General features: G+C 55.4%; 186 protein-coding genes, 6 tRNA genes, 6 rRNA genes, 1 pseudogene and 2 riboswitches (2 of these 201 running past the window's edge). Of the genes and pseudogenes, 67 read left to right on the top strand and 132 right to left on the bottom strand.

The window, feature by feature from the left end; genetic code table 11:
* Nucleotides 1-396 carry the start of a LacI family DNA-binding transcriptional regulator gene (locus FCN45_RS02025; RefSeq protein WP_101762324.1) on the bottom strand. Its footprint begins 633 nt before the window's first position, so 396 of the gene's 1029 nt are visible here — the first part of the coding sequence; the start codon lies at nucleotides 394-396; its stop codon lies beyond the left edge, outside the window.
* 318 nt (nucleotides 397-714) lie between these two features.
* Between FCN45_RS02025 and FCN45_RS02020 the strand changes: the two genes are divergently transcribed.
* The 4 genes from FCN45_RS02020 (at nucleotide 715) to FCN45_RS02005 (ending at nucleotide 4030) form a co-directional block, all read left to right on the top strand.
* A complete protein-coding gene (locus FCN45_RS02020; RefSeq protein ID WP_137385015.1) occupies nucleotides 715-1596 on the top strand; it encodes a sugar phosphate isomerase/epimerase family protein in 882 nt (293 codons plus the stop codon).
* 141 nt (nucleotides 1597-1737) lie between these two features.
* Nucleotides 1738-2757: a LacI family DNA-binding transcriptional regulator gene (locus tag FCN45_RS02015; protein WP_137385014.1), complete on the top strand. Its 1020-nt coding sequence runs from the start codon at nucleotides 1738-1740 to the stop codon at nucleotides 2755-2757.
* 101 nt (nucleotides 2758-2858) lie between these two features.
* On the top strand, nucleotides 2859-3740 hold the full coding sequence (gene yghU / locus FCN45_RS02010; protein ID WP_137385013.1) for a glutathione-dependent disulfide-bond oxidoreductase: 882 nt from the start codon (nucleotides 2859-2861) through the stop codon (nucleotides 3738-3740).
* Complete coding sequence (locus FCN45_RS02005; RefSeq protein ID WP_110868107.1) at nucleotides 3740-4030, top strand: DUF1330 domain-containing protein; 291 nt, start codon at nucleotides 3740-3742, stop codon at nucleotides 4028-4030. The genes yghU and FCN45_RS02005 overlap by 1 nt, the downstream gene beginning before the upstream one ends.
* 45 nt (nucleotides 4031-4075) lie before the next feature.
* Here FCN45_RS02005 and FCN45_RS02000 read toward each other — a convergent pair whose 3' ends face one another.
* On the bottom strand, nucleotides 4076-5527 hold the full coding sequence (locus FCN45_RS02000; RefSeq protein ID WP_137385012.1) for a methyl-accepting chemotaxis protein: 1452 nt from the start codon (nucleotides 5525-5527) through the stop codon (nucleotides 4076-4078).
* A gap of 233 nt (nucleotides 5528-5760) precedes the next feature.
* Here FCN45_RS02000 and FCN45_RS01995 point away from each other — a divergent pair, with 233 nt between their 5' ends.
* Nucleotides 5761-6696, top strand: a complete 936-nt coding sequence (locus tag FCN45_RS01995; protein WP_110868109.1) for a glycosyltransferase family 2 protein — start codon at nucleotides 5761-5763, stop codon at nucleotides 6694-6696.
* A gap of 44 nt (nucleotides 6697-6740) precedes the next feature.
* On the opposite strand, the gene FCN45_RS01990 is transcribed toward FCN45_RS01995, so the two are convergent.
* From FCN45_RS01990 to FCN45_RS01970, 5 genes are all read right to left on the bottom strand, one after another.
* The gene (locus tag FCN45_RS01990; protein ID WP_137385011.1) at nucleotides 6741-7988 is read right to left on the bottom strand and encodes an O-antigen ligase; all 1248 of its coding nucleotides are present in this window, start codon (nucleotides 7986-7988) and stop codon (nucleotides 6741-6743) included.
* Nucleotides 7989-8957, bottom strand: coding sequence for a glycosyltransferase family 8 protein (locus FCN45_RS01985; protein WP_137385010.1), 969 nt, complete (start codon nucleotides 8955-8957; stop codon nucleotides 7989-7991).
* Between the two features lie 197 nt (nucleotides 8958-9154).
* Entirely contained in the window at nucleotides 9155-10069 is a 915-nt protein-coding gene (locus tag FCN45_RS01980) for a substrate-binding domain-containing protein (RefSeq protein WP_137385009.1), read from the bottom strand.
* 85 nt (nucleotides 10070-10154) lie between these two features.
* Nucleotides 10155-10934 carry a TIM barrel protein gene (locus FCN45_RS01975; protein ID WP_137385008.1) on the bottom strand — a complete coding sequence of 260 codons (780 nt, stop codon included), beginning with the start codon at nucleotides 10932-10934 and terminating at the stop codon, nucleotides 10155-10157.
* Nucleotides 10934-11953 carry a Gfo/Idh/MocA family oxidoreductase gene (locus tag FCN45_RS01970; protein ID WP_137385007.1) on the bottom strand — a complete coding sequence of 340 codons (1020 nt, stop codon included), beginning with the start codon at nucleotides 11951-11953 and terminating at the stop codon, nucleotides 10934-10936. Before FCN45_RS01970 ends, FCN45_RS01975 begins: the two co-directional genes overlap by 1 nt.
* A 197-nt stretch (nucleotides 11954-12150) precedes the next feature.
* Here FCN45_RS01970 and FCN45_RS01965 point away from each other — a divergent pair, with 197 nt between their 5' ends.
* The gene (locus FCN45_RS01965) at nucleotides 12151-14106 is read left to right on the top strand and encodes a sigma-54-dependent Fis family transcriptional regulator (RefSeq protein ID WP_137385006.1); all 1956 of its coding nucleotides are present in this window, start codon (nucleotides 12151-12153) and stop codon (nucleotides 14104-14106) included.
* A 109-nt stretch (nucleotides 14107-14215) separates the two neighbouring features.
* Here the strand turns inward: FCN45_RS01965 and FCN45_RS01960 are convergent, their stop codons facing one another.
* The 3 genes from FCN45_RS01960 to FCN45_RS01950 are packed head-to-tail and all read right to left on the bottom strand — an operon-like array spanning nucleotide 14216 to nucleotide 17506.
* Nucleotides 14216-14899 (bottom strand): SDR family NAD(P)-dependent oxidoreductase, encoded by a 684-nt coding sequence (locus tag FCN45_RS01960; RefSeq protein WP_137385005.1) that lies wholly within the window; start codon nucleotides 14897-14899, stop codon nucleotides 14216-14218.
* Nucleotides 14896-16083, bottom strand: a complete 1188-nt coding sequence (locus FCN45_RS01955) for an exo-alpha-sialidase (protein WP_137385004.1) — start codon at nucleotides 16081-16083, stop codon at nucleotides 14896-14898. The genes FCN45_RS01960 and FCN45_RS01955 overlap by 4 nt, the downstream gene beginning before the upstream one ends.
* A 1-nt stretch (nucleotide 16084) precedes the next feature.
* Nucleotides 16085-17506 carry a sodium:solute symporter family protein gene (locus tag FCN45_RS01950; RefSeq protein WP_137385003.1) on the bottom strand — a complete coding sequence of 474 codons (1422 nt, stop codon included), beginning with the start codon at nucleotides 17504-17506 and terminating at the stop codon, nucleotides 16085-16087.
* A 269-nt stretch (nucleotides 17507-17775) separates the two neighbouring features.
* Here FCN45_RS01950 and FCN45_RS01945 point away from each other — a divergent pair.
* Nucleotides 17776-17991: pseudogene (locus tag FCN45_RS01945) on the top strand (isocitrate/isopropylmalate family dehydrogenase); the annotation flags it as partial.
* Between the two features lie 14 nt (nucleotides 17992-18005).
* Here the strand turns inward: FCN45_RS01945 and FCN45_RS01940 are convergent.
* The 4 genes from FCN45_RS01940 to FCN45_RS01925 form a co-directional block, all read right to left on the bottom strand.
* Nucleotides 18006-19334 (bottom strand): glycoside hydrolase family 28 protein, encoded by a 1329-nt coding sequence (locus tag FCN45_RS01940; protein ID WP_137385002.1) that lies wholly within the window; start codon nucleotides 19332-19334, stop codon nucleotides 18006-18008.
* A gap of 79 nt (nucleotides 19335-19413) precedes the next feature.
* Nucleotides 19414-20229 carry a carbohydrate ABC transporter permease gene (locus FCN45_RS01935; protein ID WP_101762341.1) on the bottom strand — a complete coding sequence of 272 codons (816 nt, stop codon included), beginning with the start codon at nucleotides 20227-20229 and terminating at the stop codon, nucleotides 19414-19416.
* Nucleotides 20229-21101, bottom strand: coding sequence for a carbohydrate ABC transporter permease (locus tag FCN45_RS01930; protein ID WP_101762375.1), 873 nt, complete (start codon nucleotides 21099-21101; stop codon nucleotides 20229-20231). Before FCN45_RS01930 ends, FCN45_RS01935 begins: the two co-directional genes overlap by 1 nt.
* 59 nt (nucleotides 21102-21160) lie before the next feature.
* Complete coding sequence (locus FCN45_RS01925) at nucleotides 21161-22504, bottom strand: ABC transporter substrate-binding protein (protein ID WP_008105576.1); 1344 nt, start codon at nucleotides 22502-22504, stop codon at nucleotides 21161-21163.
* A 528-nt stretch (nucleotides 22505-23032) separates the two neighbouring features.
* On the opposite strand from FCN45_RS01925, the gene FCN45_RS01920 reads away from it, so the two are divergent.
* Nucleotides 23033-23632 carry a GNAT family N-acetyltransferase gene (locus FCN45_RS01920; protein ID WP_137385001.1) on the top strand — a complete coding sequence of 200 codons (600 nt, stop codon included), beginning with the start codon at nucleotides 23033-23035 and terminating at the stop codon, nucleotides 23630-23632.
* Between the two features lie 13 nt (nucleotides 23633-23645).
* Nucleotides 23646-24737 carry an ABC transporter ATP-binding protein gene (locus FCN45_RS01915; RefSeq protein ID WP_137385000.1) on the top strand — a complete coding sequence of 364 codons (1092 nt, stop codon included), beginning with the start codon at nucleotides 23646-23648 and terminating at the stop codon, nucleotides 24735-24737.
* Between the two features lie 78 nt (nucleotides 24738-24815).
* On the opposite strand, the gene FCN45_RS01910 is transcribed toward FCN45_RS01915, so the two are convergent.
* Together FCN45_RS01910 and FCN45_RS01905 are read right to left on the bottom strand one after the other, a co-directional pair.
* Nucleotides 24816-25940, bottom strand: a complete 1125-nt coding sequence (locus tag FCN45_RS01910; RefSeq protein WP_137384999.1) for an ROK family transcriptional regulator — start codon at nucleotides 25938-25940, stop codon at nucleotides 24816-24818.
* An 18-nt stretch (nucleotides 25941-25958) separates the two neighbouring features.
* Nucleotides 25959-26837 carry a BadF/BadG/BcrA/BcrD ATPase family protein gene (locus tag FCN45_RS01905; RefSeq protein WP_210082028.1) on the bottom strand — a complete coding sequence of 293 codons (879 nt, stop codon included), beginning with the start codon at nucleotides 26835-26837 and terminating at the stop codon, nucleotides 25959-25961.
* A 267-nt stretch (nucleotides 26838-27104) separates the two neighbouring features.
* On the opposite strand from FCN45_RS01905, the gene FCN45_RS01900 reads away from it, so the two are divergent.
* Entirely contained in the window at nucleotides 27105-28265 is a 1161-nt protein-coding gene (locus FCN45_RS01900) for a Gfo/Idh/MocA family protein (RefSeq protein WP_137384998.1), read from the top strand.
* Between the two features lie 64 nt (nucleotides 28266-28329).
* Here the strand turns inward: FCN45_RS01900 and FCN45_RS01895 are convergent, their stop codons facing one another.
* The gene (locus FCN45_RS01895; RefSeq protein WP_137384997.1) at nucleotides 28330-29568 is read right to left on the bottom strand and encodes an MFS transporter; all 1239 of its coding nucleotides are present in this window, start codon (nucleotides 29566-29568) and stop codon (nucleotides 28330-28332) included.
* Nucleotides 29569-29987: 419 nt separating this feature from the next.
* On the opposite strand from FCN45_RS01895, the gene FCN45_RS01890 reads away from it, so the two are divergent.
* Both FCN45_RS01890 and FCN45_RS01885 read left to right on the top strand, forming a co-directional pair.
* Entirely contained in the window at nucleotides 29988-30587 is a 600-nt protein-coding gene (locus FCN45_RS01890; protein ID WP_137384996.1) for a hypothetical protein, read from the top strand.
* Nucleotides 30588-30871: 284 nt separating this feature from the next.
* Nucleotides 30872-33262: a glucose/quinate/shikimate family membrane-bound PQQ-dependent dehydrogenase gene (locus tag FCN45_RS01885; protein WP_137384995.1), complete on the top strand. Its 2391-nt coding sequence runs from the start codon at nucleotides 30872-30874 to the stop codon at nucleotides 33260-33262.
* 186 nt (nucleotides 33263-33448) lie between these two features.
* Here FCN45_RS01885 and FCN45_RS01880 read toward each other — a convergent pair whose 3' ends face one another.
* From FCN45_RS01880 to FCN45_RS01870, 3 genes are all read right to left on the bottom strand, one after another.
* Entirely contained in the window at nucleotides 33449-34660 is a 1212-nt protein-coding gene (locus tag FCN45_RS01880; RefSeq protein ID WP_137384994.1) for an MFS transporter, read from the bottom strand.
* 112 nt (nucleotides 34661-34772) lie between these two features.
* A complete protein-coding gene (locus FCN45_RS01875; RefSeq protein WP_137384993.1) occupies nucleotides 34773-35663 on the bottom strand; it encodes a LysR family transcriptional regulator in 891 nt (296 codons plus the stop codon).
* Between the two features lie 175 nt (nucleotides 35664-35838).
* A complete protein-coding gene (locus tag FCN45_RS01870; RefSeq protein WP_101762352.1) occupies nucleotides 35839-36207 on the bottom strand; it encodes a helix-turn-helix domain-containing protein in 369 nt (122 codons plus the stop codon).
* A gap of 165 nt (nucleotides 36208-36372) precedes the next feature.
* Between FCN45_RS01870 and FCN45_RS01865 the strand changes: the two genes are divergently transcribed.
* The 3 genes from FCN45_RS01865 (at nucleotide 36373) to FCN45_RS01855 (ending at nucleotide 39642) form a co-directional block, all read left to right on the top strand.
* On the top strand, nucleotides 36373-37032 hold the full coding sequence (locus FCN45_RS01865) for a response regulator transcription factor (protein ID WP_008105599.1): 660 nt from the start codon (nucleotides 36373-36375) through the stop codon (nucleotides 37030-37032).
* Nucleotides 37029-38387, top strand: coding sequence for a HAMP domain-containing sensor histidine kinase (locus FCN45_RS01860; protein WP_137384992.1), 1359 nt, complete (start codon nucleotides 37029-37031; stop codon nucleotides 38385-38387). The genes FCN45_RS01865 and FCN45_RS01860 overlap by 4 nt, the downstream gene beginning before the upstream one ends.
* Nucleotides 38388-38775: 388 nt before the next feature.
* Nucleotides 38776-39642, top strand: coding sequence for a nucleoside-specific channel-forming protein Tsx (locus tag FCN45_RS01855; RefSeq protein WP_101762354.1), 867 nt, complete (start codon nucleotides 38776-38778; stop codon nucleotides 39640-39642).
* A 124-nt stretch (nucleotides 39643-39766) separates the two neighbouring features.
* Here FCN45_RS01855 and yjdN read toward each other — a convergent pair whose 3' ends face one another.
* Together yjdN and FCN45_RS01845 are read right to left on the bottom strand one after the other, a co-directional pair.
* The gene (gene yjdN, locus FCN45_RS01850; protein ID WP_137384991.1) at nucleotides 39767-40198 is read right to left on the bottom strand and encodes a VOC family metalloprotein YjdN; all 432 of its coding nucleotides are present in this window, start codon (nucleotides 40196-40198) and stop codon (nucleotides 39767-39769) included.
* A gap of 78 nt (nucleotides 40199-40276) precedes the next feature.
* Nucleotides 40277-41179, bottom strand: coding sequence for a LysR family transcriptional regulator (locus FCN45_RS01845; protein ID WP_101762356.1), 903 nt, complete (start codon nucleotides 41177-41179; stop codon nucleotides 40277-40279).
* Between the two features lie 113 nt (nucleotides 41180-41292).
* Here FCN45_RS01845 and FCN45_RS01840 point away from each other — a divergent pair, with 113 nt between their 5' ends.
* The 4 genes from FCN45_RS01840 to FCN45_RS01825 all read left to right on the top strand — a co-directional run bounded on the left by FCN45_RS01840 (nucleotide 41293) and on the right by FCN45_RS01825 (nucleotide 47397).
* Nucleotides 41293-42606 carry an amidohydrolase gene (locus FCN45_RS01840; RefSeq protein WP_137384990.1) on the top strand — a complete coding sequence of 438 codons (1314 nt, stop codon included), beginning with the start codon at nucleotides 41293-41295 and terminating at the stop codon, nucleotides 42604-42606.
* A complete protein-coding gene (locus FCN45_RS01835; RefSeq protein ID WP_137384989.1) occupies nucleotides 42603-44048 on the top strand; it encodes a M20 family metallopeptidase in 1446 nt (481 codons plus the stop codon). Before FCN45_RS01840 ends, FCN45_RS01835 begins: the two co-directional genes overlap by 4 nt.
* A 210-nt stretch (nucleotides 44049-44258) precedes the next feature.
* A complete protein-coding gene (gene abgT, locus FCN45_RS01830) occupies nucleotides 44259-45779 on the top strand; it encodes a p-aminobenzoyl-glutamate transporter (protein WP_137384988.1) in 1521 nt (506 codons plus the stop codon).
* 190 nt (nucleotides 45780-45969) lie between these two features.
* On the top strand, nucleotides 45970-47397 hold the full coding sequence (locus FCN45_RS01825) for an MFS transporter (RefSeq protein WP_137384987.1): 1428 nt from the start codon (nucleotides 45970-45972) through the stop codon (nucleotides 47395-47397).
* Between the two features lie 273 nt (nucleotides 47398-47670).
* Here the strand turns inward: FCN45_RS01825 and FCN45_RS01820 are convergent, their stop codons facing one another.
* Genes FCN45_RS01820 through FCN45_RS01810 form a run of 3 tightly spaced genes read right to left on the bottom strand, consistent with a single transcriptional unit; the run spans nucleotide 47671 to nucleotide 51523 of the window.
* Nucleotides 47671-48990 (bottom strand): cytochrome c, encoded by a 1320-nt coding sequence (locus FCN45_RS01820; RefSeq protein WP_137384986.1) that lies wholly within the window; start codon nucleotides 48988-48990, stop codon nucleotides 47671-47673.
* 11 nt (nucleotides 48991-49001) lie between these two features.
* Nucleotides 49002-50786 carry a GMC family oxidoreductase gene (locus FCN45_RS01815; protein WP_101762364.1) on the bottom strand — a complete coding sequence of 595 codons (1785 nt, stop codon included), beginning with the start codon at nucleotides 50784-50786 and terminating at the stop codon, nucleotides 49002-49004.
* Between the two features lie 2 nt (nucleotides 50787-50788).
* Entirely contained in the window at nucleotides 50789-51523 is a 735-nt protein-coding gene (locus tag FCN45_RS01810; RefSeq protein WP_101762365.1) for a gluconate 2-dehydrogenase subunit 3 family protein, read from the bottom strand.
* 296 nt (nucleotides 51524-51819) lie between these two features.
* Here FCN45_RS01810 and sbmA point away from each other — a divergent pair, with 296 nt between their 5' ends.
* Nucleotides 51820-53055 (top strand): peptide antibiotic transporter SbmA, encoded by a 1236-nt coding sequence (sbmA, locus tag FCN45_RS01805; protein WP_137384985.1) that lies wholly within the window; start codon nucleotides 51820-51822, stop codon nucleotides 53053-53055.
* A 145-nt stretch (nucleotides 53056-53200) separates the two neighbouring features.
* On the opposite strand, the gene FCN45_RS01800 is transcribed toward sbmA, so the two are convergent.
* The 4 genes from FCN45_RS01800 to FCN45_RS01785 all read right to left on the bottom strand — a co-directional run bounded on the left by FCN45_RS01800 (nucleotide 53201) and on the right by FCN45_RS01785 (nucleotide 57896).
* Nucleotides 53201-54841 carry a dihydroxyacetone kinase subunit DhaK gene (locus FCN45_RS01800; protein ID WP_137384984.1) on the bottom strand — a complete coding sequence of 547 codons (1641 nt, stop codon included), beginning with the start codon at nucleotides 54839-54841 and terminating at the stop codon, nucleotides 53201-53203.
* A gap of 122 nt (nucleotides 54842-54963) precedes the next feature.
* Complete coding sequence (locus FCN45_RS01795) at nucleotides 54964-56016, bottom strand: YncE family protein (RefSeq protein WP_137384983.1); 1053 nt, start codon at nucleotides 56014-56016, stop codon at nucleotides 54964-54966.
* A gap of 214 nt (nucleotides 56017-56230) precedes the next feature.
* Nucleotides 56231-56440, bottom strand: a complete 210-nt coding sequence (locus FCN45_RS01790) for a DUF1471 domain-containing protein (protein WP_101763034.1) — start codon at nucleotides 56438-56440, stop codon at nucleotides 56231-56233.
* 268 nt (nucleotides 56441-56708) lie between these two features.
* Nucleotides 56709-57896, bottom strand: a complete 1188-nt coding sequence (locus FCN45_RS01785) for an MFS transporter (protein ID WP_101763035.1) — start codon at nucleotides 57894-57896, stop codon at nucleotides 56709-56711.
* 104 nt (nucleotides 57897-58000) lie between these two features.
* Between FCN45_RS01785 and FCN45_RS01780 the strand changes: the two genes are divergently transcribed.
* Nucleotides 58001-58951 (top strand): AraC family transcriptional regulator, encoded by a 951-nt coding sequence (locus FCN45_RS01780; protein WP_101763127.1) that lies wholly within the window; start codon nucleotides 58001-58003, stop codon nucleotides 58949-58951.
* Here the strand turns inward: FCN45_RS01780 and FCN45_RS01775 are convergent.
* The 6 genes from FCN45_RS01775 to gltP all read right to left on the bottom strand — a co-directional run bounded on the left by FCN45_RS01775 (nucleotide 58948) and on the right by gltP (nucleotide 71668).
* Nucleotides 58948-60492 carry a PAS domain-containing methyl-accepting chemotaxis protein gene (locus FCN45_RS01775; protein ID WP_137384982.1) on the bottom strand — a complete coding sequence of 515 codons (1545 nt, stop codon included), beginning with the start codon at nucleotides 60490-60492 and terminating at the stop codon, nucleotides 58948-58950. The two genes, FCN45_RS01780 and FCN45_RS01775, sit on opposite strands and share 4 nt — an antisense overlap.
* A 233-nt stretch (nucleotides 60493-60725) precedes the next feature.
* Nucleotides 60726-66797, bottom strand: a complete 6072-nt coding sequence (locus FCN45_RS01770; RefSeq protein ID WP_137384981.1) for an autotransporter outer membrane beta-barrel domain-containing protein — start codon at nucleotides 66795-66797, stop codon at nucleotides 60726-60728.
* A 490-nt stretch (nucleotides 66798-67287) separates the two neighbouring features.
* Nucleotides 67288-68718, bottom strand: a complete 1431-nt coding sequence (gene murP / locus FCN45_RS01765) for a PTS N-acetylmuramic acid transporter subunit IIBC (protein WP_137384980.1) — start codon at nucleotides 68716-68718, stop codon at nucleotides 67288-67290.
* On the bottom strand, nucleotides 68718-69629 hold the full coding sequence (gene murQ / locus FCN45_RS01760; RefSeq protein ID WP_137384979.1) for an N-acetylmuramic acid 6-phosphate etherase: 912 nt from the start codon (nucleotides 69627-69629) through the stop codon (nucleotides 68718-68720). Before murQ ends, murP begins: the two co-directional genes overlap by 1 nt.
* 140 nt (nucleotides 69630-69769) lie before the next feature.
* Nucleotides 69770-70081, bottom strand: coding sequence for a type II toxin-antitoxin system HicB family antitoxin (locus tag FCN45_RS01755; RefSeq protein WP_246862545.1), 312 nt, complete (start codon nucleotides 70079-70081; stop codon nucleotides 69770-69772).
* Nucleotides 70082-70366: 285 nt separating this feature from the next.
* Nucleotides 70367-71668 (bottom strand): glutamate/aspartate:proton symporter GltP, encoded by a 1302-nt coding sequence (gltP, locus tag FCN45_RS01750; RefSeq protein ID WP_007888562.1) that lies wholly within the window; start codon nucleotides 71666-71668, stop codon nucleotides 70367-70369.
* Between the two features lie 581 nt (nucleotides 71669-72249).
* Here gltP and acs point away from each other — a divergent pair.
* From acs to actP, 3 genes are all read left to right on the top strand, one after another.
* Nucleotides 72250-74205, top strand: coding sequence for an acetate--CoA ligase (gene acs, locus FCN45_RS01745; protein WP_137384978.1), 1956 nt, complete (start codon nucleotides 72250-72252; stop codon nucleotides 74203-74205).
* A 146-nt stretch (nucleotides 74206-74351) separates the two neighbouring features.
* Nucleotides 74352-74678 (top strand): DUF485 domain-containing protein, encoded by a 327-nt coding sequence (locus FCN45_RS01740; protein WP_008109989.1) that lies wholly within the window; start codon nucleotides 74352-74354, stop codon nucleotides 74676-74678.
* A complete protein-coding gene (gene actP / locus FCN45_RS01735) occupies nucleotides 74675-76327 on the top strand; it encodes a cation/acetate symporter ActP (protein ID WP_101763042.1) in 1653 nt (550 codons plus the stop codon). Before FCN45_RS01740 ends, actP begins: the two co-directional genes overlap by 4 nt.
* Before the next feature lie 172 nt (nucleotides 76328-76499).
* Here actP and FCN45_RS01730 read toward each other — a convergent pair whose 3' ends face one another.
* The 4 genes from FCN45_RS01730 to FCN45_RS01715 all read right to left on the bottom strand — a co-directional run bounded on the left by FCN45_RS01730 (nucleotide 76500) and on the right by FCN45_RS01715 (nucleotide 78923).
* Nucleotides 76500-77045: a YfaZ family outer membrane protein gene (locus FCN45_RS01730; RefSeq protein WP_008109987.1), complete on the bottom strand. Its 546-nt coding sequence runs from the start codon at nucleotides 77043-77045 to the stop codon at nucleotides 76500-76502.
* A gap of 140 nt (nucleotides 77046-77185) precedes the next feature.
* On the bottom strand, nucleotides 77186-77659 hold the full coding sequence (locus tag FCN45_RS01725) for a YfaZ family outer membrane protein (RefSeq protein WP_246862544.1): 474 nt from the start codon (nucleotides 77657-77659) through the stop codon (nucleotides 77186-77188).
* A 153-nt stretch (nucleotides 77660-77812) separates the two neighbouring features.
* Nucleotides 77813-78508, bottom strand: a complete 696-nt coding sequence (locus FCN45_RS01720; protein ID WP_101763044.1) for an LrgB family protein — start codon at nucleotides 78506-78508, stop codon at nucleotides 77813-77815.
* Nucleotides 78501-78923 carry a CidA/LrgA family protein gene (locus FCN45_RS01715; RefSeq protein ID WP_137384976.1) on the bottom strand — a complete coding sequence of 141 codons (423 nt, stop codon included), beginning with the start codon at nucleotides 78921-78923 and terminating at the stop codon, nucleotides 78501-78503. The genes FCN45_RS01720 and FCN45_RS01715 overlap by 8 nt, the downstream gene beginning before the upstream one ends.
* Before the next feature lie 104 nt (nucleotides 78924-79027).
* On the opposite strand from FCN45_RS01715, the gene FCN45_RS01710 reads away from it, so the two are divergent.
* On the top strand, nucleotides 79028-79930 hold the full coding sequence (locus FCN45_RS01710; protein ID WP_137384975.1) for a LysR family transcriptional regulator: 903 nt from the start codon (nucleotides 79028-79030) through the stop codon (nucleotides 79928-79930).
* A 71-nt stretch (nucleotides 79931-80001) separates the two neighbouring features.
* Here FCN45_RS01710 and FCN45_RS01705 read toward each other — a convergent pair whose 3' ends face one another.
* The 4 genes from FCN45_RS01705 to soxR form a co-directional block, all read right to left on the bottom strand.
* A complete protein-coding gene (locus FCN45_RS01705) occupies nucleotides 80002-81651 on the bottom strand; it encodes a Na+/H+ antiporter (protein ID WP_101763047.1) in 1650 nt (549 codons plus the stop codon).
* Between the two features lie 139 nt (nucleotides 81652-81790).
* Nucleotides 81791-83140: an NCS2 family permease gene (locus FCN45_RS01700; protein ID WP_101763048.1), complete on the bottom strand. Its 1350-nt coding sequence runs from the start codon at nucleotides 83138-83140 to the stop codon at nucleotides 81791-81793.
* Nucleotides 83141-83399: 259 nt separating this feature from the next.
* Nucleotides 83400-84065 carry a glutathione S-transferase family protein gene (locus FCN45_RS01695; protein ID WP_137384974.1) on the bottom strand — a complete coding sequence of 222 codons (666 nt, stop codon included), beginning with the start codon at nucleotides 84063-84065 and terminating at the stop codon, nucleotides 83400-83402.
* 43 nt (nucleotides 84066-84108) lie between these two features.
* Nucleotides 84109-84585, bottom strand: a complete 477-nt coding sequence (soxR, locus tag FCN45_RS01690; protein WP_101763050.1) for a redox-sensitive transcriptional activator SoxR — start codon at nucleotides 84583-84585, stop codon at nucleotides 84109-84111.
* A 98-nt stretch (nucleotides 84586-84683) separates the two neighbouring features.
* On the opposite strand from soxR, the gene soxS reads away from it, so the two are divergent.
* A complete protein-coding gene (gene soxS / locus FCN45_RS01685; RefSeq protein WP_137384973.1) occupies nucleotides 84684-85115 on the top strand; it encodes a superoxide response transcriptional regulator SoxS in 432 nt (143 codons plus the stop codon).
* A gap of 253 nt (nucleotides 85116-85368) precedes the next feature.
* A complete protein-coding gene (locus FCN45_RS01680) occupies nucleotides 85369-85650 on the top strand; it encodes a YjcB family protein (RefSeq protein ID WP_008109973.1) in 282 nt (93 codons plus the stop codon).
* A gap of 55 nt (nucleotides 85651-85705) precedes the next feature.
* Here the strand turns inward: FCN45_RS01680 and FCN45_RS01675 are convergent, their stop codons facing one another.
* Together FCN45_RS01675 and FCN45_RS01670 are read right to left on the bottom strand one after the other, a co-directional pair.
* On the bottom strand, nucleotides 85706-86656 hold the full coding sequence (locus FCN45_RS01675; protein WP_137384972.1) for an ATP-grasp fold amidoligase family protein: 951 nt from the start codon (nucleotides 86654-86656) through the stop codon (nucleotides 85706-85708).
* Nucleotides 86657-86664: 8 nt separating this feature from the next.
* Nucleotides 86665-87921, bottom strand: a complete 1257-nt coding sequence (locus FCN45_RS01670; protein ID WP_101763052.1) for a polysaccharide biosynthesis C-terminal domain-containing protein — start codon at nucleotides 87919-87921, stop codon at nucleotides 86665-86667.
* A 526-nt stretch (nucleotides 87922-88447) separates the two neighbouring features.
* Between FCN45_RS01670 and FCN45_RS01665 the strand changes: the two genes are divergently transcribed.
* On the top strand, nucleotides 88448-88843 hold the full coding sequence (locus FCN45_RS01665; RefSeq protein ID WP_008109970.1) for an IS3 family transposase: 396 nt from the start codon (nucleotides 88448-88450) through the stop codon (nucleotides 88841-88843).
* A 934-nt stretch (nucleotides 88844-89777) separates the two neighbouring features.
* On the opposite strand, the gene FCN45_RS01660 is transcribed toward FCN45_RS01665, so the two are convergent.
* The gene (locus FCN45_RS01660; protein ID WP_137384971.1) at nucleotides 89778-90731 is read right to left on the bottom strand and encodes a DMT family transporter; all 954 of its coding nucleotides are present in this window, start codon (nucleotides 90729-90731) and stop codon (nucleotides 89778-89780) included.
* 72 nt (nucleotides 90732-90803) lie between these two features.
* Nucleotides 90804-91634 carry an AraC family transcriptional regulator gene (locus FCN45_RS01655; protein ID WP_137384970.1) on the bottom strand — a complete coding sequence of 277 codons (831 nt, stop codon included), beginning with the start codon at nucleotides 91632-91634 and terminating at the stop codon, nucleotides 90804-90806.
* Between the two features lie 121 nt (nucleotides 91635-91755).
* Between FCN45_RS01655 and FCN45_RS01650 the strand changes: the two genes are divergently transcribed.
* Both FCN45_RS01650 and FCN45_RS23855 read left to right on the top strand, forming a co-directional pair.
* A complete protein-coding gene (locus tag FCN45_RS01650) occupies nucleotides 91756-92283 on the top strand; it encodes an isochorismatase family protein (RefSeq protein ID WP_137384969.1) in 528 nt (175 codons plus the stop codon).
* A 70-nt stretch (nucleotides 92284-92353) separates the two neighbouring features.
* Entirely contained in the window at nucleotides 92354-92620 is a 267-nt protein-coding gene (locus tag FCN45_RS23855; RefSeq protein WP_137384968.1) for an antitoxin Xre/MbcA/ParS toxin-binding domain-containing protein, read from the top strand.
* A gap of 385 nt (nucleotides 92621-93005) precedes the next feature.
* Here FCN45_RS23855 and ssb1 read toward each other — a convergent pair whose 3' ends face one another.
* Nucleotides 93006-93560 carry a single-stranded DNA-binding protein SSB1 gene (gene ssb1 / locus FCN45_RS01640; protein ID WP_061718369.1) on the bottom strand — a complete coding sequence of 185 codons (555 nt, stop codon included), beginning with the start codon at nucleotides 93558-93560 and terminating at the stop codon, nucleotides 93006-93008.
* A 222-nt stretch (nucleotides 93561-93782) separates the two neighbouring features.
* Here ssb1 and uvrA point away from each other — a divergent pair, with 222 nt between their 5' ends.
* Both uvrA and FCN45_RS01630 read left to right on the top strand, forming a co-directional pair.
* The gene (uvrA, locus tag FCN45_RS01635; protein WP_101763058.1) at nucleotides 93783-96611 is read left to right on the top strand and encodes an excinuclease ABC subunit UvrA; all 2829 of its coding nucleotides are present in this window, start codon (nucleotides 93783-93785) and stop codon (nucleotides 96609-96611) included.
* A 219-nt stretch (nucleotides 96612-96830) separates the two neighbouring features.
* Nucleotides 96831-97895: an NAD(P)-dependent alcohol dehydrogenase gene (locus tag FCN45_RS01630; RefSeq protein WP_137384967.1), complete on the top strand. Its 1065-nt coding sequence runs from the start codon at nucleotides 96831-96833 to the stop codon at nucleotides 97893-97895.
* Between the two features lie 6 nt (nucleotides 97896-97901).
* Here the strand turns inward: FCN45_RS01630 and FCN45_RS01625 are convergent, their stop codons facing one another.
* The 7 genes from FCN45_RS01625 to dnaB all read right to left on the bottom strand — a co-directional run bounded on the left by FCN45_RS01625 (nucleotide 97902) and on the right by dnaB (nucleotide 104618).
* A complete protein-coding gene (locus FCN45_RS01625) occupies nucleotides 97902-98252 on the bottom strand; it encodes an MmcQ/YjbR family DNA-binding protein (protein ID WP_101763060.1) in 351 nt (116 codons plus the stop codon).
* A gap of 3 nt (nucleotides 98253-98255) precedes the next feature.
* A complete protein-coding gene (locus FCN45_RS01620) occupies nucleotides 98256-98672 on the bottom strand; it encodes a secondary thiamine-phosphate synthase enzyme YjbQ (protein ID WP_061718371.1) in 417 nt (138 codons plus the stop codon).
* A 108-nt stretch (nucleotides 98673-98780) separates the two neighbouring features.
* The gene (locus tag FCN45_RS01615) at nucleotides 98781-100316 is read right to left on the bottom strand and encodes a catalase (RefSeq protein WP_137384966.1); all 1536 of its coding nucleotides are present in this window, start codon (nucleotides 100314-100316) and stop codon (nucleotides 98781-98783) included.
* Nucleotides 100317-100506: 190 nt separating this feature from the next.
* The gene (locus tag FCN45_RS01610) at nucleotides 100507-101700 is read right to left on the bottom strand and encodes an amino acid aminotransferase (RefSeq protein WP_137384965.1); all 1194 of its coding nucleotides are present in this window, start codon (nucleotides 101698-101700) and stop codon (nucleotides 100507-100509) included.
* Between the two features lie 48 nt (nucleotides 101701-101748).
* Nucleotides 101749-102363: a YitT family protein gene (locus tag FCN45_RS01605; protein ID WP_008109953.1), complete on the bottom strand. Its 615-nt coding sequence runs from the start codon at nucleotides 102361-102363 to the stop codon at nucleotides 101749-101751.
* Between the two features lie 228 nt (nucleotides 102364-102591).
* On the bottom strand, nucleotides 102592-103083 hold the full coding sequence (locus tag FCN45_RS01600) for an Lrp/AsnC family transcriptional regulator (RefSeq protein ID WP_097095220.1): 492 nt from the start codon (nucleotides 103081-103083) through the stop codon (nucleotides 102592-102594).
* Nucleotides 103084-103211: 128 nt separating this feature from the next.
* Entirely contained in the window at nucleotides 103212-104618 is a 1407-nt protein-coding gene (gene dnaB / locus FCN45_RS01595) for a replicative DNA helicase (RefSeq protein ID WP_101763062.1), read from the bottom strand.
* Between the two features lie 73 nt (nucleotides 104619-104691).
* Between dnaB and FCN45_RS01590 the strand changes: the two genes are divergently transcribed.
* The gene (locus FCN45_RS01590) at nucleotides 104692-105675 is read left to right on the top strand and encodes a quinone oxidoreductase (protein ID WP_137384964.1); all 984 of its coding nucleotides are present in this window, start codon (nucleotides 104692-104694) and stop codon (nucleotides 105673-105675) included.
* A 195-nt stretch (nucleotides 105676-105870) separates the two neighbouring features.
* On the opposite strand, the gene pspG is transcribed toward FCN45_RS01590, so the two are convergent.
* The 3 genes from pspG to traF all read right to left on the bottom strand — a co-directional run bounded on the left by pspG (nucleotide 105871) and on the right by traF (nucleotide 108717).
* Entirely contained in the window at nucleotides 105871-106104 is a 234-nt protein-coding gene (gene pspG / locus FCN45_RS01585; RefSeq protein WP_246862561.1) for an envelope stress response protein PspG, read from the bottom strand.
* Between the two features lie 267 nt (nucleotides 106105-106371).
* Entirely contained in the window at nucleotides 106372-107370 is a 999-nt protein-coding gene (gene dusA, locus FCN45_RS01580) for a tRNA dihydrouridine(20/20a) synthase DusA (RefSeq protein ID WP_137384962.1), read from the bottom strand.
* Between the two features lie 96 nt (nucleotides 107371-107466).
* On the bottom strand, nucleotides 107467-108717 hold the full coding sequence (traF, locus tag FCN45_RS01575; protein ID WP_137384961.1) for a conjugal transfer protein TraF: 1251 nt from the start codon (nucleotides 108715-108717) through the stop codon (nucleotides 107467-107469).
* Nucleotides 108718-109168: 451 nt separating this feature from the next.
* On the opposite strand from traF, the gene zur reads away from it, so the two are divergent.
* A complete protein-coding gene (zur, locus tag FCN45_RS01570; protein WP_101763067.1) occupies nucleotides 109169-109687 on the top strand; it encodes a zinc uptake transcriptional repressor Zur in 519 nt (172 codons plus the stop codon).
* A gap of 75 nt (nucleotides 109688-109762) precedes the next feature.
* Here the strand turns inward: zur and FCN45_RS01565 are convergent, their stop codons facing one another.
* From FCN45_RS01565 to FCN45_RS01550, 4 genes are all read right to left on the bottom strand, one after another.
* Nucleotides 109763-109975 carry a CsbD family protein gene (locus tag FCN45_RS01565; RefSeq protein WP_110868149.1) on the bottom strand — a complete coding sequence of 71 codons (213 nt, stop codon included), beginning with the start codon at nucleotides 109973-109975 and terminating at the stop codon, nucleotides 109763-109765.
* 164 nt (nucleotides 109976-110139) lie between these two features.
* Nucleotides 110140-111462, bottom strand: a complete 1323-nt coding sequence (gene dinF, locus FCN45_RS01560) for an MATE family efflux transporter DinF (RefSeq protein WP_137384960.1) — start codon at nucleotides 111460-111462, stop codon at nucleotides 110140-110142.
* Between the two features lie 136 nt (nucleotides 111463-111598).
* Nucleotides 111599-112213 carry a transcriptional repressor LexA gene (gene lexA, locus FCN45_RS01555; protein ID WP_008109941.1) on the bottom strand — a complete coding sequence of 205 codons (615 nt, stop codon included), beginning with the start codon at nucleotides 112211-112213 and terminating at the stop codon, nucleotides 111599-111601.
* Nucleotides 112214-112318: 105 nt separating this feature from the next.
* Nucleotides 112319-112687: a diacylglycerol kinase gene (locus FCN45_RS01550; RefSeq protein WP_101763070.1), complete on the bottom strand. Its 369-nt coding sequence runs from the start codon at nucleotides 112685-112687 to the stop codon at nucleotides 112319-112321.
* A 127-nt stretch (nucleotides 112688-112814) separates the two neighbouring features.
* Here FCN45_RS01550 and plsB point away from each other — a divergent pair, with 127 nt between their 5' ends.
* A complete protein-coding gene (gene plsB, locus FCN45_RS01545; protein WP_110868147.1) occupies nucleotides 112815-115238 on the top strand; it encodes a glycerol-3-phosphate 1-O-acyltransferase PlsB in 2424 nt (807 codons plus the stop codon).
* 48 nt (nucleotides 115239-115286) lie between these two features.
* On the opposite strand, the gene ubiA is transcribed toward plsB, so the two are convergent.
* From ubiA to FCN45_RS01525, 4 genes are all read right to left on the bottom strand, one after another.
* Nucleotides 115287-116171 (bottom strand): 4-hydroxybenzoate octaprenyltransferase, encoded by an 885-nt coding sequence (ubiA, locus tag FCN45_RS01540; protein WP_110868146.1) that lies wholly within the window; start codon nucleotides 116169-116171, stop codon nucleotides 115287-115289.
* Nucleotides 116172-116178: 7 nt separating this feature from the next.
* Nucleotides 116179-116697 carry a chorismate lyase gene (gene ubiC / locus FCN45_RS01535; protein WP_137384959.1) on the bottom strand — a complete coding sequence of 173 codons (519 nt, stop codon included), beginning with the start codon at nucleotides 116695-116697 and terminating at the stop codon, nucleotides 116179-116181.
* An 82-nt stretch (nucleotides 116698-116779) separates the two neighbouring features.
* A complete protein-coding gene (gene psiE / locus FCN45_RS01530) occupies nucleotides 116780-117190 on the bottom strand; it encodes a phosphate-starvation-inducible protein PsiE (RefSeq protein ID WP_061718383.1) in 411 nt (136 codons plus the stop codon).
* Between the two features lie 68 nt (nucleotides 117191-117258).
* Nucleotides 117259-117957, bottom strand: a complete 699-nt coding sequence (locus tag FCN45_RS01525) for a UTRA domain-containing protein (protein WP_101763074.1) — start codon at nucleotides 117955-117957, stop codon at nucleotides 117259-117261.
* A gap of 224 nt (nucleotides 117958-118181) precedes the next feature.
* Here FCN45_RS01525 and FCN45_RS01520 point away from each other — a divergent pair, with 224 nt between their 5' ends.
* The 6 genes from FCN45_RS01520 to FCN45_RS01495 all read left to right on the top strand — a co-directional run bounded on the left by FCN45_RS01520 (nucleotide 118182) and on the right by FCN45_RS01495 (nucleotide 124433).
* Nucleotides 118182-119243 carry an ABC transporter substrate-binding protein gene (locus FCN45_RS01520; RefSeq protein WP_137384958.1) on the top strand — a complete coding sequence of 354 codons (1062 nt, stop codon included), beginning with the start codon at nucleotides 118182-118184 and terminating at the stop codon, nucleotides 119241-119243.
* 10 nt (nucleotides 119244-119253) lie between these two features.
* Nucleotides 119254-120063 (top strand): alkaline phosphatase family protein, encoded by an 810-nt coding sequence (locus FCN45_RS01515; protein WP_101763076.1) that lies wholly within the window; start codon nucleotides 119254-119256, stop codon nucleotides 120061-120063.
* The gene (locus tag FCN45_RS01510) at nucleotides 120063-120908 is read left to right on the top strand and encodes an ABC transporter permease subunit (RefSeq protein ID WP_101763077.1); all 846 of its coding nucleotides are present in this window, start codon (nucleotides 120063-120065) and stop codon (nucleotides 120906-120908) included. The genes FCN45_RS01515 and FCN45_RS01510 overlap by 1 nt, the downstream gene beginning before the upstream one ends.
* 10 nt (nucleotides 120909-120918) lie before the next feature.
* Complete coding sequence (locus tag FCN45_RS01505; protein WP_101763078.1) at nucleotides 120919-121704, top strand: ABC transporter permease; 786 nt, start codon at nucleotides 120919-120921, stop codon at nucleotides 121702-121704.
* A 2-nt stretch (nucleotides 121705-121706) separates the two neighbouring features.
* Nucleotides 121707-122699, top strand: a complete 993-nt coding sequence (locus FCN45_RS01500; protein ID WP_101763079.1) for an ABC transporter ATP-binding protein — start codon at nucleotides 121707-121709, stop codon at nucleotides 122697-122699.
* Nucleotides 122700-122807: 108 nt separating this feature from the next.
* The gene (locus FCN45_RS01495) at nucleotides 122808-124433 is read left to right on the top strand and encodes a Na/Pi cotransporter family protein (protein ID WP_101763080.1); all 1626 of its coding nucleotides are present in this window, start codon (nucleotides 122808-122810) and stop codon (nucleotides 124431-124433) included.
* 84 nt (nucleotides 124434-124517) lie between these two features.
* On the opposite strand, the gene gntU is transcribed toward FCN45_RS01495, so the two are convergent.
* The 4 genes from gntU to FCN45_RS01475 form a co-directional block, all read right to left on the bottom strand.
* Entirely contained in the window at nucleotides 124518-125858 is a 1341-nt protein-coding gene (gene gntU, locus FCN45_RS01490; RefSeq protein WP_137384957.1) for a gluconate transporter, read from the bottom strand.
* A 2-nt stretch (nucleotides 125859-125860) separates the two neighbouring features.
* Complete coding sequence (gene gntK, locus FCN45_RS01485; protein WP_036621490.1) at nucleotides 125861-126397, bottom strand: gluconokinase; 537 nt, start codon at nucleotides 126395-126397, stop codon at nucleotides 125861-125863.
* 142 nt (nucleotides 126398-126539) lie between these two features.
* Complete coding sequence (gntR, locus tag FCN45_RS01480; protein ID WP_101763082.1) at nucleotides 126540-127535, bottom strand: gluconate operon transcriptional repressor GntR; 996 nt, start codon at nucleotides 127533-127535, stop codon at nucleotides 126540-126542.
* A 138-nt stretch (nucleotides 127536-127673) separates the two neighbouring features.
* Complete coding sequence (locus FCN45_RS01475; RefSeq protein WP_110868138.1) at nucleotides 127674-128369, bottom strand: pirin family protein; 696 nt, start codon at nucleotides 128367-128369, stop codon at nucleotides 127674-127676.
* Between the two features lie 217 nt (nucleotides 128370-128586).
* On the opposite strand from FCN45_RS01475, the gene FCN45_RS01470 reads away from it, so the two are divergent.
* Together FCN45_RS01470 and FCN45_RS01465 are read left to right on the top strand one after the other, a co-directional pair.
* The gene (locus tag FCN45_RS01470) at nucleotides 128587-130158 is read left to right on the top strand and encodes an AbgT family transporter (RefSeq protein ID WP_137384956.1); all 1572 of its coding nucleotides are present in this window, start codon (nucleotides 128587-128589) and stop codon (nucleotides 130156-130158) included.
* 227 nt (nucleotides 130159-130385) lie between these two features.
* Complete coding sequence (locus FCN45_RS01465; RefSeq protein WP_137384955.1) at nucleotides 130386-130877, top strand: GNAT family N-acetyltransferase; 492 nt, start codon at nucleotides 130386-130388, stop codon at nucleotides 130875-130877.
* A 68-nt stretch (nucleotides 130878-130945) separates the two neighbouring features.
* On the opposite strand, the gene ggt is transcribed toward FCN45_RS01465, so the two are convergent.
* Nucleotides 130946-132697: a gamma-glutamyltransferase gene (gene ggt / locus FCN45_RS01460; protein WP_137384954.1), complete on the bottom strand. Its 1752-nt coding sequence runs from the start codon at nucleotides 132695-132697 to the stop codon at nucleotides 130946-130948.
* 329 nt (nucleotides 132698-133026) lie between these two features.
* Here ggt and FCN45_RS01455 point away from each other — a divergent pair, with 329 nt between their 5' ends.
* Nucleotides 133027-133305 (top strand): DUF2756 domain-containing protein, encoded by a 279-nt coding sequence (locus FCN45_RS01455; protein ID WP_101763088.1) that lies wholly within the window; start codon nucleotides 133027-133029, stop codon nucleotides 133303-133305.
* Here FCN45_RS01455 and ugpQ read toward each other — a convergent pair.
* The 10 genes from ugpQ to FCN45_RS01405 all read right to left on the bottom strand — a co-directional run bounded on the left by ugpQ (nucleotide 133302) and on the right by FCN45_RS01405 (nucleotide 143403).
* Entirely contained in the window at nucleotides 133302-134045 is a 744-nt protein-coding gene (gene ugpQ, locus FCN45_RS01450; RefSeq protein ID WP_137384953.1) for a glycerophosphodiester phosphodiesterase, read from the bottom strand. The two genes, FCN45_RS01455 and ugpQ, sit on opposite strands and share 4 nt — an antisense overlap.
* On the bottom strand, nucleotides 134042-135115 hold the full coding sequence (locus FCN45_RS01445; RefSeq protein WP_137384952.1) for a sn-glycerol-3-phosphate import ATP-binding protein UgpC: 1074 nt from the start codon (nucleotides 135113-135115) through the stop codon (nucleotides 134042-134044). Before FCN45_RS01445 ends, ugpQ begins: the two co-directional genes overlap by 4 nt.
* Nucleotides 135116-135961: a sn-glycerol-3-phosphate ABC transporter permease UgpE gene (gene ugpE, locus FCN45_RS01440; protein ID WP_101763091.1), complete on the bottom strand. Its 846-nt coding sequence runs from the start codon at nucleotides 135959-135961 to the stop codon at nucleotides 135116-135118.
* Nucleotides 135958-136845 (bottom strand): sn-glycerol-3-phosphate ABC transporter permease UgpA, encoded by an 888-nt coding sequence (gene ugpA / locus FCN45_RS01435; RefSeq protein ID WP_101763092.1) that lies wholly within the window; start codon nucleotides 136843-136845, stop codon nucleotides 135958-135960. Before ugpA ends, ugpE begins: the two co-directional genes overlap by 4 nt.
* A gap of 63 nt (nucleotides 136846-136908) precedes the next feature.
* On the bottom strand, nucleotides 136909-138225 hold the full coding sequence (ugpB, locus tag FCN45_RS01430; protein WP_137384951.1) for a sn-glycerol-3-phosphate ABC transporter substrate-binding protein UgpB: 1317 nt from the start codon (nucleotides 138223-138225) through the stop codon (nucleotides 136909-136911).
* A 310-nt stretch (nucleotides 138226-138535) separates the two neighbouring features.
* Nucleotides 138536-139249 (bottom strand): high-affinity branched-chain amino acid ABC transporter ATP-binding protein LivF, encoded by a 714-nt coding sequence (livF, locus tag FCN45_RS01425; RefSeq protein WP_101763094.1) that lies wholly within the window; start codon nucleotides 139247-139249, stop codon nucleotides 138536-138538.
* A gap of 1 nt (nucleotide 139250) precedes the next feature.
* Complete coding sequence (gene livG / locus FCN45_RS01420) at nucleotides 139251-140018, bottom strand: high-affinity branched-chain amino acid ABC transporter ATP-binding protein LivG (protein WP_110868131.1); 768 nt, start codon at nucleotides 140016-140018, stop codon at nucleotides 139251-139253.
* A complete protein-coding gene (locus FCN45_RS01415) occupies nucleotides 140015-141286 on the bottom strand; it encodes a high-affinity branched-chain amino acid ABC transporter permease LivM (RefSeq protein WP_110868130.1) in 1272 nt (423 codons plus the stop codon). The genes livG and FCN45_RS01415 overlap by 4 nt, the downstream gene beginning before the upstream one ends.
* A complete protein-coding gene (livH, locus tag FCN45_RS01410; protein ID WP_101763097.1) occupies nucleotides 141283-142209 on the bottom strand; it encodes a high-affinity branched-chain amino acid ABC transporter permease LivH in 927 nt (308 codons plus the stop codon). The genes FCN45_RS01415 and livH overlap by 4 nt, the downstream gene beginning before the upstream one ends.
* A gap of 66 nt (nucleotides 142210-142275) precedes the next feature.
* Nucleotides 142276-143403 (bottom strand): branched-chain amino acid ABC transporter substrate-binding protein, encoded by a 1128-nt coding sequence (locus tag FCN45_RS01405; RefSeq protein WP_061718403.1) that lies wholly within the window; start codon nucleotides 143401-143403, stop codon nucleotides 142276-142278.
* A gap of 191 nt (nucleotides 143404-143594) precedes the next feature.
* On the opposite strand from FCN45_RS01405, the gene FCN45_RS23810 reads away from it, so the two are divergent.
* Together FCN45_RS23810 and panM are read left to right on the top strand one after the other, a co-directional pair.
* Complete coding sequence (locus FCN45_RS23810) at nucleotides 143595-143720, top strand: hypothetical protein (RefSeq protein ID WP_255527713.1); 126 nt, start codon at nucleotides 143595-143597, stop codon at nucleotides 143718-143720.
* 85 nt (nucleotides 143721-143805) lie between these two features.
* Nucleotides 143806-144192, top strand: a complete 387-nt coding sequence (gene panM / locus FCN45_RS01400) for an aspartate 1-decarboxylase autocleavage activator PanM (RefSeq protein WP_137384950.1) — start codon at nucleotides 143806-143808, stop codon at nucleotides 144190-144192.
* A gap of 95 nt (nucleotides 144193-144287) precedes the next feature.
* Here panM and rpoH read toward each other — a convergent pair whose 3' ends face one another.
* From rpoH to ftsY, 4 genes are all read right to left on the bottom strand, one after another.
* Nucleotides 144288-145145: an RNA polymerase sigma factor RpoH gene (gene rpoH, locus FCN45_RS01395; RefSeq protein WP_064737937.1), complete on the bottom strand. Its 858-nt coding sequence runs from the start codon at nucleotides 145143-145145 to the stop codon at nucleotides 144288-144290.
* A 239-nt stretch (nucleotides 145146-145384) separates the two neighbouring features.
* The gene (gene ftsX / locus FCN45_RS01390; protein ID WP_101763100.1) at nucleotides 145385-146368 is read right to left on the bottom strand and encodes a permease-like cell division protein FtsX; all 984 of its coding nucleotides are present in this window, start codon (nucleotides 146366-146368) and stop codon (nucleotides 145385-145387) included.
* Nucleotides 146358-147026, bottom strand: coding sequence for a cell division ATP-binding protein FtsE (ftsE, locus tag FCN45_RS01385; protein WP_008109888.1), 669 nt, complete (start codon nucleotides 147024-147026; stop codon nucleotides 146358-146360). Before ftsE ends, ftsX begins: the two co-directional genes overlap by 11 nt.
* Before the next feature lie 5 nt (nucleotides 147027-147031).
* Nucleotides 147032-148477: a signal recognition particle-docking protein FtsY gene (gene ftsY, locus FCN45_RS01380; RefSeq protein WP_137384949.1), complete on the bottom strand. Its 1446-nt coding sequence runs from the start codon at nucleotides 148475-148477 to the stop codon at nucleotides 147032-147034.
* A 232-nt stretch (nucleotides 148478-148709) separates the two neighbouring features.
* Between ftsY and rsmD the strand changes: the two genes are divergently transcribed.
* Complete coding sequence (gene rsmD, locus FCN45_RS01375) at nucleotides 148710-149306, top strand: 16S rRNA (guanine(966)-N(2))-methyltransferase (RefSeq protein ID WP_101763102.1); 597 nt, start codon at nucleotides 148710-148712, stop codon at nucleotides 149304-149306.
* Nucleotides 149296-149565, top strand: coding sequence for a DUF1145 family protein (locus tag FCN45_RS01370; RefSeq protein ID WP_008109883.1), 270 nt, complete (start codon nucleotides 149296-149298; stop codon nucleotides 149563-149565). The genes rsmD and FCN45_RS01370 overlap by 11 nt, the downstream gene beginning before the upstream one ends.
* 40 nt (nucleotides 149566-149605) lie before the next feature.
* Here FCN45_RS01370 and FCN45_RS01365 read toward each other — a convergent pair whose 3' ends face one another.
* Entirely contained in the window at nucleotides 149606-149962 is a 357-nt protein-coding gene (locus FCN45_RS01365; protein ID WP_101763103.1) for a DUF2500 domain-containing protein, read from the bottom strand.
* 164 nt (nucleotides 149963-150126) lie between these two features.
* On the opposite strand from FCN45_RS01365, the gene FCN45_RS01360 reads away from it, so the two are divergent.
* Both FCN45_RS01360 and FCN45_RS01355 read left to right on the top strand, forming a co-directional pair.
* On the top strand, nucleotides 150127-150756 hold the full coding sequence (locus tag FCN45_RS01360) for a lysoplasmalogenase (protein WP_101763104.1): 630 nt from the start codon (nucleotides 150127-150129) through the stop codon (nucleotides 150754-150756).
* A gap of 92 nt (nucleotides 150757-150848) precedes the next feature.
* On the top strand, nucleotides 150849-153125 hold the full coding sequence (locus tag FCN45_RS01355; protein WP_137384948.1) for a zinc/cadmium/mercury/lead-transporting ATPase: 2277 nt from the start codon (nucleotides 150849-150851) through the stop codon (nucleotides 153123-153125).
* On the opposite strand, the gene tusA is transcribed toward FCN45_RS01355, so the two are convergent.
* Nucleotides 153122-153367: a sulfurtransferase TusA gene (gene tusA / locus FCN45_RS01350; RefSeq protein ID WP_036649974.1), complete on the bottom strand. Its 246-nt coding sequence runs from the start codon at nucleotides 153365-153367 to the stop codon at nucleotides 153122-153124. The two genes, FCN45_RS01355 and tusA, sit on opposite strands and share 4 nt — an antisense overlap.
* 193 nt (nucleotides 153368-153560) lie before the next feature.
* On the opposite strand from tusA, the gene FCN45_RS01345 reads away from it, so the two are divergent.
* Both FCN45_RS01345 and FCN45_RS01340 read left to right on the top strand, forming a co-directional pair.
* Nucleotides 153561-154226: a 7-cyano-7-deazaguanine/7-aminomethyl-7-deazaguanine transporter gene (locus FCN45_RS01345; RefSeq protein ID WP_137384947.1), complete on the top strand. Its 666-nt coding sequence runs from the start codon at nucleotides 153561-153563 to the stop codon at nucleotides 154224-154226.
* A gap of 116 nt (nucleotides 154227-154342) precedes the next feature.
* The gene (locus FCN45_RS01340) at nucleotides 154343-154900 is read left to right on the top strand and encodes a DcrB family lipoprotein (protein WP_137384946.1); all 558 of its coding nucleotides are present in this window, start codon (nucleotides 154343-154345) and stop codon (nucleotides 154898-154900) included.
* Between the two features lie 187 nt (nucleotides 154901-155087).
* Here the strand turns inward: FCN45_RS01340 and glgP are convergent, their stop codons facing one another.
* From glgP to asd, 6 genes are all read right to left on the bottom strand, one after another.
* Nucleotides 155088-157535 carry a glycogen phosphorylase gene (gene glgP, locus FCN45_RS01335; protein ID WP_101763107.1) on the bottom strand — a complete coding sequence of 816 codons (2448 nt, stop codon included), beginning with the start codon at nucleotides 157533-157535 and terminating at the stop codon, nucleotides 155088-155090.
* Nucleotides 157536-157556: 21 nt separating this feature from the next.
* Nucleotides 157557-158990: a glycogen synthase GlgA gene (glgA, locus tag FCN45_RS01330; protein WP_101763108.1), complete on the bottom strand. Its 1434-nt coding sequence runs from the start codon at nucleotides 158988-158990 to the stop codon at nucleotides 157557-157559.
* A gap of 63 nt (nucleotides 158991-159053) precedes the next feature.
* The gene (glgC, locus tag FCN45_RS01325; RefSeq protein ID WP_101763109.1) at nucleotides 159054-160346 is read right to left on the bottom strand and encodes a glucose-1-phosphate adenylyltransferase; all 1293 of its coding nucleotides are present in this window, start codon (nucleotides 160344-160346) and stop codon (nucleotides 159054-159056) included.
* Between the two features lie 10 nt (nucleotides 160347-160356).
* A complete protein-coding gene (gene glgX, locus FCN45_RS01320; protein ID WP_137384945.1) occupies nucleotides 160357-162336 on the bottom strand; it encodes a glycogen debranching protein GlgX in 1980 nt (659 codons plus the stop codon).
* On the bottom strand, nucleotides 162336-164522 hold the full coding sequence (gene glgB / locus FCN45_RS01315) for a 1,4-alpha-glucan branching enzyme (RefSeq protein WP_101763111.1): 2187 nt from the start codon (nucleotides 164520-164522) through the stop codon (nucleotides 162336-162338). Before glgB ends, glgX begins: the two co-directional genes overlap by 1 nt.
* Nucleotides 164523-164877: 355 nt before the next feature.
* The gene (gene asd, locus FCN45_RS01310; RefSeq protein ID WP_137384944.1) at nucleotides 164878-165987 is read right to left on the bottom strand and encodes an aspartate-semialdehyde dehydrogenase; all 1110 of its coding nucleotides are present in this window, start codon (nucleotides 165985-165987) and stop codon (nucleotides 164878-164880) included.
* Nucleotides 165988-166182: 195 nt separating this feature from the next.
* Here asd and FCN45_RS01305 point away from each other — a divergent pair, with 195 nt between their 5' ends.
* Nucleotides 166183-166776: a YhgN family NAAT transporter gene (locus tag FCN45_RS01305; RefSeq protein WP_110868123.1), complete on the top strand. Its 594-nt coding sequence runs from the start codon at nucleotides 166183-166185 to the stop codon at nucleotides 166774-166776.
* An 87-nt stretch (nucleotides 166777-166863) separates the two neighbouring features.
* Here the strand turns inward: FCN45_RS01305 and panS are convergent, their stop codons facing one another.
* From panS to lysC, 3 genes are all read right to left on the bottom strand, one after another.
* Nucleotides 166864-167787: a ketopantoate/pantoate/pantothenate transporter PanS gene (gene panS, locus FCN45_RS01300; RefSeq protein WP_137384943.1), complete on the bottom strand. Its 924-nt coding sequence runs from the start codon at nucleotides 167785-167787 to the stop codon at nucleotides 166864-166866.
* A 174-nt stretch (nucleotides 167788-167961) separates the two neighbouring features.
* Entirely contained in the window at nucleotides 167962-168654 is a 693-nt protein-coding gene (aqpZ, locus tag FCN45_RS01295) for an aquaporin Z (RefSeq protein WP_137384942.1), read from the bottom strand.
* A gap of 264 nt (nucleotides 168655-168918) precedes the next feature.
* Nucleotides 168919-170274: a lysine-sensitive aspartokinase 3 gene (lysC, locus tag FCN45_RS01290; protein ID WP_110868121.1), complete on the bottom strand. Its 1356-nt coding sequence runs from the start codon at nucleotides 170272-170274 to the stop codon at nucleotides 168919-168921.
* Between the two features lie 112 nt (nucleotides 170275-170386).
* A riboswitch (Lysine riboswitch) is annotated at nucleotides 170387-170581 on the bottom strand.
* A 373-nt stretch (nucleotides 170582-170954) separates the two neighbouring features.
* On the opposite strand from lysC, the gene pgi reads away from it, so the two are divergent.
* The 5 genes from pgi (at nucleotide 170955) to FCN45_RS01265 (ending at nucleotide 176918) form a co-directional block, all read left to right on the top strand.
* Nucleotides 170955-172601 (top strand): glucose-6-phosphate isomerase, encoded by a 1647-nt coding sequence (gene pgi, locus FCN45_RS01285; RefSeq protein ID WP_137384941.1) that lies wholly within the window; start codon nucleotides 170955-170957, stop codon nucleotides 172599-172601.
* Nucleotides 172602-173124: 523 nt separating this feature from the next.
* On the top strand, nucleotides 173125-173373 hold the full coding sequence (yjbE, locus tag FCN45_RS01280) for an exopolysaccharide production protein YjbE (RefSeq protein ID WP_101763117.1): 249 nt from the start codon (nucleotides 173125-173127) through the stop codon (nucleotides 173371-173373).
* Nucleotides 173374-173446: 73 nt separating this feature from the next.
* Complete coding sequence (locus FCN45_RS01275; protein WP_137384940.1) at nucleotides 173447-174094, top strand: YjbF family lipoprotein; 648 nt, start codon at nucleotides 173447-173449, stop codon at nucleotides 174092-174094.
* Entirely contained in the window at nucleotides 174091-174828 is a 738-nt protein-coding gene (locus FCN45_RS01270) for a capsule biosynthesis GfcC family protein (protein WP_137384939.1), read from the top strand. The genes FCN45_RS01275 and FCN45_RS01270 overlap by 4 nt, the downstream gene beginning before the upstream one ends.
* On the top strand, nucleotides 174828-176918 hold the full coding sequence (locus tag FCN45_RS01265) for a YjbH domain-containing protein (RefSeq protein WP_101763120.1): 2091 nt from the start codon (nucleotides 174828-174830) through the stop codon (nucleotides 176916-176918). Before FCN45_RS01270 ends, FCN45_RS01265 begins: the two co-directional genes overlap by 1 nt.
* Before the next feature lie 97 nt (nucleotides 176919-177015).
* Here FCN45_RS01265 and metH read toward each other — a convergent pair whose 3' ends face one another.
* Complete coding sequence (metH, locus tag FCN45_RS01260; RefSeq protein ID WP_137384938.1) at nucleotides 177016-180699, bottom strand: methionine synthase; 3684 nt, start codon at nucleotides 180697-180699, stop codon at nucleotides 177016-177018.
* A 197-nt stretch (nucleotides 180700-180896) separates the two neighbouring features.
* Between metH and iclR the strand changes: the two genes are divergently transcribed.
* Nucleotides 180897-181730 (top strand): glyoxylate bypass operon transcriptional repressor IclR, encoded by an 834-nt coding sequence (gene iclR / locus FCN45_RS01255; protein ID WP_101763122.1) that lies wholly within the window; start codon nucleotides 180897-180899, stop codon nucleotides 181728-181730.
* Here iclR and aceK read toward each other — a convergent pair.
* The 8 genes from aceK to FCN45_RS01215 form a co-directional block, all read right to left on the bottom strand.
* A complete protein-coding gene (gene aceK / locus FCN45_RS01250; RefSeq protein WP_137384937.1) occupies nucleotides 181727-183460 on the bottom strand; it encodes a bifunctional isocitrate dehydrogenase kinase/phosphatase in 1734 nt (577 codons plus the stop codon). The genes iclR and aceK overlap by 4 nt on opposite strands.
* A gap of 57 nt (nucleotides 183461-183517) precedes the next feature.
* Nucleotides 183518-184819, bottom strand: a complete 1302-nt coding sequence (gene aceA / locus FCN45_RS01245) for an isocitrate lyase (RefSeq protein ID WP_101763124.1) — start codon at nucleotides 184817-184819, stop codon at nucleotides 183518-183520.
* 16 nt (nucleotides 184820-184835) lie between these two features.
* Nucleotides 184836-186434 (bottom strand): malate synthase A, encoded by a 1599-nt coding sequence (aceB, locus tag FCN45_RS01240; protein ID WP_101763125.1) that lies wholly within the window; start codon nucleotides 186432-186434, stop codon nucleotides 184836-184838.
* Between the two features lie 265 nt (nucleotides 186435-186699).
* The gene (gene metA, locus FCN45_RS01235; protein WP_101763126.1) at nucleotides 186700-187629 is read right to left on the bottom strand and encodes a homoserine O-succinyltransferase; all 930 of its coding nucleotides are present in this window, start codon (nucleotides 187627-187629) and stop codon (nucleotides 186700-186702) included.
* Nucleotides 187630-187924: 295 nt separating this feature from the next.
* Nucleotides 187925-188040: ribosomal RNA gene (gene rrf / locus FCN45_RS01230) — 5S ribosomal RNA — on the bottom strand.
* Nucleotides 188041-188267: 227 nt separating this feature from the next.
* Nucleotides 188268-191172: ribosomal RNA gene (locus tag FCN45_RS01225) — 23S ribosomal RNA — on the bottom strand.
* Nucleotides 191173-191387: 215 nt separating this feature from the next.
* Nucleotides 191388-191462: transfer RNA gene (locus tag FCN45_RS01220), tRNA-Glu, on the bottom strand.
* An 88-nt stretch (nucleotides 191463-191550) separates the two neighbouring features.
* Nucleotides 191551-193090: ribosomal RNA gene (locus tag FCN45_RS01215) — 16S ribosomal RNA — on the bottom strand.
* The 16S, 23S and 5S rRNA genes sit together here with 1 tRNA gene alongside, the layout of an rRNA operon.
* Before the next feature lie 630 nt (nucleotides 193091-193720).
* Here FCN45_RS01215 and purH point away from each other — a divergent pair.
* Together purH and purD are read left to right on the top strand one after the other, a co-directional pair.
* Complete coding sequence (gene purH, locus FCN45_RS01210) at nucleotides 193721-195310, top strand: bifunctional phosphoribosylaminoimidazolecarboxamide formyltransferase/IMP cyclohydrolase (protein WP_137384936.1); 1590 nt, start codon at nucleotides 193721-193723, stop codon at nucleotides 195308-195310.
* 18 nt (nucleotides 195311-195328) lie between these two features.
* Nucleotides 195329-196609, top strand: coding sequence for a phosphoribosylamine--glycine ligase (gene purD, locus FCN45_RS01205; protein ID WP_101763030.1), 1281 nt, complete (start codon nucleotides 195329-195331; stop codon nucleotides 196607-196609).
* Between the two features lie 44 nt (nucleotides 196610-196653).
* On the opposite strand, the gene FCN45_RS01200 is transcribed toward purD, so the two are convergent.
* The 6 genes from FCN45_RS01200 to nudC form a co-directional block, all read right to left on the bottom strand.
* Nucleotides 196654-197319, bottom strand: a complete 666-nt coding sequence (locus tag FCN45_RS01200; RefSeq protein ID WP_137384935.1) for a DUF1481 domain-containing protein — start codon at nucleotides 197317-197319, stop codon at nucleotides 196654-196656.
* Nucleotides 197320-197386: 67 nt separating this feature from the next.
* Entirely contained in the window at nucleotides 197387-197659 is a 273-nt protein-coding gene (gene hupA / locus FCN45_RS01195; protein ID WP_007886275.1) for a nucleoid-associated protein HU-alpha, read from the bottom strand.
* Between the two features lie 188 nt (nucleotides 197660-197847).
* Nucleotides 197848-198438 carry a YjaG family protein gene (locus tag FCN45_RS01190; protein ID WP_110868442.1) on the bottom strand — a complete coding sequence of 197 codons (591 nt, stop codon included), beginning with the start codon at nucleotides 198436-198438 and terminating at the stop codon, nucleotides 197848-197850.
* Between the two features lie 62 nt (nucleotides 198439-198500).
* Nucleotides 198501-199169 (bottom strand): deoxyribonuclease V, encoded by a 669-nt coding sequence (nfi, locus tag FCN45_RS01185; RefSeq protein WP_210421278.1) that lies wholly within the window; start codon nucleotides 199167-199169, stop codon nucleotides 198501-198503.
* A 2-nt stretch (nucleotides 199170-199171) separates the two neighbouring features.
* Nucleotides 199172-200239: a uroporphyrinogen decarboxylase gene (gene hemE, locus FCN45_RS01180; protein WP_137384933.1), complete on the bottom strand. Its 1068-nt coding sequence runs from the start codon at nucleotides 200237-200239 to the stop codon at nucleotides 199172-199174.
* 39 nt (nucleotides 200240-200278) lie between these two features.
* Complete coding sequence (gene nudC / locus FCN45_RS01175) at nucleotides 200279-201052, bottom strand: NAD(+) diphosphatase (protein ID WP_110868440.1); 774 nt, start codon at nucleotides 201050-201052, stop codon at nucleotides 200279-200281.
* Nucleotides 201053-201140: 88 nt separating this feature from the next.
* On the opposite strand from nudC, the gene rsd reads away from it, so the two are divergent.
* The 3 genes from rsd (at nucleotide 201141) to thiE (ending at nucleotide 204637) form a co-directional block, all read left to right on the top strand.
* Nucleotides 201141-201647, top strand: a complete 507-nt coding sequence (rsd, locus tag FCN45_RS01170) for a sigma D regulator (RefSeq protein WP_101763024.1) — start codon at nucleotides 201141-201143, stop codon at nucleotides 201645-201647.
* A 232-nt stretch (nucleotides 201648-201879) separates the two neighbouring features.
* A riboswitch (TPP riboswitch) is annotated at nucleotides 201880-201980 on the top strand.
* 90 nt (nucleotides 201981-202070) lie between these two features.
* Nucleotides 202071-203993 carry a phosphomethylpyrimidine synthase ThiC gene (thiC, locus tag FCN45_RS01165; RefSeq protein ID WP_137384932.1) on the top strand — a complete coding sequence of 641 codons (1923 nt, stop codon included), beginning with the start codon at nucleotides 202071-202073 and terminating at the stop codon, nucleotides 203991-203993.
* Nucleotides 203990-204637: a thiamine phosphate synthase gene (thiE, locus tag FCN45_RS01160; RefSeq protein ID WP_137384931.1), complete on the top strand. Its 648-nt coding sequence runs from the start codon at nucleotides 203990-203992 to the stop codon at nucleotides 204635-204637. Before thiC ends, thiE begins: the two co-directional genes overlap by 4 nt.
* 153 nt (nucleotides 204638-204790) lie before the next feature.
* On the opposite strand, the gene FCN45_RS01155 is transcribed toward thiE, so the two are convergent.
* Complete coding sequence (locus tag FCN45_RS01155; RefSeq protein WP_137384930.1) at nucleotides 204791-206245, bottom strand: PLP-dependent aminotransferase family protein; 1455 nt, start codon at nucleotides 206243-206245, stop codon at nucleotides 204791-204793.
* Between the two features lie 175 nt (nucleotides 206246-206420).
* On the opposite strand from FCN45_RS01155, the gene FCN45_RS01150 reads away from it, so the two are divergent.
* Entirely contained in the window at nucleotides 206421-206609 is a 189-nt protein-coding gene (locus FCN45_RS01150; protein ID WP_008108404.1) for a DUF1127 domain-containing protein, read from the top strand.
* A 65-nt stretch (nucleotides 206610-206674) separates the two neighbouring features.
* Here the strand turns inward: FCN45_RS01150 and rpoC are convergent, their stop codons facing one another.
* The 13 genes from rpoC to FCN45_RS01085 all read right to left on the bottom strand — a co-directional run bounded on the left by rpoC (nucleotide 206675) and on the right by FCN45_RS01085 (nucleotide 220864).
* On the bottom strand, nucleotides 206675-210898 hold the full coding sequence (gene rpoC, locus FCN45_RS01145) for a DNA-directed RNA polymerase subunit beta' (protein ID WP_101763019.1): 4224 nt from the start codon (nucleotides 210896-210898) through the stop codon (nucleotides 206675-206677).
* A 78-nt stretch (nucleotides 210899-210976) separates the two neighbouring features.
* Complete coding sequence (gene rpoB, locus FCN45_RS01140; RefSeq protein WP_008108400.1) at nucleotides 210977-215005, bottom strand: DNA-directed RNA polymerase subunit beta; 4029 nt, start codon at nucleotides 215003-215005, stop codon at nucleotides 210977-210979.
* A gap of 332 nt (nucleotides 215006-215337) precedes the next feature.
* Entirely contained in the window at nucleotides 215338-215700 is a 363-nt protein-coding gene (gene rplL / locus FCN45_RS01135; protein WP_101763017.1) for a 50S ribosomal protein L7/L12, read from the bottom strand.
* A gap of 66 nt (nucleotides 215701-215766) precedes the next feature.
* Nucleotides 215767-216264, bottom strand: coding sequence for a 50S ribosomal protein L10 (rplJ, locus tag FCN45_RS01130; RefSeq protein WP_007886294.1), 498 nt, complete (start codon nucleotides 216262-216264; stop codon nucleotides 215767-215769).
* A 349-nt stretch (nucleotides 216265-216613) separates the two neighbouring features.
* Entirely contained in the window at nucleotides 216614-217318 is a 705-nt protein-coding gene (gene rplA / locus FCN45_RS01125; protein WP_007886296.1) for a 50S ribosomal protein L1, read from the bottom strand.
* Nucleotides 217319-217321: 3 nt separating this feature from the next.
* Nucleotides 217322-217750 carry a 50S ribosomal protein L11 gene (gene rplK / locus FCN45_RS01120; RefSeq protein ID WP_007886298.1) on the bottom strand — a complete coding sequence of 143 codons (429 nt, stop codon included), beginning with the start codon at nucleotides 217748-217750 and terminating at the stop codon, nucleotides 217322-217324.
* Between the two features lie 148 nt (nucleotides 217751-217898).
* Nucleotides 217899-218444, bottom strand: a complete 546-nt coding sequence (nusG, locus tag FCN45_RS01115) for a transcription termination/antitermination protein NusG (protein ID WP_007886300.1) — start codon at nucleotides 218442-218444, stop codon at nucleotides 217899-217901.
* Between the two features lies 1 nt (nucleotide 218445).
* The gene (secE, locus tag FCN45_RS01110) at nucleotides 218446-218829 is read right to left on the bottom strand and encodes a preprotein translocase subunit SecE (protein WP_064741592.1); all 384 of its coding nucleotides are present in this window, start codon (nucleotides 218827-218829) and stop codon (nucleotides 218446-218448) included.
* A gap of 227 nt (nucleotides 218830-219056) precedes the next feature.
* Nucleotides 219057-220241, bottom strand: coding sequence for an elongation factor Tu (gene tuf / locus FCN45_RS01105; protein ID WP_110867595.1), 1185 nt, complete (start codon nucleotides 220239-220241; stop codon nucleotides 219057-219059).
* Nucleotides 220242-220348: 107 nt separating this feature from the next.
* Nucleotides 220349-220424: transfer RNA gene (locus FCN45_RS01100), tRNA-Thr, on the bottom strand.
* Between the two features lie 5 nt (nucleotides 220425-220429).
* A tRNA-Gly gene (locus tag FCN45_RS01095) sits at nucleotides 220430-220504 on the bottom strand.
* Nucleotides 220505-220696: 192 nt separating this feature from the next.
* Nucleotides 220697-220781, bottom strand: a tRNA-Tyr gene (locus FCN45_RS01090).
* Between the two features lie 7 nt (nucleotides 220782-220788).
* Nucleotides 220789-220864: transfer RNA gene (locus FCN45_RS01085), tRNA-Thr, on the bottom strand.
* 328 nt (nucleotides 220865-221192) lie between these two features.
* Between FCN45_RS01085 and FCN45_RS01075 the strand changes: the two genes are divergently transcribed.
* Nucleotides 221193-221750, top strand: a complete 558-nt coding sequence (locus FCN45_RS01075) for a GNAT family N-acetyltransferase (protein ID WP_137384929.1) — start codon at nucleotides 221193-221195, stop codon at nucleotides 221748-221750.
* A 202-nt stretch (nucleotides 221751-221952) separates the two neighbouring features.
* Nucleotides 221953-222903 (top strand): type I pantothenate kinase, encoded by a 951-nt coding sequence (coaA, locus tag FCN45_RS01070; protein WP_137384928.1) that lies wholly within the window; start codon nucleotides 221953-221955, stop codon nucleotides 222901-222903.
* Between the two features lie 60 nt (nucleotides 222904-222963).
* Here the strand turns inward: coaA and birA are convergent, their stop codons facing one another.
* From birA to hemG, 7 genes are all read right to left on the bottom strand, one after another.
* Nucleotides 222964-223926 (bottom strand): bifunctional biotin--[acetyl-CoA-carboxylase] ligase/biotin operon repressor BirA, encoded by a 963-nt coding sequence (gene birA, locus FCN45_RS01065; RefSeq protein WP_137384927.1) that lies wholly within the window; start codon nucleotides 223924-223926, stop codon nucleotides 222964-222966.
* Complete coding sequence (murB, locus tag FCN45_RS01060; RefSeq protein WP_137384926.1) at nucleotides 223923-224960, bottom strand: UDP-N-acetylmuramate dehydrogenase; 1038 nt, start codon at nucleotides 224958-224960, stop codon at nucleotides 223923-223925. The genes birA and murB overlap by 4 nt, the downstream gene beginning before the upstream one ends.
* A 148-nt stretch (nucleotides 224961-225108) precedes the next feature.
* Nucleotides 225109-225224, bottom strand: a 5S ribosomal RNA gene (gene rrf / locus FCN45_RS01055).
* A 106-nt stretch (nucleotides 225225-225330) separates the two neighbouring features.
* A 23S ribosomal RNA gene (locus FCN45_RS01050) occupies nucleotides 225331-228236 on the bottom strand.
* A gap of 215 nt (nucleotides 228237-228451) precedes the next feature.
* A tRNA-Glu gene (locus tag FCN45_RS01045) sits at nucleotides 228452-228527 on the bottom strand.
* An 88-nt stretch (nucleotides 228528-228615) separates the two neighbouring features.
* Nucleotides 228616-230155 (bottom strand): 16S ribosomal RNA (locus tag FCN45_RS01040).
* Between the two features lie 409 nt (nucleotides 230156-230564).
* Nucleotides 230565-230686 carry the 3' portion of a menaquinone-dependent protoporphyrinogen IX dehydrogenase gene (hemG, locus tag FCN45_RS01035; protein WP_137384925.1) on the bottom strand. Its footprint extends 415 nt past the window's final position, so the window shows 122 of its 537 coding nt (coding positions 416-537); the start codon falls outside the window, past its right edge; the stop codon is at nucleotides 230565-230567.

The following is a 230686-nucleotide window of genomic DNA, read 5'->3' as shown; positions in this document are numbered from 1 at the left end:
CGCGACTAAGCCAATCGCATCCACCTGCCCGGCCAGCGCATACAGCGAGGCCACCACCGCTTCCACATCATCAATGTCGTGCCAGGTAAAAAGCGGTTCGCTGCCTGCCGGATGAAACGGCTGCGTATGCTGGCGCAGCGCATCAGTGAGGGAATGATAGAACGAGTAGGATTTTGACAGCAGGATAAAGCCCATGCGCAGCGTCACGCTGGCGGCAGGCGCGGTGCCGCTCAGCAGCGGCACATTGCCGATGCGATAACCGAGGCGATTAGCGGCTTCCAGCACCTTCTGCTCCGTTGCAGCGCGCACCGGTGCACGACGATTTAACACGCGATCGACGGTCGCCACGCCAACCCCGGCGGCGGCGGCAATCGCGGTCATGGTGATTTTACTCATGCGCTACTTCCCTAAATGAAATGATAATAAATTATCAAAAATAATGCCTTAACCTGCGGTAAATCACCAATCATCCCGCACAGAAATCATCAGTAATTGGCTTAGAGTGATAGAGAATCTCTCATTATTTTGATCGCTCTCGCAAAAATGAAATAACTCATTTCATCTTAATACCATTCAGAATGAATGTTTGATATTCATGTGCGTATTCAAAGCGGTCCGGCTGATGGTTTCACATCAGAATACGTGATGAAGCGCGTAAAAAGATCAGTATGGTCATCATCAAAGTCCGCACCGCTTAACGCTCAGGAGAAAACAATGAAAATCGCTTTTGATGTGGATGTAATCAGGGATCTCGGCATCACGCGCATGGTGCATCAGGTGGCGGAATGGGGCTACAAGTACATCGAGCAGTCGCCGCACCCGCAGATCAACCCGTTTTATAAACATCCGAAAGCCAGCCGTGAAATCATGCGCGAATACAAAAACGCGCTGAATGCCACCGGGCTGGAGATCTCCTCGTTCATTACCGTATATCGCTGGTCTGGCCCGGATGAACTGCGTCGTCAGGCGGCGGTGAAGAACTGGAAACGCATAATCGAGATTGCCGTCGAAATGGGTGTGCAGGTGATCAACACCGAGCTGTCGGGCAATCCCAACGAGCCAGAAATTTGTGAAGAGATGTTCTATCGTTCGATGGAAGAGCTGCTGCCGATCATCGAACGTGAAGGCATCCGCGTCGAAATTCAGGCGCATCCGTGGGATTTCTGCGAGCAAAGCAACGAAACTGCAGACATTGTGAAGTCGTTCCGCAGCGAAAACGTGAAATACATCTACAGCGCACCGCACACCTTCTATTACGACAAAGGTGTGGGCGATGTGAAGAACATGCTGCATTACGCCGGCGACGATCTTTCACATATGCTGATCGCCGATACCATGAACCACACCAAGCACTGCCGTTATATCGTCAACCCGCCAGGCGTGGATGCCACCATCCACCAGCACGTGGCGGTCGGTGAAGGCGAAGTGAATTTTGATGCGCTGTTTGAAGCACTGCGCGAGATGAATTTTGCCAACCGCACCTTTAAGGTTGGCGGCGAGTCGATTATCTCGGCGGCGCTGTTCGGTTATCCGGAGAAGATGAAGTATCAGGCGGTGGAAACCCGCGAGCTGATTGAGCGTGAGCTGTTGGGATAGTTGAGTGCGCGCTGATGCCCTCACCCTAACTCTCTCCCACCTGGAGAGGGAACGGGATGGTGCGGCTTGCTCGATCGGTCCCTTCTCCCGCTGGCGGGAGAAGGTTAGGATGAGGGCCCGCTCTATTGGAATGCACGTAACATGAAAGCAGTGACGCTGGCCGAGCTGGCAAAACAACTGGGCGTCGGTGTCGCCACGGTTGACCGGGTACTCAACGATCGCGGTGGCGTATCGCCCGCCATGAGCAAAAAAATCCTGCAGGCAGCGCGTGACGCCGGTTTAAAACGCATTCTGCCCGAGGAGCATCGCCATCCGTGGCAGATCGAAGTGCTGCTCAGCGGCAACGCCTCCTTCTTCTTTCAGCAATTAGCGCAAGACTTTGCCAAACTCGCCGACCAGCTCGGTTATCGCCGCCTGCGTCTGCATCGCACGCTGATCCCGGAAAATGCACCGGAAAAACTCGCCGCACACATCACCGCCAGCAGTAAAAAGATGGATGCGCTGATCGTCTTCGCCCATCAAAACCCGCTGATCTACGATGCGCTCGCCGCCTGTAAAGCGCGCGGCGTGCCGGTGATCACGCTGGTCGCCGATCTGCCCGATGCCGCGCGGCTGTGCCACGTCGGTATCGATCAATACAAAGCCGGGCGCACCGCCGGTTTGATGCTCGGCAGCATGCTGTCGCAGCCGGGTGAAGTGGTGTTGATGAGCGGACGCGCGGATTACGCAGCCCACCGCCTGCGCATTGAGGGCTTTCAGGCGGTGCTGGCCGAACGCTTTCCGCAGCTGCGCCTGCGCGAGATTCTTGCCGGTCAGGATGAGCGCGAACGCATCAGCCGCCTGTTAGAAAAAACGCTGGCCGCCTCGCCGCCGATTGTCGGGCTGTATAACACCGGCATTGGCAACACGCAGGTGCACGAAGCGCTGGCGCGTCATCGTCTCGACGGTAAAGTGCTGTACGTCACGCACGAGTTGTACAGCACTACACGCCGACTGTTACAGGATCGCGTGCTGAACCTCACCCTCGATCAAAACACCCTGCGCCATGCTCAGCTCGCCTTAACGCTGATGCTGCGGCATCTGGAAGAGGGCGACATTCCCGACACCTATCAGCCTGGTAGAGTGGACTTTATGCTGTATACGCAAGAGAACTTTACATAATCGGACTTTGCGTCCCACCGCCAGCGCGGTTAAATCGCCTGTATCACGCGCTGCTACACTCAGTAGCAGCAAAAATACAATCACAACAAGGCGAAACCACTATGTCGGAACATCAGTATCAGCCCGCGAAAGTCTGGACCTGGGACCCGGAAGCCAAAGGTAACGGCGCGAAAACCAACCGTCCAACCGCCGGGCCGACGCATGACAAAACCTTGCCGGTCGGCAAACATCCGCTGCAGCTATACTCGCTCGGCACGCCAAACGGCCAGAAAATTACTATCCTGCTGGAAGAGTTACTGGCGGTGGGTGCCAAAGACGCCGAGTACGATGCCTGGCTGATCCGTATCGGCGATGGCGATCAGTTCTCCAGCGGTTTTGTCGATGTAAACCCGAACTCGAAAATCCCGGCGCTGAGCGACCATTCCGTCACGCCACCGCAGCGCGTATTTGAATCCGGCAATATCCTGCTCTATCTGGCCGAGAAGTTCGGTCACTTCCTGCCGACCTCGCTGGCAGGCCGCACCGAAACCCTGAACTGGCTGTTCTGGCTGCAAGGTTCTGCGCCGTATCTCGGCGGCGGCTTTGGTCACTTCTATCACTACGCGCCCGAGAAAATCGAATACGCCATCAACCGCTTCACGCTGGAAGCCAAGCGTCAGCTGGACGTGCTGGATCGCCAGCTGGCCGACCATCGCTTCCTCGCCGGTGACGAATACACCATCGCCGATATCGCCACCTGGCCGTGGTACGGCAATCTGGTGCTGAACAACCAATATGGCGGCAGCGAATTCCTTGATGTGCAGTCGTACAAAAATGTGGTGCGCTGGGCAAAAGAGATTGCCGAGCGTCCGGCGGTGATTCGCGGGCGTAAAGTGAATCGCGCCTTTGGTGCCGAGCCGCAGGATCAGCTGCTGGAGCGCCATGATGCCGCCGATTTCGATAACAACACTGAAGACAAACGCCAGGCGCGAGGAGAGAAATAATGGCTGCATATGTGGTGTTTATTAAGGACGAAACCTTAGACCAGGACGAGATGGCGACGTATGCCGAGAAAGCCGGACAGGCGCGCGGCGACCATCCCATCACCCCGCTGGCGTTTTATGGCGCCCTGGAAACGCTGGAAGGCCCGGAAGCGGAAGGCGTGGTGGTGCTCGAATTCCCGGATGCTGAGGCGGCGAAAGGCTGGTATTTCAGCCCGGCGTATCAGGAAGCCAAAGCGCATCGCCTGAAAGGCGCGAAATACCGCGTGCTGCTGGTTAATGGCGTAGAGTAATTAACGTAAGGTCGCCATTCATGGCGACCTTTGCAAAGGTCACGCTTACCCCAACTTAAATAACGAAATCGCCTGCTTCAGCGCATTGGCCTGCTGCTGTTGCTGCTGCGCCACTTGTAGCGTTTCGGCCACGTGCTGCACGTTATGATGTACGCTGTGATCAATGCTATTGATGCTCTGCTGAATCTGCTCAATGCTCAAATTCTGCTGCTCACTCATCGCCGACAGTTCTGTCACCAGCTGCGATAACCCGCTAATACTGCTGTGAATCTCGCGCATGGTTTGCGCCGCATGCTCCACCTGCACGGTGCCGTGTTCGGTGCTGGTGGAACTGGCATCCATCAATTGACGGATTTCGCGTGCCGCACTTTCGCTGCGCATCGCCAGATTACGCACTTCGCTGGCGACCACGGCAAAACCGCGTCCCTGATTACCGGCACGCGCCGCTTCCACCGAGGCGTTCAGCGACAGAATGTTGGTTTGAAACGCAATGCCGTCGATCAGCTCCAGGATGATCTTCACCCTTCTCGACTCTTCGCTGATTTTCTCCATCGAGCGAATCGCCGACTGGATATTCTCTTCACCACGCGTCGCCACCGCGCGGGTTTCACTCGCCAGCTCGCACGCGCTTTGCGCTTTGTCCCGGGTTAAGCTGGCAGCGATACTGATTTCGCTCATAGCGCTGGCCGCCACTTCCAGCGCTTGCGCCTGCTCGTCGGTACGCGTCGAGAGCGCGGCGTTGCGCTCCAGAATGCTGTCGGATTCCGCCAGCAGTTGACCGACGCCGTCGCTGACCTGATGCAAAGTGCCGTGTAGGGTCCCAAGCGTAGTACTGAAGGTGCGCGCGAACGGCGTTTCACTCTGCTGAGTATCGGCACGCAGCGTGAGATAACCGGCTTGCTGATTAATGTGTGCCGCCAGTTGCGCCACTTCGCTGGCCGAGCGCGCATCCGCTGCCATCTGGCGTGCAATCACCAGCAGCATCGCGGTTTGCACCACGACAAACAGCGCGTGGAAAAACACCATGTCCCAGCCGGGATGATGAAACACCACCACGCCAAACAGATCATTTTCCTGCAGAGAATTGAATAACATATGATGCGTGGCTGCCGCCGCAGCGCCCATCACTAACGGGCGCACATCTCGCCACGCCAGCAGCGCCGACATCAACACAAACACTGAGAAGTGGTACTCGGTTGCGCCACCGCCAACCTGAATAAGCAGCCCAGCCCAGCCGATTAACAGCGCGGATAAGACCAGCCGCGACGTGAGCGTACCGCGCAGCGCGGTGCCGAAAAACGTCGCCAGCAGCGCCAATACCAAACCCGCAATTAGCGCCACCAGCACGCTGTCATTAAACCAGCCAACGCCAAGTGCAATCGGCAACAGCGCCCAACTGAGGAACACCGCCAGGCTATCCGCGCGCTGTGCGATACGTTTGAGCGAAACCATCTCCACCGGCGAAGCCGCCGGGCCTGACAAGGGCGTTGCGATCATGACATTTTTCCACACCAGAAGTTGATCGTAGAGCCCCAAAATCGTGGGGCAAAGCGCACGGACTCAGTGGTAAAAAACATCGGCAAGGCGGGAGGAAAGTTTAGTTGTGCTGATTAACGACGCGCAGAGCTGTGAGTATGATTACCTAAACCATGCAACACAATTTCATTCCCTTCAGCGTAGAAAGCGATAGACTTGTTAGCAATGAATGCTCTCAGAACATTAACGGATAGATGCTAACTATGGATTCACCTTGCACTCTCAGCGTCCTGGTCACGGCTCACAATTGCGAAAAATACATTGTTGAGACGTTAAACAGCCTCAAAAAGGCCTGCTCTGGCGTTGAGGATGCGGTCGAGGTTGTGTTGGTGAATGACGCATCCACAGATAACACCAGCGCGTTGCTGCACAGCTTTGCCGCTTCATTCAGCCAGGTGAAAATCTTTGACGTGATGTTCCGTAACATCGGCAAAGTGAGAAATTTCGGCGTCAGCAAATGCAGCGGCCACTTTGTCACGATGCTGGATGGTGACGATCAGCTTTTGCCGAACTCTTTTGCTGACATAGTGCAGTTTTTGCAGGCGCAACAACCCGATATTCTGCTGGCGCCGCTGAATGAAATTTATGAAAAGAAGACCAAACTACAACAGTGGAAAGGTTTGCAGGTTAACGCCTTGTCGCAACATCAGGTGATTGAAAAATTCCTCATCCATCGTGATATTCAGGCGCATTTTATCGGTCAGTTTATTAAACGCTCGCTGTTGGAAGATAACCATTTCCCTGACTTCAGTTGCTACGAAGATGCGTATTTATTCCCCTCGATTCTGAAAGCCAGTCAGACGATATTTTTAGCGAAGCAGAGCCCGTATCTCTATTTCAAACGAGAAAAAAGTCTCTCCAGCGCGCTGGATGCCGATAAAATATCGATGCTGATCAAAGCCACGCAACAGATGGATAATGTGCTCGGTGAAAGCTACCGCAACCTGCTCGCTTGTCACTGGATCAATCTGGCGCATAAGTTTTATCCGCTGATTAACGATGAACATGAGAAACAGGTGGTGAAGCAGGCGATTGAAAACGTCTCTTTCGTTTCATTTTTGCTGGACAGTAAAGTCAGATTTAGTTTGAAGAAAAAATATCTGAGAATGAAATTGCGGAGAATGAACTGAAGCGTTGAGAAAATCGGTCGCCTTCAATGGCGACCTGACAAATATTAGATATGCGTTCGGGGCTTATGCTGCATCAGCGCATAGCTCATAATAATCGATGCCATCAGAATAAACACTGAACTGCTTTGAATCCATACGGTATCGGTCAAACCGAATATAAAAATGGAAACAGGAAGCAGCGCGACATCCCATGCCCGACGACGCATTGCCGCCACAATTAAACCCACATAAAAAAGAATCAGGGTGACAGCACCCGCGATACCTTGCAGCGAAAGCGTTTCTAAAAAATCATCGTGCAAGTGATACATCACATTTTTATAAGCCTCAGGATTAGCGCGTTCATAGGTTTTAATATAAACGCGCGCTTTATCCGTTCTGTCATCCGGACTTTGCCCCAGCAGCGACCAGGAAACGCTGTGATAGCCACTTTTCCAGATCGAGAAGCGCGCACCAATTGAGGTATCATTATTTTTCTGATAGCTGTCTATTTCGTTCTGGATGTTGTCCAACCGATGCATAATGGAGCTGGGCATGAAGAACAGCCCCCCCGCAATGCAAAGAACTAAAATCACCAGCGAATATTTTCCTGCCCAGCGATGAACCAGATAAAAACAGAGCAAGTATAAAACGGGCAGCACCAACACCGCCGCACGTGACTCAGTGAGGAACATCAGCAGCATATTCACCACAAAGATAGCGGTGAACAGCAGAATTTGATTAAGGCGGCGAACTATCACCTTATTCACAATAAACAGGGCAGTTAATGCTAACGCCGTCATCAGGTATGAAACGGTACCGGCTGAATCTGTGAGTAATTTGATGCGTTGCTGCGTCTGAGCATGTTCGTACCAGCCGGCGCCCAGCGTCAGCAGCAAGCCAAAAATTAACAAGCACACGCTAATGCGCAGGACTTTCGCTGACAAACAGTGACGCCACGCAATGAAAAAATAGCTGACAAAAGCGGAGATAATGAAAAGTTTACCGCCCTGAAAATAGTTATCCACTACATCGCTAAAATAGGCATCGGCATAAATACGCGACCATATTACCCTGACTATGCCCAATAATAGAATGGGAATAGCGACGATGAAAGCACTCTTATCGATAATGAATTTTCTTTTTATTCCCTGGGCCAGCAGAAAGAATAGCGTTAAATAACCCACCAGATAGAATGTTTTCTTAGGATATGCGGGGATAACTAACGAGGTCGCAAATGCCAGGGTTAACAGCAGAAAGCACAGCTGATAAATATTGCTTTCGGTTAACAGCGGCTTTAAACGTAAAGTCTGCACTCAAAAATACCTCATTTTAAAATACTTAATGCGCCAATAGAGTGCCGGCATCCATTGATGACTACGGAACAAAAATTTGTACATTCTCTTCGCTTGTTGCGCGTTTTTCGGTGTTTCAAAAGAGACGTCGGCTAATGGTGAAATCTGATAAAGATCGCGATAGTAATGGCCAACGTGCTGTTGATTCCACCGCTGCCAGGGTTTATCGGCACCCGCATAATGCAATAAGCAGGTATTTTTCGGCACATCCTGTGTATAACCGCTATCATCGTGTGAGAGCATATTGATGGTATTAAAGCGCGTTTCCGTAAATATCACACGATCCTCAAGCAACGTATTCAACGCATCCTGATCGAGATACTGGAATTGTTTTCCCTTTTCGCTAAGCAAATTAAAAGCGCGTTCACTGATCTGCTCGCGGTTCCACTTTTGAACATCAATCAGCATCATGCCGGCATTAAAATAGCGCTTTCCACGCAAGCCCACCTTTTCAGCCAACTGCGGTTGCAATGCCTGAATCTCGCCAACCACCAAGGCAATAACGTCAGCTGGCATGGCAATCTGCCATAATTCATCAAGAGGATTCAGACACACCATATCGGCATCGAGATAAAGCAATTTAGTGGCATGCGGCAAGATAAGCGGAGCGAGAAAACGATAATAGGTCGCGCGAGTGAACAACTCTGTGGTAGGGAACGCGCTAAACAAACTATCCTGAATAGGATGCAGCGTTAACCCATGTGGCGATCCAGCGAATATTTTTTCCAGACGCACAGTGTCAACTGCAGATATTTCCGAAGAGATAAGATGAAAGTGATAACGAACATCATTGGCATGCTTGATTATCGACATGATGGTAATCAGCGAGTGGCCAATGAATTTACCATCAACACCAAAAAAAATATGCCGGTCGCTGTGCGCGGGAAAAAGGTGCTGAGAATTTATGGTGTTGAGAATCTCTTTATCCATCCTGCACTTCTCTCCGGTCGAAAGCATGCGTTCTGTTAATGCATCATGCCTGAGCAATCATTAACCAGAGACAATTCTGGTTGCAGCCGGAGTTTATCAGTCAGAGTTAGGCAAATAAAGCGAAGTGGAAGAGGAATAAATCGGGTTTCCAGCGTAAAACTCTCCTGCGAGCAGGAGAGTTTTGGTAAATAAAAATGTTATTTCGCCGCGAACTGCGCATAGTTCTCAGGCGTGATGGTTTGATACGGAATCCAGTTGAACTCCTGCACTTTCTGCTTCTCCAGCAGCGCTTTAGTCACCTGCACCGCGCCGGTCGCCTGCCCTTTCGCGTCCTGGAAAATGGTCAGCGTCATTTTGCCGTTCTTCACGAACTGCTGACCATCCGGCGTGCCGTCGATACCGGCGACCAAAATCTTCTCATTTTTCGCCTGGTTGAGCGCCATGATGGCACCAATCGCCATTTCATCATTATTCGCCGCGATAGCGTCAATCGGGCGCTGATTCAGCAGCCAGCTCGATACCACATCCACCGCTTCGTTGCGCTGCCATTTGGCGCTCTGCTTTTCAATCACCTTCATATCTTTGTATTTGGCAATCACGGCTTCCACCGCGCGGGTGCGTTCACGCGCTTCTTCATTCGACAACGCGCCCATCAAAATCGCCACGTTGCCTTTGTAATTCATCTTCTTCGCTAGCGCTTCCATCTGCATTTCGCCGCCCAACGCCGAGTCTGAACCAACATACGCCATGTCGCTTGGCAGTTTCACTTCTGGCTTACGATTGACGAAGATCAGCGGAATGCCGGCATTTTTCGCCGCGGTAATCATGGGCAATACGCCTTGAGTGTCCACCGGATTGAGGATGATGGCATCGACGCCCTGATTAACAAAATCATCCACCTGCTGCACTTGCAGCGCGACATCGCCTTTGGCATCCACAAACTGGCTATTGAGCTGGTTAGCTTTCAGCTCTGCCTGCATCTGGGTGCGCAGAATCGAGACGAAGTTGAGATCGAAGTTCGCCAGCGCGACGCCGACGGTGAAGGTTTTAGCGCTCACGCTCAGGCTGAGCAGCAGCGCGCAGAGGCACAGCATCACATTTCTGATGTTCATGGGTTAGTCCTGTAGGGTTAAGATATTATTATTCATTTCATGAAGTTAACGCCGGGCAACAGGCGAATACCCGGCGGTGGAACCGTTAAAGCGTGAAGTGATCGCGAAACTGCTGCAGCGCGGCGCCACTTTCGCCGCTGGCCCAGCCTTCCAGCGCCACGGTGCCCTGATAGCCAACATCGTGTAGCGCACGGGCGATGGCGCGATAGTTAATCTCACCGGTGCCCGGCTGCTGACGCCCCGGCACATCGGCTACCTGAAATTCACCTATCGCCGAACCACAGCGACGAATCAGTTCGATCAAATTGCCTTCGCCAATCTGCGCGTGATACAGGTCGAGGTTCATCTTCAGCGCCGGGCTGTTAACCGCTTCCACCAGCGCCAGCGTGTCGGCCGCCAGCGCGAACGGCGTACCGGGATGATCAACCGGCAAGTTAAGGTTCTCCAGCGTGAAGACGCGTCCGGCGTGCTCGCCCAGCTGCGCCACTTTGCGCAGCGTATCAGCCGCTTTCAGCCACATCGCGCCGGTCACCACGTCAACCGGTTTGACCGGCAACCCTTTGTCATCCAGTCCGGTACCGTGCAGGTTCAACGCCGGACAGTTGAGCCGCTCGGCCACCGCCAGCGACGCTTCAGCACTTTGCAGCAGTTGCTGAATCTCATCATCATCGGTCAGGTTGCCGCTGAGGTAGCCGGTCATCGAGGTGAAACGCGCGCCGGTTGCCGCCAGTGCATCGATATCTTTGTTGGCCCAGCCCCAGATTTCGACGCCAAAGCCCAGTTCATGAATGCGTTTCACGCGCTCGACAAAAGGCAGTTCGAGAAACACCATTTCGGCACACACCGACAGCTGATAACTGGCCATTAGCGCGCTCCCAGTTTGATGGGTTGCTGCTGCTGCACCGAGTCGATACAGGCCAGCGCAATCTCCAGCGCGTTGCGCGCATCCTCACCGGTGGCGCGCGGCGTTTCGCCACTGCGAATGCAGCGGGCAAATTCCGCCATCTCCGCCACATAGGCTTCGCGCAGCAGGTCTGAATCCATGCGGGAGGTTGCAATCGCGATACCATCCTGGTGATAGCGCACGCAGTGATTGGCGTTGATGTGGCCCGCCTGCAACATACCTTTGCTACCGAACACTTCGCCGCGCACGTCGTAGCCATACACCGCCTGGAAGTTGGCTTCGGCGGTGGCAATCGCGCCGTTATCAAAGCGGATGGTAACCACCGATGTGTCGAGCAAGCCTTTGTCTTTGAAATCCGGACGCACCAGCGCATCGGCCAGCGCATAGACTTCCACCGGCTTCGCGCCAGGGTTAAAGTGCAGCAGCGTGTCGAAATCGTGGATCAGGGTTTCAAGGAAGATCGTCCACTGCGGGATGCGCGAAGGATCGTGCAGGCCCGGATCGCGCGTCAGCGATCGGCTCAGCTGCGTGGTGCCATTTTCACCCGCTTTCACCGCCGCGATCGCTGCAGCAAAGCCGGAATCAAAGCGGCGGTTAAAACCGACCTGCAACACCACGCCGGCCGCTTTCGCGGCAGCAATCGCGCGATCCGCCTCTTCCAGCGTTACCGCCATCGGCTTCTCACAGAACACATGTTTGCCCGCCTTCGCGGCAGCGATCACCCATTCGGCGTGCGTGCGCGCTGGTGCGGCAATCGCCACCGCCTCAATTTCGGGATCCTGCAGCAGCGCATGCAGATCGCTATAGGCTTTAGCGACGCCGAGCTTATTGGTCAGCGCGTCGGCCGCGCCCGGTTGCGGATCGGCCACCGCTGCGAGGATCGCACCCGGCACGCGCCAGGCCAGATTTTCCGCGTGGAAGCTGCCCATTCGACCGGCGCCAATCAGGCCGACGCGTACTGGCTTAAGATGAAATGTCATGACCTATTCCTTATTGTTTTGGATATGCTCATTCGAGCGCAGGGATGTGCAATCGGTAGTGCAAAGGCGATGCCAACTGCAATTCGCCGCTTTATGTGAGGCATGACACAGATATAGCTCACAATCTGGCAACAAAATTTACATGTCAACTTCACATGTCAATAAAATGGACATTCCATATTGGTCAGGAGTGTCACATGCGTGCCAGTGAGCGTTTGCCGTTTAAAGATGAAAGCGATCCGATCTTCAGCTTGCCGGACAGCGCGGAGGTGGGCGAATGGGATACGTTGTTGTGGCAGGGCTGGCACAGCTTCGAACGCGGTGAACAGCCCGGCTGGATGCGGCACAGCATTTTGCAGTCGTGGCGGCGATCGCAGCAGCGCGCGATCGATCCCGCCACCTTTGCCTATGTCTCGCCACCCGCTGCGGAACTGACGGCGATCCTTGAGCACAATGCCGAGTTGATCCTCGCGGCGCGCAGTATCATGGAAAACCTGCTGGCGTATAACCCGGATGGCCACATCAATCTGACCGATGCGCAAGGCGTGACGCTGCACTTCTGCGGCGCGGATCTGACGCCGGTCGGCAGCATCCTGCGCGAAGAAGTGCTCGGCACCAATTGCACCGCGCGCTGCCTGATTGAGCAGCGGCTGGTGTACGTGTTGAGCGGCGAAAACTGGAAGCTGGATCTGCGCAAACGCCATCGCCAATGTGCTGCCGCACCGGTACGCGATGCCGGCGGCCAGCTGCTTGGCGTGCTCACGCTGACCGCCACGCCTGACAACTTTAATGCGCATACGCTCGGCACGGTGCAGGCGGCAGCCGAAGCGGTTGGTCAGCAGCTGATGCTGCGCCGTTTGCTGGCCGAGCAGCAGTCGATCCTCGAAACCCTGAACGAAGGCGTAATCGTCTGCGATCGTCACGGCCGCATCAAAACGCTAAATCGCTATGCGCGCCAGATCTTTAGCGGCCTCGATCCCAGCGCCGGACCGATCGACGTGCTGCTGCAACCGCAAGGCGGATCGCTGCTCACCATGCCGTTCTGCAATGACCGCGAGCTGCAATTTATGCCGGATGGCGAGCATCCCCTTTCCTGCCTGATTTCGCTGATGCCCGCGCCAGACGGCGGCCGCGTGCTGTCGCTGCGCGAGAATAAACGTATCCGCGCCATTACGCGCCGCGTGATGGGCGTCGGCGCCAGCTACACCTTTGAGATGATTCGCGGGCACGCGCCGCGCGTGCTGCAAGCGATTCAGAAAGCGCGCGCCAGCAGCCGCAGCGACAGTACGGTGTTATTAACCGGCGAAAGCGGCACCGGTAAAGAGCTGTTCGCGCAGGCGATTCACAACGCCAGCCCGCGCCAGCAGGAGGCCTTTATCGCGCTGAACTGCGGCGCATTGCCACGTGATCTGGTGCAGAGCGAACTGTTTGGCTATGTCGACGGCGCTTTTACCGGATCGCGACGCGGCGGCTCGGCGGGCAAATTTGAGCTGGCCGATGGCGGCACCTTGTTCCTTGATGAGATTGGCGAGATGCCGCTCGAAGCGCAGACCAGCCTGCTGCGCGTGCTGCAGGAGGGCGAAGTGGTGCGAATCGGCGCGGCCCATCCCATCAAGGTCAACGTGCGCATCATCGCCGCTACCCACTGCAATCTGCTGGATGCGGTGGAAAAAGGCGCGTTCCGCCGCGACCTCTACTATCGCCTGAATGTGATTTCGCTGGAAATCCCGCCGCTGCGCGAGCGTCAGGAGGATATTCCCGGCCTGGTGAATACCTTTATTCAGGCGCTCTGCACCCGGCTGAAGCGCATCGCGCCGCAGCTCTCCGCTGAGGCGATGCGCTGTTTACAGGCGTGGCACTGGCCCGGCAACGTGCGTGAGCTGGAGAATCTGGTCGAGCGCATGGTGAATTTGTGTGAAGGGTTGGAGATTGAGCGCCACGATCTGCCGGAAGAGATGGTGCAGCGTAACGCGCCTGTCGCCAGCGAATTGACCTCGCTGCAGGAGAATGAGCGCCAGCATGTGATGCAGGTGGTGCGTGAGCAAAAAGGTAACCTGCGCCAGTCCGCGCAGCTGCTGGGGATTTCACGCACCGCGCTGTATAACAAGCTGCATCAGTGGCAGGTGGATGTGGCGGGATTGCGGCGCGGTTAGGTGCGACTTGTTGCCCTCACCCCAGCCCTCTCCCACTGGGAGAGGGAGTTAGTCGGTGCACTATTCAATTCTCTCTCCCTGTGGGAGAGGGTTAGGGTGAGGGAAAAAACTACAACGACGCCCCACCACAGATCACCAACTCCTGCCCGGTAATCGCATCGGCGGCAGGCGACAGCACAAACCCTGCCAGCGCCGCCACTTCCTGTGGCTTGATATAGCGCCCCATCGGCGGCAGCTTTGGGGGTGAACTGGCGCGGCCGGGCTGCAGCAGCATGGGCGTCTCCGTCGCCCCCGGCGCAATCACATTCACCGTGATGCCTTTGGGTGCCAGTTCCGCCGCCCAGCTGCGTGCCATGCCCACCATTGCCGCCTTGGTGCTCACGTACTGGCTGCGATTCGCCGCGCCGCGTGACGTGCGGCTGCCAACCAGCAAGATACGATTGCCCTGTGTCATCTGCGGCTGTAAGATATTTGCCATTATCTGCGCCACCTGCACGTGCAGGTACCACAAACGCGCGCTCTGCTCCTCATCCAGCTCACCGAGCGGCGCAGCCGCCATCATGCCTGCGGCATGCACCAGCGCATCCACCTTCGGCAGCGCCAGTAGCGCCTGCTTCAGCAGATTGGCATCCAACAGATCCACGCTGACCGAGGTGAACGCTGGATGATCGTTCTGCACCGACGTGCGGCTAAAACCGGTCACCTGCCAACCTTGTTGCAACAGATGATCGGCGATGGCGGCGCCTATGCCAGAGCTGACGCCAGTTACCAGCGCGTGTCGCTGCCTGCTCATCCTTTCACCCAGCTTTCATCGACGCGCACATATTTAATCGCCTGACGAAAATAGGTGTAAGCCACATGCAGCGCGCCATCGTCACTCTGTTTGATGCTCGGATAGGAGAACTCGCGGTTAAGCTTTTGCTGCGAATTATTGGTCATGCAGTAGCCGTCGCCCTCGTCGAGATTACGCTGCCATGGCCAGCTTTTGCCGCCATCGGCGGAAATCGCCAGCGTCATTGGCGCGCGGGGTGCGCCCCAAAACGCGCTGCGTCCGCTGTGCACCAACGGTTCGGCCGCCACCGCCACATCGCCGTCATCCTCTTCATCTTCAATTTCGTCATACAGCGATAAGCGGCGCTCGCTGGCATCTCTGGCGCTCATGGCATTAAACACCAGCGCCAGATGGCCGTTGTGCAATGTCGTGACCTGAATCGACGAGTTGTTGTTTGGCAAGTCAGTCGCCAGCGGCGCACTCCAGCTTTCGCCGCCATCGGTGGAACGACTTTGATAGATGAAATCGGCCCAGCGGCTGCGATACAGCGCCAGTAAGCTGCCATCCTGCAGCAACGTGATGTTCATATGCACGCAGCCCAGGCTGTCTGGCACCGCCACATCGCGCCAGCTTTGGCCTTTATCACTGGAGATTTTCACCGCGCTGATATCATCGTTACCCACCCATTTCACGCCGGGCTGCGTTCGGCAATAAAACACCGGCAGCAGCCAGTTACCGTTTGGCAGCACCACAATCGGCTGGCGAATAAAGGTGCCGGGCTGATCGAGCAAAGTGTCGATTGCCCCCCAGCTGCGGCCAAAATCGCGTGACTGACGATAGCGCACAATCGCTGTGTCCTGATTGCCGGATTTCTGCGCCGTCCACAGCAGCCAAAGCACCAGGTCGGGATCGAGGAACAGCACCGGATTCTGCTCGGATCGCGTGGGATCGTCAGAGAGTTTTTCCGCCTCGCTCCACTGTGTGCTGCCGCTTTTCAGCCGCGAGCACCACACAGAAATATCGGCGATCCCTTCCTGCGTGCCGCCAAACCACACACACAGCAAGTCGCCATTGGGTAGCGGCAGCAGATTCGCCGCATGGTTCTGCGGGCAGACCGAAGGCAGCATCGCCGTAAGCTGTTGCGCATCCTGCGCGTGCGAATGGAGGTTACCGCTGCGTTCAACGCTAAGGGTTAAATCACTCATTTCAGGCTCCACTGTTTTGCATTGAAGATTTCGGGGCTTTTTTCTCATGGGTTTGGCTTGAAGGGATCAGGCGGTCAATCACCATGATGACCGCAGGCGTGATCAACGCCACGTACATGTTGTTGATACCTAAAGGATCGCCGAGCAGATACCACACTGACGTCATGACACACGCACCAATCAGGCCTGCATTGGCGCCGCGCGTGCTTTTAAAGAACGGCAGGTAAAAGGCAATGATTGCCACCACTGAAATCGACAGCCGAATAGCGCGGGTGAAGAAGGAGAGCTTCAACACTTCCGGCACGAACAGCACGAAAATCAGCGGCAGGAAACCGATCAGCAGCGACAGCCAGCGCGTCATGCGGAACTCGCGCTCCGGCGTCGGATTGCGATAGGGCACATAGAAATCTTTTACCACCAGCGAGGCAATCGCCAGCGCTACGGTGCTGACGCTGACAAAGATCGACGCCACGAGTGAGGTGGTGACAATCCCCGCCAGCCAGGGACTCATGTCCTGCAGGAACACTGGCAGCGCATAGAGACTTTTAATATCGGGATGCAGGTATTTCGCCGCCACGCCAATCAGCGCGATAGCAATGGCAATCGGCATGCAGAAGAAGAACGCCACCCAGGTTGCACGTTTGGCGGACTCGGCACTTTTGGTCGAGGCAATCGCCTGAATCACAAACTGCGTACAGAAGATCGAGCCGATAGTTCCAATCATCCAGGCGAAAATAGTGCTGCCGCCAACGTTGCCGTCCCACGTCCAGTAGAAATGCGGCATCTCTTTGATCATTGGGCTGACGCCGCCGGTCATGTGCAGGGCCACGCCGAGAATGATCAGAATACCGATATATTTCAGTCCGCTGTGCAGCAGCGTGACCCAGGCGATGCCTTTCATGCCGCCGAACATAAAATAGAACGTACTGACGATCGCGGTGATCACCGCAGCAGTCGTGAGATCGAGGTTGAGCACCGTTGAGATCGCCGCCGCACCGCTAACGTAGTTACCGACGTTAACCAGCAACAGCGCATAGATCATAATCAGCGAGATGATGTTTTTGGTGGAGTTGCCATAACGTTCAGCGATCGCCGCAGAGATGGTGATTTTACCGGTGTTGTAGATGCGTTTTACCAGCAGAAAACCAAACAGCGGGAAACCGATGGCGGCACCAATCACCGACCATGAAGCGGCAAAGCCATCTTCGAAAGCTGCCTGAGCCGTACCGATGGTGGATTTTGCGCCGATGTATTCCGACATCAGCATCACGCCCACCACAAATGCCGGCATCACATTGGAGCCAGCCATAAAGTCGCCGCTGTTTTTACTGCGCAGACGCCAGGTGAGCCAGGTGGTGAACAGGATGTACGCAATGACAATCCCGACGATAATCACCATCCCTTCTGTAGAGAATTGTTTCATTTCAGCCTCATCGATAACGTAGGGTCGTGGAACGCGCTGGGCTTCACGCGTCCCGTTGATGAGGTGGCCGATGTTGTTATTCACCGTGTCTACGCACTTCGCCACCCCACTTATGCTTATGATTCATTTCGCTCAAATAAGAATGAATTTACGCATATTAGAGGCGTTTTATAGGCTAAACAGGGCTTAATTTGTTTGATGCTGCTCACAAAGCATCAAATATGATTACAAATAATCAAAATCAACGCATTAATTACAGCGCCTTTGAATCGGCACCCGACATCGCCGGTAAAGGGGTGACCAACCCGATTGGTCAGATTTGGAGTGGCGCGATGATGCTGGAGCACCTCGATTACGCCGAAGCGGGCGCAGCGGTGTTGGATGCCATCGAGCTTACGCTGGCGGCGGGCAACAGCCTGACGCGCGAGCTCGACGGCCGCCCGTCAACCGAGGAGCTGGGCGCGGCTATCGCTGCTGCGTTGTAACCTCCAGGCGTGCCCTAAAGAATCTGCACTGTTTCCGCATGCCAGCCGTGGGGCAACGGCTGCGGGCGCGTAATCACCACGTTATGCAACTGCAGATTCTCCACGCCGCGCGCAAACACGCCCGGCAAGCCATCCGGATAGGCGGCAACACCGTACGCTAAGCCCGATGCGCTATCCAGTTTGTACGCATTGTCCAACCCCATACCGGTCGGCGATTCGGGGTTACACGGCGGGCGCACATCGTAATGCCCTTGATCCGCACCTGCTGCTACCACTTGCCGCAGCTGCACATTCGCCAGCATCACATCACGGATCTGTCCCGGTTGTTCCGCATGCAGGTTAATTGCTCCTTCCATCACACCGCTGACGTTGCTGAATTGCAGTTGCTCAATGCTGCCCGGCGCTATCGCCGGATCGCGCGCGCGCACTGAAACAAACAGCGCATCGGCTTTACCCCAATGGCACGGCGGCGCGTGGCGGCAGGCCAGCGTGATATTGCTGAAGAGCAAACGGCGGAACTGGCCGCCATCGCGCGACAGCAAGCCAATCGCGCGGTTGGAATCAAAGAGGGTGCAGCCGGAGACGGTGACATCTTCCACGTCATCGAAGGTTTCGGTGCCAATTTTGAACGCGCAGCTGTAGGAGCGCAGCAGGCAGTTGCTGATCATGATTTGTCGCGCGGCACGTCGCAGATGCGCGGGTTTTTGGCTGGTTTTGATGCAGATGGCATCATCGGCCGCGCTCAGGTAGCTGTTGCTGACAAACACCGCTTCACAGCTGTCGATATCCAGCGCATCGGTGTTCGGCATGCTCATGCTGTTATCGATGGTGAGATGGTCGACATGTACATGGCGGCAACTCACCATATGTACCGTCCACATCGGCGCCTGGATGATGGTGAAATCTTGCAGCGTCACCTGCTCGCAATCCTCAAACACCACGATGCGCGGGCGCTGCGCACGCGGCAGGCGATAACCCTGCTCGTCCTTTTCCGCAGCAAACCACGCATCGCCGTTACCGTCGATCACCCCTTTGCCACTGATGCTGATATTACGCTGCCCGACGGCGTACAGCAGCACATGCTGCGACAGTTCAGCCTGGCTCTGCGCCAGCTGCTGCTGATAATCCTCAACGCGTGAGCTGGCGAGCAACGTGGCGCCCGCTTCGAGATGCAGATTAATGTTGGAACCCAGCGTCAGCGTGCCGAGATGATAGCGGCCAGGCGGCACGGATAAGGTGCCGCCGCCGCGCGTTGCCAGATGATTGAGTGCGCGCTGGAAGCAGTGTGTATCCAGCGTTTCGCCATCGGCGATGGGATAGAAATCAGCCAGTGAAACGTGCATGCGGTTCTCCTGAATAGCGGCGATGCGCTATTGCAGCACGCGCCGCATGACCAAAACCTTTTGCTGGTGGACAAGATGGTTATTTCACCGCGCCTTCGGTGACGCCGCTGATAAATTTGCGCTGGAACACCAGGAACACCGCTACCAGCGGCAGGATGACAATCATCGCGCCCGCCATTAGCACCGGAATATCGATGGTGTTTTTGTTCTGGAAAAACATCATGCCGATCGGCAAGGTGCGCAGCTCATCTTTATTCACCAGAATCAGCGGGATAAGGAACTCGTTCCACGTCCAGATAAACAGCAGCAGCGCCAGCGTGGACAGCGTTGGCCAAATCGCCGGCACCAGCAGGCCCCAGAGAATTTTGCGGCGTGATGCACCATCCATCACCGCCGCTTCCACCAGCTCGCGCGGCACCTGCTGCAACGCGGTGGCAATCATCAGCGTGGTAAACGGCAGCGACAAGGCAATTTGCGGCAGAATCAGCGCCAGATAGGTGTTGGTGAGGCCCATCCAGCGCAGCTCGTGATAGAGCGGAATAATAAAGGCTTCACTCGGTAGCACCATGCCAAGGCCCAGCAGCGCGGCAACCACCGTTTTGCCGGGGATCTTCAGCCAGGCAAAACCGAATCCCGCCAGAATGCCGAGCAGGATGCTGCAGATCACCACCGGAATCACCACCAGCACCGAGTTCATGAAGTAGACGTTGAAATGTCCCTGCTGCCACGCGGTGATGTAGTTTTTGAAATTGAGCGACGAGGGCAAGGTAAACACGCCCTGAAATAGCTCCATCTGGGTTTTGAACGAGGTCATCAGCGCCATTAAAAACGGCAGGATGGTCATCAACGCGACAATCCAGATCAGCGCGCGTGAGACAGTTGGCGTGCCGCGCATCAGTGACGCTCCCGTAGACATAGATGAATTAACCCGTTGATCATTAACACAATCAGCATACTGAACACCGCCACGGCGGAGGCATAGCCGAAGTAGTGCAGGTCAAAGCCCTGCTTATACATAAAGATGTTGGTCACCATAGTGGACGTGCCCGGCCCGCCTTGCGTCATCACGTAAACCAGATCGAAGGCTTTCAAGCTGGCGATCACCGTCAGCAGCAGCGCGATACGCAGTTCCGGACGCAGCGACGGCAGCGTAATGCGCATAAATTTCTGGCGGCGTGATGAACCATCGAGATCGGCCGCTTCCAGCAGCGACGGATCCATGCGTTGCAAGCCCGCCATAAACAGCACCAGGCAGAAACCGAAGAAGTACCAGGTGGCGACAAAGCCGACCGCGGGTAGCGCCCAGGTAAAATCGCCCAGCCACGACTTCGCCAGCTGCGGCAAACCCACGGCGCGCAGGAACTGATCGATAGGGCCAAACGCCGGGTTATACAGCCAGCGCCACACCACGCCGAGCACCGCCATCGGCATGATGTACGGCAGGAAGAAGAGGATACGCAGCACGCTGCGCTCTTTGTTATTGCGCGTCTCATACAGGAAGCTGCACAGCAGCAGTCCAACGCCAATCGGAAACAGCGTGTAGAACAGCATCAGCAAGGCATTATTGCCGAGCGCCACCCAGAACACCGGATCCTGGAACATGCGCAGATAGTTACCCATGCCGATGAAAATCGGCCACGAGGTGCCGTCCCATTCGGTGAAGCTGATCCCTAATGAGGCCAACAGCGGCATCAGCAGAAACACCGCATACACCAGCACCGCGGGCAGAAGATAGAGCGCATTGCGCCAGGCAGATTTATTCAGCATAACCGTACTCGCTTGCGGGCCTGTTCGCGGCCCGGCCACTTACGCCGGGCCGTACGTCATCAGTGCTTGAGGGTTTTCAGGTAACGTTGATAGTTGTTATCGAAGTTGATCACCATCTGGTCGGCGGTTTGACGTCCCGCCAGCAGCAGCTGCACATTCTGATTCAGCTCAGCGTTCATGGTTGGCGTGGCCCAGTCGAGATAATGGCCGAGACCATCGTTGTCATTTAGCGTCACCCACACCTGATACGCTTCTGCCAGCAGCGGGTTATCCGCCGGAATCTGCGCATTTTTGCTGGTGCCGGCCGGCAGGAAGCCCACTTTCAGCCAGCGGTTCGCCATCTCATCTGAGACGATGTAATCGATGAACTTCGCTGCTGCATCCTGCTGCGCTTTGTCTTTGGCGGTGCTGGTGATGGAGAACGCCAGATCGGTGCCACCCACCATCAGCGGATGCTGCACGCCCTCGCCCGCTGGCATCGCGGCGAAGTGCAGATCTTTGTTGTCTTTAAACTGGCCGAGATACCAGGTTCCGCTCACCAGGAACGCTGCCTGACCATTCTGGAACAGAGTCGCCGCATCGTCATGCCCAATGCCCTGGAAGCCGGGGAACAGATAGCCTTTGTCGTTCCAGCCCTTCATCAGGTTGGCGGCTTTCACCAGCTTGTCGTCTTTGAACGTGCCGCCCACGTCGTAAATCAGATCGTCGAGTTTTTTCCGGTCGCTGCTCTCAATCTGCGCTTCCCACAAGGTGCTGAGCAGCTGCTGGCCCATGTTGCCGTCGAGCAGGCCGAGCATCATCGGCGGTGTACCGGCGGCTTTAAGTTTCTCCATCGCCTGTTCGAGTTCCGGCAGGGTTTTAGGTACCGCGACACCGGCTTTATCCAGCAGCGCTTTGTTGTAGTACAAACCCACCATCTCGCCAAGGCTCGCCACGCCGTAGAGTTTGCCGCTGCCGAAATCTTGTTTATCTGACCAGCGGTTACGCTTCAGGATCGAATCCGGGAAGCGCGTGGTCCAGCCGTAAGTTTTGGCGTAATCATCCAGTGGCCACAGCAGCTTGTCTTTCACCAGCGAGCCCATATCGCCGCCGCCCTGATTCACTTGGGCGATTTGCGGGCCGTCACCGGCGGTCAGCGCCAGCTTAAGCGGAATGCGCGTGTCTTCGAAGGAGTGCACCGAACGCTGAATCACAATGCCCGGATTCTTTTGCTGGAACGCTTTTACCGCTTCATCCACCGCTTCGGTCTGCTGCGGATAGTTGTAAATGTCCCACTCATTCAGGGTAACGGCCTGCGCGGCTGCCATGGTCGCACCGAGCAGAATCCCGGCGGAGACCAGACGCGACACCGTGCGCAGTGAACTTTGCAAACGGGAAGGACGATTGGTTGAATCACACATCATGCTCGGTTTCTCCAACAGATGACTGGCATCCCTTCATCTCGACACCTGCGATTCCCGGCAGGTTGATTCAGCAGCGACAACGCACATAATTCATACTTACTTTATGCACAAAAGAAAGTCAAACATCGCCACTGCGGAATTTTTGCTCTGTGATACAGTGCAAAGAGTAAGAAGAAAAGCCGCCAGAACAGCAGAGGATGCTGCGATTCAGCGCGCAAACCGGACAGCGCTGCACAGTAAAGCCTGAGCATCAGTATAAATCACTCAGCCCGGCGAGCTGCTTTAACCTACTGATAGAGCATATGAAAATCCTATAGTTATCATCACGGCAATAGGTAAGCGAAAGGCAATGTGCTTTCAACCAGCGCTCACACCGGCGCTGCGCGTGAGTTTGTCAGCCGCCCAGTCATGCTTTGTTGTTATAGTTCGCATCAGCTTTGTGCGCCAGCGCAATTATTACACCTTGAAAACTAAGTCGGCTTTCTTTACCGTAAAATCTGTTCATCTCCTGACCACAGAGGCTCCACCATGACGGCTGAAGGTGTTATTCGTCGCGCCAGCGAGGCAGATTTTCCCGCCTTGTCGCGCATCTGCTTAGAGACCGCCAATGCCGGCACCGATGCCAGCGCGCTCTACTCCGATCCCGCGCTGCCCGGCCTGCGCTTTGTCATTCCCTACGCGCGCTTTGCGCCCGAATTTGCTTATGTGCTGGAACAGCACGGCGAGGTAGTCGGCTACGCGGTCGCCGCGCCCGATACGCGCGCCTTCGAAGCAAAGTTGAATACTGATTGGTGGCCACAGCTGCAACAGCTATATCGCGATTACGCGCCGCAGGCGCCGCTCGACAGCAAAGTGCTGGAAGCGATTCATCAGCCCGATGCGGCAGCGGATCAGCTGGTGACGCAATGGCCTGCGCATCTGCACATCAATCTGTTACCCGCCGCGCAGCAAGGTGGCTGGGGCCGCAAGCTGATTGAACAGCTGCTACACGATCTGCGTGCCGCGGGCGTGCCGGGCGTTTATCTCGGCGTCAGCCTGCAGAACGAGCAGGTGTGCGGCTTTTATCAGCGCCTTGGCTTCACGCCGATTGTGCGCAGCAACGCCATTTATATGGGCCAACTTCTCTGATTCGAGGCATCGCATGACCAGCCTGCATCTGCAAAACGTTAAAAAGTCCTACGAAAATGTAAACGTGATTCATGGCATCGATCTCACCATTAACAGCGGCGAATTCGTGGTGTTTGTCGGCCCTTCCGGCTGCGGGAAATCTACGCTGCTGCGCATGATTGCCGGGCTGGAGGAGATCACCGACGGTAAGTTGCTGATTGAAGGCGCCGATATGACCGATCAGCACGCCACCGAGCGCGGCATCGCCATGGTGTTTCAGTCCTATGCGCTCTACCCGAACATGACGGTGCGCGGCAATCTGGCCTATCCGCTGGAAGTAATGAAGCGCCCGAAAGCGGAAATTGAGCAGGCGATCAAACAGACTGCGGCGCGCCTGCATCTGACAGAATTTCTTGACCGCTTACCGCGCGCGCTGTCCGGCGGACAGCGGCAACGTGTGGCGATTGGCCGCGCGATAATCCGCCATCCGCGCATTTTTCTGTTTGATGAGCCGCTGTCGAACCTCGATGCCGAGCTGCGTTTGCAGATGCGCATTGAGATTGCTCGCCTGCACGCTTCGCTGGGCAACACCATGATCTACGTGACGCACGATCAGCTGGAGGCGATGACGCTGGCGGATCGCATTGTGGTGCTGCGTCAGGGCCGCATTGAGCAAGTCGGCGCGCCGATGGCGCTGTATCGCGATCCCGATAACCTATTTGTCGCCGGGTTTATTGGCTCGCCGAAGATGAATTTCCTCACTGCCGAAGTGGCCGCGATCGCGCCGGGCGCGGTGCAGTTACGCGTGCCGGCGCTGGGCATTAATCAGCTTACGTTGCCGATCGCCGCGTCGTGCCGCGAAGGGCAGAAAATCACGCTGGGCGTACGTCCAGAGCATTTCCAGCCAGTGAGCAGCAATGAGGATGCCCTGAGTTTTAGCGGCGAGTTGTCGTTTAGCGAGATGCTGGGACACACCAATTATCTCTATCTCGATATTGGCGAAGAGAAGCTGCTGGTGATTGAGGAGCGTAACGTGGCGGAACACGCGATTGGCGAGCGGCTGAGTTATCAGCTGCGTGCCGAGCACTGTTTATTGTTTGATGAGCAGGGTTTGCGACTCAGATAAGGTAAAAGCCGCATCTTTTCGTCGCGGCGCGATAAATCGCGCCGCGACGGAATGGGCGGGGATTTATCGCGTGATTCATTATTGCGGTGCGATCTCTTCATCGGCCTGTGCGGCCAACAAATCCAGCAGCTTATTCACCGCAAACCCGGCAGCGCCCTGCGCCCACATGCGGTTGGATTCCGTAAGGAACTGCAGCGGCGTCATGTGCGGCGTCAGCTTCAAACGGTAAGTCTGGAAACTCTGCGTAACGTGGTCGAGCAAAATGCGCGAAGCCATTTGCGGCTCCATCGCCAGATATACCACGTCCGGATCGTAAGCCACCGACAGATTCGCCAGCGACATCCCCAAATGCTGCCCGGCCTCGGCCAGCGCGCTCAGCACCTCCGGCGTTGGACGTGCATCGAGATCGCGCAGCGTATGCGGCACCTCTTCTTTGGTGGTGGCCACCACGCGCTGCAGAATCGCCTGCGACGACGCCACATCCTCCAGCAGACGCTCAGAACCATCGCCCAGCAGCGACACGCCAATCTCACCGGCTTTGCCGTGACGACCACGATAAAGCTGGCGATCGAGCAGAATCCCCGCGCCGATGCCTTTGCCGAACGTAGCTATCACCGCCGACTGCGCATGACCGAGCTGACCAAACACCAGCGCCGCCATCGCCAGCGCGTTGGCGTCATTTTCAATAAATACCGGCAGCGAGAAGCGCTCTTCCAGCAGACGGGCAATCGGCACGTTATCCCAGCCTAGCGCGCGTGACAGCACGCAAACGCCATTGCTGGCATCGACCAAACCCGACAGCGCCAGACCAATCGCCCCAACCTTTTTGCCCTCAACGCCACGCAAAAACTTCGCCAGCGCATCGCCGAGCTGTTTGGGCGTCATCGCGCCGGAAGGAATTTGCTGCTCGCCGATGATGTTGCCGCTGAGATCGGTCAGCACCATCAGGTTACGTTCGGCATTAAGCTGAATCCCCACCACGCTGGCGTGATCCGGATTGAGGCCGAGCAGCGTTTTGGGCCGCCCCATTGAGACGCGACGTAGCCCCAGCTCCTGCACGATGCCGCCGGTCAGCAGACGATTGGTGGCTTGCGACACCGTCGACATGCTCAGGCCGCTGCGCACTTTGAGATCGGATTGACTAATAGGCGCATTTTCGACAATCAGCCGCAGAATGCGCGCGGTTACGTTGGGAGCGCTCATGAGCCTCTTTATCTGAAGTTAAGCGGGAAGTGTCAGGCTGAACTGCATGGCCAGGCGAAGCGCACCGCTTAGGGCATCGCCCTGCGGCGGCACCAGCAGCGCGGCGATATCCGCCGGTAGCCACGCCTGAATGGGCGCGGCTAATCCGCCCATCAAAGCCAGCTTGCCGTGGCTGCGCGCCAGCAGCGGCTGCACCATCTGCACGATATCCGCGGCGGATTGCTGCACCAGCGCTGTGCCGTGCACATCGCCCTGCTGCGCGGCAGCGAACACCTCAGGCACCACGCGGCCCCAATCAGCGGGTGTCGCCTGTTTCGACCACATCAGCAGCTGTTCCGGGCTGTTTTGATAGCTTGCCATGATGCGCTGCGTTAACGCCGAGGCGGGCACAATCTCTTCGTGCGCCAGCAGCGCCAGCCGCAGCGCGCGTTGGCCGAGAATCGCACCCGAACCGGCATCTGACAGGGCAAAACCCCAGCCGCCGAGCAGCGTGAAGTGCGTGCCATCCCAGGCCGCGCCCTGGCTGCCGGTGCCAATAATAAACACTGCGCCTGGCGCACCGGCGTGCGCACCGGCACAGGCGATTTCGACATCGGTAAACAGATAGCGCGCCTGACAGCGTGGCTGCCAGCTGGCGAGACGGCTTTGCACCGAGGCAACGTTCGCGCCCGCCAAACCGGCGACGATCACCGTGCGGTCGCGCGCTTCAGCGGGTAAATTCGCCTGCGTGAACAGATCGTCAATGACCTGATCAATGGCCATGATGGCGGCATCAAACTGCGACCAGACGTTAGCGGGACCGCCTTTGGCTTCCGCCAGCAGGCGTCCGGCGCTGTCGGTCAGGCGTCCACGACAGTGCGTACCACCGCCATCAATACCCAGCATTAGTGATTGCACGCGCTTCCTCCTGCCAGCCCGAAACGGTATGACGCTTATAGATGTGCGAAAGATAGGGGAAAAAAACTTAAATCGCAATAATAAATAAATAGGCAATCCATATAGTTAATTAAAATAGATATAAATCATATAAATAACAATTTTTCACCAATTGAGATCAGCCACACGGATTGACATTAGTTTTTCTGTCGTAATAAGTTAACGGTCAGATTATCAGCAGCCTGACAGGTCGGGCGGCTCAAAGGCAACGGGCTTCAGGGGTACAACATGAAAGTGGGCATTATTGGTCTGGGCTTTCGGCTTTCCCATGTGGTGAAAGAGTTCAACAAAGCCGACACAGCGTTTTCCGTGGTGGGTTATGTCGATCCGGCTCCGGCGGGATTACCGAATCTGCACAGCTTTGGCATCGACGCGGGCACCGCGTTTGCTAGCGTGGATGCGCTGTTGCAACACGGCGGCTTTGATCTGCTGCTGGTGGGTTCGCCGAACTTTATGCACCTTGAACACATTCGTCAGGGCTTAGCGGCGGGCTACACGGTGTTCACCGAGAAGCCGGTGGTGATCAACGAAGAGCAGACCATGGCGATGGCGCAGCTGGTGCAGCAATATGGTCACGAGCGCATTCTGGTCGGTTTGGTGTTGCGCTACTCACCGCTCTATCGCGACCTGCTCACCGCGCGCGATGAAGATCGCCTCGGCGAAATCACCTCAATTGAAGCCACCGAACACATCAAGCCGTATCACGGTGCGTTCTTCCAGCGCGACTGGCGTCGTCTGGAGAAGTACGCCGGCCCGTATATTCTGGAAAAATGCTGCCACGATATCGATCTTTACCAGGGTTTGGTCGGCGAGCGTCCGGTTCGTGTTGCCAGCTTTGGCGGACGCAAAAACTTCACCCCGCAGCACGCGCCTAAAGGTGCGGTAACAGCGCAGTCAGAGGTGTATCACGTTAAACCGAGCGGCTGGTCGAGTACCGATGCGGTGTTTGACGGCGATGCCGATATCGTCGATTACCAAACCGCGCTGATTGAGTATGCCGGTGGCGCGACCCTCGCCTTCCACGCCAACCTAAATGTACCGGATGAGTTCCGCCGCTTCTGCGTGATGGGCACCGATGGCATGGCCGAAGGTGACTTCGTGCGTAACTACTTCCGCGTGCACAACGCGCGCACCGGTGCGCGCGAAGTGGATACCGAGTATGACGGCAATGCCTATGACGGCCATTACGGCGCAGATGCGCTGATGGCCGAAGAGATTGTGAAACACATTACACAGGGAACGCCGCTGAAGGTTTCAGTGGTGGACGCACTGGAAGCGGGCCTCACTGCGATCAAAATCGATGAAGCGCGAAAATCGAAAACCGTGGTGGATATGACGGAGAGTTGGAAAAAATTTGACGCCAACCTGGGGAAAGCAGCAACCGCGTAAGACACGCGCAATAAATTGCGCCGCTACAAACCGTAGCGGCGCGATTCATCGCGCGATGTTGAAGTTAGGTAACGGTTTCGTTTTCCAGCTTCTGCCGCTTACGCAGATGCGGGAAAATCGTCATCCACACGCCCACCACGATCAGCGTGCCGATGCCGCCAATCGCCGCCGCGGGCACCGCGCCCATCCATGCCGCCAGTAAACCTGACTCAAACTCGCCGAGCTGATTCGAAGTATTAATGAAGATGGCGTTGACCGCATTCACGCGGCCACGCATGTCATCCGGCGTATCGAGTTGCACCAGCGCGCCGCGAATCACCATACTGACCATATCGAAGCCGCCCAACGCCGCCAGCGCGATCACCGACAGCCACAGCTGCGTGGAGAGCGCGAACACCAGCGTCGCCACGCCAAAACCGGCCACCGAGCCGAACATGATCATGCCGACGTTCTTTTCCAGCTTGTGACGACTCAGCCACACGCCAACCAGCAGCGCACCGACCGACGGCGCGCCGCGCAGGATGCCCAAGCCCCACGGCCCGGTATGCAGGATATCTTGCGCGAAGATCGGCAGCAGCGCGGTGGCGCCGCCCAGCAGCACGGCAAACAGATCGAGTGAAATCACGCCGAGCACATCTTTGCGATCGCGGATAAAGCGCACGCCGGCAAACAGGTTCGGCAGATTCATCGGCAAGCGCGCCTGCGGCGGCCGCTCATAGCGCAGTCGACTCACCAGCACGATGGAGAACAGATAGAACAGCGCCGAGACGCCATACACCACTTGCGGACCGGCGACATAAAGAAAGCCACCGAGCGTTGGGCCGATAATCACCGCCGCCTGTCCGCCCACCGAACTGGCGGCCATGGCGCGCGCCAGAATCGGCGGCGGCACCAGCGCCGGCAGCATCGAGGTAATCGCTGGCCACTCAAGCGCCTTGGCGACGGAGATCAGAAACACCAATCCCCAAATCTCGATCTTGCCCGCCCAGTTCATCAGCGTGAGCGCAACCAGCCCCAGCAGCGCCAGCCACTCAATAAATTGTCCGAGCAATACGATACGACGACGGTCAAGCTGATCGGCCAGATGCCCGGCGGGCAGCGCCAGCAGTACAGAAGGCAGAAACTGCATCAGACCGATCATGCCGAGCGCCATCGCGCTGTGGGTCAACGCGTAGATTTGCCAGCTGACCGCGACCGAAAACATTTGAAAACCAAACGATGAACAGGTGCGCGCCAGCCAAAAGGCGACAAACGACCTGTGCCGCAGCAATGAATCCTCTGCTGCGGAGACTGGAGAACCCATAGTTTTATCCCATCCTAAACAATTACATCGGTTAGCGTCGTTGCACCAACCTGGTGAAAAGCCACGTTGCGGCTTCCGCTTTATTTTTTCAGGCCACAGAGTGCGGCATCTTACTGAGCCAGGCAATGGCTAGCCGTGCTGTTTAAAAACAGAAGCTTATCCAAAAATTAGCTAAGCATGGAGCTCTTAATATTAGCAGGCTGATGGTTATGAGATGAAAATATCCAAAAGTTTCCCAATATGGCAATAGCCGATTAATTCATCCTGCTCAGCGCCTAATATCTCTCTATCAGTGACAGTTAAAAAAAGGTGATCTTGATAAACAAAACGATCTATATTTACTGTGTTTAGATTTCATTATCCCGCCGTCCTTATAATAATTAAGACGCTCCAGTTAATTAATTTATTCACAGAGATAAATGGAAAACAGTTCTTATAATCCTTATGTTACTGAGCGCATCCATCGCTTCGACGGGGCGCTAGCTGGCGTGTGTTATTCAGCCCCCTTTATGCATTGCGAACAGGAAAACACAGCAATACTTAATGGACACAACATAATTTCGCTGCATAATCAGTTGCCGGATACACCCGAATTAATAATCATCCCGTTAACGGGAAATAACCTTGTGCGTTTTTTACAGGATCCGGAAATTTATTCCAGCCTGCAGGATGAGAATGTACAGCTGGCAATCAATTATGCCGATTTAGTTCAGCAAGATAGTGCTTTACGTAGGGCCGCAGAGCGTTTCTCATTTTGGCTCTATGATTTGGCACCGCCCGGCACCTGCTGGAAGAATATCGCTGCGTTTCCATTTAGCGGTATTGCGCTGACCGACGAGTTTTTTCACGATAATTATCTCAAGTTCAGCTTTCCTTTTCTGCTGGAATCCTGTCGTGAAAGAGAAGTGGAAGTAATATTACGCACGCCACAGTTAACGTTGCCCGCTGAGCACTATGCTCAACTTAATTTGAGCGGCTGGCAGGAACAACGCACCAGCAGCACGCTGTTTGAAGGGTAAACGTTTACACAATGTGTTGCTCTTAGGTGTTGTGGCCCGATCTAACCGGACATAACACCTTTATTCCCTCATAAAATGTCGCAGTACTTCCCTTCAACGAGTGCAAAGCACTAAAAATATCAAACCCTTTAACGTTTTTAAGATAAAATTTAACGCAAAGGGAACATCTCGCCGCATGGAAAGCGTCGTTCGAACCGTTTCGTTATTTCGTACTCTATGTCGGGAAGCAACCCAACGCGTTGTTTCCTTTTTAGTTTTTAATGGCAAAGAAAGAGGTCAATATTATGGGGAAAGCTTCCTCATCTTTTGGCGTAATCCGTTTTCTCACAGTGCTTTTTGCACTGCTGACGGGCGCGTTTATGCTGGTTGGTGGCGTTTGGTTAGCCGCCATTGGTGGTTCCTGGTACTACGTTATTGGCGGTGTGGTCATGTTGATCACCGCTATTCTGCTGTGGCGCCGTAGCGGCTCAGCATTACTGCTGTACGCATTGCTGCTGTTGGCAACGCTGGTGTGGGGCGTGTGGGAAGTCGGTTTCGACTTCTGGGCGCTGGCACCGCGTACCGATGTGCTGGTGATCTTCGGCATCTGGCTGATTCTGCCGTTTGTGTATCGCGGTCTGAATAATGCCGGCAAAGGCGCTCTGGCGCTGCTGACAGTGGCGCTGCTTGCCAGCGTGCTGGTGCTGGCGTGGGCGGTATTCCACGATCCGCAAGAGCTGAACGGTGAAATTCCAGCGGCAGCAGCCAATGCTCCGCAGGCACAGCCGCTGAGCAACATCGCTGATGCTGACTGGCCGGCGTATGCGCGTGACCAGCAAGGCACCCGCTTCTCCCCGCTGAAGCAGATCAACACCGGTAATGTGAAAGAGCTGCAGGTTGCCTGGCAGTTCCAGACCGGCGATTTGAAGACGCCAAACGATCCGGGCGAAATCACCGATGAAGTCACGCCAATCAAAATCCGTGACACCCTGTATCTCTGCTCACCGCACCAGATTCTGTTTGCGCTGGATGCCAAAACCGGTAAGCAGAAGTGGAAATTTGATCCGGGCCTGAAGCCGAATCCAACCTTCCAGCACGTGACCTGCCGTGGCGTTTCTTACCACGAAGTGCCTGCTGCGGCCGATGCGGCCAATACCCAACCTGCGCTGTGCTCACGCCGCATTTACCTGCCGGTGAATGATGGCCGCATGTTCGCGCTGGATGCGGAAACCGGTGAACGTTGTGCTGCCTTTGGCAACAACGGTGAACTGGATCTGCAGCACAAGCAGCCGGTATTGACGCCAGGCCAGTATGAGCCGACGTCGCCGCCGGTCATCACCGACACCACCATCGTGGTCGCGGGTGCGGTCACCGATAACTACTCTACCCGTGAGCCGTCAGGCGCCATCCGTGGCTTCGACGTTAACACCGGTAAACTGCTGTGGGTGTTCGATCCGGGTGCCAAAGATCCAAACGCGATTCCAGCGGATGAACACAGCTTCACCATGAATTCACCGAACTCATGGGCACCGGCGGTGTACGATCCGAAACTGGATATCGTTTACCTACCGATGGGTGTGTCAACGCCAGATATCTGGGGCGGCAACCGCACACCAGAGCAGGAACGTTATGCAAGCAGCGTACTGGCGCTGAACGCCACCACCGGTAAACTGGTGTGGTCGTATCAGACCGTGCATCACGACCTGTGGGATATGGACCTGCCGTCGCAGCCGACGCTGGCCGATATCACGACTAAAGATGGCAAAACCGTACCGGTGATTTATGCACCGGCGAAAACCGGTAACATCTTTGTCCTGGATCGTCGTACCGGTGAGCCGGTTGTCCCTGCGCCGGAAACTCCGATTCCACAGGGCGCCGCCAAAGGTGACCACGTTGCGCCTACTCAGCCGTACTCCGAACTGACCTTCCGTCCGAAACAGAATCTGACGGACAAGGACATGTGGGGCGCGACCCTGTACGACCAGCTGGTGTGCCGCGTGATCTTCAAGCGTCTGCGCTATGAAGGTCCGTTCACCCCGCCGTCTGAGCAAGGAACGCTGGTGTTCCCAGGCAACCTTGGCATGTTCGAATGGGGCGGTATCGCAGTTGACCCACATCGTCAGATTGCGATTGCTAACCCAATGGCGCTGCCGTTTGTGTCCAAGCTGGTTCCGCGCGGTCCGGGCAACCCGATCGAGCCACCGGCTGACGACAAAGGCGGTTCAGGCACCGAAACCGGTATCCAGCCACAGTACGGCGTACCGTACGGCGTGGAGCTGAATCCGTTCCTGTCACCGTTTGGTCTGCCATGTAAACAACCGGCGTGGGGCTATGTCTCCGCCGTTGATCTGAAGACCAACGAAACCGTGTGGAAAAAACGCATTGGTACGGTTCGCGATAGCGCGCCAGTGCCACTGCCGTTCAAAATGGGTATGCCAATGCTGGGCGGCCCAATCACCACCGCCGGTAACGTGTTCTTCATTGGTGCTACCGCAGATAACTACCTGCGTGCATTCGACACCAACACCGGTGAAATGCTGTGGCAGGCACGTCTGCCAGCAGGCGGCCAGGCAACGCCGATGACCTATGAAGTGGATGGCAAGCAGTACGTTGTTATCGCTGCCGGTGGTCACGGTTCGTTTGGCACCAAGCTGGGCGATTATGTGATTGCTTATGCACTGCCTGATGCGAAGTAAGTTTTCGCGTTGATGTGTTGATGTAATGAAAAGGCGGACTGCGAAGTCCGCCTTTTTTTATGCTCGATGTTTCGTTATTGCACACTTCGTAGCGGCGCGATTCATCGCGCATACCAATGGCGGCTCGACGCCCATCCAGGCATTGCGCAATAAATTGCGCCGCTACGGTATGTGCGGGTTTTAACTTTAACGCTTGCGCAGCACCCGGGCATTTAACAGCGCGCACAGCGCCATGATCACACAGGTCGCCAGAAACACCGGACGCATACCAAACGCGCCGCCAATAAAGCCGCCGAACAGCGGACCTGAAACCTGACCGACATACTGCGCCGAGGTTGAATAACCCAGCATCTTGCCCACCTGCGACTGCGGCACGCTGTGACGAATCAGCGCGGTGACGCACGGCATCAATCCACCCAGCGCCATACCCATCAGAAAACGCAGCACCACTAATTGCCACGCTTCGCGGATAAACGCCTGCGGGATCAGCAGCAGCGCGCAGACTATCAGCCCATACACCAGCACACGACCATGCCCGACGCGATCGGCCAGCCGTCCCAGACGCGGCGCGGAGATAATGCTACCGAGCGCGGCGGCCGCCATCACCAATCCGGCGGTGACCGTCACCGCATGATCGCCGTTAACAAACTGGCCGATATACAGCGTGATGATCGGCTCAATCGACATATTGGCGAAAATCAGCAGCATGCCCGACAGCCACATTAGCCTCACCACGGGCAAATTGAATGACTTCGCATCGTCAGCAATCTTCTGTGGGGTTTTCTTGCCAGAGGAGCGCGGCACCTCTTTTAGCAAAAAGGTCGTTGCGAGGAAGGCGAGAAAAATCACCGCGCCGGTCAGCCAGAAGGTGTGACGAATGCCAATCAGCGGCGGCAACACGCCGCCCAGCAGCGGCCCTACCACGTTGCCGGCCATAATGCCGGATGACAGCACGCCGAGCGCCCAGCCGGTTTGTTCTTTCGGCGTTTGCGCCGCCACCAGAATGGTCGATCCCGAGGCGTAGCCGCCGAGCAAACCCGCCAGCAAACGCAGCGCCACCAGCTGCCACGGTGCGGTGGCCATACCAATCAGCGACATGGCAATCGCCATGCCGAGGCTGGCGCGGATCAGCATCAGTTTGCGGCCATAGCGATCGGCCAGTTTGCCCCATAACGGCGCGGTCAGGGCGGCGCTGAGGAAGGTGGCGCCGTAGGCCGCACCCGACCAGCGCGCAATCGCCGCCGGTTCCTGCACGCCAAGTTGCTGCACGTAGAGCGGCAGAAACGGCAACAGCAGCGTCATCGCCACAATGGTGCTGAACGAACCCAGCACGCAGACACATAAATTTCGCTTCCAGTGTTGCTGTTCGGGCGCTAACGCGAGTGGAGGTTGCTGCATGGTGATATCCCTGTTTTTTGCTTTTTTAGCAGGCTAACAGTGACGCTGTGCAGAAAACAGAGTAGCGCGGATAATTGCCAGGCGGCGCAGCATTGTTGCCAGATAACAACAATTACGCTGTACCAAGGGTGTTGATTAACGCATCGCACAGCAAGGTGACCGGCGAAGAGGGTTGCGGCTGCTCTTTCAGCAACAGATAGCTGTGCAGGCGATCCATTTGCCAATCTGATAGCACCTGCTGGATTTCGCCGCGCGCTAAGGCATCTTGCGTCATATAAGCGGGCAGATAAGCGATGCCGGTGCCTGCCAGTGCGGCATTAAGCAGCGCCATGCTGTTGTTAGCGCGGAAACGGCTGTGCACATCCAGCGCCAGGCGCTGTTTATCACGGCGAAACGGCAGCGCGGCGGTGTGCGCGGGGCCGTGAAACAGCAGCAAGTCGTGACGCATCAGGCGGTCAGGATGATCAATGGGCGCATGCGCCGCCAGATAATCTGGCGTGGCGTACAAGCCCCAATCAATGCTGGCGAGTTCACGATAATTGGCTGCGTCGGGCGCACGCGCGCGGATCACAATCGCCACGTCGGCGCTGGGTTGCGGGTCATCGCTGGTGGTGAGGTCGAGATCGACGTTGATGTGAATATGGCGGCGAATAAAGTCATTCAGCGTCGGCACCACGCACTGACAGCCGTAGGTGATCGGCGCCTGCAAGCGCACGTTGCCTGCGGGCAGTTGATGTACCTGCTGCACAAAGGCGTCGGCGCGATGCATCTCTTCCAGCATGCGCACGCAGAACGGATAGTAAGCCTGGCCGAGCTCCGTCAGCACCACTTTGCGCGTGGTGCGCTGCAACAGCTTGATGCCGAGGCGCACTTCCAGCCGCGCCACTTCACGGCTGACGTGGGATTTGGAGACGCCTAAGGTGCGTGCGGCTTCGCTAAAGCTTTGCCGTTCCACGACGCGTGCAAACAGCATCATGGCGGAGAGATTGTCGCTGTTATCCATGTTCTCTGGTAGTTAAGAGAGTGAGAACAGCAGCTTAAAAGCAAAAGGCGTCATTAGTCCATCAGCGTACATTTCGTAGCGGCGCGATTCATCGCGCTTATCAATGATGGCAACGAGCCCATCCAGATATTGCGCAATAAATTGCGCCGCTACGAATGATGCGCATAGGCATACATCAACTCGCCATCGCCAATGGGAACAATAAACGATCCGGCTCAACGCGACGCTGGCGGCGCAGCTGGCCTGGCGTCACCATGAAGTAGTTTTTGAAGGTGCGAGTATAAGCCTGCTGCGTATCGAAGCCGTAACTCATCGCCACCTGCAAAATCGCCTCATCGCTGTTAATCAGCGTCAGCGCAGATTCGGTTAACCGGCGCTGGCGAATGTACTCGGCCAGTGAAAAGCCGGTGTGCTGACGGAACAGACGTTGCAGATGCCAGCGGGAGTATCCCGAGCGGCGTGCGACTTCATCCAGATGCAGATCGTGCCCTAAGTTATTCTCTATCCAGTCCAGCAAACTACGGATAAATTCGCGCTGATTCATGGGATTCTCCTGCGTTGGCAATATGTCCAGTGCCGCCACAATAGCGCGTTAAATTTATCCCTTAATTAGCAGAAAATTAGCGCAGAATTAGCAAGCGGGAAAATGGGTATAATTCTGGCCTAATTATCTGTCGCTACACTGCGTTCAGTTAAGTTGGAGGGCATCATGCGTGTGCTGCTGGTAGAAGATGACGAAATGATTGGCGCGAATCTGCAGCAAGCGCTGGAAGCGGCAGGTTGGTCGGTGGATTGGGTACGCGACGGCGTGTATGCCAGCAATGCCTGGGCCGAAGGCGGCTATACCTGCGTGTTACTGGATCTGGGCTTACCGCGTGAAGATGGCCTGCAGGTGCTGCGTCGTGCGCGCACGCGCGGTGACATGACGCCGGTGCTGGTGCTCACCGCCCGCGATACCGTGCAGCAACGTATTCAGGGATTGGACAGCGGCGCTGACGACTATTTGCTGAAACCCTTTGATCTGCAAGAAGTGCTGGCGCGTATGCGCGCCATTACCCGCCGTCGCCACGGTGCAGCAGATTCTCTGCTCGGCAGCGGTGATGTGCAAATTGACATCATGACGCGCGAAGTGCTGTACAAAGGCCAGCGCGAACAGCTCACCGCACGCGAATATGCCCTGCTCTACGCCTTGCTGGAGCGGCCGGGCGCCATTCTTTCGCGCGAACAGTTAGAAAACCGCATTTACGGCTGGGGCGAAGAGGTCAGCAGCAACGCGGTGGATGTGCTGATCCACGGAATGCGTCGCAAACTGGATAACGAAGTGATCCGCAACGTACGCGGACTTGGCTGGCGGGTACCGGCAATATGAAACCTTTCACCTTTATGCGCTCGCTGCGTAACAAGCTGCTCGCCACGCTGGTGATTCTGCATCTGGCGATGATTGGCGGCGTCACCTGGTATTTCTATCACTGCTACGGCGACATGATGGGCACCATGAAAGACGACCAGCTCGCCAAGATCGCCGATGCGTGGGCCAGCAGCCAACGTATGCCGGCCCTAATGCCGATGGTGATGCATGAAGAGAAACTGAAAAGCACCTATATCGTCCAGCTTTGGGACGAAAGCAATCATCTGCGCGCCAGCTCCTGGCCGGGCCTGCATGCGCCATTGCAGCTGAAAAAAGGCTGGACCGATTTGAAAGTCGGAGACTGTGGCGACGACTGCGAATGGCGTGTCTATACGCGACCCGGCGAGCTGGGCAGTGAAATTGGCAACATTCAGGTACTACACAATATCGGCTACATGAAAAGTATCATGGTCAAGCGAGCGCTCTCCGCCATCATTCCGCTGGTGCTGATGATGCCGCTCTCACTGATTGTGATATGGCTGGTGGTGCGTGCTATTACGCGCGATTTACGCGTGGCGTCGCGCCATATCGCAGCGCAGGAAACCCTGCATCCGCATAGCGTTTCACCTGATGGTTTACCGGATGAAGTGCTGCCGCTGGTGGCAGCTTACAACGCCTTGCTGGATAGACTGCGCGCGGCATGGTCATCGCAGCGCCAGTTCCTTGAAGATGCGGCGCATGAGCTGCGCACGCCGGTCACCGCCGTGACCTTGCAACTGGAGAATCTGCGGCAACATATTCAACCCGGTGAAGCCAGCCGCCAGTTTGACCAGCTGGAAGCGGGCGTGACGCGCACGCGCCATCTGGTGACGCAGCTGCTGAATATCTCGCGTCAGGAAGATCAATCGGTGGTCGCCACAGTGGAAAGCATCGAACTGGACGACCTGCTGAAAGAGAGCATTGAGCAGCTGATGGTGGTGGCGGATAAGCGCGGCATCGATATCGGCTTCAACGGCACCACACATTATCGCCTGCACGCCAGCCGCTCCGATCTGCGCAGCCTGTTCGATAACCTGATTGGCAATGCGATGCTGCATACGCCGGAAGGCAGTTTGGTCGATGTGCTGCTGCATCGCGTCGGCAATCACACCGTGGTGGATATCGTCGATAACGGTCCCGGCATGGCGGAATCCTTTATCGAGCGCGCCTTTGACCGCTTCACCCGTTCACCGGATGTGCAGGCGCAAGGCAGCGGACTGGGCTTATCGATTGTGCGCAGCGTAGCGCAAAAACATCAGATGCAGGTTGCGCTGTCGAACCGCCACGATCCGCAGGGCCAGATTGCCGGCCTGCAGGTGCGCGTGACATTACCATAAACTGCACCGTGCCGTAGCGGCGCAATGTATTGCGCAAAGTTGCTGTGGGCACGGTGCGACATCAAAACAACGCGATAAATCGCGCCGCGACATCCCTTTCCTATATCAAACACGTTCTCTGCTGTACGCGACACGTAAACGGTTGCGGGGTTCCGTTCGCTACACGGGTTTAATGTGATATTGATCACATTTTCAGTGAATAAAACTGCAACACTTTTTGACAAACGTGACCAAAATCTATTTTCTATGCCTCTGTTACAGGCACATTACGCAAGCTTGAAAATCTGGCGATGCAGACCGGATACGACAACTCACTGCCCATCCCCTGGGATCAATTTCAACCGATCGCGGCGACGGCCCGGCGATCAAAAGCATGTGGTTAACAATAATGAAATATAAAGCGTTGATAGCAGGGGCCTTATTGGCCAGCAGCTGGACTGGTGCGGCACAAGCGGCAGACAGCGATCCGCAGTACGTTTCTGACTGGTGGCATCAGAGCGTGAACGTGGTGGGCAGTTACCACACCCGTTTTGGACCCCAGTTCAACAACGACGTGTACCTGGAATATGAAGCCTTTGCCAAGAAGGATTGGTTCGATTTCTACGGTTACCTCGATCTGACCAACTTCTTCGGCGTGGGCAACAGCAACGCTAACGGCGTGTTCGACCACGGTTCGCCGATGTTCATGGAAATTGAGCCACGTTTCTCCATCGATAAGCTGACCGGCACCGATCTCTCTTTTGGTCCGTTTAAAGAGTGGTACTTCGCTAACAACTACATCTATGACATGGGTCGCAACAGCGATAACCGTCAGAACACCTGGTACATGGGTCTTGGCACCGACATCGATACGCACAGCGATATCGGCCTGTCGCTGAACGTTTACGCTAAATACCAGTGGGAAAACTACGGTGCGGCGAACGAAAACAGCTGGGATGGTTATCGCTTTAAGGTGAAATACTTTGTGCCGATTACCGATCTGTGGGGCGGCAAGCTGAGCTATATCGGCTTCACCAACTTCGACTGGGGTTCAGATCTGCGTGATAAGTCCGATCGTTCACGCACCAGCAACTCGATTGCGTCCAGCCACATTCTGTCGCTGAACTACGATCACTGGCATGTTTCTACTGTGGCGCGTTATTTCCACAACGGCGGCCAGTGGGCTGACGGCCAGGAGCTGAACTTCGGTAACGGTCCATTTGAAGTGAAATCAACCGGTTGGGGTTACTATTTGGTGGTGGGTTACAACTTCTAAGTTGTTGGTTTCCCTCACCCTAACCCTCTCCCACAAGTGGGAGAGGGAACAGATCGTGCCCCTACCAACTCCCTCTCCCGCTTGCGGGAGAGGGCTGGGGTGAGGGCCAGCGCGCACCCTCTACTCAAATCTGCGGCTTATACGCATTCACCATCCACGGCACGCCGAACTTATCGGTCAACATGCCAAAGCCATTAGCCCAAAACGTCGGTGCCCAGCTTTTCGTCACCTCACCGCCCGCTGACAACGCCTCAAACCAACGCTTGCCCTGCGCCTCATCCGGCGTGGATAAACTCACGGCAAAACCGCCATACGCCGCCTGCGGTGCGCCGTCACTCATCATCAATTCACCCTGCCCGATACGCAAATGGGCATGCATGATCTGCTCCGGCGAAAAGCTCACGCCCGAGATGCAGCCTTCATCCTCCACCGGCGTTTCATCCGGCATATCGCCATAGGTCATCTTGAACAGCAGCTCGCCGTCGGTGGCATCGAGGTAGAAGGCAATCGCCTCTTCGCAGCGACCGCTGTAAAACACATACGGGGTAACTTGCATGGTCTGTTCTCCATAAAGGGAATGTCCACTGCAAGTGTAGTGCGCATTATTTAATCGGTTGCGAGCCGGGCCGCACTCTTACCTTTGCTGACAGTAGCGCCGGAACAGCTGCGCCATGTAGGCACTCATCGGCGTCAATGCGGTGTCTTTGCGCTGGATAAGATAAAAAGTGGCTTTCGGTAAAGGTTCGTCGAGAACGAGGGAAATCAGCTGGCCGCCGTGCGTCGGGTCTTCAATCACATCGCGCGAAATAATGCTGACGAAATCGCTCTGCGCCACCAGGCTGGTGCAGGCCATAAAGGTCTCGCAGGTGACGACAATTTTCGGCGCCATGCCGCGCTCACCAAACAGATCGTGTAGCAGCCGATAATAGCTGCCTTGCGGTGTCGGCATGGTCCAGTCGCAGTGTTGCAGCTCGGCCAGCGTGCGAGCATGCGCCATCGGATGCCCTTTGCGCATCACCACCTGATAATCGCGCTCCATCAGCCGTTCAAAAACTAACTCCTGATCGAGATGATTTTTATCGTAGGTATTGATGGTGAAATCCAGCTCGCCCTGACGCAGTTCATGCACCATCGAAACCAGCTGACCTTCAACAATCCGCACCTTGACCAGCGGATATTCGCGATGAAACTGATTGATCACCTGTGGCATGACGGTGCGCGCAATACTGCCACCCACGCCGATATTAACGCGCCCGCCGGCCAATCCCAGCCGCTGCTGAATATCTTCCTGCGCCACCCGCAACTCTTCCAGCACCAAGCTGGCATGCTTGAAAAAGTTATCACCGATATCAGTCAGCGTAACGCCCTGCTGTCGCCGCTCGAACAGGCGCGCGCCCAGCGCCAGCTCCAGTTCCTGGATCGCTTTGGTCAGCGCAGGCTGTGAAAGCCCGGACAAGCGGCTGGCGGCGCGGATGCTGCCTTGACGCGCCACAGCAACAAAAGCGCGCAGCTGATGAAGTTTGAGGTTCGCAGACATAGTTTGGTGATAACCGTTGTTTATCAGTAGCAAGATATTCGCATCTTATGCGCGGCAAAACCAATGTGTAGATTCGGATGAATGCATAAAAAACCAACACAAAGGAAATGCCGATGAAAACCCTTTCTGACCTCGTCAACGCGCGCATCCCGCAGATGCAGGCCTGGCGACGCGATCTGCACCACTTTGCCGAATCGGGCTGGCTGGAGTTCCGCACCGCCACGTTGGTGGCTGAAGAGCTGCATCGTCTTGGTTATCAACTCAAGCTGGGCCGCGAGGTGATCGATGCCGACTCGCGCATGGGATTGCCCTCTGAGGAAGTGCTGGCGCAGCAGGAAGCGCGCGCGCTGGAACAAGGCGCGCTGCCGCAGTGGATTAAACACTTCTCCGGCGGATTTTGTGGCGTGGTCGCCACGCTGGAAACCGGTCGTCCCGGCCCGGTGATGGGTTTCCGCGTGGATATGGATGCGCTCGATCAGAACGAAAGCCGCGCCGCCGATCATCTGCCAACGCGCGAAGGCTTTGCCTCCTGCAATCCCGGCATGATGCACGCCTGCGGTCACGACGGCCACACCACCATTGGTCTGGCGCTGGCGGGCGTGTTGATGGAGATGAAAGATCGGCTCAGCGGCACCATTAAAATCATCTTCCAGCCCGCCGAAGAAGGCGTGCGCGGCGCCAAAGCCATGGTGGCGGCTGGCGTGGTGGATGATGTCGATCTGTTCACCGCCATTCATCTTGGTACCGGCGTGCCCGCCGGCGAAATCGTTTGTGGCAGCGACAGCTTCCTCGCCACCACCAAACTCGACGTCAGTTTCACCGGCGTCGGCGCGCACGCCGGCGGCAAACCGGAAGAGGGCCGTAACGCCCTGCTGGCGGCGGCGCAGGCCACGCTGGCGCTGCACAACCTGCCGCAGCACAGCGGCGGTGTGGCGCGCGTCAACGTCGGCGTATTGCAGGCCGGAACCGGACGCAACGTGGTGCCCGACTGCGCGCTGATGAAGGTGGAAACGCGCGGCGTCAGCAACCAGGTTAACGACGATATCTATCAGCAGGCGCTGCGCGTGATTGGCGGTGCGGCAGCGATGTACGGCGTGGAATATGAGGTCAAGCTGATGGGCGGCGCGCGCAGCTGCACGCCGAGCCCGCCGTGGGTGGCGTTCATCCACCAGCAGGCCGAGGCGCTGGGCATTTTCACCTCAGTGGTCGATACGAAACAGCAGGCGGCGGGCTCGGAAGATGCCACTTACATGCTGGAGCGCGTGCAGCAGCGCGGCGGCCAATCCTCCTACGTGATTTTCGGCTGCGATCTGGCGGCGGGCCATCACAACGCGAAGTTCGATTTTGACGAAGCGATCATGGCGACCGCGGTGCAAACGCTGGCGACGCTGGCCCTCAATCACGCACAGTTTGGAGGCCAGCGATGAGCCACAGCGAATTTATTGATCGCTACATCAACCAAAACCAGCCGCGTTTTACCGCCCTCAGCGATGCCATCTGGGACGTACCGGAAACCCGTTTTGAAGAGACAACGTCTTCCGCACTGCTGGCCGATGCGCTGGAACAGGAAGGTTTTCGCGTGGAGCGCGGCGTCGGCAACATCGACACCGCGTTTATTGCCAGCATTGGCAGCGGCAAACCGGTGATCGCCATTCTCGGCGAGTTCGATGCGCTGGCCGGTCTGAGCCAGCAATCGGGGTGCGCCACGCCGCAGCCGCTGGTAGAAAACGGCAACGGCCACGGCTGCGGACACAATCTGCTCGGCACCGCCGGTTTGGCCGCTGCTTTCGCCATCAAAGCCTGGTGGGCGCAACACGGCCAGCGCGGCACGCTGCGCTTTTACGGCTGTCCCGGCGAAGAAGGTGGCTCCGGCAAAACCTTTATGGTGCGCGAAGGCTTGTTCGACGATGTCGACGCGGCGGTGACCTGGCATCCCGAAGGTTTTAGCGGCATGTTCAACCTCAGCACGCTGGCCAATATTCAGGCCGCCTTCCGCTTTAAAGGCGTAGCGGCGCATGCGGCCAACTCACCGCATTTAGGGCGCAGCGCGCTGGATGCGGTGACGCTGATGAACACCGGCGCCAACTTTCTGCGCGAGCACATCGTGCAGGAAGCGCGTCTGCACTACGCGGTGACCAATGCCGGCGGCGTCTCACCCAATGTGGTGCAAGCCGATGCCGAAGTGCTGTACCTGATTCGCGCGCCGCAGCTCGATCAAGCGCAGGATATCTATCAGCGCGTCATCAACATCGCCAAAGGCGCGGCGCTGATGACCGACACGCAGATGACGGTGCGCTTCGATAAAGCCTGCTCCAATTACGTGCCGAATCGCGCGCTGGAAAGCGTGATGGAGCGCTATTTGCATCAGTTTGGTTTGCCTGACTACAGTGAAGCGGAACAGGCGTTTGCCGCCGAGATGCGGTCCACGCTAAGCAAAGACGATCTGCGTAACGCACATCTCAATGCGGCGCGCACCGGCGGTGAAGCGGGCGTTGCCTGGGCAGCGGCGCTGGGCGACAAGATTTTGATGGATGAAGTGGCGCCCTATGCGGTGACGCGCGAGATCCTTTACGGCTCAACCGACGTTGGCGATGTGAGTTGGGTGACGCCCACCGCGCAATGTTTTGCGCCCTGCTTCGCCTTCGGCACGCCGCTGCACACCTGGCAGCTGGTGGCGCAGGGCCGCACGTCCATTGCGCACAAAGGCATGTGTCTGGCCGCCAAAGTGATGGCCGCCACCGCGCTGACCTTGCTGCAGGATGACGCGGCGCTGGCGCGCTGCCGCGACGAGTTCCAGCGTGTACGCCGCGAGCAGCCTTACGCCTGCCCGATTCCAGCAGATGTCACACCGTCGAAGTTAACGTCCTAGGATTTACCTCTCGCGTTTATAAACGCGGGCAAAAAAAAATATAAAAACTAAAGCCCAAAATAATTCGAGCTGCAGGAAGGCGGCAAGTGCGGGCATTCCCAGGAGCTTACTCAAGTAAGTGACTGAGGTGCACGCACGCAGCCAACGCACCTGCAGCTCGAAGTATGAAGGGCTTGCAAACACAATAAGACGACTAACGAGGATCGATCTATGGAAGCCACCACGGAGAACCGCAGCCCTGGAAAGCTGTTTAGCTGGATTGAACGCGTCGGCAACAAAGTGCCGAACCCGTTTTTACTGTTTGTCTATTTGATTGTGGTGCTGATGGTGGCCACCGCCGTGCTCAGCAGCCTCGACGTGGCGGTGAAAAACCCGGCCAACGGCGAGCTGGTGCGGGTGAATAACCTGCTGAGCGTGGCAGGGATTCAATGGATCCTGCCCAATATCATCAAAAACTTCAGTGGCTTCACGCCGTTGGGATCGATTCTGGCGCTGGTGATTGGTGCTGGCCTGGCGGAAAAAGTCGGCCTGCTGCAGTCGCTGATGGTGAAGATGGCTTCGCGCGTGAGCCGTCGCTACGCCAGCTACATGGTGCTGTTTATCGCCTTCTTCAGCCACATTTCGTCCGATGCCGCGCTGGTAGTAATGCCGCCGCTCGGCGCGCTGATCTTCCTCGCGGTGGGACGTCATCCGGTGGCGGGATTGATGGCGGCGATCGCGGGCGTGGCGTCCGGTTTTACCGCCAATCTGCTGATTGTCACCACCGATGTGCTGCTGTCCGGCATCAGTAGCGAAGCCGCCAAAGCGGTGAGCGACACCGTACACGTTAGCGTGATCGACAACTGGTACTTTATGGCCAGCTCGGTGATTGTGCTGACCATCGCCGGTGCGCTGCTGACCGACAAGTTTGTCGAGCCGCGCCTGCCCGCGTGGAACGGCGGCAATAGCGATCGTCTGCCGCCGCTCACCGCACTGGAGAATCGCGGCCTGAAAGCCGCCGGCATCGCCGCGCTGGTGTTTATCGCGCTGATGGCGCTGCTGGTGGTGCCGGAACACGCGCCGCTGCGCAATCCGAAAACCGGCGGCATTATTCCCTCGCCGTTTATTCAGGGCATTGTGCCAATCATCATCCTGTTCTTCTTTGTGGTGGCGATTGCCTATGGCGCGGTAACCAGGCAGATTCGCCGCGCGGATGATATCCCGCAGCTACTGGTGGATCCGATGAAGAGCATGGCGGGCTTTATTGTGATGGTGTTTCCGCTGTCGCAGTTCGTGGCCTTCTTCAACTGGAGCAACATGGGCAAGTTCATGGCCATCGGCCTGACCGATGTGCTGGAGAGCGCGGGCATCAGCGGCGCACCGGCGTTTATGGGCTTGATGTTCCTGTCGGCGTTTCTGTGCATGTTTATCGCCAGCGGCTCGGCGATCTGGTCGATTCTGGCGCCGGTATTTGTGCCGATGTTTATGCTGCTTGGCTTCCATCCGGCGTTTGCCCAGATGATCTTCCGCATCGCCGATTCTGCGGTGTTGCCGCTGGCACCGATGTCACCGTTCCTGCCGCTGTTCCTCGGCTTCCTGCAGCGCTATCAAAAAGATGCGCAACTGGGCACCTATTACGTGCTGATCTTCCCCTATCCGCTGGTGTTCTTCACCACCTGGATTGTGCTGCTGCTGGCGTGGTACGCGCTGGGTTTACCGATCGGTCCCGGCGTCTACCCAAGCCTGCACTAAGCCTGCGCCACGGATGGCGATCACTTTTCTGTGAACTGCAACGTATGTTGCCAAAATGTCACCGTCCCGCCTCTCGGCAACTCTCAGCGAATTTATTATCCTGCTATTCCTTCGCTTGCTAACGGTTAATTATTTTTAAAACCCATCTCAGCCGTCAGCGGGTTCTGCAAACACCGAGGTATACATAATAATGACAACCATCACGTCGACAGGGATGGCGAACGATCACATGAGCGCGGATCGCCGCACCTTAGCCGGGCGCATTGATGCGCTGCCCTCGTCCGCCGGCCTGTGGCGCTTTATCACGCTGCTGGCGCTGGGCGGCTTCTTTGAGCTCTACGATCTGTTTGAAACCGGCTATATCAGCTCCGGCCTGGTGGCGGCGGGCGTGTTTCATACCGGTTCTGCGGGCGTGTTCGGCATCGCCGACCAGGCCGCATTTGCCTCGGCCACCTTCCTCGGTTTGTTTGTCGGCGCGAGTTTGCTTGCGCCCTACGCCGACCGTTTTGGTCGCCGCCTGACCTTTATGTGCGCGCTGGCGTGGTACGGCGCGTTTTCGCTGCTGATGGCGTTCCAGCAGAGCGCAGAGATGATTATCCTGTTCCGCTTCCTGGTCGGCATTGGCCTCGGCGTTGAGCTGGTGACCATCGATACCTATCTTTCCGAATGGGTGCCGGCGCATCTGCGCAGCCGCGCGTTCGCCTTCTCCTTCTTTATCCAGTTTCTGTCGGTGCCGACGGTGGCGCTGATGTCGTGGTGGCTGGTGCCGCAAACCATTCTCAGTCTTGAAGGCTGGCGCTGGGTGGTGATTGCCGGTGCGGTCTGCTCGCTGGTGATCTGGCTGATTCGAAAAAACCTGCCCGAATCGGCGCGTTGGCTGGCGCAACAAGGACGGCATCAGGAAGCGCATCAGGTGCTGAGTGCGATGGAAAAGCGCTGTGGTATCGCATCTCCCCTTCCCCCTGTTGTGGGGGAAGGCCGGGATGGGGGACAGTTCGCACCTGAGCAACCTAAGCAAGGGCGTTTCAGCGAGATTTGGGCACCGGCCTATCGCCAGCGCACGCTGATGCTGGTGGTGATGAACTTCTTTCAGGCGATTGGCTTTTTTGGCTTCGGCAACTGGCTGCCGGCGCTGCTGTCGGGCAAAGGCGCCACCGTCACGCACAGCCTGCTGTATGCGTTTTTCATTACGCTGGCCTACCCGCTCGGCTCGCTGATTTGCAGCCGCTACGCCGATAAGCTCGAGAATAAATGGCAGATCGTGTTTTCATCGCTGATGACGGTGGTGTTCGGCACGCTGTTTGCGTTTATGACCAATCCGCTGCTGATGATCATCTGTGGTTTCCTGATCACTTACAGCAATGCATGGCTAACCTTCAGCTATCACGCTTATCAGACCGAGATTTTCCCGACGCACATTCGCGCCCGCGCGGTGGGTTTCTGCTACTCGTTTAGCCGCCTGTCGACGGTGTTCAGCAGTATTTTGATTGGAATTATTTTGCAGTATGCCGGCAGTCAGGGCGTGATCGCCTTTATCGTGCTGAGCATGCTGATTGTGATGCTGTCGGTGGGGATTTACGGGCCGAAAACCCGTGGGATGGATTTGGAGAATATTTGAGGGTTGAGCGTGCTGGCTGTTCCGGATCGTGCTGGCTGCCCCAGATCGTGCTGGCTGTCCCCCGGATCGTGCTGGCTGTCCCCCGGATCGTGCTGGCTGTCCCCCATCCCGGCCTTCCCCCGCTAGCGGGGGAAGGAGACGCTGCCACATGCAGCTTCAGAACTACCATATAGCAGCATCTTCCTCCCCCATTAATGGGGGAGGACCGAGGAGGGGGACAGCGAGCACGTGATAGGGGACAGCGAGCACGGTATAGCGGACAGCGAGCAAAAACTACTGCCCTTCCAACACCTTAATATCCGCATTACCCTGCTTCGGCTGCACGGTTTCGTCTTTACGCAACTCGGCCACATCTTTCGCCGACACGCTCGACTTCACGCCATTGCCCCAGCTGCCACGGATAAAGTTCACCACATCCGCCACCTGCTGATCGTTCAGACGCCAGCCGAACGCCGGCATGGTGATCGCCGTCGGTGCGCCTTTCACGCCAGGCAAAGTGCCGCCGACCAATACGATGTGAATCAGCGAGGTCGGATCATCTGCCATCACCACCGGATTGCCGCGCAGCGCCGGATAAAAGCGCTGATAGCCACTGCCGTCGGTTTTGTGGCACGCCGCGCAGCTATCGACATAAGTCGATGCGCCCGGCTGGCTGTCGTCACCTTTCCACAACGCCTGAGACACCGCATCATCCTGCTTAAACACCGCCTGATTCGGATCTTTCGCGCCGAGGGATTTCAGATACTTAGCAATCGCGCTGATATCATCATCGCTCAGATACTGCAGGCTGTGCTGCACCACATCGGTCATGCCACCGAATACGGCGGTGTGATCGTTGCGGCCAAAGCGCAGGAACTGCCTGAGATCCTCTTCGCTCCAGCGGCCTAAGCCATCGCGGTTATCGCCACGCAGGTTGCTGGCGGTCCAGCCATCAATCGGCGCGCTACTGCCGGCAAGATAGTTGTTGCCTTCGCCGTTGTTGAGCGCTTTTTCCTGCATGGTGATGCTACGCGGCGTATGGCAAGCGCCACAGTGACCGAGACCTTCCACCAGATAGCGACCACGTGCCAGCTCCGGATCTTCCTGTGCCGCCGGCTGGAACGCTTTCACATCCGGCGCAAAGATGCCGCGCCAGATGGACAACGGCCAGCGCATCGATAGCGGCCACGGAATGTCGCTCTCTTTGTTGGCCTGCGCCACCGGCTGCACGCCATGCATGAAGTAGGCGTAGAGCGCCTTCATGTCGTCATCGCTGACCACCGCGTAAGACGGATACGGCATCGCCGGATAAAGCGTGTCGCCGTTTTTCGCTACGCCGTGACGCACCGCTTTCTGGAAATCGTCGTAGCTGTAGTCACCAATCCCGGTGGTTTTATCCGGCGTGATGTTGGTGGAGTAAATGGTGCCGATCGGCGTCGCCATCGGCAGTCCACCGGCAAACGGCTGGCCGCCCTGCGCGCTGTGACACGCCACGCAGTCGCCCGCGCGCGCCAGATACTCACCGCGCTTCACCAACGCGTCCGAACCTGCTTCGTCCGCCACTGCGGCGAACGTCATGGTGCCCAGAAACAGGGCTAAAATGCTTTTAATCATCGCCGTGTTCCTTATGCCTGTACCAGCGGGCCGGGGTTCTTCAGATACTGTTCACGAATCGCTTTGGCTGACCAATAGGTCAACGCGGCGACCATGCCCGTTGGGTTGTAGCCGAGTCCCTGCGGGAACGCCGACGCACCTGGCACAAACACGTTCGGCACATCCCAACTCTGCAGGTAACGGTTCACCGCGCTGGTTTTCGGATCTTCACCCATGATCGCGCCGCCGCTCATGTGCGTGGTTTGATACACGGTGGTGTCGAAGTGCGAGCCCGGCCCTTTCGCGCCGCCGATGATCATTTTCGGGTTCATCGCTTCGGTGATTTTGCGCATCTTACCGATCATGAACTGCGCCATCTTGATGTCGTTATCCTGCCAGTCAAAGGTCATACGCAGCAGCGGCTGGCCGTAGGCATCTTTGTAGTTCGGATCGAGATCGAGATAGTTGGCGCGATACGACTGGTGCGCGCCGTGCGCATCCATCGAGATGTGATGGTTATAGGTATCCGCGACCGCAGATTTCCACTGGCTGCCCCAGTTTGGCGTGCCTTTCGGCGTCGGCAAACCCGAGATCGGCTTGGTACCGGCCTGGTTCACCCAGAATGGCGAACCGCCCACGAAACCGTGCGGACCGTGATCGAAGTTGTCGGCGTTGAAATCATCCACCGCCACACCTGCGCCACCGGCACCGATAAACGGGTTGGTGGTGGTGTTTTTGTCGAACAGCGCTTTCAGCGTCGAGATGTTCTGATAGGCGAAGTTACGCCCCACCACACCTTCGTTGGAAATCGGGTTATACGGCTTGCCGATGCCGGAGAGCAGCATCAGATGCACGTTGTGGAACTGGAACGCCGACAGGATCACCAGATCCGCAGGCTGCACCACTTCGCGGCCCTGACCATCGAGATAGGTCACGCCGGTGGCGCGCTTTTTATCGTCGGTCAGATTGACGCGCAGCACGTAGGCGTTGTTGCGCAGCTCGAACTTCGGTTCCTGACGCAGCGCGGGCAGGATATTGACGTTCGGCGAGGCTTTGGAATACATGTAGCAGGCGTAACCGCTGCAGAAACCGCAGAAGTTGCACGGGCCCATCTGTGCGCCGTAGGTGTTGGTGTAGGGGCCTGAGGTGTTGGCCGACGGCATATCATAAGGGTGATAACCCACTGATTCCGCCGCTTGCGCGAACAGCTGCGCCGAGTAGGTGCGCTTCTGCGCCGGCAGCGGGAAGTCGCTGGAACGATCTGGCGCGTACGGGTTGCCGCCCTTCTCTTTGCCCAGCAGTTTGCCTTTGATTGACCAGGCGCTGCCCGAGGTGCCGAACACTTTCTCGGCCTGATCGAAGAAGGGTTCGAGCTCGTCATAGTTGACGCCGAAATCCTGGATCGTCATGCCTTCCGGGATGAAGTTTTTACCGTAACGCTGCTCGTAATGGCTGCGCAGGTTCAGTTCTACCGGGTCAACACGGAAATGCACGCCTGACCAGTGCAGACCCGCGCCGCCGGTGCCGGTGCCGGGCAGAAACGCTGCCAGCTGGCGATAAGGTACGGCGGTTTGCGAGGCATCGTGACGAATCGTTACGGTGCTTTTCGACAGATCCTGGAACAGCTTTTTGCGGATGTTATAGGTCAGTTCGTCAATCGACTGCGGATAGGATCCATCCGGATAGGTATCGCGATGCGGACCGCGCTCCAGCGCCACCACATTCAGGCCCGCTTCGGTCAGCTCTTTCGCCATGATGGCACCCGCCCAGCCGAAACCGACGACGACCGCATCCACTTTTTTCAATTCATTTGCCACGCTTACGTCCTCTCCCCGCGAATATCCACTGACGGGAACGGATAACGTTCGCCGCGTTCCACCCAATCCATAAAGTCAGCGCGCGCGCCTGGGAAGCCAATCAGCTTCCAGCCCACCATGCCTTGATTGCCACCGTGGATCGGATCGCTGAAATAGCCCTCGCGGGTGTTTTGCAGCAGGAAGGAGAAGAAGGTTTTCGCCGGCAGCTGCGGGAACTCGGCCGTGCCGCTTTCAAACGCGGTGAGCAGCGCATCCTGCTGTTCGCCCGTCAGCTCGGCAAACACTTTGCCATGCTGTTTTTTGCTCCAGCCATCGGCATCGGCGAGGCCGAGACGGTAGATCTGCTGCGGCACCAGCGGCAGCTGATAACCCAACTCTTTTGGCAGATCGGGATTGAACGGACCTTGCATGTACCAGTTGTTACCGGTGGCATACGGCGTGTTCATTTGACGATCGATAAATTCCGGCACGCCGGCTTCAAGTGCGCCAGGACCGCGTTCGTCGTTGGGGATCAGGCGCGCCACGGCCGCAGTGATAAAGGCAAACTCTTCGGCGGTGAACCAGGTGGGCTGGTAGCTCCGCGCCTGTTGTGGTGATGCGTTTTGTTCTGCTGCCCCAGCGGCCATCGGTGCCACCAGTGCGCCCATCGCCGTACTGCCCACCGCCATTGCCGGCGCCAGGGTGATGGTTCTCAGCAGAAAATCCCTGCGAGTGTGACCATTTTTTTGTTCTGACATGACATTGCCTCAGTACCACATATAATGCGGCATGAAAGTTAAGTAGTTGCGTTGTATTGTTTTTTTATTGATAGCTTAAGGGATACAGCAGCACTGTTACCGGTAACAGTGCAAATATTGTAACACCATTGCTGTGGATAATTTAGTTGCTAGAAACAAATTCGCACTAATTACTTAACAATTGCCGCTGTCGTTTTACATCGCAGCGGCGAAACTGACATCGTCTGATACAACCCACAACAGACAGATAGAGGTCTGAAGCGGTATAAAAGCGTACACACAACAGCGGAGTGCCTATGTTTAAGTCCTTTTTTCCGCGGCCAACGCTGTTTTTCAGCTCAGCTGCGATTTGGAGTTTAGTCGCGATTTTTGCCTGGTTTGGCTTTTTCAGTGATTTCCCCGCGCGCTGGCCTGCACTCCAGGCGGCGATGCACGAACCTTTGCCAACCAATGCCAGCCGTTTTATTCACATCAGCCAACTGTGGTTTTATGCCTATTACTGGATCGTTGCCGGCCTCTTTGCGCTGGCGTGGCGCGTGATTGATAACCATCCGTGGCAGCGCTGGTCGGTTTGGGGTTCAATTCTGATCATCTTTGTCACCTGGTTTGGCGTGCAGGTCGGCGTGGGCGTTAACGCCTGGTACGGCCCGTTCTACGACATGATTCAACAGGCGCTGACCAAAGCCGGTTCCGTCGCCATCCACCAGTTCTATGTGCAAGTGCTGGCGTTTCTCGGTATCGCGCTGATTGCGGTGGTGATTGGCGTGATGAACTCGTTCTTCGTCAGCCATTGGGTATTCCGCTGGCGTACCGCGATGAACAATTACTACATGCACAACTGGCAGCGTCTGCGTCTGGTTGAGGGGGCGGCACAGCGTGTACAGGAAGACACCATGCGCTTCGCTGGCACGTTACAGGATTGGGGCATCAACTTTATTCAGGCGATTATGACGCTGGTGGCGTTCCTGCCGGTGCTGGTCACGCTGTCGCACCATGTGAAAGAGGTGCCCATTCTTGGCAGCATTCCGTATGCATTGGTGATTGCCGCGCTGCTGTGGTCGCTGTTTGGTACCGCGCTGCTGGCGCTGGTGGGGATTAAACTGCCGGGGCTGGAGTTCCGCAATCAGCGGGTGGAAGCGGCCTACCGTAAAGAGCTGGTATATGGCGAAGACGACCCTGAACGCGCCTCACCGCCGACGGTGCAGGAGCTGTTTAGCCGCGTGCGTCAGAACTATTTCCGCCTCTATTTCCACTATTTGTACTTCAACATCACCCGCATTATGTATCTGCAGGTGGATAACGTGTTCGGCCTGTTTGTGCTGTTCCCGTCGATTGTGGCGGGTACCATTACGCTCGGTCTGCTGAACCAGATCACCAATGTGTTTGATCAGGTGCGCTCGTCGTTCCAGTATTTGATCACGTCGTGGTCAACGCTGATTACGCTGATGTCGATCTACAAACGTCTGCGCAGTTTCGAGCAGATTTTGCAGGATATTCCACACGAAGAGATGATGCGCGAAGCCGCGGAGTAAGGTGGTAGTGCGGTGCGGTCTGGTGCCCTCACCCCGGCCCTCTCCCACGGAGAGGGAGACGCTGCCAAATGTCAAATATGTGCTCGGTCAGTCCCCTCTCCCGCTTGCGGGAGAGGGTTAGGGTGAGGGGCCAGGCGCACTCTGTTTAACCCGCCAACACCGCAAACACCTTCTCAATCGCATACGCGCCCGGATCTTTCACGCCATCCAGACTCTGCTGGTTCAGATACGCGGAACGCCCCGCTTTGGCGCTCTGCATCTGCGCAGTGGCGTCGGCGCCTTTCTGCGCCGCTTCTGCCGCCGCAGCCAGCGACTCGCCCGCCACTAACGCTTCCAGCGCCGGTTGCAGCGCATCCACCAACGTACGATGACCCGGCTGCGCGCCGCCGTAATGTTTCATGCGCTCCAGCCCGTGCATCAAGGCCTGCGGCAGCGCGCTGCCCTCTTCCAGCTGCTGGCCGGCGCTGGTGAACAGAATTGACATCAACACGCCGCTCGATCCCCCCATCACCGTCGCCAGCTGTTCACCAATCAGCGCCAGCAAGGTTGGCAGCTCATCCAGCGGCAGCTGTTTTTCCTGCAGGCCGCGCTGAATTTTCTTCGCCCCGGCGGCAAAGGTTGAGCCGGTATCGCCATCGCCCACTTTGGCATCCAGCGCGTTCAGCTCGCTTTCCAGATCGATCAGCGTCTGCGTGACGCTGGCGACGATGCGTGCCACCTCCGCATTCTCAGAGGCATCAAAATCCAGCACGCTGCCGATTTTCTCTGCACGTTGCAGGCTGATCGGCGCAAAGTCATGCACCGGCACCCAACCCAGCACCTGAACCGGCGCGTTTAACGCTTCAAGGAACGGTTCCTCCAGCGCCAGCAGCGTCAGCGAAAAACCTTTCATATCCAGCGCGCTGACCAGCGTTGCCGGCCCCAGCAGATGCGTGATGCGTGCCGCCAGCGGCGACTGCAACACTTCACGCGTTAACAGCGCCAGCTCCAGCTGCGAGAAGCCACCGAGATTGTTGATCAGCAACAGCGCTTGCTTGCCGTCCGGCAGCGCCTGCGCCAGTTTATCGGTCATGATGCTGGTGATTTGGCGGCTGTCTTGCGTATCCAGCGTGATTACACCCGGCTCGCCGTGAATGCCCATGCCGAGCTCGCTGTGCCCGGGCTCGACGCGCTCATCACGTTTTTCGCCCGGCACATGACAAGTGGCGAAAGCCAAACCGATGGACGATGTGGCATCAATCGCGCGCTGCGCCAGCGCTTTGACCTCATCCAGCGATTGTCCCTGCTCCGCCGCAAAGCCAGCAACTTTGTGCACCAGCACAGTCCCGGCGATGCCGCGCGGCTGCGGGTTTTCCGGCAGCGCGATATCATCCTGCACCATCACCAGCTCAACTTTGTAGCCGAGGTTTTTGGCTTTCTCTGCCGCCAGACCGAAGTTAAGACGGTCGCCGGTATAGTTCTTCACAATCAGCAGGCAACCGGCATCGCCGGTGACGTTAACAATGGCGTTCAACACCGCATCGACGCTCGGCGAGGCAAAGATATCGCCGCACACCGCCGCCGTCAGCATGCCTTTGCCGACAAATCCGGCATGCGCCGGTTCATGGCCAGAACCGCCGCCCGAGATCAGCGCCACTTTGCTTTTATCCCAGTCCAAACGCACCACCACGCGAATCTCATCACCGAGATCGAGGCGACTGAGGTTGTGCCACGGCGTACTCAGCAAAACCCCTTCGATGGCTTCGTTAACCAGATCGTTTTTCTCATGCATAAAAAACTGGCTCATTGCATCCTCTCCATTGGTGTTGTCGTCCTACAAGGTAGCGTATGTGCGTAAAGAATAGGCGCAGCGAAGTGCGGAAATGCAAAGGGCGGCACAAGCCGCCCTTTAATTCAGACTATTACCGCTTATAAAGCGATGCGCAGCACGCTATCTGGATTTTTTGGTGGTTCTTTGCGTGAACCCGGCTGCTTGATGCTGACAAACAGGGTTTTGCCATCGGCGGAAACCGCCAGGCTGTTTGGCAGGCCCGGCGCTTTCACCGTGCGTTTTACCTGGTAACTGCTGGCGTCGATGATGCTGATTTCGCACGCTTTACGGTGCGTGACGTACAGCTCATCACGATCGGCATTAAACAATACCGCCAGCGATTCCGGCACATCGATCTTGTGGATCACCTGCTGGGTGCGGGTATCCAGCACCAGCACCTGCGGTTGTTTTGAGTCGCTGAGGAAGGCGCGATGGCCTTTGGTATCCAGCGAGATATTGAGGAAGAAGTGATCGTTGTCGCCATCGATTTTCTGACGCTTTTCAATCGCGTTCAGGCGCGTATTGATGGTCACCAGTTCGCCATCGGAGTTAGTGACGTACAGTTTTTGCGCCGCAGAATCGATCGCTAAACCGGTGCCCATTTTGCCGGTGTTCGGCACGGTGCTGATCAGTTGCAGGGTTTTGCCATCCACCACCCACACCACGCTCTGCTCACCGAGGCCAGTGATGTAAACGCGATTGGTCGCCGGATCAACCGCCAACTGGCGCGGCTGCAGCGGACGCACGGTTTCACTGCGCTGACGCCCATCCAGCACCAGCGTGTTGATCACCTTGCCGCTGGTGGCATCCACTGCAGTCAGTGCAGCATCGCGGGTATTACCGAAATAGAGAATGTTGGTTTTCTGGTTGATCGCCGCGCCAAAGGTCGGCAGATCGGTGTTGATGGTTTGCTTTACCGCCAGATCCTGCGGATCGAGACGATAAACGGTGCCGCCTTTTTTGTCGGTGGTGCTCTGCGCGGTCGCCAGGAACAGCGCATTATCGCTGTTGCTGAACGCCAACTCGTAAGCGCCTTTTGAGATCGCCTGGTTCAACGGCTGAGACTCCGCCGCCATCACCGCAGAGGTTGAGAACAGCGCTGTTGCCAGCAGCAGTGGACGCAGCGCCCACGATTTTTTATTCGCCTTCATAACTTCTCCATAGCAAAAACACCGCCTGATGGCAGTGAAGTGAAAGCCCGACATTACAACCAATGTTAAAAAGACAGCCCGAGGCGAGCCGACGAAGGGTGCTACTTTTTGAGAATAGTAATCATTTCGAAGGGAAAGTGACAGGATTTTATCGGCTTACCAACGCCGCCAGGGCGCCCGAAGGCACCCTGTCAGCACAGAACGTTAATGCAACTTATTTGGTCAGTTCAGCAGTCATGTGCACGCCGTTGTTAAAGTTGGCTTCGGTCACTTTATACGAAGCACCAGCTTCATGCGCCTGAGCAGCGATTTGCGCTTCTGCTCCATCCAGCGTTGAAGCGGTTGCAGTGATGCTTTGCGCAAAGGTAGCGAATGGCAGAACGGTCAGAGCAACAACAGCAGCAAAAGTTTTGATGGTTTTCATGGTCAATTCCTTAATGTACGTTTGATTGAGTAAGGCGTCATCGCCTTGTTGAGAGATATAATAGGCGCAGAATTGATCAGTAAAAAGCGGAGAGATTTGCCGTTGTCATTCGAATATTTTGAACATAAAAAGCACGTTTGGATTAACCTTTGTGCAAAGGGTTAAAAATCTGACATTTAATTAAAAGGCAGGATATATGGCTGTGATAGGCAGAGCGCACAACGCTGTCGCGGCGCGATTAATCGCGCCGCGACGGATGGCATAGGTGTTAACCGTGATGACGAACGCGGGTGAAGATGGTGATGGCCGCCAGCAGCATCAGCACGCCGCTGGCGAGGAACACGCCGCCGGCGCCTTGCAGATCAAACATCCAGCCGCCGGCTGCGGCACCGGCGGTGATCGCCAGTTGAATGGTGGCAACCAGCAAACCGCCGCCTGATTCCGCATCGTCCGGCACCGCGCGGGAGATCCACGTTGACCACCCGGTTGGCATCGAACCAAATGCCAGGCCCCACAGCGCCACGCCCGCCGCGACCAGCCACGACACCTCGCCGAAGCTCACCAGCAGCAGCGCGGTCACGCTCATCACCAGCGCCATCGCGGTTAACGTCAGCGATACGCTGCGCGTCACCAGATATCCCGCCAGCGAAGTGCCGAAGAAGTTCGCCACGCCAAACGCCAGCAGTACCAGCGACAGCTGATTGACGTTCAGCTGCGCGCTGCCTTCGAGGAACGGACGCAGATAAGTAAAGAAGGCGAAGTGGCCAGTAAACATCATGATCACCGCCAGCATGCCCCAGCGCATCACGCTTTTACGCAGCAGATCCAGCACGCCACCGCTGCGCGCTTTATTAATCGGCGGCATCGCGGGCAAGGTGAAGAACTGCCACAGCAGCGCCAGCACGCCTAATGCAGCGGTCAGAATGAAGATGTTACGCCAGCCAATAATGCCGCCCAGATAGCTGCCGAGCGGCGCAGCAATAATGGTCGCCAGCGAAATACCGCTAAACACGATGGACAGCGCGCGCGGCACCTGATCGCTCGGCACCAGACGCATGGTAATCGCGGTCGAGAGCGTCCAGAAGCCGCCAATCGCCACGCCCAGCAGCACGCGGGCCAGCAGAATCATCGGCAGATTCTCGGCAAAGGCCACCAATAGCGCCGAGGCAATCAGCAGCAGCGTAAAGGCCAGCATCACCACGCGACGATCGAGCTGGCGCGTCACGTTGCCAATCACCAGGCTGGTGAGCAGCGCCACCAGCGCAGTGACGGTCACGGTTTGTCCCGCCTGCCCTTCGCTGATACGCAGCGTGTCGGCGATCGGCGTCAGCAAGCTGACCGGCAGAAATTCTGCGGTAATCAGGCCGAACACGCCAAAGGCCATGGCAAACACCGCGCCCCAGGCCGGTTTATCCACGTCTAACGGTGTTTCGACTATTTCAGTATCCAGGCTCATCTGTGATCCCCATCACAAAATATTTAGCGTTAAGCATAGTGACTGATCACCAGACGATCTATGATGCAGAAACTTTGTTTTTTGATTATTCGTCTGGGATTGGTATGAGTCGCTATGAAGATCTGACCAGTGAACTGCTGATGGGCATGCGCCTGTACGGCGTCAAATACCAGCGTATCGCGCTGCACGCGCCTTTTGGCCTGCAATATGACGACGCGCCCGGTCGCGCGCAGCTGCATTTTGTTGGGCGCGGATCGTTACTGATTCGCTCGGCGTCAGGCGTGATCTATCCGCTGCAGGCCGGCGATGCGCTACTGATCCCGCACGGTAAACCGCACGCGCTGATCTCCAGCGAAGAGGCCGTTTGCGAACCCATTTCGACGTTTAATAGCCGCCCGATTTGCGCCAGCGTCTGTGCCATCGACGACAGCACCGAACTCTGCCCGGATAACAGCGATGTGATTCTGTTCAGCGCCTGCATGGCGTTTGAACTGGGCGGCATGCAGCCGCTGGTGCACACCATGCCAGACGTGATGCTGGTGAGTACGCTGCTGGCGCAGTACCCGGAAATTCAGCCGATTCTCGATGCGATGGAGCGCGAAACGCGGCAGCGCAAAGCCGGTTTCGCCGGGATTTTGTCGCGGCTGGCGGATGTGGTGGCGGCGCAAATTGTGCGGGGCTGGGTGGAGAACGGCTGTGGCAAAGGCAGCGGGCTGGTGCAGGCGCTGCGCGATCCGCGTCTCAGCCTGGCGATGGCGGCGATGCATCGCGCACCTGGCGAAAACTGGACGGTGGAACGGCTGGCGCGCGAATCCGGCAGTTCACGCTCGGTGTTTGCCGCGCGTTTCCAGACGGCAACCGGCATGACGCCGCTGCGCTATCTTACCGAGCTGCGCATGCGGTTGGCGGTGGAACGTATCGTGAACGAGGGTGAAGCGGTGGAAAGCGTCGCCTTCCACCTCGGTTACGGTTCGCTGGCGGCGTTTAGCCGCGCCTTCAAACGCATTGTTGGCACGCCACCCGGCGCACTGCGCGCCGAACGCGACATGCGTTAACGGAACACGCTGATCGCTTCCACCAGACGATTGGCCTGATGCTTCATGCGACCGGACGCTTCGGCGCTTTCCGCCACGCGCGCGGCATTTTGATGGGTGATATCGTCGAGATCTTCCACCGCTGTGCTGACCTGCGTCAGCGCGATGGCCTGCTCGGCGGTCGCGCCGCTGATTTGCGCGATCAGCGCAGTGACATTCTGCACCTGATCAACAATCTCCTGCATGGTGTGCCCAGCCGCATCGGCGTGATCGCTGCCCGATTGCACGCGGCTGGCGCTGGTTTCCACCAGATGTTTGATTTCGCTGGCGGCTTTGGCGCTGCGTTGTGCGAGATTGCGCACTTCACCGGCCACCACCGCAAAGCCTTTGCCCTGCTCACCGGCGCGCGCGGCTTCCACTGCGGCGTTGAGCGCCAGAATATTGGTCTGAAAAGCGATACCGTCAATCACGCTGGTGATGTTGGCGATGCGCTTCGAGCTGTCGGCGATCTCCGCCATCATGCCCACCATCTCCTGCATCACTTCGCCGCCTTTGATCGCCGCATGACTGGTGTTTTCCGACAGCCCATTGACCTCTTTGGCGGTATCGGTGTTGCTCTTCACCGTGGCGGTCATTTCGTTCATGGTGGCGGCGGTTTGCTGCACGTTAGCCGCTGCTTGTTCGGTGCGGCGGCTCAATTCGTCGTTGCTGCGCGCAATGGCATCGCTGGCGCTCAGCACGTTGATCGCCTGGCCGCTGACATCATCCACCAGCCAGCGGAACATCAGACCAAGCTGGCCGATGGCGCGCAGCGTCACGCCAATCTCATCAACGCGATCGATCTGCTCCACTTTATGGCTGGCGCCGGTCGCCACGCTCAATGCCTGACGGCACATGCGCTCCATCGGACGTGAAATTTGCTGCTCCAGCCACAGACTCGCCAGCAGTAAAAGGCCCGCCATGCCGCCGGCAAAGCAGCCAATGGCGAGAGGTGCAAGGCCCAGCAGCCAGACGCCAATCACCGAGAGCGGCAGCAGCGTTAATAAGGTTGAGCGGATGCGCCAGCGCAGCGGCAGAGTTTTCAGGATCGATCCCAGGCGACGCCAGCCGGTGCCGACCATCAAGCCTTTATGGAAGCGGCGTCCTTTGACGCGCCCTTCGCGGAAGTCGCGGTACAGCGCTTCGGTCTGGCGAACCTCCTCCACCGACGGCTTGGTGCGCACCGACATAAAACCCTGCACCTTGCCTTCACGCACCACCGGAATGGCGTTGGCGCGTACCCAATAGTGATCGCCATTTTTACGCCGGTTTTTCACCAGCGCCGTCCACGGCTCGCCCTGTTTGAGGGTCGCCCACATATCGGCAAAGGCTTCCGGCGGCATATCCGGGTGGCGCACCATGTTGTGTGGCTGGCCATTCACCTCTTCTGGACTGAAGCCACTGACTTCAATAAAGGCATCGTTGGCATAGGTGATGTAGCTGTTGAGATCGGTAGTCGACATCAATGTGGCGTCATCGTCAAAAGCGAATTCACGCTGAGTGACGGGCTGGTTGTTACGCATGTGTGTGTCCTTGCAATACGCAGGCGAAAAGAAGCAATCGATAATACTTTTTTATCTTTTCGGCATCGTACGGCTTGAGCTTTAGCACCAGTTTCAAATTCAGGGCAATAAAAAAGCCGCTTTGCAGCGGCTTTCACACTTTTTCACTTAGCTCATCGATTAACCGGGTTTTACAGTAAACCAAATCAATCTTTAATTTAAAACGCACCTGCAGCGCGAAGGGCAAAGGGTAATCAGAACTGCCATCTTACCCCAACGTTATAGCGCCACCCTTTAGCACCATTGCCAGCGATCTCTTTGCGATAATCCGCTTCCGCATACAACGAAACATCCTTCTGCAAGGTTGCGGTGCCGCCTGCGCCCACTTCCCACATCTGTCCAAACTTGCCGCTACTGAAGGTTGCGCCAAATGCCGGATTATCCACCGATGACACCGAGGTATCTGCGCTGCCGCCCCAACCTTTGTAGTAGTTCGCGCGCAGATAAGGGGTGTATTGACGATTACTGTCGTCGGTCCAGGTACGATCGAGGCGCGCGCCGAGACGACCAATAGTTTGGTTATAGTCGCCATAACGCACGTTATTGCCGTCTTTATCGGTGAAATCATTCATATTCAGCTTCATGTACATTAGCTGCGCCTGCGGCTCAAGCTTGTAGCCATCACCCAACGCAAACGGATAGCCGCTCTCCAGCGATGCCGTCCAGCCGTGGCCTTTCAGCTTCGCTACTTCTTGCGTGCGGGCGATATCGGTTTCGCCGCGATGCCAGTCAAATGACAACACACCGTCCAGATAGAATCCGCTCTGACGCTGCCAGGTGCCGTAAAACGCCAGGCTGTCGCTGTCGAAAGTGGTGCTGCTGTAACCGTCGGCCGCATGCGGACGAATGCGCGTATTACCGCGCGTATAGGCTAAACCGCCGCGCAGGCTATCCTGCTCGCCATCGAGTCTCAGCAGATTGCCGCCTACCTGCACCGCACTGTAATCGAGGTCAAAGTCGTAACCGAAGTCGCGGAAACTCTTATCGCTCTTGTACTTCAGGTTCGAGCCGATATAGCGCAGGAACATCTCGCCGCCGTTGCCTTGCGGACGTGTCTGCTCGTGGCGCAGTTCGCCGAGGCGTTTATGCAGATCGTCGATAATCGCCGAGGTGTAATAGGCCAGGCCAACCGGTGCCGACACATAAGATGGCACCTGCGGCACCACCGCCGGACGCGAATCGTAGCTTTGCGGCGTGCCAAAGGCATCGGTGACGAAGGTCGGCTGACAGTTAGCGCTATCCTCACACACGTAGTAGTTCGCCAGACGGTAATCCCAATAGTTATTGCCGCTGCCGCTGACAAAACGCTGGTTAGGATCGCTGCTGCCCGGTGCAAAGGTGTAGAGCCGATATTGCCACGGCCCGGCACCGAGATAGCCATCCTTCAACGCGAAGCTGTTGGCGCTGGCATTACCGCCCACCTGCGCCAGCGAGATCCCTTCGTTGCCCTCTACCCCTCCATTTTGATTGAGATCGGTGAGTGCGCCGGTGCTGGCATCAGCCAGTTTCACATTCACCAGCGTGGTACCGCTGGCATTGCCGGTGACGTTAATGTGGTCGGTAAACTGATTATTTAGCGCACCCCCCTGGTTGAGGTTAGTGACCAGATTGAGCTGGCCGCCGCTCGACGCCAGCGAGCCAGCAATATCCAGCGTGTTGCCCGGTGAACCCGCGCCGTTGGTGAGATCCAGCGTACCGGCGTTGTTCACCACCAGCGAATCGGCGGTGCCGCCGGATAGCGTCGGATGCACGTTATCGCCGGCATACAGCGTGGAATCCGCATCGACATTGATGGTGCTGTGCGCCAGCTGCAGGTTATCGGTTAGTGTCCATTGGGTATTGGCGAAGTTGATGGTGCTCCAGCCGCTGCCAAGATTAACGCCTTTGCTGAGATCGTCGGCGCTGAAGCTGCCGCCGCGCGCGCCAATCTGATTGAAGGTCAAGGTGTTGCCGGTGCCATTACCGCTGGTGAGATGATAGGTGGTGCCGAGATCGACATGGCTCACTTCAGCGGTGTTGTTGTTGTCGTTGCCCATGGTCAGGCTGCCGTTGAGTGTTCCGCCCGTCCAGCGGAACCGATCCGATCCGCCGCCCGGATTGATATCGCCCTGCACCGCGCCTTCGGTCAGCAGAATTTCGTCATCGGCGTTGCTGCCCGCGACCGCCACGGTTTGTGGATTAGCGGTGATGATGTTGCCGAGGTTCTCGAAGATGGTTTTACCGCCGCGCAGATCCACCACCGGCGCCGTCAGGCTGTTGGAGGTGAAGTTGCCGGTATTGACGATGGTGCCCGCCGTGCTGGAGACCAGCGCCGATCCGCCCGCCGCATTATCGATATTGACGTTGGCGGCGGTGGTGACATTGCCGGTGGTATTGGCGCGAATACCGGTGCCGCCGGCGCCGGTAACATTAAATTGATAGCCCGACCCCAACGCCAGATCGCCGCGGGTGGTGGAACCATCGGCATTGGCGATATTCAAGCCGCTGCCACTGCCGGAGACGTTGGTGGTCACCGTCGAAGCCGGATCAAATGGCACGGCGGTGCGAATCCCGTTGCCGTCGCCGACGTTAATGGTGAGATTGCTCAGACCAACGTTGCTCAGTTCGGCGCGGTTTTCGATGCCGTTGCCGCTGCCCAGCACGTTCACCGTGGCGTCGCTGGCGCTGAGAGCGGTCGCACCGCTGTCCAGCAAAATGCCGTGCGCATTGCCGCGCGTGGTGATCACCGTGTCGCTGCCGGTAAGCGCCAGCTGCGCACCGTCGCTGATGCGCACGCCCGCGACACCGTTATCGACATTGATGGTGCCGCCTTTCGCCAGCGTGCTGCCGCTGCCGGAGACATCCAGCCCGGTGCCGTTGGCTACGTTGACCACGCCGTTGTTGGTCAGCGTGCTGCCGGCGCGCGAACGGATCCCAATATTATTGCTGCCGGTGAGGTTCACATTGCCGTTGTTGACCAGCTCTGCGCCGTTAGTGACATCAAAACCCATCGCGCCATTGCCCGCGCCGCTCACATTGCCGTTGCTGGTAACGCGGGTGGCCGCTGACGTGCCATCCAGCGCGTTGCTCAAATCGGTACGCAGATTATTAATCAGCACGCCGACCGCGTTGCTGCCGCTGAGATTGATGCTGCTGCCGCTATCGAGCGTGGCGTTCGCACCGCCCTCAGCACGGATCGCCGTACTGCCTTGGCCGCTGGCGGTGAAGTTGGCGTTGCTGCTATTCAGGCTGCTGCCGCTGCCGGAGATAATCGCGCCGGTGCTGCTGCTGGCGCTGGCGGTGAGGGTGGTCGGCGTGGTGAAACTCAGCGCCGCGCCGTCATCAATGCGATAGCCGGTTGAGCCGCTGCTGTTGATATTTAACGCATTGGTGGCGGAGCTAATGCGCGATCCGCTGCCCGCCGCGTGATAGGCAATTTGGTCACTGTTATTGAATACCGGCGCTGAACCGGCGGCGATATTCACCAGCGCGCCGTTGAGCGCTTCCGCCCCAATCGCGCCGGTGCCGTTGAGATTCAGCGTGCCAGCGTTCAGGTTGGCTACCGCGCGATTGCCGCTGGCGCTGACGCCTCGGCTGCGGTTAGTGGTGCTGCCGCCATTAACATTGATGGTGCCGGTGTTATTGGCGGTGGTGGCAAAGGTGCTGCTGCCGCTGTTCACCGCGATGCCGGTGCCGCCATCGTTGATGTTGATATTGCCGCTGTTGGTGCCGGTCGCACCGCTCTCGACGCGAATGCCGGTGGCGTTGGCGCCGCTGAAGGTGATATCGCCACTGTTGGTCAACTGCGCGCGATTGCGGGCCAGATAACCGGTCAAGCCACTCTGTGACGCATTCAATGACGCCGCAGAGTTCAGGCGGGTGCTGGTCACCGGCGAGCCGCTGTTTCTGCCAAAGATATCGTGTTTTTGTCCGTCAACGATCGCGCCAATTGCGTTGCTACCGGTGAGATTCATGGTGGTTGCGGCATCAATAACACCCGTTGCGCCCCCTTCCACCGTAATGCCATTGGCACCGCTGCCGCTGACGTTGATCACCGCCGCATCGCTGCTCACTTCGGTGCCTGCGCCGCTGCCGAGCACGGCGGTAGAACCGGCACCCGACGCGGTGAGCGACAAGGCGTTACCGTTGAAGTCTGCGCCCTGCTCAACACGAAACAGCGTGGAGTTCTGCGTGGTGACATCAAACGGATTGTTGCCCAGCACGTTAATCCGCGCATTGGGGCCGTAGGCAAAGAAGGCGATCTGATTGGTACCGTTAGAAAAGGTCGGCACGGCAGCCGGGTCCACGGTCACCGTAGAATTGCCGCGCGCATGCACGCCGATCGCGCCATTGCCGCTGAGATTGATCGGGCCATCAACGGTGGCCTGCGCCGTGCCGGTTGCACCTTGCCCTTCCACCCACACGCCATAGTTGCGCGTGCCGCTGGCCGGATCGGCGCCGCCTGCCACGTTGATGGTGCCGGTTGAGGTGGCGCTGGCGGTGTTGCCATTGGTCGCCAGCACTTTCAGGCCGGTGCCGTTCACGCCATTCAGGTTAATGGTACCCGCGTTATTGATGTTGCCGGCACTGTTGGTCACCAGCATGCCGACGTTTTCACGCGGAATGGTGGCAGCCGCACCGTTCACATTGATGGCGCCGGTGTTGATCATGGTGGCGTTATTCGCACCGGTCGCTGACATCCCCGCCGCGTTCTGCGTTCTCGTGCCGAGGGTAATGTTGCCGTTGTTAACCGCGTTGCCGTTGGCGACCAGAGCGATACCGCTGGTCAACCCGCTTTGGTTCATCGCGGTATCCGCCGTCGCCTCACCAAGGCTGTTTTGCGGTCCGCGACCAATGTAGATATTGCCGCTGGCGTTATTGGTGAAGCTGGAAGTGGCGTCGGTCAGTAACACGCCAGACGCGGTGCCGCGCGCGCTCGAACCGTTGACGCCGACGTTGATATTGCCGCTGTTATTGGCGGTGGAGGACACGCCAAGATTGATGCCCGCCACGCCATACTGTGAATTGCTGCCGGTGGTGGCGAGGTTGAGGATGCCGTTGTTGTTAAAGGTGCTACCGGTTTGCACGGCTACGCCGTTGGCACCGTAGCCGGTCGAGCCAATGCCGGTACCATCCTGACGATTGAGGAAGCCGCCGTTAATTACCCCATTATTGGTTCCACTGCTGTTATCGGTTAACACCAGCGCCGTGCCGTTATTGGTGATGCTGCCGCGACTCGCCAGTTTGCCATCAATCACCGCTTGCGCGCCGTTGGAGGCTTTGATCGCACCGCCCGTCGCGCCCACCACTTCCAGCGTTTTACCCGCCGCCAGATTGACCCTCGCGTCCGCGCCATTGGCATTGATCACAATGCGATTGCCGATCGCCTGCGTCACCTCGTCTGGCGGCGTGGCGCTAACGTTGTAGACGATGTTGGCATTGGTGAAGGTGACAGCTTTATTGAACTCAGGCAGATAACGGGTTTTATCAAGATTGCCCGCCTGCAGCTGACCGATCAGCCAGTTGTTGTAGCTTTGCAGCTGGCTGGCGTTGGTGACGGTAAAGCTGGTGCTTTTGCCATCCAGCGTCTGCACGCTGAATGCGCCGTTATAGGTGGCGAGGTTTTGCACCTGATAGCTGCTGGTGGCCGATCCCGCGCCGTCCGGCGTAGCGGTGGCACCGAAAAAGCTGATGCGGTTATTGCTGTTCCAGTTCACCGTGCCGGTGCCGCTCACATCAAATAGCTGTGTCTGTTTAGCGGCCATGGTCCAGCTGTTGGTGCTGGCGCTGCTGAGCGCATTCGCCTGGCCGATATTCACATCCAGCGTACCGCCGGTAACATCCGCAACGCGCGCATCGATGTACTGCGCATCATTGACGTTCTGCACATCCGGCACGCTAGTGGCGCTGGTGACGGGCGCTAAGGCGACAAGACTGGCGGAGTTATATACCTGGAATGTGCTGTTGGTGCCGGTCGCGGGATCGGGCGTGGTGATCGCAAAGTTTTGCGGGCCGGGATCCAGGCGATCCTGATTGAGATACTGCGATCCCGAGGTGATCGCCACTTGCCCGAGCGTGGTGGTGACCGCGCCATCCGTTCCTGCCGTGAATGCCTGATTGCCGGTCAGACTTTCATTGCCGCTGCTGACGGTAATTTTACCGGTTTGGTTGTCATTATTTTCTGGTGTGTAAGTCCCCAACGTAACAGCCTGACTTTGCATTGCTGGATAGATCAGCAATTGCGCCGCCAACATCCCTAATGCGATAGGATTTAATGTAAACCTCATACTTCCTCCAGTGGGCGTGCAGCGTCCGCGCTGTTATTGCAACAGCGTTAAATTCTTCGCGTGGGGATAAAGCGGCAGATAATGACCAATCCCGTGTAGCAATCTAATTTGAGAACAACTGTGTGAAGAAATACGGTGCAGTGAAAAAAGGGATGGAATTGTTGTTATAGATTAATTGGCTTTAGGTATAGACTTTTTCGCTGGTGAGTGCAAAAGACAATTATGAGTAACCTATTGTCATCTCGGGGAATTAATTGCGATGCAGGTTGGATATTCTAAATAATTTGAGGCCATTTTAAATATTAGGTCTGGCTTTCTATCTCCTTAATAAAACCTTTATTTTTTGCTAACGCTTTACTTACAAACGGTACTTAAGCAGTGAATGTGGCTGTGACGGGTTAAGCGACTTGAGAGAGTTTAAAAGCGTGATCGTGATCACGGTTAGACCAGGTCACGCTTTATGCCGACCTGGTCGATATCCGTACTTCACTTAACTTAAATCCACATTGCGGGTGCCGCCCCACCAGGTAAAGGCGAACCCGCCAATCCACGCCACGATCAGCCCGGCGAGATACACCGCCATGCCGGCAAAAATGCCCTGCGATGAGGTCATTAGCGGCAATGTGACTAATCCTGAAGGGCCAAACACGGTGTTCATTCCCACTGGCAATCCCAGCCATGCCACCAGCCCGATAAAGAAGCCGCCCAGCGCACCGCCAAAACAGGCGGTGATAAAGGGTTTCAGACGCGGCAGCGTGACGCCATAAATCAGTGGTTCGCCGACACCGAGCAAGCCCGGCACAATGGCGCCTTTGATCTGTTTACGCAGCAGTGAGTCTTTATCCGCTTTGCACCATAACGCCAGTGACGCGCCGACCTGCCCGGCGCCGGCCATCGCCAGAATTGGGAAGAGCGAGTTAAAGCCCTGGGTTTCCATTAGCGCGAAATAGACCGGAATAAAGCCTTGATGAATGCCAAACATCACCGCGATCAAAAACAGTCCGGCCAGAATAGCGCAACCAAACGGATTGTTATTTAGATGAATGAACAACCATGACATGCCTTTAAATAATTCGCCGCCGATTGGCATAATCACCAGGAAAGTCACCGCGCCGGTAATTAATAACGTCAGCAACGATGTCAGGATCATATCGAGATTATCGGGAATGATTTTTCTCAGTTGTTTCTCAACCCAGGCACCAAATATTGCCGCCAGCAGCACGCCAATAATATTGCCGCGCGGATCGATCACCATGCCGAAGAAATCCTGCATCCCGCTGTAATAACCGACCGTCGCGTCAGGGACATAACCGAGCACAAACAGCGAGGCGATAATGGCCCCGTTGACGCCGGTACCGCCAAAGGCTTTCTGCGCGTTATAGCCAATCAAAATACTCAGGAAGGTGAACAACCCTTTGCCGAACACCTTCATGTACGCCACGGTATCCACCAGCCAGCGTGCATGATCGCCAGGCTGATTAAGGTGGAAGATCTGCTCAATCAGCGTGGCGAAACCCAGCAGCAAGCCGGCACCGATAAAACCGGGGATCAGCGGCGTAAAGATGGTGGCGAAGCAGGAGAGAAAACGGTGCAATGCGCTGGTCTGCTTTGCCTTCATCTGCTGCTTTTGCGCGCTGGCGATGGCCTGCAGATCGCCCGGCGCCTGTTGATTAAGCAGTGCCTGCATTTTCTCTGCTGCAGTTTGCGCTTTACCGGGACCGAGCACGATCTGCAGCTGCGCATCGCTGTCGATCACGCCCAGCACGCCCGGCAGCGTTTTGAGTGTGGCGCTATCCACTCGCGCGGCATCGTTTAGTGTCAGACGCAGGCGCGTCATGCAGTTGCCGCACTGCACCACATTACTGGCACCGCCCACCGCCAGCAAAATGTCGCGTACCAGATCTTCGGTAATGGCCGCCATTATTGCGCTCCTGCGTCACGCAAAGCGTTGCGAATGAAGCCCTGATTCTGACTCAGCAGCGATTTTGCTTCATCGGCCGTTAATCCCGCCAGCACCATGACAATCGCGGTTTTACAGTGCCCACTACACGCCGCCAACGCCTGCTGCGCGGTAGCATCGTCACAGTCGGTGGCTTGTTTAACGATGTTCACCTGGCGCTGCACCAGCTTCTGGTTGGTGGCTTCCACATCGACCATCAGATTGCCGTACACCTTGCCGCTGCGAATCATCGCGCCGGTGGTGAGCATATTCAACACCAGCTTCTGCGCCGTGCCGGCTTTCATGCGCGAAGAACCGGTGATCACTTCCGGGCCCACCACCGGCGTCAACGCCACATCCGCGGCCTGCGACATTGGGCTGTTAGGATTACAGGTTAACGCTGCGGTAAATGCGCCTTGCTGACGCGCATACGCCAGCGCGCCCAATACATAGGGCGTGCGGCCGCTGGCGGCAATCCCGACCAGCACATCGTTAGCGTTGAGATTGATATCACGCAGATCCTGCGCGCCCTGCTCCACGTTGTCTTCGGCGTTTTCCACCGCCTGCAGAATTGCGGTGTGGCCGCCAGCAATTAGCCCAACCACCTGGCTGCGCGGCGTGCCGAAGGTCGGCGGACATTCGCTGGCATCCAGAATCCCCAGACGACCCGACGTGCCTGCGCCGCAATAGATCAGGCGACCGCCTTTGCTGAAGGCGCGGGTGATGGCATCCACCACCTGCGCAATCTGCGGCACGATGGCCTCCACCGCCAGCGCCACTTTTTTGTCTTCATCATTGATCACCCGCAGCATCGCTTCGGTGGTCAGCTCATCAATGTTGTGGCTGGCGGGATTACGACCTTCGGTGATCATCTGGCTCAGATCGATCTGCATGAGACACTCCTGTGTGAGAATAATTTATTCGTAAAACTATATATCACACAGAATTGTTAATTCCTCTGCTGCGCGGGATTTTTTTGCTTTTTGCCGCAGCGGACATAAAAAAACCCGCCGAAGCGGGTCGTTTTCGTAGTTCAGGCGTTTGCCAATTCTTTGCGCGCTAACGCGGCCAAAAAACCACTTCTGGAACCATATTCACGATGGTGATCGACATAGCTATCAATTTTAGTTAACAGATTCTGCGGCAAGGTGATGTTGAGCTTTACTGCTTTGCCTTCATAGCGACTGAGATCGATATCGACAAAGGCCCAATAACCACCCTGACAATTTTCATCCTCAATATGCGTTTCAATGTTCGTTGCCACCGGCACCTCGTAACCCGCATCAGTCGACGACTCAACATGCGAATCAATCGCAGCAGAAGCATCGGTTAATGCATCATCCACTGTCTCGCCAGCAAAAAAACATCCAGAACGTCCGGTACAAAGCCAGAATAGGTGTTGCTTTCTGTCTTATGAAGATAAACGGGGAATCTCATGTTGAGCCCTCACTTGAAAATGATTTTAAAAAGACTTGAAGAAAATATGGGTAGTTATAGTGGGTATAGATTTAAGCAATGGTTTGAGGCAAAGGGTTATAAGACTTGTCTGTAGCAGGCATAAAAAAACCCGCCGAAGCGGGTTTCTGTGCGTAGTGGTCGCCATGAATGTCGACCACTACGGCGCAGGTGGTTAGCTGGCGCTTTGCGTGCGCAGCTGTTGCTCGTAGGCGGCGGCTTGTTTGGTGTCGAACTGGTCTTCCCAGCGCGCAATCACCAGCACCGCCAGCGCGTTACCGATCACGTTCAGCGCGGTACGCGCCATGTCCATGATGCGATCGACACCAGCGATAAATGCCAGGCCTTCCAGCGGAATGCCCACGCTGCCCAGCGTTGCCAGCAGCACCACGAAGGAGACGCCCGGCACGCCAGCGATGCCTTTCGAGGTCACCATCAGTGTCAGCACCAGAATGATCTCGTCGGTCAGCGACAGATCGATGCCATACAGCTGGGCGATAAAGATCGCCGCGATGCTCTGATACAGCGTTGAACCGTCGAGGTTGAACGAGTAACCGGTCGGCACCACGAAACTGGTGATGGCTTTCGGCGCACCGTAGGCTTCCATCTTCTGCATAATGCGCGGCAGCACGGTTTCTGAGCTGGAGGTAGAATAGGCAAGAATCAGCTCATCTTTCAGAATGCGCATCAGCGTGGTAATGCGCAGCTTACAGAAGCGCGCCACCGTGCCGAGCACCACGAAAGCAAAGAACAGAATTGCCACGTACACCAGCAGCACCAGCTTGGCGAGCGGATAGAGCGACGCAAAACCGAAGTTCGCAATGGTGACCGCAATCAGCGCAAACACGCCGACTGGCGCATAACGCATGATCATGTGCGTCACTTTAAACATGGTTTCGGAAATCGAACGGAATACCGTGACCAGCGGATCGCGATGTTCCGATGGCAGCGCCGACAGGCCCATACCAAACAGCACCGAGAAGAAGATAATCGGCAGCATGTCGCCCTTCACCAGCGAGGCGAAGATGTTCTGTGGGATCAGGGACAAAATGGTGGTGACCAGACCGTGCGGTGCACCCTGAACCGCTTCGGTGGTGGCTTCGTATTTAGAGATGTCCACCGTTGCCAGCGTTGACATATCTATGCCGCTGCCGGGTTGGAATACGTTGGCCAGCGTGATGCCGACCACAATGGCAAGGGTGGTGATCACTTCAAAATAGATAATGGTTTTAACACCAATACGTCCGAGCTTTTTCGCATCACCCACGCCAGCAATGCCGACAATCAGTGAGGAGATAACAATCGGTACCACAATCATCTTGATCAGATGAATAAAGATGTCACCCGCTGGCGTCAGAATGTTAGTGATTAACCATTCACGATCGTCGGGCTGATTATGCAGCACGGTTCCCACAATCACGCCCAGAATCAGCGCGACTAAAATCTGCCATGCAAGGGTGAACTTAAAACCTTTCATAACGCGTTATTTCCTCAGTTAAAAACCCCTTTGCTCTGCTGCGAAGGTGCAGGAGAAATGTCACACAGGGAAGTGAGCAAAAGCCCGATAAAATAGAGGGTTATTTATGACTACGTCGGTTACAGCTGTGCAGGCATTTTGCGCCTGCGGGGTGATGCAGTCTGAGTTGATACCTGCTGAACAGGGCCGAGATAAGTACCATTTTCACTACGGTAAATGCAACCCCCGGCGCGATAGCGCAAATCTTATTCAGGTTAGTAGCATAAAATGCTGACGAAGGTTAACGGCCATAACTCGCTGTTATGAAAAGTGTTAATTCGATAAGTTTCAGCATAGCTATGCAATATTGCGCAAAAAGCGGCCCGGCGCGTTTGCTGATTATTTGCACAACAGAGGCAGCGATCTCGTAGGCTTAAGGCAGAAGATCGCGCTGCTGGCGCGGCGTTTTTGCCCGCCGTTCGCCGGGGATTTGGCAGTGATAAAAGGTCGTGATCCAGACTACAAAACAGAAACAAAGCCCTGTCGTGGTCTTCAATTAACCATTGATTGACATATGATTAACATCTTCAAGGAGGTCAGCCATGAGCCAAATACACAAGCATCCCGTACCCGCTGCCATTGCAGCGAATGCTCTCATTAATGCCGATCAGTATGCGGCGCTGTATCAACAATCGGTTGACGATCCCGACACCTTTTGGGGTGAGCAAGGCAAAACCCTCGACTGGATTAAGCCTTATAGCAAAGTGAAAAATACCTCCTTTGCCCCCGGCAATATTTCGATTCGCTGGTATGAAGATGGCGCACTGAACCTCGCCGCGAACTGCCTCGATCGCCATCTCGCCACGCGTGGCGACCATCCCGCCATTATCTGGGAAGGTGACGACGCCAGCGAAAGCAAAACCATTACCTTCCGCGAACTGCATGCAGACGTCTGCCGCTTTGCCAATGTGCTCGACAGCCTGGGCGTGAAGAAAGGCGACGTGGTGGCGATTTACATGCCGATGGTGCCTGAAGCCGCCGTTGCGATGCTGGCCTGTGCGCGCATTGGCGCGGTGCATTCAGTGATCTTCGGTGGCTTCTCACCGGAAGCGGTCGCCGGACGCGTGGTCGATTCCAACGCCAAACTGATCATTACCGCCGATGAAGGCGTACGCGCCGGACGCAGTATCCCGCTGAAGAAAAACGTTGATGATGCCCTGAACAATCCAAACGTCACCACGGTGAAAAATGTGGTGGTGTTTAAGCGCACCGGTAAAGACACCGGCTGGCGCGAAGGCCGCGATCTGTGGTGGCACGATCTGGTGGCGAAGGCCAGCGATCAGCATGAACCGGTCGCCGTCGATGCCGAACATCCGCTGTTTATCCTTTATACCTCCGGTTCCACCGGCAAGCCGAAAGGCGTGCTGCACACCACCGGCGGTTATCTGGTGTATGCCGCCAGCACCTTTAAGTATGTGTTTGATTATCATCCTGATGATGTTTACTGGTGTACCGCCGATGTCGGCTGGATCACCGGCCACAGCTATCTGATTTACGGTCCGCTGGCGTGCGGCGCGACCACGCTGATGTTTGAAGGCGTGCCGAACTGGCCAAAACCAAGCCGCATGGCGGAAGTGGTGGATAAACATAAGGTGACGCTGCTGTATACCGCGCCAACCGCGATTCGCGCGCTGATGGCCGAAGGCGATAAAGCGATTGAAGGCACCGATCGCAGCAGCCTGCGCATCATGGGTTCGGTGGGTGAACCGATCAACCCGGAAGCCTGGGAGTGGTATTACAAGAAGATTGGCGACAGCCGTTGCCCGATCGTCGATACCTGGTGGCAAACCGAAACCGGCGGCTTCATGATCACGCCGCTGCCGGGCGCGACCGAACTGAAAGCCGGTTCCGCTACTAAACCGTTCTTCGGTGTGCAGCCAGCGCTGGTGGATAACGAAGGCAATCCGCTCGAGGGTGCCACCGAAGGAAACCTGGTGATTGTCGATTCCTGGCCGGGCCAGGCGCGTACGCTGTATGGCGATCACGATCGTTTCGAACAGACCTACTTCTCCACTTTCAAAAATCGCTACTTCAGCGGTGACGGCGCGCGCCGTGATGAAGAGGGTTATTACTGGATCACCGGCCGCGTCGATGACGTGCTCAACGTCTCCGGCCACCGTCTCGGCACCGCCGAGATTGAATCGGCGCTGGTGTCGCATCCGAAGATTGCCGAAGCGGCGGTGGTGGGCATTCCGCACAGCATCAAAGGCCAGGCAATCTATGCGTATATCACGCTTAACCACGGCGAAGAGCCGTCGCCAGAGCTGTATACCGAAGTGCGTAACTGGGTGCGTAAAGAGATTGGCCCAATTGCCACGCCGGATGTGCTGCACTGGACCGACTCGCTGCCAAAAACCCGCTCCGGCAAGATTATGCGTCGCATTCTGCGCAAAATCGCTACGGGCGATACCAGCAATCTCGGCGATACCTCTACGCTGGCCGATCCGGGCGTGGTAGAGAAATTGCTGGAGGAGAAACAGTCCATCACCATGCCATAACCGGCTTCTGTTGTAGGGGCGACCATTTGGCCGCCCTTATATGCCACGTATTTCTGAGTTCGCACAACTTATAAAACTAGAATATTCAGCCAGTTAAATCACTTTACCGTGAGATATCTGTCTGCCTTGCCTCTGGAGAAAATGTGATGAACGAAACCCCTGAACAGGAAGCAGTCTGGCAACAAGTCGAGAATAATCCGCGTTTTCATGAACTGGTGCACAAGCGCCAGGCGTTTGCGCTGCTGCTCAGCGTGATCATGCTGGTGCTCTATATCGGCTTTATTCTGCTGATCGCTTTTGCGCCCGCCTGGCTCGGTACGCCGCTGCACGCGGGCACTAACGTTACGCGCGGCATTCCGATTGGTGTCGGTTTGATCGTGATGTCATTCGTGCTGACCGGCGTCTACGTGTGGCGCGCCAACGGCGAGTTTGATCGTCTGACCAAACAGATCCTGAGCGAGGTAAAATCATGAAGCGCCTGCTTTCGATATTTCTCGCGGTAGTGCCCGCCAGCGTGTTTGCCGCCGATGCCATTACCGGCGCGGTGCAACGGCAAGCCACCAACTATGAAGCCATCATCATGTTCGTGGTGTTTGTCGCGGCGACGCTCGGCATCACCTATTGGGCCTCGAAACGCACCCGCTCGCGCAGCGATTACTACACTGCAGGCGGCAATATCACCGGTTTCCAGAATGGCCTCGCCATCGCCGGTGACTTTATGTCCGCCGCCTCTTTCCTCGGTATTTCTGCGCTGGTTTACACCTCAGGTTACGACGGGCTGATCTACTCGCTCGGCTTCCTCGTCGGCTGGCCGATGATCCTGTTTTTGATTGCCGAACGTCTGCGTAACCTTGGGCGCTACACCTTCGCCGATGTCGCCTCCTATCGCCTCGCGCAGAAACCGATTCGCACGCTGTCAGCCTGCGGCTCGCTGGTGGTGGTAGCGCTGTATCTGATCGCGCAGATGGTGGGTGCCGGTAAGCTGATCCAGCTGCTGTTCGGCCTTGATTACCATATCGCAGTGGTGATGGTCGGGATTCTGATGGTGCTGTACGTGCTGTTCGGCGGCATGCTGGCGACCACCTGGGTGCAGATCATCAAGGCGGTGCTGCTGCTGTTTGGTGCCAGCTTTATGGCGATTATGGTGATGAAAGCCACCGGCTTCAGCTTCAACACGCTGTTCACCGAAGCGATGGCGGTGCACCCAAAAGGCGCGGCGATTATGCAGCCGGGCGGGCTGGTGAAAGATCCCATCTCGGCGCTGTCATTGGGTCTCGGCTTGATGTTCGGTACCGCCGGTTTGCCGCATATTCTGATGCGTTTCTTCACCGTGGCCGATGCGCGTGAAGCACGTAAAAGCGTGTTCTGGGCCACCGGCTTTATGGGCTACTTCTACTTCCTGACCTTTATTATTGGCTTCGGCGCGATTTTGCTGGTGGGATCGAATCCAGCCTTTAAAGACGCCAGCGGCGCGCTGCTCGGCGGCACCAACATGGCAGCGGTGCATCTGGCGAACGCGGTTGGCGGCAGCCTGTTCCTCGGCTTTATCTCGGCCGTGGCCTTCGCCACCATTCTGGCGGTGGTGGCAGGTCTGACGCTGGCGGGAGCTTCGGCAGTTTCACACGATCTCTACGCCAGCGTGATCCGTGAAGGTAAAGCGACGGAACGCGATGAACTGCGCATCTCGAAGATCACCGTGCTGGTGTTAGGTGTGGTGGCGATTGCGCTGGGGATTCTGTTTGAGAAACAGAACATTGCCTTTATGGTCGGTTTGGCGTTCTCGATTGCTGCCAGCTGTAACTTCCCGATTATTCTGCTGTCGATGTACTGGTCAAAACTGACCACGCGCGGCGCGATGGTGGGCGGTTGGCTGGGACTCGTTACTGCGGTACTGCTGATGATCCTTGGCCCAACGATTTGGGTGCAGGTGCTCGGGCATGAGAAACCGATCTATCCGTATGAGTATCCGGCGCTGTTCTCAATGCTGGCGGCATTTATCGGTATCTGGCTGTTCTCAATTACCGACCATTCTGCTCGTGGTGCCCAGGAACGTGCCCGCTTCCGTGGGCAGTTTATTCGCTCACAGACGGGGATTGGGATTTCGCAGGGGAAATCGCATTAAGTCCGTGCTGGCTTTCCCTCACCCTAACCCTCTCCCATAGATGGGAGAGGGAACCGATCGGCGCGTTTTCTCCTTCTCCCGCTTGCGGGAGAAGGCCGGGATGAGGGACAGACCGCACCCAAACAAAAATGGCGACCCATTGGGCCGCCATTTTTCATTCTAATTTAAACAATTAGAAACGCAGTGATGCGCCTACATACGGGCCATCGACCAGTACGTTATCTTTGCGGCTACCTTTGTTGTTCAGCTCAATGTACTGATAACCCACACGCAGGTTCAGCAGCGAAATCGGCGTGAAGCTCAGGCCGCCTGAGGCTTCCTGGTAGCTATCCAGACGATCAGAGAACGCTTCTGGCGCATAGTAATATTCGCCGTACAGGCCCCACATACTGTTGAAGCTGTATTGCGCTGCGCCACCGACTGCCACGGTGAAGCCATCACGACCATCTTCCGGATGGGTGAACAGCGCTTTCGCGGTAGGCGCAATGCGGAAATCACCCACGTCGATGTTATAGCCGAGGCCCGCACCGTAGGTGCTGCCATCGTGATCGCTGCGCAGCCAGTTGCCTTTCAGGAATAGGCCCGGTGAAGTGGTGCCGAGGCCAAGGTTCAGGTTGGTGCTATGCTCACCCACGTCAACACTGCCCTCAATTGCCTGTGCGCCGCTGCTCAGCAGTGCCAGACCCAAAACACTTCCAGTAACAAGTTGCTTTAACATGTGATTCCACTCCATGAAGGACAATTAATTCGGCGGCAAGGGTACCAGCCTGGCGACGAGAGACAACATTATTTGGAAAGCTTTACGTAAAAATGGATTACGGCGGGGAAAAAAGTGGCCCTTAAAGGCCACTTTTCAGATTAGAAGCGCCAGGCTGCGCCGATAAAAAGACCATCAATCGCACGATGGGTTTTATATTCGTGCAAGCCACTGCCGAGATAGCGGTAACCGGAACTCAGCGTTAACCAGTGGGCCGGTTGGTAGTAAACTCCGGCTTCAAACTGATGCAGATGATCCAGCTTATAGGTGCTGAAGTTAGGCGCCATGCTGAAATCGAGGTAGAGCCAGGTATGGCGCGCTTGTGGCAGTGGAGCCATCGCGCGTATACCCGCATTCACGCCGTAGCTGGACGTTTTATCATGGTTCAATTCAGCCCAGAACAAAGCGACGCGCGGCACAATGCGCATAGCGCCTACAGCCACGCCGTAACCCAGATTGGCGTCCAGCAATTCTGACTGATGTTTGGCATTCACGTATTCCACGCCATATTGCAGGCCTGGCGCGGTTTTTTGGCTGTTGATGGCGGCCGCAAAGAAATCACTGCCCCCCTTCACGCCGATTTCCTGAGCAGTTACCCCAGCGGAGGCCAACAGGAGCCCCATTGCAAAATACTGACTTTTCATTTTTCGCTTCCTTATCGTTTAAGCGGGCAAACAATAAGCAAAGCGATCGGGCTGCTGTATGAGCAATGACTCAAAACCAGCGGATTACGATACCCAAAGTAAGTGGCTTAACAGTGGCGCGAGAATGACGGTGACGACGCCAGACAGCATCATTACCAGGCTCGACACCACGCCTTCCTGCTGGCCGAGTTGATACGCGCGTGCGGTGCCTGCGCCATGTGATGCAGCACCAAAACCCGCGCCTTTAGCCACGCCCTGCTTGATGGCGAGACGCAGAAACAGCACGTCGCCCACCGCCATACCAAACACACCGGTGATCACCACAAACAGCGCCACCAGATCCGGCTGGCCGCCAATCGGCTGCGCGGCTGCCAGCGCAAACGGCGTGGTGATTGAGCGTACCGCCAGGCTACGCTGAATGGTTTCCGGTAACGTCAGCCAGCGCGCCAGCCACACTGAACTGCATACCGCCACCAGCGTGGCCGTCAGCACGCCCACGCTCAGCGACAGCCAGTGACGCTTGATGATCTCAAGGTTCTCATACACCGGCACGGCAAATGCCAGCGTCGCCGGGCCAAGCAGCCAAATCAGCCAGTGGCTTTCAGCGATGTAATTTTTCCAGCTGACGTGAGTGAGCAGCAACAGCGCCACCAGCACCAGCGGCGTCAATACCAGCGGCATCAACAGCAGCGTGCGCCAGCGGCGATAAAGAATTTTGTTGAGGTAGTAGACCAGCAGCGTGAACGCCAGACACAGCAGACTAATCAGCAGATCATTCATGATGCGCCTGCTTGCGTGCGGCGCGCGCCAGTTCGAAGCGATATAAACGATCAACCACCAGTGACGTCGAAGCCAGCACCAGCAAGGTACTGACGCCGATCACCACGCAGATGCGCCAGCCTTCACTGCGCAGCAAATCGCTGTAGTTCACTACCGCCACCACCGCTGGAATAAAGAACAGCAGCATTTCTGCCAGCAGCCAGTTGGCGCCAGCTTTCACCCAGCGCAGCGGCACGATGCGCGTCATGATCAACACCAGCAGCAGCACCATGCCCATCACGTTGGCGGGCAGCGGCAGATGCAGCCAGCTCACCAGCCTGTCGCTGAAAATAAACAAACCGACATACAGCACCAGCTGCAGCGGAACAAAGGTACGTTGCAGGAGATCCGTTCTGCGCGGACTTAATGCCATCATTGCTTGTTACCTGGATGAAGAATTGAGGTGCCCAGTATAAATCCGCCGCAAACTGTGAAAGAAATGAATTAAAATTATTCAAACTATGCCAAAAAGGAATGTTTATGGATGTGCGCGCCCTGCGCTACTTCACTGAAGTGGTGCGCCAGCAAAGCTTCACCCGCGCCGCTGAGAAGCTGTTCGTGACGCAGCCGACCATCAGCAAAATGCTGCGCCAGCTGGAAGAGGAGCTCGGCTGCACCTTACTGCTGCGCGAGGGCCGCAAACTGCATCTAACGGATAGCGGTCAGGCGGTTTACCAGCGCGGACTGGTGATTCTGCAAGAGTTCCACCAGCTTGAAGCGCAGTTGGGCGATATCAACCAGCTGAAAACCGGCGAGCTGCGGCTGGGTATTCCACCGATGGTCGGCATGCAGATGGCCGGTTCAATCTCCGCCTTTCGCCGCCGTTATCCTGGCGTACAGCTGAAAATATCCGAGTTCGGCGGACTGACGGCGCAGCAAGCGGTGCTGAGTGGCGCGCTGGATATCGCCCTCACCGCGCTGCCGATCGAATCCGAACTGCCGCTCAATACGCTGGAGCTGATGCACCATCCGCTGTGCGTGCTGCTGCCGCGCAGTGAACAATGGCGCGATCACCGTAAAGTCGGTTTGGCAGAGTTAGCTGAACATCCGCTGCTGATCCTCAATGAAGAGTTCGCCTTGAATCGCCAGATTCGTAGAGCGTTTCAACGCCAGAACCTGACGCCAACTATTGCGCTGCGCAGCGCGCAGTGGGATTTTCTCGCCGCGATGGTGCAGGCGGGTATGGGACTGGCGATTCTGCCGGAGCCCATTTGTCAGCGGCTGGATAAGCAGTCGCTGCTGTGGCTGCCGCTGGAATCGGAACTGCAGTGGAGTTTGGGGTTGATTTGGCGGGAAGGCAGTTATCTGTCGCGCAGCGCCGAGGCGTGGATTGCGTGCTGCCGTGAACACTGGCCGGATAGTGCGCCGCGGCTGTCGGTGTGAAAACAACCGCAGCACATTGGCGTAGCGGCGCAATGTTTTGCGCCGCTACCGATGAACAATATGGCTTACTGCTATTCCTCTTTCTCAATCAGCAACGCTTCCAGCAGATCAAGATCGTGCAGCAGTTTCTGCATTGTCTCGTTGGAGATCTCCTGTGTGGCGCGCAGATGATAGACCTCGGCGCGTTCGGCACGCAGCGCATTGAGGCGGAAACGACGCTCGAGATTTTCGGCAAATTGCGCCTGCTCAATATCGTTTTTCCCCTCCGCGCGACGACGCAGGTTACCAATCACGCGCAGGCTGACCTCTTTCAGCAGCTCAGGATCGATGTTCTCTTCGGTGTCGCTCTCAAGACGCTGCTCCATTTTATGCAGGCTCTCAATCGCCACACCCGCCATCGCGGCACGCGCAAACTGAATCTCACGACGATGGCCGACCTTATCGATGCTTTCCACGTCGCGCAGCAGAATCGGCAGCAGCACCACGCCAACCAGCAGCGACACCAGAATCACGCCGGTAGCGATGAACACCAACTCATAGCGCGCCGGGAACGGATCGCCGTTGCTCAGGAACAGCGGAATCGACAGCACACCGGCCAAGGTAATGGCACCGCGCACGCCGGCAAAAGAGGCAATCAGCAATTCACGCAGTGAGTAATTGGTAAACTCCAGCGGCTTCTTCTTCAGCAGACGCATGCTGGTGCGCTTCATGATCCACAACCACCCGAAACGCACCACCATCAGCGCGGCGTACACCAACAGAACGTCGGTAAACAGCATCCACAGTTCCACGTTAGGATCGGCTTGCGCCTGCGCAATCGAGGTGGAAAGGATGTCGGGCAGCTGCAGGCCGAGCATCAGGAACACCATGCCGTTAAACACGAACTCCAGCATCTGCCACACGCTGTTCGCGCGCAGACGCATCGCCAGCGGTGCCTGGCGGATAATGCCGGAACGCGTAATGGTCATACCGGCGGCGACGGCGGCGAGAATGCCCGACACGCCAAGGTGTTCCGCAATCAGGTACGAGGCGAACGGTAACAGCAGCAGCAGCACGGTCTGTGTTGCCGGGTCATCCCCGCTCCAGCGGCTCAGCAGACGCAGCGAGCGGCCATACAGCCAGCATATCGCCACACCAGCGACCAAACCGCCGACCGCCACTTTGAGAAACTCAACGCTGGCGCCGCCCCACGTAAACACCATGGTGCCCATCGCCACCGCGACGGCAAACTTCAGCGATACCAGGCCCGACGCGTCGTTCATCAGGGCTTCGCCCTGCACAATCGACATAATTTTTTTCGGGATGCGTCCTTCACCGACAATGCCGGACAGCGCCACGGCATCAGTTGGCGAAAGCACCGCCGCCAGCGCGAAGGCGGGAATCAGCGGAATCCCTGGCACCAGCCAGTAGATCAGGTAGCCAATCCCGACCACCGTGATCAGCACCAGAACCAGCGCCAGCCCCATGATTTCGCGACCGTGATGCAGGAACTCGTTTATCGGCGTTTTCCAGCCATCCGCAAACAGCAGCGGCGGAATGAACAGCACGAGGAAAAGTTCCGGATCAAAATCGACATGCAGGCCGAAGACGGGAAATGCGAGCAGAGCACCGGCGGCAATTTGCACCAGCGGCAGGGGAATTTGAAACGGCAGAATACGTGCCGCCACGCTGGAGAGTGAAACCACCAGCGTCATGATGAGAATAGTAAAGAAGATTTCCATGCTTTCCTTAGGCGAATCAATTTCATTAAAGCGATGTTGTTGCGTGGGAAAGTGTAAAACAAAACGCCGCACAGCGGAGCAACCCGATGTGCGGCGTGATGCAGAAAGCGAATAATCCTGGAATTATTCAACTTTCAGGTCAGATGGCCCAGCCACCGGCATAGAACGCGACCAGCGCGACAGCAATCACCACGGTGCCCACGTTCAGCTTGCGCCACTCACCGGCAAACAGGCGTCCAATCACCAGTGAAGCGAAGCCGAGCATGATGCCGGTGACGATGTTGCAGGTCAGCACGATGAACACGGCGGTCAGCAAGCCGGACATCGCATCAACGAAATCGTTGAAGTCGATTTTTGCCACGTTACTCAGCATCAGTAAGCCAACGTACATCAGCGCCGGCGCGGTCGCGTAAGCCGGAACCAGATAGGCCAGCGGCGACATAAACAGGATCACCAGGAACAGCAAACCCACCACAATCGCCGTCAGACCGGTTTTACCACCCGCCGCCGTGCCCGCCGCCGATTCGATATAGACCGCAGCTGGCGAAGCGCCGACCAAGCCGGCAAACAGGCTGCTGACGGAATCGGTGGTTAACGCACGACCGCCGTTGATAATCTGCCCCTCTTTATCCAGCAGATTCGCCTGCCCCGCGACCGCGCGGATGGTACCGGTGGCATCAAAGACCGCGGTCATCACCAGCGCCAGCACGCTTGGCAACACCACCGGTTGCAGCGCGCCCATGATATCGAGGCTAAACATCGCTGATTGCCCGTTAGCATCCTTCAGGCTCGGCATGGCAAACAGACCTTGATAGGTCACCGCCGGATCGAAAATCAGGCCGAGAATCGAGATGGCGATGATGGTCAGCAGAATGCCGCCCGGCACGCGGCGTTTTTCCAGACCAAAAATCGCCGCCAGTCCCACCAGCGACATGATCACCGGGAACGAAGCGAATTGACCCAACGCCACCGGCAAGCCCGGAGCCGGATTTTTCACCACTAAACCAATGCCGTCAGCGGCGATCAGCAGCAGGAACAAGCCGATACCTACGCCGGTGCCGTGCGCTACGCCCATTGGCAAGTTGCGCAGTATCCATGCGCGGATGCCGGTGACCGAAATCAGCGTGAACAGCAAGCCCATCAGGAACACCGCACCAAGCGCCACCGGCACGCTAATGTGCTGGCCGAGCACCAGGCTGAACGCGGTGAAGGCGGTCAGCGAGATGGCGCAACCAATCGCCATCGGCAGATTGGCCCACAAACCCATGATGATCGATCCAAAACTGGCGACCAGACAGGTAGCAACGAACACCGCCGTTGGCGAGAAGCCCGCTTTGCCCAGCATGCCGGGCACCACGATGACGGAGTACACCATCGCCAGAAACGTTGTCAGACCCGCCAATACTTCCTGACGCACGCTGCTGCCGCGTGCAGAGATATTGAACCAGGCGTCCAGTTTTCCACTGGCCGGGCGCGATTCGCCAGACATAATTCTTCCTCAATTTTTTTGTGATGTGAGTCGCCGCGCGGCGCACGTTTGCCGTTCCCTGATGGCGGTTTTTCATGATGAAAATCCAGGCAAACGTTTACGTCGCCGCGTATTCCAGGCCGTAAAGGGGGACGCGGAAAAAAGGCAAACGATTATCTGGCGTTTGCCCTGGGGTTTTCAACTCTTAATCACGGGTATTGCAGGATAAATCCAGGCAACTCACCCCGCAGGGCCGCCAATTATGGCGGCCTGGCTGAACTCAGCGGCTTAACTCAATCGCGCCGCCCTGCTGGATCGCCCGTTGCCAAGCCGCGCGCTGCTGCATGGTTTCCAGCCAGCGGGCGGTGGCGGGCGTATCACGTAGGGAACCACGCAGTTGCAGCGCCAGCAGCGGGAAGCTCATCTGCACATCGGCGATGCTAAAACGTGAACCGGCAAAAAACGCATGCTGCGTGAGATGCTCTTCAATTACCCGACCATGTAAAGCCAGCTGTTTATTCAGCCAGGCTTTCTGAATCCCTTTGCTCAGGGCGATGCCGGCCGGGCGCAGCAGCCACGGCACCGGCTTTTTGCCAAACTGCGCAAACACCAGTTTCATTACCAGTAATGGCATCAGCGAACCTTCGGCATAGTGCAGCCAGTAGCGCGCCTGAATCTGCTCATCTTCATGACTCAACGTCAGCTGATGTTCGCTGTCGTACTTCAGTTGCAGGTATTCGAGAATTGCGCCTGATTCGGCAATCACGCGATTGCCGTCGGTGATCACCGGAGATTTGCCCAGCGGATGCACTTTCTTTAGGGAATCGGGTGCCAGCAGGCTGTTTTCACGCTGATAGCGTTTGATTTGGTAAGGCACCGCGAGCTCTTCCAGTAGCCATAACACGCGATGCGAACGGGAGTTTTCCAGATGGTGAACGGTGATCATACGGTTTCCTTGCCGGTAAAAGTGTTCCGCCAAGTATAGTCGATCAGCGTTTTTGCTCGTCCTGTTCCGGATCGAGTAACACCGCGCCCGAACCTTGCTCGCCCAACCGGTCACCGGGATTGCGCAGCGGGCAATCGCGCATCGATAAACAGCCGCAGCCAATGCAGCCATCAAGATCGTTACGCAAGCGCGTGAGGGTTTCGATGCGTTTATCCAGCTCCTCGCGCCAGTGCTGCGTCAGCGCGTCCCACTCTTGTGTCGACATCCGTTTATTAGCCGGCACATGCGTCAGGCTGTCGCTCACCGTCGCCAGCGGAATGCCAATGCGTTGTGCAATTTTGATGATGGCAACGCGACGCAGCACGTCACGGCTGTAGCGACGTTGGTTGCCGCCGTTGCGCGAGCTACAGATCAATCCTTTGGTCTCATAGAAGTGCAGCGCAGACACCGCCACGCCGCTGCGCTTCGCCACTTCACCCGGCGTCAAAACCGGCTTCGGGTAATTGCGTTCTTTTTTCATTTAGGGCCTTTACCTCAAGTTAACTTGAGGAATTATACTCGCACCCCAGCAAAACTTCGAATTTCTTACCAGGCAAAAAACATCAGAAGGATGAGGCTATGATGCAACAGGAAATCATTCATTCGCTGTCCAACTGGATCGATCAGAATCTGGATAAAGCGCTGTCAATTGATGAAGTCGCGGCAAAATCAGGTTACTCAAAATGGCATCTGCAGCGTATGTTCCGCGCCGTCACGAAACAAACGCTGGGTGGCTATATTCGCGAACGTCGTCTGACGCTGGCCGCTGAAGCGCTGCGTCAAACCCAGCGTCCGGTGTTCGATATCGCGATGCAATACGGTTATGACTCGCAGCAGACGTTCTCGCGCGTGTTCCGCCGTCAGTTCTCGCAAACGCCAACCGCTTATCGTCATACCATGCGTCGCCAGGCGATGATTCACCGTCCGCGTTTGCTCAGTTTTGACTGTGCAGACAACAACATGACCAGTTTTGCCCAGCGTACCACCGGCGAGTGCTGCCCGGTTAGCTAACCCTTTCTGCGCGCCCCTTGCGGGCGCACCTCGCTCTTCCTGCCTGTTTTTTCCTCAGTTCGATAAAAATCTTTCTACCTGACCCGGTATAAATTTTGTTCAAAATTTAAAATCGAGTGATATAATGTGAGCCAAGTCACACTTTTCTGTCTTCAGTTAGACGGCCAGAAGGACTTCCCTGACCTTCCTTCTTAGCCGCCAGTGATGTCGATTGAATGTCGGGGATATCACTGATTCTAAGAGGTTTTTGCAGATGGCCACCCTAACCACCAGTTTGATTGTAATGCGCTGGGAACTCCTGAGTGCGGTAATGATGTTTTTCGCCAGCACCATGAAAATTCGACTGCGCCAGAACAGTCATCACGTGATGGCGCTGCTGTGCGGTGGCATCGGCGTTGGCATGTCCTGCTGGTTTGTGACCGGCCTGCTCGGTATCACGCTGAGCATGGAGAATCTGCATAACTTTATGGAAATCTCCAAAAACGCTTTTATTGAAGTGATGAGCCAGACGCCAACCGATTGGCCAATGCCTTAATCGCCGCCAATAAAAAACCCCGCCGAAGCGGGGTTTTTTATTTTGCTGTGTGATTCTAAATTTTCTTCAATACGGCCGGAATGGTCACTTCCGCCACCGTGATGCCCGGTATCTTCGCACCGCGACGATCCTGAATCCACATATCACCCATCATTTGGTTTAGCCCGCGATCCAGACCGGTCACCAAACCCGCGCCCGGCGTGAAGGTTAATTCGCCGAAGTAGATCTGCTCGTTATCGATGTACCAATCCACGCGCACATAATCGAAATCGCTCGCCAGCTTTTTACTCAACGCCAACGCGTGCTGCAACGAGGCCATTTGCGGCGTCACATCCAGGCCGGTATCACGAATTTTGTGATACGCCTCGTTGAGGTTGTTGACGTAGAAGTTCATCGACAACAGCGGATTGCAGCGGTTGTAGATCACCTGCAGCACATACTCAAAGCTGCCGTCGCGCTTGTTGAACATATGGAACTTGTAGTCAATCGGTGCCGATTTACCATCGCCAATGTACTGCTCCACCAGAATGCGTGGCTTGATGTAGCGATAGTGAATCTCGCGCGCTTCATTGGCGAAATCGGTCTTCAGCCAGCGATGGCAATCGTTGATAATCTGCTGCTTCTTCAACGCATCCGGCTCTTCCAGCAGGATCTCCACCATGTTGGAGGCGTGATTCGGCTTGATAACGGTATTTTTCCAGCTCGGCAGCGTGTGCAATGAGCTGGGATCGCTGGTCTCGTAAACCAGCGGGATCAGGTATTCGCTGCCCACTTTATCGGCGATATATTCACGCACCGAATATTTGTCCGACAGACGACCATAAATCTGATAATCGCCATGGATGAATTTGCGATACAGCACCTTCTCGTTAAACACTTTCGGCTCGCGCAGATTAGGCAATTTGCGGAACTTGTGAAAATAGTAGATACGATCCTGGTATGCCCAGGGCATCTTCTTGATGAAGTACTGAACGCTTCTTCTGAGTTCATCTTTCAACTTGAGCATATCTGACCTCATTTGTAGGTTTTGTAGTTGAGTGAGGAAACCTGGATTTTTTGGATGACGCCGTTTTTGAAGAAGTAATTCATTACGGTAAGAGACAGCAATTCTGAGATGAAAACGCTCCATGCGGCACCCATGATGCCGTAGCTCTGGATCAGCCACCACGACAGCGGCAAGCTGATGACCATCAGGCAAACGATTTTCTTCAACAGATAATTAAACCCGCCTTCTTTGACCATGTAGCGATACGCTACGGTCCCCATCGCCGAAAAGCAGGTTGCTAACGACAACAACGTAATGAGACTTCCTGACTGTGTGTACTCGTGACCATATAAAGCGATGATGATTTTTTCGCCGTACATCGCGATCACCGCTAACAACAACAATGAAACACCCATGACATAACCATTAAGCCGTGCTGTCAGCTTGATGGCGGTTTCTCCACGCTCACGGAAGATTTCCGAAAAGCAGGAAGTGATGATGGCGACCGGGATAAAAATCCAGGAGGCCGAAATGGTATTGGCGGCGGCGAACAACCCAAGATCGCGCGCTGAGGCGATGCCTGCCAGGAACATCTGTGCCGCTTTCACCTGCACCGAGATAAAGATGCTGGAGATGGCCAGCGGCAATCCGGCGTACAGCAAATAGCGCAGATAGGTGTTGCGCTTATCCTGCGGCGGCGCCACATCCTGATTTTCGCGATAAAAGTTAAAACGCTTAATGACGTACGGCACCAACGTGACGGCGACAATCGAAACGGTCAGCCATAGCGGATTGAGGTGCAGCCAGGCAATGGCGAAACTTAAGCTGAAGCCCAGCAGCAATCCGACAGAGTTGGCGATGGTATTCAGCCGCGACGCTAAGCGCGCATTGTTGTAGACACTGAAGGTGTCCTGCGTCACGAAAACCGAAGAGATAAACGAGGCCAGTGCAAAAGCGAGGAAGTTTTCCTGCATGTTGTACCAGACCCAAATCAAGACGGGCAGCGATGTGAGCAACAGCAAAACCATGCGCATGTTGCGCGCTACGGTCATCAGGCGTAGACCTTTCGGTGCACTCTTACTGATACGTTTAAACAGAATGGTTTCCGTACCGAAAATCGCCACGGTCTGCACCATGGAAAACAGTGAGGTCGAAAACGCCATTTGGCCAAAGATGGTTGGACCAAAGGATTTTGCCACGTAGGAGGTCACAAATATGACGCCGAACACGGAGACGATCTTTTCAGACATCATCCAGGCGGCATTCGACATTACGCTCAATTTCATTGACTGATCCTTAGTATTACGAACTACAACAACTTTCGGTACAACGTCCTTGAAATGAATTAACAAGCGCTCAGTGGGCCTGACTTAATTTATTAACTTCAAACCAAACTGGTCCGAAAAATGAGACTCGCGTCAGCAATTAGGAATTATATTCAGGAAAATTCCGATTATATCCGGTGCGAAACTCGGTGGATGTAAACGATTTCAGCCTAAATTCTAAGCAAACGTTTACTGGCATACCCTGACATTTCTGCAAGTGGTTTATGCCGATTTTCCAATGAATGTAGTATTTTTCTGCATTTGGGATGGAGAGAATTTATATCAAAAACCTAAAGCCAGGAAGGCGTTCAATGCCATTCGGAATAAAATAAGATTTATCCCATGATGATATTTCTTCTAAATATCTTAATTTAACCCTCGCAATTCAAATCGCGCACTTTAATACTGCATTAATAGTGTTTTTGCAGTGCCAGATATTAATACAGTAATTCTCATCCACTAATTGATAAGAAAGGTAATAGCATTTATGAGAAAGTCACGATATAGCGAAGAGCAAATCACAAATGCCATTAAAGCTTCTGAAACGGGAGTGAAAGTCAGGGAGATTTGTGAGGAGCTTGGCATTTCCGAGGCCACTTTCTATAGCTGGAAGAAGAAGTTTTCTGGGCTCTCTTCCGAAGAAGGTAGAAAAATCAAGGAGCTGGAAGATCAGCTACTTAACCTCACGCGTGAGCTGCAATCACTGAGTTCCGATAAAGAGATGCTGCAAAGCGTATTGAAAAACTTCTTCACCACCAATGAAAAGCGTCAGGCGGTTAACTTTCTGCAAACGACATTCGACATAGGTACCCGTCGTAGCTGCCGTTTACTGGATATTAGCCGTAGCGTTTATCATTATCCTGCAGGTACAGATAATCGCTAATACCATTAAGGCCGATGTTATTTGACCTAATGCTGAGATTTGTTCTTACCAGAAGATATGAAGATCATTTAATACGGCGTTCACAACATAACAATTCGCACCAATTTTTCCTGATGAATACCATCGCGGAATTGCTTCCTTTTTTGCGGTAAAATAGATTCACATCAGCAAAAGTCTCTCTATTCAAGCCATTCTAACGAAGTCCAATCTCATTTCGGTGAGATTGGCGCTTCGATTATTACTTTACCAACATTAATCATCAGTCCTGAATGCGGATAGTTCTGTTAAGCATTAATGAACAACCGCGTGTAACCGCTCACACACAACCTCTGTTTTCATCTGGATCTGTTCTGAGATCGATTCGTCAATCGTTTGACGCGCGTAGACCATAATTCCCTCTGCTGTTGCCAGGAATAATCCTGATAACAAAGGTTACCTGCCCTAAACAATTACGGCCAAAAAGCGGGAAATAAGTTAAATTCCTGCACCCTATTCATCGCTACGCTTAATGGTTTTTTGCCAAAGGTTAATGGAATCTTTCTTAACATCTCACGATTCCCTTAAGCAAAAAGTGGTTTTCAAGTGCCAATCTTCAGTGCCAAATGGCAATAAAAGGTAGGTTAGATGCATGTTTTTGCGCGTTAATGCGTCGGTTTTTTCCGCTTTAGGGCCTGCGATAGCCAGGAAGATCGGAGATTCGTGAAGGTTCAGGAAGCCTTAATACGGTTAAACACTCATGCGCCGGATGAAACGGTATGACTTTTTATGACAAATCAGCGCTAAAAAGAGGGCTGCAATTAGCCAAAATGTTATATCGATGGCCAGCTGAGCGCCTGAATGGGCGAAGAGGCGAGTGAAAAGGGTTAGTCAAATTCTTAAAATACAGCGTAGTACGCTGCCGAAATGATTTTTCAGCAGCGCTGATTTTGATGACCTATACCGCAGTGATGTGCGGCTGGGGTTTAATACGCATCGCGTAGATCACGCCAATAATCAAACAACCAATGCCAAGCGCGGTTAGTAACGGCGGCCAGCTTTGTCGCCACAGGAATGTCCACAGCAAACCGGCTAAGGTTTCGAACACGATCAGCGGCCCCATGATCACCGTCGGCACGCGTTGGCTGGCCGCATTCCAGCAGAGCGTGCCCAACCATGAGCAAATCAGCCCGATACCTAACATCAATAATAGAAAGCGTTGCGGCTGCGGCCCGAATGGCAGCGCAAATGCAGGTTGCTGCCAGTGAAGCTGCACGCAGACTAATAGATAGAACACTATTGCCAGCGGCAGCGTCACCAAACCTTGTGCCGTCGCCCAGCTGGATGGCTTGTGCTGGGGATGCGCGCGTAACCATAAACCATTACGCAGCGGATACCATGTCCAGCATGCCACCGCCAGAACCGCTAACCCTAAACCGGTGAGATAGCGCGACCAATCAAAATCGGGGCCTTGCGTCTGGAGTTCGGCGGCATTCACGCAAGCCAGGCCCACAGCAATAATCAGCAACGCTGGCGTCAATTTACGCCACGGCAAGCGCCCTTCAAGATGACCATAACAGAGATTGGCCGTCACGGTAATCACCACCGGCAAGGTGCCGATAATCATGGTAGAAATGGGCGCGCCGGTGCGTTGAATCGCGCTGGCGAGAAACGCGTAATAGAGCAAATTGCCAATCAGCGACAGCTTCAGCGCTTCGATCCAGTCTTTGCGCGCCAGCTGACGCAAACGACGGCGATCCAGCCAGGCGAGGGGCAACACCACCAAACCAAAGGCGACGTAGCGTCCGGCCGATTGCAAGGTGCCGGGATAATCCGGTATTAACAGCGGGCCCACAAAGATCAATCCCCACATCAGTCCCGCCGCCAGCGCAAACAGTATTCCAGCAAACATAAACTCTTCCTTTATATGCATTCCGCTGCAGTGTGACGCAGGTGGAGGCTAAAGGCTTGTAGCAGATTGCGGTTAGCGTGAAGGGAACACTTGTTTTTGATAGCGGCCCGGCGTGATGCCGTAGCGATGCGCGAAGGCGCGGGTGAGATGAGCCTGATCGGTAAGACCAACCGATGCCGCGACGGTTGCCGCACTGTCGCCGCGTGCCAGCTGCTGTTTTGCTGCGAACAGGCGAAAAGCCATCAGCATTTGATGCGGCGTGACGTGGAAGTGTTGTTTAAAACTGCGCAGGAAATGCCACGGCGACAGTGATGCCAGCGCAGCAAGTTCTTCGAGGCGCACCGGTTCGGCGAGATTTTCACGCAAATAGTCTCTTACCGCATCAAAGCGATGTGCACCTTCGACAGGTCGCAGCTGTCCCTGACGCGCCAGCGGACGCATTAACTCCAGCAGTTCGAGCAAAATGCTTTCACGCTCCAGCGGGGTTTCCGCCTGCCACATCTGCGCCAGCAATTGAGAAAACGGCTGCGCCAGACGCGCATCGGTGCGCAGAGCATCGGTGAACCACCAATGACGATCGCCGGTCAGACGATCCATCTCCTGCGGATCGATATAGATCATGCGATAACGCCAGCCTTCGTCGCAGGCAGATTCACCGGTGTGCAGCTCGTCAGGATTCATCATCACCAGCGAATGCTGCGGCGCGGTGTAACTGGCGCCGCGATAGCGAAAGCGCTGGACGCCGGATTCGATAGTGCCGATGCCAAAGGCTTCATGGGTATGCGGTTCAAAAGCGTAGCGGGAGATGTGCGCCTGATACAGCTCGATGCCCGGCAGCTCAGCGAAATGCTGAAACTGCGCACGATCTTGCTCACAAGGAAAGATTTCAGGAACCACCTTCACGACACACCTCCGGAATAAATCGCTTATAAGCATGCGCGGCAGTGGCGATAAATGCAAAGCGGATTTGCTTTACCTCGTTGCGAGTTAACCGGACACTGACAAGACTTAACAGGAGATAAAAATGGCTAATCGTGTGGTTGTGGTAGTGGATATGCAAAACGGCGTGCTGGCATCGCCGCGTTTTGATCGTGCCGGACGCTGCAAGCGGATCAATCAGTTAACCGCTGCGGCCGATCAGGTGATCTTCATCCAGCACGTTGGGCCAGGTTTAGAGGTCAATTCAGCAGGCTGGGCCATCGTCCCCGAGTTGAATCAGCCGGCCAACGCCATCTTTGTCAATAAAACCGCCTGCGACAGTTTCTGGCAAACCGATCTCGCCGCTCAGCTCGACCAACGCGGTATTAAAAGCTTCGTTATTTGCGGCTGCGCGACTGATTACTGTGTCGATACCACCATCAAAGTCGGCGCCAGCCTCGGCTATCACATCACCGTCGCCGCCGATGCGCATACCACCGCCGACCGCACCTATGTTTCCGCGCAGCAGCAAATCAATCAGCACAACGAAGTGTGGGCCGATTTGATTATGCCGGGCAACCCGGTGCTGGTACGTGAGACGGAAGCGTTATTGCGGGAATGGCGACCGCATTAAGGGTTCTGCTATTGAAGTGCTTGGCTGCTGTCAGCTATACAAATAGCTATTTCTCTACTGAGGCTAGAGCATGAAGGTCATATGTATTCGAGTGCCTGATAACTTCAAAAAACGAAGCCCAGGATTCAGTATTATTGCGGATCAAAGATGTTTTTCCCGGAAAGTGAATACGGTAGTGCAATTCTTTGGTGGTAATAAAGAAGCTGCTTACCAATGGATGTACAGCCCAGTGAAAGCTCTGGGATCAATCTCTCCACTATCTTTATTTACGAATGAAAACGGAATAATGGATATTGAGGACTTGATTGGGCGTTTAGAACACGGCGTATTTACATAAAGGTATATTTATCAATACATTAAACATGTATTTTCAACTAAAAAATTTTCAGTAGTCACCTCCATGCTTTGACCATACTTGCACAATAGTGACGGACGCGCAGCTTCTGCGGGTGCGTAAGGGCTATCCGCAGCGCTGAAGTGAAAGCGTTGGGCCAGGAGACAGCCGCAGGATGCGGCTGTCAGTTCGGGCCGGGCAGGAAGCCCGATCCCGAACGATCCGTCGGCACAATGCTGGAACTGAAGGCACCGCGTAAGCGGCGCGAGGACTGCCCAGCAACAGCAGAAGCTGCGCGTCCCGCACAAAGGACAAAAAAATGCCACTCCTCACGGAATGGCATTTCTGGATTCGACAACGTCCGGCCTGAGATAGCTCAGGCGAGTTATCAGAACGGAATATCGTCGTCAAAATCCATTGGCGGTTCGTTGTTAGCAGGCGCGCTCTGCTGCTGTGGACGCTGCTGCGCACCGCCGCTGAACTGGTTGCCACCGCCCTGCGGCTGCTGTTGTGGCTGCTGTGGCTGGCCCCAACCATTGTTATTGCCGCCGCCCTGGCCGCCCGCCGGTGCGCCACCTGCGTTCGCGCCCTGCTGACGTCCGCCCAGCATCTGCATGGTGCCGCCAACGTTAACCACCACTTCAGTGGTGTATTTTTCCTGGCCGGCTTGATCGGTCCATTTGCGGGTACGCAGTTGGCCTTCGATGTAAACCTGAGAACCTTTACGCAGGTATTCGCCAGCCACTTCCGCCAGCTTGCCGAAAAGCACAACGCGGTGCCATTCCGTGATCTCTTTGTTTTCACCGGTTGTCTTATCGCGCCAGCTTTCTGACGTGGCCAGCGTAATGTTGGCTACCGCGCCACCATTTGGCATGTAGCGCACTTCCGGATCCTGACCCAGATTCCCGACTAGAATCACTTTGTTTACGCCACGACTGGCCATGTTGCTGTCTCCCGATGAGTTGATGCTAAAAGTCTAAGCGAAAAATTGTATCACGTCACATTGGCGTGTGCCCACTTTAGAGCGGGATTCCAAAATTTATCGGCGGACAGAATAGCAAAAACACTGGATATTTATTCAGTTTATTTTTTGTGCCATAATGGACCGTTTCTGCTGGTCGTGCTGGCAAGGCATGGCGAGTGTTGTTCAATCCGGGAAAGGTGAATGGATAAGATCGAAGTCCGCGGTGCTCGCACCCATAATTTGAAGAACATCAACCTGATCATCCCTCGCGATAAGCTCATTGTGGTCACCGGTCTGTCAGGTTCCGGTAAGTCTTCGCTGGCGTTTGATACGCTGTATGCGGAAGGCCAGCGTCGCTATGTCGAGTCGCTTTCGGCCTATGCGCGCCAGTTTCTTTCATTAATGGAGAAACCGGACGTTGACCATATTGAAGGTCTTTCGCCCGCCATCTCCATTGAGCAGAAATCGACTTCGCATAACCCGCGTTCCACTGTCGGCACCATTACCGAAATTCACGACTACCTGCGCCTGCTGTTCGCGCGCGTGGGTGAACCGCGCTGTCCGGATCATGACGTTCCACTGGCGGCGCAAACCGTGAGTCAGATGGTCGATCAGGTGCTGTCGCAGGAAGAAGGCCGTCGTCTGATGCTGCTGGCACCGGTGGTGAAAGATCGCAAAGGCGAACACACCAAAACGCTGGAAAACCTCGCCGCGCAGGGCTATATCCGTGCGCGTATCGATGGTGAAGTGTGCGATCTGTCGGATCCACCGAAGCTGGAGTTGCAGAAGAAGCACACTATCGAAGTGGTGATTGACCGCTTCCGCGTGCGCGAGGATCTGGCAACGCGTCTGGCCGAATCCTTTGAGACCACGCTGGAACTGAGCGGTGGCACGGCGATCGTCGCCGATATGGACGATACCAGCGCCGAAGAGATGCTGTTCTCGGCCAACTTTGCCTGCCCAATCTGTGGCTACAGCATGCGTGAACTCGAACCGCGCCTGTTCTCGTTCAACAACCCGGCTGGCGCCTGCCCGACCTGCGATGGCCTGGGCGTGCAGCAATATTTCGATCCCGATAGAGTGGTGCAGAACCCCGAGCTGTCGCTGGCCGGAGGCGCCATCCGCGGCTGGGATCGCCGTAACTTCTACTACTTCCAGATGCTGCGCTCGCTGGCGGAGCATCTGCAATTCGATGTCGAAGCTCCGTTTAACAGCCTGAGCGACAAAGCGCGCGAAGTGATTCTGTACGGTTCCGGCAAAGAGAATATCGAATTCAAATACATCAACGATCGCGGTGACACCTCAGTGCGCCGCCATCCATTTGAAGGCGTGCTGCACAACATGGAGCGCCGTTATAAAGAGACGGAATCCAACGCGGTGCGCGAAGAGCTGGCGAAATTTATCAGCAACCGTGCCTGCGCCAGCTGTGAAGGTACGCGTCTGCGTCGTGAAGCGCGTCATGTTTTTGTTGAAGACACCAACCTGCCGACCATCTCAGAAATGAGCATCGGTCATGCGATGGATTTCTTCGCCAACATGAAGCTGAGCGGCCAGCGTGCGCAGATTGCGGAAAAAATCCTGAAGGAGATTGGCGATCGCCTGAGCTTCCTGGTGAACGTCGGTCTGAATTACCTGTCGATGTCACGCTCGGCGGAAACGCTCTCCGGCGGTGAAGCGCAGCGTATTCGTCTGGCCAGCCAGATTGGTGCCGGTTTAGTCGGCGTGATGTACGTGCTGGATGAACCCTCAATCGGCCTTCACCAGCGCGACAACGAACGCCTGCTTGGCACGCTGATTCACCTGCGCGATCTCGGTAACACAGTGATTGTGGTGGAGCACGATGAGGATGCGATTCGTGCCGCTGACCATGTGATCGATATCGGTCCGGGCGCGGGCGTGCACGGTGGTCAGGTGGTTGCCGAAGGTGATGTGCACGCGATCATGGCGAATGAAAATTCCCTGACCGGCCAGTTCCTTAGCGGCAAACGCGAGATTGCGATTCCCCAAGAGCGCGTCAAAGGCGATCCAGCCAAAGTGCTGAAACTCACCGGTGCGCGCGGTAACAACCTCAAAGATGTCACGCTGACGATTCCGGTCGGCTTATTTACCTGCATCACCGGCGTGTCCGGATCGGGTAAATCGACGCTGATCAACGACACGCTGTTCCCGATTGCGCAGCGCCAGCTCAACGGCGCGACCACCATCGAAGCCGCGCCTTATCGTGAAATCGCCGGCCTGGAGCATTTCGATAAAGTGATCGATATCGATCAGAGCCCGATCGGTCGCACACCGCGTTCGAATCCCGCGACCTACACCGGCATTTTCACTCCGGTGCGCGAACTGTTCGCCGGCGTGCCGGAAGCGCGTTCACGCGGCTACAATCCGGGGCGCTTCAGCTTCAACGTGCGCGGCGGACGCTGCGAAGCCTGTCAGGGTGACGGCGTGATCAAGGTAGAGATGCACTTTCTGCCCGACATCTACGTGCCGTGCGACCAGTGCAAAGGCAAGCGCTATAACCGCGAAACGCTGGAGATTAAATACAAAGGCAAGAGCATCCACGAAGTGCTGGATATGACCATCGAAGAAGCCCGCGAATTTTTTGATGCGGTGCCAGCGCTGGCGCGTAAGCTGCAAACGCTGGTCGATGTCGGCCTGTCGTATATCCGTCTGGGCCAGTCAGCTACCACGCTTTCTGGTGGTGAAGCGCAGCGCGTCAAGCTGGCGCGTGAGCTGTCAAAACGCGGCACCGGCCAGACGCTCTATATCCTCGATGAGCCGACCACCGGCCTGCACTTTGCGGATATTCAGCAGTTACTGGAAGTGCTGCATCAGCTGCGCGATCAGGGCAACACCATCGTGGTGATTGAGCACAACCTCGACGTGGTGAAAACTGCAGACTGGATTGTCGATCTCGGCCCGGAAGGCGGCAGCGGCGGCGGTGAAATCCTGGTGTCCGGCACGCCAGAAACGGTGGCGGAGTGTGAAAAATCACACACGGCGCGTTTCCTTAAGCCAATGTTGAAGAAGTAAACTTCTCTCAGGCCCGCCATTGCGGGCCTGTTTTTTTCTGTCGGATTCCGCAACGAAATGCAGGAACAGGCAAGAATCAGACAACTTCAGGCATATACGCATTCCCCCCTGCTGACTATCCTTACAAAGTTCCTTTTGGCGTCCCTTACGCCCTTTATCCCTTCAGTGTGCTGAACGGGATCCCGCATAGAAATCACGACACATCCTACTGGAGACACCATGAATATTACGCATGCCTATGCCGCACAGGACGCGAAAGCAAAACTCGCCCCGTTCGATTTTAAGCCACGCGAACTGCGCGCTCATGATGTGCAGATTGAAGTGTTGTACTGCGGCGTCTGCCACTCGGACCTGCATACCGCGCGCAACGAATGGCGCAACACCATTTTTCCTGTAGTGCCTGGCCATGAAATTGTCGGTCGCGTGACGGCCGTTGGCGCTCACACCCACAACTACAAAGTGGGCGATTTGGTCGGCGTTGGTTGTATGGTTGATTCCTGCCGCAGCTGTCCAAGCTGTCAGGAAGGGCTGGAGCAGTATTGCGAAAATGGCTTCGTTGGCACCTATAACGGCGAAGACCGTGAAACCGGCGCAATCACTTACGGCGGTTACTCCACCAGCATGGTAGTAGATGAAAGCTTCGTGCTGCGCGTACCAGAAAATCTCGATCTGGCGGGCGTTGCGCCATTGCTGTGTGCCGGTATCACCACTTACTCACCGCTGCGCCACTGGAATGTCGGTCCGGGTAAAAAAGTTGGTATCGTCGGTTTGGGCGGCCTTGGTCACATGGGCGTGAAGCTAGCTCATGCGATGGGCGCACATGTGGTGCTGTTCACCACGTCACCGTCAAAAATTGAAGATGGTAAACGTCTGGGCGCTGATGAAGTGGTGATCTCGAAAGATGCCGACCAAATGGCCGCGCACACCAACAGCTTCGACTTCATCCTGAACACCGTTGCAGCGCAGCACGATCTCAACCCGTTCATCGCCCTGCTGAAGCGTGATGGCAACATGACGCTGGTCGGCGCGCCGGAGCACGATCACCCGGCACCGCAGGTCTTCAACCTGATCTTCAAACGTCGCAGCATCGCCGGTTCACTGATTGGCGGCATCGCGGAAACCCAGGAAATGCTGGATTTCTGCGGCAAGCACGGTATCACTTCAGATATCGAACTGATCGCGATGAATCAAATCAACGAAGCCTACGAACGTATGCTGAAAAGCGACGTGAAATACCGCTTCGTGATTGATATCAATACTCTGCGCGAGGAATCTGCGGCTTAATTTGCTTCAGTGTTCATCATGGTTGACGCCCGCCGCGCGCGTGGCGTCAGCCTGTTGCCAGGAAGCATCCACCAGATAGTAAATCTGCGAATCTTTTAGCGAACCATCCAGCCACAGCGTGCTCCAGTGCGACTTATTTAAATGTTCGCTGGGAAACACATCGTTGTGCTCCTCACGTAACAATTCCGCTAGCGCAGGCGTGGCTTTCAGCGACAAGGCCGGACGCCCTTTTACCTCATAAAGCATGGCAAACAGCACACCTTCACTTTTAATCTGCGTCGCCTGCCAGCACTCTTTAAAGCTTTGCTCCGCGCCCGGCTTGCTCATGCAGTACGTCAGTAAATCCGAAGTATTCATCTTTTATTCCCCTTGTAAGGTCGCCACGATACGCCGCGCACCGCCCTGCACCCGATGTTCACCCAACCAGATTCCCTGCCACGTACCTAACATCAGGCGACCGCGGTTAACCGGAATCAGCAGCGAAACGCCGAGTAATGACGATTTGATGTGTGCCGGCATGTCGTCAGCCCCTTCGTAATCGTGCTGATAAGGCGCACTTTCCGGAACATGGCGTAAGAAATGCTGCTCCATATCGCTGCGCACGGTGGGATCGCAATTCTCATTGAGCGTTAACGACGCCGATGTATGTTGCAGCAGCAGATGCAGTTGGCCGACGCGCACATCGGATAAGCCATGAAGCTGGCCGACAATCTCGTCGGTGATCAGATGAAAGCCGCGCGCTTTGGCGCCAAGCGTAAGCGTTTGTTGATGCCACATGCCAGAATCCTAAAAGTAATTACACCGTTTAAGTGTGCAGCATGTCGGCGAAAGGTAAACCCTGAAGAGAGGAAAAAGCGGCAGAGCGTGAACTCTGCCGACTGAAGGTTAGTCGCTCAGCTTAGCGGCCATGGTTTTGATGCTGCCCACATCGTCTTTAGTAATTGCAGCCAGACGTTCGCCGTACTCTTTATCAGCTTTGTAGAAGTAAGACAACATAATGGCGCGGCTCTGCACATCCACGCCTTTCAGCGCGCCGCCCAGAGAATTGATCAGATCGGTTTTCTCTTTGTCATTGAAGGAACGATACAGATCGCCCGCCTGCTTAAAGTTCTGCGTTTTGGCAATCATCGCCTGCTGCGTGGTGCCGCTCAGCGGGCTGTGGCTGTATCGGGCGCTCTGCAGCTCTTCGCGTGGATAGACACGGCTTGGCTGATAGTTGACGCCATGATCGTCAGCCTTGCCGCTGTTCATTGCGCCGTCCTGATTACCGTTGCTCACCGGCACGCGCGGCGCGTTGACCGGCAACGTCAGGCCATTGGCGCCCAAACGGTGCATCTGGGTATCGGCGTAAGAGAACAAACGACCTTGCAGCAAGCGATCTTCCGATGGCTCAATGCCCGGAACCAGATTCGATGGCGCCATCGCCACCTGCTCGGTTTCCTGGAAGAAATTATCCACGTTGCGGTTCAATTCCATCTGGCCGACTTTCACTTCTGCGATACCCGGCCAGATTTTAGTGGCGTCCAGCGGGTTGAAGTCGAACTTATCCAGATCGCTGGCTTTAATGGTTTGAATATAGAGATCCCATTTCGGGAAGTCTTTGTTGTTGATCGACGCCACTAAATCTTCGGTCATGTGGCTGAAAGTGCTGCTCTGAATAGCCGCCACTTCGCCCGGATCGAGATTTTTCTCGCCCTGCAGGGTTTTCCAGTGGAATTTCACGTAGTGCACTTCACCTTTGGCGTTGACGAACTTATAGGCGTGCACGCTGTTGCCATCCATCTGGCGATAGTTTGCTGGCGTCCCCATGTTGGAGAACAGCATGGTCAGGCCGTGCGTGGCTTCCGGTACGTGAGAGAAGAAATCAAAGGTGCGCGCGTCGTTGCCAAGATTGGTGCGTGGATCAGGCTTAAACGCATGCACCATGTCCGGGAATTTAATCGCGTCGCGGATGAAGAACACCGGCAGGTTGTTACCCACTAAATCCCAGTTGCCCTGGCTGGTGTAAAACTTGGTGGCAAAACCGCGTGGATCGCGCAGCGTTTCCGGTGAATGTTTGCTGTGTACCACGGACGAGAAGCGCACAAATACCGGCGTCACGCTGCCTGGTTTAAAGACTTCGGCGATGGTTAAGTCGCTGATATCTTTACTGGCGCGGAACTCGCCGTGCGCGCCGGTACCGCGTGCATGTACCACGCGCTCTGGAATGCGTTCTCGGTCAAAGCGTTGCAGCTTTTGGATCAGCTGCACATCTTGCAGTAACACTGCGCCATTTTCGCCTGCGGTTTGTGAGTTTTGGTTATCGCCGACGGGCGCGCCGTTATCACGCGTTAAAGCGGTGCTGTAAACCGGAAGGGAAAAGGCTAAGGCTAATACACAAGCGAGGGGTTTGACTGCAAAAGAGTAAGCGGTCCGGGTCATAAGCGTGCTTCCTTGTGAGTTTAAATATGCGACTACATTGCCGCTCTCGCGCCGTTTCAGGCTGGAGGATATTTACACTCATGGGGAGAAGCGCTAACGAGACCAGTCCGGTTTGTAGTTAAAAAAAGTTATAAATAAAAAACCGCCAAACCATGTTGGCGGTTTTTTGTGGCGCGCCGTCGCAGTGAAGTTACATCACCGCAGCAAACGCCTCAGCAACCTGGTTGACGTTACGGCTGTTCAGGCCGGCAACGCACATGCGGCCGCTGGCGATCAGATACACGCCAAACTCATCACGCAGACGGTCAACCTGCTGCGCGCTCAAGCCGGTATAGCTGAACATGCCGCGCTGTTTCAGCAGGTAATCAAAGTTTTGTCCCGGCAGTTTGGTACTCAATACTTCAACCAATGCCTGACGCATGTCGATGATGCGCAGACGCATCGCTTCGACTTCTGCCAGCCAGTTGTTGAGCAGCGCTTCGTCGTTCAGTACGCAGGAAACTACCTGCGCACCGAAGTTTGGCGGGCTGGAGTAATTGCGGCGCACGGTGGCTTTCAGCTGGCCCAACACACGAGCGGACTCTTCCGCGCTATCGCAGACAATAGACAGGCCGCCAACGCGCTCGCCGTATAGCGAGAAAATCTTGGAGAACGAGTTGCTGACCAGCGCAGGCAGACCCGCGGCCGCAATCGCGCGAATCGCATAAGCATCCGCTTCCATGCCCGCGCCAAAGCCCTGATAAGCGATATCGAGGAACGGAATCAGCTCCTGCGCTTTCAGTACTTCGGTGGTTTCATCCCACTGTGCGTTGGTGAGATCGGCGCCGGTTGGGTTATGGCAGCACGGGTGCAGCAGCACGATGGATTGCTTCGGCAAGGTTTTCAGTTTGGCGATGAACGCATCAAACTTCACGCCGTTGGTTTCCGCGTCATACCACGGATAGGTATTCACCTCGAAACCGGCACCGTTGAAGATTGCGACGTGGTTTTCCCACGTCGGATCGCTCACCCACACGTTGGACGTCGGGAAGTAACGCTTAAGGAAATCAGCACCGACTTTCAGCGCGCCTGAGCCGCCCAACGTCTGGATGGACGCAATGCGGCCCGCTTGCAGCATTGGATGTTGTTTACCGAACAGCAGCGGCGCAATGGCGTTACGGTAAGCGTTCAGACCTTCCATCGGCAGATACAGCGACGCCTGATGCGGCTGCGCCTGCAGGCGCTCTTCTGCTGCGGCGACCGCCTGCAGCTGAGGAATGATGCCCGCTTCGTTGTAATAGAGACCAATGCTCAGGTTTACTTTGTTATCGCGCGGATCTTGTTTGAAGGTTTCCATCAACGACAGAATCGGATCGCCGGCATAGGCATCAACGTTTTGAAACACGGTGCAGATCTCCATGATTGGTCATAAATAAGAGGTAAAGATGCGTCATCAAACCATGTAACGGCCGGGACGATGATTCATTGCGATGATGAGATTGAGGATCACCGCGCCCGCGATTGAAGCAAACAGCATCGGTAACGACACCACAAACAGCGACGCTAATACCACGCAGGTATCGACCGCCATTTGCAGTTTTCCGGCACGCAGACCGATGCGGTCCTGCAGCCAGAGCGCCAAAATATTAATACCGCCGAGGCTGGCTTTGTGACGGAACAACACTATAAACCCAATGCCCATCACCACGTTACCGAACAGTGTCGCATAAAACGGATTTAGCGCAGAAAAATGCACAAACAGTGGATGCAGATGGGTGAACAGCGACACCAGGCCAACCGCGCAGAAGGTTTTCAGGGTAAATTCCCAGCCCATGCGCCGCACGGCGAGCCAGTAAAAGGGCAGGTTGATCAGGAAGAAGGCGCTACCGAAGGAGAGCGGTGACAAATAGCTGATTAAGAAGGCAATACCGGCAGAACTGCCGGTGAGTGCGCCCGCCTGTTTCAGCATAATGACGCCGAAAGAGACCATTAGCGTGCCGAGGACTATCGCCAGCGCATCTTCAATCAGCGAATGCGGAACTTTAGTGGGTTGAACAACGTTATCCATGGGTTAATCTCATTGCAAATGATGCGGTTCAAATGCAAAAAACGCACCACATCGGCGGCGTATGCTCGCCGCCGATGGGTGCCAGTGATTATCCAATTGATAACTAAGGCGCTTTATTGCAGGTTTTTGTGCATCAGTTGAGACTTAAACCATCAACCCATGCACAAATCTGTTTTCTGGTGCGCGTTTTTTGCATTATTAAGGCAATAATTGCACCAGATTAGCACGTCACGCACTTTTTTGGCGCGTTTTGTGCTGTGGGATGATCATCAAACCGTTCTCTTTCAAACGGCTCAATACCACGGAGGTTTTCACGTGCGCCACGCTTTGATGGCCAGCCACTAACTGGCTGATCAGCGCGCTCAGTGAAGCCAGATCGGCTACCGCCACTTTCAGCAGATAATCGGCATCGCCGGTGGTTTTGAACGCATCAACAATCGCGGCTTCTTCTTCCACCATGCGATGGAAACTCTCTTCATAATCCGGCGTATGGTTTTTCAATCGCACTTCAATCAATCCCACCATGCCAAGGCCCACCGCGTCGGGCGAGAGGCGTGCGTGATAGCCGAGAATGAGATTGGCCTGCTCAAGATTGATGCGGCGGCGTGAACATTGCGACGCCGAAAGTCCGACTAAATCACTGAGTTCCTGGTTGGTGAGGCGTCCGTTAGATTGTAATAATGTCAATATCTTAAGGTCGTGATCGTCTACCTGAGTCATTCTGTTTCCACAGCGTAATAAGGGGCGCTTTGCTACAGATAACCTGATTAAAGCCGGGGTTGTCCAACACTATTTTCTGATGACGTGAAATGCATGCACAAAACGTGCATGCATCCGGAATGAAAGGGTTATTCGTCGTCGTATTGCGGGCCAGCGTAGTTATCAAAGCGCGACCATTGGCCATTAAAGGTCAAGCGTACCGTACCGATCGGGCCGTTACGCTGCTTACCCAGGATGATCTCGGCGATGCCTTTAAGATCGCTGTTTTCGTGATACACCTCGTCACGGTAGATGAACATGATCAAGTCGGCATCCTGCTCGATCGAACCTGATTCACGCAGATCCGAGTTCACTGGGCGCTTATCCGCACGTTGTTCCAGTGAGCGGTTTAGCTGCGACAGCGCCACCACCGGCACATTCAGCTCTTTCGCCAGCGCTTTGAGCGAGCGCGAGATTTCAGCGATCTCCAGCGTACGGTTGTCCGACAGCGCAGGCACGCGCATCAGCTGCAGATAGTCGATCATGATCAGGCTCAACCCGCCGTTTTCGCGGAAGATGCGGCGCGCGCGTGAGCGCACTTCGGTGGGCGTCAGGCCAGAAGAGTCATCGATAAACATGTTCTTCTTCTCAAGCAAAATCCCCATAGTGGCGGAAATGCGCGCCCAATCTTCATCTTCCAGCTGACCGGTACGAATGCGCGTCTGATCCACGCGCGACAGCGACGCCAGCATACGCATCATCAGCTGCTCGCTGGGCATCTCCAGGCTGAAAATCAACACCGGCTTGTCCTGCAACATCGCGGCGTTTTCGCACAAATTCATGGCGAAGGTGGTTTTACCCATCGAAGGACGCGCCGCGACGATGATCAGATCCGAGCCCTGTAAACCGGCGGTTTTTTTGTTCAAATCCTGATAGCCGGTATCGACGCCGGTGACGCCGTCGTGCGGCGTTGAGACCAGCGACTCAATGCGCGATACCGTGGCTTCCAGAATCTGCTCGATATTCTGCGGGCCCTGATCTTTATTAGCGCGCTGTTCAGCAATTTTGAAAACGTTCGATTCAGCAAAGTCGAGCAGATCTTCACTGCTGCGTCCTTGCGGATCGTAACCGGCATCGGCGATTTGGTTCGCCACCGAAATCATTTCGCGCACTACCGCACGTTCACGCACGATATCGGCATAAGCACCAATGTTCGCGGCACTTGGCGTATTTTTTGCCAGTTCGGCCAGATAGGCGAAGCCGCCGGCCATCTCTAATTCACCTAGCGTTTCCAGCGATTCAGAGAGCGTAATCAGGTCGATCGGCTGGCCAGCTTCCAGCAAACGCTGCATTTCCGTGAAAATCAGACGGTGCGAGCGGTTGAAGAAATCACTGGCGACGACGCGTTCAGAAACGTTGTCCCAGCGCTGGTTATCCAGCATCAACCCACCGAGCACCGACTGCTCCGCTTCTATGGAATGCGGCGGCATTTTCACGCCTTCCAGCTGCCGATCGCGGGGTTCGTTCGATTTGTTGGTGGGTTTATTTCCTGCCATAGTGAATGCATTACCGATCGTGAAAGGGACGCGCAAGTATACCGTCCCAGGATGAACAATCACAGGAGTCAGAATGGCAAAGCGTATTCAGTTCAACCAACACGGCGGCCCAGATGTACTGCAATGGGTCGATTTCGAACTGGCCGATCCCGCCGAACATGAAGTGCAGGTGGAAAACAAGGCGATTGGCATTAACTACATTGATACCTACGTGCGTAGCGGCTTGTATCCGCAAAGCAGCTTCCCTTCCGGCCTGGGTACCGAAGCAGCCGGCGTGGTGAAGCGCGTCGGATCGGCGGTGACGCGGTTTAAGGCGGGCGATCGCGTGGTCTATTGCCAGGCCGCGCTGGGCGCCTACAGCGAAGTGCACAATGTGGCGGAAGATCGTCTGGTGATCCTGCCCGACAGCATCTCCTTTGAGCAAGGCGCGGCCTCTTTCCTCAAAGGTTTAACCGTGCTGTATCTGCTGCGCCAAACCTATAAAGTGAAAGCTGATGAAATCTTCCTGTTCCACGCCGCCGCGGGTGGCGTGGGTTTGATCGCCTGCCAATGGGCCAAAGCGCTCGGCGCACATCTGATTGGCACGGTGGGTTCGGCTGAGAAAGCGAAGATAGCTAAAGATGCCGGTGCCTGGGCGACAATTAACTATCGTGAAGAGAATATCGCGAAGCGCGTCAGCGAGTTGACCCATGGCGAGAAAGTGGCCGTGGTGTATGACTCGGTGGGGAAAGATACCTGGGAACCATCGCTGGATAGCCTGCGTCGCCACGGGTTAATGGTCAGCTTTGGTAATGCGTCGGGTCCGGTTACCGGCGTTGATCTCGGCATTCTCAACAAGAAAGGCTCGCTGTTCATCACCCGACCTTCGCTGTTCGGTTACATCACCAACCGTGAAGAACTGGATGCCGCCAGCAATGAGTTGTTCTCACTGATCGCCAGCCGCGCGATTCAGCTTAACGTGCCCGAGCAGCAGAAATTTGCCTTGAGTGACGCGGTGCGCGCGCATCAGGTGCTGGAGAGTCGCGCGACTCAGGGTTCCAGCCTGCTGATTCCCTGATCGTTAAATGCAAACGGGGCTTCCCGTAGGAAGCCCCTTTTTTTCTTTCTTTTTATAGTTCGCGCTGGTGTAGGGACAGCGGCGATGAATTCTTTTGAAACAACGCCAATCATCCTGACAGAAAACATAAGTAAAAAATATGTTTAAATGCGGAATAATGCTAAGCAATATCCGAGTCTGTGATCGTCACCGCAATTAGCGCCAGTCCCTTCTATCTAAGTCGCTGATTTTTCTTTTCAGCCTGCGCAACTTTGCCTCACCTGCAGGCGTGGTAAATGCCCGATAAAGCCAGACAGCGACAACCGCCAATACCAGCCATGGCAACACTTTAATAACAATTGCCAGCAATCCGCCAAAGAACATCAAAGCGGTCGCCACCACCAATGCTGCAATAACGCCCAGCAACGAAACGCCGGTGAACAGCAGCATCAGAAAAAAGCCGATAACAAATAGAATTTCCACGAAGGCTCTCCTGTGTAAGTAACATCAGGGACATTACAAAATACGTGCCAGGTTATAAAAATAGCTAACTGCTTGAAAGCAATGGACAAGAGTTGAATGAAGAAGTAATGAGGTGATGAAAAAAACTAATTCTCGGCGTAGAAATAACCATCTATAAAATTATGGTACTGGCTTTACGGTGCGCATGAAGGCGCACCGTATCAAACCGGAAGGTTCCGGCATGCTAAACAGTGATTACATCACTTCCTGCGGGATCTTATCCGCTACCAGCGCTAACGCCGCTTCCAGCACGCGCACATCGGCGCCGGGTTTGTGGGCGTTTTCACTTAAATAGCGACGCCACTGGCGCGCACCCGGAATGCCCTGGAACAGGCCAAGCATATGGCGCGTCACATGGCCGAGGTACATGCCTTTGGATAGTTCAGCTTCAATGTAGGGATACATCGAGCGCACCACCGCTACCGGATCGACGCGCGGCATATCGCGACCAAACAGCTCGCGGTCAACCTGCGCCAGAATGCCCGGATTCTGATAGGCTTCGCGCCCCATCATCACGCCATCCATATGCTGCAGATGCAGTTTGGCCTCTTCCAGCGTTTTGATGCCGCCATTAATCGCCATGGTCAGCGCCGGAAAATCGCGCTTCAGCTGGTAAACGCGGGGATAATCGAGCGGCGGAATCTCGCGATTCTCTTTCGGGCTTAAACCCGACAGCCACGCTTTGCGCGCGTGGATAATAAAGGTATCGCAGCCGCCCTGTTGCGCCACAGTGCCAATAAAATCACACAGGAATTCGTAGCTGTCCTGCTCATCAATACCGATGCGGGTTTTGACCGTCACCGGAATGCTCACCACATCGCGCATCGCTTTAATGCAGTCGGCAACCAGCGCCGCATCGCCCATCAGGCAGGCGCCAAAACGGCCGTTCTGGACGCGATCGGATGGACAACCCACGTTGAGGTTGATCTCATCGTAGCCACGCTCTTCTGCCAGCTTAGCGCACTGCGCCAGGGCGGCGGGATCGCTGCCACCCAGCTGCAGCGCCAGCGGATGCTCTTCCTCGCTGTAGGCCAGATAGTCGCCTTTACCGTGAATGATCGCGCCGGTCGTCACCATTTCGGTGTACAGCAGCGTATCACCGCTCAGCTTACGGTGAAAATAACGACAGTGACGATCGGTCCAGTCGAGCATTGGGGCGATGGAAAAACGTTGCGAGGAAAAAGTATCGGTCATGAAACGCAGTAAATCCGCAGTAAGTAAGTGATGAGAAACTGCGCAATCATATCACAGCAAAACGGGCGGCACAGCCGCCCGTTATCAGACGGGTAATTAGAAGTTGAATCCGAGCTGCAGCATGGCACCTACGGTGTTGTCTTTACCTACAGAACCGGCCAGGTCCAGATGGACAGCATTGTTGAACGGTGACACACCCAAACCGGCGGTGAACACGTCAGTATCGGTCGACTTCAGATCGGCGCGATAGCCGGCACGCAGCGCCAGCCAATCCAGCACACGATATTCCGCACCTACGCCAGCATATTGGCTGGTGTCTTCCGACTTGAAGCGCTTGGTTTCAGTCAGATCAACATCCCCAGCCAGCGTAAACGGCCCGTTATTCCAGGAGAGCCCTGTAGTGACCAACGGACGAATTTGATAAGTATCGCGGTAACCGTTCACCTCTTTGGTATCGAGATCGCGCGAGATCAGGTTTTGTCCGGTCACACCAAAGGTCCAGTTCTCACCGAAATCTGTTGCGACACCCGCATCCATGTTGAAACCGGTATCGCTGCTACGGTAGCGGCTGCTGTTGATGTCGCTCTTGTCGTAGTTGTAGATACTCGCGGTGTAGTTATACAGCCAGGTTTTCTGCAGCTTTGGCGTCACGCCGACAGAAACCGGATGGCCGGCAATTGAGAACTCATGCGCGACTGACACACCATAATCGGTGACTAATGCCGCCAGGCCATTGGCACTGGAGCGTAAGTTATTTTCATCACCCGGCACAGGCACTCTCGTGCCATTGGCAACCGCGCGCAGGTAAGCAATATCGCTATCTGCCACGTTGGCGCGCACAATCGCAGTGCCGTAAGCCTTGGTGATAAAGGCAAAAGGTAAGGTTTCATTCGGAACGGTGACGGCCACGGCCACGCCAGCTGTCGCGTGAGCTTTATTACCACGCAGATCGCTGAGCTGGTTTGCCATATCGCCTGCGGCGGCCTTCAGCTGCGGGTAACCATTGAGGTAATCCTGAAAGGTCAGGTTATCGATCACATCCTGATAACGATCAACGGTATCGGTAATGTCGTCAACGCGATCGATCAATTTGTCTTTGTCGGTAACCTGTGCGCCGGCTGATGGCAGAATGATGCTGACGTTATCTTCAGGCTGCGCCTTGGTCATCAATGCTGGGTTAGCCAGCACCGCTGAACTCCAGGTGGAAGAGGCTACGCCGGTACCGCCCATTGCGTCGTTACGCGCGTCGTACCATGTACCTGCTGCCAGAGCTGAGGAAGAGAGAAATACTGCATTCAAACCAACAAGATAAGCTACTTTTTTGTGCCTGAATAATGTCTTCGCCATGAGCCTGCCATCACCTTTGAAATGTCGCTGAATCACTCACCGACTGAAAGTTTAGTTAGCCGCTATTCTGAACCCTGGCTAACGCTTCATTGCTGTGAATTAAAAAGAAATAGCACTGCTATTCGCAGAATTGGACGCTTCCACGCCATTCCGCTGTGTTTTTATGCAGAAAAATTAACAGTGAGTAAATTGAGACCAGAAATTACTTAAGACCTTTTGAACCATAGCCGCTAACCCGGTGAGTTGCAAAGCAAAATCCGTGCAGACGTTGCGCTGCCTGGCCGGACGCATTTTACAGACATAAGGGTTGCAGCAATATTGACGGAAAAATGGCGAAGGTAATCTATTGATTGGGGAGAATTTTCTTAGGGATTTTAAGGACAATAAGCAATCACAGCAGCGTAAAAATTTGTGTGATAAAATAACATCACCTGCAACCCGGAGAATGCTTATGTCAAACCTCACGCCAGAACAACTTCTTACCCAGGCTGAATCACTTTGCCTTGATCGCGGCGTGCGCCTGACCACTCAACGCGCCGAAGTGTTGCGCTTAATGGCAGAGCAGAACGGTTCGATAAGCGCTTACGATTTGCTGGATCAACTGCGTGTCAGTGAACCGCAAGCAAAACCGCCCACCATCTATCGCGCGCTGGATTTCCTGCTGGAACAGGGATTTATTCATCGCGTAGAGTCAAATAACAGTTACGTGGTTTGCCATCATTTTGATGAGCCAGCACATACTTCTGTGATGTTGGTGTGTGACGGTTGTGCGGCAGTTAGCGAAAAACATGCTCATGGCGTGGAAAAAACCATCGCTGCATTAGCGGATCAGGCGGGATTTTCTCTGCGACATACCGTGATTGAGGCACATGGCCTGTGTGAAAATTGCGCAGAAGTGGCGGCTTGTACGCACCATGAAAGCTGCGAGCATGACCATCAGGTCGAGGGTAAAAAGCGGGTAAGAAAATAGGGAGGCACATCCCTGTGCCGGGCCAATCACTACGCTAAATGATTGGCGGGTAGGAGCATCATCCGTGAAGTGAGATTACCAGCGGTAATCTTTGTTGGTTGTTTCCCAGTCTTTCACTTCTTTCTCGGCCTGGTCTTTACCATAACCGTAGCGTTCCTGGATTTTACCAACCAGCTGATCGCGTTTACCTTCGATCACAGTGAAGTCGTCATCGGTCAGCTTGCCCCACTTCTCTTTAAACTTGCCTTTGAACTGCTTCCAGTTTCCGCTCGCTTCGTCTTTGTTCATAATATTCCTCCACTACATCCTGAGTGAGATAGATATATTGCCTGCTTAGCTGGCGATATACCCAGACAACGCGCTACTCATATGCGCCGTATGAGGTAATTGTAGTAGCCGCTTCGCAGTTTGCAGGGAAATACAGATTAATCTGTAGGTTACGCTTCGCTTATTCAGGCGTTAAACCAGCTATCGCGCCGCCAGTGACCACGCCAAATGAGCCACAGCGTGAGTCCGCGTAACGCGAGGAATACCGTCACCGCCAGCCATAAACCGTGATTACCGAGCCACGGCAGCGTGAGCAGCGAGACACCGTAGCCGATCGCCGCCATCACCATGCTGTTGCGCATCTCACGCCCGCGCGTCGCGCCGATAAACATGCCGTCCAGCAGATAGCACCAGACGCCAACCAGCGGCAGAATCACTTGCCAAATCAGATAGCGGTCGGCCATCTCTCGTAGCGCTTCCAGTGACGTCAGCATCGCCACAATCTCCGGACCGGTGAATGCATAAATCAGCGCAAAGATCGCGGCGATGAAGCATGCCTGGCGACAAGCCGCATGCCAAATCAGCAATAGTCGGCTGCGATCTTTGGCCCCAACCGCTTCACCCGAACAGGCTTCAACCGCGTAGGCAAATCCATCAAGCGCGTATGCGGTGAAAGTGAGGAACATCAGAAGCACCGCATTGACTGCCACTACATCCGGCCCAATGCGTGCGCCAAGGATGGTGAGCGACGCGAAGCAGATTTGCAGCATCAAAGACCGCAGCATAATGTCGCGATTGAGGCGGAATAGCCGCGCCGCATCGCCGCGCCAGCTGCTTTTGAGTAAAGCAAAATGGATACCGCGCATCTTTAGCACCCGCGCCACCATCCACAAACCCACGCCCAGCGTGACATATTCTGCCAGCGCGGTAGCCGCCGCCGCTCCGGCGACACCCCAATGCAGTTTGAGCACGAACAGCAGATCCAGCAGGATATTCACCAGGTTGCCGATGATTAGCAGCACCATCGGTGCCCGCGCATACTGCACGCCCAGCAGCCAGCCAAGAATCACCAAATTGGCCAAGGTTGCGGGCGCACTTAGCCAGCGAATCTCAATAAATATTTTCGCCTGTTGCTGCACTTCCGGGCTGCCACCCATTAACGCTGCCGCCAGGCTGCTGACCGGCGTTCGCAGCACCATAAACAGCGCACCAAAAACCAGCGCAATCAGTAGCGGCTGTGTTAAGGCGCGCGCCAGCGCCGTTTTGTCATTGGCGCCAAATGCCTGAGCGGTGAGTCCGGTGGTGCTCATGCGCAGGAACAGCAGGAGCATAAAGATGAAGCTGGTGGCGGTTGTGCCCACGGCGACGCCACCGAGGTAGATCGGGCTATCGAGATGACCAATAACGGCGGTATCCACTACACCCAGTAATGGGACGGTGATATTTGACAGGATCATCGGCAGCGCTAGCCGCCAGAGCGTTTTATCTGAAGAGGAAAACAGCTGCATTAGCCCATTCCGTTGTGTGCGGTAATCAGCGTAATGGCGCCAGAATGAGCCGCAGAAAGAGTCACAGAGAAGTAAAACAGCAGACTGCGGTCAGCGCAAACACGCACCGCCGCAGTTAAAGTGGATCAGAAACTGATCAGAGCCACTCGCCGTTGCGCACAATCCCGACAGCTAAACCTTCAACGGTTAGCGACTGCTCACGGGTATCCACGACAATCGGCTGAAAATCGGTGTTTTCCGGCAGCAGATGGACAATCGCACCCTGCTTTTTCCAGCGTTTCACTGTGACTTCATCATCAATGCGCGCCACGACAACCTGGCCGTTACGCACTTCCTGCGTTTTGTGTACCGCTAACAGATCGCCATCCATAATGCCGATGTCTTTCATCGACATACCGCTCACGCGCAGCAGGAAATCGGCGCTCGGTTTAAAGAGGTTAGCATCCACCTGATAGTGGGCTTCGATGTGTTCTTGAGCCAGCAAAGGTTCACCGGCAGCGACGCGGCCAATCAGCGGCAGCCCTTCGCTTGGTTCTTCTTCCATCAGCAAACGAATCCCGCGCGATGCGCCGGAAACAATTTCAATTACGCCTTTACGCGCCAGCGCTTTCAGATGCTCTTCGGCAGCATTGGGCGAGCGGAAACCCAGTTGCGCAGCAATTTCCGCACGCGTTGGCGGCATGCCCGTCTGGTTAATATGGTCGCGAATCAGGTCATAGACCTGTTGCTGCCGTGCAGTTAACGCTTTCATCCCGCCCCCTGGTTGTTTATACAGTCGCTGTGAGTATATACAGGTATTCGCGAAATGAAAACCGTAACAGAGGGAAAAATCAGCGGTTTGATGAATCTGGAATCCCTATCTCAAATGCGTCCAGAGCAGCGCGATCCAGACGAACAGAGCCAGTAAGATAGTCAGCAATACGGCAGCCGATCCCATATCTTTAGCGCGGCCCGCGAGCGGATGTTGCTCCTGCCCGATGCGGTCGACCACCGCTTCGATAGCGCTATTAAGGATCTCAACGATGATAACCAGCACTACCGAGCCAATCATCAGGATGCGGGAAAGGGTATCTACATCCAGCCAGCAAGCCACGAGAATGGCCACCAGCGCGGCAATGGCTTCCTGCCGAAAAGCGGCTTCGTGCTGCCATGCGGCACGCAGGCCCTGCCAGGAATAACCGGCGGCTTTCACTATTCTTACTAAACCGGTGACGTTATTTGCCATGTCTATGGAACCCTTGAACTATTTTGACGTCAATGTGTGGGCAGTATGAGGCGGCAGAGCCACAGACCTTCGCTGCGCTTTCTGGTATGCTTGCCGCGCTTTGCTAACAAGAGGCTTAAAGTTGTCTATGTCAGGTTGGCGTAAACTCTATTACAAATTATTGAATTTACCACTCTCTATTTTGGTAAAAAGTAAGGTCATTCCGACCGATCCTATCTCTGAACATGGGATCGATCCGACACGTCCGGTGATGTATGTTTTGCCTTATGATTCAAAGGCTGACCTGCTCACACTGCGTGCTCAATGCCTGAAACATGATCTGCCCGATCCGCTGGCTCCGCTGGAGATCGATGGCACCCTGCTGCCGCGCCACGTGTTTATTCACGATGGCCCACGCGTAATTCCCTATTTCGTGGCCAATCCCGAATCGGTAAAGCTGTTCCACGATTATCTGGATTTGCATCGCAGCAACCCGCAACTCGATGTGCAAATGCTGCCGGTCGCGGTGATGTTTGGTCGTGCGCCGGGACGTGAAACCTCCGGTGAATCCACGCCGCATCTGCGCGTGCTCAATGGCGTGCAGAAGTTCTTCGCCATTTTGTGGCACGGCCGCGACAGCTTTGTTCGCTTCTCGCAAACCGTTTCGTTGCGCCAGATGGCGACCGAGCACGGCACCGATAAGTCGATTGCCCAAAAGCTGGCTCGCGTGGCGCGCATTCATTTTGCCCGCCAACGTCTGGCCGCGGTCGGCCCGCGTCTGCCTGCACGTCAGGATCTCTTCAACAAGCTGTTACAATCCAAAGCGATCGAAAAAGCAGTAGAAGATGAAGCGCGCAGCAAAAAGATTTCGCATGAGAAAGCCCAGCAGAACGCCATCGAAATGATGGAAGAAGTGGCGGCGGACTTCTCTTATGAAGCGATTAAAGTCACTGACCGCGTGATGGGCTGGCTGTGGAGCCGCCTGTATCAGGGCATCAACGTGCATGGCGGTGAGCGCGTGCGTCAGCTGGCGCAGGATGGTCATGAGATTGTGTATGTGCCCTGCCACCGCAGCCACATGGATTACCTGCTGCTCTCCTACGTGCTTTATCATCAAGGCCTGGTGCCGCCGCACATTGCTGCCGGTATTAACCTGAACTTCTGGCCAGCCGGCCCGATTTTCCGTCGTCTGGGCGCCTTCTTTATTCGTCGTACCTTTAAGGGCAACAAACTCTATTCCACCGTGTTCCGTGAATATCTTGGCGAGTTGTTTAGCCGGGGTTACTCCGTGGAATACTTTGTGGAAGGCGGACGTTCGCGTACCGGTCGTTTGCTGGATCCAAAAACCGGCACCCTATCAATGACGCTGCAGGCGATGCTGCGCGGCGGCAGTCGTCCAATCACCTTCGTGCCGATTTACATTGGCTACGAGCATGTGATGGAAGTGGGCACCTACGCCAAAGAGCTGCGGGGTGCGGCCAAAGAGAAAGAGAGTTTCCTGCAGATGGTGCGCGGTTTACGTAAGCTGCGCAATCTCGGCCAGGGCTACGTTAACTTCGGTGAACCCCTGCCGTTGATGAACTATCTGAACAAAAACGTGCCCGAATGGCGAGATGCGATTGATCCTATCGAACCGCAACGCCCTGCCTGGATGACGCCCGCCGTGAATGACATTGCGGCGAAGCTGATGGTGCGCATCAACGAAGCCGGTGCAGCTAATGCCATGAACCTGTGCGTCACCGCACTGCTGGCGTCACGTCAGCGTTCACTGACCCGCGAACAGCTGATTGAGCAGTTAGAGTGCTACACCCAGCTGCTGCGCAATGTGCCCTATTCGCCGGAAGCCACGGTGCCTGACATGAGCGCCGAAGCGCTGCTTGATCACGCCATGGGCATGAACAAGTTCGAGACCGAGCAAGACAGCATTGGCGACATCATCATCCTGCCGCGCGAGCAGGCGGTGCTGATGACCTACTATCGCAACAACATTCATCACATGTTGGTGATGCCATCGTTGATTGCCGCCATCGTGCAGCAACATCGTGAAATCAGCGAAGCAGAGCTGCTGCGTCAGGTTAGCCTGGTATATCCGATGCTAAAGAGCGAGTTGTTCTTGCGCTGGGACAAGGCGGAGTTGCCTGCACTACTTAACGCACTCTGTGCAGAGATGGCGCGTCAGGGCCTGATCACCTTGCAGGATGGTCAACTAAGAATGACGCCGGCACGTCACCGTTCGCTGCAACTGCTGGCGGCGGGTATTCGTGAGACGCTGCAGCGCTTCGCGATTACCTTCGCTATCCTCAGCGCGAAACCGGCCATCAACCGTGGCACGCTGGAGAAAGAGAGCCGCACGCTGGCTCAACGCCTGTCTGTGCTGCACGGTATCAACGCACCAGAGTTCTTTGATAAAGCAGTGTTTACTGCGCTGGTACTCACGCTGCGTGATGAAGGATATATCAGTGACAAAGGCGATGCCGATGCCGAACGCAGTCATATGATGTGGCAGATGCTGGCGGAACTGGTGACCAGCGACGTGCGTCTTACGATTGAAAGCGCGGTCACCCACGATTAACGCGGCGACAAGCTAATAAAAAGGCGCACTTCAGTGCGCCTTTTTTGTTTATAACAGATCCGCGAACGGCACGGTGCTGAGCAAAATGCCGAGAAACAGCACCATGCCCACATAGTTGTTATTCAGAAACGCCTGGAAGCAAGGATCGCGCTCGCGCTGGGCAATCAGCTTCTGCTGATGCACGAACAAGCCCGCAGCCAGCAGCAGCGACCAGTAAAACGCCCCATTCAGATGAAGCATCATACCCACCAGCGCCATCAAACCGAGCGTTGCCAGCTGCAGTAAACCAATAATCAGTTTGTCGTAACGACCAAACAGAATCGCCGTCGATTTTACGCCAATCTTCAAATCGTCATCGCGATCGACCATCGCGTACTGCGTGTCATACGCCACCGTCCAGCAGATATTCGCCAGGAAAACCAGCCAGCAGACCAAAGGTAAGGACTCACTAACTGCCGCCCATCCCATCGGAATCGCCCAACCAAACGCTGCGCCGAGCACCACCTGCGGCAGATGCGTGTAGCGCTTCATAAACGGATAAACCCACGCCAGCGCCAGGCCGCCAAACGACAGCAAAATGGTCATGGTGTTCATGGTCAACACCAGCATAAACGCCAGCAAACCGAGACCGGCAAACAGCAACTTCGCCTCTTTCCCGGACACCGCGCCGCTGGCCAGCGGACGTGACGCCGTGCGCTTGACGTGACCATCGATTTTGCGGTCAGCGTAATCATTGATGACGCAGCCAGCGGCGCGCATCACGATAACGCCGAGCACAAACACCAGCAGCACCGGCAGCGGTGGAATCGCCATGCCGGAGAGCCACAGTGCCCACAGAGTTGGCCACAGCAGTAACACAGTGCCGATGGGTTTATCGATACGCATCAGGCGGCAGTAAGCCTGCCATTTGGTCATGGGTAAGGTGTTTTGCACAGTAGTTTTATCCTTGATCCAGCGCGCGATAGAGCGGCGACGCCGGTAAAAATAGTTCAGTTAACAGCAGCGGCTTGCCCGACAAACGCAGGCGGGAACGGCGTCCCCATAAATCGCCAACCTGACCGGGATCGATAAAATCGCGACTCAGGGTAGATGAAGAGAATAGATAGCGGCCAAGCGGGCGCGTACCGAGCTGTTGCAGCATCTGCTCGGGGCCGTTCAGCGTGCTTTCTGGCACCACGGTGCGGCCAATCAGCCAGGGTTCGCCATCACCGCACAGCACAATTTCACGTAACCAGAAGCGCGGGTCGGCGGGCAAAAATTCCGCTTCCTCCGAGATCTCTTCAGCGCCAATAAACGCTTCGCGGATCAGTTTTACGGTCACTTGCTGGCAATGCTGCTCGAAGCGACGCGTCATGGAGTCTTCTTCCATTAACCAGTCAAGTAGCGGGGCAGAAAGCTGCGGTGAAGAGGCTGGCAGCCAGTGCAGTGCGCGTAACTGGCGCAGCGCGTCATGCGACATCAGGACATCTCCGGGAAAAAAGTTGCCCTAGTTTAGCGCAGAGGAGAATGCGTGGCACGGCTCGTTGTGCCACGCGATATTATTACTCGCGTTTCAGGCGGTTACTGTTCGCCAGCCACAGCGTCACCACCAGAATCAAAATCGCCGCCGAGTAGTAGAGCGTATCGAACGGATTTTTATGGTCGACGATGATCAGGCGGATAATTGCCGTGATGCCGATGTAGATGAAGTAGCGCAGCGGGAAGTGATAGCCAGACTGAAAGTACTTCACAATCAAGGCGATAAATTCGAAGTAGAGGAAATAGATAACGATGCCTTCAATCAGCAGATAGGAAGACGTCTGCTCGCCGGTGCTCAACAGCACGTTGGCCAGATGAATGGTTTCTTTACCGAGGAACACCACCAGAATAATGGCCAGAATGATCAGACCAATATTCAGCACCCACTGCAATGCTAACGAGATGTACTGCCCAACCCCTGTTTTTATTGTCATTTTTGCGCCTCACGCTCTCAATTACTCACTGGCGCTATCATGCTGTAGTGTGATCAAAATCACAATATTTATACTTCGACATCCACGCACAGCGCGTCATAGCGCCAGAACTCGCAGTCGCAATCAATCACGCGCTTGTGCTGATCGCGATTGATGCGGGTGATCAACAAGCCGGGCGTGCCGCTCGCCACGTTGAGCGCAGGCGCAGCGCGCACCGGCAGCGGTCCCGGCAAAATGGTAAAACGCGCGCCGCCGTAGCGAATGCCATAGCGCTGGTCATACAGATCGGTGAGTGAACGCGTCAGGTCTTCATCCAGCAATCCCGGAAAGAAGGCGGGATTGAGGTAATGCTCGACATACAACACGGCGCGGCCATCAATACGGCGCAAACGGCGAATGCGGTAAACCCGATCGCCCTCCAGCAGTTGCAGATGACGCGCGATGGCTAATTGCGCTGGCACTTCGCGCGCCTCCAGCACTTCAGTGCTGGCAATACGGCCTTGCTCAGCGGCCATGGCGTGAAAATGGCTGTGATGAGAGGGGTTGTAGACCAGCCGAGGCGGTGCGAGAAACCAGCCACGACGCAATTCACGATAGATGATGCCCTGCGCTTCCAGCAAACCCAGCGCCTCACGCAGCGTAATGCGCGTGGTGGAATAGTGTTCGCTTAAGCTACGTTCGGCGGGCAAACGACCACCGGCAAATTCACCGCTTTCAATGCGTTCCCGCAGCCCTGCTGCAATCACATCCGCCGTTTTCGACATCATTTTTCAGCCTCATTTTGGGGCAAATCTGCACTATGACAGTTCGATGACTACAATGTGACAGAGAACAACCCACGCTTTAGCGCGCTGTAACCGCATGTGGATCGTCGCGCCACACCCCGTTTCACCACCATGGTCATAAAACCTTCATCTATTCGGGCTACATTGGCTCGGTTCTTGCTGGACTAGACCAAGAAGTCCCACAACATATACCGGGAGCAATCGAGATGAAAGCGTTTATCGCCTCTGTAGTAGCCAGTGCCGTACTGCTTGCGCTGCCCGCCGCGCAAGCCGCAGATAATGACCTCGCCGCGTTAGAAAAAGCGGCGCGCGCCGAAGGTCAGGTCAACAGCGTCGGCATGCCAGATAGCTGGGCCAACTGGAAAGAAACCTGGAGTGACCTCAACAGCAAATATGGCCTGAAGCACAGCGACACCGACATGTCCTCGGCGCAGGAACTGGCAAAATTTGCTGCAGAGAAAGAGAACGCCAGCGCCGATATCGGTGATGTGGGCGCTGCTTTCGGTCCGATTGCCGTCGCTAAAGGCGTGGCGCAACCGTATAAGCCAACGCATTGGGAGCAAATCCCGAGCTGGGCGAAAGATCAGGATGGCAACTGGATGCTGGCGTATACCGGCACCATCGCGTTCCTGGTGGATAAGCAGCAGGTCAAAGATGTGCCGCACAGCTGGGCCGATCTGAAGAAAGGTAAGTATGTGGTCACTATCGGTGACGTCGGCACTGCGGCTCAGGCAGCGAACGGCGTGTTGGCGGCCAGCTATGCATTAGGCGGTGACGAGAAGAATGTGAAACCGGCGTTGAGCTTCTTCGGCGATCTGGCGAAAGAAGGCCGTCTTGGCGTGACCGATCCGGTGATTGCCAACATTGAAAAAGGCGAAATTCAGGTGGCGGTGGTGTGGGACTTTAACGGTCTGAACTACCGCGATCAGATCGACAAAAACCGCTACGAAGTGGTGATCCCTTCCGACGGTTCCGTCACTTCTGGCTACAGCACCATCATCAACAAATACGCCAAACATCCGAACGCCGCCAAGCTGGCGCGTGAATACATCTTGTCTGATGAAGGCCAGATCAACCTGGCGAAAGGCTATGCGCGCCCGATTCGTGCCGAGCATTTAACTCTGCCCGCCGACGTGCAGGCCAAGCTGCTGCCGCAGTCTGAGTATAAGAATGCCCGTCCAATCAAAGACCAGGCCGCGTGGGATAAAACCTCGAAAATGCTGCCGCGTCTGTGGCAAGAGAACGTCATCATTAATATGAAGCAGTAAGGAGCGAGGGATGAAAACGATCCTGGTGGTGTTGGATGGGCTGAGTAATCAGGTAGCGCAGCACGCAATGGGCTATCTGTTTGCTGAATGCGCGCAGGGCAACGGCCAATATTATACGCTGACTTGCGAACTGCCTTCGCTGTCGCGCCCGCTGTACGAATGCATTCTCACCGGCATTCCACCGGTGCGCAGCGGTATTATTCACAACGGCGTCAGTCGCATGAGTAATCAGCGCAGCATCTTCCATTACGCACGTGCCGCCGGTCTCACCACCGCGGCAGCCGCCTACCACTGGGTGAGTGAGCTCTACAATCAATCCCCGTTCAACGCGGCGCGCGACCGCCACACGGTCGCGCCCGATCTGCCGATTCAGTATGGCCACTTTTACTGGGACGACGGTTATCCGGATTCCCACCTGTTTGAAGATGCAGAAAGCCTACGTTTGCGGCACGATCCCGACTTCCTGCTGATCCACCCGATGAACATTGACGATGCCGGACACAAGCACGGCCTGTCATCGCCGCAGTATCGCAACCGCGCGCGCATGGCCGATGGTTATCTGTCGCAGTGGATGCCGGACTGGCTGGCGGCCGGTTATCAGGTGATTGTCACCGCCGATCACGGCATGAACGATGACCGCTCGCACGGCGGCATTTTGCCGGAAGAGACGCAGGTGCCGCTGTTCGTGTTTGGCAAAGGTTTCTCGCTGCAGCCGGATCTTCAGCCGCAGCAGACCGAACTGTGTGGCATCGTGTGCACCTTGCTCGGCGTCGAACATGACAAACCGCTATGTCGCGCGTTACTGGCGGAGCCGCAGTAATGAAAGGCAAAACGCTCGCCGCGCTATTGCTGCTGCCGTTTGCGCTGTTCTGGGTGGCATTCCAGCTCGCGCCGCTGCTGTGGATTGCCATCAACAGCTTCTGGAGCGACATCAATGAGCGTTGGGGCTTCGACAACTACAGCGATATCCTCACCTCGCCGTTCTATTTGCAGGCGTTTCGCCTGTCGCTCGACATCTCCATCTGGTCGAGCATTTACGGCCTGCTGATCTCACTGGTTGCCGGATATTCGCTGCATCAGCTCGGCAGCGGCCGCTTTCAGCGTTTTTTGATGTCATTTACCAACATGACCAGCAACTTCGCCGGCGTACCGCTGGCGTTTGCCTTCGTCATTCTGCTCGGCCTGAACGGTTGTCTGACGCTGCTGCTGCGCCATTACGGCGTGCTGGAAGGCTTCAAGCTGTTCTCGCGTGATGGCATGGTGCTGGTGTACACCTGGTTCCAAATCCCGCTCGGCATTTTGCTGCTCTATCCCGCGTTTGATGGCTTGCGACAGGATTGGCAAGAGTCCGCCGCGCTGCTGGGTGCAGGCCGCTGGCGCTATTGGTGGCACATCGGTTTGCCTATTCTGTTCCCGGCGCTGCTCGGTACTTTCGTGATTTTGCTGGCGAACGCGCTCGGCGCTTACGCCACTATTTACGCGCTCACTACCGGCAACTTTAACGTGGTGCCGGTACGTATTGCCGCGCTGGTCTCTGGCGATATCTCGCTTGATCCCAACACCGGCGGCGCGCTGGCGATGTTGCTGGTGCTGATTATGGCGCTGATTACCGTGGTGCAGCAGTATCTGGTGCGCCGCAGCTATCTCAACGCCAAACCTTCCTGAGGAGCTACACGTGTCGCGCGCGGAAAAATTTTATCATCGCCTGATTGTCTGGCTGCTGCTGGCCATTTTAGCCGCGCCGCTGCTGGCTACTTTGCTGTACGGCATCTCCACTAGCTGGAGCGACACCATCCTGCCGCAGGGCTTTACGCTGAAGTGGCTCAGCGCGCTGTGGAGCGATGCGCGTTTCCTGACCGCGCTCGGTCATTCGCTACTGGTTTGCTGCGGTGCGCTGCTGTTCTCGCTGGTGCTGGTGCTGCCTGCCATGTTTGTGATCGCTTACTACTATCCGAAACTGGATGCGGTGATGAACGTGCTGATCCTGATGCCCTTCGCCGTGCCGCCAGTGGTGTCGTCGGTCGGGCTGCTGCAACTCTATTCGTCGTCGCCGCTGATGCTGACTGGCACGCCGTGGATTTTGATCGGCTGCTACTTCACCATCGCCTTGCCGTTTATCTATCGCGCCATCTCCAACAATATGCAGGCCATCAACCTGAAAGAGCTGATTGATGCCGCGCAGCTGCTCGGTGCCAGCACCTGGCAGGCGGCGCTGTTTGTGGTGTTGCCGAACCTGCGCAAAGGGGTATTTATCGCGGTGCTGCTCTCCTTCTCCTTCCTGATTGGTGAGTTTGTCTTTGCCAATATGCTGGTCGGCACCCGCTATGAAACCTTGCAGGTATATCTGTTTAACATGCGCAACGGCAGCGGGCACTTCACCAGCGCGCTGGTGATCTCCTATTTTGCCGTCGTCCTGCTGGTTACCTGGCTGGCGAATGCCCTCAATCCTGAACGAGGCTGACCATGAGTTATCTGAGCGTCACCCAGCTGAACAAAAGCTATGGCCCGACCACCATTTTTGAAAACATCGATTTCAGTGCCGAAGAAGGCGAGTTTGTTACGCTGCTCGGTCCCAGCGGGTGCGGCAAATCGACGCTGCTGCGCTGTATCGCCGGATTGACCGAAGTGGATAGCGGCAACGTGTTGCTGCAAGGACAGGATATCGTGCCGCTGCCGCCGCAAAAGCGCACCATCGGCATGGTGTTTCAGAGCTACGCGCTGTTCCCCAATATGACGGTGGAGAAGAACGTGGCGTTTGGCCTGAAGATGCAGAAACTGGCCAGCGGTGAGATTCAGAAACGCGTGATGGAGGTACTGGCGCTGGTGGAACTCACCGACTTCGCGCGGCGTTATCCGCATCAACTCTCTGGCGGACAGTGTCAGCGCGTGGCGCTGGCGCGTTCACTGGTGACGCGTCCACGCTTGCTGTTGCTGGATGAACCGCTGTCGGCGCTGGATGCGCGCATTCGTCGCCATCTGCGTGAACAGATCCGCAATATTCAGCGCGAGCTGAAACTCACTACTTTGTTTGTCACCCACGATCAGGAAGAGGCGTTGACCATGTCCGATCGCATCGTGCTGATGAATCGGGGAAAGATCGTGCAGAACGGCAACGCGGAAATGCTCTATACCCAACCGGCCGATCTGTTTGCCGCCGGGTTTATCGGCAACTACAACCTGCTGAGCGCCGAGCAGGCAACGCAGCTGACCGGACAGGCGTTTAGCGGCCAGGTAGCGATTCGCCCGGAGTCGATCCAGCTGTGTGCGCCGCAGGCGGGCATTCCCGCCACCATCCTCAGCCACAGCTTGCTTGGCAACGTGATTCGCTATCGGGTGCGCGCGCAAAACGTGGAACTCTCGATAGATGTACTCAACCGCAGCGTGGCAGATTTGCATCCCGCTGGTATGCAGATTGGGCTACAGTTAGAGATGTCGACGTTGCGCCAGGTTGCTTAATTTAAACGAAAAAAGGCGACACAACGCGGCGAAGGTTTTACCGGTTGTGCTCACCGTCAGGCTGGCAATCGGTGTGGTTTGAGCCTGACGGATGAGGAGCCTCTATACGTGTTAACTCTGCTTAATCTACTCTCCGCCGTTGCGCTGCTGGTGTGGGGCACACACATTGTGCGCACCGGCATCATGCGCGTTTACGGTGCCGATCTGCGTCGCGTACTCAGTCGCAGCGTTGAAAAAAAACCGATGGCGTTTCTTGCCGGCATTGGCGTCACGGCGCTGGTGCAGAGCAGTAACGCCACCACGCTGCTGGTTACCTCCTTTGTTGCACAGAATCTGGTCAGTCTGACGCCCGCGCTGGTGGTGGTGCTCGGCGCGGATGTCGGGACCGCGATCATGGCGCGCATCCTGACTTTTGATTTGTCGTGGCTGTCGCCGCTGTTTATCTTCTTTGGCGTGGTGTTCTTTCTCAGCCGCAAGCAAACGCGCATTGGGCAGTTAGGCCGCGCCAGTATTGGGCTTGGCCTGATTCTGCTGGCGCTGCAGCTGATTGTCGCGGCTGCCAAACCGATCACCCAGGCGGCGGGCGTTCAGGTACTGTTCTCAACACTGACCGGCGATGTGATGCTTGATGCACTGATTGGCGCGGTGTTCGCCATCATCAGTTACTCCAGCCTCGCGGCGGTCCTGATTACCGCCACGCTGACCGCTACCGGTGTCATCTCCTTCAAGGTGGCACTCTGTCTGGTGATTGGTGCCAACCTCGGCAGCGGCCTGCTGGCGATGATCAACGCCAGCGGCTCCAATGCAGCGGGCAAACGCGTCGCGCTCGGCAGCCTGCTGTTTAAGCTGATTGGCAGCATCGCCATTTTGCCGTTCGTCAATGTGGTCGCCGATGTGCTGGATAAGCTGCCGGTCAATGACGAAGAGCTGGTGATCTTCTTCCACGTCTTCTACAACCTGATTCGCTGCTTAGTCATGGTGCCGTTTGCCGATCCAATGGCGCGCCTGTGCCGCCGTATGATTGCCGATGATCCCGAAAACGAAGCCCATCTCAAACCCAAACACCTCGACAGCAGCGCGCTGGATACGCCGGCGTTAGCGCTGGCTAACGCCTCACGCGAAACACTGCGCATCGGCGATGTGGTCGAGCAGATGATTGAGTCATTCAATAAGGTGGTGCACGGCGACCTGCGCGAAGAGCGCGCGGTGCGGCGGCTGGATGATGATGTTGATGTGCTTTACACCGCGATCAAACTCTATCTGGCGCGTATGCCGAAAGAGGATTTGCCGGAGGATGATTCGCGCCGCTGGGCGGAGATCATTGAGATGGCGCTCAACCTGGAGCAGGCGGGCGACATTATCGAACGCATGTGCGCCGACGTAGCGGATAAGTCACTGACCGCGCGCCGCGCCTTCTCTGCCGAAGGATTGGAGGAGCTGCAAACCTTGCAGGAACAGGTGCTGTATAACCTGCGTCTGAGTTTGTCGGTGTTTCTATCGCACGATGTCACCAGCGCCAAACGCCTACGCCGCTCCAAGCATCGCTTCCGCATCCTAATTCGCCGTTTCTCCCACGCGCACGTCGAGCGCTTGCATCTGCAGAATGTGCAAAGCATTGAGACGAGCTCTTTGCACCTTGGCTTGCTGGGCGATATGAAGCGTTTAAATTCGCTGTTCTGCGCCGTGGCGTACACGGTTTTAGATCAGCCGGATGATGAGCGGGAAGAGGATTAAGAAGGTCAGAATCGCGCGATAAATCGCGCCGCTACAAATACGTGCAAATATTGTAGCGGCGCAATGTATTGCGCTGGTTTTACATCACGACAGCAAACTGAACGCAATCATGCCAACAATCGCGCCGGTGGTGCCCAAAATGGTTTCCATCAGCGTCCATGTCTTCAGCGTTTCGGCTTCGGTGGCGCCGGTGAAGCGGCCAAACAGCCAGAAACCCGCATCATTCACATGACTGATAATGATCGAGCCGCCGCCGATACAGATCGACAGCGCGGCCAGCTGCGCGCCGCTGTAGTGCAGCGGTTCAATCACCGGCATCACTAAACCGACGGTGGTTAAACACGCCACGGTGGCCGAACCCTGAATAACGCGAATCGCGCCAGAAAGGATGAAGCACGCCAGCGCAATCGGCATGCCTGCGCCGGTCAACGCATGCCCTAAAACCGGGCCAACGCCCGAATCCACCAGCACCTGCTTAAACACGCCGCCCGCACCAATCACCAGCAGAATAATGCCCGCCGGTTGCAGCGCGCTGCCGCACACCTGCATCACCTTCTCTTTATCCATGCCCTGACGATAAGCCAGGCCATAAATCGCCACCAGACAGGCCAGCAAAATCGCGGTGAACGGATGGCCGATAAACTCCAGCCACTCATACAGTTGGGAACCCGGCGTAGTGAAGCGTGCGCCGATGGTTTTCAGGCCAACCAGCAGCAGCGGGAACAGAATCAGCGCCAGACTAAAGCCAAACGACGGCAGTTTGCCCTCTTCCACTTCCGGCTGATGATCTTCCGGCGGTGCGCTAAAGCTGACGTGCTGCGCAATAACGCTGCCAAACAGCGGGCCCGCAATCAGCATGCCCGGAATCGCGGCGCACAGGCCCAGCAGAATCATCCAGCCAAAATCAGCGTGCATCTGCGCGGCCAGCAGCATCGGCGCGGGTCCCGGCAGCAGAAACGCGGCGGACGCCGCAACACCGGCAAACAGCGGGATCACCAGCTTAACTAAATTGCCTTGGGTGCGACGCGCCACGGCGAACGCAATGCTGATCAGCAACACCACCGCCACTTCAAAGAACAGCGGCAACGCACAGATCAAGCCGGCGACGCCCATCGCATAGTGCGCGCGGCTTTCCCCAAAGGTTTTCAACATGCGAATGGCGATCTGATCGACGGCGCCGGTTTCATGCAGGATCTTGCCGAACATCGCGCCCAACGCCACCACAATGGCGAGAAAGCCGAGCGTTCCGCCCATGCCTTTTTCCATGGTTTCAGCGATTTTATCGAGCGGCATGCCGGAGAACAGACCGGCACCAATGGAGACTAACATCAGGGCAACAAAGGCGTGCATACGCGCTTTCATCACCAAAAACAGCAGCAGCAGGACAGAGCCTGCTGCGGTTAACACTAGCGTTGCGGTACTCATGACTAACCCTTGTTGATTGCACCCTCAATGGTCGCAACCGTGGCCGCAACTACTTCATCCAGTGAATGATTGATATCAACCACCAGTACATCGGGCTCATCCGCGCCGGGTTCCTGCAGCGTGGCGAACTGCGTCACCAGCATCTGCGGTTTGAAGAAGTGACCTTTACGCGCTTTCAGGCGGGATTCAATGGTTTCGAAGTCGCCCTGCAGATAGATGAATTTCAGGTTCTCGTTGCCCTGACGCAGGATATCGCGATAGGACTTTTTCAGCGCCGAACAGACGATGATGGAGATCTCCTGCGTGCGCTGCATGGCAAATGCCGCATCATTCAGCGCCTGCAGCCACGGCTGGCGATCGTTGTCGTCCAGCGGATGACCATCCGCCATTTTCATGATGTTGCTGCGCGGATGGAGGAAATCCCCATCGAGGAACGCAGTGTTTAACTGATGAGAGACCTGATTGGCGACGGCAGATTTTCCGCTGCCGGAAACGCCCATCAGGATAAAGACGTGGTGCGATGGAGATGGCGTTGTCATTGTTTTGCGCTCCGGCAGTGAATTCTGCCCAATGTTACCGATAACAAATCGAGCTGCCATTGTCAGAGCCCACTGAAAGGCTGGCAACCCTTCTCAGGTGGAAAAGCACGAAAGTGTGAACTGACTCAAATAATCGCCAAAATCAGATGCTGTCACCTTCGGAGATTTCAAAGCCAACATCCAGCGGTTGCGTTAGCGTGCGATCGCCGCCAATGCGCGCTAGCAGCATCGCTGCCGATTCCCGTCCCATACGCTCGCGCGGCGTTAACACCGTGGCGAGGCGCGGATTCACCACTTGCGTAATGTCGTGGCCGTGGAAACCGGCAATCGCCATCTGCTGCGGCACGCGTAATCCCTGACGCTGGCACTCAAACATCGCGCCTACCGCGAGGTCATCGTTGGTACAAAACAGGCTGTCAGTTTCCGGATAACGCTTTTGCGCCTCGCACAGCAGTTGCGCGCCGGCGCTGAAAGAGGAGGCATCTTCCATCATCACGCTGTGTGGCGTGAGCCCCGCTTCGCGCATCGCTTTTTCGTAGCCCTGTTGCTTCTGCAAGGTACGTTCATCAAGGCGCGCGCCGAGGTAAACCGTGTGGCGATGGCCTTTTTTCAGAATAGCATGCGTCATCTGCCGTGCTGCTTCGACGTTATCAAAGCCCACCGCCATATCGAGGCACGGCGTGACCGAATCCATCATCTCAATCACTGGAATGCCCGCGACTTCCAGCATGCGCAGCGTGCCCGGCGTATGGGTACGCTCGGTGAGGATCACGCCGTCGATGTTCCAGCCGAGCAGCGATCGCAGCTGTAACTCCTCTTTCTGCGCGTTGTAGCCAAAATGCGCCACCAGCGTTTGGTAACCCGCTTCGTCGGTGACGGCCTCAATGCCGCGCAATACGTCGGCGAAAACCTGGTTGGTTAAGGAAGGCAGTAGCACGCCGATAGCGCGGCTGGTGGCGTTGGAGAGCATATCGGGGGCGCGATTGGGGATGTAACCGAGTTCGTCCAGCGCCACGGCGATCTTATCGCGCAGCGCCGCAGAAACCTGATCGGGATTGCGCAGGTAGCGACTGACGGTCATTTTTGTGATGCCGACACGATCGGCAACGTCCTGTAATACCGGTCTTTTCTTCTTCATCGTATGCGCCTGAAATCAGAGATACGACGAGTTTATCATTTTTTTGTCATGCACTGCCTTTGAGGAAAACCTGCGCGATCAATCGCGCCGCTACAAATACGTGCAGATATTGCAGCGGCGCCATTCATTGCGCGACCTTTAAACCGGTGGCAAATCAAACAGCAGAATCTCTGCATCGCTGTCAGCTTTGATGCTCAGCGCGCTTTCATCCCAAATCGCCAGCGCATCGCTGCTGCCAACCTGTTCGCCATTCACGCTCACCAGCCCTTTCACCACCTGAATCCACACGCGACGACCGGCTTCAACTGTCACTTCATCGCTTTCGCCCTCAGCAAAGACCCAGCGCGACAACGTCATGTCCTGAAACACCTTGAGCGATCCGTCACGTTCATCCGGCGTCAGCACAAACTGGCGGCCTTTAACATCATCGAAACGGCGTTGCGCGTAACGCGGCTCAATGCCTTTGCGCTCTGGAATGATCCAGATCTGATACAGGTGCAGCGGATCGGTGGCGCTGGCGTTGTACTCCGAATGTCGCACGCCGGTACCGGCGCTCATGATTTGGAACTCACCGCTCGGAATCTGCTCTTTATTGCCCATGCTGTCTTGATGTTCAACGGTGCCAGACAGCACATAGGTCAGGATTTCCATATCTTTATGCGGATGGGTGCCGAAGCCCTGACCACCATCGATAACATCTTCGTTAATCACGCGCAGTGCCGAGAAACCCATAAAGTTGGCATCGTGATAATCGGCGAAAGAAAAGGTGTGCCAGCTATCCAGCCAACCGTGATTAGCGTGACCGCGTTCTTCAGCTTTACGTACATAAATCATGTTCAATTCTCCTCAATGTTTTTTACAGTTTGGTACTGCGAAGGATTGATTGATAGCTGAAAAACTTCATCCCTCTGTTCAAAAAAAGTGAATGAAAACGAAAAAACGACCCAGGTTTTACTGATGAGGAAGTGCGAACGAGATTGGTCTTGTAGATAACCCACTACATAACAATGAGCATCACGGACCCTGCAAGCAGGAATAACAAGGAAAAATTATGTCAGAACACATCACTCCACCCGCTAAGCGCCCGATTGAGCGCTTTTTGAATACCGTTGAATGGCTGGGTAATTTATTACCGCATCCGATTACTCTATTTGCCCTGTTTTCACTGTTTATCATTGTTGCGTCTGCCATTGCCGCAGCGTTTGGCGTCAACGTGATCGATCCCCGCCCAGTTGGCGCGGCAGGACGCGCACCAGACGGTGTGATTCACGTGGTTAGCCTGATGAGTGCCGAAGGTTTGCAACGCATCGTCAGCCATCTGGTCACCAACTTTACCGGCTTTGCGCCGCTCGGCACGGTGCTGGTTGCGCTGCTCGGTGTGGGGATTGCCGAACATTCAGGGCTGCTCTCGGCGGCGATGCGCGCGCTGGTGTTTAACGCACCGAAAAAGCTCATCACCTTCACCATCGTCTTCGCTGGCATTATCTCCAACACCGCTTCTGAGCTGGGCTATGTGGTGCTGATTCCGCTGGCCGCGATGATTTTCCACTCGTTGGGACGACATCCCCTGGCGGGCCTGGCCGCGGCGTTTGCCGGGGTTTCTGGCGGCTACAGCGCCAACTTACTGCTTGGCACCATCGATCCGCTGCTCTCGGGCATTACCCAAAGCGCCGCGCAGATTATCGATCCTGACTACCATGTTGGCCCGGAAGTGAACTGGTACTTTATGTTTGTCAGTACCTTCGTGATTGCCATCCTTGGTACCTGGATCACCAACAGCATCGTCGAACCTAAACTGGGCAAATATCACGACAGCGAAGGTGATGCGGTGCGAGGCGATATGGGCGCGCTGACGACGCAAGAACGTCGGGCGTTGAAAGGCGCGGGCTGGGCGGTTCTTGGCGTTACGCTGCTGCTGATCCTGACCGTGATTCCGGGCTACGGCGTGTTACTCAACCCGAAAACCGGCACGCTGGCGGGTTCACCGTTCCTGAAGGGCATCGTGGTGTTTATCTTTGTCTTCTTCGCCATTCCCGGCATGGTGTATGGCCGCCTGATCGGCAATATGCGCAACGATTGCGACGTCATTAACGCCATGTCCGCCAGTATGAGCAGCATGGGCATGTATATCGTGCTGGTGTTCTTTGCTGCGCAGTTCGTGGCGTTTTTTAACTGGAGCAATTTCGGCACGGTGGTGGCAGTGAAAGGCGCTAATCTGCTGGCATCAATCGATATGGGCGCGCCGCTGCTGTTTGTCTGCTTCATCATGATCTGCGGCTTTATCAACCTGATGATTGGCTCCGCCTCGGCGCAATGGGCGGTGACCGCACCGATCTTTGTCCCGATGCTGATGCTGGTCGGCTTTGCGCCCGAAGTGATTCAGGCGGCATATCGCATCGGCGATTCGGTGACCAACGTGATTACACCCATGATGAGTTACTTTGGCCTGATTATGGCGGTGGCGGCGCGTTATCGACGCGATATGGGCATCGGTACGCTGGTGGCGATGATGTTGCCGTATTCGGTGGTGTTTATGATTGGCTGGACGCTGCTGTTTGTGCTTTGGGTGTTTGTCTTCAATCTGCCGGTCGGGCCCGGTGCGGCAACCTGGTACACGCTGTAAAGGCAAAAAAAAAGCCAGCACCCGAGCTGGCTAAATAATACCTGGAAGCAATGTGAGCAATGTCGTGCTTACCCGGTTGTCAGGAGACGTTTCCGAGCTCGCATGGCAATAATAATCATTATCATTCGCGTCTGTAAAGCCCTTTTGCGAATTATTTTGCATTGACGAAGAGCGAGAATTCCTTGATGTTAAAGGGGATTTTATCCATTTTGCACAAGGAGTCGCTCATGAGTCAGATCGTTGTTCGTCACGCTATTCCCGAAGATGCTGCTGCTTTAACGCGCATGTACAGTCAGCCTGAACCGCAGGCCAACACGCTGCATCTGCCGTATCAATCGCCGACGCTGTGGCAGGACCGCCTCAGTAATCTGCGTCCGGGTGTGCATATGCTAGTGGCGTGCATTGACGATCAGATTGCCGGGCAACTCACGGTGGAAGTGCTGTCGGTGGCGCGCCGTCGCCATACCGCGACCTTTGGCATGGGCGTCGATTCTGCTTTTCATCGGCGCGGCGTCGGTAAAGCGCTGATGTCAGCGATGATTGATTTGTGCGACAACTGGCTGCAGGTGACGCGCATTGAGCTGACGGTGTTCGCCGATAATCATAAAGCGCTTGGCCTGTATCAGCAGTTTGGCTTTGAGATCGAAGGCACCGCACGTCGCCACGCCATGCGCGACGGCGAAATGGTGGATACGCACTATATGGCGCGCTTGAAATAACCTTTAAAATCGCGCCGCTACAAAGACGTGCACATACCGTAGCGGCGCAATTTATTGCGCATTAGCGATCAATAACCTGCGCTTAAATCATCCACTGAACGCGGATCCGATGCGCCATAACGCGTGCCGTCCGGCCCAATCATAATGCTCTGCGTGCTGCCCATCGCGGGCATCACTTTCACATGCTGGCCTTTGGCTTCCAGCAGGCGCAACGTATCCGGGCTGAAGCCTTTTTCCACGCGCAGCTGATCGGGCAACCATTGATGATGGAAGCGCGGTGCGTTGGTCGCTTCCGCTACGTTCATGCCGAAATCGATGCTGTTCACCACCATTTGCAGCACGGTGGTGATAATACGGCTGCCGCCTGGGCTACCGGTAACCAGCCAGGTTTTACCGTCTTTTGCCACAATAGTAGGCGACATTGATGACAGCGGACGTTTAGCCGGTTGCACCGCGTTCGCCTCGCCGCCGACTAAGCCGTAGACGTTTGGCGTACCCGGTTTGGCGGAGAAATCATCCATTTCATTGTTCATCAAGATGCCGCTTTGTCCGGCGACAATGCCGCTGCCGAAGTAAGTATTCAGCGTGTAAGTCACCGCGACCGCGTTGCCATCTTTATCCACCACCGAGAAGTGCGTGGTTTGATTGCTTTCATATGGCGCCAGTTTGCCCGGCTTGATCTCGCTGGATGGACGCGCTTTATTGACGTCAATCTGCTGCGCCAGGGTTTTGGCGTAGGCTTTGCTGGTTAGCGCCTGCTGCGGCACTTTGACGAAATCAGGATCGCCAAGGTATTCGGAACGGTCGGCGTAAGCGTATTTTTCCGCTTCCGCCATCACCTGCATCGCATCCGCGCTACCAAAGCCGAATTTTGCCAGGTCGAAGTTTTCCAGGATATTGAGGATCTGCACGATGTGAATCCCGCCGGACGATGGCGGCGGCATGGAGAACACTTCATAGCCGCGATAGGTGCCGCTCACCGGTTTACGTTCCACCGCGCGATAGGCCGCCAGATCCTGCTTGCCGATCAGGCCGCCGTGCTGCGCCATTTCACCGGCAATTTCATCGGCGATTTTGCCTTTATAGAACGCATCCGGCCCTTGCTGGGCGATCAGCTGCAGGCTACGCGCGAGGTTTTTCTGCACCAGACGTTCGCCCTTCTGATACGGCTTACCGTCGGCTTTGTAGAAAATCGCGCGGCTGTTGTCGTGGTTGATCAGCGTCTCTTTGCCGTAGGTGGCGAGATCGTCGGCCAGCGCATCGTTCACTACGATACCGTCACGCGCCAGTTTGATAGCAGGCACCAGTAATGTGCTCAGCGGCAAGGTGCCGTATTTCTGCGCCGCCAGCGCAAAACCGGCCACGGTGCCCGGCGTGCCCGAGGCTAAATGAGAAGTGAGTGACAACTTACTGTCAGCGTTGCCCTGCTTATCAAGGAACATATCGCGTGACGCGCGCGCCGGTGCCATTTCGCGGAAGTCGATGGCGGTGGTGCGGCCCGATGCGGTGCGTAGCAGCATAAAGCCCCCGCCGCCGAGATTACCGGCCTGCGGATGCGTCACCGCCAGCGCGAAACCCACCGCAACGGCCGCATCCACCGCGTTACCGCCCTGCTTAAGAATATCGACGCCGACTTCTGTCGCCATCGCATCCACCGATGCCACCATGCCATGTTTGGCTTTTACCGGGTGAAAGGTATCACTATCAACGCCATACGAAACCGGCGGCGCGTTGGCGGGCGCAGCGTGTGCGCCCTGCACCACGGTAAAACTCATCAATAATGCCCAGCCGAACTGACGCACGTTGCCCTGTATCCTCATCCTGCCACCACCCTTTTAAAGTTATTTATACCCTTCATACTTCAAGGTGCAGATGCGTTGGCTGCTCTCGTTCACCCGAATCACTTACTTGTGTAAGCTCATCGGGACTCTCTCGTTTGCCGCCTTCCTGCGCCTTGAATTATTTTGGGTATCCATTTGTTATTTATTGATGCAAGTGTTTGCAAACACGGTAAAAAGCGTAGCAGTAAGCTAAATTCGGCGCACTCCTGGATCATAGGTTTGTGATATCGCATAAACTTATGGCTGCAGCGCGTGTTGCCACTTTGGCAGCATCAGCACACAGCAGGCTGCATGAATGGAGGAAGACCATGAACAAATGGCTAATTGTGATCGCAGCATTGCTGCCGTTAAGCAGCATGGCAAATACGTTGAACAGCACCAACGACCCGAACAAACCCGGCTTCAACCCGAGCCAGCAGCGGATGCAGTCGCAGATGCAGAATCAGCAGCAACAGCAGAAGCTCAGGTTGCAGCAGAATCAGCAGCAGCAAAGTCAGGATGTCCAGCGCAAGGTGCAGGAACAGCGGGATAGCGCCCAGCAGCGGGTGATTCAGTCGCAGCCGGGCCAGAAACAGCAGCAGAACTAGCGGAAGTCGGGACCGATAATATCGATGCGGTCGGTGCAGATAGCATCGACGCCCCAACTCAACAGCTCGCGCGCCCGCGCGGGCTGATTCACGGTATACACCAGAATATGCAGACCGGCCGCTTTCAGCTGCGCGGTGCGTTTGGCGTCGAGTAATTTGTAGTTGAGATGGATCGACACGCAATCCAGACGCGCCGTCAGCGCCTGCCAATCGTCGTGCCACTCATCCAGCAGCAACCCGCGCGGCAGTTCAGGTGCTGCCTCCATCGCCGCCTCCAGCGCTGCGTAAGAGAAGGAGGAGAGCAGCGGCGCGGTTTGTCCTTGCCACAGTTCGCGTGCGGCCAGCGCCACATTGCGGCCAGTTTCCACCTCCTGCCCGGTGGTGGGTTTGATCTCGATGTTCGCCATCATCTGATGCTGGCGACAACGCTCGGCCACTTCGCTCAGCAGCGCCAGCGGTTCGCCTTCGTAATCGCGGCTAAACCAGCCGCCGGCATCCAGCTGTGACAGCTTATGCCACGACAGCGCGCCCGCCACGCCCCAACCGTTGCTGGTGCGATCCAACGTGTCGTCGTGCAGCAGGAAAATCTGCTTATCTTGCGACAGTTTGGCATCAAACTCGATCATGGTGTGACCGTGCTGCGCGCCGACATCAATCGCCGCGAGGGTATTTTCCGGGGCCAGTTTGCCGCCGCCGCGATGCGCGACAATGTGCGGATAAGGCCAGTTGTGTTGACTCATTCCAGACGCTTTCCATAGGTTGAATCGAAGAAGTGTAACGCATCTGACGGCAGATGCAGCCACAAGGTGCTGCCCGCCTGCGGGCGCTCGCTGTGCAGCAAACGGACCACCATGCGCGCGTTACCGATGCGGCCGTGCGCCAGATTATCCGCGCCGAGCATCTCCAGCGTTTCAACCACCAGCGGAATGCCGCCCGCGTCGCGGCTGCTGAGTTTGATGTGCTCGGGACGAATGCCGAGCGTCAGCGGGCGATTGGCCCATTTGGCTCTGCTCTCGCCCAGCAGCAGGCTGTTGAGCGCATCAAGCGTGAAACGCGTGCCGTCGCTGCTGATTTGTCCTGGCAGCAAATTCATGGCGGGCGCACCGATAAACGAGGCAACAAACTGGCTGGCCGGACGCTCGTAAACTTCCACCGGCGTGCCCACCTGCTCCACCACGCCTTTGTTCATGACCATCACGCGCTGCGCCAGCGTCATCGCTTCTACCTGATCGTGCGTCACGTAGATGCTGGTGGTTTTCAGGCGGCGATGCAGCTGTTGCAGCTCAAGACGCATCTGCACGCGCAGGCGCGCATCCAGATTCGACAGCGGCTCATCAAACAGGAAAACCGCCGGTTCACGCACGATAGCGCGCCCCATCGCCACGCGCTGACGCTGCCCGCCCGACAGCTCACGCGGGCGGCGATGCAGCAGATGATCCAGTTCGAGGCTGCGCGCGGCTTCCATCACGCGCTGATCAATCTGCACTTTGCCCATGCCGCGAATTTTCAGGCCATACGCCATGTTTTCGCCCACCGTCATGTGCGGATAGAGCGCGTAGTTCTGGAACACCATGGCGATGCCGCGATCTTTCGGCTCCATGTGGGTGACGCGTTTGTCGTCGATGTAGATGTCGCCCGACGATACGCGCTCAAGGCCCGCCACCATGCGCAGCAGCGTCGATTTACCGCAGCCGGAAGGGCCGACCATCACCATAAATTCGCCATCGTTAATGGTGATATTCAGGGGCTGAATGATCTGATTTTTTCCGTCGTACGATTTGGTAACGGTCTGAAGGGTTACGCCTGCCATTTATTTATCACTCTCTACCAGGCCACGCACAAACGCACGTTGCATCACGAGTACCACCACCACCGGTGGAATCAGGGTTAATAACATTGCCGCCATCACTTCATTCCACTGCGTCGGCCCGCCGCTGCTGTTGATCATGCTTTTCACTCCGGCGACGGCGGTGCTGAGGCTGGCATCGTTGATGATCAGCAGCGGCCACAGATATTGGTTCCAGCCGTAGATAAAGGTGATCACGAAGAGCGCGGCGAGATTGGTTTTGGACAGCGGTAACACAATGTCCCAGAAGAAGCGCATCGGGCTGGCGCCGTCGATACGCGCCGCCTCAATCAGCTCGTCCGGCAGTGACATAAAGAACTGACGGAACAGGAAAGTGGCCGTCGCCGATGCCATCAGCGGCAGCGTTAAGCCGCTGTAGCTGTCGAGCATATTCAGCGTCGAAATCACTTCCACCGTCGGAAAAATACGCACTTCCACCGGCAGCATCAGGGTGATGAAAATCAGCCAGAAAAACAGCGAGCGCAGCGGGAAACGGAACCACACCAGCGCGAAGGCGGAGAGCATCGAGACGCTGATTTTGCCAATGGTGATGCCGAGCGCCATCAGCAGGCTGTTGAGCATCATCATGCCAAATGCCGGGCCGTTGCCATTCACGCCATGCGTCCAGATCCGCGCGATGTTCTCCCACAAATGCGTACCCGGCAGCAGCGTCATCGGCACCTGATACACCGCCTCGTTATCCAGCGTCGCCGCGACAAAAGCGATGTAGAGCGGGAACAGAATGGTCAGCACGCCCAGCACCAGCAAGGTATGGCTGAAGATGTCCAGCCCGCGTCGATTCTCAATCATTGGTATTGCACCTTACGCTCGACAAAGCGGAATTGCAGGATAGTCAGGCCAATCACCAGCAGCATCAGCACCACCGATTGCGCGGCGGAGGATGAGAGATCCAGCCCGGTGAAGCCTTCGCGATAGATTTTGTAGATCAGCGTGGTGGTGGCCTGTACTGGCCCGCCGCCGGTGGCGGCATCGATCACCGGGAAGGTATCGAAGAAGGCATACACCAGATTGACCACCAGCAGGAAAAAGCTCACCGGCGTAATCAGCGGCAGGGATAAATTGAAGAAGCGACGCACCGGACCGGCGCCATCGATCGCCGCCGCTTCCACCAGCGATTTGGGAATCGACTGCAGCGCGGCAAAGAAAAACAGGAAGTTGTAGCTCATTTGCTGCCAGATCGACGCCAGCACAATCAGGAACATCGCCTGACCGCTGTTTTGCGCGTAGTTCCAGTTGTAGCCCATTTGGTTCAGCAGATGGCTGAACAAACCGAGGCCCGGATTAAACAGGAACATCCACAGCACCGCCGCTACTACCGGCGCCACCGCGTATGGCAGCAGCAGCAAGGTTTGGTAAAGCTTGCGCAGGCGAATCACGTAATCCACCAGCGCCGCCAGCAGCAGGGAAAAGGTCATACCGCAAATCGTGACCAGCGCACTGAATTCAATGGTGGTCCAAAAGGACGCCAGATAGTACTCGTCGCTGAACAGGCGTTTAAAGTTCGCCATTCCGACGAAGGTGCTGGAGATGCCAAAAGGATCAATGCTTTGCAGCGAATACCACAAGGCTTCACCGGCTGGCCACAGAAAGAAGATGGCCGTGATCACCAGTTGCGGCAGCAGCAGCAAATAGGGCAGAAAACGGGAGCGAAATACCGGGCGCGATGAGGACATAGCAGGCTCAATCCAAGAGAAAAATCGGGGCGAACGCCAGGCGTCGGCCCCGAGATAACAGCGTTACTTCACTTGCTGCTCAAAACGGCGCAGCAGTTCGTTACCGCGCTTCACAGCGTTATCCAGCGCGGCTTGCGGTGCCTGTTTGCCGGTCCACACGCCTTCCAGCTCTTCGTCCACGACAGTACGAATCTGTGGCATGTTGCCCAGACGCATGCCTTTGGTGAACGGCAGCGGATCTTTGTTCAGCATCTGACGCGTAGCGATGTCTGCGCCAGGGTTCTTGTCATAGAAGCCCTGTTGCTTAGTCAGTTCGTATGCGGCGGTGGTGATAGGCAGGTAACCGGTTTTCTGGTGCCATTCGGCAGCGATTTCCGGCTGTGCGAGGAACTTCATGAACTCCGCCGCGCCTTTGTAGGTGTTGGCATCTTTGCCTTTCATCACCCACAGGCTCGCGCCGCCAATGATGGCGTTTTGCGGTGCGTTCGGAACGGTTTCATCGTACGGCATCATGCCTACGCCGAAGTTAAATTTGGCGTAGTGTTTGATGTCGGCCAGCGAACCGGAGGACGCGGTGGTGATGCCGCAATCGCCGTTGTAGAACTTGGCGGTGGATTCATCTTTGCGACCGAAGTAGGTGAAATCCCCCTTCTTGTTCATCGCTTCCAGCATTTCGATGTGGCGCACCTGCACCGGCTTGTTGAATTCAAGTACAGCATCGGTACCGTCAAAGCCGTTATTTTTGGTGGCGACCGGCAGCGCATGCCAGGCGCTGAAGTTTTCAATCTGAATCCAGCCCTGCCAGCCGCTGGCGTAACCGCAGGTCAGGCCCGCTTTGCGTAGCGCTTCGGCGTCTTTCGCCAGCTCCTGCCAGGTTTTTGGTGGCTGATCCGGGTTCAGACCGGCTTTTTTGAACGCATCTTTGTTGTAGTACAGCACCGGCGTGGAGCTGTTGAACGGCTGCGAGATCAGCTGGCCTTTGCTGTCGCTGTAGTAACCGGCAACGGCTGGCACGAACTGTTTCGGATCCATCTGCACGCCAGCGTCTTTAAACACCTGGTTGACCGGCACGATAGCTTTCGACGCCATCATGGTCGCCGTACCGACTTCATACACCTGCAGCAGCGCTGGTGCTTTACCGGCGCGCACCGCCGCGATACCCGCCGCTAAGCTCTGCTCATAGTTGCCTTTGTAAGTCGGAACGATTTTGTAATCGGGATGAGCCTGGTTAAAACGTTGTGCCAGAGAATCAACTTCTTTGCCTAATTCGCCTTCCATTGAGTGCCAGAAAGGGATCTCAGTTGCAGCCAGCGCATTACCGCTGAGCGCCAGACCGAGCAAGACACTCATCAGGCGGGGACGAAGCGTAAAAGCGGACATAAGGTTTTTCCTGTGCTGTTAAGTACGCGCGAATGCGCGCATTTTTTAGTTCGCGACGTAACATGACACGGGGAAATGACGGATTAATAACAGGTTTATGACGGGGATGTGACAGGTGGGTTGGGAGTGCTGGGTGTCGTCTCGTGCGTGCTCGCTGTCCTTTCGTATGTGCTGGCTGTCCCCCTCCTCGGTCCTCCCCCATTAATGGGGGAGGAAAATGCTGCTATATGTGAGTTGGGAGTGGCATGTGGCAGCCTCTCCTTCCCCCGCTTGCGGGGGAAGGCCGGGATGGGGGACAGCGAGCACCAACTTAAGCGCCTAAATAAGCACTCCGCACCGCTTCGTTGGACAGCAGCGCTTCGCCGCTGTCCTCCAGCACCACGTGGCCGTTCTCCAGCACATAGCCGCGATCTGCCAGCTTCAGCGCCTGGTTGGCGTTCTGCTCGACTAGGAAGATGGTCATGCCCTCTTTACGCAGCTGCTCAATGGTATCGAAGATCTGCTGAATGATAATCGGCGCCAACCCCAACGACGGCTCATCCAGCAGCAGCAAACGCGGCTGGCTCATCAACGCACGACCAATCGCCAGCATCTGCTGCTCACCGCCAGACATGGTGCCCGCGCGCTGTGCTTTACGTTCTGCCAGCCGTGAAAACAGCTGATAAACGCGATCGATACGCTCCAGATACTGCTGACGCGTGGCGAAAAAACCGCCCATCGCCAGGTTCTCTTCCACCGTCATGCGCGAAAACACCCGACGGCCTTCCGGCACGATGGCAATCGCTTCACGCATGATTTTCGCGGTTTGCCAGTCGGTGATTGTTTTACCATCAAAGGTGATGGTGCCGCTGGTGGCGCGTGGTTCGCCACACAAAGTGCCGAGCAACGTGGTTTTACCCGCGCCGTTGGCACCGATCAGCGTGACGATTTCACCCTGATTGATGTGCAGATTAATGTTGTGCAGCGCCTGAATCGGACCGTAATGGGCGCTGACATTCTGCAAAGTTAAAATCGGGTTTGCCATGTTACGCCTCACCTAAATAAGCACGGATCACATCCGGATTGTTACGCACCTGTTCCGGCGTGCCGTTAGCCAGCGGCGTTCCCTGATTCACCACGTAAATGCGGTCAGAAATGCCCATCACCAACTTCATATCGTGTTCAATCAGCAGCACGGAAACCTTGTGCTCACCGCGCAGTTCGGCGATCAGCTCATCGAGTTCGTGCGTTTCACGCGGGTTAAGACCCGCCGCCGGTTCATCCAGCATCAGGATTTCCGGACGCGTCACCATGCAGCGCGCAATCTCCAGACGACGCTGCTGACCATAAGCAAGGTTACCCGCCTGACGGTTAGCCAGATCCAGCAAACCGATGCGTTCAAGCCAGGTTGCCGCGCGATCCAGCGCTTCGCTCTCACCGCGACGGAAAGCCGGGGTTTTGAACAAGCCGGAGAACACGCCGCTTTTCAGGTGCTGATGTTGTGCCACCAGCAGGTTCTCAATCACCGTCATTTCACGGAACAGACGCACATGCTGGAAGGTACGCACAATGCCCATACGCGCAATCTTCTGGCCCGGCAAACCTTGCAGCTGCTGATCGCGCAGTTTGATGGTACCGCCGGTCGGCTTGTAGAAACCGGTCAGGCAGTTGAACACCGTGGTTTTACCGGCACCGTTCGGACCGATCAGCGAAACAATTTCCTGTGGATGCAGCTCAAGCGCCACGTTGTTGACGGCTAACAGGCCGCCGAAGCGCATCATCAGGCCTTCAACGGCTAATAAAGGCTGACTCATGCCTGCTCTCCTTGTTTACTGCTTTTCATCTTCAGATGCGGACGCTTCATCGGCAGCAGACCTTGCGGACGCCAGATCATCATCAGCACCATCAAACCGCCGAGCACCAGCATGCTGTACTCGTTCAAATCACGCATCAGCTCGCGTGATACCACCAGCAGAATCGCTGCAAGGATCACTGCCAGCTGCGAACCCATGCCGCCCAACACCACAATCGCCAGCACAAAGGCCGATTCGACGAAGGTGAAGGATTCCGGGCTGACGAAGCCCTGACGAGCGGCGAACAGCGTCCCCGCGAAGCCGGCGAACACGGCGCTGATGGTGAAAGCCGTCAGCTTGATGCGCGTTGGGCTCAGGCCGAGCGAACGGCAGGCGATCTCATCTTCACGCAACGCTTCCCACGCGCGGCCCAGCGGCATACGCAGCAAACGGTTGATCACAAACAGCGTCAGCACCACCAGCAGCAGCGCCACCAGATAGAGGAAAATCACGCGGTCGCTGGGATCGTATTTCAGGCCGAAGAAATCATGGAAAGTGCTCCAGCCGCCTTCACTGACGCGGCGGCCAAACTCCAGACCAAACAGACTTGGCTTGGGAATCTGCGCGATGCCGTTCGGGCCGCCGGTGATCGCGGTATTATTCAGCAGCAGAATACGCACGATTTCACCGAAGCCGAGCGTGACGATCGCCAGATAGTCACCGCGCAGGCGCAGCACCGGAAAGCCGAGCATCAGGCCAAACGCACCGGCGACTAAACCGGCCAGCGGCAGACTTTCCCAGAAACCAAAACCGTAATAGTGATTAAGCAACGCGAAGGTGTAAGCGCCGATGGCGTAGAAACCGCCGTAGCCCAGCACCAGCAAACCAGACAAACCCACCACCACGTTCAATCCGAGCCCGAGCATTACGTAGATCAGCGTCAGCGTGGCGATATCGACGCTGCCGCGCGAGACCAGAAACGGCCAGATAACGGCGGCGGCAATCACCAGCGCCATCAACAGCTTCTGCTTTGGCGTTGATCCATCAAAACCCGGCAGAACAAAACCTTTGCCACTGCGTTTGAATTTACCCTGCACCAGCGGACGCAGCAGCTGGAAGACAAACACCACCGCACAACCCATGAAGATCCAGTTCCAGCGCACCGCGCCCGCATTGGCGACCACCAGTTTGGTGCCGTCCAGATCGAGGCGCACGCCCATAAAGAAAGTAGCGAGAATCAGCAACATCACCGTGGAGATCACGGCGTTGACCAAACCGAGGCGTTTCATACTTTCTCCACCTCCGGACGGCCAAGAATCCCGGTTGGCATCACCAGCAGCACCACAATCAGCAGCGCGAAGGAGACCACATCTTTATACTCGGTCGACAGATACGCCGAGGTCAGCGCTTCTGCAATGCCCAGCACCAAGCCGCCAATCATCGCGCCCGGAATACTGCCGATGCCGCCCAATACTGCGGCGGTGAAGGCTTTCATCCCGGCCATAAAGCCGATGAACGGGTTAATCGAGCCGTAGAATTGACCGAGCAATACGCCCGCCACCGCCGCCATCGCCGCACCAATGATAAAGGTGAGAGAGATAACGCGGTCGGTGTTGATGCCCAGCAGGCTGGCCATTTTCAAATCTTCTGCACAGGCGCGGCAGGCGCGGCCCATGCGCGAATAACGGATAAACAGCGTCAGCGCCAGCATCGACAGGAAGGTCACCACCCAAATCACCAGTTGCATGGTGGAGAGCGTGGCCGCAAAGCCGTTGCTCTCGCCCAACGTCCACTGGCCGGTGATCAGGCTTGGCAGCGCGAGATCGCGCGAGCCTTGCGTCAGGCTGACGTAGTTTTGCAGGAAGATCGACATCCCGATGGCGGAGATCAGTGCGATCAGGCGCTTAGACGATCGCACCGGCCGGTACGCCACGCGCTCGATGCTCCAGCCATAGGCGCTGGAGATGATCACCGCCATCACGAAACCGGCGGCGATCATCAGCCACGAGGTATCGATGCCCATCATCATCAGGGCGGCAATCACGATAAAGGAGACATAGCTACCGATCATGTACACCTCGCCGTGGGCGAAGTTGATCATGCCGATAATGCCGTAAACCATGGTGTAACCGATGGCGATCAGCGCGTAGGTGCTCCCGAGGGTCACCCCGTTGAACATCTGCTGAATAAAATAGAGAAACTGCTCGGACATAGTGAGGACCTGCTCTGGAGCTGAATAATTCCCTCTCCCGCGTGCGGGAAAGGGAATTTTGGGGGATTACTTAACTGCGGTAGAAGAGCCGTCTTTGTGCCATTTGAAGACACCAAATTCGAAGCCCTTCAGGTCACCTTTCTCATCCCAGTTCAGGTTGCCCATCACGGTTGGAACGGCAGCGCCCTCTTTCAGGTTCTTCGCAATCGCATCAGGCTCATCGCTCTTGCTGCGTTCGATTCCGGCCACCAGCGACTGAATCGCCGCGTAGGTGGTCCAGACGAATGGACCGGTTGGATCTTTGCGGTTAGACGCGGTATTGGCTTTAATCGCATCAACAATCGCCTTGTTCTCTGGCAGCTGGTCATAACGTTTCGGCAGGGTCACGAACAGGCCTTCAGACGCATCGCCAGCGATGTTAGACAGGGAAGCGTTGCCCACGCCTTCCGGACCCATGAAACCGGCATTCAGGCCAGCGGATTTTGCCTGACGCAGAATCTGGCCCAGCTCCGGGTAATAGCCACCGTAGTAAACGAAATCGACGTTTTCTTTCTTCAGACGCGCAATCAGCGTGGAGAAGTCTTTATCACCGGCGGTGATACCTTCAAACAGCACCACGTTGCCGCCTTTGGCTTTCAGGGTTTTCTGCACCGATTCCGCCAGACCCTGACCATATTGCTGTTTGTCATGCACCACAGCAATACGTTTTGGTTTGATGTGGTCGAGGATGTAGGTCGCCGCCGTTGGGCCCTGATCGGAATCCAGGCCAGTAGTACGCAGCACGTCAGCATAGCCACGTGCAGTCAGTTCAGGCGCGGTAGCGGCTGGGGTGATCATCAGCACGCCTTCATCGTTATAGATGTCTGAAGCTGGCTGAGTAGAGGAGGAGCACAGATGGCCGATAACGTATTTGATGCCGTCGTTAACCACTTTGTTGGCAACCGCAACCGCTTGTTTCGGGTCACAGGCATCGTCATATTCCACGCCAACCAGTTTGTCACCGTTAACGCCGCCTTTGGCGTTGATGTCCTTAATCGCCTGCGCGGCACCGGTAAACTGCATGTCACCGTACTGCGCGACCGGACCGGTTGATGCGCCTACGATGGCAATTTTGATGTCTTTAGCCAGCGCCGCATGGCTCATCGCCAGGGCAACGCAGCCCGCCAGTAATGCGCGTCCTTTACTCATTTTCATGCGAACTTCCCCATCTGTTGTGTCGTGTTTGTTGTGATTGTTTATTTTCTGCCAGTCAAAGAGGAAAACTCATTCTGCAATAATGGGTTAGCACGCTTTTCTGGCATTTATAGGTAATAAGGCTTTATTTTTCAGGTTATTAAACAGGAACTTTCTTCTGTAAATCAACTGACATATTCAGAATTGACTGAGTGGATCAGCAGAATCGTCTGGTTGTTATGGCCGATTTTTCAGCAGGATACCAGCGCGTTATGCTGGCTTTTTCAACTATCGTTGATGGCTTACTCCACAATCCTGGCAAACTGACCGGCATTTGACCTATTTTCATCAGAAAAAAGTGACAGCGCTCTGACTGTCTAAATTCGCTACACTATCGCCTTTGCACTAGTACAGGTATTAGGTATGAAGCTGACAATCCAGCGCTTAGTATCGTTAACCGCTCAGGATCGTATCGATTTAGCTAAAGTCTGGCCGGAAATCGATATTGTGCAACTGGAAGCACAACTCAGCGACACGCAGCGTTTGTATGCGGCGCGTTTTAACGACCGATTACTGGCGGCGCTGCAGCTGACCCTCAGCGGCACGCAGGGGAAAATTACTCACCTCAACGTTCGCGAAGTCACGCGTCGACGTGGCGTGGGGCAATACTTGCTGGAAGAGACAATCGCGCAGAATAGCGCGTTAGCGGATTGGTGGATTGCCGATGACGGCGACGCCGATCAGGGCGTGCGTGCGGCGTTTATGCAGGCTTGTGGTTTTCGTGCGCAGGCTGATGGTTGGATACGTTGAAAGGATGTCGCGCGGAATGCCTGAACATGATGCGTAGCGACCAGGTAATAAAAAGGGCGACTTAAAAGTCGCCCCGTTTTTCCACCCGATCACCATCAGGCTTCAATCGCCACACGCAGTTTCTTCATGGCGTTCTTTTCCAGCTGACGCACGCGCTCCGCAGAGACGCCGTATTTGTCGGCCAACTCCTGCAGCGTGGTTTTGTTGTCATCGTCCAGCCAGCGGGCACGGATAATGTCCTGACTACGCTCGTCAAGGCTCAGCATCGCATCGCTCAGCTTGTCAGCCGCATGTGCATCCCAGTTGTCCTCTTCGATGCCATCGGCAAAGTCAGAGGTTTTATCCTGCAGATACAGCACCGGCGCCATCGCTTTGCCTTCGCCTGCTTCGTCATCAGATGACATGTCGAAAGTCATATCCTGCGCAGCCATGCGCGATTCCATTTCCAGCACGTCTTTACTGCTCACGCCCAGCTCGCGTGCGACCATTTCTACTTCGTCCTGGTTAAACCAACCGAGACGCTGTTTGCTTTTACGCAGGTTAAAGAACAGCTTGCGCTGCGCTTTGGTGGTCGCGACTTTCACGATACGCCAGTTACGCAGCACGTATTCGTGAATCTCTGCTTTAATCCAGTGCACGGCGAACGACACCAGACGCACGCCGACTTCAGGGTTGAAGCGACGCACCGCCTTCATCAGGCCGATGTTGCCTTCCTGAATCAGGTCCGCCTGCGGCAAGCCGTAACCGGAGTAGTTACGAGCAATATGAACAACAAAGCGCAGGTGAGACAGGATCAGCGTCTTTGCTGCATCCAGATCGCCCTGGTAATGCAGCCGCTCAGCCAATGCTTTTTCCTCTTCTGCCGTCAGCACCGGCCAGTTGTTGGCAGCCCGAACGTAAGATTCCAGGTTACCCAGAGGAGCAATCGCTAAAGTTTGCATTTCTTTGGTCATTCAAACCCTCACAAATTCAATGGACTTGCTGCACAGTTCCTTGCGCAGACGCTACATTATGTCAACGTCGCGAAAAAACCAGAAGCAATCTGTGCTACTTGGACGACAAAGTTATCCACAAGTTCAATTATAGCAGTGAATATTTTACACACAGATGACGGCGGGGGATATAGGAGAATTCCTCTGCTCCCAGGTCGTCGGCAGCAGAGGAAGAGTATAGCAAAAAACGTTGCTTTTGGTTACTGCGGCGTAAAACGGCGTAAATGTTGCACTGTTGCCAGCCAGGCGGCAATCCAGCCGATGATGGCGGCGATCAGCAGTAACAGCAGCCCTTCATCCCAGGAAAAACCTTCCAGCACAAAGGTGGTACCGAATACGGTTGCTACTTGCGCCACCACCGATTGCAGGCGCAACACCAGCACTTCGGAGAGCAGCAGCGACAGCACCGCGCCGCCCAAACCTAACAGCGCACCGCCGTACAGGAATGGACGCAGGATAAAGCCGTCGGTGGCACCAATCAGCTTCTGCACGTTAATAGTATCGCGCCGCGCAAAGATGCTGAGCCGCACGCTGTTGCCGATCACCAGGAACACCGCAACCACCATCAGCAGGCCAATCATTGAGGCAATCTGCCCTACCAGCCCGGTTAGCGCCGCTAAACGCGCGAACCAGCTGTCATCCATACGCACTTCATCAACGCCCTGCACTTTAGATACGCGATCGCGCAGATTCGCCATGGTGTCCGAATTCTGGAAATTAAGTTTCGGCGTGATGATGGCCACCGCCGGCAGCGGATTCTGCTCCAGCATGTCCATCGAACCACCAAAACCAGACCAGTTGCGGAACTCATTCAACGCTTCTTCACGCGTCAGATAGTTGACGTTGTCCACGCCATCGAGCTGCTTGAGCTGCGCGGTGACATTCTCCGCTGCGGTGTCATCCAGCGCTTTATCCAGATAAACCGTTAGCTGCGGCGCGGGATACCACTGCGTCGCCGCCTGGCTGACGTTCTTCCACACCATGTAGCATACGCTCGGCAGCGTCAGGGAAATGGCGATCACCATCACCGTCAGCAGCGTCGCCAGCGGCTGACGCCACATATCCGACAGCGTGCCGCGCAGCGCATAGCGCCACTGTTCCTGCCAGCCGCCTTTCAGCGCCTTGCTTTTAGAGGGCTGCTTCGCTTTCGGCGCTGGTGCGCGCTTGTTGCGTTTATTGACCATCGTGGCCTCCGTGCAGACGTCCCTGATTGAGCGTCATCACGCGGTAATTCCGGCGTGCAATCAGCCCGACATCGTGCGTTGCCATCAACACCGTGACACCAACGCGGTTGAACTCTTCGAACAGGCGCAGGATGTCTTCCGACAGCGCATTGTCGAGGTTACCGGTGGGTTCATCCGCCAGCAGCACCGCAGGCTTGTTCACCACCGCGCGGGCAATGCCGACGCGCTGCTGTTCACCGCCAGAGAGCTGAATCGGATAGCTTTTCGCTTTGTCGAGCAGGCCGACTTTATCCAGCGCGGCCGACACGCGCCGACGAATATCTTCGCCGCTGGCACCGGAAATGATCAGCGGGATCGCCACGTTGTCGTAGACCGAACGATCCATCAACAAATGGTGATCCTGGAAAATCATGCCGATTTGACGTCGCAGGAAAGGCACTTCGCTGTGACGCAGACGCGAAATATCGTGGCCGCTAAACCAGATCTGCCCGGCGCTCGGGCGCTCAATGCCACAAATCAGCTTTAGTAAGGTACTTTTCCCCGCACCGGAATGGCCGGTCAGGAACGCCATTTCGCCGGGACGCAGATGGAAATCCACTCCCTGCAGCGCCTGACGTCCTCCCAGGTAAGCTTTACTGACCTCTTCAAAGCGAATCATCCCAATCATTCCTCTCGGGCAAACAGTGCCTCAATAAAGTCTGCGGCCTTAAACGGCCGTAAATCCTCGATGCCTTCCCCAACACCGATATAACGAATCGGAATGCCGAACTGATCGGCAACCGAGAAGATCACGCCGCCTTTGGCGGTTCCATCCAGTTTCGTCAGGGTGATGCCGGTCAGGCCCACCGCTTCATGGAACAGTTTGGCCTGGCTGATAGCGTTTTGCCCGGTGCTGGCGTCGAGCGTCAGCATCACTTCATGCGGCGCATCTTCGTCCAGCTTCTTCATCACGCGGGTAATTTTCTTCAGCTCTTCCATCAGGTGCGATTTGTTCTGCAGACGACCCGCAGTATCGGCGATCAGTACATCCACATTGCGCGACTTGGCCGCCTGGATGGCGTCAAAAATCACCGAGGCAGAATCTGCGCCGGTATGCTGCGCCACCACAGGAATGTTGTTGCGCTGGCCCCAAACCTGCAGCTGCTCAACGGCGGCGGCACGGAAGGTATCGCCCGCTGCCAGCATCACCGATTTGCCCTGCGCCTGATACTGACGCGCCAGCTTACCGATGGTGGTGGTTTTACCCACGCCGTTGACGCCCACCATCAGGATGACGAATGGCGTTTTGCCACCCACTTCCAGCGGCTGATCCACTTTTTCCAGAATACCGGACATTTCCGCTTTCAGCAGGCCATACAGCGCTTCCGCATCGCGTAGCTGCTTGCGGTTGGCCTGTTGTGTCAGATTGGTGATGATGCGGCGGGTGGTTTCGACGCCAACGTCGGCAATCAGCAGCTGCTCTTCCAGCTCTTCAAACAGATCGTCATCGATTTTCTTGCCGCGGAACAGGCTGATAAAGCCCGAACCGAGGTTTTCGCGGGTTTTTACCAGGCTGCGTTTCAGTCGGGCGAAGAAGCCCTCTTTGGTCGGACGCTCCTGCTCCTGCGCGATGATTGGCGCAGCGGCCAGCGGCAGATCGCTCACGGTGTCCTGCGTGGCTTCGGCTAGCTCAGCATCTTCCGCATAGGTTTCCGCTAACGCCAGCGCTTCCAGTTCTTCGTCAGTTAATGGCGCTTCTTCGTGCAGTTCAGGCTCATCAAGCGCCAGCTCTTCCAGCTGCGGCTCTTCTTCGATCGGTGCCACATCCGGCGCTGCTATCTCTTCTGGCAGCACCTCTTCAACGATTGCGGTAACCGGCTCAGGTTCCTGCGGCTCGATAACCGGCTCTTCAATCAGTTCCGGTTCAACCTGCTGCTGTTCCGCCACCTGTTCGGTGACGGAGACGGTTTCAACAGCCTGCGCTTCGGCGCGATCGAGCGCACTCTCTTCAACGGCAGGCTCAGCGACCACCTCGGCAGTTTGCTGCTGCTCTTCAGCAGGTTGTTGCGTCTCTTCTTCTTTGCCAAAGCCTAACCAGGAAAAAAAGCCGCGTTTTTTCTCTTTTGCCATTGTGTGACCCTACTCCTCGATGGCTTATTCCCGGTAGCACGCTTGTTCCCAGGGGATAAATTATTCAATTTTAAGCGGGTGAGCGGCGTAAAAATCAGGTAATTACGCGCGCTATACCAACTCAGTAGTCTAACACTTTCCAGCCAGCGCACCACAGCACCCTTTTTTAACGTTTCTTCTGCCCGCTACGCCCGTTAAACTACGCAACAAAATATGACGAGTTGTGAGCGAAATGAGTAAATCCCCCCGCAGCAGCAGCGCTGGCCAGATCCGCATCATTGGCGGTCAGTGGCGCGGCCGTAAATTACCGGTGCCGGATAGCGCAGGTTTGCGCCCGACCACCGATCGCGTACGTGAAACCCTGTTTAACTGGCTGGCGCCGGATATTCAGGAAGCGCGCTGCCTCGATTGCTTCGCCGGCAGCGGCGCGTTAGGGCTGGAAGCGCTGTCTCGCTATGCCGCGTCGGCCACGCTGCTGGAGCTGGAGCGTTCGGTGGCGCAACAGCTGTCACAGAATCTGCAAACGCTGCGTGCTACGCAGGCAAAAGTGGTGCAAACCAACACGCTGCAGTGGTTAAGCCAGCCGGGCGAACCGTTTGACGTGGTGTTTGTTGACCCGCCTTTCCGTAAAGGGCTGTTACAGGAAACATTGTCGCTGCTGGAGCAAAATGGCTGGTTAGCGGCTGAAGCGCTGATTTATGTCGAGAGCGAAGTGGAAAACGGCACACCTGTCGCACCCGCAAATTGGGATTTGTACCGCGAGAAGATTGCCGGTCAGGTGGCTTATCGCTTATATCAACGCCAACAGGAGACGCACGATGTGGCTTAATTTGGGACGTTTGCTGATGATTTGCGTCTGGGCCTTTTTATTGCTTAATCTGGTGCAACCTTTCCCAACGCCGCTGCGCTATTTCGTGCACGTGGCGCTGTTCTTTATGGTGATTATGCACGGCCTGCAGCTAGTGTTGCTGCGCGCCACCCAGCCCAAAGACGCCCCAAAACTGAGCGGCGTAACCCAGGCGAAGATCTTCTTTTTTGGCGTGTTTGAGCTGCTGGCGTGGCAGAAAAAGCATTATCCGAAGATGTAGTTTCGTGCGGTTTATAGCCAGGTCGCCATGAATGGCGGCCCTATTGGGCCGGAGTAAAACTCACAAAACGCGTGCCTTTCATCTTCAACTCGCCCTTCGCGCCTTTATCGATCTGGTGATACTGGTTCGCATTCACCGTCACTTTAATATCGCTGGCACCGTTCAACGGATGGAACCAGGCTTCATATTTCATCTCTTCCGCCACAATCTCTTCACGCTGACGTGAACGGCGATTGGGCGACGGAAATTCGCGTTTGGTTTTCACTTCCACGCTCAGCGAGCGCACCGGCGAGGCATCGTTCACCGCCGTTTCGCGGCGCTGTTTAATAAACTGACGGGTCGCCAAAACGGCAATAATGGCCAGTACGATGAAAAAGATTAGCGGTGGTTTGCTCATGATTTATCTCGTGCTTTGCGTTAATTCGGAACGGGTAAAGACGACAAAGCATACAACCAGAGTCGGCTGATTGTCACATTTGGCGCCGGTAACTTACACTGAGAGGGTGATTTTGGGAAAATTCATCAAACTGGCGGACATTTCGTCCAGAAAAGGGAGAAAACATGCTTTGGTCTTTCCTTGCCGTACTTTTTTCCGGCTGGCTTTACGTCGATGCTTCATATCGCGGTCCGCAATGGCAACGCTGGCTATTTAAACCTGTCACCTTGCTGTTACTCGTTGCCTGGGCGTGGCAAGCGCCAACCTTCAACACTACCGATTATTTGATTCTGGCCGGGCTGGTTGCCACGCTGGTGGGTGACGCGTTAATGCTGTTACCGCGTCAGCAAATGCTCTATGCGCTGGGCGCATTCTTCCTGTCGCATCTGCTGTACACCATCAGTTTTGCCGCACACATGACCATGAGTTTCTTCTGGCCGATTCCCCTCACCTTCCTGATCATTGGCGTGATCGTTATCGGGATTCTGTGGAGCAAACTGGAAGATCTGCGCTGGCCTATCTGCACCTTGATCGGCATGACGCTAGTGATGAACTGGATGGCGGCGGAGAACTACTTCTTCCGTCCAACTGACTTCAGTTTCTCGCTGCTGGTGGGTGCCGCGTTGCTGCTGTTAGCCAATATTGTCTGGTTTATCTCGCATTATCGCCGCCGTTTCAGCGCCGATAGCGCCATCGTCGCCGCTTGCTACTTCGCCGGTCACTTCATGATTGTGCGTTCACTGTGGCTCTACTGAAGATAACCTTACCTTCCGCTTGACTCTGGAGTCCACTCCAGAGTGTAGCATTAGGGCGCGGGCATCAGCCCGCCCCTGATTCCGGAGGTTACATGCATCAACATGCTCACCCTTGCCGCTGTGGCAAATCACACCGTCAGTCACAGCCGCTGTGCTCGATTCGCAGCGTAAAACCCGCAACATTGAACATCTCCGCGGCGCAGCCCATCACGCCAGAGAGCGATTGCGGCTGCTGTGACAGCGACAGCGGATCGCCAGGCGGCGAAAGCGACGCCGAAAGCGACAGGCCCGCCCTCTCTTCACATCAATTCCGCTGGCAGATTGCGGGCATGGATTGCCCCAGCTGCGCGCGTAAAATCGAAACCGCCGTGCAACGTGTACCGCAGGTTCAGCAAGCACGCGTGATTTTTGCCAGTGAAAAACTGGTGGTCGATGCCGACCAGGATATCCGCGCCACCATCGAACAGGTGGTGAAAAATGCCGGCTTCGCGCTGAGCGCCAGCGATTCCTCATCGCCTCCACAACCCGAAAGCCGCTGGCAGGAAAACGCCGGTTTGCTGCTGCTTGGCGTACTGATGCTCGCCAGTTGGCTGCTGAGCCAGCTTTCGCCGGTTTGGGGCGATCGCCTGTTTATCGCCACCACGTTGATAGGTTTATCGCCGATCGCGCGCAGCGCCTGGAAGCTCCTGCGCAGTGGTTCGCCGTTCAGCATTGAGATGCTGATGACCATTGCCGCCGCTGGTGCGCTGGTGATTGGCGCGCACGCCGAAGCCGCGATGGTGCTGCTGCTGTTTCAACTGGGTGAACGCCTTGAAGCGTACGCCGCCACACGCGCACGCCGTGGCGTCACCGCGCTGATGGCGCTACGTCCTGATACCGCCACGCGCATCAACGGCACACTGCGGGAAAACGTCCGCTTAGAAGCACTGCAGCCCGGCGATGTGATTGAAGTGGCGGCCGGCGGACGTTTACCGGCCGATGGCGAACTGCTGCACGCCAGCGCCAGCTTTGATGAAAGCGCGTTGACCGGCGAATCGCTGCCGGTAGCGCGTGAGCCAGGCGAGCAGATCATGGCCGGTGCCACCAGCCTTGATCGTCTGGTGACGCTGAAAGTCATTTCCCAGCCGGGCCAAAGTGCCATTGACCGCATCCTGCAACTGATTGAGGAAGCCGAAACCCATCGTGCGCCGGTTGAGCGCTTTATCGATCGCTTCAGCCGCATCTATACGCCCGCCATTATGCTGCTGGCGCTGCTGGTGATGGTGCTGCCGCCGCTACTGGGCTTTGGCGCGTGGTTGCCGTGGATTTATAAAGGGCTGACGCTGTTGCTGATTGGTTGCCCCTGTGCGCTGGTGATCTCCACGCCCGCGGCCATCACTTCCGGCCTGGCTGCTGCCGCGCGTCAGGGCGCGCTGATCAAAGGCGGCGCGGCGCTGGAGCGGCTCAGTCGCGTAAATATGATGGCGTTCGACAAAACCGGCACGCTGACCGCCGGTAAACCGCAGATCAGCCACATCCAGCCATTTGGCGTGATGGCGGAAAACAACTTGCTCACCATCGCCGCCGCCGTAGAACAGGGTTCCACCCATCCGCTGGCGCGGGCGATTGTCAGCGAGGCCGAGCGGCGCGCGCTCAGGCTTCCGCAAGCTGCACAGCAGCAAACGCTGGCCGGCAGTGGTATTCGTGCTGCGATAGATGGCGTGACCTATCAACTGCTGGCGCCGCGCGAAGTCAGCCATCTTGATAATGCACAACAGCAGCAGATTGCTCAGCTGGAAGCGCAAGGCCAAACCGTGGTGCTGCTGTTGCAGGAGCAGCAGGTTCTTGGCGCGTTAGCCTTGCAGGATCAGTTGCGCGCTGAAGCCCTCAGCGCGCTGTCTGAACTGAAGAAGCTTGGTGTTAACAGCATGATGCTGACCGGCGACAATCCACGCGCGGCTGCGGCCATTGCCGCTAAGCTCAACATCGATTATCGCGCAGGTTTACTGCCCGCCGATAAAGTTGCGGCGGTGAGGACGTTAGGCACACAGCACGCATTGGCAATGGTCGGCGATGGCATTAACGATGCGCCCGCCATGAAAGCCGCCACCATCGGCATTGCGATGGGCAGCGGCACCGATGTGGCGCTGGAAGCCGCAGATGTGGCATTAACGCAAAATCAGCTGGCGATTCTGCCGCGCACCATTGTGCTGGCACGGCGCACGCGTGCCATCATTCGTCAGAACGTGGCGCTGGCGTTGGGATTAAAGGCGATTTTTCTGGTCACCACGCTGCTCGGCTTCACCGGTTTGTGGCTGGCGGTCTTAGCGGATTCCGGTGCCACCGCACTGGTGACAGCCAACGCGCTGCGCTTGCTGCGTCAGCGTTAGGCGCCTTTTTTAATCAGAAACTGGTACGGCAAGCTTTCGGTCTGCTGTGCCAGCAACTCATGCTCCATAAAGCGGCAGAAACCGGGGATATCGCGCGTGGTGGCGGGATCGTCAGCAATGATCAGCAAGGTTTCACCGGCCTGCATGCTGCGCACGGTTTTACGCACCATCATTACCGGCTCCGGGCAGCGCAGGCCAAGGGCATCAAGCTGATGGTCTGGCGCAGAAAAGGGATCGCTCATGATTCTCTGTCAGTTGTTAGGGATGGGCGCTCATTCTAGCGCGCGAATAAGCCAACGCAAGGCGATAACGATTGCGTTAAAATTAACCATTGCATAAATTGCGCAACGCGTTAAGATGCCGCCGATTTTTTATTTACCACCGTGCCAATGCACGAACCTGGGTTCCCTCACCCCATCACTAAAAAGGCTTACAATGATTAACTTCTCTGCACGTCAGCGCATGCATGCGCTGTTTTGGCTATCGCTATTCCATCTGCTGGTGATCACCTCCAGTAACTATCTGGTCCAGCTGCCGGTTTCCATCTTCGGCTTCCACACCACATGGGGCGCGTTTAGCTTTCCGTTTATTTTCCTCGCCACCGATCTGACCGTGCGCATCTTTGGCGCGCCGCTGGCACGTCGCATTATTCTGGCGGTGATGATTCCCGCGCTAGTGATCTCCTACATTGTTTCCTGCGTGTTCTATCAGGGCGAATGGCAAGGTTGGGCGTCACTGGAAGAGGTGAATCTGTTTGTTGCCCGTATCGCCTGCGCCAGCTTTATGGCTTATGCGCTGGGACAAATCCTCGATGTGCACGTTTTTAACCGTTTGCGCCGTTTATCGCAGTGGTGGATTGCGCCAGCGGCAGCGATGTTCCTCGGTAATATCAGCGATACGCTGGCCTTCTTTTTCATCGCCTTCTACAAGAGCCCAGATCCATTTATGGCCACGCATTGGGTCGAAATCGCACTGGTGGATTACAGCTTCAAGGTGCTGATCTGCATGATCTTCTTCCTGCCCGCTTACGGCGTGCTGCTAAATGCCATGCTGAAGCGCTTAGCCGAACGTTCCGCGCAGCAGCAGATCAATTTTGGCTGATTGCACATACACTAAATGCCGCATTACGCTAAGATTTCCTGACACTCCGGCGGTTGCTTTTGCTAACTAAATCCGCTTGTATAACGGCTGACTGGAATCATGTAAAAGGGAAAAGAATGCGTAACGTAGTGAAATATGTGGGTATTGGCCTGTTGGTTATCGGCCTGGCGGCATGTGACCAGAAGAAAGATGATGCGGCAGCGAACAGCAACGGTGCGAGCGCCAGCCAGTCGGCCCAGACGGTTAACCTGATGGACGGCAAACTGAGTTTCTCTTTGCCGGCGGGCATGTCTGACAAGAGCGGCAAGCTCGGCTCTGAATCCACCAACATGCACGTCTATGCCGACGAAACCGGCCAGCGCGCGATTATCGTGATTGCCGGCGATCCCACCAACGAAGCGCTTGATGCGCTGGCACAGCGTCTGGAACAGCAGCAGCGCGGTCGCGATCCTCAGCTGCAGGTGGTATCTAACAAAGCGGTGACGCTGAAAGACCAGCCGGCACAGCAGCTGGATACGGTGATTTCTGCCAACAATCAGACCTCATGGTCTTCGGTGATTCTGGCGAAAGTGGATGGCAAACTGCTGACGCTGCAAATTACCTTGCCAGCCGACAACCAGCAGCAAGCGCAAAGCGATGCAGATAGCATCGTCAAAAGCATCACGTTGAAATAATACCCTTCATCCTTCGAACGGCAGGTGCGTTGGCTGCATTCGTTCACCCCGGTCACTTACTAAAGTAAGCTCCCGGGGATTCGCTCATTTGCCGCCTTCCTGCCGTCCAAATGATTTTGGGTATCGATTTTGTTGGGTGTTCACGTAGGGTCGCCATTCATGGCGACTTGGTTCTGCAATCCTCGCCTTACAATCTCACTGGCGAAATGTGCCAGATCTCATCCGCATATTCCTGAATGGTGCGGTCCGACGAGAAATAACCCATATTGGCGATATTCAGCGCCGCGCTGCGCTGCCACTTATCCGGCTGGCGATACAGCTTGTCCACCTTGTCCTGGGTGTCCACATAGCTGCGGTAATCTGCCAGCAGCTGATAGTGATCGCCGAAGTTCACCAGCGCATCAAACAGATTACGGTAGCGCCCTGGCTCCTGCGGGCTGAACACCCCGCTGGCGATTTGTGTCAGCGCCTGATGCAGCTCAGGATCATCCTCATAATACTTACGCGGGTTGTAACCGTCGGTGCGCAGCTTCTCGACCTGCGGCGTAGTGTTACCGAAGATAAAGATATTCTCCTTGCCGACATGCTCTAGCATCTCAACATTGGCACCATCCAGCGTACCGATGGTTAACGCGCCGTTCAGCGCAAACTTCATGTTACTGGTGCCAGAGGCTTCGGTACCGGCAGTGGAGATCTGCTCGGAGAGATCCGCCGCCGGAATGATGATCTGCGCCAGGCTCACGCCATAGTTTGGAATGAACACCACCTTCAGCTTGTTCTTCACCTGCGGATCGTTGTTGATCACATTGGCGACATCGTTGATCAAGTGAATGATGTGTTTCGCCACGTAATAGGCCGACGCCGCTTTGCCGGCGAAGAGATTAACGCGCGGCACCCATTCTGCGCTGGGATCGGCCTTGATGCGGTTGTAGCGCGTAATCACGTGCAGCACGTTCAGCAGCTGACGTTTGTATTCGTGGATGCGCTTAATCTGCACATCAAACAGCGCATGCGGATCAAGCACGATATCCATGTTCTTCGCCACCCAATCCGCCAGGCGTTTTTTGTTGGCAAACTTGGCGTCGGCGATCTGCTGGATAAAGGCCGGATAATCGATCTGCGTGGTCAATTCGTTGAGCTGGCCAAGATCGGTGCGCCAGTTGCGGCCAATCGCCTCGTCCAGCACCTCGGAGAGCGCCGGATTCGCCAGCGCCAGCCAGCGACGTGGCGTCACGCCGTTGGTTTTATTGCAGAAACGGCCCGGGAACAGACGCGCGAAGTCAGCGAACAGCGATTGCACCATCAAGTTGGAGTGCAACTCTGACACACCGTTAACTTTGTGGCTCACCACCACCGCCAGCCACGCCATGCGAATGCGGCGGCCGTCGTTCTCATCGATGATCGAGATGCGCGCTAACAGCTCCCAATCATCCGGGTAATATTCCTGAATGGTTTTCAGGAAGTAGTCGTTAATTTCAAAAATAATGCTGAGATGACGCGGCAGGATCTTGCCAATCATATCCACTGGCCAGGTTTCCAGCGCTTCCGTCATCAGCGTGTGGTTGGTGTAGGAGAACACCTGACAGGTCACTTCAAAGGCATCGTCCCAGCTGAATTTCTGCTCGTCGATCAGTATGCGCATCAGTTCCGGGATCGCCAGCACCGGATGCGTATCGTTGAGGTGGATGGCAATTTTGTCCGGCAAATTGTCCCAGGTTTCATGCATCTGCCAGTGACGATTGAGAATATCCTGCACCGTCGAGGAGACGAGGAAATACTCCTGACGCAGACGCAGCTCGCGCCCCGAATAGGTGGAGTCATCGGGATAGAGCACGCGCGACACGTTTTCCGAGTGGTTTTTATCTTCTACCGCGGCGAAGTAATCACCCTGGTTGAACTTACCGAGGTTGATTTCGTTACTGGCCTGCGCGCCCCACAAGCGCAGCGTGTTGGTGGCATCGGTATCAAAACCGGGAATGATTTGATCGTAAGCCATCGCCACGATCTCCTCGGTTTCCACCCAGCGCACCCGCGCGCCTTCATGTTGCAGACGGCCGCCGAAGCGCACTTTGTAGCGCGTGTTAAAGCGCTGGAATTCCCACGGATTGCCGTACTCCAGCCAGTAATCCGGCGATTCGCGCTGCTGCCCGTCGACGATATTCTGCTTAAACATGCCGTAGTCATAACGAATGCCGTAGCCGCGCCCCGGTAAACCGAGCGTGGCGAGCGAATCCAGGAAGCAGGCCGCCAAACGCCCCAAACCGCCATTACCGAGGCCGGGATCGTTCTCCTCTTCCATCAGTTCGCTGAGGTCGAGGCCCATCTCTTCCAGCGCCTGATTGAGATCCTCATAAATGCCCATCGCCAGCAACGCGTTGCCGAGCGTGCGCCCCATCAGGAACTCCATCGACAGGTAATAAACCTGCCGCACATCCTGCGAGAGCTGCGCGCGGCTGGAGCGCAGCCAGCGTTCCACCATGCGATCACGCACCGCCAGCAGCGCGGCGTTGAGCCACTCATGCTTATTCGCGATCGATGGATCTTTACCAATAGTAAACATCAGCTTATAGGCGATTGAGTGCTTCAGTGCATCAACCGTCAGCGTGGGTGAGGCATAGGTGAAAGGTGCATTCATATCAAGTATCCCAATCTCTCATTACAGCAAACGTTGATAAAGATCGCGGTAGGCTTGTGCTGCCACCTGCCAACTAAAATCCATCCCCATCGCCTGCCGCTGAACGTAACGCCAGAGTGCAGGACGAGACCACAGAACAAATGCACGCCGAATCGCCCGCAGCAGCGACCAGGCATTACTGTCTTCAAAAGTGAAACCGCTGGCGACGCCGTCCGCCAGATTCTCAAGCGAGCTGTCTTGCACCGTATCCGCCAGTCCGCCAGTGCGACGCACCAGCGGCAGCGTACCGTATTTCAAACCATACAGCTGGGTTAAGCCGCACGGCTCAAAACGGCTCGGCACCATAATCACATCCGCGCCGCCAACAATGCGGTGCGAGAAGGCTTCGTGATAACCAATCTGCACGCCAACGCGGCCCGGATGCTCCGCCGCCGCCGCAAGGAAACCTTGCTGCAGCTCTGCATCGCCCTGGCCGAGCAGCACCAACTGTCCGCCCTGCGCCAGTAAGCCCGGTAGCGCTTCCAGCACCAGATCCAGCCCTTTCTGTTTGGTCAGACGGCTGATGACGCAGAACACCGGTGCTTTATCATCCACCTTCAGGCCCATGGCAATTTGCAGCTGGCGCTTGTTCTCCGCTTTGCTCTCCAGCGTTTCGCTGTCGTAGCGCGCGGTGAGCAGCAGGTCGTGCGCCGGGTCCCAGATGCCCGGATCGACGCCGTTCAAAATCCCGCTCAGGCGCCCTTCACGCAGTCGCTGTTCGAGCAGTGATTCCATGCCGTAACCAAATTCCGGTCGGGTAATCTCCAGCGCGTAAGTCGGGCTGACCGCCGTAATGTGATCGGCAAAGAACAGCCCCGCCTTGAGGTAGGAAATTTGCCCGAAGAACTCCAGTCCATGCATGTCGAAGAACGCGCGCGGGATCTGGATCTCATCCAGATGACGCGCCGAAAACAGCCCTTGATATGCCAGATTATGCACGGTGAACACCGTTTTCGCCGGACGCCCGCGCGCCGCAATATAGGCGCAGGTTAAGCCAGCATGCCAGTCATGCGCATGCACAATATCTGGCTGCCAGTCGGTATCCAGCCCGCTGGCAATCTCGGCGCCCATCCAGCCCAGTAGCGCAAAACGCAGGTAGTTATCGACGTAAGCAAACTGCGACGTATCGTGATACGGGCTGCCGGGACGTTCATACAATCCCGGCGCATCGATTAAATAAATACCAACGCCGTTAAATTGTCCAAAAAGTAAGCGTACCGGTCCCGCAAAAGTTTGCAACTCCGCCAGGACCTCTGTATCAGGAATCCCTTTACGCAGATCCGGAAAGGCGGGAATCAACACCCGCGCATCCGTACCATCGGCTATTTGCGCCTGTGGTAATGCACCGACGACATCAGCCAGTCCGCCGGTTTTCAACAGCGGGAAAAGCTCTGAACAGACATGTAAAACCTGCATCCTGAACCCCTATTGTTATCGCACACGTTCCACGCGGCAATTTTCTCTATATTCTTTCGTCACTTACTGACCGCCTCCGGCCAATTTGGCCAGCATGGCGCGCGTCACCAGTACGATGCCCTCTTCAGAACGGTAAAAACGACGGCTGTCTTCGTCGGGGTTTTCGCCAATGACCATGCCTTCTGGCAGTTCGCAGGCGCGATCGATCACGCAGCGACGCAGACGACACGATCGGCCAACCACCACATCAGGCAGCAGCACTGCGGAATCAATATTGCAAAACGAGTTGATGCGGATACGCGGGAACAGCACCGAGTTCACCACCACCGAACCGGAGATGATGCAGCCGCCCGAGACCAGCGAATTCATTGTCATGCCGTGGCTACCGGATCGATCCTGAACAAATTTCGCCGGCGGCAGCGGCTCCATGTGGGTACGAATCGGCCAGCTGTGATCGTACATATCCAGCTCAGGCGTGACCGACGCTAAATCGAGATTGGCGCGCCAGTAGGCTTCCAGCGTTCCAACGTCGCGCCAGTACGGCTCAGCGTTTTCATCAACCTGCACGCAGGAGAGCGTGAAGGAGTGCGCATACGCCTCGCCGCTGGCGACAATTTTCGGCAGCAGATCTTTGCCGAAATCGTGGCTGGAATCGGCTACATGCAGATCCTCTTCCAGCAGCTGGTAAAGGTAATCGGCGTTGAATACGTAAATGCCCATGCTGGCCAGCGCGCGGGTATCGTCACCCGGCATTGACGGCGGCTTCGGCGGTTTTTCAACAAAATCGATCACGTTGTTTTCGGCATCCACCGCCATCACCCCAAACGCCGTGGCTTCAGCTAACGGCACCGGCAAGCAGGCGATGGTGCATTTGGCACCGCGATCGACGTGGTCGAGCAGCATGCGCGAGTAATCCATTTTGTAGATGTGATCCCCGGCGAGGATCACGATGTACTGCGCGTTATAGCGGCGAATAATGTCGAGGTTTTGCGTCACCGCATCGGCAGTCCCGCGATACCAATGTTCGGTAGCGGCACGCTGCTGCGCCGGCAGCAGATCGACAAACTCGTTCATCTCTTCGTTGAACAGCGACCAGCCACGCTGGATGTGTTGCACCAGCGTATGCGACTGATATTGGGTGATCACGCCGATGCGCCGAATGCCCGAGTTGATGCAGTTGGACAGCGCAAAGTCGATGATGCGGAACTTGCCACCGAAGTGCACGGCAGGTTTGGCGCGTTTCGCGGTGAGATCTTTCAGGCGCGTACCGCGCCCGCCAGCAAGGATCAGGGCGACCGTTTGTGTAGGGAGCTGGCGCGCCAGCATCAGATGATCTGTTCTATCTAATTTCACCATGTCTGACTCCTTATGATTGCTTTAGGAACACACACACACCATGTGCGGGACCGTGCCAGACAGTTGTCAGGATGGGGTTATCTTCCCCGGCGAAAGGAGGAATGGCACGCCACTCTCCGTCTGGTAAGGCGATATCACTCACCGATTCCGTGGCGTTTATTGTTATTAACCAGCGGCCGGAGAGCAGGATCTGCATTCGGTGCGTCCCCTGTTCCCACTGCTCGGTTTCCAGTGGTGTGCCGCTGGCATTGCACCACTGCACGCTGCCATCGCCCTCCTGCCACCAGCGATCCTGCGTCAACGCGGGAATACGCTGGCGCAGACGGATTAACGCAGCAGTGAAGTCGACCAGGCCAAAATCATCCTGTTGCCAGTTCAACCAGGTCAGCGGGTTGTCCTGGCAATAGGCGTTGTTGTTGCCATGCTGGCTGTGACCGCGTTCGTCACCCGCCAGCAGCATCGGCGTGCCCTGCGCCAGCAGCAGCGTGGTCAGTAAGCCATGCACGCTGCGCCGCCGCCGTTCGACAATATCGAAATTGACCTGCAGTCCCTCTTTGCCGTGGTTATGGCTGAAGTTACTGCTGCTGCCGTCGCGATTGTCTTCGCCGTTAGCCTGATTGTGTTTGTTGTTAAAACTCACCACATCGCGCAGCGTGAAGCCGTCGTGAGCGGTAATGAGATTGATGCTGGCGTGCGGCAGTCGCGCCTCACGCTGGAAAACGTCGCTGGATGCGGCAAAACGGCGGGCGAAATCGCCATTATTCAATTGACCATGCAGCCAGTAACGGCGCGCCGCATCGCGAAAATGGTCGTTCCACTCAGCGAAGTCTGGCGGAAAGTTGCCGACCTGATAACCACCGGGGCCGATGTCCCACGGCTCGGCAATCAGCTTCACCTGCGACAGCAGCGGACAGGCTTTGATGGCGGCAAACAGCGGCGCATCCTGATGAAACTCCGGTGTGCGTCCCAGCACGCTGGCGAGGTCAAAACGGAACCCATCAACATGGCAAACACGCACCCAGTAGCGCAGCGCTTCCAGCGCCCACGTCATCACCTGCGGATGACTAAGATTTAGCGTGTTGCCGCAGCCGGTCCAGTTTTGATAGTCGCCGTTGCCATCCAGCCAGTAATAGCTGGCGTTATCCACGCCGCGCAGGGAAATCGTTGGCCCGATCTCTTCCAGCTCGGCGGTATGGTTGAACACCACATCCAGAATCACTTCGATGCCCGCGGCATGCAGTGCTTTAACCGCCTGCTGAAACTCCTGCAGCGGCGTTAAACCGTTTTCGCCCGAGGCGTAACGCGCATCCACCGCCCACAAGGCAAAGGGGTTGTAGCCCCAGTAATTACTCAATCCCAAACGACGCAGGCGCGGCTCGCTGGTGAATTGGGCAATCGGCAGCAGTTCCAGCGCGGTGATGCCGAGGTGGCGCAGGTACTTCACCATAGCAGGATGACCCAGCGCCGCATAAGTGCCACGCAACCTTTCCGGAATTTCCGGATGCTGCTGGGTTAAGCCGCGTACGTGCGCTTCATAGATCACCGTGTTGCCCCATGGCGTGCGCGGCGCGTGATCGTCCTCCCAGTCAAAATCTTCGGCAGTCACCAACGATTTCGGCGCGATGGCGGCGTTATCCAAACCCTCCGGCTCGCGTTCGCCGCCGTTGAAACGCGCGTCGTCCGCCACTTCACCCGCCACCGCTTTGGCGCAGGGATCGACCAACAGCTTAGCCGGATTGAAGCGATGTCCCTGCTGCGGCGCCCACGGACCGTGAACGCGATAGCCGTAGCGCTGGCCGGGCTTCAGCGCGGGAAAATAGCCGTGCCAGATATCACCGCTGCGCGCGGGCAGCGCGAAACGGCGCTCAGCACCGTGCGCGTCGAACAGGCAGAGTTCAACGCGTTCGGCATGCTGGGAGAACAGCGTGAAATTAACGCCGTGCCCATCATAGTGCGCACCTAACGGTTCCGGCTGCCCCTGCTCCAGCATCAGTCGCTCTCCCGCACCAGCCAAAGTGTTGCCAGCGGCGGTAAGGTCAAACTCAGCGACTGCGGCCGACCGTGACTCTCCATCTCATCGGTGTGTACCACGCCGTGATTGCGCGTGTCGCTGCCGTGATAATCGTGCTGATCGGTATTCATGATCTCGCGCCAGCCGCCACGCTGGTTGACGCCAAAGCGATAGTTGTGACGCGCCACTGGCGTAAAGTTGCTGGCTACGATGATTTCATTGCCGTCGCGATCGCGGCGCACAAATACAAACACGGAGTTTTCGTAGTCATCGACCACCAGCCACTCAAAACCTTGCCCATCAAAGTCGAGTTGATGCAGCGGCGCGTAATGGCGATAGGTGTGATTGAGATCGCGCACCAGACGATGCACGCCGTTGTGCCAGTTATCCTCACCTTCCAGCAGGTGCCAGTCGAGGCTGGTGTCGTGGTTCCATTCGCGACCCTGCGCAAATTCATTGCCCATAAATTGCAGCTTCTTACCGGGGAAACCCCACATCCAGCCGTAATAGGCGCGCAGGTTAGCGAACTTCTGCCAGGCATCGCCCGGCATGCGATCGAGAATCGAACGTTTGCCGTGCACCACTTCGTCATGCGACAGCGGTAGCACGAAGTTTTCGGTGTAGTTGTAAATCATGCCAAAGGTCATCAGCTGATGATGATAACGGCGATGCACCGGGTCGAGCTTCATATAGTCCAGCGTGTCGTGCATCCAGCCGAGGTTCCATTTGAACCAGAAGCCGAGGCCGCCATCTTCTGAAGGGCGCGTAACGCCAGGATAATCGGTGGACTCTTCCGCCACCGTGACGCTGCCCGGTGCGGCGCGACCCAAAACGCGGTTGGTGTGACGCAGGAACGAAATCGCTTCGAGGTTCTCGCGTCCACCAAACTGGTTTGGCACCCATTCGCCTTCGGCGCGGCTGTAGTCACGGTAGATCATTGATGCCACCGCATCGACGCGCAGCCCATCAATGCCGAAACGCTCCATCCAGTACAAGGCGTTGCCGGAGAGATAATTGCTCACTTCACGGCGACCAAAGTTGTAGATCAGCGTGTTCCAGTCCTGATGAAAACCTTCGCGCGGATCGCTGTGTTCGTAGAGTTCGGTGCCATCGAACTTCGCCAGGCCAAAATCATCACTCGGGAAGTGGCCTGGCACCCAATCGAGCAGCACGTTAATGCCAGCATCATGCGCGGCGGCCACGAAGTGGCGGAACTCATCGCGCGTACCGAAACGGCGCGTCGGCGCATACATGCCGAGCGGCTGATAGCCCCAGCTGCCATCAAAGGGGTGTTCGTTAATCGGCATCAGTTCGATGTGCGTGAAGCCCATCTCTTTAACGTAAGGAATGAGCTGTTCCGCCAGCTCTTTGTAGCTGAGCCAGAAGTTGTTATCGGTGTGACGTCGCCATGAACCGAGGTGCACTTCATAAATCGAAATCGGCTGGTCAAAAGCATTGGCGGCCTTACGCTGCGGCTGCATCTCGGTTTTCGGCGGCAGCCCGCAGATCATCGAGGCGGTTTGCGGACGCATCTGCGCTTCAAAGGCGAAGGGATCGGCTTTGATGCGCATCTGGCCGGAATTATCCACGATTTCAAATTTATACAGCTGGCCGTTTACCGCGCCCGGCACAAACAGTTCCCAGACGCCAAGTTCACGGCGAAAACGCATGGGATGACGTCGGCCATCCCAGAAGTTGAACTCGCCTACCACCGATACGCGACGCGCGTTAGGTGCCCAAACGGCGAACCGCGTGCCGTGCACGCCATCAATGGTGGTGCCGTGCGCGCCGAGGGTTTCGTAGGGACGCAGATGCGTGCCTTCACCCAATAACCATGCATCCATCTCCTCCAGCAGCGGGCCGAAGCGATAGGCATCATCAATCAGGTTTTGCTGGCCGTGCCAGTTCACTGCCAGCTGATAACCAAAGCGGTTTTTACGACGCGGAATCACGCCACTGAAGAAACCGCGTGAGTCGAGGCAGGTAAGCTGAGCACATTTGCGTCCGGTGTTGGTTTCAATGACCCAAACATCGGAGGCATCGGGCAGCAGCGCACGCACTTCAAGGCCTGCAGCCGTTTGGTGCATGCCCAGTAGTGAAAAGGGATCGGCATAATTCCCGGCAAAAAGGGCATTGATCGCCTGGCGATCGGGAAGCTCTGACATGACTTTCTTCCTATGATTTTGCGCAGGCGACCAGAGTCGGCAGGATTATCGCCTCGGGTGCGCTGCTTTTCATTGAGCCATAGGTACACCGTGAGGACACAACCGTCCGTGGGAAAGATCTTCACCGTGTACAACAACCATTCAGTTCGAAAAAACAAAAACAGTTAACAACCGGCACATCTCTGTTAAATCATAGCTTGGGGATAGCAGAAGCCAGGGAGGATCGTGAAAAATACTTATCGGGCAAGCAAAAAAGGGAAGCGGATCACTTGTCAGGCGCAATTTGCATGAATTTTTGCAGCCTGGATAATAAAAAAAGCCGGGAAACCCCGGCCTTTCTGGTTTGCCGCTGCGCTTAGTCGATCAGCAGACGCAGCATGCGGCGCAGCGGTTCAGCCGCGCCCCACAGTAACTGATCGCCCACCGTGAAGGCGGAAAGGTATTCCGGTCCCATGTTCAGTTTGCGCAGGCGGCCTACTGGCGTGGTCAGGGTGCCGGTGACGGCGGCTGGCGTCAGTTCGCGCATGGTGATGTCGCGGTCGTTTGGCACCACTTTCACCCATTCGTTATGCGAGGCCAGCAGCTGTTCGATTTCGCTCAGCGGCAGGTCTTTTTTCAGCTTCAGAGTGAATGCCTGGCTGTGGCAGCGCAGCGCACCAACGCGCACGCACAGGCCATCAACCGGAATCACACTGCTAGTACGCAGGATTTTGTTGGTCTCCGCCTGGCCTTTCCACTCTTCGCGGCTCTGGCCGTTCTCCAGCTGCTTGTCGATCCACGGAATCAGGCTGCCCGCCAGCGGTACGCCGAAATTGTCGGTTGGCAAAGTGCCAGAACGGGTGAAATCGGTCACGCTGCGTTCGATATCCAGAATTGCCGAAGCCGGATCCTGGAGCGATTTCGCCACGTGGTCATGCAGCATGCCCATCTGCGTCAGCAGTTCACGCATATGACGCGCGCCGCCGCCTGATGCCGCCTGATAAGTCGCCACCGAGGCCCATTCAACCAGATCGTTAGCAAACAGACCGCCCAGCGACATCAGCATCAGGCTGACGGTGCAGTTACCGCCGACAAAGGTTTTGATGCCGTTATCGAGGCCCTGACGAATCACGTTATGGTTAACCGGATCGAGAATGATGATGGCGTCATCTTTCATGCGCAGCGTGGAAGCTGCATCAATCCAGTAACCCTGCCAGCCGCTTTCGCGCAGCTTCGGATAGACTTCACTGGTGTAATCACCGCCCTGGCAGGTGATAATAATATCCAGCGCCTTCAGCGCCTCGATATCAAAAGCATCCTGCAGCGCACCGGTCGACTTACCGCCGAATGTCGGCGCCGCCTGACCAAGCTGTGACGTGGAGAAGAAGACCGGATTGATGACATCAAAATCGCGTTCTTCGCTCATGCGTGACATCAGCACTGAGCCGACCATGCCACGCCAACCAATAAAACCTACATTCTTCATTTTCTGTCCGTCTCGGGTGCTCTCGAAAGAGGCCGTGTGGTGCGAGGAAAAGACTGGCCGGATAATCGTGCCGGTCTGCGTAATAATCAGGTTTACCTATGACCGTCAACTCTACAAAATGCAGCACTTCTGGCAAGTGAATTAATTCGATTGCGCCAACTTTTTCAGCAGTACAACTAATAATGGCTAACCAACATGACTGAAATGATATCCGCGACCATATTGCTGTTGTTGATTATGGATCCGCTGGGCAACCTGCCGATTTTTATGTCGGTATTGAAGCATCTGGAACCCAAACGCCGCCGCGTGGTACTGATGCGCGAAATGCTGATTGCGCTGATTCTGATGCTGCTGTTTTTGTTCGCCGGTGAACGCATCCTGGCGTTTCTCAATCTGCGCACCGAAACCGTGTCGATCTCCGGCGGCATCATTCTTTTCCTGATCGCCATCCGCATGATTTTCCCGTCAGAGGAGAGCAGCTCGAGTGGCTTGCCGGCCGGTGAAGAACCGTTTCTCGTGCCGCTGGCGATTCCGCTGGTGGCCGGACCGTCCTTGCTGGCGACGCTGATGCTGTTGTCACATCAATATCCCAACCAAATGACGCATCTGGTCGGCGCGCTGCTGATCGCGTGGGGTTTGACGGTGGTGATTCTGCTGATGTCGGGGCTGTTTTTACGCCTGCTGGGCGACAAAGGCGTTAACGCGCTGGAGCGCCTGATGGGATTGATTTTGATTATGCTGGCGACGCAGATGTTCCTGGATGGGATTCGTACCTATCTGAAGCTGTAATACATTCAGAGCGCAGGCAGCGTAGCGGCGCAATTTATTGCGCCGCTACGCTATGTGCATGAATTGAATGTGATGCTTTTTTGAATATTACTTCTGCTTCTTATCGATCGGTTTACCCGACCAGTAACCGGCCAGCAGCGAACCTGACAGGTTGTGCCACACCGAGAACAGCGCGCCCGGCAAGGCCGCTAACGGCGAGAAGTAAAGTTTGCCCAGCGTCGCCGCCAGACCTGAGTTCTGCATGCCCACTTCCAGCGCCAGCGTGCGGCAGGTCGATTCATCGAAGCCAAACAGCTTACCGCCCCAATAACCGCCCAACAGACCGATCGCGTTGTGCAGGATCACCGCCACAATCACCATCAAGCCGACAGAACCGATAAAGCCCTGGCTGCCAGCCACCACCGCGCTAATGATCAGCAGAATGCACACCATAGAAAAGGCCGGCAGATAAGGCTCAACGCGGCGCACCACGCTATTCATGAAGTGATGGATAATCAGACCCAGGCTAATCGGAATCACCACGATTTTCACGATGCTGAGCAGCATACCGACCACATCCACCTGAATGTGGGTATCAACGTAGAAGCGTGTTAGCAGCGGTGTGGCGAATACACCTACCAGCGCCGACACGGATGAGATGGTCACCGACAGCGCCACATCGCCCTTCGCCAGATAAATCATCACGTTTGAAGCGGTGCCGCTGGCCACGCTGCCGACCAGAATCATGCCTGCCGCCAGATCCGGTGGCATCTGGAACAGTTTCGCCAGGCCCCACGCGGCCAGCGGCATCACCAGATAATGCAGGAAAGTCCCGGCGATCACCGGCGCAGGACGCACCAGCACGCGTTTGAAATCATCAATGTTTAGCGTCACGCCCATGCCGAACATAATCAGCATCAGCAGGTAAGTCACCCACGGCCCAATGCCGATAAAGGTGCCAGGAGAATAATAAGCAGCGACCGAGAGCAGCACGGCCCAGAGCGGGAACAGGCGGGTAAGTTTGCCGAGCATAACCAGACTTCCTTAGGAATTTTTTTATATTGCCACAGATGAAATGTCGCGCAGGGAACGACCACAGCGACGGACGCGGGATCATAACATTTCATTATCTTGACGTAAGGCGGGAAGTCGCTTGCGGGGCAAAATGCGGATCGGCTGCTGCCGATCCGCTGAAATACGGCAAAGTTACTCTGCTTTTTCCAGTGCAAAGCGGTAGATTGCACCACCAATCGCGGCACCGATAATCGGTAACAACCAGAACATCCACAGCTGTTCCAATGCCCAGCCGCCCTGGAAGATCGCCACACCGCTACTGCGCGCCGGGTTGACTGAGGTATTGGTGACGGGAATGCTCACCAGGTGAATCAGCGTTAGCGCCAGGCCGATTGCAATCGGCGCGAAGCCAGCCGGAGCACGTTTATCGGTCGCGCCCATGATCACAATCAGGAATACGGCGGTCAGCACCAGTTCGGCGATCATGCCCGCCTGCAGGCTAAAGCCCCCCGGCGAATGTTCACCGTAACCGTTCGACGCGAAGCCGCTGGCCGCTGCATCGAAACCGGCTTTACCGCTGGCGATCAGATACAGCACGCCGGCCGCCGCAATCGCACCGACCAGCTGCGCGATAATGTAAGGCACGGCCTGTGCTGCCGGGAAACGTCCGCCAACGGTCAGACCGATGGTGACCGCCGGGTTAAAATGGCCGCCGGAGATATGACCAACAGCAAACGCCATGATCAGCACGGTCAAACCGAATGCCAGCGCGACGCCAGCAAAACCAATACCTAATTGTGGAAACGCCGCAGCCAAAACCGCACTACCACAACCGCCCAACACCAGCACAAATGTGCCCAGCGTTTCAGCCACTAATCTTTTCATATCTATTCCCTCAAATAATTTAATGTTTTCGCGGCGGGATTATCGTTTTTGGCAATTGAAGCGCAACCGAAGAATAAGGGATTAGAGTGATTTTTAGGCGATAGCAGCGTATTTGAGACGGTTCTCGCGAGCTATAACGGGGCTCATCAGAAATGTCTGGCGCGAAGCAGTGAATGCCGCTGGGCTTGAATTATTGTTTAAAAAATTTCACCAATAAAAAAGCCGGACCCGGTCCGGCTTGATTACGCATGCTAAAAACTGGCCTTAAGAACCAAAAAGATTCTTATGCAGCGCACGTACCACTTCCTCGGCATCTGGGGTTGGCACCAGGAAGCAAAGGTTATAACTGCTGGCACCGTAGCAAATCATGCGCAGGTTGAAGGGCTCGAGTGCGCCAAACACTTCTTTGCCGACGCCGCACGCTTTTGACAGGTTGTTGCCGATGATCGCCACCAGCGCCAGATTCTCTTCCACTTCCACACGGCACAGTGAAGAGAGTTCGGTCAACAGCGCCTGGGTCAGCAAGCTGTCGCCGGTGGTGGTTGAACCGGTGCTGTCCAGCGTCAGCGCCACGCTCACTTCGGAAGTGGTCACCAGATCAACGGAGATGCTGTGGCGCGCCAGAATGTTAAACACTTCGGCGAGGAAGCCATGTGCATGCAGCATGTTCAGGCTGTGCAGCGTTACCAGCGTCTGCTTACGACGCAGTGCCAGCGCACGGAACAGCGGTGGATTCTTGGTTTCGTTGCACACGCGCGTACCGCCTGCAGCGGGATCTTTGCTCGAACCGACAAACACCGGAATATCGCTACGCACGGCTGGCAGCAAAGTGGCCGGATGCAGCACTTTGGCACCAAAGATCGCCATCTCCGCTGCTTCTTCGAAGGTAATCTCTTCGATGCGTTTAGCGGTGGACACCACGCGTGGATCGGTGGTGTAGATACCGGCCACATCGGTCCAGATATCAATGCGCGCGGCCTGCAGCGCTTCGCCCAGCAGCGCAGCAGTATAGTCGCTGCCGCCACGACCAAGCGTGGTGGTGCGCCCTTTGATTTCGCTACCGATAAAGCCCTGCGTCACCACCAGCGCTTCCGCAATGCGCGGCTGCAGCTGCGTTGCGGCCAGCTCTTTCAGCGTCGCCACTTCGGGTTCTGCGCGGCCAAAACGATCGCTCGTGCGCATCACTTTACGCACGTCAAACCATTCGCTGTTGACCTGACGCTCGCGCAGAATCTCCACGAACAGCAGCGTCGACATCAGCTCACCGTGGCTCACCAGCTCATCGGTCAGCGCATGTGAGGTCGCCAGCGAGGTGGCTTCAGACAGCATGGTGATGTTTTCCAGCATGCGATCAATCTCATCGCGGATCACATCCGGCGATTGCAGACGATCAATGATGGCATATTGAATACGGCGGATTTCATCCAGCAGGTAAGCGCGCTGCGCTTGTTCCTGGCCTTCAGCAAGGGCAACCAGCAGATTGGTTACGCCAGCGGAGGCAGAGAGCACCACTAAGCGGGTATTAGCGTCCGACAGCACAACATCTGCGCTGCGGTTCATAGCATCAAAATCGGCAACGCTGGTGCCGCCAAATTTAGCCACGATAAGATTTTGGGACATATTACGAACCCCGTGTCAGGTTATCTTTCTTCCGTTTTGGGGCGGAAGACATAGTAGCAGCCTAGGCACAAGAGAAGAGCAGAATTGGGCAGACAAGATCAGTAGTAGACAAGTCACCAAAAGCGCTTCACCTTGCGAACCGTCCGACTGTGGACGATTCTGGTGACAACCCAGAGGATTCAGCCCCTGCAGCCGACAGTGCAACACCCCGCGTGTTGCCCCACCTCGGCGTCACACCCCCTGATGTGTTCTCTGCGGATACGGATCCTCAAACACACTGCCTGGGCGACGCGCCTCTTCTGGCTTACACCCGGAGGTGTAAGTAGCGCGCATAAATTACTGATTATTTCCCCCCCTGTCCATCCCCGCACTTTGAGGATTTCTCACTTTTACACTTCGGTAAACGCATCGTTGAACAAACGCGCCCACCAACAGCGGCCTAAAGTAGTGTCCGAATCAGACAAAAGCGGCTTTTTTCTGATGCGGCACAGGGAATTCTGCTGGCGCAGCACCGACAATCGCTGCCGGATTTACCTGAAACAGTGCGGCCACGGTCACAAATTTTTTCCCTTAGCCAGTAACTGTGGTCATACTCATCCCCGTGCAAGAATGCTATGGATGCCGGGCCAGCAGGACGCCCCGGATGGAATGACGGTTCTTATATCAACTAGAGTGTTGCCATGAAAAATATCAATCCGACCCAAACCGCTGCCTGGAAAGCGCTGCAGCAGCATTTTGAGCAGATGAAATCGGTGCAAATCGCCGACCTGTTTGCGCAAGATGCCGATCGTTTTGCGAAATTCTCTGCCACTTTCGATGACCAGATGCTGGTGGATTTCTCAAAAAACCGCATCACCGAGGAAACCCTCGAAAAATTACAGGCGCTGGCTAAAGAGACCGATCTGGCAGGCGCCATCAAATCGATGTTCTCAGGCGAGAAGATCAACCGCACCGAAGAGCGTGCAGTTCTGCACGTTGCGCTGCGTAACCGCAGCAACACGCCCATTGTGGTGGACGGCAAAGATGTGATGCCGGAAGTCAACGCGGTGCTGGCGAAGATGAAAGGCTTCTCCGAGCGCATCATCAGCGGCGACTGGAAAGGCTATACCGGCAAAGCCATCACCGACGTGGTGAATATCGGGATTGGCGGTTCAGACCTCGGCCCGTTCATGGTGACCGAAGCGCTGCGTCCGTATAAAAACCACCTGAACATGCACTTTGTTTCTAACGTCGATGGCACCCACATCGCCGAAACGCTGAAAGATCTCAGCCCGGAAACCACGCTGTTCCTCGTGGCATCTAAAACTTTCACCACGCAAGAAACCATGACCAACGCCCACAGCGCGCGTGACTGGTTCCTGAAAACTGCGGGCGATCAGCAGCACGTGGCGAAGCACTTCGCTGCGCTGTCGACCAACGGTAAAGCGGTGGGTGAGTTCGGTATTGATACCGACAACATGTTTGAGTTCTGGGATTGGGTTGGCGGCCGCTATTCACTGTGGTCAGCTATCGGCTTGTCGATCATTCTCTCTATCGGCTTCGAGAACTTCGAGCAACTGTTGAGCGGCGCGCACGCCATGGATAAGCACTTCGCCAACACGCCTGCCGAGCAGAACCTGCCGGTGCTGCTGGCGCTGATCGGTATCTGGTACAACAACTTCTTTGGTGCCGAAACCGAAGCGATTCTGCCGTACGATCAGTACATGCATCGCTTTGCTGCTTACTTCCAGCAGGGCAACATGGAATCCAACGGTAAATACGTTGACCGTGAAGGCAATCCAGTGGATTACCAGACCGGCCCAATCATCTGGGGCGAGCCTGGCACCAACGGCCAGCATGCGTTCTATCAGCTGATTCATCAGGGCACCAAACTGATTCCGTGCGACTTTATCGCACCAGCACTGAGCCACAACGTGTTGACCGATCACCATCCGAAGCTGCTGTCGAACTTCTTCGCGCAGACCGAAGCGCTGGCGTTTGGTAAGTCACGCGATGTGGTGGAGAAAGAGTTTACCGATGCGGGTAAATCTGCCGAATCTGTCGCGCACATCGTGCCGTTCAAAGTGTTCGAGGGTAACCGCCCAACCAACTCCATCCTGCTGCGTGAAATTACCCCGTTCAGCCTGGGTGCACTGATTGCGCTGTATGAGCACAAGATCTTCACTCAGGGCGCGATTCTCAACATCTTCACCTTTGACCAATGGGGTGTTGAGTTGGGTAAACAGCTGGCAAACCGTATTCTGCCAGAACTGGAAAATGACGCTGAAATTAGCAGCCACGATAGCTCCACTAATGGCTTAATTAATCGCTACAAATCCTGGCGTTAATTTTCCGGCTAATTTACACAAGGCGGCGTAATTGCCGCCTTTTCTTTGTCAACCATGCCATCTCACTCGCAATATTATTAATTACTGCATTAAACAGGGTTAGAAAATTCTTAAAGTGGCGTAAGGAAATTCGTAATTCATTTCAATTTACCGCACCTTACCTGGCTTAAAAATGGACCTAATCCAGCCCGATAAATAGTTTATCTAACTGATTGATCTATGATTTTAATTTAAGCCTTATAAGTAAATTCCGATTATTCCCATTCCGTACCAATAATTAGTGCAAAAGTGAAAAACTCTGCCGTGAAATGCGCAGCCATTCACTTATCCTATCAGCCTGAAAAAAGGCGTTAAAAAAAAGCAGCTAACGCCAATTCGCCGTATTTATCACCAGAAAAACCCCGACTTCCTGCCCTCTTTTACTCATGCTGAACTCTGGTAATTTGTTGCCCTATACTGAACGCGCCCGAAATCTGGGTAAATCCTACATTCATTGATTCATATAAATGCAGGAAACGTTGTTATGAAAAAACTGATGGTTGCCGGTGCAGCCTTACTTTACGTTGCCGTTTCTTCCGCTGCGATTGCCGCGCCGGAAGAAGCTGGTGCTGCAGCAGGCGCGCAGGCGGGAGCAATCTCTTCCGGCGCGTCTACCGCTGTGGGTATCGGCGCGCTCGGTGCGTTAGTGGGTCTCGGCATTGCTGCTTCTGGCGGCGGTGACGGTGCAAATACCGGTACAACAACAACCACCACAACGAGCACCACTCGTTGATGTAGCACCTTTAAGCATAACCACACACCCGTGTGGTTATTTTTTGCTTGGCTTATTTAGACAGGGATACCCCGTGCGCCGACTCTCTTTGCTACTTCTTTGCCTGTTGTTGCAGGCCTGCACACAAACGCAAAAAGGCCTCGAACAAACCGTGATGCTGGCCGTGAATGGCCCGGATGATGTCACGGTCACCAACGAGCAGGTTGCTAACCTGCCCTACGCCAGCCTCTATGCCCGCATCAATGAAGGACCGCGCATCTTCGTGGTGCTCGGTTACAACGAAAACGGCCAACAGAAGTGGATCACCCAGGATAAAGCGATGCTGGTGATGCAGCATGGCCGTCTGATCAAAACCCTGGGTTTACCGAGCAACCTCGCTGACGTCAGTAACCTGGTGCAGGATCCGCTCGCCGATGCGCTGCATCTGCAAAACGGTGCCAGCTGGACGCGCGTAGTGCAGTGGCGCGAGCAAGATAAAGTGCGTGCCGCCACAGCGGTTTCCCGCTTCGAGCGCGGTGACGATACGGTGCTGGACATCGCCGGTGAACGCGTACCGTGCCGCGTCTGGCATGAAACCGTGCGCATGGAGAACATAGGCGCGGAGTGGCAGAACACCTTCTGGATCGATAACCGTGATGGCACGGTATTGCAGGCCAACCAGATGCTGGCCGCCGATGCCTTCCCCGTTGAAACCACCATTCTGAAGCCGGCGAAATCATGAAAAAAATAACTCCAATGCTGGCAGCATTGACGCTGCTCACGGCTGGCCACGCACTGGCGGCGGCGCAAGTCACCGTGCACGATCTGCCGGGAAAAAACACACTGCAAATTAACGATGCGCAGAATCTTAGTCAGTTGCTCACCCATCCTGAACTGCGCAGTTGGTGGCCGGGCACGGTGATTGCCGAACGCGGCGCAACGGCGGTAGCACAGCAGCAACAGAAGCAGCTGCTGGCCGATCTGCGCGCCTGGCAAGCAGACAGCGGCGAGTCGTTGGCCGCAACCATCGGCTCGGTTATCCACCAGCTTGGCGCGCTGCAGGTAACGGGCCGCCAGTTCACCTCGCTCGATCCCGATGACGTGCGTCTGCGTCCACAGGATAACCGCACGCTGCAAGGCAGCTATGACCTCTATATGCTGGCGCAGCCGACGCAGGTACTGGTGCTGGGGGCGTTGAGCAATCCGGGTAAAGCGCGCTGGCAGCCTGGCCGCGAAGTGCGTGATTACCTCGAAGGCCACGATCGTCTGTCCGGCGCGGAACGCAGCTATGCCACGGTGATTGCGCCGTCCGGCAGCACCCAGCAAGTTCCGGTTGCCTACTGGAATCATCGCCATATCGAAGTGGAACCCGGCAGCATTATCTGGCTCGGTTTCACCTCATGGAGCTTGCCATGGGGCCAAAGCGATTTGAATGAGCGCATGCTTTCCGTTCTGACTCACCGGATACCAGACTGATGAAAAAACAATTACTTCTCAGCCTGTTGGCTGCTTCTGTTTCCGCCGCTTGCCAGGTGCATGCGGAAACCTGGCCTGAACCGGTCGGTCCTTCTCAATCGGATTTTGGTGGCGTTGGCCTGATGCAGACGCCCACCGCGCGTATGGCGAAAGAGGGCGAATTTAGCGTCAACTTCCGCGATAACGATCAATATCGCTACTATTCTGCCTCGCTGCAGCTGTTCCCGTGGCTGGAAACCACCGTACGCTATACCGATGTGCGTACCCGCCGTTACAGCGCAGTAGAAGGTTTCAGCGGCAACCAAAGCTATAAAGATAAAGCCTTCGATGTGAAGCTGCGCCTATGGCAAGAGAGCTACTGGCTGCCAGAAGTGGCGGTTGGCTCACGCGATTTAGGCGGTACCGGTCTGTTCGACAGCGAATATCTGGTGGCGAGCAAAGCGTGGGGCCCGTTCGATTTCACCTTGGGTCTGGGCTGGGGCTATCTCGGCAACAGCGGCACCATCAAGAACCCGTTCTGCTCCTACAGCGACAGCTTCTGTAGCCGCACCGGCGGTGGCGAAGCGGGTTCAATTAATGGCTCGCAGATGTTCCACGGTCCGGCGGCGCTGTTTGGCGGCGTAGAGTATCAAACACCGTGGCAGCCGCTGCGCCTCAAGCTGGAGTACGAAGGCAACGATTATCAGGATGATTTCGCCGGTCGTTTGGATCAGCGCAGTAAGGTCAACGTCGGCGCGATTTATCGCCTCACCGACTGGGCGGACATCAACGCCAGCTACGAGCGCGGCAACACCTTTATGTTCGGCTTTACCCTGCGCACCAATTTCAACGATCTGCATCAGTCGCATATCGATAGCGAGAAGCCGGCCTACAACCCGCAGCCGCAGGGCGATCTGTTGCAGCCAACGGTGGTGGCAAACCAGCTGACCGATCTGAAGTACAACGCAGGACTGAACGGCCCACATATTCAGACCAAAGGCAGCACGTTGTATGTGTCCGGCGAGCAGACCAAATATCGCGATACGCGCGAAGGGGTCGATCGCGCCAATCGCATTATCATGAACAACCTGCCGGCCGGCATCGATACCATCGACGTCACCGAGTCGCGCTTCAATATGCCGCAGGTGAGCACGCGTACCAACGTTGCCAGCCTGCATAACGAACTCGTGGGTTATCCGCTGGGGCATGAACAGCCGCTGCAGCAGACGCGTGAAAATCCGGTCGATCCCGGTACCACCGAGCAAGGTTTCTTTATCCGCAAAGATCGTCTGAACTACAGCCTGTCGCCGGTGCTGAATCAGTCCGTCGGCGGACCGGAAAGCTTCTACATGTATCAGGTTGGTGTGATGGCCAACGCCGATTACTGGCTTACCGATCACCTGTTGGTCGGCGGCAGCCTGTTTGGCAACCTCGCCAATAACTACGATAAGTTCAACTACAACGGCGCACCGGCGGATTCCACGCTGCCGCGCGTGCGTACGCATATTCGTGATTACGTTGAGAACAACGTTTACGTTAACGATCTGCAAGCCAACTACATGCAGGCGCTGGGCAACGGTTTCTACGGCCAGGTTTACGGCGGTTATCTGGAAACCATGTACGGCGGCGTCGGCGGCGAAGTGCTGTATCGTCCGATAGATAGCAACTGGGCCTTCGGGGTTGATGCCAACTACGTGAAGCAGCGTGATTGGGACAACATGATGCAGTTCACCGATTACAAAGCGCCAACCGGACATTTCACCGCGTACTGGCGTCCGTGGTTTATGCAGGACGTATTGGTGAAAGCCAGCGTCGGTGAATATCTGGCGAAAGATAAAGGCGTTACCGTAGATGTGTCGAAGCGGTTTGATAGCGGCGTGATGGTGGGCTTCTACGCCACCAAAACCAACGTGTCGGCGGAAGCCTATGGTGAAGGCGACTTCACTAAAGGCTTCTACATTTCGGTGCCGATGGATCTGTTTACCGTGACGCCAACGCGAGGCCGCGCGCAGGTGAACTGGGTGCCGTTGACACGTGATGGTGGTCAGATGCTGGGTCGCAAATATCAGCTGTATGACCTGACGTCAGATCGTGATGCGCGATTTAATTAACATCCGCGCGGGTGGTGTGAAACCCGCGCGATAAATCGCGCCGCTACGGAGAGGTGCACATACCGTAGCGGCGCCATTTATTGCGCGTTACCGACTATTAATCTGCGTCATAACCCAAATTGGGTGCCAGCCAGCGCTCAACTTCGCTCACGCTCATGCCTTTACGCGCGGCGTAATCTTCCACCTGATCGCGCTGAATCTGCGCCACGGCGAAGTACTTGCTATCAGGATGGCTGAAGTACCAGCCGGAAACCGCCGCGCCTGGCCACATGGCGAAAGATTCGGTGAGCTTCATGCCGGTATGCTTCTCCACATCCAGCAACTGCCAGATCGGTGCTTTCTCGGTGTGTTCCGGACAAGCCGGATAACCCGGTGCGGGACGAATGCCCTGATAATTTTCGCGAATCAGCTCTTCGTTGCTGAGATTTTCATGGGCGGCAAAGCCCCAAATCACCTTCCGCACGCGCTCGTGCAGATATTCAGCAAAGGCTTCTGCCAGGCGATCCGACACCGCTTTCACCATGATTTTGTTGTAATCATCGTGCTGCTTGTCATACGCCTCGGCCAGCGCATCTTCCTCAATTCCGGCGGTAACCGCAAACGCGCCGAGATAATCGGCTTTACCGCTGGATTTCGGTGCCACAAAGTCGGCTAAACAGTAGTTGGCGAAGTCGGTTTTCTCGGTCTGCTGACGCAAGTGATGACTGACGCACAGCACCTGATTGCGGTTCTCGTTGCTGTAGATTTCAATGTCATCGCCGACACGGTTGGCCGGGAAAATCCCCACCACGCCGCGTGGATTGAGCGTGCCGGTGCTGCTCAGCATATCGAGCATGGCGTTGGCATCGGCAAACAGGCGTTTGGCCTCTTCGCCCACCACTTCATCTTCCAGGATACGCGGATATTTGCCGGCCAGCGACCAGGTCATAAAGAACGGCGTCCAGTCGATGTAATTGCGCAGCGTTTCAATGCTGGCTTCGACCGGACTCACACCGAGGCGGTGCGCCACCGGCGGCGTATAGCTTTCCCAATCGATGGAATAATCATTATCGCGCGCAGTTTGCAGGCTCACCGGCGGCGTGCGCGGCTTTTTGCGCGCGTGCTGAATACGCACCGTGTCGTACTCTTTGCGCGTGCGCGCCACGAAATCTTCTTTCAGCGTCTCGGAGAGCAGCGATGACACCACGCCCACGGTGCGCGAGGCGTTCTGCACGTAGACCGTTGGTCCGCTATAGTTCTGCTCGATTTTCACTGCGGTATGCGCTTTCGAGGTAGTCGCGCCGCCAATCAGCAGCGGGATGGTGAATCCCTGGCGCTCCATCTCTTTGGCGACGTTGACCATCTCATCCAGCGACGGCGTGATCAGGCCGGAAAGCCCGATGATATCGGCGTTCTCGGCAATCGCGGTTTTGAGGATTTTGTCACTCGGCACCATAACGCCGAGGTCAATGATTTCGTAGTTGTTACATTGCAGCACTACGCCGACGATATTTTTGCCGATGTCATGCACATCGCCTTTTACCGTTGCCAGCACAATCTTGCCGTTGCTGCGTCCGGCCTCTTTGCTGGCCTGAATATAAGGTTCGAGATAGGCCACCGCTTGCTTCATCACGCGCGCTGATTTTACCACCTGCGGCAGGAACATCTTGCCCTCGCCGAACAGATCGCCAACCACGTTCATGCCGGACATCAGCGGCCCTTCAATCACTTCAATCGGCCGCGCTGCTGCCTGGCGCGCCTCTTCGGTATCCAGCTCAATAAACTCGGTGATGCCTTTCACCAGCGAATATTCCAGACGTTTTACCACGTCCCAGCTGCGCCATTCGGCCTGCTGTTTCTCCTGCTCGCCGTCGCTTTTGCTGCCGCGATACTTCTCCGCCAGTTCCAGCAAGCGCTCGGTGCCATCGTCACGACGATTCAGCACCACATCTTCCACCGCGTCACGCAGTTCGGCAGGCAAATCGTCGTAAATCGCCAGCTGACCGGCGTTCACGATGCCCATGTCCATGCCGTTGCGGATGGCGTAATAGAGGAACACCGCGTGAATCGCTTCGCGCACCGGTTCGTTACCACGGAACGAGAACGACACGTTGGAGACGCCGCCGGAGATCATCGCGTGTGGCAGTTCGCGCTTGATGTCTTCGCAGGCACCGATAAAGTCCATCGCGTAGTTGTTGTGTTCTTCAATGCCGGTCGCTACGGCAAAAATATTCGGGTCGAAAATGATGTCTTCTGGCGGGAAACCGACCTCTTCGGTCAAAATCTTGTAGGCGCGACGACAGATCTCAATTTTGCGCGCCCGCGTATCCGCCTGACCCGCTTCGTCAAACGCCATCACCACCATCGCTGCGCCGTAGCGACGCACTTTGCGCGCGTGCGCGATAAACGGTTCCACGCCCTCTTTCATCGAAATAGAGTTCACAATGCCTTTGCCCTGAATGCACTGCAGGCCTTTCTCGATCACTTCCCATTTGGAGGAGTCGATCATAATGGGCACGCGGGCGATATCCGGCTCACCAGCAATCAGATTAAGGAAGCGCACCATCGCCGCTTCCGCATCCAGCATGCCTTCATCCATGTTGATGTCGATGATTTGCGCACCGTTCTCTACCTGCTGGCGCGCCACATCCAGCGCTTCGTTGTATTTCTCTTCTTTGATCAGACGCTTAAATTTGGCCGAGCCGGTGACGTTGGTGCGTTCACCGACGTTGACGAACAGCGAATCGGCCTGAATGTTCAGCGGTTCAAGCCCGGCTAAGCGACAGGCAACCGGAATCTTTGGCAGCTGGCGCGGCGCAACGCCTTCTACTGCGGCCGCCATCGCCGCGATGTGTTCCGGCGTGGTGCCGCAGCAGCCGCCGATAATATTGAGGAAACCGGCGCGCGCCCACTCACCAATTTGCTCAGCCATGATCGCCGCATCGAGATCGTATTCACCAAAGGCGTTGGGCAAACCGGCGTTCGGGTGCGCGGTGACGTAGCCTTCAGCAATGCGCGACAGCTCCGCCACATACTGACGCAGTTCATCCGGGCCAAGCGCACAGTTGAGGCCGAACGACAGCGGTTCGGCGTGGCGCAGCGAGTTATAGAAACCTTCGGTGGTTTGGCCGGAGAGCGTACGACCGGACGCATCGGTGATGGTGCCGGAGATCATCAGCGGCAGCGTCACGCCCATCGCTTCCATCTCGGCCTGCACCGCGTAGATCGCCGCTTTGGCGTTCAGGGTATCGAACACCGTTTCGATCATGATGAGGTCGGAGCCACCGGCGATCAGCGCATGCGTCGATTCGCGGTAGGCTTCCACCAGCTGATTGAAGGTGACGTTACGATAGGCGGGATCGTTGACGTCCGGCGAGATAGAACAGGTGCGGTTGGTTGGGCCCAACACGCCCGCCACGTAGCGCGGACGATGCGGCGTTTTCGCCGTCCATGCGTCGGCGCTGGCACGCGCCAGTTTGGCGGCTTCGAAGTTGATCTCCGCCGATAGCGCTTCCATCGCGTAATCGGCCATCGCAATGGTGGTGGAGTTGAAGGTGTTGGTCTCGAGAATATCCGCGCCGGCAGCGAGATAGGCATCGTGGATTTCGCGGATCACCTCCGGTTTGGTTAGCACCAACAGATCGTTGTTGCCCTTCAAATCAGATGGCCAGTCGGCAAAGCGGCTGCCACGGAAATCCTGCTCACTCAGTTTATAACTCTGGATCATGGTGCCCATGCCACCGTCCAGAATCATAATGCGTTGCGCCAGCTGCTGCTGCAGCATTTCTGTTTTGTTGCTCACTCTCGCCCCGTCCACGTCATTGCGTTGGCTAATATGCCAGCCAGTCATACTGGCACAACTTGCAGGTGATCAAAAGTCAGCTCAGATGAGACATTTTCAGCTATTGCCGATGACAGGTCTGACCAGAAAGTCAGCGTTTGCATTAATGCGGTTAAAAACGAAAATGGTTTCCAGCATTGATGCGAATTGGAGACGTTATGGCAACCCCTGCGCCCGTGAAACGCGGCAAGAAACCGCGTGCGACAACGGCTACCACCAGCGCGCCCGTCGGCGGGCAAGTACAATCTTTGACGCGTGGTCTGCGCCTGCTGGAGCTGATTGCCGAATCCCACGGCAGCGTGGCGCTGACCGAACTGGCACAACAGGCCGGTTTACCCAACTCCACCACTCATCGCCTGCTCTCCACCATGCAGCAGCAAGGTTTTGTGCATCAGGTGGGCGACTTAGGTTTGTGGACCATTGGTTCGCACGCGTTTGTGGTCGGCAGCAGCTTCCTGCAGAGCCGCAATCTGCTGGCGATTGTGCATCCGCTGCTGCGCAAGCTGATGGAAGATGCCGGCGAGACGGTGAATCTGGCGGTGCTGGATCTCAGCGATTATCAGGCGGTGATCATCGATCAGGTGCAGTGTACGCAGCTGATGCGCATGTCCGCGCCGATTGGTGGCAAGCTGCCGATGCATGCATCCGGCGCCGGCAAAGCGTTTCTGGCGCATCTGAGCGATGAGCAAGTTACCGCGCTGCTGCATCAAAAAGGGCTGCATCACTACACGCCGAAAACGCTGATGTCGCCGCACAGCCTGAAGGAGAATCTGGCGCTGATTCGTAAGATGGGCTTTTCGCACGATGATGAAGAGCACGCGCTGGGTCTGCGCTGCGTTGCGGCACCGATTTATGACGAACATGGCGAACCCTTCGCCGCCATCTCAATCTCCGGCCCGATTGCGCGCATGACTGACGACCGCATCACCGAGCTGGGAGCGCTGGTGATCCGCGCCGCGAAGCAGGTGACCCAAACCTATTCTGGCCGCTAAGCGGCCACCGACGCATAGCGCGCGCTGAAACGCTGGCTGGCGCGCCACGCAATGACCTCTTCAATATGCCCTTCGCGGATGCGCGTTTGCAGCGCGCGCCACCAGTTGGGATCAAACAGCTGCGGATGCAGCGCCTGCAGCAGTTTGCCGGTCGAGGGTTCGCTGCACAGCGCATAGCGGAAGGTTTCCGGGAACACATCATCCGGCCCGACGCTGTACCACGGCTCGGCCTGCAGCTCATCTTCCTCATAGCGCGCCTGCGGCACATCGCGGAACACCAGTTCGGTCATCGGGCGGATTTCGTCGTAATCGTAAAACACCACGCGGCCATGACGCGTCATGCCAAAGTTTTTGTACAGCATGTCGCCGGGGAAAATATTCGCTGCCGCCAGCTGACGAATCGCATCACCATATTCGCTAATCGCATGCTGCCGCTGTTCCGGCGAAGCCTGAGCCAGCCACAGATTAAGCGGCTCCATGCGGCGCTCCAGCCACAAATGGCGGATGATCACCACATCGTCGCGCAGCTCGAGCTTTTCCGGGATATCGCGCTCAAACTCCGCCATCAGCTCGGCCGGAATACGCGCGCGCGGTAACGCAAAGTGCTCAAACTCCTGCGTATCCGCCATACGACCCACGCGATCGTGCTCTTTGACCATGCGATAGCAGTCGCGCACCTGCGCATCGGTGACCTCTTTTTGCGGTGCGAAGCGGTCTTTGATCACCTTAAATACGCGATCAAAACCCGGCAGCGTGAACACCATCATTACCATGCCGCGAATGCCGGGTGCGACGGTGAAATCTTCCTGACTGTTCGCCAGATAGTGCAGGTATTCACGGTAGCATTCGGTTTTACCGTGCTTCTGACAGCCAATCGCCATGTAGCGCTCTGCCACGGTTTTTCCCGGCAGAATCGGTTGCAGCCACGCCACCAGCGCGGCCGGAACCGGCGCGTACACCATGAAATAGGCGCGGGCAAAACCAAAAACGATGCTGGCATCATCGCTGTCGGTGAGACAGGTATCGATCCATAAACGGCCAGCATCATCGCGCTGAATCGGCAGTAAACAGGGCACCATGCCATCACTCAGCTGCAGGCGCGCCACAATCCACGCGGTTTTGTTGCGGTAAAACAGTTCGCTGGCGACATCCAGCGTCGCCGTCGCCAGCTGTGTGGCACCAAACTGCTCGTGCAGATGGCGCACAATCCAGCCGATATCGCGCGTTTGATCCTGCCACGTTAGACGCAGCGGAATGTCATTCAGCACCTGACGCAGTGTTTCCTGCCAATCCTGCTGCGGACGATAGAGGCGCGACAGCGGGCGCGGCGCAACCGGTGCAGGCGCATAGGGCTGCGACGGCAAGATAAACAGACGCTCGGGCGACAAATGGCTGTGGCCCTGCAGGCGACAATAGACCGAATTGAAGAAGCTTTCGGCGATTTCATGGCGCGGATAGCCGGGCAGCAAGGTTTCGTAATGGCTTTTCACCCGTAGCCAGAACGCGTCATCCCAGTCCGAAGTGTCATTGAGAATGCGCAGCTGGTTGGTGACCAGGCCAACATGGTGATCGTAAAGATGGATACGCGCTTTCATTGCCTGCTGCACCGCGTGCCAGTCGGCCTGCTCGAAGCGCTGTTGCGCCCCGGCGGTGATATCCAGAAAGCGGCCATACTGCGCGTCAAAACCTTGCAGAATGGTGTGGGCAATCAGCGATTCTCTCGGCGTCATCGGCAACGCTCCTTTAGCGGTAAGTGGTCGCCATTGAATGGCGACCTTACAACGGCTTCAGAATTGTGCGGCTTCGGTGGAGCCGGTCAGCGCGGTCACGGAGGATTGTCCGCCCTGGATGACGTTGGTGACGCGATCGAAATAGCCGGTGCCCACTTCCTGCTGATGCGATGAGAAGGTGTAACCCTTATCGCGCGCCGCAAACTCCGGCTGCTGCACTTTCTCCACGTAATGGCGCATGCCTTCGCCCTGTGCATACGCGTGCGCCAGGTCAAACATGTTGAACCACATGCTGTGAATTCCGGCGAGCGTAATGAACTGGAAGCGATAGCCCATTTCGCTCAGCGCCTGCTGGAAACGGGCGATAGTGCGATCGTCAAGGTTCTTCTTCCAGTTGAACGAAGGCGAGCAGTTGTAAGCCAGCAGCTTGCCGGGATACTGCGCGTGAATCGCGTCGGCAAAGCGCTGCGCCATCTCCAGATCTGGCGTTGAGGTTTCGCACCACAGCACATCGGCATAAGGCGCATACGCTAGCCCGCGGCTGATCGCCTGTTCAATCCCGGCACGCGTGCGGAAGAAGCCTTCCGAGGTGCGCTCGCCGGTGATAAACGCCGCATCGCGCGGGTCGCAATCTGAGGTGATCAGATCGGCGGCATCCGCATCGGTGCGCGCCAGCAACACTGTCGGCACGTTCATGACGTCCGCTGCCAGACGCGCCGCCACCAGTTTCTGAATCGCTTCCTGCGTTGGGACTAATACCTTGCCGCCCATGTGGCCGCACTTCTTCACCGCCGCCAGTTGGTCTTCAAAATGCACCGCGCCGGCACCGGCCTGAATCATCGATTTCATCAGCTCGAACGCATTGAGCACGCCGCCAAAGCCCGCTTCCGCATCGGCGACAATCGGCAGGAAGTAATCAATAAAATCACTGTCTTCTGGCGATACGCCGCTGGCCCACTGAATTTGATCGGCTCGCTGGAAGCTCTGATTAATCCGCTCCACCACATTTGGCACCGAATTCACCGGATACAGCGATTGGTCGGGATACATCTGCCCGGCCAGGTTAGCATCTGCCGCCACCTGCCAGCCGGAGAGGTAAATCGCCTCTATGCCGGCTTTCGCCTGCTGCACCGCTTGTCCGCCGGTCAACGCGCCAAGGCTGTTGATGTAGCCTTTGCTCGATTCACCATTCAGCAGCGACCAGAGTTTGGTGGCACCGCGCTCCGCCAGCGTGCAGGCGGGATTGACCGAACCGCGCAGATTGACCACATCCTCCGCACTGTACGGACGAGTAATTCCCTGCCAGCGCGCATCATTCCAGCTCGATTCCAGTTGTTTGATCTGTTGCGTACGATTCATCGTCATATCTCCAGGTTCAAGGCAGCAGGCGGTAGCCCGGCAGAGTGAGGAAGGAAACCAGTTCGTCATCGGTGGTAATTTGCGCCATCAGCGCGGCGGCATCGTCGAAGCGTCCATTTTGAAAACGTTCTGCGCCAACGGTTTGCTGCAAGGTGGCCAGCTCTTCCTCCAGCAGCCGTTCAAACAGCGCCACCGTTACCGGCTGGCCATCGCTGAGAATTTGTTTGTGATGAATCCATTGCCAGATGGAGGTGCGGGCGATTTCAGCGGTGGCGGCATCTTCCATCAACCCATCAATCGGAACGCAGCCGTTGCCGCTGATCCAGGCTTCCAGATATTGCAGCGCCACGCGGATATTGGCGCGCATGCCGGCTTCAGTACGCTTGCCGCGACAGGGCGCCAGCAGACGTTCGGCGGTGATTGGCGCATCCTGCTCACGCGTGATGTGCAGTTGATTGGGCTGATCGCCCAGCCGACGGTCAAACTCCTCCATTGCGATATCAGCCAGGCCGGGATGCGCCACCCAGGTTCCGTCGTGACCGTTGCCCGCTTCTCGCGCTTTATCTTCCTGCACCTTTTGCGTCACCCATACATTGCGCTCCGCGTCTTTGCTCGGAATCAGCGCCGACATACCGCCCATCGCCAGCGCACCACGACGATGACAGGTTCGAATCAGCAGGCGTGAATAGGCATCGAGGAATGGCTGATCCATGCTGATTTGCTGGCGATCCGGCAGGATACGATCGGGATGCTGGCCCAGCGTTTTGATGTAGCTGAAGATGTAATCCCAACGGCCACAGTTCAGGCCAACGACGTGATCACGCAGTTCCCACAGGATCTCATCCATCTGGAATACCGCCGGCAGCGTTTCGATCAATACCGTGGCTTTGATGGTGCCGCGCGGCAGATCGAAGCGATCTTCACTGAAGCGGAAGATCTCACGCCACCACGCCACTTCAGCGGCATGCTCGGTTTTCGGCAGATAGAACCATGGCGCGTGGCCCTTCTCCAGCAGCGCTTCAACGTTGTGGAAAAAGTAGAGCGCAAAGTCGAACAATCCGCCGGGAATGGCCCGATCGCGCCACTCCACATGCTTTTCATTCAGATGCAGACCGCGCACCCGACACATCAGCAGCGCCGGATTGGCGCGCAGCTGGTAGATCTTGCCGGTTTCACTGGTGAAGCTCAGCGTGCCATTGACGGCATCGCGCAGTGTTAATTGTCCGTCGATCAGCTTCTGCCAGGTTGGCGCCAGTGAATCTTCAAAATCGGCCATGAAGACGTTGACGTTCGCGTTGAGCGCGTTGATCACCATTTTGCGATCCGGCGGCCCGGTGATCTCTACGCGACGATCCTGAAGCAGCTGCGGAATAGGACGAACTTGCCACGCATTTTCACGAATGGAAGCGGTTTCCGAATCAAAGCCGGGTAACTCACCCTGATCGTAACGCTTCTGTCGTTGCTGGCGTGCTTTCAGCAGGCGTTCGCGCTCTGGTGCAAAGCGCACCACTAATGCGTGTATAAAGTCGATTGCTTCTGGGGTAAGCAGCTGCTTTTCCTCGTGGGTAAAGGGCTGGCTGAAGGTTAGCGTATTGCTGATAACCGAGTCTGTCATGCGGGCTGCCTCCTGAGTTGATCCATCGTTTAACGATCGGATCCGGATGTAGGGTGTTTTATAACCTGCAAGATCAGAGCATAATGATTTTTATTTTAATTTCAAAAACTATTTCCATTTTAATGTTTATGTTAATTTATCAGATTGATATTTATGTAATTTAATCTCTCGAATTAAAGGCAATAACTTCCACTGGTGAATTGAAGGCAAAAAAAAGCCGCGATAGCTTTCGGCTAGCGCGGCAGGATCAAACGAGGTGTTTGATCTATTCGAGTGTTGGATTCATCCGGCGCAGATCGAACGGCGTGATCTGATAAACGTAGTAGTTCAGCCAGTTGGAGAACAGCAGGTTGCCGTGGCTGCGCCAGGTGGCGCGCGGTGGCAGCTCTGGGTTGTCGTGCGGGAAGTAATTGAACGGCACGTCCGGCTGCAGGCCAGCATCGTAATCGCGATGATACTCACCCGAGAGCGTCAGGGCATCGTACTCAGGGTGGCCGGTGACAAACGCCAGGCGCTTGTCTTTGCTCGCCATCAGATATGCGCCGGTGGATTCCGATTCGGCAAATAGCTCGAGATCGGTGTAATCGCGGATCAGCTGGCTCGGAAAATCAGCATAGCGTGAATGCGGGGCCAGGAAATTGTCGTCAAAACCGCGCGTTAGTAAGGCGTGGGGATGCAGGATTTGGTGCTCATAAACACCGGACAATTTGTTCTGCCGCGTCTGCTTAGGAATGCCATACAGAATGTTGAGTGCCGCCTGAACCGCCCAACAGACAAAGAGCGTGGAGGTGACGTGTTCATTCGCCCAATGCAGTACGCGTTGAATCTGCGGCCAGTAAGCGACATCATTGAAATCGACCAATCCCAGCGGCGCGCCGGTAACAATCAGTCCATCGAAGTTATCGTTTTGGATGTCTTCGAAGTTGCAGTAGAAGTTGTTCAGATGCTCCGTCGGCGTGTTGCGCGACTCGCGACTATCAATGCGCAGCAGCTGCACATCAATCTGCAACGGTGAGTTAGAGAGCAGACGCAGGAACTGATTTTCCGTCTCAATCTTCTTTGGCATCAGGTTAAGAATCAGCACTTTTAGCGGACGGATCTCCTGAACACTGGCGCGCGACGACGTCATGACAAAGACGTTTTCATCACGCAAAAAATTCACTGCCGGTAATTCGTCGGGAATCCTGATTGGCATAACCTACTCACCTCTTACTGATAACCGTATAAACGTTTAGACATCCAGATGCCCGACATTAACGTGTTATGTCGGGAATGTCGAGTCTTCATGCGATTTATGAAAATGTTTCAGCTTTAATGGGATTTGGGATAAGTCGTGGCGTATTTATGCTGGATTAGCTTCTTGAAATGGAAGTTTGAGATGAGATTTGCGTGATTTTCATACGCTAGATCGCTCTATTCTATGCGAATTTAGTAAATTTTAGACGTAAAAAAGCCCCGGACTTTCGTCCGGGGCTTCTTCACTATTTGATGCCTGGCAGTTCCCTACTCTCGCATGGGGAGGCCCCACACTACCATCGGCGCTACGGCGTTTCACTTCTGAGTTCGGCATGGGGTCAGGTGGGACCACCGCGCTAAAGCCGCCAGGCAAATTCTTTGTGCTCTGTCCTGCGTCTTTTACGCTGCTGCCGCGTTGGCCGCGTTCGCGCCGCTCAGTCACATACCTCAGTATGCTCCTTCACGTCGTCTCGCTTGCCGCCTTGCTTCAGCGCAAAATCCTTCGGACTCACGTCCGCAGAACAAAGCTGTATTCTTTATCCGGTAAAACAAGCTGAAAATCTCTGGTCTCTCAGACCAAAACGCCTCTGGCGTTGTAAGGTTAAGCCTCACGGGTCATTAGTACCGGTTAGCTCAACGCATCGCTGCGCTTACACATCCGGCCTATCAACGTCGTAGTCTTCAACGTCCCTTCAGGACCCTCAAGGAGTCAGGGAGAACTCATCTCGGGGCAAGTTTCGTGCTTAGATGCTTTCAGCACTTATCTTTTCCGCACTTAGCTACCGGGCAGTGCCATTGGCATGACAACCCGAACACCAGTGGTGCGTTCACTCCGGTCCTCTCGTACTAGGAGCAACCCCCTCAATTCTCCAGCGCCCACGGCAGATAGGGACCGAACTGTCTCACGACGTTCTAAACCCAGCTCGCGTACCACTTTAAACGGCGAACAGCCGTACCCTTGGGACCTACTTCAGCCCCAGGATGTGATGAGCCGACATCGAGGTGCCAAACACCGCCGTCGATATGAACTCTTGGGCGGTATCAGCCTGTTATCCCCGGAGTACCTTTTATCCGTTGAGCGATGGCCCTTCCATTCAGAACCACCGGATCACTATGACCTGCTTTCGCACCTGCTCGAGCCGTCACTCTCGCAGTCAAGCTGGCTTATGCCATTGCACTAACCTCCTGATGTCCGACCAGGATTAGCCAACCTTCGTGCTCCTCCGTTACTCTTTGGGAGGAGACCGCCCCAGTCAAACTACCCACCAGACACTGTCCGCAGCCCGGATTACGGGCCTACGTTAGAACATCAAACATTAAAGGGTGGTATTTCAAGGTTGGCTCCACGCAGACTGGCGTCCACGCTTCAAAGCCTCCCACCTATCCTACACATCAAGGCTCAATGTTCAGTGTCAAGCTATAGTAAAGGTTCACGGGGTCTTTCCGTCTTGCCGCGGGTACACTGCATCTTCACAGCGATTTCAATTTCACTGAGTCTCGGGTGGAGACAGCCTGGCCATCATTACGCCATTCGTGCAGGTCGGAACTTACCCGACAAGGAATTTCGCTACCTTAGGACCGTTATAGTTACGGCCGCCGTTTACCGGGGCTTCGATCAAGAGCTTCTCCTTGCGGATAACCCCATCAATTAACCTTCCGGCACCGGGCAGGCGTCACACCGTATACGTCCACTTTCGTGTTTGCACAGTGCTGTGTTTTTAATAAACAGTTGCAGCCAGCTGGTATCTTCGACTGCCTTCAGCTCCATCCGCGAGGGACTTCACCTGATGACAGCGTGCCTTCTCCCGAAGTTACGGCACCATTTTGCCTAGTTCCTTCACCCGAGTTCTCTCAAGCGCCTTGGTATTCTCTACCTGACCACCTGTGTCGGTTTGGGGTACGATTTCGTGTTACCTGGAGCTTAGAGGCTTTTCCTGGAAGCAGGGCATCAGTTACTTCACCACCGTAGTGGCTCGTCGTCACGCCTCAGCCTTAAGATACCCCGGATTTACCAAAGGTATCAGCCTACACGCTTAAACCGGGACAACCGTCGCCCGGATAACCTAGCCTTCTCCGTCCCCCCTTCGCAGTAACACCAAGTGCAGGAATATTAACCTGCTTCCCATCGACTACGCTTTTCAGCCTCGCCTTAGGGGTCGACTCACCCTGCTCCGATTAACGTTGAACAGGAACCCTTGGTCTTCCGGCGAGCGGGCTTTTCACCCGCTTTATCGTTACTTATGTCAGCATTCGCACTTCTGATACCTCCAGCATGCCTCACAGCACACCTTCAAAGGCTTACAGAACGCTCCCCTACCCAACAACGCATACGCGTCGCTGCCGCAGCTTCGGTGCATGGTTTAGCCCCGTTACATCTTCCGCGCAGGCCGACTCGACCAGTGAGCTATTACGCTTTCTTTAAATGATGGCTGCTTCTAAGCCAACATCCTGGCTGTCTGTGCCTTCCCACATCGTTTCCCACTTAACCATGACTTTGGGACCTTAGCTGGCGGTCTGGGTTGTTTCCCTCTTCACGACGGACGTTAGCACCCGCCGTGTGTCTCCCGTGATAACATTCTCCGGTATTCGCAGTTTGCATCGGGTTGGTAAGCCGGGATGGCCCCCTAGCCGAAACAGTGCTCTACCCCCGGAGATGAGTTCACGAGGCGCTACCTAAATAGCTTTCGGGGAGAACCAGCTATCTCCCGGTTTGATTGGCCTTTCACCCCCAGCCACAAGTCATCCGCTAATTTTTCAACATTAGTCGGTTCGGTCCTCCAGTTAGTGTTACCCAACCTTCAACCTGCCCATGGCTAGATCACCGGGTTTCGGGTCTATACCCTGCAACTTAACGCCCAGTTAAGACTCGGTTTCCCTGCGGCTCCCCTATACGGTTAACCTTGCTACAGAATATAAGTCGCTGACCCATTATACAAAAGGTACGCAGTCACCCCATTAAAGAGGCTCCCACTGCTTGTACGTACACGGTTTCAGGTTCTGTTTCACTCCCCTCGCCGGGGTTCTTTTCGCCTTTCCCTCACGGTACTGGTTCACTATCGGTCAGTCAGGAGTATTTAGCCTTGGAGGATGGTCCCCCCATATTCAGACAGGATACCACGTGTCCCGCCCTACTCTTCGAACTCACAATCTGTGCACTTTCGTGTACGGGACTATCACCCGGTATCGTGCGACTTTCCAGACGCTTCCACTAACGCACAAACTGATTCAGGTTCTGGGCTGTTCCCCGTTCGCTCGCCGCTACTGGGGGAATCTCGGTTGATTTCTTTTCCTCCGGGTACTTAGATGTTTCAGTTCCCCGGGTTCGCCTCGCAACACTATGTATTCATGTTGCGATGATGCACTGGGTGCACCGGGTTTCCCCATTCGGACATCGTCGGCTGTAGCGGTTCATATCACCTTACCGACGCTTTACGCAGATTAGCACGTCCTTCATCGCCTCTGACTGCCAGGGCATCCACCGTGTACGCTTAGTCGCTTAACCTCACAACCCACAGGCGTTTTGCAACGCGCGCAGACTGCAAGCATTTGAGAGACTCGAACATATCGCCGCTTCATTCTTATTACGGAGAATGAAGACGATATGTCGTTTCAATTTTCAGCTTGTTCCGGATTGTTAAAGAGCAGTATCTCAGACGCAGCTCGTAAGCTTCGTTTGAGATACGTCGTGGAGACACCTTTCACCTGTCACCAAGCAAGTGGCGTCCCCTAGGGGATTCGAACCCCTGTTGCCGCCGTGAAAGGGCGGAGTCCTAACCGCTAGACGAAGGGGACACGATAGTGTCACGACTTCGCAGCCGTCTTGCTCATTACTTTCTATCAGACAATCTGTGTGAGCACTTCGCGGGAAGGTATCTTCAGGTAAGGAGGTGATCCAACCGCAGGTTCCCCTACGGTTACCTTGTTACGACTTCACCCCAGTCATGAATCACAAAGTGGTAAGCGCCCTCCCGAAGGTTAAGCTACCTACTTCTTTTGCAACCCACTCCCATGGTGTGACGGGCGGTGTGTACAAGGCCCGGGAACGTATTCACCGTAGCATTCTGATCTACGATTACTAGCGATTCCGACTTCACGGAGTCGAGTTGCAGACTCCGATCCGGACTACGACGCACTTTATGAGGTCCGCTTGCTCTCGCGAGGTCGCTTCTCTTTGTATGCGCCATTGTAGCACGTGTGTAGCCCTACTCGTAAGGGCCATGATGACTTGACGTCATCCCCACCTTCCTCCAGTTTATCACTGGCAGTCTCCTTTGAGTTCCCGGCCGAACCGCTGGCAACAAAGGATAAGGGTTGCGCTCGTTGCGGGACTTAACCCAACATTTCACAACACGAGCTGACGACAGCCATGCAGCACCTGTCTCAGAGTTCCCGAAGGCACCAAAGCATCTCTGCTAAGTTCTCTGGATGTCAAGAGTAGGTAAGGTTCTTCGCGTTGCATCGAATTAAACCACATGCTCCACCGCTTGTGCGGGCCCCCGTCAATTCATTTGAGTTTTAACCTTGCGGCCGTACTCCCCAGGCGGTCGACTTAACGCGTTAGCTCCGGAAGCCACTCCTCAAGGGAACAACCTCCAAGTCGACATCGTTTACGGCGTGGACTACCAGGGTATCTAATCCTGTTTGCTCCCCACGCTTTCGCACCTGAGCGTCAGTCTTTGTCCAGGGGGCCGCCTTCGCCACCGGTATTCCTCCAGATCTCTACGCATTTCACCGCTACACCTGGAATTCTACCCCCCTCTACAAGACTCCAGCCTGCCAGTTTCGAATGCAGTTCCCAGGTTAAGCCCGGGGATTTCACATCCGACTTGACAGACCGCCTGCGTGCGCTTTACGCCCAGTAATTCCGATTAACGCTTGCACCCTCCGTATTACCGCGGCTGCTGGCACGGAGTTAGCCGGTGCTTCTTCTGCGGGTAACGTCAATCGGTGAAGCTATTAACTTCACCGCCTTCCTCCCCGCTGAAAGTACTTTACAACCCGAAGGCCTTCTTCATACACGCGGCATGGCTGCATCAGGCTTGCGCCCATTGTGCAATATTCCCCACTGCTGCCTCCCGTAGGAGTCTGGACCGTGTCTCAGTTCCAGTGTGGCTGGTCATCCTCTCAGACCAGCTAGGGATCGTCGCCTAGGTGAGCCATTACCCCACCTACTAGCTAATCCCATCTGGGCACATCCGATGGTGTGAGGCCCGAAGGTCCCCCACTTTGGTCTTGCGACGTTATGCGGTATTAGCTACCGTTTCCAGTAGTTATCCCCCTCCATCGGGCAGTTTCCCAGACGTTACTCACCCGTCCGCCACTCGTCACCCGAGAGCAAGCTCTCTGTGCTACCGTTCGACTTGCATGTGTTAGGCCTGCCGCCAGCGTTCAATCTGAGCCATGATCAAACTCTTCAATTTAAGTTTGATTTGCTGAAACAAGTTCAGCGGTGCTCATCTGTAAAACGTCATAATGAATTTCATTATGTGTTCACTCGTGAGGCTTTGATATTTTGTTGCGTCCGGAGACGCGGATACCAATCCTGCGAGTGCCCACACAGATTGTCTGATAAATTGTTAAAGAGCGTTGCGAACAGCGGCTGAACCGTCTGTCGCGAGGTGGCGTATACTACGCTACTCTCCTTCGGAGTCAAACATTTTTTTCAGCGTTTTTATCCGGCGGAAGTTCTTATCGAATCTTCCTCACCAACACCGCATTTCGTAAACCGTTGTGCCGTGTTGATGGATGCGCATTATAGGGAGTTGTTCTCAGCACGCAACCGCTAAATTCAATAAAAACAACCGTTCGCTGCATTCCACAGCAAAACCCCGCCTTATACGCAGTTACACACAGTGTTATCCACACTCTGCCGCACAAATGAATTTAGGCGAGCATCACGCAAACGTTTTCGCTACAATGCCCGGCGACGTCAAGGATGCCCCTTTTGGGGCGTTACATGAGGCAAGCGTTTCCTTCTATATAGAAGAGAGACACTAAGCTTGATGTAACGCTCTTTATTACGCGAAACAAAGCCAAGGGATAAAACCACCATGCAACAACGTCGTCCTGTACGCCGCGCTCTACTCAGTGTCTCTGACAAAGCCGGTATCCTCGAATTTGCTCAGGCACTCTCCAGTCGTGGTGTTGAGCTGCTCTCCACAGGCGGTACAGCACGTCTGCTGGCAGATGCGGGCTTGCCCGTCACCGAAGTTTCTGACTACACCGGTTTCCCGGAAATGATGGATGGACGCGTCAAAACGCTGCACCCGAAAGTGCATGGCGGCATTTTGGGTCGTCGTGGTCAGGATGATGCGATCATGGCTGAACACGCCATCAACCCAATCGACATGGTGGTCGTCAACCTCTATCCCTTCGCACAAACCGTTGCCAAACCTGATTGCTCATTAGCTGACGCGGTTGAGAACATCGATATCGGTGGCCCAACCATGGTTCGCTCAGCGGCGAAGAACCACAAAGACGTGGCGATCGTGGTGAAGAGCAGCGATTACGAAGCGATCATTGCCGAGCTGGATGCCAACGAAAACTCGCTCACGCTGGAAACACGTTTCGATCTGGCCATCAAAGCTTTCGAACACACTGCCGCCTACGACAGCATGATCGCCAACTACTTCGGTAGCCTGGTGCCGGCTTATCACAGCGACAGCAAAGAACCGGCTGGCCGCTTCCCGCGCACGCTGAACCTCAACTTCATTAAGAAGCAGGATATGCGTTACGGCGAGAACAGCCATCAGGATGCTGCCTTCTATATAGAAGAGAATGTTGCTGAAGCTTCAGTGGCCACTGCGCAGCAGGTTCAGGGCAAAGCGCTCTCTTACAACAATATCGCCGATACCGATGCCGCACTTGAATGCGTGAAAGAGTTCGACGAAGCCGCTTGTGTGATCGTCAAACACGCTAACCCATGCGGCGTGGCAGTTGGCGGTTCAATTCTTGAGGCTTACGAGCGTGCCTACAAAACCGATCCGACTTCCGCTTTCGGTGGCATCATCGCCTTTAACCGCGAGCTGGACGAAGCCACCGCGCAGGCGATCATCAGCCGTCAGTTTGTTGAAGTGATCATCGCGCCATCCGCCAGCGAAGCGGCACTGAAAGTTACCGCAGCCAAGCAGAACGTGCGCGTTCTGGTGTGTGGTCAGTGGCAAGGTCGCGTTGCGGCGCTGGATTTCAAACGCGTTAACGGCGGCGTGCTGGTTCAGGATCGCGATTTGGGCATGGTCAATGCCAGTCAGCTGCGCGTTGTCAGCAAACGTCAGCCAACTGAGCAGGAACTGCGTGATGCGCTGTTCTGCTGGAAAGTGGCGAAGTTCGTTAAATCCAACGCCATCGTCTACGCACGTGACAACATGACCATCGGCATTGGCGCCGGCCAGATGAGCCGCGTTTACTCGGCCAAAATTGCCGGTATCAAAGCCGGTGACGAAGGTCTGGAAGTGAAAGGCTCCGCGATGGCGTCTGATGCCTTCTTCCCGTTCCGCGACGGTATCGACGCCGCAGCGGCTGTGGGTATCAGTTGCGTGATTCAGCCGGGCGGTTCAATCCGTGATGATGAGGTGATTGCCGCCGCTGATGAGCACGGCATCGCGATGATCTTTACCGACATGCGTCATTTCCGCCATTAATTGTTGGGAGCAGTACAGATGAAAATTTTAGTGATTGGTAATGGCGGACGTGAACACGCGCTGGCATGGAAAGCGGCACAATCGCCACTGGCGGAAACAGTATTTGTCGCGCCTGGCAATGCGGGCACCGCGCTCGAGCCGGCTCTGCAAAACGTGGCAATCAGCGCCACCGACGTTCCCGCGCTGCTGGCCTTTGCTCAGCAGGAAAAGATCGATCTGACTATCGTTGGTCCGGAAGCACCGCTGGTGATTGGCGTGGTTGATGCGTTCCGTGCTGCAGGTCTGAAGATCTTTGGCCCAACGCAAGCCGCTGCCCAGCTGGAAGGCTCAAAGGCGTTCACCAAAGATTTCCTGGCACGTCAGCAGATTCCAACCGCCGAATACCAGAACTTTACCGAAGTGGAACCTGCGCTGGCGTATCTGCGCGAAAAAGGCGCACCGATCGTGATCAAAGCTGACGGTCTGGCGGCCGGTAAAGGCGTGATCGTGGCGATGGAACTGGCGGAAGCCGAAGCCGCTGTGCAGGACATGCTGGCTGGCAATGCGTTCGGCGATGCTGGTCACCGCATCGTGATTGAAGAGTTCCTCGATGGCGAAGAGGCCAGCTTCATCGTGATGGTCGACGGCAACAACGTGCTGCCGATGGCCACCAGCCAGGATCACAAACGTGTCGGCGATGGCGATACCGGTCCAAATACCGGCGGCATGGGCGCGTATTCTCCGGCGCCCGTGGTGACCGATGAGATCCACCAGCGCGTGATGGATCAGATCATCTGGCCAACCGTTAACGGTATGAAAGCAGAAGGCAACATTTATACCGGCTTCCTGTACGCTGGGTTGATGATCGATAAGGCCGGTCAGCCTAAAGTGATTGAATTTAACTGCCGCTTCGGCGATCCGGAAACTCAGCCGATCATGCTGCGCCTGCAGTCGGATCTGGTGGCGCTGTGTCTGGCGGCGACCGACGGTAAACTGGATCAGCAAACCTCGCAGTGGGATCCGCGTCCCTCTCTCGGCGTGGTGTTAGCGGCGGGTGGTTATCCGGGCGATTACAACACGGGCGATCAGATCCACGGTCTGCCGCTGGAAGAAGTACCGGACGGCAAAGTGTTCCACGCTGGCACCACCATGAAGGACGATCTGGTGGTCACCAACGGTGGTCGCGTACTGTGCGTGACTGCACTGGGCGACGATGTTGCCAATGCGCAAAAGAACGCATATGCGCTGGCGCAGCATATCTCGTGGGATGGCAGCTTCTGCCGCCGCGATATCGGCTACCGCGCGATTAACCGCAAATAAGTACGCAAAGGGGCACAGCAGGTGCCCCTTCTCTTATCCGCCTGTCAGAAATCACTCTCATTTGGCTGCCAGCTGCATTCGTCATCCGGCGTAGCACGCAGCAGTTGCACACCTTCCGGCGCTTCCAGCCACGACACCATCAATGGCGCAGCCTGGCTCTGCTGCTGGCGGCCTAGCGTATACAGCGTGTCGCGATCAAAGGGCACATTCACCAGCTTGTCATCGCACTCACGCACCTGATTGCCACCCAGCCAATGGCCCTGACGCAGTAATACACGGCCTGCAAGCAACGCATTGCTCTGATCCAGCATGCGCTGCGCATCGAAGCGATATAGCTCAACGCTATCAGCGCTGACCGCTTCACGTCGCCCCGCCAGCTGGCGCTGCATGAAATTGAGATTGCCCTGATGATCGAAGCGTAAGGTGACATCATCCGGCTGTGCACCCGCGACGCGCCGTTCGACGCTAATCAGCTTCTGCTGCTGCCAATTGTAGTCAGTGGTTTCCATCGCATCGCCATTAAACGGCGTGAAGACCGTACGCAGGTGAACAACTTGATGGTCGCTATTCTTGCGCCAGATGCGCACAGTGCCGCGGTCGGCCAGATAGCCGCTCGCCGTGAAGGCAGGAAGTTCAGGAGTGGAGCTACAGCCCGTCAGCAGCGCAGCAAATAACAGGGCGCAAACGCGCTGAGGAATTGAATTCAGCATGGCAGGTCCCGGCAACAAAAAGGGGCGCTAACGCCCCCTCTTTTAAAGCTAAACCGCAATGCGGAACTTACTTAACAGCGTCTTTCAGAGCTTTGCCTGAAACGAACGCTGGCACGTTAGCTGCTGCAATTTTGATCTCTTTGCCAGTCTGCGGGTTGCGACCGGTACGCTCAGCGCGGTGGTTCACTTTAAAAGTACCAAAACCAACCAGTTGTACAGCATCACCTTCTTTCAGAGACTCAGTGATCGCAGCCAGGGTAGATTCCAGCGCAGTCTTAGCCTGGGTTTTAGACAGGTCAGCTTTCTCTGCGATCACATCAATCAGTTGAGTCTTGTTCATAAGTTATCCTTAAAGTGTATTTATCGCTTGCTAAGCAACGAGTGCGAGGGAAAAGCCATTCTCAGACCTTGTTCAGCCGGCACGCACCGATAGCCACAATTTTCAGCCCCCCAAATGTAGACCAGACTGGGGGCTGATGTGAAGCCTCCAGGCGCGGTAATTCGGGCCTGAAGTCACGTTTTCTTGCCTTATTGCTGAAAAAGTATACCGATGTTACTGATTCCCGCTTCGCGCAGGTCTGCACGCAGGCCTTTAATCAATTCCAGGTCGCGCTCCTCACACTCTGACAGCAGGCGGAAAATCTCCCACTGCAGGTCCCATTCATCGATGACAGCCTGATTTCCGCGCAGCTCTTCGTCGGTCATTTCGCGACCGGCCTGCGTCATTTCCAGAATCGCCACGGTGGTGATCGATGTACGGCTGACTTCAACGGCGTGCTCCAGCGTTTCGCCGCTGAGCTGTGCATGCAGCAGTTCACTCAAGGCAACACAAGCATCAATCGCCGGATGAACACCGTAAACCTCAAAATCGTCACCATCCGGGATCGCCGCTTCAAATTTCTCCAGCTGACCGTCGAAATTGATTTTGGCATCTTTGACCGTCAGGCTTTCCCAGATGAGATCGAGGATGCGGCGATAAAGTTGCGGATCGGCGAATGCGGTCTGCTGACAAAAAGCCCAATAGTTGGGGAACATACGCTCGCAAAGGCAGGCCATGAAAGTCATATGCTGCCAGCTTTCAAGCTTCGCCAGACGCAAATGGACGGGATTCTGTAACATCAAACTTACTCTCAATAGGTTAGCTGGCGGCAGTGTACCGCAAAAGCCGGGCACAAACAGCGTTAAGGCGTGTTTTGCCAGCGCAGAAAGGCCGGGCGTCCGGAGGCGACAGCATCCGCCCAACGCGTCGGTTCCGGCAAACGATAGCCCGCAGTACAGGCTTCCACCCAATGCAATGCGCTATCCATGCTGACGCGATGCCCGGTCGAGATAAACAGCGGATTACAGCGCGCTTTACTGCGCCATACCCAGCCAATCTGTTCGCCTTTGTCGAGCAGCGGCTGACGGCTGCCTGGCTCGACGTCCAGCTCAGCAAAACGTCCACACAAACGCTTCTTTGCCACGCCAATGGTGGGCACATCCACCAGCGAACCGAAATGCGCCGCCACGCCAAGCCGACGGGGATGGGAAATACCGTGGCCATCCACAAACAGCAGATCGGGCAACTGGGAGAGCTGCTGCCAGGCTTCCAGCAGCGCCGGCATTTCGCGGAAGGATAAGAAGCCCGGAATATAGGGCATGGTGGTGGCCACGCGCGCAATCCGGTGTTCCACCAGCGTTAAGGATGGATACTCGAGGATGATCAGAGCCGCGCGCGTGATCTCACCGCCCTGTTCAAATCCCACGTCGGCACCACCAATAAAGCGTGGCGGCAGCACATCGAAATCATCCTGCCGCACCACATCAGCAGCGCGCTGTAACTGTTCCTGGCGTAGTGCGGCTAAATCCATCATCAGCCCTGATGATACGGACGTGACAGACGATGCACCGCTTCAACAAACGCACCAGCATGCTCAGGCGGCACATCAGGATGGATGCCGTGGCCCAGGTTAAACACGTGACCTTCGCCAGTGCCAAAACCTTCGAGAATCCCGGCGACTTCCTGCTCAATGCGCGCAGGCGGTGCATACAGCATGGAAGGATCCATGTTGCCCTGCAGCGCCACTTTATCACCCACACGACGACGCGCATCGGCGATATCGGTGGTCCAGTCAAGTCCCAGCGCATCGCAGCCGGTCGCCGCTATCGCTTCCAGCCATTGGCCGCCACCTTTGGTGAACAGCGTAATAGGAACGCGGCGACCTTCATTCTCGTGCAGCACGCTATCGACGATTTTGTGCATGTAATAGAGTGAGAATTCGCGATAGTCGCGTCCGGTCAGCACGCCGCCCCATGTGTCGAACACCATGATCGACTGCGCGCCAGCTTTGATCTGCGCATTGAGATAAAGAATCACGCTGTCTGCCAGCTTATCCAGCAGCTTGTGCAGGGTTTGCGGCTCGGCGTACATCATCTTTTTAATTTTGGTGAACGCTTTGCTGCTGCCGCCTTCAACCATGTAGGTTGCCAGCGTCCATGGGCTGCCGGAGAAACCGATCAGCGGCACTTCGCCTTTTAGGTTGTGACGAATGGTACGCACCGCGTTCATCACATAACCGAGCTCTTGCTCTGGATCCGGCACTGGCAGCTTGTCGACATCCGCACGGCAGGTGATCGGATTGGAGAAACGCGGGCCTTCGCCGGTCTCAAAGTAGAGCCCAAGTCCCATCGCATCCGGAATGGTGAGGATATCGCTGAAGAGAATTGCCGCATCCAGCGCATAGCGTCGCAGCGGTTGCAGCGTGACTTCACACGCCAGCTCAGCATTCTTACACAGCGACATAAAATCACCGGCTTCAGCGCGCGTGGCTTTGTACTCCGGCAAATAGCGCCCGGCTTGTCGCATCATCCATACCGGCGTGACATCTACCGGCTGACGTAACAGGGCGCGCAGATAACGATCGTTCTTCAGTTCACTCATAATGGGCTCTCTCATGCTAAGGCCGGCAGTGTAGCATTTTCACGCCGCGCTGGCGCGACACAGGGCAACGGTATCTTCAATCAGGCGACGCGCCACCGTGCCGGGCGGCGGCAACAGCGGCAGATCGTCGTAGCGATACCAGCCGGCATCCAGCAGCTCTTTGCCGTCGTGTTGGAGATCGCCGCCGTCATATTCCGCCATATACGCCATCATCAGAGAGTGCGGGAACGGCCACGGCTGCGAGGTAACGTAACGCACGTTTTTCACCCGCACGTTGCTCTCCTCCATCACCTCCCGCGCCACCGCTTGTTCTAAGGTTTCGCCCACTTCGACAAAGCCCGCCAGCACGGTGTAGATATTGTTACGATGACGCGCATGATTGGCGAGCAGGATCTCATCGCCACGGCGGATAGCCACGATGATGCACGGCGCAATTTGCGGGTAATAACGCTCGCGGCAGTGATTGCACAAGCAGGCAAATTCGCGTTTGCTGATGTGCATCTCATGGCCGCAATAGCCGCACCAGCGATGCGAGCGGTAAAACTCCGCCAGCTGCACGCCACGTCCGGCGATTTGGAACAGGCCGACATCCTCATCAATCAGTTGGCGCACGGAGCCCATGCTGTCCGGACGCGATTCACGTACCAGCCAGACATTCTCACCCTGCCACTCGCCGATCAAAATCGCGTTGCTGCCGCTGAGGCCAAAATCGCTGGCTAAGCCATGCGGCAATTCGCCCTGCGGCAACCAAAGTTTTTGCTCATGGCTGACAACCCACCATCCAGCGTCTAAGCTTGAGATCTCACGTTGCATCTTAATCGTTGTCCTTAGCGTCAAATCGCACGCTGAAATCCTAATATTAAGTGTGTAATAAACAACTATAACCTACCTGGAGCCCCATATGCTTAACCAGTTAGATAACCTGACAGAGCGTGTAGGCGGCGGAAATGAATTGGTTGATTCATGGCTGCGCGCCCGTCGACAGCTGCTCGTCACTTACTACGAGCTTATTGGCATGAAGCCACAAAAAGATGCGTTATCCACGCTGGATGAACAGGCGCTGGACGCATTTTGTCACAACCTGGTGGATTACCTTTCCACCGGCCATTTCAGCGTGTATGAACACATCATTAGTGAGATGCAGGGTGATAGCCCCTTATTCGTCGCTGCGCAGATTTACCCGGCACTGGAGGCGAATACCGATCGCATCATGCAGCTCTACGACAGCCATCTGCAGCAAGCGATTAACGATGATAATTGCGTGGATTTTCAAACCGCGCTCTCCGAAGTCGGCGAGGTGCTGGAATCGCGCTTCACGCTGGAAGATAAGCTGGTGCAACTCGCCTGGGACAACCAGCTGGCGCTTCCGCCGGTTGCCAACGATAGCGCCATTGCCCGCCCGGCTTAACATCCTTAAGTTGTAAAAAACTTGTTATTCCAGAAAAGCCCTCTTATGCTGAATGGGCTTTTTTATTGCCTCTTCAAAACATCAAGAGGCAAATTTTGCGGTTTAAGCGTAGCGTGCGCAGCCAGTTTGCACTCGGACAGCGCGCAGGGACCGGAGCGTACACGTAGTACGTGACGGTCACGAGCACTGCCCAGGTGCAAAATGGCAAGCAAAGTAGCTTAAACCACAAAACACCAACTTGTCGGAGTGCCCTCTGGGGCTGAGACCGTTAATTCGGGATCCGCGGAACCTGATCAGGTTAGTACCTGCGAAGGGAACAAGAGTAGACATTATCAGCACGGTGCATGCTGGCGCCCGGCACCGTACCTGTTACTCCTTCCGAACTCTGGACAAGCAACTTCCAACCGTTACCGGAAACTTGCTATGTCTGCTAAAACTTCTCGTCGTGAACAACGCGCTCAGGCGCAAGAATTTATCGATTCCCTGCAGGGAACCGCTTTCCCCAACTCCAAACGTATCTGGATCACCGGCAGCCGCGCGGATATTCGCGTGCCGATGCGTGAGATACAGCTCAGTCCAACGCACATAGGCGGCAGCAAAGAGAATCCGCACTATGAGCCAAATGAAGCGGTGCCGGTTTACGACACCGCCGGGGCTTATGGCGATCCTCAAGCCACCATTGATGTGCATCAGGGACTCGACAGGCTGCGTGCCGGCTGGATCGAAGAACGTGGCGACAGCGAAACCATCCACCAGCTGAGTTCCAGTTACACACAGCAGCGTCTGGCGGATGAAGGCCTGGACCATCTGCGTTTTGAGCAGTTGCCGCAACCGCGCCGTGCCAAAGCGGGTCGCCGGGTTACCCAGCTGCACTATGCGCGTCAGGGCATCATCACGCCGGAGATGGAGTTTATCGCGCTGCGTGAAAACATGGGCCGCGAGCGTATTCGCGGTGAAGTGCTGTTACAGCAGCATCCGGGTCACAGCTTTGGTGCCAATCTGCCAGAAAATATCACCGCGGAATTTGTCCGTCAGGAAGTCGCCAGCGGCCGCGCCATCATCCCTTCGAACATCAACCATCCCGAATCCGAACCGATGATTATCGGCCGCAACTTCCTGGTGAAAGTGAATGCCAACATTGGCAACTCTGCGGTGAGCTCATCTATTGAAGAGGAAGTGGAGAAGCTTGTGTGGTCAACGCGCTGGGGCGCAGACACTGTGATGGATCTCTCAACCGGCCGCTACATCCATGAAACGCGTGAGTGGATTTTGCGCAACAGTCCGGTGCCGATTGGTACGGTGCCGATTTATCAGGCGCTGGAGAAAGTGAACGGCATTGCAGAAGATCTCAACTGGGAGATTTTCCGCGACACGCTGCTGGAGCAGGCGGAACAAGGCGTTGACTACTTCACCATTCACGCTGGCGTGCTGCTGCGCTATGTGCCGATGACGGCCAAACGCCTGACCGGCATTGTGTCGCGCGGTGGCTCGATTATGGCGAAATGGTGCCTGTCGCATCACACCGAAAGTTTCCTCTATCTGCACTTCCGCGAGATTTGTGAAATTTGTGCCGCCTACGATGTGGCGCTGTCGCTCGGCGACGGCCTGCGTCCCGGCTCGATTCAGGATGCCAACGATGAGGCGCAATTTGCCGAACTGCATACGCTGGGCGAACTGACCAAAATCGCCTGGGAATACGATGTGCAGGTGATGATTGAAGGTCCGGGCCATGTGCCGATGCAGATGATTCGACGCAATATGACCGAACAGCTTGAGCATTGTCACGAAGCCCCATTTTACACGCTTGGCCCGCTTACCACCGATATCGCGCCCGGCTACGACCATTTCACCTCCGGCATCGGCGCGGCCATGATTGGTTGGTTCGGCTGCGCCATGCTGTGTTACGTGACGCCGAAAGAGCACCTCGGTTTGCCGAATAAAGAGGATGTGAAGCAAGGGCTGATCACCTACAAGATCGCCGCGCACGCAGCGGATCTGGCGAAAGGTCATCCCGGTGCGCAGATCCGTGACAATGCGATGTCGAAAGCGCGTTTTGAATTCCGCTGGGAAGATCAGTTCAATCTGGCGCTCGATCCGCACACCGCACGCGCCTATCACGATGAAACCCTGCCGCAGGAATCGGGAAAAGTAGCGCACTTCTGCTCGATGTGCGGCCCGAAATTCTGCTCGATGAAAATTACCCAGGAAGTGCGTGAGTTTGCCGCCCGCCAACAGGCTGAAGCCCAGCCGATTGAGATGGGTATGGCGCAAATGTCGGACGCCTTCCGCAATCGTGGCGGCGAGATCTATCACGCTGCCGATACCCTTAAAGAGGAAAATGTATGACCGACGCCTTTCCTGCCACAGCCTCAAAGCTGGGGCTGTATCCGGTTGTTGATAGCGTGGAATGGATCGCACGCTTGCTGGAAGCCGGTGTGCGCACCATACAGCTGCGCATCAAAGATTGTGAAGATCACGAGGTGGAAGATGCGGTGCGCGAGGCGATTGCACTCGGCAAACAGTATCGCGCTCGCCTGTTTATCAACGATTACTGGCGCTTAGCCATTAAATATCACGCTTATGGCGTGCACCTCGGCCAGGAAGATCTCGATGTGGCCGATCTGGCGGCCATTCGTGAGGCGGGATTGCGCCTGGGTTTATCGACGCATGACGATGCCGAGTTAGATCGGGCTCTGGCGCTGCGCCCTTCTTACATTGCGCTTGGCCACATCTATCCTACGCAAACCAAAGATATGCCCTCTGCGCCGCAAGGCGTGGTGGAATTGAAACGCCACCTGGCGCGTTTGCAGAATGTGCCAACCGTGGCGATTGGCGGTATTTCTCTGGCGCGCGTGCCGGAAGTGCTGGCTACCGGCGTGGGCAGCATTGCGGTGGTGAGCGCGATTACCCAGGCCGCCGACTGGCGCGCAGCAACGCAGCAGTTACTGTCACTGGTGGAAAATGGAATCGAACCTGCAGAAGCAGTGTAATGCGCGGCAAGTAAAGATGAAACGCTGGAATCTGCCGCGCAGCAGCGTGATGTAGGGGCTGGCGTCATTTCCTGACAAGACTAAAGTGTGCCTGCCCGCTGTCGCTTGCAGCGGGCCAGGGCTGGTCTCAACCTCTCCCAGCCCTGCCTTTCTTCACGTGATCAGGGAGGAGGTATGCACGGATTCATGACTACAAGCCAGCATGGCACGTTCTACCGCTGCGCCGAGTTGAGCTATCGCCTGCTCTGTGTGCTCATTCATTGGCAAACCATAATTCAGGCGCAAACAGTTGCGATACTTACCCGAGGCCGAAAACAGCGAGCCGACGGCAACCTGCATGTTCAGCTCACGCAATTCGGTATTGAGCCTGACCGCGTCAAATGCCTCTGGCAATTCAATCCACATCAGGAAACTGCCCTGCGGACGCGACACACAAATCCCACACGGAAAGTAGTGGCGTACCCAGCAGCTAAAGGTTTCATAATTGCGTTGATACACCTGACGCATGCGCCGCAAATGCGGCAGATAATGACCAAGACGAATAAACTCGGCGACCGCGTGTTGCGGCTGGGTAGCCGTCGATCCGGTGCTGATATATTTCATATGCAACACGCGATCGCGATAGCGCCCCGGCGCCACCCAACCAACACGCAGCCCCGGCGCCAGCGTCTTGGAGAAGGAACTGCACAGCAATACCCGTCCATCGTGATCCAACGACTTAAGGGTAACCGGACGCGGATACTCCCACGCCAGCTCGCCGTACACATCGTCTTCAATAATCGCGGCATCGAAACGCTGTGCCAGCGTCACCAGCGCACGTTTGCGAGATTCCGGCATGATAAAGCCCAGCGGATTATTGCAGTTTGGCACCACCACCACCGCTTTAATCGGCCACTGTTCGAACGCAAGTTCCAGCGCTTCCAGGCTGATGCCGGTGACCGAATCGGTAGGAATCTCAATGGCGCGAATGCCGAAGCCGCGCAGAGTTTGCATGGTGCCGTGGAAAGTCGGCGACTCCACCGCAATGATGTCACCAGCCTGACATATCGCACGAATCGAGATCGACAACGCTTCATGGCAGCCGGTGGTGACCACGATATCGTCTGCCGTGAGCTGACAACCGCTGTCGATCGTCAGACGCGCAACCTGTTCGCGCAGGGCCGCTACACCCAGCAAACTGTCATAGTTGAGCTGATCGATATCCTGCTTCTGCGCCATACGGCTTTGAATTTTCCACAGCGGTTTCAACGTGGGCTGGGTCAGATCGGGCATACCGCTGCCGAGTTGCAACACATCGTTATTAGTTCGGCTGCTGAGCAACTCCAGCACCGATTCCCACTGCGTGATTTCCACCGGACGCTGTGCAGGTCGGGTGATGGCCGGCATCGGCGGCGTCGCTTTGCGTGTTGCAACGAAATATCCGGAACGTGGCTGCGGCACAATCAGCTGTTTCTCTTCCAGCAGATGATATGCCTGCTGAACGGTGCTGATACTCACGCCGTGTTCAAGACTCAGCGTGCGCACCGACGGCAAGCGCTCGCCGCTGCGGTACAGCCCTTGCTCTATACGATCCGAAAGCAAACATGCTAAATGTTGGTAGCGCGTCATCGTATGCCTCACTCAGCCATCAATCATAATAAACCAGTACAGATAGACCTCATTATTACCATTCAGATCCACTTCAAGGCAATCTGTATGTTAAAGATAAGTGTTTTTTGCGTCTGTATCATAATGCGAAGGAATCAGACAATGCTTCTCAGGCAACCTACTGAGGGCAAGGATTATGGAATTCGATCAAAACCGCGCGGCTAAACCTTTTGACGTCACTTTACTGGATATCTTCCGCGGCGCAGTGCGTATGGTTAAACACTGGAAAGCACGGCGTGAAACTCACCGCATCCTGTCAAAACTGAGTGATAACCAGCTGCGTGATATCGGACTGACACGCGAAGATGTCTGCCGCAAGTTCTGACCAAATGAAGACGAAAAAAACCCTGCCGAAGCAGGGTTTTTTATTGGTCAGCTTTAGCAGACGAATTACTCGTCGTCGCTTCCGCCCAGACCGGCGTTCAGCAATTCTGCCAGGCTTGCAGAGGCTTCATCCGCAGTAACCTGCGGTGCAACCGGTGCTTCGCCCGCAGAGCGGCGACGCATACGATCCTGGTGATAAGCATAACCGGTACCGGCTGGGATCAGACGACCCACGATGACGTTCTCTTTCAGGCCGCGCAGTTCATCACGCTTACCTGCAACTGCTGCTTCGGTCAGGACACGCGTGGTCTCCTGGAACGATGCTGCAGAGATGAACGATTCGGTTGCCAGTGACGCTTTGGTGATACCCAGCAGATCGCGCATGAATGTTGCGCCGATTTTGCCATTCGCTTCAAGTTCACGGTTAGAGATCTTGATGCGTGAGTATTCAGCCTGCTCACCTTCCAGGAAGTCGGTGCTTCCCACGCTCGAGATGGTTGCTTTACGCAGCATCTGACGAACGATGACTTCGATGTGTTTATCGTTAATCTTAACGCCTTGCAGACGGTAAACTTCCTGCACTTCGTTAGTGATGTAACGGGTCACAGCATGGACGCCACGCAGACGCAGGATGTCGTGCGGAGACTCTGGGCCGTCAGATACGACGTCACCACGTTCTACGCGCTCACCTTCGAATACGTTAAGCTGACGCCATTTTGGAATCATCTCTTCGTACGGATCGCTACCATCAACCGGCGTAATCACCAGACGACGCTTACCTTTGGTCTCTTTACCGAAGGAGATGATACCGCTGATCTCCGCCAGGATTGCTGGCTCTTTCGGACGGCGCGCTTCGAACAAGTCAGCAACGCGCGGCAGACCACCGGTAATATCCTTGGTACCGCCAGATTCCTGCGGAACACGCGACAGCGTGTCACCGGCACTGATCTTAACGCCATCTTCCAGCTGAACAATTGCTTTGCCCGGCAGGAAGTACTGTGCTGGCATGTCGGTACCTGGAATCAAAACATCATTTCCGTTGGCATCAACAATTTTCAGCGCAGGACGCAGATCTTTACCACCCGCAGTACGTTCTGCAGAATCCAGAACCACCAGCGATGACAGACCGGTTAAGTCGTCAGTCTGACGCGTAATGGTCTGACCGTCGATCATGTCAGTGAAGCGAATGAAACCGCCCACTTCGGTGATGACCGGCATGGTATGCGGATCCCAGTTTGCTACGGTTTCGCCCGCGGCAACCTGCTCGCCATCACCTTTAGCCATGACCGCACCGTAAGGTACTTTATAGCTCTCTTTGGTACGACCGAACTCGTCGATCATCTTCAGCTCAACGTTACGTGAAACGATAACCAGTTTCCCTGAGGAGTTGGTTACAGACTTCGCGTTGGTCAGCTTGATAGTACCTTTGTTCTTCACCTGGATGCTGGATTCAGCAGCCGCACGAGATGCCGCACCACCGATGTGGAACGTACGCATCGTCAGCTGTGTACCCGGCTCACCGATGGACTGTGCTGCGATAACACCGATGGCCTCACCTTTGTTGATGATGTGACCACGTGCCAGATCGCGACCGTAGCAGTGTGCACACACACCGAAGTCGGTTTCACAGCCAACAACCGAGCGCACTTTAATCGCATCGACTGAATTCAGTTCGATCACATCACACCAGTGTTCATCGATCAGGGTGTTACGCGGGATCAGGATGTCCGCAGTGCCTGGCTTCAGAACGTCTTCAGCCGTTACACGACCCAGTACACGCTCACGCAGCGGCTCTTTAACGTCGCCACCTTCGATGACTGGAGTCATCATGATGCCTTCGAACGTGCCGCAGTCATCTTCGGTAACAACCAGATCCTGCGCTACGTCGACCAGACGACGCGTCAGATAACCGGAGTTAGCAGTTTTCAGTGCGGTATCCGCCAGACCTTTACGCGCACCGTGCGTGGAGATGAAGTACTGGAGTACGTTCAGACCTTCACGGAAGTTCGCGGTGATCGGCGTTTCGATGATTGAGCCATCTGGCTTAGCCATCAGACCACGCATACCGGCCAGCTGACGAATCTGTGCAGCAGAACCACGCGCACCGGAGTCGGCCATCATGTAGATGCTGTTGAACGATACCTGCTGCTCTTCTTCGCCATCACGGTTGATCACGGTTTCAGTTTGCAGGTTATCCATCATCGCTTTGGAAACGCGTTCGTTAGCGGCGGCCCAAATATCGATAACTTTATTGTAACGTTCGCCAGCAGTTACCAGACCAGACTGGAACTGTTCCTGAATCTCAGCAACTTCCGCTTCCGCTTCGGCTACGATTTCCGCTTTCTTCGCTGGGATGACCATGTCGTCGATACCTACAGAGGCACCTGAACGGGCTGCGTAAGCAAAACCGGTGTACATGGTTTGGTCAGCAAAGATAACGGTCGGCTTCAGGCCAAGAATGCGGTAACAGGTGTTCAGCATCTTAGAAATGGCTTTCTTACCCAGCGCCTGGTTGACGATGGAGTAAGGCAGGCCTTTCGGAACGATCATCCACAGAATCGCACGACCAATGGTGGTGTCGATAATGCTGGTTTTCGCAACGAACTCTTCCTGCTCGTTCTTGGTGTATTCAGTGATACGCACTTTAACGCGTGCATGCAGCTCGGCCAGGCCAGCGCGATAAACACGCTCAGCTTCTTTCGGGCCAGTCAGCACCATGCCTTCGCCTTTGGCGTTCACTTTGTCGCGGGTCATGTAGTACAGACCCAAAACAACGTCCTGTGAAGGAACGATGATTGGCTCGCCGTTCGCTGGTGACAGAATGTTGTTGGTCGACATCATCAGCGCACGCGCTTCCAGCTGGGCTTCCAGCGTCAGCGGTACGTGAACAGCCATCTGGTCACCATCGAAGTCGGCGTTATATGCCGCACAAACCAGCGGGTGCAGCTGGATCGCTTTACCTTCGATCAGAACCGGTTCAAACGCCTGGATACCCAAACGGTGCAGAGTTGGTGCACGGTTCAGCAGTACCGGGTGTTCGCGGATCACTTCGTCCAGGATATCCCAAACGACAGCCTCTTCGCGCTCAACCATTTTCTTAGCGGCTTTGATGGTGGTGGCCAGGCCACGCAGTTCCAACTTGCCGTAGATGAACGGTTTGAACAGCTCAAGAGCCATTTTCTTCGGCAGACCGCACTGATGCAGACGCAGGTATGGACCAACGGTGATAACTGAACGGCCAGAGTAGTCAACACGTTTACCCAACAGGTTCTGACGGAAACGACCCTGCTTACCTTTGATCATGTCTGCCAGAGATTTCAGCGGACGCTTGTTCGAGCCAGTGATGGCGCGACCGCGACGGCCGTTATCCAGCAGTGCATCAACCGCTTCCTGCAACATACGTTTTTCGTTACGTACGATGATATCTGGCGCAGCCAGATCCAGCAGGCGTTTCAAACGGTTATTACGGTTGATCACGCGACGATACAGATCGTTCAGATCCGACGTTGCGAAACGACCACCGTCCAGCGGTACCAGCGGGCGCAGATCTGGCGGCAGAACCGGCAGAACGGTCAGGATCATCCACTCTGGCTTGTTACCAGACTGAACGAACGCTTCCAGCAGCTTGATACGCTTGGTCAGCTTTTTACGTTTGGTCTCGGAGTTGGTCTCGTTCAGCTCTTCACGCAGCTGCTCGCACTCTTGCTCCAGATCCATGTTTTTCAGCAGCGCCTGGATAGCTTCCGCACCCATCTTCGCGTCGAATTCGTCACCGAACTCTTCCAGCGCGTCAAGGTACTGCTCTTCGGTCAGAATCTGACGTTTTTCCAGGTTGGTCATGCCGCCTTCGATAACCACATAAGATTCGAAGTACAGCACGCGCTCGATATCACGCAGTGGCATATCCAGCAGTAAGCCGATACGCGAAGGCAGTGATTTCAGGAACCAAATGTGCGCAGTCGGTGAAGCCAACTCAATGTGGCCCATGCGCTCACGACGTACTTTGGTCTGTGTAACTTCAACGCCACACTTCTCACAGATCACGCCGCGATGTTTTAAACGCTTGTACTTACCGCACAGGCATTCGTAGTCTTTTACCGGTCCAAAAATACGGGCACAGAAAAGACCGTCACGCTCAGGCTTGAAGGTACGGTAGTTAATGGTTTCCGGCTTTTTAACTTCACCAAAAGACCATGAACGGATCATGTCTGGCGAGGCCAGAGCAATTTTGATCGCATCAAACTCTTCGGTCTTAGTTTGCGCTTTCAGAAACTTAAGTAAGTCTTTCACGGATTAGCTCCCGTCGGAGTGGAACTCTCAGGGACGCGCACCCGAAGTGCACGTCCCGTAACCAGTACTTGCGAGTACTTACTCGTCTTCCAGCTCGATGTTGATACCCAGCGAGCGAATCTCTTTCAACAGTACGTTGAAGGATTCCGGCATGCCCGGTTCCATCTGATGGTTACCGTCGACGATGTTTTTATACATCTTCGTACGGCCGTTAACGTCATCAGATTTAACGGTAAGCATTTCCTGCAGGGTATACGCGGCACCATATGCTTCCAGTGCCCACACTTCCATCTCACCGAAGCGCTGTCCACCGAACTGCGCTTTACCACCCAGCGGCTGCTGAGTAACCAAGCTGTAAGAACCGGTAGAACGTGCGTGCATCTTGTCGTCAACCAGGTGGTTTAGTTTCAGCATGTACATGTAACCTACGGTTACCTGACGCTCAAACTGCTCACCGGTACGGCCGTCGAACAGGGTGATCTGACCGGAAGAAGGCAATCCGCCGAGCTGCAGCAGCTCTTTGATTTCGCTCTCTTTCGCACCGTCAAACACCGGAGTCGCGATTGGCATACCCTTCTTCAGGTTCTCTGCCAGACGCAGTACTTCGTCATCTGTAAAGGTGTTCAGGTCAACTTTCTGACGCACATCAGTGCCCAGATCGTAAGCACGCTGGATGAACTCACGCAGTTTGGAGACTTCTTCCTGCTTCTTCAGCATCGCATTGATTTTTTCACCAATGCCTTTAGCCGCCATACCGAGGTGAGTTTCCAGAATCTGACCGATGTTCATACGCGATGGTACGCCCAGCGGGTTCAGTACGATGTCGACCGGCGTACCGTTCTCATCGTAAGGCATGTCTTCGATAGGGTTGATCTTCGAGATAACACCCTTGTTTCCGTGACGACCTGCCATCTTGTCACCAGGCTGAATCTGACGTTTAACGGCCAGATACACCTTAACGATTTTCAGCACGCCTGGTGCCAGATCATCGCCTTGGGTGATCTTGCGACGCTTAGCTTCAAGTTTCTTCTCAAACTCGTGCTTCAGTTCGTCGTACTGCTCAGCCAGCTGCTCCAGAGAGTTCTGCTTCTCTTCGTCAGTCAGGCCCAGCTCCAGCCAGCGCTCACGTGGCAGTTTGTCCAGCTTCTCAGCTTCAACACCACCCGAGATCAGTACGGCCTGGATACGGCCAAATAGGCCAGCTTCGAAGATCTGCAGTTCTTCAGACAGGTCTTTCTTAACCTGCTTCAGCTGCATCTCTTCGATTTCCAGCGCGCGCTTGTCTTTTTCCACGCCATCGCGAGTGAAGACCTGCACGTCAATAACAGTACCGGATACGCCGTTCGGAACGCGCAGTGACGAATCTTTTACGTCAGAGGCCTTTTCACCGAAGATCGCACGCAGCAGTTTCTCTTCTGGCGTCAGCTGGGTTTCACCTTTTGGTGTTACCTTACCAACCAGAATGTCGCCACCGGTCACTTCCGCACCGATATACACAATGCCGGATTCATCCAGTTTAGAAAGCGCAGCTTCACCCACGTTCGGGATATCAGCGGTGATCTCTTCTGGCCCCAGCTTGGTGTCGCGAGACACACATGCCAGTTCCTGGATGTGGATAGTGGTGAAACGGTCTTCCTGAACCACACGCTCGGATACGAGGATGGAGTCTTCGAAGTTGTAACCGTTCCATGGCATGAACGCCACGCGCATATTCTGACCCAGCGCCAGTTCACCGAGGTCGGTAGACGGGCCATCTGCCAGCACGTCGCCACGCTCAATCGGCTCACCCAGATTGACACACGGCATCTGGTTGATGCAGGTGTTCTGGTTAGAACGGGTGTACTTGGTCAGGTTGTAGATGTCGATACCCGCTTCGCCCGGATACATCTCTTCTTCGTTAACTTTGATAACGATACGAGAAGCATCAACGTACTGAACGGTACCACCACGTTTCGCGACAGCAGTTACACCGGAGTCAACCGCTACTGCGCGTTCCATACCGGTACCAACCAGCGGCTTATCAGCACGCAGAGTTGGAACCGCCTGACGTTGCATGTTCGCACCCATCAAGGCGCGGTTAGCATCATCGTGCTCCAGGAACGGAATCAGTGAAGCACCGACAGAAACCACCTGTTGGGTGGAAACGTCCATGTAGTCAACCTGATCGCGGCTGAACAGGCTTGACTCACCCTTGCTACGGCAGGTGACGAGATCGTCAACAAAGCTGCCATCTTCTGCGAGGTTGGTGTTTGCCTGAGCGATAACGTAGTTACCCTCTTCAATTGCAGAGAGGTAATGAATTTCATCACTCACTTTACCGTCAACAACGCGGCGATACGGGGTTTCAAGGAAACCGTATTCGTTAGTCTGCGCGTAAACCGAGAGTGAGTTGATCAGACCGATGTTCGGGCCTTCCGGAGTTTCGATAGGACATACACGACCGTAGTGCGTTGGGTGTACGTCACGTACTTCGAAGCCGGCGCGCTCACGGGTCAGACCGCCTGGGCCCAGAGCAGAGATACGACGTTTGTGCGTAATCTCGGACAATGGGTTGTTCTGATCCATAAACTGGGACAGCTGGCTTGAACCGAAGAACTCTTTCACCGCCGCCGAAATCGGCTTAGCGTTGATCATGTCCTGAGGCATCAGCGTATCGAGGTCGCCCAGAGACAGACGCTCTTTAACTGCACGCTCAACACGTACCAGACCCACACGGAACTGGTTTTCTGCCATCTCGCCAACAGAACGAATACGACGGTTACCGAGGTGATCGATATCATCCACTTCACCGATACCGTTACGGATACCGATAAGCTTTTTCATCACTTCGATGATGTCGTCTTTGCTCAGGATACCTGAACCTTCGATCTCATCACGCAGCAGAGAACGGTTGAACTTCATACGGCCAACCGCAGAAAGATCGTAACGATCTTCAGAGAAGAACAGGTTCTCGAACAGGTTTTCAGCAGCTTCACGCGTTGGTGGCTCACCAGGACGCATCATGCGGTAGATCTCAACCAGCGCGCTTAGACGATCGTTGGTTGGGTCAACACGCAGAGTCTCGGAGATGTACGCACCGTGATCCAAGTCGTTGGTGAACAGCGTTTCAATGCGCTTGTGGCCTGACTGGCTCAGTTTCGCCAGCAGATCCAGTGACAATTCCATGTTTGCAGGAACGATCAGCTCGCCGGTGTTCAGATCGACGTAGTCTTTAGCAACCACTTTGCCAGCAATGTATTCAACTGGCACTTCGATGTGCTGAATGTTGTCTTTTTCCAGCTGACGGATGTGGCGCGCAGTGATGCGACGACCTTTCTCAACGTAGACCGTGCCGTTTGCTTCGATATCGAAGGAGGCGGTTTCACCACGCAGGCGCTCAGGCACCAGTTCCATCTGCAGTTTGTTATCGCGGATTTCATAAACGACTTTATCAAAGAACAGATCAAGGATTTGTTCTGAAGTGAAGTTTAACGCGCGCAGAATGATACTGGCCGGCAGCTTACGACGACGGTCAATACGGACGAAGAGGTTGTCTTTCGGGTCAAACTCGAAATCGAGCCATGAACCGCGGTAAGGGATGATACGTGCGTTATACAGCACTTTACCGGAAGAGTGCGTTTTACCCTTATCGCTGTCGAAGAACACGCCAGGACTACGGTGCAGCTGAGAAACGATAACACGCTCAGTACCATTGATAACAAAGGTACCATTGTCCGTCATGAGTGGAATCTCACCCATGTAGACTTCTTGTTCTTTAATGTCTTTTACGGTGCCTTCCGGCGCTTCGCGCTCGTAGATCACCAGACGCAGTTTCACGCGCAGCGGTGCCGAATAGGTCACGCCACGGATCTGACATTCAGTTACGTCAAAGACAGGCTCACCCAAACGGTAGCTGACATACTGCAACTCAGAGTTGCCGCTGTAGCTTGAGATTGGAAATACGGAGCGGAAGGCTGCTTCCAGACCGTACTGGCCTTCTGGATCTTGCTCGATGAACTTCTGGAACGAGTCAAGCTGGATAGAAAGGAGATAAGGTATGTCCAAAACTTGTGGACGTTTACCAAAATCCTTACGAATACGTTTTTTCTCGGTATAGGAGTAAACCATGGGGTTCCTCAGCTAGCTGACATGTCGAACCACGCTGTCCGTCCTGAAAAGGACAGTTCATGCAACACTATTTTTTGTTTTTCATGCGATGCGCAGCACCCCATGCAATACATCTTTCTATCACTCTTAAATCATTTCATCGCCGTTGTTCAGGCAGGGAACCTTCGCAGGAGAGCGATATATTAAGGCGTCGATAGAAAAAGATATTGAAGAGGAATGATGGACAAACAGTGCGAAACGCCATCATTCCCCTGTAGCGCAAAAAGGCTGGTGACCTAAACAGTCACCAGCCATCAGCCTAATGTTACTCAGGCTGCAACCCGAAGGTTGTCTTACTTAACTTCAACTTCAGCGCCAGCTTCTTTCAGAGCAGCTTCAAGAGCGGCTGCGTCATCTTTGCTGATGCCTTCTTTGATAGTACCGGTAGCTTCAACCAGGTCTTTAGCTTCTTTCAAGCCCAGGCCAGTTGCAGTACGTACTGCTTTGATTACTGCGACTTTGTTAGCGCCAACAGCTTTCAGAATTACGTCGAATTCAGTTTTCTCTTCAACAGCTTCAGCTGGGCCAGCAGCAACAGCTACAGCGGCAGCAGCAGAAACGCCGAATTTTTCTTCCATAGCAGAAACCAGCTCAACTACTTCCATTACGGACATAGCGGCAACAGCTTCCAGAATTTGGTCTTTAGTGATAGACATATCGATTGTTCCTAAAAATCAGAAAAAGTTTATACGGTAGCAAGCACGAAGGAAAAGAATTTGGCCTTAAGCCGCTTCTTTTGCATCGCGCACAGCAGCCAGAGTACGGACCAGTTTGCCAGCAGCGGCTTCTTTCATGGTCGACATCAGACGTGCCAGTGCTTCTTCGTAAGTCGGCAGAGTTGCCAGACGGTCAATATTGGCCGCCGTGATCAGCTCACCTTCAAAGGCTGCAGCTTTGACCTCAAATTTTGCATTCGCTTTAGCGAAATCTTTGAACAAACGAGCGGCAGCGCCCGGGTGTTCCAAAGAGTATGCAATCAGGGTCGGACCAACAAACGTGTCTTTCAGGCACTCGAAAGGAGTACCTTCAACGACGCGGCGCAGCAGGGTGTTACGAACAACACGCATGTAAACGCCAGCTTCACGACCTGCTTTACGCAGTTCGGTCATTTTATCAACGGTCACGCCACGGGAATCCGCAACAACCGCTGAAAGCGCGCCTTTGGCTACTTCGCTAACTTCAGCAACAATCGCTTGTTTGCCTTGAAGATTTAATGCCATTAGCTTTTGCTCCTGGATTGACCGGGAATAATTTCCCGGAACTCACTTCACTTATTCACCCGAAGGCGATAAGCGCTATTACACGGTGAGCAGAATCCAGCGAAGAAATAATTCTTTTTGGTTCTGTCACCGTCTACGCAGGGTATTAAGCAAGATATCCGAAAATATTCTGCTCCTGCGGTCTCGGACGGAGGCCAGGATAAGGCCTGGCTCCAACCTAAGCGACTGAACAACCAAGTGTTTAGACTTTGTCACTCACTCGCTTTGAATCTGGGTTCTGAATTGTGCAAACAACCAGAACAACGGGCGTAAGATTCTAGATGAATTTTTCGCCCGTTACAAGCAGCAATTAGTTTGCTGATGCACTCAGACCAGCCTGGTCAACGGCAACGCCGGCGCCCATGGTGGTAGAGATGCTGACTTTCTTGATATACACGCCTTTCGCCTGTGATGGTTTAGCTTTTTTCAGCGCAACCAGCAGAGATTCCAGGTTTTCTTTCAATTTGTCAGTGTCAAAATCCACTTTACCGATGGTAGTGTGGATGATGCCGTTTTTGTCGTTACGATAACGAACCTGACCTGCTTTAGCATTTTTAACTGCTTCAGCAACGTTCGGCGTTACGGTACCAACTTTCGGGTTTGGCATCAGACCGCGTGGGCCCAGAACCTGGCCCAACTGGCCAACAACGCGCATTGCATCTGGAGATGCGATTACAACGTCAAAGTTCATTTCGCCTTTTTTGATCTGCTCAGCCAGGTCTTCCATACCAACCAGTTCTGCGCCAGCTGCTTTAGCAGCTTCAGCGTTTGCACCTTGGGTGAAGACGGCAACACGTACTGAACGACCAGTACCGTGTGGCAGAACGGTCGCACCGCGCACGTTCTGATCAGATTTACGTGCATCGATGCCGAGGTTAACGGCAACGTCAACGCTTTCTACGAACTTTGCAGTAGCCAGTTCTTTCAGCAGAGCAACAGCTTCGTTAATGTCGTACTGCTTAGTAGCATCAACTTTGTCACGGATTACGCTCATGCGCTTGGTCAGCTTAGCCATTTCTTAATCCTCTACTACCAGGCCCATGGAACGAGCAGTACCTTCGATAGAGCGAGTCATCGCTTCTACGTCAGAACCAGTCATGTCCGCAGCTTTAGTTTCTGCGATTTCACGTACCTGAGCACGGGAAACTTTACCGACTTTGTCTTTGTTCGGCTTACCAGAACCAGACTTGATGCCCGCTGCTTTTTTCAGCAGTACGGCAGCCGGAGGCGTTTTGGTAACGAAGGTGAAAGAACGGTCACTGTATACGGTGATAACAACAGGAGTAGGCAGGCCTTTCTCCAGGGATTCAGTCTTAGCGTTGAACGCTTTGCAGAATTCCATAATGTTAACACCCTGCTGACCCAGTGCTGGACCAACAGGTGGACTTGGGTTAGCCATACCAGCTGCAACTTGCAACTTAACGTAGGCTTGTACTTTCTTGGCCATGATAATTCCTCAATTGGGTTATAACGCCTGAAAAACAGGCTCCCCGTGATAACGATTTATATGCCGTTGCGGGCACATAAAAACAAAAGGCGCGAAATTATAGGTAAATTTCGCGCCTTCCGCAAGAGCTAAAAAGTGAACAGAAGGGTTAACCTTTCTCCACCTGAGCGAAGTCGAGTTCCACTGGCGTTGCACGGCCAAAGATGGAAACGGACACTTTCAGGCGGCTCTTCTCGTAGTCCACTTCTTCGACCACTCCGTTGAAGTCGGCAAACGGGCCGTCGCTGACGCGTACCATCTCGCCTGGCTCGAACAGCGTTTTTGGACGCGGCTTATCACCCACCTGCTGCAGGCGGTTCATAATCGCATCAACTTCTTTATCACTGATTGGCGCAGGACGGTCGGAAGTACCACCGATAAAGCCCATTACACGCGGTACACTGCGTACTAAGTGCCAGCTGGCGTCATTCATTACCATCTGAACCAATACGTAGCCAGGGAAGAATTTACGTTCACTTTTGCGGCGCTGGCCGCCACGGATTTCGACGACTTCTTCAGTCGGCACCATGACTTCGCCAAAAAGCTCTTCCATGTTGTGCAGTTTGATATGCTCGTGCAGCGATTTCGCTACGCGGGCTTCAAAACCGGAGAACGCCTGAACGACGTACCAGCGTTTTTTTGGAGCTTCAGACATCTCAGAACCTCAGGCCAGTGATAAACGATACCAGACGGACCAGAATACCATCCAGCCCCCACAAAATCAGTGACATCACGGCAGTTACCGCGGCAACGATTAACGTGGTGTGCAGTGTTTCCTGGCGAGTCGGCCAAATGACCTTACGCATTTCGGTTTTAGCTTCACGGGCAAATGCCACAGTCGCTTTGCCTTTGATTGTCAGCAAAGCAATGCCGCCCGCTGCAGCGATCAGCACAACCACAGCCAGCGCGCGCAGAGGCAATGTTACATCGCGATAGATATAGTTGCCGACGATTGCTACCAGGAGCAATGCGATCACAACTACCCATTTCATCGCTTCAAGGCCGCGCCCGCTTCCTTGAGCTTCGGTATTCGCACTCATAAACCAACCTGCCACAATAATTCAGAAACTATACTGCCCCGCAGTGCGAGGCATCCAAACCGAATGAGCTTTTGAGCGTAACTCGGTATCCAACGCCGTGAAACAGAGCCTGTCTCAGCAATGATTATGATGCAAAATCACTGATGAGCCAGGTTCTATACAACAGCGTGCAAAAAGGGCATCAAATGATGCCCTTTCCTTGTGCATTGCGTCAAATCTTATCGCAGTTAAGCGATAATTTCAGCAACAACACCCGCACCAACAGTACGGCCGCCTTCACGGATTGCAAAACGCAGACCCTGATCCATAGCGATTGGCTTGATCAAAGTAACGGTCATTTTTACGTTGTCGCCTGGCATTACCATCTCAACGCCTTCTGGCAGTTGAACGTCACCGGTCACGTCAGTAGTACGGAAGTAGAACTGAGGACGGTAGCCTTTGAAGAACGGAGTATGACGGCCGCCTTCATCTTTAGACAGAACGTAAACTTCTGAAGTGAACTGGGTATGTGGCTTGATTGAACCCGGCTTAGCCAGAACCTGGCCACGCTCGATGTCTTCACGCTTGATACCACGCAGCAGAACACCACAGTTCTCGCCTGCCTGACCCTGGTCCAGCAGTTTGCGGAACATTTCAACGCCAGTACAGGTTGATTTCACAGTGTCTTTAAGGCCAACAACTTCAACTTCGTCGCCCACTTTAACGATACCGCGCTCAACACGACCGGTAACAACGGTACCACGGCCAGAGATTGAGAATACGTCTTCGATTGGCAGCAGGAACGGCTTGTCAATTGCACGAACTGGCTCTGGGATGTAAGTATCCAGGTGCTCAGCCAGCTCAATGATCTTAGCTTCCCACTCAGCGTCGCCTTCCAGCGCTTTCAGAGCAGAACCACGTACGATTGGAGTGTCGTCGCCTGGGAAGTCATATGCTGACAGCAGGTCACGTACTTCCATCTCTACCAGTTCCAGCAGCTCTTCATCATCAACCATGTCGCACTTGTTCAGGAACACGATGATGTAAGGAACGCCAACCTGACGACCCAGCAGGATGTGCTCACGGGTCTGTGGCATTGGGCCATCAGTCGCAGCAACAACCAGGATCGCGCCGTCCATCTGCGCAGCACCGGTGATCATGTTTTTCACATAGTCGGCGTGGCCTGGGCAGTCAACGTGCGCATAGTGACGAGACGGGGTTTCATATTCAACGTGAGAAGTGTTGATGGTGATACCACGTGCTTTCTCTTCTGGCGCTTTATCGATCTCATCGAATTTGCTTGCCTTACCGCCGTAGGTTTTAGCCAGTACGGTAGTAATTGCTGCAGTCAGGGTGGTTTTACCGTGGTCGACGTGACCGATGGTGCCCACGTTTACGTGCAGTTTGTTACGCTGAAATTGCTCTTTAGCCATCGCTAGTCCCTCTAAGACACGGATATATCGAAGATATCGTCATATCAACCAGGCATTGCCTGACTGTTTGGTTTACAGAGAGAGAATCAGGAGAGAGATAAAGGAAGTGGTGCTGATACCCAGAGTCGAACTGGGGACCTCACCCTTACCAAGGGTGCGCTCTACCAACTGAGCCATATCAGCACATCTGGAGCGGGCAGCGGGAATCGAACCCGCATCATCAGCTTGGAAGGCTGAGGTAATAGCCATTATACGATGCCCGCATCCTGGAACTCGGCTACCTGTTCTTTCTGTAGCTTATGAATAATAAAAGAAGACCTTCTATTATTCGAGCCGGTCAGAGTTGCTGACCAACTTTGATTGCGCTAATGCGCAATCTGAAATTCGAAGGTGAGAGATGAAGAACTCACCCATCAGATAAAGACTTTATCTGACGCCCAACCAGGAGGTTGAGATGGTGGTGGGAGAAGGATTCGAACCTTCGAAGTCTGTGACGGCAGATTTACAGTCTGCTCCCTTTGGCCGCTCGGGAATCCCACCTACTTGATGGTGCCGGCTACCGGAATCGAACTGGTGACCTACTGATTACAAGTCAGTTGCTCTACCAACTGAGCTAAGCCGGCATCAAGTGGAGCGCATTCTAGGAATACCCGAAGAAGGATGCAACAAAAAAATCGTCAAAATTGTTCTATCGCTTACTATTTGTGCAAATCATCTCAAATCAGTCATCAGTCGTAGTAAAATCACCCTAAACCTGTGCGTTTTTACACCACCACATTGATTGATTGCTATGAACCGCCATCATTTTCAATGCACATATTTGAAGCACACTGCCTTTCTGCTGTGCAAATTGTAGAAAATTTTTTGTGAAACTACCCGCTACACTCGTTTTTTCTGCTGGCCTGCATTTTGCTTATCTATTTAACCGGGTCATTAAATGGAGGATGTCGCATGAATATTGTTCAACTCACTGCAGAAACATTACCCCTTTATCGTCAGGCTTTGGCTGCCCTGATGGTTGAAGCGGTAAAAAACAATATGACTTCGACATTTCAACATTCGCAAAAGATGCAACAGTATCAGGATGCCGAGCGCTATTTTCATAGCTTGCGCAACAAAATGGCACGCCATGAGTTGCTGCTATGGATTGCCGTCATCGACTCGGTTGTGGTGGGAAGCGTGCAGCTCAATATTTGTCAGCGTCCAGATGGACAAAATCGCGCGGAAGTTTTACAGCTGCTTGTGCATTCAAATGCTCAGCGAGAAGGGATTGGACGCAGATTAATGCAGACGCTTGAGCACAAGGCAGAAAGCTATCAGCGTGGTCTGCTTTATTTGGATGTCATTGCAGATTCTGCGGAAGAAATTTTTTATCGGGCACATGGCTACCGCTATTTAGGGGAATTGCCCGACTATGCATTATGCGCGGATGGGCATCCTCATCCCGGCGCGATTTACTATAAACGTCTGCGTACCAGCCCAGCAGAAAATGTAGCGACAAGCTACTGACCGACAAGAAAAATGCGGGCACGCTTGCGAAAGCGTGCTCCTGTTTATCATTTTACTTCTTTTTAAAGTCACACTGGTGTTACCCTCCTGCCCATTGTTCTCGTTAATTACCCCTGTGACGTGCAATTGAGTTTGATACATCTTCGTATGCCTAATGCAGCAAGGTGTTGATGAATCAGAATTTGCACTCAGATGCATGCTTATGAGTAAAAAAACGACACCTCTTACTACGCCTTATTTGCAGTTCAATCGCCAGCAATGGGCAGCACTACGCGATTCCGTACCAATGACATTGGCTGAAGGTGAAATTGAGCGTCTGCGTGGTATCAATGAAGATCTTTCATTAGAAGAAGTGGCCGAGATTTATCTGCCGCTATCGCGTCTGCTTAATTTTTACATCAGTTCTAATCTGCGTCGTCAGGCGGTGCTTGAGCAATTTCTTGGCACTAATGGGCAGAAAATCCCTTATATCATCAGTATTGCCGGCAGCGTTGCGGTAGGAAAAAGCACAACTGCTCGTGTGCTTCAGGCGCTTCTTAGCCGCTGGCCAGAACACCGCAAAGTAGAATTGATCACTACTGATGGTTTTTTGCATCCTAATGCCGTGCTTAAAGAACGCGGTTTGATGAAGAAAAAAGGGTTCCCGCAATCTTACGATATGCATCGCCTGGTTAACTTCGTATCTGATTTAAAATCGGGTGCTAGCCAGGTGACAGCGCCGGTTTATTCACATCTGATTTATGATGTCATTCCGGATGGCGATAAAGTCGTACAACAGCCTGATATTCTTATTCTTGAAGGATTGAATGTGCTGCAAAGCGGTATGGACTATCCTCACGATCCTCACCATGTATTTGTCTCTGATTTCGTGGATTTTTCAATTTACGTCGATGCACCAGAGTCCTTACTCGAGAGCTGGTATGTAAATCGCTTTTTGAAATTTCGTGAGGGCGCATTTAGCGATCCGGACTCTTATTTCCATCATTATTCGCAATTACCCGAAGAGGATGCACTCAATATTGCGCATGGTCTGTGGAAAGAGATTAACTGGCTTAATTTAAAGGAAAATATCCTGCCTACACGTGAACGAGCAAGTCTTATTATGACGAAGTCGGCTGATCATGCGGTGCAAAGTGTACGTTTGAGGAAATAGTCTTTTTTATAAAATGCCCATAAAAGATCGTGGGCATTTTAATTTGTTAGCTCAGATGCATTAATTGTCTGGACGAAGAGAAATCTCACCCCCTACCCAGGATTTAATGACTCCATTCTGCTCCAGTAATAAGCCACCCTGCTTATCAATACCTCGCGCAATGCCATGTACCTCACGATCCCCAATAAGAAGCTTCACTGGACGATTAATGAAGTTATCAAGGGCTTCCCAGCGGGAAACAAATGGCGCCAAACCATCGCGCTCAAAAATAGGTAACGCTTCACGCAGGCTATTAATCAACTTCGCAGCTAACTCGTTGCGATCGATATCAACACCAGCTTCCTGAAGATTAATCCAACCCTGATTAATTTCTGCCGTGCCTTCTGAACGCATCAGCAAATTGACACCAGCACCTATAACAATCTGAGCTGCATCGCCGGTTTTTCCAGTTAACTCAACTAAAATACCAGCAAGCTTACGATCGTTAAGATAGAGATCATTCGGCCATTTAACCCGGACATCCGGAGCACCTAATGACTGAATCACTTCTGCCATGATGATACCAATCACCAGACTCAGGCCCATCGCCGCAGCAGGGCCCTGATCAAGACGCCAATACATCGACATATACAGGTTGGAGCCAAACGGTGAAAACCATTTACGCCCGCGACGTCCGCGCCCTGCTTGCTGATACTCGGCAATGCATGCGTAGCCAGACGGCAATTGATCCATCCGATCCAGCAAATACTGGTTGGTAGAATCGATAACAGGAATAACCGCCAGATTAGGTTGATGCAGGAGAGACAGGATGACTTCTTCATCCAGTAACTGAATTGGCTCTGGTAAGCTGTAGCCTTTACCCGTTACCGTATATACATCCAGACCCCAACTTTTGAGAGTCTGTATATGTTTATTAATGGCAGCACGGCTCATGCCAAGCGCTTCGCCCAACTGCTCACCAGAGTGAAATTCACCATCGGCCACCAATGCCACTAACTTTAACGGCACGCTATTATCTTTCATGAAATTACCTCAACGGCATTACGCTCGCCTCGAGCACCGATAAAGCGCACTTCTGGCTCCAGCCAAACATCAAACTTTTGTCCGACTCTATTTCTAACCTGATGCGCTAAATCGACAATATCCTGTGGAGTGGCATAATCTTCATTTATCAGTACCAAAGCCTGCTGACGGTGAACTGCGGCGCCACCTACACGGAAGCCTTTAAGACCACATTGGTCGATCAACCAGCCAGCTGCTAATTTCACTTCGCCACTGGCCTGTGGATAATGAGGAATGGATGGCCACTGCCTAATTAGCGCATCTGCATGCTCAGCTGTGATCAGCGGATTTTTGAAGAAACTACCGACATTACCTGTGATTTTTGGGTCGGGCAGTTTGCTTTGGCGCATATGGCAAATAGCATTGAATACATCCCAGGCACACACTGTTGCTGGGTTTAACTTAGTCAGCTCGCCATAAGTTAGAACAGGTTTCCACTGTTTTGCCAGACGTAATCCTACTGCAACAATGACATAGTCATCCTTCATTGCATGTTTGAAAATACTATCGCGATAGCTAAACTGGCACTCTTCTCGATACAAACGAATCATATGTTGCGTTGGGAGATGTATAGCTTCAACGTAGTGACAGATATCTTTAAATTCGACACCATACGCACCGATATTTTGAATCGGTGCTGAGCCGGCCATACCAGGAATTAGCGCCAGGTTTTCCAGTCCTGTAATACCCTTCTTTAGCGTGTTTTCAACTAAAGCATGCCAATTTTCGCCGGCACCAACATGCAAGTGCCAGGCTTCGTCATGCTCTTCGATAGCGATGCCTTTAATCGCATTAATTACCACCGAGCCGCTAAAATCTTCAAGAAAGAGTACGTTGCTCCCTTCGCCTAATACAATAAAAGGCAGATTTGATTGCTGACTGTTTTTCCAGGCCAAAGTAATAGCGTCAGGAGTTTCAGCGATGGTCAGCGTTTGTGCATTGATCGTAAGACCAAGAGTGTTGAAAGCTTTCAGGGATGTATTGGGGCTGGACATTTCACGGCCTTTACTGATTAATCTGACCGTAGTTTACCTGATCGGTAGGTTGCGAGTTTGATGTTTTCTTATTTCTGATGGGAAATTGCTAATGTACAGACGTAAAAAAGCCCCGGACTTTCGTCCGGGGCTTCTTCACTTATTTGATGCCTGGCAGTTCCCTACTCTCGCATGGGGAGGCCCCACACTACCATCGGCGCTACGGCGTTTCACTTCTGAGTTCGGCATGGGGTCAGGTGGGACCACCGCGCTAAAGCCGCCAGGCAAATTCTTTGTGCAAAAACGAATAACATTCGCTTCCGCTGATTCTTTAATCCGTAAACAAGCTGAAAATATCCGGTCTCTCAGACCAAAACGCCTCTGGCGTTGTAAGGTTAAGCCTCACGGGTCATTAGTACCGGTTAGCTCAACGCATCGCTGCGCTTACACACCCGGCCTATCAACGTCGTAGTCTTCAACGTCCCTTCAGGACCCTCAAGGGGTCAGGGAGAACTCATCTCGGGGCAAGTTTCGTGCTTAGATGCTTTCAGCACTTATCTTTTCCGCACTTAGCTACCGGGCAGTGCCATTGGCATGACAACCCGAACACCAGTGGTGCGTTCACTCCGGTCCTCTCGTACTAGGAGCAACCCCCCTCAATTCTCCAGCGCCCACGGCAGATAGGGACCGAACTGTCTCACGACGTTCTAAACCCAGCTCGCGTACCACTTTAAACGGCGAACAGCCGTACCCTTGGGACCTACTTCAGCCCCAGGATGTGATGAGCCGACATCGAGGTGCCAAACACCGCCGTCGATATGAACTCTTGGGCGGTATCAGCCTGTTATCCCCGGAGTACCTTTTATCCGTTGAGCGATGGCCCTTCCATTCAGAACCACCGGATCACTATGACCTGCTTTCGCACCTGCTCGAGCCGTCACTCTCGCAGTCAAGCTGGCTTATGCCATTGCACTAACCTCCTGATGTCCGACCAGGATTAGCCAACCTTCGTGCTCCTCCGTTACTCTTTGGGAGGAGACCGCCCCAGTCAAACTACCCACCAGACACTGTCCGCAGCCCGGATTACGGGCCTACGTTAGAACATCAAACATTAAAGGGTGGTATTTCAAGGTTGGCTCCACGCAGACTGGCGTCCACGCTTCAAAGCCTCCCACCTATCCTACACATCAAGGCTCAATGTTCAGTGTCAAGCTATAGTAAAGGTTCACGGGGTCTTTCCGTCTTGCCGCGGGTACACTGCATCTTCACAGCGATTTCAATTTCACTGAGTCTCGGGTGGAGACAGCCTGGCCATCATTACGCCATTCGTGCAGGTCGGAACTTACCCGACAAGGAATTTCGCTACCTTAGGACCGTTATAGTTACGGCCGCCGTTTACCGGGGCTTCGATCAAGAGCTTCTCCTTGCGGATAACCCCATCAATTAACCTTCCGGCACCGGGCAGGCGTCACACCGTATACGTCCACTTTCGTGTTTGCACAGTGCTGTGTTTTTAATAAACAGTTGCAGCCAGCTGGTATCTTCGACTGCCTTCAGCTCCATCCGCGAGGGACTTCACCTGATGACAGCGTGCCTTCTCCCGAAGTTACGGCACCATTTTGCCTAGTTCCTTCACCCGAGTTCTCTCAAGCGCCTTGGTATTCTCTACCTGACCACCTGTGTCGGTTTGGGGTACGATTTCGTGTTACCTGGAGCTTAGAGGCTTTTCCTGGAAGCAGGGCATCAGTTACTTCACCACCGTGGTGGCTCGTCGTCACGCCTCAGCGTTAATAAGAGTCCGGATTTACCTGAACTCTCCGCCTACACGCTTAAACCGGGACAACCGTCGCCCGGATAACCTAGCCTTCTCCGTCCCCCCTTCGCAGTAACACCAAGTGCAGGAATATTAACCTGCTTCCCATCGACTACGCTTTTCAGCCTCGCCTTAGGGGTCGACTCACCCTGCTCCGATTAACGTTGAACAGGAACCCTTGGTCTTCCGGCGAGCGGGCTTTTCACCCGCTTTATCGTTACTTATGTCAGCATTCGCACTTCTGATACCTCCAGCATGCCTCACAGCACACCTTCAACGGCTTACAGAACGCTCCCCTACCCAACAACGCATACGCGTCGCTGCCGCAGCTTCGGTGCATGGTTTAGCCCCGTTACATCTTCCGCGCAGGCCGACTCGACCAGTGAGCTATTACGCTTTCTTTAAATGATGGCTGCTTCTAAGCCAACATCCTGGCTGTCTGTGCCTTCCCACATCGTTTCCCACTTAACCATGACTTTGGGACCTTAGCTGGCGGTCTGGGTTGTTTCCCTCTTCACGACGGACGTTAGCACCCGCCGTGTGTCTCCCGTGATAACATTCTCCGGTATTCGCAGTTTGCATCGGGTTGGTAAGCCGGGATGGCCCCCTAGCCGAAACAGTGCTCTACCCCCGGAGATGAGTTCACGAGGCGCTACCTAAATAGCTTTCGGGGAGAACCAGCTATCTCCCGGTTTGATTGGCCTTTCACCCCCAGCCACAAGTCATCCGCTAATTTTTCAACATTAGTCGGTTCGGTCCTCCAGTTAGTGTTACCCAACCTTCAACCTGCCCATGGCTAGATCACCGGGTTTCGGGTCTATACCCTGCAACTTAACGCCCAGTTAAGACTCGGTTTCCCTGCGGCTCCCCTATACGGTTAACCTTGCTACAGAATATAAGTCGCTGACCCATTATACAAAAGGTACGCAGTCACCCCATAAAGAGGCTCCCACTGCTTGTACGTACACGGTTTCAGGTTCTGTTTCACTCCCCTCGCCGGGGTTCTTTTCGCCTTTCCCTCACGGTACTGGTTCACTATCGGTCAGTCAGGAGTATTTAGCCTTGGAGGATGGTCCCCCCATATTCAGACAGGATACCACGTGTCCCGCCCTACTCTTCGAACTCACAATCTGTGCACTTTCGTGTACGGGGCTATCACCCGGTATCGCGCGACTTTCCAGACGCTTCCACTAACGCACAAACTGATTCAGGTTCTGGGCTGTTCCCCGTTCGCTCGCCGCTACTGGGGGAATCTCGGTTGATTTCTTTTCCTCCGGGTACTTAGATGTTTCAGTTCCCCGGGTTCGCCTCGCAACACTATGTATTCATGTTGCGATGATGCACTGGGTGCACCGGGTTTCCCCATTCGGACATCGTCGGCTGTAGCGGTTCATATCACCTTACCGACGCTTTACGCAGATTAGCACGTCCTTCATCGCCTCTGACTGCCAGGGCATCCACCGTGTACGCTTAGTCGCTTAACCTCACAACCCACAGGCGTTTTGCAACGCGTGCAGACTGCAAGCATTTGAGAGACTCGAACATATCGCCGCTTCATTCTTATTACGGAGAATGAAGACGATACGTCGTTTCAATTTTCAGCTTGTTCCGGATTGTTAAAGAGCAGTATCTCAGACGCAGCTCGTAAGCTGCGTTTGAGATACGTCGTGGAGACACCTTTCACCTGTCACCAAGCAAGTGGCGTCCCCTAGGGGATTCGAACCCCTGTTACCGCCGTGAAAGGGCGGTGTCCTAGGCCTCTAGACGAAGGGGACACGATAGTGTCACGACTTCGCAGCCGTCTTGCTCATTACTTTCTATCAGACAATCTGTGTGAGCACTTCGCGGGAAGGTATCTTCAGGTAAGGAGGTGATCCAACCGCAGGTTCCCCTACGGTTACCTTGTTACGACTTCACCCCAGTCATGAATCACAAAGTGGTAAGCGCCCTCCCGAAGGTTAAGCTACCTACTTCTTTTGCAACCCACTCCCATGGTGTGACGGGCGGTGTGTACAAGGCCCGGGAACGTATTCACCGTAGCATTCTGATCTACGATTACTAGCGATTCCGACTTCACGGAGTCGAGTTGCAGACTCCGATCCGGACTACGACGCACTTTATGAGGTCCGCTTGCTCTCGCGAGGTCGCTTCTCTTTGTATGCGCCATTGTAGCACGTGTGTAGCCCTACTCGTAAGGGCCATGATGACTTGACGTCATCCCCACCTTCCTCCAGTTTATCACTGGCAGTCTCCTTTGAGTTCCCGGCCGAACCGCTGGCAACAAAGGATAAGGGTTGCGCTCGTTGCGGGACTTAACCCAACATTTCACAACACGAGCTGACGACAGCCATGCAGCACCTGTCTCAGAGTTCCCGAAGGCACCAAAGCATCTCTGCTAAGTTCTCTGGATGTCAAGAGTAGGTAAGGTTCTTCGCGTTGCATCGAATTAAACCACATGCTCCACCGCTTGTGCGGGCCCCCGTCAATTCATTTGAGTTTTAACCTTGCGGCCGTACTCCCCAGGCGGTCGACTTAACGCGTTAGCTCCGGAAGCCACTCCTCAAGGGAACAACCTCCAAGTCGACATCGTTTACGGCGTGGACTACCAGGGTATCTAATCCTGTTTGCTCCCCACGCTTTCGCACCTGAGCGTCAGTCTTTGTCCAGGGGGCCGCCTTCGCCACCGGTATTCCTCCAGATCTCTACGCATTTCACCGCTACACCTGGAATTCTACCCCCCTCTACAAGACTCCAGCCTGCCAGTTTCGAATGCAGTTCCCAGGTTAAGCCCGGGGATTTCACATCCGACTTGACAGACCGCCTGCGTGCGCTTTACGCCCAGTAATTCCGATTAACGCTTGCACCCTCCGTATTACCGCGGCTGCTGGCACGGAGTTAGCCGGTGCTTCTTCTGCGGGTAACGTCAATCGGTGAAGTTATTAACTTCACCGCCTTCCTCCCCGCTGAAAGTACTTTACAACCCGAAGGCCTTCTTCATACACGCGGCATGGCTGCATCAGGCTTGCGCCCATTGTGCAATATTCCCCACTGCTGCCTCCCGTAGGAGTCTGGACCGTGTCTCAGTTCCAGTGTGGCTGGTCATCCTCTCAGACCAGCTAGGGATCGTCGCCTAGGTGAGCCATTACCCCACCTACTAGCTAATCCCATCTGGGCACATCCGATGGCGTGAGGCCCGAAGGTCCCCCACTTTGGTCTTGCGACGTTATGCGGTATTAGCTACCGTTTCCAGTAGTTATCCCCCTCCATCGGGCAGTTTCCCAGACATTACTCACCCGTCCGCCACTCGTCACCCGAGAGCAAGCTCTCTGTGCTACCGTTCGACTTGCATGTGTTAGGCCTGCCGCCAGCGTTCAATCTGAGCCATGATCAAACTCTTCAATTTAAGTTTGATTTGCTGAAACCAGTTCAGCGATGCTCATCTGTAAAACGTCATAATGAATTTCATTATGTGTTCACTCGTGAGGCTTTGATATTTTTTTGCGTCCGGAGACGCGGATATCAATCCTGCGAGTGCCCACACAGATTGTCTGATAAATTGTTAAAGAGCGTTGCGAACAGCGGCTGAACCGTCTGTCGCGAGGTGGCGTATACTACGCTACTCTCCTTCGGAGTCAAACACTTTTTTCAGCGTTTTTATCCGGCGGGATGAATTTCTTCACTCCCTGCCAAGCCGTCTGCGTTGCCGCTTTGCCGTCTCAGTGGTGGCGCATTATAGGGAGTTATTCGGAGGTGACAAGGGTTAATTGCAAATAAATTACTGTTCGACCTAAATTTCGCCACAACGCTGTATTTCACAACGATTTGCCTGGTAACTGCGCAAAATCCTGGGCAAAAAGCGCCACTTTATTCCAATCGGTGTATTCAACTTCTTTCGATGTATCGGTTTCCCCGCCGGTCATACGCATAATGAATT

The organism is Pantoea sp. SO10 (assembly GCF_005281435.1).
GTDB classification, from domain to species: domain Bacteria; phylum Pseudomonadota; class Gammaproteobacteria; order Enterobacterales; family Enterobacteriaceae; genus Pantoea; species Pantoea leporis.
This window is presented reverse-complemented; position numbering and strand designations above follow the sequence as displayed.

Excerpts from the sequence above, each read along its gene's own strand:
- zur (WP_101763067.1), top strand. The coding sequence starts at position 109,169 with ATGTCAAACCTCACGCCAGAACAACTTCTTACCCAGGCTGAATCACTT.
- rplL (WP_101763017.1), bottom strand. The coding sequence starts at position 215,700 with ATGTCTATCACTAAAGACCAAATTCTGGAAGCTGTTGCCGCTATGTCC.
- FCN45_RS01840 (WP_137384990.1), top strand. The coding sequence starts at position 41,293 with ATGAAAACCCTTTCTGACCTCGTCAACGCGCGCATCCCGCAGATGCAG.
- FCN45_RS01970 (WP_137385007.1), bottom strand. The coding sequence starts at position 11,953 with ATGACATTTCATCTTAAGCCAGTACGCGTCGGCCTGATTGGCGCCGGT.
- soxR (WP_101763050.1), bottom strand. The coding sequence starts at position 84,585 with ATGAAAAAAGAACGCAATTACCCGAAGCCGGTTTTGACGCCGGGTGAA.
- FCN45_RS01935 (WP_101762341.1), bottom strand. The coding sequence starts at position 20,229 with ATGCGCGGCACGCCAACTGTCTCACGCGCGCTGATCTGGATTGTCGCG.
- FCN45_RS01965 (WP_137385006.1), top strand. The coding sequence starts at position 12,151 with ATGCGTGCCAGTGAGCGTTTGCCGTTTAAAGATGAAAGCGATCCGATC.
- FCN45_RS01775 (WP_137384982.1), bottom strand. The coding sequence starts at position 60,492 with ATGCGTAACAACCAGCCCGTCACTCAGCGTGAATTCGCTTTTGACGAT.
- FCN45_RS01730 (WP_008109987.1), bottom strand. The coding sequence starts at position 77,045 with ATGTTAAAGCAACTTGTTACTGGAAGTGTTTTGGGTCTGGCACTGCTG.
- FCN45_RS01650 (WP_137384969.1), top strand. The coding sequence starts at position 91,756 with ATGGCTAATCGTGTGGTTGTGGTAGTGGATATGCAAAACGGCGTGCTG.
- FCN45_RS01155 (WP_137384930.1), bottom strand. The coding sequence starts at position 206,245 with ATGACGCGCTACCAACATTTAGCATGTTTGCTTTCGGATCGTATAGAG.
- FCN45_RS01985 (WP_137385010.1), bottom strand. The coding sequence starts at position 8,957 with ATGGATAAAGAGATTCTCAACACCATAAATTCTCAGCACCTTTTTCCC.
- dnaB (WP_101763062.1), bottom strand. The coding sequence starts at position 104,618 with ATGGCAGGAAATAAACCCACCAACAAATCGAACGAACCCCGCGATCGG.
- actP (WP_101763042.1), top strand. The coding sequence starts at position 74,675 with ATGAAGCGCCTGCTTTCGATATTTCTCGCGGTAGTGCCCGCCAGCGTG.
- FCN45_RS01370 (WP_008109883.1), top strand. The coding sequence starts at position 149,296 with ATGTGGCTTAATTTGGGACGTTTGCTGATGATTTGCGTCTGGGCCTTT.
- FCN45_RS01150 (WP_008108404.1), top strand. The coding sequence starts at position 206,421 with ATGGAATTCGATCAAAACCGCGCGGCTAAACCTTTTGACGTCACTTTA.
- glgA (WP_101763108.1), bottom strand. The coding sequence starts at position 158,990 with ATGCAGGTTTTACATGTCTGTTCAGAGCTTTTCCCGCTGTTGAAAACC.
- yjdN (WP_137384991.1), bottom strand. The coding sequence starts at position 40,198 with ATGCAAGTTACCCCGTATGTGTTTTACAGCGGTCGCTGCGAAGAGGCG.
- thiC (WP_137384932.1), top strand. The coding sequence starts at position 202,071 with ATGTCTGCTAAAACTTCTCGTCGTGAACAACGCGCTCAGGCGCAAGAA.
- ssb1 (WP_061718369.1), bottom strand. The coding sequence starts at position 93,560 with ATGGCCAGTCGTGGCGTAAACAAAGTGATTCTAGTCGGGAATCTGGGT.
- FCN45_RS01550 (WP_101763070.1), bottom strand. The coding sequence starts at position 112,687 with ATGGCAAATAACGTCACCGGTTTAGTAAGAATAGTGAAAGCCGCCGGT.
- FCN45_RS01910 (WP_137384999.1), bottom strand. The coding sequence starts at position 25,940 with ATGAGCGCTCCCAACGTAACCGCGCGCATTCTGCGGCTGATTGTCGAA.
- FCN45_RS01820 (WP_137384986.1), bottom strand. The coding sequence starts at position 48,990 with ATGATTAAAAGCATTTTAGCCCTGTTTCTGGGCACCATGACGTTCGCC.
- yghU (WP_137385013.1), top strand. The coding sequence starts at position 2,859 with ATGTCGGAACATCAGTATCAGCCCGCGAAAGTCTGGACCTGGGACCCG.
- FCN45_RS02015 (WP_137385014.1), top strand. The coding sequence starts at position 1,738 with ATGAAAGCAGTGACGCTGGCCGAGCTGGCAAAACAACTGGGCGTCGGT.
- FCN45_RS01740 (WP_008109989.1), top strand. The coding sequence starts at position 74,352 with ATGAACGAAACCCCTGAACAGGAAGCAGTCTGGCAACAAGTCGAGAAT.
- FCN45_RS01470 (WP_137384956.1), top strand. The coding sequence starts at position 128,587 with ATGTCAGAACACATCACTCCACCCGCTAAGCGCCCGATTGAGCGCTTT.
- FCN45_RS02005 (WP_110868107.1), top strand. The coding sequence starts at position 3,740 with ATGGCTGCATATGTGGTGTTTATTAAGGACGAAACCTTAGACCAGGAC.
- tusA (WP_036649974.1), bottom strand. The coding sequence starts at position 153,367 with ATGAGCGATCCCTTTTCTGCGCCAGACCATCAGCTTGATGCCCTTGGC.
- uvrA (WP_101763058.1), top strand. The coding sequence starts at position 93,783 with ATGGATAAGATCGAAGTCCGCGGTGCTCGCACCCATAATTTGAAGAAC.
- FCN45_RS01790 (WP_101763034.1), bottom strand. The coding sequence starts at position 56,440 with ATGAAAACCATCAAAACTTTTGCTGCTGTTGTTGCTCTGACCGTTCTG.
- FCN45_RS01915 (WP_137385000.1), top strand. The coding sequence starts at position 23,646 with ATGACCAGCCTGCATCTGCAAAACGTTAAAAAGTCCTACGAAAATGTA.
- FCN45_RS01510 (WP_101763077.1), top strand. The coding sequence starts at position 120,063 with ATGAAAGGCAAAACGCTCGCCGCGCTATTGCTGCTGCCGTTTGCGCTG.
- coaA (WP_137384928.1), top strand. The coding sequence starts at position 221,953 with ATGAGTAAAAAAACGACACCTCTTACTACGCCTTATTTGCAGTTCAAT.
- FCN45_RS01720 (WP_101763044.1), bottom strand. The coding sequence starts at position 78,508 with ATGAATGATCTGCTGATTAGTCTGCTGTGTCTGGCGTTCACGCTGCTG.
- FCN45_RS01870 (WP_101762352.1), bottom strand. The coding sequence starts at position 36,207 with ATGAATCAGCGCGAATTTATCCGTAGTTTGCTGGACTGGATAGAGAAT.
- dusA (WP_137384962.1), bottom strand. The coding sequence starts at position 107,370 with ATGACCGATACTTTTTCCTCGCAACGTTTTTCCATCGCCCCAATGCTC.
- glgC (WP_101763109.1), bottom strand. The coding sequence starts at position 160,346 with ATGGTGAAATTAGATAGAACAGATCATCTGATGCTGGCGCGCCAGCTC.
- FCN45_RS01880 (WP_137384994.1), bottom strand. The coding sequence starts at position 34,660 with ATGCAGCAACCTCCACTCGCGTTAGCGCCCGAACAGCAACACTGGAAG.
- FCN45_RS01890 (WP_137384996.1), top strand. The coding sequence starts at position 29,988 with ATGGAAAACAGTTCTTATAATCCTTATGTTACTGAGCGCATCCATCGC.
- asd (WP_137384944.1), bottom strand. The coding sequence starts at position 165,987 with ATGAAGAATGTAGGTTTTATTGGTTGGCGTGGCATGGTCGGCTCAGTG.
- abgT (WP_137384988.1), top strand. The coding sequence starts at position 44,259 with ATGGAAGCCACCACGGAGAACCGCAGCCCTGGAAAGCTGTTTAGCTGG.
- FCN45_RS01855 (WP_101762354.1), top strand. The coding sequence starts at position 38,776 with ATGAAATATAAAGCGTTGATAGCAGGGGCCTTATTGGCCAGCAGCTGG.
- glgP (WP_101763107.1), bottom strand. The coding sequence starts at position 157,535 with ATGAATGCACCTTTCACCTATGCCTCACCCACGCTGACGGTTGATGCA.
- FCN45_RS01615 (WP_137384966.1), bottom strand. The coding sequence starts at position 100,316 with ATGACCCGGACCGCTTACTCTTTTGCAGTCAAACCCCTCGCTTGTGTA.
- FCN45_RS01345 (WP_137384947.1), top strand. The coding sequence starts at position 153,561 with ATGATTAACTTCTCTGCACGTCAGCGCATGCATGCGCTGTTTTGGCTA.
- rsmD (WP_101763102.1), top strand. The coding sequence starts at position 148,710 with ATGAGTAAATCCCCCCGCAGCAGCAGCGCTGGCCAGATCCGCATCATT.
- rplK (WP_007886298.1), bottom strand. The coding sequence starts at position 217,750 with ATGGCCAAGAAAGTACAAGCCTACGTTAAGTTGCAAGTTGCAGCTGGT.
- ugpQ (WP_137384953.1), bottom strand. The coding sequence starts at position 134,045 with ATGAGTCAACACAACTGGCCTTATCCGCACATTGTCGCGCATCGCGGC.
- ftsE (WP_008109888.1), bottom strand. The coding sequence starts at position 147,026 with ATGATTCGCTTTGAAGAGGTCAGTAAAGCTTACCTGGGAGGACGTCAG.
- ugpA (WP_101763092.1), bottom strand. The coding sequence starts at position 136,845 with ATGTCCTCATCGCGCCCGGTATTTCGCTCCCGTTTTCTGCCCTATTTG.
- FCN45_RS01995 (WP_110868109.1), top strand. The coding sequence starts at position 5,761 with ATGCTAACTATGGATTCACCTTGCACTCTCAGCGTCCTGGTCACGGCT.
- FCN45_RS01705 (WP_101763047.1), bottom strand. The coding sequence starts at position 81,651 with ATGGAAATCTTCTTTACTATTCTCATCATGACGCTGGTGGTTTCACTC.
- FCN45_RS01365 (WP_101763103.1), bottom strand. The coding sequence starts at position 149,962 with ATGAGCAAACCACCGCTAATCTTTTTCATCGTACTGGCCATTATTGCC.
- FCN45_RS01980 (WP_137385009.1), bottom strand. The coding sequence starts at position 10,069 with ATGAACATCAGAAATGTGATGCTGTGCCTCTGCGCGCTGCTGCTCAGC.
- FCN45_RS01785 (WP_101763035.1), bottom strand. The coding sequence starts at position 57,896 with ATGAGCCTGGATACTGAAATAGTCGAAACACCGTTAGACGTGGATAAA.
- FCN45_RS01950 (WP_137385003.1), bottom strand. The coding sequence starts at position 17,506 with ATGAAACAATTCTCTACAGAAGGGATGGTGATTATCGTCGGGATTGTC.
- FCN45_RS01925 (WP_008105576.1), bottom strand. The coding sequence starts at position 22,504 with ATGATGTGTGATTCAACCAATCGTCCTTCCCGTTTGCAAAGTTCACTG.
- nudC (WP_110868440.1), bottom strand. The coding sequence starts at position 201,052 with ATGCAACGTGAGATCTCAAGCTTAGACGCTGGATGGTGGGTTGTCAGC.
- FCN45_RS01955 (WP_137385004.1), bottom strand. The coding sequence starts at position 16,083 with ATGAGTGATTTAACCCTTAGCGTTGAACGCAGCGGTAACCTCCATTCG.
- aceK (WP_137384937.1), bottom strand. The coding sequence starts at position 183,460 with ATGACGCCGAGAGAATCGCTGATTGCCCACACCATTCTGCAAGGTTTT.
- FCN45_RS01795 (WP_137384983.1), bottom strand. The coding sequence starts at position 56,016 with ATGAAGGCGAATAAAAAATCGTGGGCGCTGCGTCCACTGCTGCTGGCA.
- purH (WP_137384936.1), top strand. The coding sequence starts at position 193,721 with ATGCAACAACGTCGTCCTGTACGCCGCGCTCTACTCAGTGTCTCTGAC.
- FCN45_RS01305 (WP_110868123.1), top strand. The coding sequence starts at position 166,183 with ATGACTGAAATGATATCCGCGACCATATTGCTGTTGTTGATTATGGAT.
- gntR (WP_101763082.1), bottom strand. The coding sequence starts at position 127,535 with ATGAAGAAGAAAAGACCGGTATTACAGGACGTTGCCGATCGTGTCGGC.
- FCN45_RS01835 (WP_137384989.1), top strand. The coding sequence starts at position 42,603 with ATGAGCCACAGCGAATTTATTGATCGCTACATCAACCAAAACCAGCCG.
- FCN45_RS01620 (WP_061718371.1), bottom strand. The coding sequence starts at position 98,672 with ATGTGGCATCAACAAACGCTTACGCTTGGCGCCAAAGCGCGCGGCTTT.
- murB (WP_137384926.1), bottom strand. The coding sequence starts at position 224,960 with ATGTCCAGCCCCAATACATCCCTGAAAGCTTTCAACACTCTTGGTCTT.
- FCN45_RS01355 (WP_137384948.1), top strand. The coding sequence starts at position 150,849 with ATGCATCAACATGCTCACCCTTGCCGCTGTGGCAAATCACACCGTCAG.
- FCN45_RS01590 (WP_137384964.1), top strand. The coding sequence starts at position 104,692 with ATGGCAAAGCGTATTCAGTTCAACCAACACGGCGGCCCAGATGTACTG.
- rpoB (WP_008108400.1), bottom strand. The coding sequence starts at position 215,005 with ATGGTTTACTCCTATACCGAGAAAAAACGTATTCGTAAGGATTTTGGT.
- FCN45_RS02000 (WP_137385012.1), bottom strand. The coding sequence starts at position 5,527 with ATGATCGCAACGCCCTTGTCAGGCCCGGCGGCTTCGCCGGTGGAGATG.
- livF (WP_101763094.1), bottom strand. The coding sequence starts at position 139,249 with ATGGCAAACCCGATTTTAACTTTGCAGAATGTCAGCGCCCATTACGGT.
- FCN45_RS01340 (WP_137384946.1), top strand. The coding sequence starts at position 154,343 with ATGCGTAACGTAGTGAAATATGTGGGTATTGGCCTGTTGGTTATCGGC.
- FCN45_RS01695 (WP_137384974.1), bottom strand. The coding sequence starts at position 84,065 with ATGATCACCGTTCACCATCTGGAAAACTCCCGTTCGCATCGCGTGTTA.
- traF (WP_137384961.1), bottom strand. The coding sequence starts at position 108,717 with ATGGCGAAGACATTATTCAGGCACAAAAAAGTAGCTTATCTTGTTGGT.
- FCN45_RS01895 (WP_137384997.1), bottom strand. The coding sequence starts at position 29,568 with ATGGGTTCTCCAGTCTCCGCAGCAGAGGATTCATTGCTGCGGCACAGG.
- lysC (WP_110868121.1), bottom strand. The coding sequence starts at position 170,274 with ATGTCCCAAAATCTTATCGTGGCTAAATTTGGCGGCACCAGCGTTGCC.
- FCN45_RS01780 (WP_101763127.1), top strand. The coding sequence starts at position 58,001 with ATGAGTCGCTATGAAGATCTGACCAGTGAACTGCTGATGGGCATGCGC.
- FCN45_RS01360 (WP_101763104.1), top strand. The coding sequence starts at position 150,127 with ATGCTTTGGTCTTTCCTTGCCGTACTTTTTTCCGGCTGGCTTTACGTC.
- FCN45_RS01660 (WP_137384971.1), bottom strand. The coding sequence starts at position 90,731 with ATGTTTGCTGGAATACTGTTTGCGCTGGCGGCGGGACTGATGTGGGGA.
- FCN45_RS01860 (WP_137384992.1), top strand. The coding sequence starts at position 37,029 with ATGAAACCTTTCACCTTTATGCGCTCGCTGCGTAACAAGCTGCTCGCC.
- nfi (WP_210421278.1), bottom strand. The coding sequence starts at position 199,169 with ATGGATTTAGCCGCACTACGCCAGGAACAGTTACAGCGCGCTGCTGAT.
- FCN45_RS01075 (WP_137384929.1), top strand. The coding sequence starts at position 221,193 with ATGAATATTGTTCAACTCACTGCAGAAACATTACCCCTTTATCGTCAG.
- secE (WP_064741592.1), bottom strand. The coding sequence starts at position 218,829 with ATGAGTGCGAATACCGAAGCTCAAGGAAGCGGGCGCGGCCTTGAAGCG.
- FCN45_RS01600 (WP_097095220.1), bottom strand. The coding sequence starts at position 103,083 with ATGACTCAGGTAGACGATCACGACCTTAAGATATTGACATTATTACAA.
- FCN45_RS01920 (WP_137385001.1), top strand. The coding sequence starts at position 23,033 with ATGACGGCTGAAGGTGTTATTCGTCGCGCCAGCGAGGCAGATTTTCCC.
- murP (WP_137384980.1), bottom strand. The coding sequence starts at position 68,718 with ATGGCGGCCATTACCGAAGATCTGGTACGCGACATTTTGCTGGCGGTG.
- FCN45_RS02020 (WP_137385015.1), top strand. The coding sequence starts at position 715 with ATGAAAATCGCTTTTGATGTGGATGTAATCAGGGATCTCGGCATCACG.
- FCN45_RS01810 (WP_101762365.1), bottom strand. The coding sequence starts at position 51,523 with ATGTCAGAACAAAAAAATGGTCACACTCGCAGGGATTTTCTGCTGAGA.
- ftsX (WP_101763100.1), bottom strand. The coding sequence starts at position 146,368 with ATGGTCAATAAACGCAACAAGCGCGCACCAGCGCCGAAAGCGAAGCAG.
- FCN45_RS01975 (WP_137385008.1), bottom strand. The coding sequence starts at position 10,934 with ATGGCCAGTTATCAGCTGTCGGTGTGTGCCGAAATGGTGTTTCTCGAA.
- FCN45_RS01710 (WP_137384975.1), top strand. The coding sequence starts at position 79,028 with ATGGATGTGCGCGCCCTGCGCTACTTCACTGAAGTGGTGCGCCAGCAA.
- FCN45_RS01625 (WP_101763060.1), bottom strand. The coding sequence starts at position 98,252 with ATGAATACTTCGGATTTACTGACGTACTGCATGAGCAAGCCGGGCGCG.
- FCN45_RS01825 (WP_137384987.1), top strand. The coding sequence starts at position 45,970 with ATGACAACCATCACGTCGACAGGGATGGCGAACGATCACATGAGCGCG.
- FCN45_RS01770 (WP_137384981.1), bottom strand. The coding sequence starts at position 66,797 with ATGAGGTTTACATTAAATCCTATCGCATTAGGGATGTTGGCGGCGCAA.
- FCN45_RS01190 (WP_110868442.1), bottom strand. The coding sequence starts at position 198,438 with ATGTTACAGAATCCCGTCCATTTGCGTCTGGCGAAGCTTGAAAGCTGG.
- hemE (WP_137384933.1), bottom strand. The coding sequence starts at position 200,239 with ATGAGTGAACTGAAGAACGATCGTTATCTGCGCGCCCTGTTACGTCAG.
- livH (WP_101763097.1), bottom strand. The coding sequence starts at position 142,209 with ATGTCCGAGCAGTTTCTCTATTTTATTCAGCAGATGTTCAACGGGGTG.
- soxS (WP_137384973.1), top strand. The coding sequence starts at position 84,684 with ATGATGCAACAGGAAATCATTCATTCGCTGTCCAACTGGATCGATCAG.
- FCN45_RS01605 (WP_008109953.1), bottom strand. The coding sequence starts at position 102,363 with ATGGATAACGTTGTTCAACCCACTAAAGTTCCGCATTCGCTGATTGAA.
- tuf (WP_110867595.1), bottom strand. The coding sequence starts at position 220,241 with ATGGCTAAAGAGCAATTTCAGCGTAACAAACTGCACGTAAACGTGGGC.
- lexA (WP_008109941.1), bottom strand. The coding sequence starts at position 112,213 with ATGAAAGCGTTAACTGCACGGCAGCAACAGGTCTATGACCTGATTCGC.
- sbmA (WP_137384985.1), top strand. The coding sequence starts at position 51,820 with ATGTTTAAGTCCTTTTTTCCGCGGCCAACGCTGTTTTTCAGCTCAGCT.
- FCN45_RS01200 (WP_137384935.1), bottom strand. The coding sequence starts at position 197,319 with ATGCTGAATTCAATTCCTCAGCGCGTTTGCGCCCTGTTATTTGCTGCG.
- FCN45_RS01680 (WP_008109973.1), top strand. The coding sequence starts at position 85,369 with ATGGCCACCCTAACCACCAGTTTGATTGTAATGCGCTGGGAACTCCTG.
- FCN45_RS01960 (WP_137385005.1), bottom strand. The coding sequence starts at position 14,899 with ATGAGCAGGCAGCGACACGCGCTGGTAACTGGCGTCAGCTCTGGCATA.
- yjbE (WP_101763117.1), top strand. The coding sequence starts at position 173,125 with ATGAAAAAACTGATGGTTGCCGGTGCAGCCTTACTTTACGTTGCCGTT.
- FCN45_RS01415 (WP_110868130.1), bottom strand. The coding sequence starts at position 141,286 with ATGAAACGCCTCGGTTTGGTCAACGCCGTGATCTCCACGGTGATGTTG.
- FCN45_RS01900 (WP_137384998.1), top strand. The coding sequence starts at position 27,105 with ATGAAAGTGGGCATTATTGGTCTGGGCTTTCGGCTTTCCCATGTGGTG.
- ubiC (WP_137384959.1), bottom strand. The coding sequence starts at position 116,697 with ATGTCGCATGACGCGCTGCGCCAGTTACGCGCACTGCACTGGCTGCCA.
- rplA (WP_007886296.1), bottom strand. The coding sequence starts at position 217,318 with ATGGCTAAGCTGACCAAGCGCATGAGCGTAATCCGTGACAAAGTTGAT.
- birA (WP_137384927.1), bottom strand. The coding sequence starts at position 223,926 with ATGAAAGATAATAGCGTGCCGTTAAAGTTAGTGGCATTGGTGGCCGAT.
- gntU (WP_137384957.1), bottom strand. The coding sequence starts at position 125,858 with ATGAGTACCGCAACGCTAGTGTTAACCGCAGCAGGCTCTGTCCTGCTG.
- FCN45_RS23855 (WP_137384968.1), top strand. The coding sequence starts at position 92,354 with ATGAAGGTCATATGTATTCGAGTGCCTGATAACTTCAAAAAACGAAGC.
- psiE (WP_061718383.1), bottom strand. The coding sequence starts at position 117,190 with ATGACAATAAAAACAGGGGTTGGGCAGTACATCTCGTTAGCATTGCAG.
- ggt (WP_137384954.1), bottom strand. The coding sequence starts at position 132,697 with ATGAGGATACAGGGCAACGTGCGTCAGTTCGGCTGGGCATTATTGATG.
- panM (WP_137384950.1), top strand. The coding sequence starts at position 143,806 with ATGAAGCTGACAATCCAGCGCTTAGTATCGTTAACCGCTCAGGATCGT.
- FCN45_RS01475 (WP_110868138.1), bottom strand. The coding sequence starts at position 128,369 with ATGATTTATGTACGTAAAGCTGAAGAACGCGGTCACGCTAATCACGGT.
- FCN45_RS01800 (WP_137384984.1), bottom strand. The coding sequence starts at position 54,841 with ATGAGCCAGTTTTTTATGCATGAGAAAAACGATCTGGTTAACGAAGCC.
- pgi (WP_137384941.1), top strand. The coding sequence starts at position 170,955 with ATGAAAAATATCAATCCGACCCAAACCGCTGCCTGGAAAGCGCTGCAG.
- pspG (WP_246862561.1), bottom strand. The coding sequence starts at position 106,104 with ATGCTGCTGTTCACCGGCGTTTCGTTGCTGGGCGTTATTGCAGCATTG.
- FCN45_RS01930 (WP_101762375.1), bottom strand. The coding sequence starts at position 21,101 with ATGCTGAATAAATCTGCCTGGCGCAATGCGCTCTATCTTCTGCCCGCG.
- FCN45_RS01445 (WP_137384952.1), bottom strand. The coding sequence starts at position 135,115 with ATGGCAGGCGTAACCCTTCAGACCGTTACCAAATCGTACGACGGAAAA.
- FCN45_RS01665 (WP_008109970.1), top strand. The coding sequence starts at position 88,448 with ATGAGAAAGTCACGATATAGCGAAGAGCAAATCACAAATGCCATTAAA.
- ugpE (WP_101763091.1), bottom strand. The coding sequence starts at position 135,961 with ATGATTGAGAATCGACGCGGGCTGGACATCTTCAGCCATACCTTGCTG.
- glgX (WP_137384945.1), bottom strand. The coding sequence starts at position 162,336 with ATGCTGGAGCAGGGGCAGCCGGAACCGTTAGGTGCGCACTATGATGGG.
- rpoH (WP_064737937.1), bottom strand. The coding sequence starts at position 145,145 with ATGACCAAAGAAATGCAAACTTTAGCGATTGCTCCTCTGGGTAACCTG.
- FCN45_RS01675 (WP_137384972.1), bottom strand. The coding sequence starts at position 86,656 with ATGCTCAAGTTGAAAGATGAACTCAGAAGAAGCGTTCAGTACTTCATC.
- FCN45_RS01265 (WP_101763120.1), top strand. The coding sequence starts at position 174,828 with ATGAAAAAACAATTACTTCTCAGCCTGTTGGCTGCTTCTGTTTCCGCC.
- metA (WP_101763126.1), bottom strand. The coding sequence starts at position 187,629 with ATGCCAATCAGGATTCCCGACGAATTACCGGCAGTGAATTTTTTGCGT.
- aqpZ (WP_137384942.1), bottom strand. The coding sequence starts at position 168,654 with ATGAAAAGATTAGTGGCTGAAACGCTGGGCACATTTGTGCTGGTGTTG.
- aceB (WP_101763125.1), bottom strand. The coding sequence starts at position 186,434 with ATGACAGACTCGGTTATCAGCAATACGCTAACCTTCAGCCAGCCCTTT.
- panS (WP_137384943.1), bottom strand. The coding sequence starts at position 167,787 with ATGCTCGGCAAACTTACCCGCCTGTTCCCGCTCTGGGCCGTGCTGCTC.
- FCN45_RS01455 (WP_101763088.1), top strand. The coding sequence starts at position 133,027 with ATGAACAAATGGCTAATTGTGATCGCAGCATTGCTGCCGTTAAGCAGC.
- gntK (WP_036621490.1), bottom strand. The coding sequence starts at position 126,397 with ATGACAACGCCATCTCCATCGCACCACGTCTTTATCCTGATGGGCGTT.
- glgB (WP_101763111.1), bottom strand. The coding sequence starts at position 164,522 with ATGTCAGAGCTTCCCGATCGCCAGGCGATCAATGCCCTTTTTGCCGGG.
- livG (WP_110868131.1), bottom strand. The coding sequence starts at position 140,018 with ATGAGTCAGCCTTTATTAGCCGTTGAAGGCCTGATGATGCGCTTCGGC.
- FCN45_RS01865 (WP_008105599.1), top strand. The coding sequence starts at position 36,373 with ATGCGTGTGCTGCTGGTAGAAGATGACGAAATGATTGGCGCGAATCTG.
- thiE (WP_137384931.1), top strand. The coding sequence starts at position 203,990 with ATGACCGACGCCTTTCCTGCCACAGCCTCAAAGCTGGGGCTGTATCCG.
- ugpB (WP_137384951.1), bottom strand. The coding sequence starts at position 138,225 with ATGTCCGCTTTTACGCTTCGTCCCCGCCTGATGAGTGTCTTGCTCGGT.
- FCN45_RS01630 (WP_137384967.1), top strand. The coding sequence starts at position 96,831 with ATGAATATTACGCATGCCTATGCCGCACAGGACGCGAAAGCAAAACTC.
- acs (WP_137384978.1), top strand. The coding sequence starts at position 72,250 with ATGAGCCAAATACACAAGCATCCCGTACCCGCTGCCATTGCAGCGAAT.
- FCN45_RS01715 (WP_137384976.1), bottom strand. The coding sequence starts at position 78,923 with ATGATGGCATTAAGTCCGCGCAGAACGGATCTCCTGCAACGTACCTTT.
- FCN45_RS01405 (WP_061718403.1), bottom strand. The coding sequence starts at position 143,403 with ATGAAAATGAGTAAAGGACGCGCATTACTGGCGGGCTGCGTTGCCCTG.
- FCN45_RS01885 (WP_137384995.1), top strand. The coding sequence starts at position 30,872 with ATGGGGAAAGCTTCCTCATCTTTTGGCGTAATCCGTTTTCTCACAGTG.
- purD (WP_101763030.1), top strand. The coding sequence starts at position 195,329 with ATGAAAATTTTAGTGATTGGTAATGGCGGACGTGAACACGCGCTGGCA.
- FCN45_RS01520 (WP_137384958.1), top strand. The coding sequence starts at position 118,182 with ATGAAAGCGTTTATCGCCTCTGTAGTAGCCAGTGCCGTACTGCTTGCG.
- FCN45_RS01525 (WP_101763074.1), bottom strand. The coding sequence starts at position 117,957 with ATGATGTCGAAAACGGCGGATGTGATTGCAGCAGGGCTGCGGGAACGC.
- FCN45_RS01845 (WP_101762356.1), bottom strand. The coding sequence starts at position 41,179 with ATGTCTGCGAACCTCAAACTTCATCAGCTGCGCGCTTTTGTTGCTGTG.
- FCN45_RS01515 (WP_101763076.1), top strand. The coding sequence starts at position 119,254 with ATGAAAACGATCCTGGTGGTGTTGGATGGGCTGAGTAATCAGGTAGCG.
- FCN45_RS01465 (WP_137384955.1), top strand. The coding sequence starts at position 130,386 with ATGAGTCAGATCGTTGTTCGTCACGCTATTCCCGAAGATGCTGCTGCT.
- FCN45_RS01500 (WP_101763079.1), top strand. The coding sequence starts at position 121,707 with ATGAGTTATCTGAGCGTCACCCAGCTGAACAAAAGCTATGGCCCGACC.
- dinF (WP_137384960.1), bottom strand. The coding sequence starts at position 111,462 with ATGCAGCTGTTTTCCTCTTCAGATAAAACGCTCTGGCGGCTAGCGCTG.
- rplJ (WP_007886294.1), bottom strand. The coding sequence starts at position 216,264 with ATGGCATTAAATCTTCAAGGCAAACAAGCGATTGTTGCTGAAGTTAGC.
- nusG (WP_007886300.1), bottom strand. The coding sequence starts at position 218,444 with ATGTCTGAAGCTCCAAAAAAACGCTGGTACGTCGTTCAGGCGTTCTCC.
- FCN45_RS01670 (WP_101763052.1), bottom strand. The coding sequence starts at position 87,921 with ATGAAATTGAGCGTAATGTCGAATGCCGCCTGGATGATGTCTGAAAAG.
- FCN45_RS01940 (WP_137385002.1), bottom strand. The coding sequence starts at position 19,334 with ATGCACGTTTCACTGGCTGATTTCTATCCCATCGCCGATGGCGAAACG.
- FCN45_RS01270 (WP_137384939.1), top strand. The coding sequence starts at position 174,091 with ATGAAAAAAATAACTCCAATGCTGGCAGCATTGACGCTGCTCACGGCT.
- gltP (WP_007888562.1), bottom strand. The coding sequence starts at position 71,668 with ATGAAAGGTTTTAAGTTCACCCTTGCATGGCAGATTTTAGTCGCGCTG.
- ftsY (WP_137384949.1), bottom strand. The coding sequence starts at position 148,477 with ATGGCAAAAGAGAAAAAACGCGGCTTTTTTTCCTGGTTAGGCTTTGGC.
- rsd (WP_101763024.1), top strand. The coding sequence starts at position 201,141 with ATGCTTAACCAGTTAGATAACCTGACAGAGCGTGTAGGCGGCGGAAAT.
- hupA (WP_007886275.1), bottom strand. The coding sequence starts at position 197,659 with ATGAACAAGACTCAACTGATTGATGTGATCGCAGAGAAAGCTGACCTG.
- aceA (WP_101763124.1), bottom strand. The coding sequence starts at position 184,819 with ATGAATCGTACGCAACAGATCAAACAACTGGAATCGAGCTGGAATGAT.
- FCN45_RS01875 (WP_137384993.1), bottom strand. The coding sequence starts at position 35,663 with ATGGATAACAGCGACAATCTCTCCGCCATGATGCTGTTTGCACGCGTC.
- plsB (WP_110868147.1), top strand. The coding sequence starts at position 112,815 with ATGTCAGGTTGGCGTAAACTCTATTACAAATTATTGAATTTACCACTC.
- FCN45_RS01565 (WP_110868149.1), bottom strand. The coding sequence starts at position 109,975 with ATGAACAAAGACGAAGCGAGCGGAAACTGGAAGCAGTTCAAAGGCAAG.
- murQ (WP_137384979.1), bottom strand. The coding sequence starts at position 69,629 with ATGCAGATCGATCTGAGCCAGATGATCACCGAAGGTCGTAATCCCGCC.
- FCN45_RS01700 (WP_101763048.1), bottom strand. The coding sequence starts at position 83,140 with ATGTCTGGCGAATCGCGCCCGGCCAGTGGAAAACTGGACGCCTGGTTC.
- iclR (WP_101763122.1), top strand. The coding sequence starts at position 180,897 with ATGGCAACCCCTGCGCCCGTGAAACGCGGCAAGAAACCGCGTGCGACA.